This is a genomic window from Pseudomonas sp. R1-1 (assembly GCF_051132135.1).
GTDB lineage: Bacteria > Pseudomonadota > Gammaproteobacteria > Pseudomonadales > Pseudomonadaceae > Aquipseudomonas.
In genome coordinates this window covers 4011734-4242419 of record NZ_CP071663.1, presented here as the reverse complement: position 1 = coordinate 4242419, position 230686 = coordinate 4011734, and the positions used below count along the sequence as shown (strand labels likewise).

The 230686-nt window shown below is 60.2% G+C and carries 177 protein-coding genes, 5 tRNA genes, 1 other RNA gene and 1 pseudogene (2 of these 184 cut by a window edge); 99 read left to right on the top strand and 85 right to left on the bottom strand.

All coding sequences use genetic code 11. The annotated features are described in order from the left end of the window. The 5 genes from J3P75_RS18905 to J3P75_RS18885 all read right to left on the bottom strand — a co-directional run. Positions 1-2517 carry the 5' portion of a toprim domain-containing protein gene (locus J3P75_RS18905; protein WP_434707792.1) on the bottom strand. The gene continues 282 nt to the left of window position 1, outside the view, so the window shows 2517 of its 2799 coding nt (coding positions 1-2517); it begins with the start codon at positions 2515-2517; the stop codon falls past the left edge of the window. 2 nt (positions 2518-2519) lie between these two features. Further along, positions 2520-2753 (bottom strand): hypothetical protein, encoded by a 234-nt coding sequence (locus tag J3P75_RS18900; RefSeq protein ID WP_064392761.1) that lies wholly within the window; start codon positions 2751-2753, stop codon positions 2520-2522. 75 nt (positions 2754-2828) lie between these two features. Continuing rightward, positions 2829-3194 carry a hypothetical protein gene (locus J3P75_RS18895; RefSeq protein ID WP_434707791.1) on the bottom strand — a complete coding sequence of 122 codons (366 nt, stop codon included), beginning with the start codon at positions 3192-3194 and terminating at the stop codon, positions 2829-2831. Further along, complete coding sequence (locus J3P75_RS18890) at positions 3191-3664, bottom strand: YmfL family putative regulatory protein (RefSeq protein ID WP_434707790.1); 474 nt, start codon at positions 3662-3664, stop codon at positions 3191-3193. Before J3P75_RS18890 ends, J3P75_RS18895 begins: the two co-directional genes overlap by 4 nt. Positions 3665-3693: 29 nt before the next feature. Next, the gene (locus J3P75_RS18885; protein ID WP_206415005.1) at positions 3694-3906 is read right to left on the bottom strand and encodes a DNA-binding protein; all 213 of its coding nucleotides are present in this window, start codon (positions 3904-3906) and stop codon (positions 3694-3696) included. Between the two features lie 537 nt (positions 3907-4443). On the opposite strand from J3P75_RS18885, the gene J3P75_RS18880 reads away from it, so the two are divergent. Then, complete coding sequence (locus J3P75_RS18880) at positions 4444-4629, top strand: hypothetical protein (protein ID WP_434707789.1); 186 nt, start codon at positions 4444-4446, stop codon at positions 4627-4629. A 55-nt stretch (positions 4630-4684) separates the two neighbouring features. Here J3P75_RS18880 and J3P75_RS18875 read toward each other — a convergent pair whose 3' ends face one another. The 3 genes from J3P75_RS18875 to J3P75_RS18865 all read right to left on the bottom strand — a co-directional run bounded on the left by J3P75_RS18875 (position 4685) and on the right by J3P75_RS18865 (position 7841). Further along, a complete protein-coding gene (locus tag J3P75_RS18875; RefSeq protein ID WP_206415008.1) occupies positions 4685-4942 on the bottom strand; it encodes an ogr/Delta-like zinc finger family protein in 258 nt (85 codons plus the stop codon). A 75-nt stretch (positions 4943-5017) separates the two neighbouring features. After that, positions 5018-5926, bottom strand: a complete 909-nt coding sequence (locus tag J3P75_RS18870) for a phage portal protein (protein ID WP_434707788.1) — start codon at positions 5924-5926, stop codon at positions 5018-5020. Next, entirely contained in the window at positions 5820-7841 is a 2022-nt protein-coding gene (locus tag J3P75_RS18865) for a terminase large subunit domain-containing protein (protein WP_434707787.1), read from the bottom strand. Before J3P75_RS18865 ends, J3P75_RS18870 begins: the two co-directional genes overlap by 107 nt. 162 nt (positions 7842-8003) lie before the next feature. Here J3P75_RS18865 and J3P75_RS18860 point away from each other — a divergent pair, with 162 nt between their 5' ends. From J3P75_RS18860 to J3P75_RS18745, 24 genes are all read left to right on the top strand, one after another. Continuing rightward, positions 8004-8927, top strand: a complete 924-nt coding sequence (locus J3P75_RS18860; RefSeq protein ID WP_281925292.1) for a GPO family capsid scaffolding protein — start codon at positions 8004-8006, stop codon at positions 8925-8927. Positions 8928-8929: 2 nt separating this feature from the next. After that, entirely contained in the window at positions 8930-9949 is a 1020-nt protein-coding gene (locus tag J3P75_RS18855) for a phage major capsid protein, P2 family (protein ID WP_206415011.1), read from the top strand. Further along, complete coding sequence (gpM, locus tag J3P75_RS18850; RefSeq protein WP_434707786.1) at positions 9946-10668, top strand: phage terminase small subunit; 723 nt, start codon at positions 9946-9948, stop codon at positions 10666-10668. Before J3P75_RS18855 ends, gpM begins: the two co-directional genes overlap by 4 nt. Positions 10669-10766: 98 nt before the next feature. After that, positions 10767-11228, top strand: a complete 462-nt coding sequence (locus tag J3P75_RS18845) for a head completion/stabilization protein (protein WP_281925286.1) — start codon at positions 10767-10769, stop codon at positions 11226-11228. Continuing rightward, on the top strand, positions 11225-11677 hold the full coding sequence (locus J3P75_RS18840; RefSeq protein WP_281925284.1) for a phage tail protein: 453 nt from the start codon (positions 11225-11227) through the stop codon (positions 11675-11677). The genes J3P75_RS18845 and J3P75_RS18840 overlap by 4 nt, the downstream gene beginning before the upstream one ends. Further along, complete coding sequence (locus J3P75_RS18835; RefSeq protein WP_434707785.1) at positions 11664-12347, top strand: phage virion morphogenesis protein; 684 nt, start codon at positions 11664-11666, stop codon at positions 12345-12347. Before J3P75_RS18840 ends, J3P75_RS18835 begins: the two co-directional genes overlap by 14 nt. Before the next feature lie 11 nt (positions 12348-12358). Then, positions 12359-13474 carry a DUF2586 domain-containing protein gene (locus J3P75_RS18830; RefSeq protein ID WP_206415016.1) on the top strand — a complete coding sequence of 372 codons (1116 nt, stop codon included), beginning with the start codon at positions 12359-12361 and terminating at the stop codon, positions 13472-13474. 6 nt (positions 13475-13480) lie between these two features. Further along, the gene (locus J3P75_RS18825) at positions 13481-13933 is read left to right on the top strand and encodes a phage protein (protein WP_071173507.1); all 453 of its coding nucleotides are present in this window, start codon (positions 13481-13483) and stop codon (positions 13931-13933) included. After that, positions 13933-14142: a TraR/DksA family transcriptional regulator gene (locus J3P75_RS18820; protein ID WP_206415018.1), complete on the top strand. Its 210-nt coding sequence runs from the start codon at positions 13933-13935 to the stop codon at positions 14140-14142. The genes J3P75_RS18825 and J3P75_RS18820 overlap by 1 nt, the downstream gene beginning before the upstream one ends. Further along, positions 14142-14438 carry a hypothetical protein gene (locus tag J3P75_RS18815; RefSeq protein WP_039756531.1) on the top strand — a complete coding sequence of 99 codons (297 nt, stop codon included), beginning with the start codon at positions 14142-14144 and terminating at the stop codon, positions 14436-14438. Before J3P75_RS18820 ends, J3P75_RS18815 begins: the two co-directional genes overlap by 1 nt. After that, positions 14435-14962, top strand: a complete 528-nt coding sequence (locus J3P75_RS18810) for a lysozyme (RefSeq protein WP_434707784.1) — start codon at positions 14435-14437, stop codon at positions 14960-14962. The genes J3P75_RS18815 and J3P75_RS18810 overlap by 4 nt, the downstream gene beginning before the upstream one ends. Next, on the top strand, positions 14959-15486 hold the full coding sequence (locus tag J3P75_RS18805) for a lysis system i-spanin subunit Rz (protein WP_434707782.1): 528 nt from the start codon (positions 14959-14961) through the stop codon (positions 15484-15486). The genes J3P75_RS18810 and J3P75_RS18805 overlap by 4 nt, the downstream gene beginning before the upstream one ends. Continuing rightward, on the top strand, positions 15483-15776 hold the full coding sequence (locus tag J3P75_RS18800) for a putative phage tail assembly chaperone (protein WP_039756535.1): 294 nt from the start codon (positions 15483-15485) through the stop codon (positions 15774-15776). Before J3P75_RS18805 ends, J3P75_RS18800 begins: the two co-directional genes overlap by 4 nt. A gap of 23 nt (positions 15777-15799) precedes the next feature. Then, positions 15800-15940, top strand: a complete 141-nt coding sequence (locus J3P75_RS18795; RefSeq protein WP_434707781.1) for a DUF6890 family protein — start codon at positions 15800-15802, stop codon at positions 15938-15940. A gap of 5 nt (positions 15941-15945) precedes the next feature. Next, the gene (locus tag J3P75_RS18790; protein WP_434707780.1) at positions 15946-17931 is read left to right on the top strand and encodes a phage tail tape measure protein; all 1986 of its coding nucleotides are present in this window, start codon (positions 15946-15948) and stop codon (positions 17929-17931) included. Next, entirely contained in the window at positions 17928-18245 is a 318-nt protein-coding gene (locus tag J3P75_RS18785; RefSeq protein ID WP_434707779.1) for a DUF2590 family protein, read from the top strand. The genes J3P75_RS18790 and J3P75_RS18785 overlap by 4 nt, the downstream gene beginning before the upstream one ends. Beyond that, a complete protein-coding gene (locus J3P75_RS18780; RefSeq protein ID WP_434707778.1) occupies positions 18242-19417 on the top strand; it encodes a baseplate J/gp47 family protein in 1176 nt (391 codons plus the stop codon). Before J3P75_RS18785 ends, J3P75_RS18780 begins: the two co-directional genes overlap by 4 nt. Next, on the top strand, positions 19414-19938 hold the full coding sequence (locus tag J3P75_RS18775) for a phage tail protein (protein ID WP_122698986.1): 525 nt from the start codon (positions 19414-19416) through the stop codon (positions 19936-19938). The genes J3P75_RS18780 and J3P75_RS18775 overlap by 4 nt, the downstream gene beginning before the upstream one ends. 9 nt (positions 19939-19947) lie before the next feature. Continuing rightward, positions 19948-21645: a phage tail-collar fiber domain-containing protein gene (locus J3P75_RS18770; RefSeq protein ID WP_434707777.1), complete on the top strand. Its 1698-nt coding sequence runs from the start codon at positions 19948-19950 to the stop codon at positions 21643-21645. An 8-nt stretch (positions 21646-21653) separates the two neighbouring features. Continuing rightward, on the top strand, positions 21654-22361 hold the full coding sequence (locus J3P75_RS18765) for a hypothetical protein (RefSeq protein ID WP_434707776.1): 708 nt from the start codon (positions 21654-21656) through the stop codon (positions 22359-22361). Beyond that, a complete protein-coding gene (locus J3P75_RS18760; protein WP_434707775.1) occupies positions 22358-23281 on the top strand; it encodes a hypothetical protein in 924 nt (307 codons plus the stop codon). The genes J3P75_RS18765 and J3P75_RS18760 overlap by 4 nt, the downstream gene beginning before the upstream one ends. Next, on the top strand, positions 23278-23826 hold the full coding sequence (locus J3P75_RS18755; RefSeq protein WP_434707774.1) for a DNA-binding protein: 549 nt from the start codon (positions 23278-23280) through the stop codon (positions 23824-23826). Before J3P75_RS18760 ends, J3P75_RS18755 begins: the two co-directional genes overlap by 4 nt. Next, positions 23823-24527 carry a hypothetical protein gene (locus tag J3P75_RS18750; protein WP_434707773.1) on the top strand — a complete coding sequence of 235 codons (705 nt, stop codon included), beginning with the start codon at positions 23823-23825 and terminating at the stop codon, positions 24525-24527. The genes J3P75_RS18755 and J3P75_RS18750 overlap by 4 nt, the downstream gene beginning before the upstream one ends. Further along, entirely contained in the window at positions 24500-25474 is a 975-nt protein-coding gene (locus tag J3P75_RS18745; protein ID WP_434707772.1) for a hypothetical protein, read from the top strand. Before J3P75_RS18750 ends, J3P75_RS18745 begins: the two co-directional genes overlap by 28 nt. 12 nt (positions 25475-25486) lie before the next feature. Here J3P75_RS18745 and J3P75_RS18740 read toward each other — a convergent pair whose 3' ends face one another. Further along, positions 25487-26896 (bottom strand): hypothetical protein, encoded by a 1410-nt coding sequence (locus J3P75_RS18740; RefSeq protein ID WP_434707771.1) that lies wholly within the window; start codon positions 26894-26896, stop codon positions 25487-25489. 25 nt (positions 26897-26921) lie between these two features. Next, the gene (locus tag J3P75_RS18735; protein ID WP_434711341.1) at positions 26922-27056 is read right to left on the bottom strand and encodes a hypothetical protein; all 135 of its coding nucleotides are present in this window, start codon (positions 27054-27056) and stop codon (positions 26922-26924) included. A 1422-nt stretch (positions 27057-28478) separates the two neighbouring features. Between J3P75_RS18735 and J3P75_RS18730 the strand changes: the two genes are divergently transcribed. The 4 genes from J3P75_RS18730 to J3P75_RS18715 all read left to right on the top strand — a co-directional run bounded on the left by J3P75_RS18730 (position 28479) and on the right by J3P75_RS18715 (position 31054). Further along, positions 28479-28802, top strand: coding sequence for a type II toxin-antitoxin system HicB family antitoxin (locus J3P75_RS18730; RefSeq protein WP_434711339.1), 324 nt, complete (start codon positions 28479-28481; stop codon positions 28800-28802). A gap of 136 nt (positions 28803-28938) precedes the next feature. Continuing rightward, on the top strand, positions 28939-29370 hold the full coding sequence (locus tag J3P75_RS18725; RefSeq protein WP_434707770.1) for a LexA family protein: 432 nt from the start codon (positions 28939-28941) through the stop codon (positions 29368-29370). Next, positions 29357-30637 carry a Y-family DNA polymerase gene (locus J3P75_RS18720; protein ID WP_434707769.1) on the top strand — a complete coding sequence of 427 codons (1281 nt, stop codon included), beginning with the start codon at positions 29357-29359 and terminating at the stop codon, positions 30635-30637. The genes J3P75_RS18725 and J3P75_RS18720 overlap by 14 nt, the downstream gene beginning before the upstream one ends. Positions 30638-30733: 96 nt before the next feature. Then, entirely contained in the window at positions 30734-31054 is a 321-nt protein-coding gene (locus J3P75_RS18715; RefSeq protein ID WP_332761740.1) for a YbjQ family protein, read from the top strand. 55 nt (positions 31055-31109) lie between these two features. On the opposite strand, the gene J3P75_RS18710 is transcribed toward J3P75_RS18715, so the two are convergent. After that, positions 31110-31388, bottom strand: coding sequence for a hypothetical protein (locus tag J3P75_RS18710; RefSeq protein ID WP_434707768.1), 279 nt, complete (start codon positions 31386-31388; stop codon positions 31110-31112). Between the two features lie 224 nt (positions 31389-31612). On the opposite strand from J3P75_RS18710, the gene J3P75_RS18705 reads away from it, so the two are divergent. From J3P75_RS18705 to J3P75_RS18690, 4 genes are all read left to right on the top strand, one after another. Beyond that, positions 31613-31801: a hypothetical protein gene (locus tag J3P75_RS18705; RefSeq protein WP_434707767.1), complete on the top strand. Its 189-nt coding sequence runs from the start codon at positions 31613-31615 to the stop codon at positions 31799-31801. 298 nt (positions 31802-32099) lie between these two features. Next, complete coding sequence (locus J3P75_RS18700; RefSeq protein WP_434707766.1) at positions 32100-32471, top strand: bacteriocin; 372 nt, start codon at positions 32100-32102, stop codon at positions 32469-32471. A 135-nt stretch (positions 32472-32606) separates the two neighbouring features. Continuing rightward, a complete protein-coding gene (locus J3P75_RS18695; RefSeq protein ID WP_090282530.1) occupies positions 32607-33026 on the top strand; it encodes a YMGG-like glycine zipper-containing protein in 420 nt (139 codons plus the stop codon). A 117-nt stretch (positions 33027-33143) separates the two neighbouring features. Further along, positions 33144-33311: a hypothetical protein gene (locus J3P75_RS18690; protein WP_172833288.1), complete on the top strand. Its 168-nt coding sequence runs from the start codon at positions 33144-33146 to the stop codon at positions 33309-33311. Between the two features lie 68 nt (positions 33312-33379). On the opposite strand, the gene J3P75_RS18685 is transcribed toward J3P75_RS18690, so the two are convergent. The 5 genes from J3P75_RS18685 to J3P75_RS18665 all read right to left on the bottom strand — a co-directional run bounded on the left by J3P75_RS18685 (position 33380) and on the right by J3P75_RS18665 (position 40427). Then, the gene (locus tag J3P75_RS18685) at positions 33380-33754 is read right to left on the bottom strand and encodes a hypothetical protein (protein ID WP_093103128.1); all 375 of its coding nucleotides are present in this window, start codon (positions 33752-33754) and stop codon (positions 33380-33382) included. A 95-nt stretch (positions 33755-33849) separates the two neighbouring features. Further along, positions 33850-34293, bottom strand: a complete 444-nt coding sequence (locus J3P75_RS18680; protein WP_434707765.1) for a DUF6896 domain-containing protein — start codon at positions 34291-34293, stop codon at positions 33850-33852. 187 nt (positions 34294-34480) lie between these two features. Next, positions 34481-34894 carry a DUF6896 domain-containing protein gene (locus J3P75_RS18675; protein WP_093103123.1) on the bottom strand — a complete coding sequence of 138 codons (414 nt, stop codon included), beginning with the start codon at positions 34892-34894 and terminating at the stop codon, positions 34481-34483. A gap of 293 nt (positions 34895-35187) precedes the next feature. Continuing rightward, positions 35188-35574: a hypothetical protein gene (locus tag J3P75_RS18670; RefSeq protein WP_434707764.1), complete on the bottom strand. Its 387-nt coding sequence runs from the start codon at positions 35572-35574 to the stop codon at positions 35188-35190. After that, positions 35571-40427, bottom strand: coding sequence for an RHS repeat-associated core domain-containing protein (locus J3P75_RS18665; protein WP_434707763.1), 4857 nt, complete (start codon positions 40425-40427; stop codon positions 35571-35573). The genes J3P75_RS18670 and J3P75_RS18665 overlap by 4 nt, the downstream gene beginning before the upstream one ends. A 239-nt stretch (positions 40428-40666) precedes the next feature. Between J3P75_RS18665 and J3P75_RS18660 the strand changes: the two genes are divergently transcribed. After that, the gene (locus tag J3P75_RS18660; protein WP_434707762.1) at positions 40667-41362 is read left to right on the top strand and encodes an HAD-IA family hydrolase; all 696 of its coding nucleotides are present in this window, start codon (positions 40667-40669) and stop codon (positions 41360-41362) included. Positions 41363-41439: 77 nt separating this feature from the next. Here J3P75_RS18660 and J3P75_RS18655 read toward each other — a convergent pair whose 3' ends face one another. Beyond that, positions 41440-42186: a 3-oxoacyl-ACP reductase family protein gene (locus J3P75_RS18655; RefSeq protein ID WP_434707761.1), complete on the bottom strand. Its 747-nt coding sequence runs from the start codon at positions 42184-42186 to the stop codon at positions 41440-41442. 125 nt (positions 42187-42311) lie between these two features. Between J3P75_RS18655 and J3P75_RS18650 the strand changes: the two genes are divergently transcribed. Then, positions 42312-43235, top strand: a complete 924-nt coding sequence (locus tag J3P75_RS18650) for a LysR substrate-binding domain-containing protein (RefSeq protein WP_434707760.1) — start codon at positions 42312-42314, stop codon at positions 43233-43235. Positions 43236-43340: 105 nt separating this feature from the next. Here J3P75_RS18650 and J3P75_RS18645 read toward each other — a convergent pair whose 3' ends face one another. The 3 genes from J3P75_RS18645 to J3P75_RS18635 all read right to left on the bottom strand — a co-directional run bounded on the left by J3P75_RS18645 (position 43341) and on the right by J3P75_RS18635 (position 46977). Beyond that, a complete protein-coding gene (locus tag J3P75_RS18645; RefSeq protein ID WP_434707759.1) occupies positions 43341-44069 on the bottom strand; it encodes an aspartate/glutamate racemase family protein in 729 nt (242 codons plus the stop codon). Between the two features lie 55 nt (positions 44070-44124). Beyond that, positions 44125-45663 carry an NCS1 family nucleobase:cation symporter-1 gene (locus J3P75_RS18640; protein ID WP_434707758.1) on the bottom strand — a complete coding sequence of 513 codons (1539 nt, stop codon included), beginning with the start codon at positions 45661-45663 and terminating at the stop codon, positions 44125-44127. Positions 45664-46236: 573 nt separating this feature from the next. After that, positions 46237-46977 carry a phosphoadenylyl-sulfate reductase gene (locus J3P75_RS18635; RefSeq protein ID WP_093103105.1) on the bottom strand — a complete coding sequence of 247 codons (741 nt, stop codon included), beginning with the start codon at positions 46975-46977 and terminating at the stop codon, positions 46237-46239. A gap of 163 nt (positions 46978-47140) precedes the next feature. Between J3P75_RS18635 and thrH the strand changes: the two genes are divergently transcribed. Further along, positions 47141-47758 (top strand): bifunctional phosphoserine phosphatase/homoserine phosphotransferase ThrH, encoded by a 618-nt coding sequence (thrH, locus tag J3P75_RS18630; protein WP_434707757.1) that lies wholly within the window; start codon positions 47141-47143, stop codon positions 47756-47758. A 141-nt stretch (positions 47759-47899) separates the two neighbouring features. Here the strand turns inward: thrH and pabB are convergent, their stop codons facing one another. The 4 genes from pabB to J3P75_RS18610 form a co-directional block, all read right to left on the bottom strand. Beyond that, positions 47900-49243, bottom strand: a complete 1344-nt coding sequence (pabB, locus tag J3P75_RS18625) for an aminodeoxychorismate synthase component I (RefSeq protein WP_434707756.1) — start codon at positions 49241-49243, stop codon at positions 47900-47902. Between the two features lie 214 nt (positions 49244-49457). Beyond that, positions 49458-50444, bottom strand: coding sequence for an alpha-L-glutamate ligase-like protein (locus tag J3P75_RS18620; RefSeq protein ID WP_056784132.1), 987 nt, complete (start codon positions 50442-50444; stop codon positions 49458-49460). Then, positions 50444-51979, bottom strand: a complete 1536-nt coding sequence (locus J3P75_RS18615) for an inactive transglutaminase family protein (protein ID WP_090282539.1) — start codon at positions 51977-51979, stop codon at positions 50444-50446. Before J3P75_RS18615 ends, J3P75_RS18620 begins: the two co-directional genes overlap by 1 nt. Before the next feature lie 5 nt (positions 51980-51984). Continuing rightward, complete coding sequence (locus J3P75_RS18610; RefSeq protein ID WP_090282540.1) at positions 51985-52521, bottom strand: ATP-dependent zinc protease family protein; 537 nt, start codon at positions 52519-52521, stop codon at positions 51985-51987. 402 nt (positions 52522-52923) lie between these two features. Here J3P75_RS18610 and J3P75_RS18605 point away from each other — a divergent pair, with 402 nt between their 5' ends. From J3P75_RS18605 to prpD, 6 genes are all read left to right on the top strand, one after another. Further along, positions 52924-53646: a GntR family transcriptional regulator gene (locus tag J3P75_RS18605; RefSeq protein WP_172833342.1), complete on the top strand. Its 723-nt coding sequence runs from the start codon at positions 52924-52926 to the stop codon at positions 53644-53646. Continuing rightward, on the top strand, positions 53643-54536 hold the full coding sequence (gene prpB / locus J3P75_RS18600; protein WP_434707755.1) for a methylisocitrate lyase: 894 nt from the start codon (positions 53643-53645) through the stop codon (positions 54534-54536). Before J3P75_RS18605 ends, prpB begins: the two co-directional genes overlap by 4 nt. 67 nt (positions 54537-54603) lie before the next feature. Then, positions 54604-55731 carry a bifunctional 2-methylcitrate synthase/citrate synthase gene (prpC, locus tag J3P75_RS18595; protein ID WP_434707754.1) on the top strand — a complete coding sequence of 376 codons (1128 nt, stop codon included), beginning with the start codon at positions 54604-54606 and terminating at the stop codon, positions 55729-55731. Positions 55732-55925: 194 nt separating this feature from the next. After that, positions 55926-58520, top strand: coding sequence for a Fe/S-dependent 2-methylisocitrate dehydratase AcnD (acnD, locus tag J3P75_RS18590; RefSeq protein ID WP_434707753.1), 2595 nt, complete (start codon positions 55926-55928; stop codon positions 58518-58520). 54 nt (positions 58521-58574) lie between these two features. Next, entirely contained in the window at positions 58575-59765 is a 1191-nt protein-coding gene (gene prpF, locus J3P75_RS18585; protein WP_434707752.1) for a 2-methylaconitate cis-trans isomerase PrpF, read from the top strand. A 181-nt stretch (positions 59766-59946) separates the two neighbouring features. Next, positions 59947-61431 (top strand): 2-methylcitrate dehydratase, encoded by a 1485-nt coding sequence (prpD, locus tag J3P75_RS18580; protein WP_434707751.1) that lies wholly within the window; start codon positions 59947-59949, stop codon positions 61429-61431. 133 nt (positions 61432-61564) lie between these two features. Here the strand turns inward: prpD and ppsR are convergent, their stop codons facing one another. Beyond that, positions 61565-62383, bottom strand: coding sequence for a posphoenolpyruvate synthetase regulatory kinase/phosphorylase PpsR (ppsR, locus tag J3P75_RS18575; protein ID WP_016773826.1), 819 nt, complete (start codon positions 62381-62383; stop codon positions 61565-61567). A 174-nt stretch (positions 62384-62557) separates the two neighbouring features. Here ppsR and ppsA point away from each other — a divergent pair, with 174 nt between their 5' ends. The 8 genes from ppsA (at position 62558) to J3P75_RS18535 (ending at position 70791) form a co-directional block, all read left to right on the top strand. Beyond that, positions 62558-64933 carry a phosphoenolpyruvate synthase gene (ppsA, locus tag J3P75_RS18570; RefSeq protein WP_434707750.1) on the top strand — a complete coding sequence of 792 codons (2376 nt, stop codon included), beginning with the start codon at positions 62558-62560 and terminating at the stop codon, positions 64931-64933. Between the two features lie 187 nt (positions 64934-65120). Further along, positions 65121-66110 carry an alpha/beta fold hydrolase gene (locus tag J3P75_RS18565; protein ID WP_434707749.1) on the top strand — a complete coding sequence of 330 codons (990 nt, stop codon included), beginning with the start codon at positions 65121-65123 and terminating at the stop codon, positions 66108-66110. Between the two features lie 210 nt (positions 66111-66320). Beyond that, on the top strand, positions 66321-66812 hold the full coding sequence (rraA, locus tag J3P75_RS18560; RefSeq protein ID WP_336354351.1) for a ribonuclease E activity regulator RraA: 492 nt from the start codon (positions 66321-66323) through the stop codon (positions 66810-66812). A gap of 21 nt (positions 66813-66833) precedes the next feature. After that, positions 66834-67829, top strand: a complete 996-nt coding sequence (locus J3P75_RS18555) for a zinc transporter ZntB (RefSeq protein WP_434707748.1) — start codon at positions 66834-66836, stop codon at positions 67827-67829. 63 nt (positions 67830-67892) lie between these two features. After that, positions 67893-68141, top strand: a complete 249-nt coding sequence (locus J3P75_RS18550; RefSeq protein ID WP_090282551.1) for a CrfX protein — start codon at positions 67893-67895, stop codon at positions 68139-68141. 2 nt (positions 68142-68143) lie between these two features. Further along, the gene (locus J3P75_RS18545; RefSeq protein ID WP_016773831.1) at positions 68144-68968 is read left to right on the top strand and encodes a mechanosensitive ion channel family protein; all 825 of its coding nucleotides are present in this window, start codon (positions 68144-68146) and stop codon (positions 68966-68968) included. A gap of 90 nt (positions 68969-69058) precedes the next feature. After that, entirely contained in the window at positions 69059-69649 is a 591-nt protein-coding gene (gene sigX, locus J3P75_RS18540) for an RNA polymerase sigma factor SigX (protein ID WP_011333251.1), read from the top strand. A gap of 107 nt (positions 69650-69756) precedes the next feature. Next, positions 69757-70791 (top strand): OmpA family protein, encoded by a 1035-nt coding sequence (locus tag J3P75_RS18535; protein ID WP_016773833.1) that lies wholly within the window; start codon positions 69757-69759, stop codon positions 70789-70791. A 75-nt stretch (positions 70792-70866) separates the two neighbouring features. Here the strand turns inward: J3P75_RS18535 and cobA are convergent, their stop codons facing one another. The 8 genes from cobA to J3P75_RS18495 form a co-directional block, all read right to left on the bottom strand. Further along, positions 70867-71616, bottom strand: coding sequence for a uroporphyrinogen-III C-methyltransferase (cobA, locus tag J3P75_RS18530; RefSeq protein ID WP_434707747.1), 750 nt, complete (start codon positions 71614-71616; stop codon positions 70867-70869). A gap of 13 nt (positions 71617-71629) precedes the next feature. Beyond that, positions 71630-74344 (bottom strand): nitrate reductase, encoded by a 2715-nt coding sequence (locus tag J3P75_RS18525; RefSeq protein WP_434707746.1) that lies wholly within the window; start codon positions 74342-74344, stop codon positions 71630-71632. Further along, positions 74344-74661 carry a nitrite reductase small subunit NirD gene (gene nirD, locus J3P75_RS18520; protein ID WP_090282554.1) on the bottom strand — a complete coding sequence of 106 codons (318 nt, stop codon included), beginning with the start codon at positions 74659-74661 and terminating at the stop codon, positions 74344-74346. The genes J3P75_RS18525 and nirD overlap by 1 nt, the downstream gene beginning before the upstream one ends. After that, the gene (gene nirB, locus J3P75_RS18515) at positions 74658-77111 is read right to left on the bottom strand and encodes a nitrite reductase large subunit NirB (RefSeq protein WP_434707745.1); all 2454 of its coding nucleotides are present in this window, start codon (positions 77109-77111) and stop codon (positions 74658-74660) included. Before nirB ends, nirD begins: the two co-directional genes overlap by 4 nt. Before the next feature lie 413 nt (positions 77112-77524). Further along, the gene (locus J3P75_RS18510; RefSeq protein ID WP_434707744.1) at positions 77525-79195 is read right to left on the bottom strand and encodes a protein kinase domain-containing protein; all 1671 of its coding nucleotides are present in this window, start codon (positions 79193-79195) and stop codon (positions 77525-77527) included. 7 nt (positions 79196-79202) lie between these two features. Beyond that, on the bottom strand, positions 79203-80414 hold the full coding sequence (locus J3P75_RS18505; protein WP_434707743.1) for a nitrate/nitrite transporter: 1212 nt from the start codon (positions 80412-80414) through the stop codon (positions 79203-79205). Between the two features lie 443 nt (positions 80415-80857). Further along, entirely contained in the window at positions 80858-81433 is a 576-nt protein-coding gene (locus J3P75_RS18500; protein ID WP_394507601.1) for an ANTAR domain-containing response regulator, read from the bottom strand. A 15-nt stretch (positions 81434-81448) separates the two neighbouring features. Then, the gene (locus J3P75_RS18495) at positions 81449-82660 is read right to left on the bottom strand and encodes a CmpA/NrtA family ABC transporter substrate-binding protein (RefSeq protein WP_434707742.1); all 1212 of its coding nucleotides are present in this window, start codon (positions 82658-82660) and stop codon (positions 81449-81451) included. A 222-nt stretch (positions 82661-82882) separates the two neighbouring features. Here J3P75_RS18495 and J3P75_RS18490 point away from each other — a divergent pair, with 222 nt between their 5' ends. Continuing rightward, positions 82883-83902 carry a quinone-dependent dihydroorotate dehydrogenase gene (locus J3P75_RS18490; RefSeq protein WP_434707741.1) on the top strand — a complete coding sequence of 340 codons (1020 nt, stop codon included), beginning with the start codon at positions 82883-82885 and terminating at the stop codon, positions 83900-83902. A gap of 261 nt (positions 83903-84163) precedes the next feature. On the opposite strand, the gene rmf is transcribed toward J3P75_RS18490, so the two are convergent. Next, positions 84164-84379, bottom strand: a complete 216-nt coding sequence (gene rmf / locus J3P75_RS18485; RefSeq protein WP_003223300.1) for a ribosome modulation factor — start codon at positions 84377-84379, stop codon at positions 84164-84166. Between the two features lie 531 nt (positions 84380-84910). Between rmf and rlmKL the strand changes: the two genes are divergently transcribed. Both rlmKL and J3P75_RS18475 read left to right on the top strand, forming a co-directional pair. After that, positions 84911-87181 carry a bifunctional 23S rRNA (guanine(2069)-N(7))-methyltransferase RlmK/23S rRNA (guanine(2445)-N(2))-methyltransferase RlmL gene (rlmKL, locus tag J3P75_RS18480; protein WP_434707740.1) on the top strand — a complete coding sequence of 757 codons (2271 nt, stop codon included), beginning with the start codon at positions 84911-84913 and terminating at the stop codon, positions 87179-87181. 144 nt (positions 87182-87325) lie between these two features. After that, on the top strand, positions 87326-89710 hold the full coding sequence (locus tag J3P75_RS18475) for a sensor domain-containing diguanylate cyclase (protein ID WP_434707739.1): 2385 nt from the start codon (positions 87326-87328) through the stop codon (positions 89708-89710). Positions 89711-89837: 127 nt separating this feature from the next. Here the strand turns inward: J3P75_RS18475 and dacB are convergent, their stop codons facing one another. Then, a complete protein-coding gene (gene dacB / locus J3P75_RS18470; protein ID WP_090282563.1) occupies positions 89838-91298 on the bottom strand; it encodes a D-alanyl-D-alanine carboxypeptidase/D-alanyl-D-alanine endopeptidase in 1461 nt (486 codons plus the stop codon). A gap of 233 nt (positions 91299-91531) precedes the next feature. Here dacB and J3P75_RS18465 point away from each other — a divergent pair, with 233 nt between their 5' ends. Further along, on the top strand, positions 91532-91876 hold the full coding sequence (locus J3P75_RS18465) for a YggL family protein (protein ID WP_016773843.1): 345 nt from the start codon (positions 91532-91534) through the stop codon (positions 91874-91876). A 143-nt stretch (positions 91877-92019) separates the two neighbouring features. Here the strand turns inward: J3P75_RS18465 and J3P75_RS18460 are convergent, their stop codons facing one another. Together J3P75_RS18460 and J3P75_RS18455 are read right to left on the bottom strand one after the other, a co-directional pair. Then, the gene (locus tag J3P75_RS18460) at positions 92020-93165 is read right to left on the bottom strand and encodes an integrase core domain-containing protein (protein WP_434707165.1); all 1146 of its coding nucleotides are present in this window, start codon (positions 93163-93165) and stop codon (positions 92020-92022) included. A 234-nt stretch (positions 93166-93399) separates the two neighbouring features. Beyond that, positions 93400-94590 (bottom strand): benzoate/H(+) symporter BenE family transporter, encoded by a 1191-nt coding sequence (locus J3P75_RS18455; RefSeq protein WP_434707738.1) that lies wholly within the window; start codon positions 94588-94590, stop codon positions 93400-93402. Positions 94591-94945: 355 nt separating this feature from the next. On the opposite strand from J3P75_RS18455, the gene J3P75_RS18450 reads away from it, so the two are divergent. After that, positions 94946-95710: a GntR family transcriptional regulator gene (locus J3P75_RS18450; protein ID WP_039763010.1), complete on the top strand. Its 765-nt coding sequence runs from the start codon at positions 94946-94948 to the stop codon at positions 95708-95710. Between the two features lie 158 nt (positions 95711-95868). Here the strand turns inward: J3P75_RS18450 and guaD are convergent, their stop codons facing one another. The 4 genes from guaD to xdhA form a co-directional block, all read right to left on the bottom strand. Beyond that, positions 95869-97173 carry a guanine deaminase gene (gene guaD / locus J3P75_RS18445; RefSeq protein WP_434707737.1) on the bottom strand — a complete coding sequence of 435 codons (1305 nt, stop codon included), beginning with the start codon at positions 97171-97173 and terminating at the stop codon, positions 95869-95871. 13 nt (positions 97174-97186) lie between these two features. Then, entirely contained in the window at positions 97187-98044 is an 858-nt protein-coding gene (gene xdhC, locus J3P75_RS18440) for a xanthine dehydrogenase accessory protein XdhC (RefSeq protein ID WP_434707736.1), read from the bottom strand. A gap of 143 nt (positions 98045-98187) precedes the next feature. Beyond that, positions 98188-100587, bottom strand: a complete 2400-nt coding sequence (gene xdhB / locus J3P75_RS18435; protein WP_434707735.1) for a xanthine dehydrogenase molybdopterin binding subunit — start codon at positions 100585-100587, stop codon at positions 98188-98190. Further along, the gene (gene xdhA / locus J3P75_RS18430) at positions 100580-102034 is read right to left on the bottom strand and encodes a xanthine dehydrogenase small subunit (RefSeq protein ID WP_434707734.1); all 1455 of its coding nucleotides are present in this window, start codon (positions 102032-102034) and stop codon (positions 100580-100582) included. The genes xdhB and xdhA overlap by 8 nt, the downstream gene beginning before the upstream one ends. A gap of 268 nt (positions 102035-102302) precedes the next feature. On the opposite strand from xdhA, the gene J3P75_RS18425 reads away from it, so the two are divergent. The 6 genes from J3P75_RS18425 to ffs all read left to right on the top strand — a co-directional run bounded on the left by J3P75_RS18425 (position 102303) and on the right by ffs (position 111711). Then, positions 102303-102962 carry a GntR family transcriptional regulator gene (locus J3P75_RS18425; protein ID WP_093103020.1) on the top strand — a complete coding sequence of 220 codons (660 nt, stop codon included), beginning with the start codon at positions 102303-102305 and terminating at the stop codon, positions 102960-102962. A gap of 2 nt (positions 102963-102964) precedes the next feature. Continuing rightward, positions 102965-106453, top strand: a complete 3489-nt coding sequence (gene smc, locus J3P75_RS18420) for a chromosome segregation protein SMC (protein WP_434707733.1) — start codon at positions 102965-102967, stop codon at positions 106451-106453. Positions 106454-106711: 258 nt separating this feature from the next. Further along, positions 106712-107575 carry a cell division protein ZipA gene (gene zipA / locus J3P75_RS18415; RefSeq protein ID WP_434707732.1) on the top strand — a complete coding sequence of 288 codons (864 nt, stop codon included), beginning with the start codon at positions 106712-106714 and terminating at the stop codon, positions 107573-107575. 85 nt (positions 107576-107660) lie between these two features. Further along, positions 107661-110018: an NAD-dependent DNA ligase LigA gene (gene ligA, locus J3P75_RS18410; RefSeq protein ID WP_434707731.1), complete on the top strand. Its 2358-nt coding sequence runs from the start codon at positions 107661-107663 to the stop codon at positions 110016-110018. 319 nt (positions 110019-110337) lie between these two features. Then, entirely contained in the window at positions 110338-111504 is a 1167-nt protein-coding gene (locus tag J3P75_RS18405) for a zinc-binding metallopeptidase family protein (RefSeq protein WP_434707730.1), read from the top strand. A gap of 110 nt (positions 111505-111614) precedes the next feature. Continuing rightward, an RNA gene (ffs, locus tag J3P75_RS18400) (signal recognition particle sRNA small type) lies at positions 111615-111711 on the top strand. Between the two features lie 195 nt (positions 111712-111906). On the opposite strand, the gene J3P75_RS18395 is transcribed toward ffs, so the two are convergent. Continuing rightward, positions 111907-112656 (bottom strand): substrate-binding periplasmic protein, encoded by a 750-nt coding sequence (locus J3P75_RS18395; RefSeq protein ID WP_434707729.1) that lies wholly within the window; start codon positions 112654-112656, stop codon positions 111907-111909. A gap of 145 nt (positions 112657-112801) precedes the next feature. Here J3P75_RS18395 and dnaX point away from each other — a divergent pair, with 145 nt between their 5' ends. The 5 genes from dnaX to J3P75_RS18370 all read left to right on the top strand — a co-directional run bounded on the left by dnaX (position 112802) and on the right by J3P75_RS18370 (position 118600). Beyond that, a complete protein-coding gene (gene dnaX / locus J3P75_RS18390; protein ID WP_434707728.1) occupies positions 112802-114889 on the top strand; it encodes a DNA polymerase III subunit gamma/tau in 2088 nt (695 codons plus the stop codon). Positions 114890-114956: 67 nt separating this feature from the next. Further along, a complete protein-coding gene (locus tag J3P75_RS18385) occupies positions 114957-115295 on the top strand; it encodes a YbaB/EbfC family nucleoid-associated protein (protein ID WP_093103000.1) in 339 nt (112 codons plus the stop codon). Between the two features lie 260 nt (positions 115296-115555). Further along, entirely contained in the window at positions 115556-116590 is a 1035-nt protein-coding gene (locus tag J3P75_RS18380) for an NADP-dependent oxidoreductase (RefSeq protein WP_434707727.1), read from the top strand. A 65-nt stretch (positions 116591-116655) separates the two neighbouring features. Further along, positions 116656-117258 (top strand): recombination mediator RecR, encoded by a 603-nt coding sequence (gene recR, locus J3P75_RS18375; RefSeq protein ID WP_258449865.1) that lies wholly within the window; start codon positions 116656-116658, stop codon positions 117256-117258. A 193-nt stretch (positions 117259-117451) separates the two neighbouring features. Beyond that, entirely contained in the window at positions 117452-118600 is a 1149-nt protein-coding gene (locus J3P75_RS18370) for an acyl-CoA dehydrogenase family protein (protein ID WP_434707726.1), read from the top strand. Positions 118601-118719: 119 nt separating this feature from the next. On the opposite strand, the gene J3P75_RS18365 is transcribed toward J3P75_RS18370, so the two are convergent. Both J3P75_RS18365 and fnr read right to left on the bottom strand, forming a co-directional pair. Then, positions 118720-119268 (bottom strand): adenine phosphoribosyltransferase, encoded by a 549-nt coding sequence (locus tag J3P75_RS18365; protein WP_024012326.1) that lies wholly within the window; start codon positions 119266-119268, stop codon positions 118720-118722. An 87-nt stretch (positions 119269-119355) separates the two neighbouring features. Beyond that, on the bottom strand, positions 119356-120090 hold the full coding sequence (fnr, locus tag J3P75_RS18360; protein ID WP_434590467.1) for a fumarate/nitrate reduction transcriptional regulator Fnr: 735 nt from the start codon (positions 120088-120090) through the stop codon (positions 119356-119358). Positions 120091-120244: 154 nt separating this feature from the next. Here fnr and J3P75_RS18355 point away from each other — a divergent pair, with 154 nt between their 5' ends. After that, positions 120245-120727: a hypothetical protein gene (locus tag J3P75_RS18355; RefSeq protein ID WP_434707725.1), complete on the top strand. Its 483-nt coding sequence runs from the start codon at positions 120245-120247 to the stop codon at positions 120725-120727. On the opposite strand, the gene hemN is transcribed toward J3P75_RS18355, so the two are convergent. The 6 genes from hemN to ccoG form a co-directional block, all read right to left on the bottom strand. Further along, positions 120724-122106: an oxygen-independent coproporphyrinogen III oxidase gene (hemN, locus tag J3P75_RS18350; RefSeq protein WP_434707724.1), complete on the bottom strand. Its 1383-nt coding sequence runs from the start codon at positions 122104-122106 to the stop codon at positions 120724-120726. The two genes, J3P75_RS18355 and hemN, sit on opposite strands and share 4 nt — an antisense overlap. Positions 122107-122302: 196 nt before the next feature. Next, a complete protein-coding gene (locus J3P75_RS18345) occupies positions 122303-122986 on the bottom strand; it encodes a sulfite exporter TauE/SafE family protein (protein WP_434707723.1) in 684 nt (227 codons plus the stop codon). Continuing rightward, positions 122979-123191 carry a cbb3-type cytochrome oxidase assembly protein CcoS gene (gene ccoS, locus J3P75_RS18340; RefSeq protein ID WP_093102983.1) on the bottom strand — a complete coding sequence of 71 codons (213 nt, stop codon included), beginning with the start codon at positions 123189-123191 and terminating at the stop codon, positions 122979-122981. Before ccoS ends, J3P75_RS18345 begins: the two co-directional genes overlap by 8 nt. Before the next feature lie 22 nt (positions 123192-123213). Beyond that, the gene (locus J3P75_RS18335) at positions 123214-125664 is read right to left on the bottom strand and encodes a heavy metal translocating P-type ATPase (protein WP_434707722.1); all 2451 of its coding nucleotides are present in this window, start codon (positions 125662-125664) and stop codon (positions 123214-123216) included. 255 nt (positions 125665-125919) lie between these two features. Next, positions 125920-126459: a FixH family protein gene (locus J3P75_RS18330; RefSeq protein ID WP_434707721.1), complete on the bottom strand. Its 540-nt coding sequence runs from the start codon at positions 126457-126459 to the stop codon at positions 125920-125922. A gap of 11 nt (positions 126460-126470) precedes the next feature. Further along, complete coding sequence (gene ccoG, locus J3P75_RS18325) at positions 126471-127886, bottom strand: cytochrome c oxidase accessory protein CcoG (protein ID WP_434707720.1); 1416 nt, start codon at positions 127884-127886, stop codon at positions 126471-126473. Positions 127887-128405: 519 nt separating this feature from the next. Between ccoG and J3P75_RS18320 the strand changes: the two genes are divergently transcribed. After that, entirely contained in the window at positions 128406-129410 is a 1005-nt protein-coding gene (locus J3P75_RS18320) for a metallophosphoesterase family protein (protein ID WP_434707719.1), read from the top strand. Between the two features lie 38 nt (positions 129411-129448). On the opposite strand, the gene J3P75_RS18315 is transcribed toward J3P75_RS18320, so the two are convergent. The 10 genes from J3P75_RS18315 to ccoN (J3P75_RS18270) form a co-directional block, all read right to left on the bottom strand. Beyond that, on the bottom strand, positions 129449-129868 hold the full coding sequence (locus tag J3P75_RS18315; RefSeq protein WP_434707718.1) for a type II toxin-antitoxin system VapC family toxin: 420 nt from the start codon (positions 129866-129868) through the stop codon (positions 129449-129451). Then, complete coding sequence (locus J3P75_RS18310; protein ID WP_434711337.1) at positions 129868-130122, bottom strand: type II toxin-antitoxin system Phd/YefM family antitoxin; 255 nt, start codon at positions 130120-130122, stop codon at positions 129868-129870. Before J3P75_RS18310 ends, J3P75_RS18315 begins: the two co-directional genes overlap by 1 nt. Before the next feature lie 528 nt (positions 130123-130650). Then, entirely contained in the window at positions 130651-131634 is a 984-nt protein-coding gene (ccoP, locus tag J3P75_RS18305) for a cytochrome-c oxidase, cbb3-type subunit III (RefSeq protein ID WP_101157381.1), read from the bottom strand. Further along, positions 131631-131816: a CcoQ/FixQ family Cbb3-type cytochrome c oxidase assembly chaperone gene (locus J3P75_RS18300; RefSeq protein WP_003183474.1), complete on the bottom strand. Its 186-nt coding sequence runs from the start codon at positions 131814-131816 to the stop codon at positions 131631-131633. The genes ccoP (J3P75_RS18305) and J3P75_RS18300 overlap by 4 nt, the downstream gene beginning before the upstream one ends. A 5-nt stretch (positions 131817-131821) precedes the next feature. Further along, positions 131822-132430, bottom strand: coding sequence for a cytochrome-c oxidase, cbb3-type subunit II (gene ccoO / locus J3P75_RS18295; RefSeq protein WP_434707717.1), 609 nt, complete (start codon positions 132428-132430; stop codon positions 131822-131824). Next, positions 132430-133872 carry a cytochrome-c oxidase, cbb3-type subunit I gene (gene ccoN / locus J3P75_RS18290; RefSeq protein ID WP_039763035.1) on the bottom strand — a complete coding sequence of 481 codons (1443 nt, stop codon included), beginning with the start codon at positions 133870-133872 and terminating at the stop codon, positions 132430-132432. Before ccoN (J3P75_RS18290) ends, ccoO (J3P75_RS18295) begins: the two co-directional genes overlap by 1 nt. Positions 133873-134352: 480 nt before the next feature. Beyond that, a complete protein-coding gene (ccoP, locus tag J3P75_RS18285) occupies positions 134353-135306 on the bottom strand; it encodes a cytochrome-c oxidase, cbb3-type subunit III (RefSeq protein WP_434707716.1) in 954 nt (317 codons plus the stop codon). Continuing rightward, positions 135303-135500 (bottom strand): cbb3-type cytochrome oxidase subunit 3, encoded by a 198-nt coding sequence (locus J3P75_RS18280; protein WP_258449852.1) that lies wholly within the window; start codon positions 135498-135500, stop codon positions 135303-135305. The genes ccoP (J3P75_RS18285) and J3P75_RS18280 overlap by 4 nt, the downstream gene beginning before the upstream one ends. Positions 135501-135503: 3 nt before the next feature. Continuing rightward, positions 135504-136112, bottom strand: coding sequence for a cytochrome-c oxidase, cbb3-type subunit II (gene ccoO / locus J3P75_RS18275; RefSeq protein ID WP_090282591.1), 609 nt, complete (start codon positions 136110-136112; stop codon positions 135504-135506). Between the two features lie 10 nt (positions 136113-136122). Then, complete coding sequence (ccoN, locus tag J3P75_RS18270; RefSeq protein ID WP_434707715.1) at positions 136123-137547, bottom strand: cytochrome-c oxidase, cbb3-type subunit I; 1425 nt, start codon at positions 137545-137547, stop codon at positions 136123-136125. A 92-nt stretch (positions 137548-137639) separates the two neighbouring features. On the opposite strand from ccoN (J3P75_RS18270), the gene J3P75_RS18265 reads away from it, so the two are divergent. The 3 genes from J3P75_RS18265 (at position 137640) to J3P75_RS18255 (ending at position 140920) form a co-directional block, all read left to right on the top strand. Continuing rightward, complete coding sequence (locus J3P75_RS18265; RefSeq protein WP_434707714.1) at positions 137640-138320, top strand: alpha/beta family hydrolase; 681 nt, start codon at positions 137640-137642, stop codon at positions 138318-138320. Positions 138321-138471: 151 nt separating this feature from the next. Next, the gene (locus tag J3P75_RS18260; RefSeq protein ID WP_434707542.1) at positions 138472-139614 is read left to right on the top strand and encodes an IS481 family transposase; all 1143 of its coding nucleotides are present in this window, start codon (positions 138472-138474) and stop codon (positions 139612-139614) included. A gap of 940 nt (positions 139615-140554) precedes the next feature. Continuing rightward, entirely contained in the window at positions 140555-140920 is a 366-nt protein-coding gene (locus J3P75_RS18255; RefSeq protein WP_434707713.1) for a DUF6124 family protein, read from the top strand. A 182-nt stretch (positions 140921-141102) separates the two neighbouring features. On the opposite strand, the gene J3P75_RS18250 is transcribed toward J3P75_RS18255, so the two are convergent. The 7 genes and pseudogenes from J3P75_RS18250 to inhA all read right to left on the bottom strand — a co-directional run bounded on the left by J3P75_RS18250 (position 141103) and on the right by inhA (position 149613). Continuing rightward, positions 141103-141585 carry a hypothetical protein gene (locus J3P75_RS18250; protein WP_434707712.1) on the bottom strand — a complete coding sequence of 161 codons (483 nt, stop codon included), beginning with the start codon at positions 141583-141585 and terminating at the stop codon, positions 141103-141105. 197 nt (positions 141586-141782) lie between these two features. Further along, positions 141783-142181, bottom strand: a pseudogene (locus J3P75_RS18245) (methyl-accepting chemotaxis protein); the annotation flags it as partial. Positions 142182-142568: 387 nt separating this feature from the next. Then, positions 142569-144224 (bottom strand): ATP-binding cassette domain-containing protein, encoded by a 1656-nt coding sequence (locus J3P75_RS18240; protein WP_434707711.1) that lies wholly within the window; start codon positions 144222-144224, stop codon positions 142569-142571. 12 nt (positions 144225-144236) lie between these two features. Beyond that, the gene (locus J3P75_RS18235) at positions 144237-144917 is read right to left on the bottom strand and encodes a lasso peptide biosynthesis B2 protein (RefSeq protein ID WP_434707710.1); all 681 of its coding nucleotides are present in this window, start codon (positions 144915-144917) and stop codon (positions 144237-144239) included. 15 nt (positions 144918-144932) lie between these two features. Beyond that, positions 144933-146357: an asparagine synthase-related protein gene (locus J3P75_RS18230; protein ID WP_434707709.1), complete on the bottom strand. Its 1425-nt coding sequence runs from the start codon at positions 146355-146357 to the stop codon at positions 144933-144935. A 671-nt stretch (positions 146358-147028) separates the two neighbouring features. Further along, positions 147029-148594, bottom strand: coding sequence for a methyl-accepting chemotaxis protein (locus J3P75_RS18225; protein ID WP_090282598.1), 1566 nt, complete (start codon positions 148592-148594; stop codon positions 147029-147031). A gap of 350 nt (positions 148595-148944) precedes the next feature. After that, complete coding sequence (gene inhA, locus J3P75_RS18220) at positions 148945-149613, bottom strand: isonitrile hydratase (RefSeq protein WP_434707708.1); 669 nt, start codon at positions 149611-149613, stop codon at positions 148945-148947. Between the two features lie 91 nt (positions 149614-149704). Between inhA and J3P75_RS18215 the strand changes: the two genes are divergently transcribed. Next, positions 149705-150688, top strand: coding sequence for a GlxA family transcriptional regulator (locus J3P75_RS18215; protein ID WP_434707707.1), 984 nt, complete (start codon positions 149705-149707; stop codon positions 150686-150688). On the opposite strand, the gene J3P75_RS18210 is transcribed toward J3P75_RS18215, so the two are convergent. From J3P75_RS18210 to J3P75_RS18195, 4 genes are all read right to left on the bottom strand, one after another. Next, positions 150657-151544, bottom strand: a complete 888-nt coding sequence (locus tag J3P75_RS18210) for an alpha/beta fold hydrolase (RefSeq protein WP_434707706.1) — start codon at positions 151542-151544, stop codon at positions 150657-150659. The two genes, J3P75_RS18215 and J3P75_RS18210, sit on opposite strands and share 32 nt — an antisense overlap. A gap of 88 nt (positions 151545-151632) precedes the next feature. Continuing rightward, the gene (locus tag J3P75_RS18205) at positions 151633-152022 is read right to left on the bottom strand and encodes a hypothetical protein (RefSeq protein WP_434707705.1); all 390 of its coding nucleotides are present in this window, start codon (positions 152020-152022) and stop codon (positions 151633-151635) included. Between the two features lie 309 nt (positions 152023-152331). Beyond that, complete coding sequence (locus J3P75_RS18200) at positions 152332-154158, bottom strand: glycoside hydrolase family 15 protein (protein ID WP_434707704.1); 1827 nt, start codon at positions 154156-154158, stop codon at positions 152332-152334. Further along, positions 154151-154951 carry a glucose 1-dehydrogenase gene (locus J3P75_RS18195; RefSeq protein WP_434707703.1) on the bottom strand — a complete coding sequence of 267 codons (801 nt, stop codon included), beginning with the start codon at positions 154949-154951 and terminating at the stop codon, positions 154151-154153. Before J3P75_RS18195 ends, J3P75_RS18200 begins: the two co-directional genes overlap by 8 nt. 241 nt (positions 154952-155192) lie before the next feature. Here J3P75_RS18195 and J3P75_RS18190 point away from each other — a divergent pair, with 241 nt between their 5' ends. Then, positions 155193-156365 carry an MFS transporter gene (locus J3P75_RS18190; RefSeq protein WP_434707702.1) on the top strand — a complete coding sequence of 391 codons (1173 nt, stop codon included), beginning with the start codon at positions 155193-155195 and terminating at the stop codon, positions 156363-156365. A 107-nt stretch (positions 156366-156472) separates the two neighbouring features. Here the strand turns inward: J3P75_RS18190 and J3P75_RS18185 are convergent, their stop codons facing one another. Continuing rightward, positions 156473-157606: a cupin-like domain-containing protein gene (locus J3P75_RS18185; protein WP_434707701.1), complete on the bottom strand. Its 1134-nt coding sequence runs from the start codon at positions 157604-157606 to the stop codon at positions 156473-156475. Between the two features lie 129 nt (positions 157607-157735). On the opposite strand from J3P75_RS18185, the gene J3P75_RS18180 reads away from it, so the two are divergent. The 4 genes from J3P75_RS18180 (at position 157736) to J3P75_RS18165 (ending at position 187089) form a co-directional block, all read left to right on the top strand. Continuing rightward, positions 157736-158473: a thioesterase II family protein gene (locus J3P75_RS18180; protein ID WP_434707700.1), complete on the top strand. Its 738-nt coding sequence runs from the start codon at positions 157736-157738 to the stop codon at positions 158471-158473. Positions 158474-158771: 298 nt separating this feature from the next. Next, positions 158772-171092 (top strand): non-ribosomal peptide synthase/polyketide synthase, encoded by a 12321-nt coding sequence (locus tag J3P75_RS18175; protein WP_434707698.1) that lies wholly within the window; start codon positions 158772-158774, stop codon positions 171090-171092. Further along, positions 171092-186079, top strand: coding sequence for a non-ribosomal peptide synthase/polyketide synthase (locus J3P75_RS18170; protein ID WP_434707697.1), 14988 nt, complete (start codon positions 171092-171094; stop codon positions 186077-186079). The genes J3P75_RS18175 and J3P75_RS18170 overlap by 1 nt, the downstream gene beginning before the upstream one ends. Positions 186080-186129: 50 nt before the next feature. Further along, positions 186130-187089 (top strand): alpha/beta hydrolase, encoded by a 960-nt coding sequence (locus J3P75_RS18165; protein WP_434707696.1) that lies wholly within the window; start codon positions 186130-186132, stop codon positions 187087-187089. A gap of 1091 nt (positions 187090-188180) precedes the next feature. On the opposite strand, the gene J3P75_RS18160 is transcribed toward J3P75_RS18165, so the two are convergent. From J3P75_RS18160 to pvdM, 5 genes are all read right to left on the bottom strand, one after another. Then, positions 188181-190643, bottom strand: a complete 2463-nt coding sequence (locus tag J3P75_RS18160; protein ID WP_434707695.1) for a TonB-dependent siderophore receptor — start codon at positions 190641-190643, stop codon at positions 188181-188183. Between the two features lie 117 nt (positions 190644-190760). After that, complete coding sequence (locus J3P75_RS18155; protein WP_434707694.1) at positions 190761-192410, bottom strand: cyclic peptide export ABC transporter; 1650 nt, start codon at positions 192408-192410, stop codon at positions 190761-190763. Positions 192411-192559: 149 nt separating this feature from the next. Then, positions 192560-193468: a dihydropyoverdine dehydrogenase gene (gene pvdO, locus J3P75_RS18150; RefSeq protein WP_434707693.1), complete on the bottom strand. Its 909-nt coding sequence runs from the start codon at positions 193466-193468 to the stop codon at positions 192560-192562. A 29-nt stretch (positions 193469-193497) separates the two neighbouring features. Beyond that, on the bottom strand, positions 193498-194778 hold the full coding sequence (pvdN, locus tag J3P75_RS18145; RefSeq protein WP_434707692.1) for a pyoverdine-tailoring periplasmic protein PvdN: 1281 nt from the start codon (positions 194776-194778) through the stop codon (positions 193498-193500). Beyond that, positions 194775-196145, bottom strand: coding sequence for a pyoverdine-tailoring dipeptidase-like protein PvdM (gene pvdM / locus J3P75_RS18140; protein ID WP_434707691.1), 1371 nt, complete (start codon positions 196143-196145; stop codon positions 194775-194777). Before pvdM ends, pvdN begins: the two co-directional genes overlap by 4 nt. Positions 196146-196330: 185 nt before the next feature. On the opposite strand from pvdM, the gene pvdP reads away from it, so the two are divergent. Then, positions 196331-197950, top strand: coding sequence for a pyoverdine maturation tyrosinase PvdP (pvdP, locus tag J3P75_RS18135; protein WP_434707690.1), 1620 nt, complete (start codon positions 196331-196333; stop codon positions 197948-197950). 726 nt (positions 197951-198676) lie between these two features. Here pvdP and J3P75_RS18130 read toward each other — a convergent pair. From J3P75_RS18130 to J3P75_RS18120, 3 genes are read right to left on the bottom strand one after another with little or no spacing between them, the layout of a single operon-like run. Then, entirely contained in the window at positions 198677-200068 is a 1392-nt protein-coding gene (locus J3P75_RS18130) for an efflux transporter outer membrane subunit (protein WP_434707689.1), read from the bottom strand. Positions 200069-200075: 7 nt separating this feature from the next. After that, positions 200076-202049 carry a MacB family efflux pump subunit gene (locus J3P75_RS18125; RefSeq protein ID WP_434707688.1) on the bottom strand — a complete coding sequence of 658 codons (1974 nt, stop codon included), beginning with the start codon at positions 202047-202049 and terminating at the stop codon, positions 200076-200078. Further along, on the bottom strand, positions 202050-203222 hold the full coding sequence (locus J3P75_RS18120) for an efflux RND transporter periplasmic adaptor subunit (protein ID WP_434707687.1): 1173 nt from the start codon (positions 203220-203222) through the stop codon (positions 202050-202052). A gap of 324 nt (positions 203223-203546) precedes the next feature. On the opposite strand from J3P75_RS18120, the gene J3P75_RS18115 reads away from it, so the two are divergent. From J3P75_RS18115 to J3P75_RS18070, 10 genes are all read left to right on the top strand, one after another. Next, positions 203547-204029 (top strand): sigma-70 family RNA polymerase sigma factor, encoded by a 483-nt coding sequence (locus tag J3P75_RS18115; protein ID WP_434707686.1) that lies wholly within the window; start codon positions 203547-203549, stop codon positions 204027-204029. A gap of 134 nt (positions 204030-204163) precedes the next feature. Next, a complete protein-coding gene (locus tag J3P75_RS18110) occupies positions 204164-205498 on the top strand; it encodes a lysine N(6)-hydroxylase/L-ornithine N(5)-oxygenase family protein (RefSeq protein WP_434707685.1) in 1335 nt (444 codons plus the stop codon). Between the two features lie 1018 nt (positions 205499-206516). After that, positions 206517-209216, top strand: coding sequence for a magnesium-translocating P-type ATPase (gene mgtA / locus J3P75_RS18105; RefSeq protein WP_434707684.1), 2700 nt, complete (start codon positions 206517-206519; stop codon positions 209214-209216). A 748-nt stretch (positions 209217-209964) separates the two neighbouring features. Beyond that, positions 209965-210405, top strand: a complete 441-nt coding sequence (locus tag J3P75_RS18100; RefSeq protein WP_434707683.1) for a chemotaxis protein CheY — start codon at positions 209965-209967, stop codon at positions 210403-210405. A gap of 135 nt (positions 210406-210540) precedes the next feature. After that, positions 210541-211167, top strand: a complete 627-nt coding sequence (locus J3P75_RS18095; RefSeq protein ID WP_434707682.1) for a response regulator — start codon at positions 210541-210543, stop codon at positions 211165-211167. A gap of 10 nt (positions 211168-211177) precedes the next feature. Continuing rightward, positions 211178-214399 (top strand): transporter substrate-binding domain-containing protein, encoded by a 3222-nt coding sequence (locus tag J3P75_RS18090; protein ID WP_434711335.1) that lies wholly within the window; start codon positions 211178-211180, stop codon positions 214397-214399. 171 nt (positions 214400-214570) lie between these two features. Beyond that, the gene (locus J3P75_RS18085) at positions 214571-215437 is read left to right on the top strand and encodes a pirin family protein (protein WP_434707681.1); all 867 of its coding nucleotides are present in this window, start codon (positions 214571-214573) and stop codon (positions 215435-215437) included. Between the two features lie 728 nt (positions 215438-216165). Then, a complete protein-coding gene (locus tag J3P75_RS18080; protein ID WP_434707680.1) occupies positions 216166-217608 on the top strand; it encodes a mechanosensitive ion channel domain-containing protein in 1443 nt (480 codons plus the stop codon). A gap of 81 nt (positions 217609-217689) precedes the next feature. Beyond that, the gene (xth, locus tag J3P75_RS18075) at positions 217690-218484 is read left to right on the top strand and encodes an exodeoxyribonuclease III (protein ID WP_434707679.1); all 795 of its coding nucleotides are present in this window, start codon (positions 217690-217692) and stop codon (positions 218482-218484) included. Positions 218485-218584: 100 nt separating this feature from the next. Beyond that, entirely contained in the window at positions 218585-219424 is an 840-nt protein-coding gene (locus tag J3P75_RS18070; RefSeq protein ID WP_434707678.1) for an arylamine N-acetyltransferase family protein, read from the top strand. Here the strand turns inward: J3P75_RS18070 and J3P75_RS18065 are convergent. Both J3P75_RS18065 and J3P75_RS18060 read right to left on the bottom strand, forming a co-directional pair. After that, entirely contained in the window at positions 219414-219746 is a 333-nt protein-coding gene (locus J3P75_RS18065) for a BrnA antitoxin family protein (protein ID WP_434707677.1), read from the bottom strand. The genes J3P75_RS18070 and J3P75_RS18065 overlap by 11 nt on opposite strands. 3 nt (positions 219747-219749) lie before the next feature. Continuing rightward, positions 219750-220034 (bottom strand): BrnT family toxin, encoded by a 285-nt coding sequence (locus J3P75_RS18060; RefSeq protein WP_434707676.1) that lies wholly within the window; start codon positions 220032-220034, stop codon positions 219750-219752. 252 nt (positions 220035-220286) lie between these two features. Here J3P75_RS18060 and J3P75_RS18055 point away from each other — a divergent pair, with 252 nt between their 5' ends. Continuing rightward, a complete protein-coding gene (locus tag J3P75_RS18055; RefSeq protein ID WP_434707675.1) occupies positions 220287-221810 on the top strand; it encodes a nucleobase:cation symporter-2 family protein in 1524 nt (507 codons plus the stop codon). A 119-nt stretch (positions 221811-221929) separates the two neighbouring features. Here J3P75_RS18055 and J3P75_RS18050 read toward each other — a convergent pair. Then, positions 221930-222005, bottom strand: a tRNA-Asn gene (locus J3P75_RS18050). Positions 222006-222224: 219 nt separating this feature from the next. Between J3P75_RS18050 and J3P75_RS18045 the strand changes: the two genes are divergently transcribed. Next, on the top strand, positions 222225-222455 hold the full coding sequence (locus tag J3P75_RS18045; RefSeq protein ID WP_434707674.1) for a hypothetical protein: 231 nt from the start codon (positions 222225-222227) through the stop codon (positions 222453-222455). On the opposite strand, the gene J3P75_RS18040 is transcribed toward J3P75_RS18045, so the two are convergent. Together J3P75_RS18040 and J3P75_RS18035 are read right to left on the bottom strand one after the other, a co-directional pair. After that, positions 222452-222652 carry a hypothetical protein gene (locus J3P75_RS18040; RefSeq protein ID WP_090282632.1) on the bottom strand — a complete coding sequence of 67 codons (201 nt, stop codon included), beginning with the start codon at positions 222650-222652 and terminating at the stop codon, positions 222452-222454. The genes J3P75_RS18045 and J3P75_RS18040 overlap by 4 nt on opposite strands. 225 nt (positions 222653-222877) lie before the next feature. Beyond that, positions 222878-224074 carry an amino acid aminotransferase gene (locus tag J3P75_RS18035; protein WP_203421470.1) on the bottom strand — a complete coding sequence of 399 codons (1197 nt, stop codon included), beginning with the start codon at positions 224072-224074 and terminating at the stop codon, positions 222878-222880. Positions 224075-224410: 336 nt separating this feature from the next. Here J3P75_RS18035 and uvrB point away from each other — a divergent pair, with 336 nt between their 5' ends. From uvrB to J3P75_RS17990, 9 genes are all read left to right on the top strand, one after another. Continuing rightward, positions 224411-226426: an excinuclease ABC subunit UvrB gene (gene uvrB / locus J3P75_RS18030; protein ID WP_434590311.1), complete on the top strand. Its 2016-nt coding sequence runs from the start codon at positions 224411-224413 to the stop codon at positions 226424-226426. Between the two features lie 225 nt (positions 226427-226651). Then, complete coding sequence (gltX, locus tag J3P75_RS18025) at positions 226652-228133, top strand: glutamate--tRNA ligase (RefSeq protein ID WP_090282635.1); 1482 nt, start codon at positions 226652-226654, stop codon at positions 228131-228133. A 202-nt stretch (positions 228134-228335) separates the two neighbouring features. Continuing rightward, a tRNA-Ala gene (locus tag J3P75_RS18020) sits at positions 228336-228411 on the top strand. A 79-nt stretch (positions 228412-228490) separates the two neighbouring features. Continuing rightward, a tRNA-Glu gene (locus J3P75_RS18015) sits at positions 228491-228566 on the top strand. A gap of 53 nt (positions 228567-228619) precedes the next feature. After that, positions 228620-228695, top strand: a tRNA-Ala gene (locus J3P75_RS18010). Between the two features lie 80 nt (positions 228696-228775). Continuing rightward, a tRNA-Glu gene (locus tag J3P75_RS18005) sits at positions 228776-228851 on the top strand. 182 nt (positions 228852-229033) lie between these two features. Continuing rightward, positions 229034-229573 carry a TetR/AcrR family transcriptional regulator gene (locus J3P75_RS18000; protein ID WP_090282636.1) on the top strand — a complete coding sequence of 180 codons (540 nt, stop codon included), beginning with the start codon at positions 229034-229036 and terminating at the stop codon, positions 229571-229573. Positions 229574-229603: 30 nt separating this feature from the next. Then, positions 229604-230437, top strand: coding sequence for an alpha/beta fold hydrolase (locus tag J3P75_RS17995; RefSeq protein ID WP_434707673.1), 834 nt, complete (start codon positions 229604-229606; stop codon positions 230435-230437). A 47-nt stretch (positions 230438-230484) separates the two neighbouring features. After that, positions 230485-230686, top strand: the start of a protein-coding gene (locus J3P75_RS17990; RefSeq protein ID WP_434590305.1) for an acyl-CoA thioesterase. Its footprint extends 248 nt past the window's final position; 202 of the gene's 450 nt are visible here — the first part of the coding sequence; it begins with the start codon at positions 230485-230487; its stop codon lies beyond the right edge, outside the window.

Sequence of the window (230686 nt, the reverse complement as noted above, 5' to 3'; positions counted from 1 at the left end):
GTAGACTTCCCAAAATTCGGCGACGGCCGGATGGTCGGAGCTGATCGAGGCTTGGCGCTCAATGGCCATCCGCACGATCTGCCGCTGCGTGGCAGCGACCTGCGGATCACTAAGTTTCAGCACCAGGCGCAGGCCATCCAGCAGCGACAACAATTGCGCGTGGTTCTTGCTGATGCGCTCCACGCGGATGTAACCGCGCAGGTCGTAGCCGCAACTGCTGCAGTTGCCTTGGTCACTGGTGTAAGCCGTACCGCAGGCAAAACAGTGTGTGTGCAGGCGGCGCAGCTTGGCTTCGTGTTCGGGCATGCGCTGAGCAAACAGCTCAAGCACAGCAGACTCCTTGCCCACAGCGCGCAACAGAAAGTGGCTGAGGGTGTTGCCGTCCAATGCGTTCAGTTGATCAGCAGCCACACGGCTTTCCGGGGTCACGATCGGACGCACGAAGTGCAACTTGACGATGCGCGTCATGATCGCTTCGTGAGCGACCACCGCCGCGTTCTGGCTGATCGCAATTGTTCCGCGAAAGGGTGGTTCGTAGGTTTCGTTGCCCGCCGTCTTGACGCCTTTGGTGGCCAGCGTGCCCCCACCGTAGAAGTCTTTTAGTTCGTCCCATTCGAAGGTTTTCGCGTGCGCCCGATCGTCGCTGTGGCGATCGGCCTCGAGAAACACCACCGGCATGCCGGAGACCTGACCCATCAGGCGCGAACGTCCGGCCTTGGTCGATTTCATCGGGTCGAAGCCTTCGTAACCTTCGCGGCCGAGCAGTTTCCACAACAGGTTTAGCAGGGTGGTCTTGCCGGCACCGGCTTCACCGGTGGCTTCCAGGAAGGGGAAGGATTGATAACGCGCGCGGATCTGCTCGCAGAACAGCGAGCCGAAAAAGAACACCAGCGCGACGAAGCCTTGGGCGCCGAAGCAGGTCCACAGTAGCTGCACCCACTGCTCGTTGAAATCTTTGCCGTCACGCTGCAGCTTGATCGGCACACCCTTTTGCAGGGTTTTCAGGCGCAGCTTGCCGAACTCAAAATAGTCTTCGCTGTTGACCTTGTAAGTGGTGCCGTCTTTGATCGCGAGGTCGCCGTAGACGTAGCAGGCGTATTCCTTGCTGTAGCCGACGTAGTCGATCGTGGAGACGGTTTTGATGCCAAACAGCTGATCCTTCATCAGCTTGTCGAGCTGCTGGCCGCTGCCGGTGAACATGGCGCCGGCCGCCATGCCGAGCAGGCGTTTTTTGAATTCACTGGCGGCGGACAACTGGCCGCTGGTGAAAGTGTTTTTCACACTCTCGGAGTCGTGGGGGAAGTCCACGCGCAGGTAATACCAGGACTCGTCCGTGACTTCGTTGCGCTGGAAGTACAGGGCTTGTGGGTAGCAGTTGGCAATCTCCACGACGCTGCCGGACTGCTGCAGCGCCTTCTCGCGCTGTTGCGCCTGATTGAGCAGCTGGTCGTCGTGGTTCTCGCTGTCCTCGATGTCGGACATGGCGCGGTTGAACTTTTCCATGTCCAACTTGAACCAGTACAAACGGTTGCCAAAGCCCAGGTGAAATTCCCCGCGCTTGTTCCAGTCGTACATGAGCAAGGCCTTTTCCGCTGCGCTCTCTGCCAGCAGCAGCGCGCCTTGATGGCGAGCCTGTTTGAGATCCGTAGCGATCTGTTCGGCGCGCTTGGTGTCGTCCTGAATAAAGCTCCAGCGCTGGTGCATATCGTTCCAGTCCGCCTTGCGGCCATCGCGCTGTGGTATCAGTGCCGCTTCGCAGGAGAACCCCAAGGCAAGAGCATCGCGAACCCAACGCCGCGTATAGGCGTTGGCGCTTGGCTCGTTGTCCAGCGCCCAAACCAGCTTGGGCAGCTTGCCGCCATCACGGTTTTTGATCAGAGCTTTGAGCGAGTCACCAGGGAACGCGTTAGACGACATGGCCGATACGGCCGCGATATCGTTATGCACCAATGCGATGGCATCGAAGATGCCTTCGACGATCCAGATTTCCTTTACCTCGAGCAGATCGACGCACGGCGGGCACCACCAGACGCCGCGATAGCTGTCCTTGGACTTGAAACGCGCCTTCATTTTGCCGAAACGGTGCGGCTGATCGATCAGACGTTCCCACCAGCCGCCTTTTTCCAGCGCAAAGCGCACCGTGGCGCTGCCTGCGTTGTGTTCAGGCGAGTAAAAGCTTTCCTGGGTGAACCAACCCTGGATCAGCTCAAACCGAAAGCCCCTGGCGAACTCAAGATAAGCCCGCGCGGTGGCGTTAGGGTGTTGGTCCGTCGCCGGTGCACGCTTACTCCAATCTTCAAACAGATCGTCGTACAGCTCTTTGACGTGCAAGGTGTGGCCACATTTTTCAGGGCGGCCGCAGATCACCATCCATGGGGTATCGAAACGCGAGTACAGCTCCTTTTTCTTGCATTTGGGGCAGGTGCCCCCGCGCATGTAATCGGTGCCTACGCGGTGCTTCAGTCCGAAGTCGAACTGGAGGCGTTGCAACACGTCGTGGCGGAGATCTTCTTTCATGATTACTTCACTGCTTTGAGGCTGAGGGAGAGGGCCGCCATCAGGCGTTTCTGAGCAGCCATCACCGGAGTTCTTTCGAGGATCGAGCTGTGCCGTTTTTCTTGCGGGACGTACCGATATTCATCTGCGTACCAGTAGTCGTTGAGGCTCAAGCGGTACTGCTCGCGCATCGCAGCCAGTAGTGCTTCGGCCTCCGCTGGTGGCAGCTGAGTGGTCAGAATTACGGCGTTTCCCATCTTGAAACCTCGATTTCGGGCGCAGCTCACCCAAACCCACGGAGTGCGGGACAGGCGTTTGTCTGAGGGTTGGTGTTACGAGTTGGCTAAGCGAAAGCGGCCAACGTCTGGCGCGTTGATGATTCGCTCATAAATCAGGCTGACCGGTACGGCCCATTGCATGCCGGTGGCCGGATCAACGATTACGGTATGCGTCGACGTGCTGCTCTGAATGTTCAGACGCTGACGATCGCGAACGGCGACCATGGTGGTGCCCGCCAGGTGAACGATCTTTTCAGCCACCTGCGTTGTCACGTCGTAGTCGGCAATCAAGTACTGAACGGCCCGGCTGAACAGTTGCTGATCATCGCTTAGGTGTTCGCAGTGGTGACGCTCGAGGAACGACAACGCAGCGCTCTGCAGAACATCTTGATATTCCGGTGCTGCAGACAAATTGATCATTGAGTTTTCCCTGCGCGGTAAAGGGCGATAGCGGCCAGCACTTCTGCATGCCTTGCTGCTACGTGGAGGTTATGCGCGTCCATAATGAATTCGGCTTCTTCATCACTGATCGAACCGTCTTCAAGAGCGGCGGCGATTGCTTGATCCACACAGCCTCGCTTTGCGGAAACCTGCACTGAGCGGGCGTAAAGCTCGACATTGTCGAGGGTTCCAGGATCAGCCATCGGAACGAACAGTCCCCCATACAACGAGGCGATGTAATTGGGTAAATAATGTGTCCCGCAGTCCTGCTCTAGCAGGAAAACTTGGGTATCGCTGAGAGGACTGCAACCGGCGTTTTCATAGGCATGGTTGTCGAATTTTTTGAGCTTCAGACCCAGGCGTGCTGCTGCAGCCTCACGTCCGCCGTTATAGCTGCGGATGATCTCGCTCATGACTTCTTTACGGGTGTCTAGGATTGGACTTTTCAACTTCTACTTTTCCCTGTTGGCCCCTGCCGTTACTGTTCGATCACACCTTGTTTGACGCCTAGCAAAACGGCGGCTCGGTGTGCCTCCCCACGGCGACATTGGCTCTGTCCACTCAGCACCGCATAGACGGTGCTGGGGCTCAGGTTGTGCGTAGCAGCAAAATCCTTCGCGGACTGACCGCGCTTCTCCAACGCTTCACGGGCTTTTTTGCGGGCTTGCTCGGTGATGCTTGTGTTCGGCATAGTGCAAATCTCTGCGTTTTCGTGTGATGACAAGCGCAGAATGTGGCAAAAAACTGCCAATGTAAATATGCGAGTGGAAAAATATTGACTCTCTCCGAAGAGATCGGCGCCAGGCTGCGGGAACTTCGCGCCGGTGCTGGCCTGACTCAAGATCAACTGGCTGAAAAACTTGGCGTGTCTAAACGTACCCAAGGTAACTATGAATCGGGTGCCAGCGATGCGCCTGCGTCCTATCTGAGTCTTGCTAATTCGCTGCTCGATTTCGACGTTGCTTATATCGTTCACGGAACGCGGAAGACGCTGCCGAGCGAGGCGCTTACAGACGTTGAAGACTGCTTGATAAGACAGTTTCGAAGCATTCCAGTAGACGATCAGAAGGCGATTCGCCGAATTCTCGAAGCTATGGCCGACGACGCAGCTCGGCATCGGTCTTAACTCGCAACAATCCTGCACAGTCATTGGGGTAACTCTTATTCCAATGCACTTGCTCACCCCCCATAAAGTCCGTTCAGCAATGCACTTTATGGAGTAGTTAGAATGTTGGATCGCAAGAAGAACGATCACATCGCCCTCGAAAACGCCGAGTCGGAAGGTGCCGTACTCACGGAAATCGAGCGTCGATTGATCGATCTGTATCGCCGGCTCACCCGCGTAGAACAGCAGCAGGTTCGCCGAGTGGCCGAGATACTGGCAATCAACCCAAAGGAGAAAGTAGAGGGCTGACCGTCATTCTTTGAATGATCCCGATCGCCGGCGCTCGTACGTCGGCGGTTTGTAACTACGCCACCGCCTGCGATCCCAACTGCTCGAAAAGCTCCCGCTGCTTCGCTCTGGGCATTTCTCGTAAGCGATCGATCAGCATCCGCTCGAACGTCTGCGACGACGGACTGAGCGTGTGCGAGAACGTCAGATTGGCCACCCATGTATGCCCGCACGTTGCATCCAGGCACTGGCAGTATAGTTTCACGAAGGCTGTCGTTACCTCTTCCCGCGAGGCAATCCGGCCCTTGTGTCCGCAGTTGCATACAACTCTCATTATGTCCCTCCCCAGGGGCAGCTGATCGCCACCATTTTGTCACAATCTGTAGTGGTTTTCTTTCTGGTTGGCACTTCATGTAGTGATATCCGCTGATTCTGGCGCAGCTTTCCAGCTGAATCTCCTATCCTCTCTGAGCCTGTCATTTAGCTGATTGAACAACTGACAAATCGGCCGAATCTCGTTGCTCGTGTAAACGCGATCGATCTTCTCGATGTCGCCGAAACCACCGGTGTTTTCTGGAATGATGCCGGCCAGCGCCGGGTTCATTCGCCAGGCGGCGATGACGTCGTTGCGGGTGATGTTTTTTACCTTCTCCAGCTCGTCTTTGGCTTGGAAGTCCCCCACAGGGATGATCTGAATCGCGTTTTCCTTGCCGTTGGGGATGTTGACGAACATGGAGCGGAAGTTGCCCACGCCCTTGCTCGCGCTGATCTGCGCGCGCAGCTCGTCTTCGTCCTCTTCAGTCAGGTCGGGATCGTTGGTGTAGAAGATGTAACCAGCGTGCGCGCCGTTGCTGTAGTAGCGTCGGCGGAAGAGGGTAGCCGCCTCATTAAGCAGCAGCGCCTGCAGGCCGCCCAGGTAATCCGGGATCCCGTAGATGTTCTGTTCCACGTCGTAGTCCAGGACATGAGAGATCTCGTGCTGTTCGAACTCCATTTCTTTGTTGTCGGGCATCAACATCACGTAACCGCCGTCGACCTTTACCCGCATATTGATGGCAGGTAGGTGCTGCAGCTCGAGCACTTGGCCGAATGCGTTGGTGTCGTTATAGAAATACGCTTCGCCAAACACCATGTAGTCCAGCCCGGCGCGGCCCATTGTTTCCGTGCTGCAGCCGGCCGAGGGGATGAACTCACGCAGCAGCAGGTTGCGTTTAAACTTCGGAATGGCGCCGTGGTGGGCATTGGCGCGCAGCAGCTTGGCCAGGCCAACCCGCGAAACCGGCGGCTTGTAGATCTTGCCGTCGTCGCTGGGGAACACACCCACGTACTCGCCGATGTTGCCGGATAACACCTGTTCCGGCTCCCCGAACGTAAACGAGCGCATGGGCTGCTGCGGTGGTTGGGTTATGTGTTGCTTTCTGCGTTTGCGGTTGGCCATGGCTGGTCTGGTTACTCGTGACGTAGCGGCTACGACGCCGCTTGTTGGTGTTCAAAGGTTCGTTTGCCAGCGCGTGCATCACGGCCCAGGCAATGTCGGCGTGGCCGGTGGCGTCGGTGCGTGATGCGCTGTAGGTAATCTGGCCACTGTTGGTGGCGCCGCGCTTGATCGTCAGGAATGCCTGGGCGATGTCCGTCCAGCCGGCGTCCCACTCGATGCGACTGCCTTGGATCGTGTCCTGGGCTTTGAGCACCAGGGCGTTTTTCGCCTCAAGGCTGTAGTGAATTGGCGTTGCTTTGGCGTAGAAGTCGCGCACCAGGTCGAACACGCCGTAACCCACGCCGGTGACATCGATGCCGATGTGCTGGACGTTGAAACGCTCGGTCAGTTTCTTGACCTGAGCGGCCTGGTAGGTGAACGAATGGCCACGCCAGCTGTGCTTTTCCAAAATGCGGAATTTCGCGCCTGGCTCGAGCGGCGGCGCGATGACCACGCAGGTAGCGTCGTCGCGGGTTCGGCTTGGGTCGTAGCCCAGCCAGACTGGACTGTTGCCAAATGGCCGATCGGAGTCCGGGTTGTAGTCCTCCCACAACGACAGATCCGAGTAGCAGCGCTCCAGATCCTTGAGGCTGAATGCGCTTTGAGTGCTGTCGATGAACTTGCAATAAAACAACTGCTGAAATTTGTCCTCGTCGTACTCCAGCTGCAGTTGCTCAAGGTCGAACAGATCGCAGCCACCGGCGATTGCATCGTCCAGGGTTATCGTCTTGCGCCATTGGCCGTCCGGACACAGTGCGCCCTGCGAATATGCCGCTTCGCTCGGCCACACACCGCCGGCCTTCTTGCCGCGTTTGCTGTTGCGAAATTCCTCACCCGACCAGAATGGGTATGCCTGGTGCGACACGGCGCTGGGCGTCGAGAAATAGGTTTTGCGCCATTTCTTGTGGGTGCCCATGGCGCTGGCCACGGTGCTGAGTTTTTCGAAGTCGCGAATCCAGAAATATTCGTCCACGTAGACGTGGCCGTGATAGCCCTGGGCGGTGCTGCTGTTGGTGCTGAGAAAGCGCAGTTCGGCGCCGTTGCTGAGCGTGATCGGGTTGCCGGTCAGCTCGATATCAAACCATTGCTTGGCGAATTGGATGATGTAGCTGCGGAAGATCTCAGACTGCGATCGGCTGGCAGACAGAAACACCTGGTTGTCGCCGCTCAACACAGCGTCCATGAACGCTTCGCCGGCGAAGTAGTAGGTCAGGCCCACCTGCCGGCTTTTGAGAATGTTCCGGACACGGCGCGTCAGCGGGTTCTGTTTCGCCTCGAACAGCTCTTTCTGATAGCCGTACATCTTCGAGATGAATTTATCGAGGAAATCCACTTCGGTCAGGCCGCTGATGTCGTTCTTGGCCTTCTTTTCCCGCTTCTTAGCGCCGCCTTCGCCTCGCTCACGGCGTTGACCAGGTTGCCGTTCGCGAGACACGTCCGGACGATCTGACGGCGCCGCCGGTGAAGGTTTCGCGGCCAGTTTTTTCAGGCGCTCAAGTAGGCTCGTCAGCCGCTCCAGTTCGTCCAGTTCGGCTTTCGTCAGCGGCTCGACCTTTTCCAGAATTAGTGTGATGCGCCGATTGACCGCGCTTAATGGTTCTTCATCCGTCAGCATCTCGTCCCAGCCGCCTTGGCGGATCCAGTAATAGACGATTCGGATGTTGGGTAGCTTCAAATGCGCCTGTATTTCCTTCACCGAACAGCGGCGCAGGTAAAGGCGTTTTGCGGCTTCTTTAACTTCGGTCGGGTAGTTCATGCGCCGCAGTCTATGCGGCGAAAACCCTGGAAACGCGGGGTTAAATACTGCGACTCGCCTATCTGGTTCAAATAGGAGAATGCTGAATTTCAACCGTTTGTTTGGCGGCAAACGGCTCCCTATCGTGGCGGCTCATTCAACGATTGAGCGCAGTCACCCCTCATGCCCCGTTCCCTTGTCTCCTACTGGAAACGTGTTGCCACCAGCGGCCCGACTGTCGATGGCCGCGAGATCCTTCCCCAGGAACTGCGCGATATCGCCGAGACCTACACACCAACCAAATACACCGCTGTGATCTGGTGCGACCACGAGCGCTGGCCTGGCTCGCACGGCACCGTATTCGCTGTGCGCCTGGTTGAAGAGGGCGAGGATCTGGAGCCAGGTCAAATTGCGCTGGAAGCTCAGTTAAAACCGAACGATCGCCTGCTGTACCTCAACGATCAAGGCCAAAAGCTGTTTACCAGCATTGAAATCACTCCGAATTTTGCCGGTAGCGGCAAGGCCTATCTGACCGGTCTGGCGGTGACCGATTCGCCCGCAAGCCTCGGCACCCAGGAACTCTATTTCTCTAACCGAACCAGTCGCGCCGCTTACTACGCCGCGTCGCTGGAGCTTGGTCCGCTGCGCGAACCCGAGCCGCAGGGCGAGATCGGCCGTCTGGCTGCAATGTTTACCCGCCTGTTCAAGCGTTTCGGCATTGACGACACCGCCGCCGAAACCACTCCGCAAACCCCAACCGAGAGCAAACCCCCAATGGATGAAGCTACCGCCACGGCTTTAAAAGCCCTGCTGGCCCAGCTGCTGGTCGTCGCCGCCGGCATTCAGGCCGTGATCGAGCCTGCCGCCGAAGACGCACCGGAACCCGATCAAGCCCCGATCGATGATGTCACTGACGCGGTGGACGAGATCGTGACCACGGCCGAAGAGGAACGCGAATTCAAGCGCACCGGCGGCGGAAACAAAGCTGTGCTGGCGGCATTGGCCAACCTGCAGAAGCAGTTCACCGAACTGAAAAACACCAGCAACGGCCGTCAGTTGCCACGCAATGCTGGTCCCGCTGACAAATCCAAAGCGCGGGTACTCTGACCATGGCCCGTTCCCTGAGCGCCTACGGCGCCAAGATGTACGCCGAAATGCAGCTGGCGATCGCCGAGACTTACGGCGTCCCGTTGTCCAGCAAGATGTTTTCCGTTGAACCGTCGATCGCCCAAGAGCTGAACGACGCGATCACCGCGAAAGCTGATTTCCTGCAGCGCATCAACGTCATTCCAGTGACCGAGATCAAAGGCGAGAAGGTGTTCATTGGCGTGTCCGGTCCTGTCACCGGCCGTACTAACACCAAGACCACCGATCGCGAAGCCAAGGATGCGTCGGAGCTGGAAAACAGCACCTACGAGTTGTCGTCAACCGAATCCGATGTGGGTCTGCCGTACGCAAAAATCGACGCCTGGGCGAAGTTTCCAGACTTCCATCAACGCTATTCCGCCGCGGTGCAGAAACAGATCGCCCTCGATCGCATCATGGTCGGCTTCCACGGCTTGAAAGCAGCTGCACAGACGGATATCGAAACGTATCCAATGCTGCAGGACGTGAACAAAGGCTGGCTGCAGCAGCTGCGCGAGCAAGCCCCGCAACAGGTGCTGAAGGAAGGCAAGGAAGCGGGCAAGGTGACCTTGGGGCCGAATGGCGATTACGCCAACCTGGACGCCCTGGTCCATGACACCAAGCAAATGGTGGATGAACGTCTGCGCGACGGCGGCGATTTGATCGCCATCATCGGCACCGACCTGTTGGCGGCTGACAAAGCGAAGCTGTACGCCAAGCAGGGCGATACGCCAACCGAAAAAGAACGCATCGAAGATGCTCAAGTGATCGCCACCTACGGCGGCTTGCCGAGCTTCAGCGTACCGTTCTTTCCGGTCAACGGTGTGCTGGTCACCAGTTGGGACAACCTGTCGATTTACTTCCAGGATTCCAGCTGGCGCAAGCAAACCGTGGACAACCCGAAACGCTCTCGCGTCGAGGATTACAACAGCCGCAATGAGGGCTATGTGATCGAGCAGCTGGAGAAAATCGCGCTGACCGAGAACGTGGAGCTGCTGAAGTGAGCCTGGCTCTCGCGCACAAGCGCCGCACCCTGGCGTTGGGCAGCGCTGCAGTAATTGCTACGGCCGCGGCACCGCTGGCGTATTCGCCGGCGGAAGCCTTGAGCAGTCCAGCCAACGCGAAAAAGCATCTGCTGCTGATGGAAGCCTCGCTGGATCAGGATCTGCAGCGCCTAAGCGACATCAAGGGGCTCGCCGGGCGTCAGGCACTCAAGCGCGAGGAGCTGTTGCCCAAGTACCAGGATTTCATCCAGCGCTATATGGATTCGGGTTTGGTCATGCCGAACCGTGTTCTTGTCCAGGTCATGGTCTGGCTGTTCGACACCGAGCAATTTGAGGATGGCCTGGCGCTGGCTGACTTTGCGATCGAGCAGGGGCAAGAGATGCCCGAGCGGTTCAAGCGCCGTGATGTGCAGACCTTCGTCGCGGACGCCGTGATCGACTGGGCTTATGCCGAATACAACGCGCAGCGCAGCCCGGAGCCGTACCTGTCCAATCTGCTGCCACGTGTCGACGGTGAATGGGAGCTGACCGAACAGATCCCGAGCAAGTACCACAAGTTAATCGGCATGCGCGCCATGGAGGCCGAGCAGTGGGAAACCGCGCTCCAGCACCTGGAACGTTCCACCGAGCTGTACGCGAAAGCCGGCAATGAAACGCGCATTGCGAAGTGCCGCAAGGCGATCGCAAAACAAACACCCGCCGTGACCGGCGCCGAATAACCGACTACCCCCCCCAGCGGGGAACTGTGGACGTGTGTCTGCCATTCATGGCTAGCCCCACGAAAAACAGTCTCCCCGCCCTATTCGAGCGGTCAGCAATGAGCTTTTCCGGGAAACCCACCACCTTTGTGGAACAGATCATCGAGAACGACGGCTTCTGGCCGGATCTCTCCGTGTCTGAGTTTCAGAAAGGCTATCGCCTGCCGGCGGAGTTCCTGGGCGACTTGCTGACCGACGCGCTGAGCATCGCCATGGCTGAGGTCAACGACGACCTGGCCACGCTCAAATCCAGCTGGCTCACGGCGGGCATTGCGACGGTGGAAAAGGCCGATCCGATGCTGCTGCCGGAGCGTGCCTGGAAAGCGAAGTTGTACAAACGCGCCGTTTATTGCCGTGCGAAGGCCAGCGCGCTGCAGCAGTTCGCCACCGTGACCCGCCGCGAAAGCGCCGAAAACACCGGAAAGGAAGCACCAGAGCGTGAGGATACGTTTCTAGCCTTCAGTCAGTCCGCTGTACGCGCCCTGCAGGGCCGTGGCCGCATCACGGCGAAGTTGCTATGACCAAGCTGCAGACGCTGACCGCGTATCTGTTGGAACGCCGCCTGGTTGAGCCTGAACAACTCGACAGTTTCACCGAGCAGGTGAAGCTTGCACTGATCTGGAAACCCGACGTCGACGGGATGCACCTGGGCGACATGCACTATCGCGCCGCGATCGTGCTGGAGCGCTTCGCCGACCATCCGGCGCGCTTGATGGCACTGGTGGGCAGTTGGTTGGAAAACAACGATGCCAACCGGGACCGCCACGAACTGCCGGCACCGGAATTTCTCGTGGAGCCGGTGGATAGCGACCTTTTCGACGTGGAAATCACGTTGGAGTTTGTCGAGCCGCAGTATCTGGCCGAAGACCCTGCCGGGGAGATCGAAGCCTTCGGCAAGAGCTGGGCCTTTGTCCCGTTTGATCTGTGGATTGCAGAGCGCGGCGAGGTGGCCACCGATGGCGGGGCGTAGCACGTTCGAACTCGACATTCGCGGTCGCTTGGGCGTACGCGAACAGTTGGCGTTGCTGAGCCTGCCGCCGCAATTGCGCCGCCGCTTGCTGAACCAGGTCACCAAACGCGTGCGGACAATGAGCCGCAAGCGAGTACGTGAACAAAAGAACCTGGACGGCACGCCCTTCGCTCCACGCAAGGGCGACAGCAAAGGCAAAAAGAAGATGGAAGCCGGCCTGGCCAAGTTGATGGTGGTCACCCGAGTGTCCGCTGATGAAGCGGAATTGGGCTGGAAAAACGCCCTGACCCGATGGGTGGCCGCGCAGCAGCACAACGGCGTCAGTGAGCGCCGCACCGCCCAGCAGATGCGCCGATGGAACAAGACCCCACCGGGTTTGGCAGCAACCGACAAGCAAGCCAAGCGCTTACGCCGGTTGGGGTTCCGTGTGCGCCAAGCGGGAAAAAAGACGCTGACCCGGCCCTCGGTAGCGTGGATTCAGGAGCATGTGAACTACGCCAAGGCGGGGCTGCTGATTCGGATCCTGGACGACCAGCGCCGCGAAAGCACCGGAGCGCAGAGCTGGGAAATCACGCTACCGAAACGCCAATTCATCGGCGCCGAAACTGAACGCGACACCAACCTGCTGATTAACCAGGTGTTGCAACAAATTCTGAACTCACCCCGCTAACGAGGCACTGCATGGCACTCGGTCAAGTCACCGTCGACAATCTCAATCTAGGCCAGGGCGCCGTGACAGAGGTTGAGCGTTACTTTCTTTTCATCGGCCCCGCCGCCAAAAACGTCGGCCAGATCATTCCGTTGAACACCGACAGCGATCTGGACGCCGCCCTGGGCGTCCCGGCGAGCGATCTGAAAACCCAAATCACCGCCGCACGTTTGAACGGTGGCCAGCGCTGGGCCTGCATGGCGGCCCCGATCGGCCCCGAAGGCGACTGGGCCACCGCTCTGGAGAAAACCCAGCAACAAGGGGTGTCGGTGGAAGCGGTAATCGTCACCAAGCCTGTCACCAAGGGTGACGAACTATCGGCCATGAATGACGCGGCCGTCGCCCTGAACAACACCTACGGCCGTCGTGTTTTCTTTCTGGCAAGCACCGCCGGCATCGCCGTCGACCAGACCTGGGCACAGTACCTGAGCGAGCAAAAAGCGTTGGTAGCGGGTCTGGCAGCGCCGCGCGTTTCACCGGTGCCGCAACTGCACGGTAATGACTTGGGCGTGCTGGCTGGCCGCTTGGCCAATTCGGCAGTCAGCATCGCTGATAGTCCGATGCGCGTGGCCACCGGCCCGGTGTTGGGACTTGGCGACGTGCCTATCGATATGGAGCTGATCCCGCTGCCGTCCGCTGTGCGCAGTGAACTGGATCGGGCGCGGTTCTCCGTCACCCAGACCTACCCCGACTACCCGGGCGTGTACTGGGGCGACTGCAACATGTTGGACACCCCGGGCAGTGACTTTCAGGTCGTGGAATACCTGCGCATCACCGACAAAGCCGCTCGCCTGATTCGCCCGCTGCTGATCCGCCGTGTAGCCGATCGCCGCTTGAACAGCACGCCCAACAGCATGGCGGTGAACACCAACCAACTGATGGCGCCACTACGCGCCATGGCCAAGTCCATCAAGTTCAACGGCGAGGTGTTCCCCGGTGACATCGAGCCGCCGAAAGACGGTGACCTGGTGCTGGAATGGCTCAGCAAAACCAAGGTTGCGGCTTACATCAAGCTCAAACCCCTCAACTGCCCGAAAGACCTCACGGCGAACATCGCTCTGGATCTTTCTACTGACAAAACGGAGTAACGCCCCATGGCAAAGATTGGCGGCAAGAACTTCGACGTGAGCCTGGGCGATCTGTCGCTGCACGTCGAGAGCTGCACCCTGGACATTACCGACAACTCGGCTGTGGCCCAAACCCGGGGCGTGCCTGACGGCTACGTGGAGGGTGACGTGGCCGCTGCCGGCGAACTTGAACTGGACAGCTCCAACTTTCAGTTGCTGATCGACGCGGCGCGATCGGCGGGCAGCTTCCGCAAGCTCAAGGCGTTTGACGCGGTGTTCTTCGCCAAGGCCGGCGAAGACGAGGAACTGCGCGTGGAAGCCTTCGGCTGCAAGGTGAAGATCTCCAGCCTGTTGTCGATCGACCCGAAAGGTGGCGAGAAGACCAAACACAAGGTGCCGTTTGACGTCACCAGTCCGGACTTCATTCACATCAACGGCGTTCCGTACCTCGACGCTACCGAGATCGAGGGGATCCGTTAATGGTGGACTGGTTCGACCGCGCCCAGGAGCTGGAGCAACGCCAACGTGACCAAGCGATCAAGGCCCAGCTGCTGACGCCTGTGCCGGTCGGGCCAAGCCTGACCCATTGCCAGGACTGCGATAACGAGATCCCGCCGGCGCGCCAGGCACTGGGCGGTAAAACGCGGTGTGTCCCGTGCCAGACGGGCTTTGAGCAGAGTAAACGCTGATGACGACTGACGCCGCACGCCTCGGAACGCTGGAGCAGAGATTCGCCGTATTTGAACACCGGCTGAGCGAGTTGGAAGACCGCCACGAAACCGTGCCTACCCGCGTGACCAAGTTGGAACAGGGGTTCGAACACATGGCCGGGCAACTATCGGAACTGAACGCTGGCCAGCAGACCCTGACGGTCGCGGTGAACGACATCGGCGCCAAGGTCGGCCGCTTGCTGACCATTCTCACAGTGGTCGCTTCTGTGCTGCAGATGGTTGTGCCGGCACTGTTGCGGGTGTGGTTCCCATGAGCCTGCGTGGCAGGATTCAAGCCGGTGTGATTGCGCTGGCCAGCGCTCCGTTGGTGATCTTCCTGGGCACTTGGGAAGGCCATGGCCAGAACACCGTTTATGCCGACAAGTTGGCCAGCGGACTGCCCACTGTCTGCAAGGGCATCACCCGACACACCAGCCCGTTCCCGGTGGTAGTCGGTGACTACTGGTCGCCCGTTCGTTGCGCCGAGGTGGAGCAGCTGGTGATCCGCAAAACCCAGCTGCAGTTGGCCGACTGCATCACCAACCCGGACGTGAGCCAGAACACTTTCGACGCGCTGACCAGCCATGGACACAACGTCGGTGTGCCCAGCACTTGCGCCAGTCGGGCGGTGGCGTTGATCAACGCCGGCCGCATTGCTGACGGATGCAGGGCGTTGGCCTGGGCACCGGACGGCAAGACACCGGTATGGGCGTACGTGACCGACGCCCAAGGCCGCAAGCGCTTCGTTCAAGGCCTGCACAACCGCCGGCTGGCTGAAATGGAGCTGTGCCTGCGATGAGCCTTTCCCCATTGCGCCTGGCGCCTTTCGTGCTGCTGGTGGCCCTGCTGATGTGGGTGGCGTTCGATCGGGTAACCGATCAGCGCGACGACGCCAGACGCGAGCGCGACAGCGCGCAATGGGAAGCGAACGGCCTGCGGGAAGCGGCCCGAATCAGCGGCGAAATGCTCGCTGAGCGGGATGCGATCGACCAACGAAACACCAAGGAATTGACCGATGCACTCACTGAAAACGAGCGCCTGCGCCGCGCTGTTAGCGATGGCTCTGGCCGGTTGCTCGTCCGCGCCACCTGTCCCGCCACCGGATCGGTGCCCGCCGCCGCCGGCACCGCCCGCATGGCTGATGCAGGACGCGCCGAACTCGCAGCAGACGCTCGACCGGATTATTTCACCCTCCGTAATCAGCTCGCCCTAAGCCGGCAAATGATTCTCGGACTGCAGCAATACGTCCGTGGCGTGTGCCAGCGATCGCCAGCGCACCAGGACACCACTTTTCCCAACCTCAACAAGAGATCTACCCAATGAGCCAACAGAACAACACCGAAATCACCCTGGAAGTCGGCGAACAGGAATTCACCTTCAACCTGACCCCGGCCGACGTCACCAAGTATTTCAACGCTCTGACCCAAACCAACAAGGTCGCCCCGGGCAACAACCTGTTGATGACCACTGTGCTGCAGGAACAAAAAACCGTGCTGAAACCGCTGCTGGGCAACCCGGTGATGGTGATGCAGATCGCCGGCGCTCTGCTCGAGGAGTACGCGCCCAACGTTGAGGTGATCGTAAAAAAGCGCTCGAGCACGCTGAGCGCCTAAGCGAAAACGGACTGGGCCAGTTAATGGCCCTGACGAACCGCTGGCTTCCTGGTGCCGAACCCACGTCCGAGGCGATGGGGACGGCCAAGTGGCTGGAGGACGAACACTGGAAACGCATGGAGTTCGCCGTGGCTAACGGCATCGCCCTTGCGCTGAACGGGTAACGACTTTGGCAGACCGTAGCGCCAGCCTGGCTTTCATTCTCAGCTTGCAGGACAAGGTCACCGCGCCTCTGGGCAAGGTGAAAATGGGCTTTTCCGAGCTTGCCGATCAGAGTGAAAAACACATAAAGACGATCGGGCTTGGCCTGGGCGGCGTGACCGCTGCTGTGGTCGGGATCCGTGAGTCCATGGAACCGGCGCTGGAGGTCAATCGCGCCCTGGGCGACGTCCGATCGTTGGGCGTGGCCGAGGATGCGTTGTCGGCACTCAATGCCAAGTCGCTGGAATTCGCGGTGAGCTATGGCGAGAACGCCAAGGATTTTGTGGCCTCGGCTTACCTGATCGAGGGCGCCATTAAGGGGCTTGCCGGCAACCAGCTCGCCACGTTCACCAACACCAGCAACTTACTGGCGAAGGCCACCAAGACGGACGCTGAAACCATGGGCGAATACGTCGGCACGCTCTACAACCTGCAGAAGTCCCAAGCGGATGCGATGGGGAAGGGCGCATGGGTGGAAAAACTCGGCGGGCAAACGGCGCTGGCCGTGCAGTTGTTCCGCACCAGCGGCGCGGCGATGAAAGACGCTTTCAAGGAGGCCGGCGCGATCGCCACCACATCGGGCGTCGATCTTGCCGAACAGATGGCGGTGATCGGCACGCTGAGTAGCACCATGGAGGGCGGCGACGCCGGCGGGCGCTATAAGGCGTTCTTCGAAAACATCGGCGCGGCGTCGGAAAAACTTGGCATGAAGTTCACCGATCAGCAGGGCAAAGTCCTGCCGATGATGGCGATTCTGGACTTGCTGCAGGGCAAGTTCGGTGATCTGACCAGCGCGTCGGCCGGGGCCAAGTTAATGGAGGCCTTCGGCGGCGAAGGCGCCCAGGTGATTGGCGCGTTGGCCAAGGATACCGATCGACTGCGTAACGGTATCGAGCAGCTGGGCAAGGTGCGCGGACTGGAGAACGCCGAGCAGATGGCCCGGGCGATGGTCGATCCGTGGCAACAGTGGGCGTCCCTGGTCGAAGTCATGCGGGTGGTGTTTGGCCAGGTGCTGATACCGGTACTGACGCCGTTCATGAGCAAGATGGTCGACATCGGGAAAACCCTGGTGCGCTGGTCGCAGCTGTTTCCCAACATCACCCGGGTGATCGGCATCACCGCACTGACCATCATGGCCATCGTCGGCGCCATGTCGTTGTTGACCGTCGTGGTCGGCGTCGCGCGGATGACCTGGCTGGGCCTGTTATCGGTGTGGAAGGTTGTTCAGCTGCTCAACCTGCGCACGGTCGCCGGCTTCGTCCTGCAGAAACTGGCGATCCTGGCTTACATGGCCGTGATCTACACGCTCAGCGCCGGCTTAACACTGCTACGCGGCGCCATGCTGCTGTGGCAGGGCGCTATCTGGCTGGTCAACGCGGCGCTGCTGGCCAACCCGATGGTGTGGATCGTGGTCGGGGTTCTCGCCTTGGTGGCCGTCATTGTCGCAGCGGTCTACTACTGGGACGAATGGACGTCCGCCCTGATGAACACGGCTGCGTTCCAGTTCGTCGCTGACAAGCTGCAGAAGCTATCCGACTGGTTTAACTCCATGGGCGGTTGGTCAGGCATGGCCAAGGCCGCATGGGACAGCATCGTCGGCATTTTTACCAAGGCCGTAAACGGCGTGATCGAGCTGCTGAACAGCATCCCGGGCGTGAATATCGAAGCGCGCTTCGGCGGTATGCCTGAAGTGCCCGGCGTCGATGCCGCGACCAATGCCGCCGACACCGCCAGCGCCGCACAGAAAGCCCAGCAAACCATAAACGCGGCAATCCCCAGCCTTTCGCCGGCGCGCCCTTCGGCGGTGCCGCCCGGCGGCTTGCTGACCAGCATCCAGAACAACAACAGCAGCCAGAACAAGGGCACGCATGTGGAGAACGTGAACATTCACACGGGCAAGGCCATGACCCCGCTGGAGGTGGAAAATATGGTGGCTATGGCGGTCGGCGGATGAGCGAGTACGTAGACCTGTTGATCGTGAACAACGACCTGGCACTGGATCCATCCCACCAGCCGCTGTTGGTCGATGACCGCGCCTGCATCGCCCAGGACATCGCTCACATGATCCGCGACAGCGGGTTGCTGGTGACGATGGTGGCCGAGCGCGATCGGCTGCGGCAGCGCGACTGCATCCAGCAACTGGAACTGTTGGTGGAGGACGACCAGCGCCTGGTGCCGGGCACGGCACGCATCACCCAGCAGGAACCAGGCGTGTACCTGGTCACTGCGAAAACCCTGAAATTTGGTTCGATTGAGGTAAGTCTGTGAGCCAGGTCGATTTTAAGAAGGTGATCGCCGACGCCGGCATACCGACCACCGAGGCCGGTTTGAAGGCCGCGTGGGAAAAGGAAGTCGAAGCCCAAGGCGCGAAGGTGGCCAACACCAGCAGTTATTCGCCGTTCTGGCGGGTGATGACCGCGCTGGTGACCAAACCGGTGTTGTGGCTATTGGACTTTCTGTGCCTGACGGTGCTGCCGAATTTCTTTGTGAAAACGGCGGTGGATGCGTGGCTGGACATGCTTGCTTGGGCGGTCAACGTCGAGCGTAAAGGCGCCACCAAAGCGCAAGGGAAATTGCTGTTCACCCGCGCCTTACCGGACGGCGTCATGGAGCTGGAAAAGGGCATTGTGGTGCAGTCGGCCGCCATCAACGGCAACGTGTACAAACTGATTACCACGGCGCCGGCGACGTTCGTCGCGGGCCAGCGGCAGCTGGAAGTCCCGGTGGAGGCGATCGAATCGGGCAGTGGTTTCAACCTCGCCCCGGGTTACTACGCCATCCTGCCCGTGCCCATCCCAGGCATTGTCCAGGTAGTGAACAAGGACGGTTGGCTGGAATCACCTGGTGCGGATCCGGAGCCGAACGACCAGCTGCGTTTGCGCGTGCGCAACCAGTTCTCGGCGGTCAACCAGTGGCACACCGACGCGGTGTATCGCGCCATGATCTCGGCCTTTCCGGGCGTGCGTCCGGATGGCGTTTACTTCGAACACGGCGCACCGCGTGGTCCGGGCAGCGCGAATGCCTTTGTGCTTTTTGATGCGGGTGTACCGGCGGCGACTTACCTGGAGCAAATCAATTCGCACATTCGCGACCAGGGCAACCATGGCCACGGCGATGATCTGCTGGCCATGGTGATGCCCGAAGTACCCGTGAGTGTTGCGATGACGCTTTGGCCGCAACCGAATCTGAGCGCCGAGCAGATCGACACGTTGAAAAGTGAGATCGAGCTATTCATCCGGGCCGCGTTTCGCGAAAGCACGCCCCGCGATTATCAGCCGACGCTGACTTATCCCCAGTCGCGTTTCAGCTTTAGTCGACTGGCTGAGGAACTGCACCAGCAGTTTGCCGATATCGCCTCACTGCGATTTACCCCGGGCGTCGACATCACCAGCGGATTGGACATCCCGCGCCTGACGTCGCTGAAGGTGAACGTGCAATGAACAAACTGAAACTTCCGTTCTGGCTTGGCGGTACCGAGCTGTCAAAGCTGGTGGCCGCTGCACAGGCGTGGTGGGAAACCGTCACCGGCTGGTTGCGTTGGCCCTATTCGCAGATCGATCCCGACACCTGCCACATGAGCATCCTTGAACTGTGGGCCTGGCAACGCGACGTGACGCGCTTCAAGGGCGAACCCGAGTCGCTGTTTCGACTGCGCGTGAAATACGCGTTTATCAACTCGGTCGACGCCGGCAGCACCGCTGGGTTGAAACGCATTTTTGAACGCCTGGGCGTGGGTTACGTCGAGATCGAGGAACGCCAGCCCGACCGCGATTGGGACGTCGTGCTGCTGAAGTTCAGCAACGCTCAGTTGTCTTTGAACCCTGAACTTTTGCGCGTGCTGATCCAACAGTACGGCCGAACCTGCCGCCGTTATGACTTCGTCACCATCACCCCCGTGGGGCTGCAAATTGCCCTGATCGACTTCAACGACGACCAGCAAACGCTGGTTGCCAGCCTGTAGGAGCGCACCGTGAGCGCCAGTATTACCTTGGCCGGCGAAAGCCAAATCGCCCTTAAACAAAGCCAGCAAAAGCCGCTGATCGTCAGCCGATTCATCTTTGCCAATGTGCCCGGGCTTGATCCAACCGCGCCGCTCGATCGCGCTGCCGGCAAGCCACCGGCTGCGCAGATCGTTCACGTCTACACCATCCCGGAAAAGAACGCGGGTTTTGTGAATCCGAACCAAGTGGTGTACAGCGCACAGTTGGGGTCTGACGTTGGCGACTGGGACTTTAACTGGGTCGGCCTCGAGGACGCCGACGGCATCTTGTTTGCCGCGTCGTCGGTGCCTCTGCAGCAGAAGCGCAGAAACATCCCGCCGGAACAGATCGGCAACAACGTCACCCGCAATTTTCTGGTGGCCTTCGACGGCGCCATGAAACTGACCGGTGTAAAGATCGATGCCAGCACCTGGCAGCATGACTTCACGGTGCGCCTTGCCGGCATCGATGAGCGCGAGCGTCTGAGCAATCGCAACCTCTACGGGCGTGCGTTCTTTTTCAGTAACTCGCTGATGTTCGAAAAGGCAGACGCCGGCTACCAGATCAATGGTGGCACGGCCTACGTCGAAGGCATCCGCGTGGCAATTGCGAGGTCAGAAGCGGTCCCCGGCGCCATTCCAGTAGGTAAGGTCTGGTTGGACGTTTGTCTTGAGCGTCAATTGAACGATCGGGTGGCTGTGTGGAAAGTGGTATTCGGTGATCAGGCCGATTACACCGATGCCGCCGGCGTGCGCCATTACTGCGTGCCGATCGCTGATTTCATTTCACCCAGCAATATCGTGGATTTGCGGGACGCCGAGCCAGTCGGCGGTGCTTTGATCAAATATCTGGCATCCCGTACCGGCGACTATCCGCTGCTGCGTGCCCGGGCCACGACCAAAGCAGACGTCGGACTGGGCAATTTGCCCAATGCAATCAGCGACGATCCAGCAACCAACAGCAGCGAGATCGTGGCGTCGACCGCCGCCCTGAACAAGCTACAAAAACAGGTTGGGGATTCGATGACCGGCATGGTGGCAGCGTTTGCAATGACCGCTGCCCCGGCGGGATGGCTGAAATGCAACGGTGCGGCAGTTTCCCGCACGACATACGCACAGCTCTTTGCCTGGCTTGGGACGCACTACGGCGCCGGCGATGGTTCGACCACGTTCAATTTGCCTGACATGCGCGGCCTGTTTCCTCGTGGCTGGGACGACGGGCGCGGGCTGGATCCTGGCCGAGCGTTCGGGGTGTACCAGGACATGATGATCCACTCTCACGCGCACTCGGCCTCAGCGGCATCAGTTGGAGACCACCTGCACGCGGCATGGACAGATGCGCAAGGCAACCACATCCACAGTGCCTGGACTGATGCGCAAGGCAACCATGACCACGGTTTTCGCGTAGTCGATAACGGCGCCGGTGTGAACGTCGGCTATCCGGCCGGCGGCAGCGTATGGACGGAGCTTGAAATCGGTGGCGGTAAAAACGCCGATGGCCGGCCCATGCGCACTGACTACCAGGGCAACCACGCACACAACATCGGCGTCGGTGCCGCTGGTCAGCATGCGCACAACGTGGGTGTTGGAGGCGGCGGCGCGCACACGCACGCAATTGTCGTAACTGCTTCGGGCGGCACCGAAACCCGGCCTCGAAACATGGCCCTTAATTACTGCATCAAGTATTGAGATCGAGCATGACTGAAAAACTCGTGTATCAAACCGATCACCGCGGCATTTTCGTCGGTACGGTATTGGCTGACGAATCGCCTCTGGAGGCGGGTGTTTACCTGATCCCTGGCGGCTGCGTCGAAGCAGAGCCGCCTGCGGTACCGGAACACAAAGCCGCATGGTGGAACGGGAAGGCCTGGCAGTTGGTGGACTACTTCGGCGGCGTCGTGGTGTACAGCACGGACACCGGCGAGCCACGAACATTGGAAGGCTTCGAAGCAGTGCCTGCGGGCTTTACCATGGAGAAGCCCGGGCCGAATCAGATCTGGAAGAATGGCAAGTGGGTAGATGACATCGACGCCGTGCTGGCGGCTCTTCGTGACCAGAAGCTGCAGACGATTACCACTGGCTGCGCGGACTACGTTGCGGGCGGTTTCACTTCCAGCGCCCTGGGCGACCCATATCGGTACAGCAGCGCAATCGACGACCAAGTGAATTTAAACGGCCAGGTGCTGCTCGGTCTGGACGACGTCTACCCATTCTATGACGTCGATCAGGTGTTGGCCTTCCGGCCGCACACTATCGAACAACTGCAAAAAGTCAGCCTTGACCTGGTGCGCTTCCGGCAAAAGGCGCAGCAGCACGCGGAAACATTACGCCAAGCTGTGGCGAAGGCCCAAGAAAATAAAGATCTGAAGGCAATGAAAGACATCACCTGGACGCCGCCGGCATGAACTGGGCACCGGTGACGATGCGCTGGCCGGAGCAGGCCACGCAGTGGTTGGGCGGACTGTCAGCGGCCAAGGATCTGGCCGGCGACGAACTGGCCAGCACCGCCCGGCGCCTGGCTGGCCTGAGTGGACTGGCCAACACCAACCCGGGGCCGGTCGGTGGTGCAGCAAAAGGCGCGATCGCGGCCGGACGTGCAGCGCTGGCCGAGCAGATGGGGCAGGTTCCGGCGTGCCTGGTCGTGACGCCATTTCAAAGCGGCGTTGGCCAGGGCGCAGGCTATCAGCGCTTTCTGTCCGCGCCCAACGCGCTGGAACATCTCGCCAAGAAACTGGAAGACGCCAGCGACAGCGGGCGCCCGACTGGGCCGCAGTACGCGTTGTCGATTCTGTTCCTGGGCACGCGCCTTGAAGGGCTGGCCAGCAGCTTGGCGCGATTCAATGCGCTGCTGCCGATCCCAGACCTGGTGCGCACCGAGCGCCGGGCGCAACACCTGGTGAAACTGGAGAGCGAAAAGTGGGAGATCCCCGGCGCCGGTACTTTGCCACGCTGGCAGGGTTTGCCGCTGGAGCGTTGCACGGTGGTCAGAGCTGCCAAACAGTCGATGGCGGGGCAGATAGCCGTGCTGGAAGGCTATGCCGCTGACAGCTCGCCGTTGGCCGATCTGGCAGCGCTGGCAGCTCGCAAGAGCGCCCAGCAGCAGGGGCGAGATAAACAATTGGCTGACCTGAAAGACCTGCTGGCCGGGGGCAACCCTGACGTCAGCATGCGCGCGCGGATGATCGGCCCAGGCACTGCCGGCGAATTACGCCGCGAGTTGTTGGCCGGCGATGCGCCAGGCCACGAATGGATTCAATGCGCCGGGGTTTTGTTGGTCGGCAGCAAAGAAGGACTGAGCTTTGTGCGCGAACTGGTGGGCCTATGACGCTGCTACTCGACGGGCAAAAAGTCCAGGGCAAGAACATCAAGGTCACGGCCAACCTGCGAATCGAAAGCGGCGATATGTCCGGCCAGACCAGCAACACCGACAAGGCTCACAAAGGCTTCAAGCCTAAGACGCTGGCCGTCTCGCTGATGATTCCCTTTGTGGATAAAACCCAGCTGACGGATCTGTTGCGCATGGCTGAAGCCACCGCCGGCGGCGGTCAGTTGCATCTATATCGGATTGTGAACGACACGGCCGAAACCTTCGGCGTGCGTCAGGTGGAATTCTCCGACGGCGTCAGTGCGCGGGAAGCGGACACCCTGAAAGCCTGGCTTGTGCAATTCACGCTGAGCGAACGCGAATCGAACCCGGAAAAAGTCGAAGGCCGGCGCGCCGGCAACAAGGTAGACGCCCAAGGTGCCCCGGGCAATACGGTCGGCGAAGGCGGCGCCGGTGACGCAACCAACGACAACCCCGCGCTGAGCGGCTTTGAAAAAGTGCTGGGACGTGTGGATAAGTGGCTGGGCGGGAGTGAGCAGACGTGAAACTGCATAAGATACTTTCCATCAACGGCGCCCCGATCGCTCTCATCAAGGAGGACGTCAGGCTGGACGCTACCAGTCCGGGCCGGGCGAACTTCACTGTTCAATCCCCTGTGCCGCTGAAAGGGCTGGTGACGCTGGATATCGGCTACAACGAGGGCACGTTGCAACGGCACTTCATCGGCTACATCGAGCGCTGCACGGCCGCCAACGCGGTCGAACAGGTGCTGTTCTGCCGTGAGTTGGCCGCCGTGCTGGCCAACCCGCTGCCGTTGAACCTGCGTCATGTGGATCTGCGCGCCGTGTTGGCCCAGGTCAGCGAACAGACCGGGCTGCGCTTTCGTGTTCCCGATCGGCCTTATGCCAGCGTGAAGGCGCCGTATTTTTACAGCCTCGCCGCCGGTTACCAGGCGATGGACAGTCTCGCCCGGGTATTCAGCATTCCTGACTTCACCTGGCACCAGCTGGGGAACGGGGAAGTTTTCGCTGGCAGTTGGGCCGACAGCTTTTTTGGCGCACGTGCGCCGCTGCAAATCCCCACGGAGCTGTTTGACGGCTACCAAGGCAACCAGAGCGCAATGGTCGCGGCCCTTCCCGGCGTGCGACCAGGTGCAACAATCAACAACGGCGAGCGCATCACCACGGTGACGCTGACCAATGACCAGATGGCTATCCGATGGAAGACGCAATCCGCCGCGCTGTAGAGCGCCAGTTCCCCGAACTCACCGGTGGTTATCACCTACCGCGATTCGCCCGGGTGGTCGCCGTGGCTGACGCGCCGGCTGACGCCGGACTGTGTGACGACTTTCGACCGCGCTACGCCGTGGACATCGAAGTACTTGGCGCCGACGACGAGCCAGACCCGACCATGCCGCCACTCACCGGCGTTCCGTTACCGCTGCCCACCGGTGGCGAGGAAATGGGCATTTATGCCTTTCCGGAGGAAGGCACGCGGGTAGTGGTGTGCTTTGCCTACGGCCTGCCAAACAAGCCCTACATTCAATCGATCTTGCCGCACGGCCTGAGCATGCCGAAGGTGCCTAAAGGTGATCAGGTCTGGCAGCACAGCGCAGCCGCTCAGCAGCGCGTCGACGCCGACGGCAATTGGTTGCGCCAAACCAATGGAAAGATCCGGGATCAGGCGATCGAGCGCGAAGTTGAAGCCCTGGACAACCGCGAGCAGTTCCAGAGTCATACGCAGACGATCAATGACCACTCAAGCGAGTCCGTAGGTGGCGTGAAAACGATCGAGGCGCTGGGCGCGGTCAAGCTGATGTCGGGCGGCTCCGCGAACTTTGTGGCGGTGGATGATTTGCACCAAGCGACTGGGCGAGACCTAAATTTGGTAGTAGGGCAACAGCTGAACGTGACTGTCGGCAGTGATGTACAGGAAACGGTGCTTGGTCTGCGTCAAAGCATCACGCGGATAGGCCAACGAATTCAAGCTCCGCAGATTTGGATAGGGTCTGAGGCAACTAATATCCTGAGAGCTTTTTTGGATACTTTGAATTTGATCGAAAAGTTGGCCAGTGAGCTGGCCATTCACACGCACGGACCTTCGCCAGTGCCGACCCAGTGCAATGTTTTCATAGAAGATGCAGAAAGCGCCTCTCTACTCGCGTCTGAAATAAAGCCGCTGCTGCTCGAATGAACCGTAAGTTCATCAGCACCCAGACTCTGAGGAGATATTTAATGGTCTTTTTGGATAGAAAGGCGAGTTATAGTCGATATATGTTTCGCTACCGCCCATGATTTTTAATAACGTTCTGTGCAGCATTATCTTGAGAATGCGGGTTTCTCGCAAAAGAGAAATGTGGTCGTCATTTGGTACGTCTTTTCCATGCGCTGCATCGTTGCGTCGAGCCCAGGCTGTTAATTCATGATCTCCCATTTCCAGTTGTAGTGCATCAAAAAAACGCTGAGTAACTATTTTCTGCGGTACTCTATTTGCGTCATCAAGTTTGGTCGCAAATAGCTTGCGACATTCCTCGCTCATTACAATGTCTTTCGTTGCTGTATTTACGATCGCGCGTAACTCTCTAAAAGATTTTCTGTTGATAATTCCCCTGTCAAGCTTCTCGCGTTGGATTTTTAAAAATTTTGTCTGTATTGACTCGATTATTGCTCCGTAGTATGCGGGAGCCATAAACATGGGGGCTACAGCTGAATGCCAATATCGCCAAAATATGGTGCGGAGATTATAAGTGTCATAAATCTCATATGCAGCATTGGCTAATTTTTCGACTGCATCTGGATCAAGGACATTGCTGCCGTGAACCGTTATAGGTGCCGATGGCAATGGAAAAAGTCGCCATGCCCTGCCATCCAAGCTGCTAGGATTCACGGCTTTTAAACTAACCAAGTCGCCCCGCTCGTCAAATCGGGAGCATCCTAGAGATATCAGTGGCATACCAAAGGCAAAAGAAATGCAGTTCCTTATTTTGTCGCGGGTATCATCGGCAGGTGCACCTACTATCATGATCGAGCCAAATAGAGTTTCCGTTGTTTCGCATCTAGAATCACAGCTAGAGACGTATACATCGTAGCCACCCAAACTTAAACGAATTCCGTTTCGTTGAAGGCTATAGTTGGTTGAGTGTGATTTTAGTCTAATTGGCGGGTCGCCAAAAATAACCTTCTCACCATTTTTTGTGACTGTATTCGTAGGCCAGATGAAACTGCCGTCGGGGAAGTTGCCCAGCCATTCAAAGGTTATAGTTGTATTTCGCTCGTCTTGAGTCTGATATGTGATGTAGTTGATTGCCGATGTTTCGATCGACTCACTTCCATCTGATCTTTCTAGCAGGGGAGTTATCCCTGATATCGAACCTTTACCTCCGTCGGTGCCGCCTAAAGATATAGTGCTGTCGTTTATATAGATATTTCCTGGGTTTCCCACATGTTCCCTAGAATGGGGTTTCGTTGCTGTACAAGTTTCCAGCTTTAATTGAAGTGAATGGTTCCGGAATATACGAAAATTCAAAACTGGGCTTAACAGGGGGCCTGGCTCGATAATTGTGACCTTCTCGAGCTGCAGTACATTCATAATGTTTTCGCCGTCCCATATTTCCATTTGAAGGTCCTGTAGAATTCTATGGCTACTTATGCAGAGGTTGTGTTTGTGGGGTTTCTTCTAGCGGGAAAGTATCCTCAGCAACCGTGTCGATTTCCGACACGGTTGAATCAAACCGCTCCGCGATTTTAATTCGCTGCGCTGGCCAACCCAGTCCCATGTGCTCAACGATTGGTCGCATTGCTACGTATGGCTCGCCTTCTTGCCAACCAATACAATTGTGTCATCTGAAAAGGGATTGACACTAGCTGTGTTTGCATTTCGTCCTTACGCGAGTGTTCGGTATCCAGGGGCATCGCAGATTGCCCGAATTCTGCGGCAGTCGGGAGCGGATCGCCATCATTGGTGGCTGCACGAAATTCTGTCACCACTAAAAAACTTCCTGAAAAAGCACTTATCCCCCTCCCGCCAGCGGGCCTTACGTACACTTTTTGTGCAAAGTCGAAAACAGTGCAAACGATCCTCCAGCCCAAGCCAGCCGCGGGCGGGGAGGCATGCTTTCACATTTCACGGTTTGCAAATCTTGGAAGAAAAATGCAGCCAGCTTACACAGCGGGTCCATGGATGGCCTTGGGCTGGCAGCCGCTGTATCGCCCACTTACGGCTGGGCCAGATAACGAAAATCTGGATTTGAGCGAGTTTTTGATTTTGTGATTGTTCCGGTTCGGGGCGTACGGTCGGCTCTCTCGAGCCTGAGCAATCCACCTGTAATGCCCAGGAGCCGAGCGCTGCGGCCCTTCCCTGGTGGTGGGAAGGCTTTCACAACACTGCACCGAATCGACCAGGTAAGCGGTTCTGATCCGGCATCTAAAAATTAGCGGATCGGTCAGCGTCGTTGTTTTTCACGTACTCAACATGCTTATTTCCAGATGAGGGCTGGGAAAAAGGTAATTTTGGTAAGCGACGTATAGAAGCGGCCTGCAGCCCTTATGGCGCGTGGCTTTCCGTCATTACCTCAGAGGGTAATTTTAGGTAAGGCTGTAGGTAATATTTCTGAAGTGCCCGATTTTACTGGGTTTAACGCTGATGGAGGATTACCAAGCTGAAAGGTAATTTTCTAACCTATTACTTACCTGATTATTACCTTTACTGAAACCTACCAAAGCCGCTGTTTTAAAGGCTCCCAGCGGTTCCCAGTGCCCACATTACCAATATTACCTTTTTCCCATGGCTCAACATAAATCGCAAAAAAAACCGCTGCGAACCGTTTCTACACCCTGACGCGTTTTTCCTCTGGGACAGCCATGGGACAGATCTGGGACAGATTCTGAATAGGCGACCGGGCTGCAGCCCTTATAAACCGGGGGGGTAGCCTCAAAAAATCGAAAACGGGTAGTTTCGAATCTCTCCTTCACCGCCACATTTGGTAAACGCAAACCCCTGATTTTCCTAGAGAAAGTCGGGGGTTTGTGGTTTTTGGCGTCTGGAAAAAGGCGACACATAGCACCTGCCAGTTAAGAGCAGAAGCCGTACCTCCTTACTCAACTCACAGATTTTTCCTACAACTCCGATCCGACGCGCCCGATATTCTCATTGCAGTGCCAAACAGGCCGTGAGTCAGCAGGAGTCTTCTTTGAGTGTTATGAACCACAACGGCTACGCCGCCCGTATCGAATACAGTGACGAAGACGGGCTCTTTGTGGGCCATATCGCTGGTATCAAGGACGTCGTGGGATTCCATGGCGAGTCCGTCGCAGAACTGCGGAAAGCGTTTCAGGAGGCCGTCACTGATTACCTCGAAACCTGTGCCAAGCTCGGTCGTGCACCGCAAAAGCCCTATTCGGGAAATCTAAGCCTGCGTCTGGCTCCAGCCCTGCACGCGTCCGTTGCCGTAAAAGCACAGCTGGCGCACAAGAGCATCAATCAATGGGTGGCAGATGTGCTTGATCGTGAAGCTCACGCCTGATGGCGAGAACCATCTCTTCATGAAATTGTACAAAACCCTGTCACCCGTCGAAATCTCCTACACACCTCATTGACCGACTGAAGTCTCACGCGTTTACTGTATGTGCATACAGTAACTTCACTATCAGGTTCGTCACATGAGCGTCACCTTCCTTGGTTCCCTTGCCGACGCCGGCGAAAGGCTTCCGCTGTATTCGTTTCAGATTCCTGCGGGTTTTCCTTCGCCGGCGGCTGATCACATCGAAAAGCACATTTCCCTCGATGAGGTTTTCGAGATTCGGGCGCCGCACGTTTATCTGGCGAAGATCGAAGGGGAGAGCATGCGCGATGCCGGGATATTTTGCGGCGATCTGGTGATTGTCGATCGCAGCCGCACTGCCGAGCATGGCGATATCGTTATCGCCGGGCTCAACTCCGAGCCGGTTTGCAAGCGTCTGCACATGCGCGATAACACCATTATTCTCCTGTCCGCCAACAGCAAATACCCGCCGCGCTATGTGATGGAGGGCGACGAGTTGGTTATCTGGGGCGTGGTGACTTACAGCGTGCGCGACCATGGCAAATCGTGACCAGGTCTTTGCGCTGATCGATTGCAACAGCTTCTACGCAAGTTGTGAGCGGGTCTTCCGGCCTGATCTGGCGAAGACGCCGATCGTGGTGCTGAGCAATAACGACGGTTGCGTTATTGCGCGCAGTTACGATGCCAAGCCTTTTGTGAAAATGGGTGCGCCGTACTTTCAGATTCGCGATGACTTGCGCCGCCACGGCATCCAGGTGTTCAGCAGCAACTACGCGCTGTATGGCGACATGAGCGAACGGGTGATGACGATCATCGAATCCATGGTGCCGGCCGTCGAGGTGTACAGCATCGACGAAGCGTTCGCAGATCTCAGTGGCATTCCTGGCGATCTGACGGCATTTGGCAGGACCATTCGTTCCGCCGTTTACAAACGCACCGGTATCCCGGTCGGCGTCGGTATCGCTCCGACGAAGACGCTGGCCAAGCTCGCCAACCACACCGCAAAACGTTTGCAGGCGCATACCGGCGGCGTGGTTGATATTTGCGACCCGGTCAAGCGTGACTGGGTGCTGCGCAACACCGACGTGGGTGACGTGTGGGGCGTCGGCCGGCGGATGAAGGCTCATCTCGAAAGCATGCACATAAGAAGCGCGATGGACCTGGCGAAGGCCGACCCGTGGACATTGCGGCGCAAGTTCAGCGTGGTGATTGAGAAGACCGCGCGCGAACTGGGCGGAACGTCCTGTCTGGAGCTGTCGGAAACAGAGCCGCCGAAGCAGGAAATCTGCAGTAGCCGCATGTTCGGCAACCGCCTGACCACAATCGAACCGATCAAGGAAGCGGTGGCGACCTATGTGCATCGTGCGGCCGAAAAGCTGCGCGCGCAGGACTCCTTATGCAAGAAGATTCGCGTGAGCATTCGCACCGGCATGTTCAATCCGGAGGAGGCCAAGTATGCCAATGGTGCGCTGATCGAGCTGCCGTGCCCCACGAACGACGTGCGCTTGCTGTGCAAGGCGGCGAGCGAGGCGATTGACCGGTTGTTCAGACCGGGCTTCAAGTACAGCAAGGCTGAGGTGTTGTTGATGGATCTGCGCCAGCCCGGAGAATTTACTCAGGACTTGTTTGCTGAGGCACAACCGCTGGCGGCGGAGAAAGTGATGGGGGTTCTGGATCGGATCAATCAGCGCTGGGGCAGCGGGACGCTGCGCGCGGCAAGCGTGCCGGCGGATCCGGCCTGGGGGATGCGGCGGGAGATGATGAGTTCGAGTTTTACCACGAGGATCGATCAGTTGTGGGTGGTTAAATGCAATTGAGGCAACAAGGATTACGGTTTGGCGTCGCGTTGCTTCAATCGAGTGGATCGGCCTTACAATCGCGGCTTTCACTTTTGCAATAAAAGGACTTTTCTCATGATCATTTCCACCACTCATTCCGTCGAGGGGCGGCAGATCACAGCGTATCTGGACATTGTCAGTGCTGAATCTGTGCAAGGCGTCAACGTTATCCGCGATATGTTCGCGGGCATGCGCGACTTCTTTGGCGGGCGGTCGCAGACGTTGGAGCGGGCGTTGAAGGAAGCTCGCGTTCAGGCAACCGACGAACTCAAGGATCGCGCGCGGGCGTTGCAGGCTGACGCCGTGGTCGGCGTGGATTTCGAGATCAGCATGCCGGCAGGCAAGGGGGGCATGGTGGTGGTTTTTGTCACCGGAACGGCGGTGAAGCTGCGCTGATCATCGCCGTCAGGCCCAAGCCCATTCACACAAGGAATGGGCCTGGCCGCATCAATCAGCCTTGAGGCTTGAGAATCACCGTACCTTTTGCGTCATAGGTCAGCGGTGTATCGATGGCGACAAGAGGCGGTGTCCCGTCAGGTTGAGGCGATGGGACTGGCTCGCTGGGGTGATAGACGACGCCCGGCTGCAAGAGCGGTTTATCCGGGTATTTGATGGTGATCTCGCCCGAGGCGATCTTTTCCTTGAGTTTTTCCGCAGCGGCTTTGCCGGCTGCGATCTGCTCGTCCGTGAGTTTTACGACTGGCATGTTGGGAAAACCGTTGATCTGCATGATCTCTCCTTGAGATTCATTTGTTGGAAAAAGGGCAACGGCCGTTCAAAGAAAATCTTTAGGGGAGGATCGCTGTGGTCGCGACGCTTGATCCATTCGTCGGTGATCAGCATGGTTGAACGGCAAGTCCAGTAGTGACCGACTAGTCTCAAAGGCGCTAGGGCGATATTTTTTCAGGCAAAGCTGTTTTGCCGGTGTCGACCCGGTTACGCAGGGGAGAGGCTATGACAAGTCCGTATGTCGAAGACGATGGCGCTGAGTTTTCATTCAACAATTGTGTGCGCTGCGGTCAGTCGGAGTATCAGTCGGGTTTTGGCGAAGATCCGGTGAGCATTGGCAAAATCAAATCTGTGGCCCCCAAAGGGCCCAAGGCGAAGTTCCTGCCCAAGGTCACGGCAAGGACCCGAAAGTGATTTTGCCCCGTAACCCCGTCATCGAGCGGGGTTTTTTACGAGCGCAGAAATGCGCCCGCGGCGTTGACATAAATGTGGGTTTTTTTTCACAAACTTTTCACGTTGGTCAACGTAGGGTGAAGCCATCCGTTAGAAAGCAAGTCTCCAGCCCGTCTCCCCAGCGGGCTTTTTTTTGTCCGGCATAAAACCTTTTCTCTGATCGCGGTCCAAACGTCGCTGCTTGCGTCTGGACTTTCCCGCGCCGAGCGCATTAAATCCCGGCCCTTCTTGTTCATCCCGTTTATTTGAGGTTTTCGTCATGCGTTTAACACTGCCTGCTCTGGTTATTGGCCTACTGGTTGCTCAAGGTGCAATGGCTGCCGGCGATGGCACCGCTGCGCTGGGCGGTGGCCTGGGTGGCGCGTTGGGCAATGTGGTCGGTCAGAAAATGGGCGGCAGCACGGGTGCCGCTATTGGCGCTGGCGTCGCGGGCGCAGCGGGCAGCGCAGTCGCTGCACGCAAGGGCAGCCGCACCAAAGCGGCGATCGGCGGCGGTGTCGGTGCAGCCGGTGGTTCGGTGATCGGCAATAGCCTGGGCGGCCGGAACGGCGCCACTATTGGCGCAGGTCTGGGTGGTGCCGCCGGCGGCGCAGTGGGCAGCAACCTGGGCAAAGGTCACAAGCGCCACTGAGCCTGCTGGCTGGTCAGAGGAAGCCCGACTTGATGTCGGGCTTTTTCATGGCTGAACGTTTCGCCAGAAATCATCTCCAATCTGCATACGCCCCGCTTGGGCGGAACGTCCCGATTCGGGAACTGCGAGGTTCAAATGCGATTGTCATTATCTGCACTGTTTTTCGGTTTGTTCGTGGCGCAGGGCGCGATGGCTGCCGGAGACGGCAGCGCTGCCGTGGGCGGTGGTCTCGGCGGTGTGCTGGGTAATGTGGTTGGCGGACAACTCGGCGGCAGCACGGGCGCAGCGGTCGGCGCGGGTGTTGGCGGCGCGGCCGGCAGCGCTGTCGGCGCGGACAAACGCAATCGCACCGAGGCCGCGATTGGTGGCGGTCTTGGCGCCGCAGGCGGCTCGGTCGTCGGCAACAGCCTCGGCGGCTCCACCGGCTCCGCTATTGGCGCCGGTCTAGGCGGCGCAGCGGGCGGTGCGGTCGGTAACAACCTTGGCGACGACGACGGTGGTTCTCATTCCGGCGGCCATAAGCACAAGAACAAACACAAAAATAAACATCGCTGATTGATCAACGGAAACCCGGCCTGGCGCCGGGTTTTTCGTGTCTGGCAGTTGGAAAGAGGAACGATTGGCGGCAGGGCTTTTCGAACGTCATATATCCACGCGATCAAGAGGTTCGCCATGACTCCTGAAACCGAAGGCAAAGAAGAAAAGGGCCCGAATGGACAGCCGTTTATCAATGATCCGGGGAACGAGGATCCGGGGTCGTTGATGGATGATGCGACGGTGCCGTTGAATGATTCGGATGAGGCGGATATGGAGTATGAGGAGGATGGGGATGAGCAGTGAGGGGATGTTAAGAGTTTGAGTTATGGTTTAAGGGCCTGACTCAGCAGGCCCTTCAGAAAATCAGCTCTTCAGAACGAGACGTCGATTCTTTGTGCTCTGATTTTTACATACTGACCATTGAGGTGCGGAAAATCGAAGTGGATATCTTGATCCGCAAATTCGACGAACGACTTGAGCGTGTCGCCTTCTAAGCGCCCGTGGATCTCGCATGAGAAACCGTCGTCAAGCATCTCGACACGTGTTTCGCTGCCATCACATTTTGAGATGTCTATTTCGTCCGGCAACACCATTTCGAACTCGGCTGAGTAGGTCTCACCTACTTCGATGACTGACGGGCAGTGGCCTGCGAAACATCTCACAGTCACACCGTTGACGCTGAGCAGTAGCATTTCCTCAATGATTGGGTCGATTTCGACAATATGCGCGGGATATTTCTTAGTCATCTGCGAGCCATGCTGTTCTTTCTTTCAGAGATTGAAATGATCAGTGAGGTTTTTAAGAATTGAACTTTGGCATAAACGCCAGAGTCAGCAGGTGCTTAAGTCTCGTTTTCAGAGTTTTCAGGCGGGGCGATTAGTACATAGAGGTCATCGGAGGGCGACATTTTTTCGATTCTGCCTGAAGCTATATAAGACTTGAACTCACTCTCAAGAAAGTTTTTGTCAGTGTATTTTTTGTACTCTTCAGGCCTGTCGGTGGCGTACATATAAATACGCCACACGTCAAAGCCGTCGATCCTGTTGTTTGGGCCGTAATCGAAATCTACTAACTCTGTGGGAAAGTGGATGGCACAGCCTACACCGTGCAACTCATACTCAACGCTATCGTTAATTCCCCCGCAGCGCTCTATTTGGCCACTTCGCCAGAGTCTAAGAATGTTTTTTGTACCAAATTTTTTCTGTAGAAGCGTTGTTCCTTTCTCAACTTTGCTGAGGAAGTCTTTTATCAAATCTTCTAAAGACTTATCATTATTGTTACTCATGGTCTTTTATGATTATCCAGTCGATCGGTATCGAGTCTTTTCGGCTGACATGTTTTGTTCGCTCTTGTCTCAAAAATAGTTTTCCCAATATTTCTAATGATTTTTATGTTGCGAATTTTGGTGTTTGTCTCATAGGCAGATGCGGAAGTCGGCATGATTATATGTGTTTTATTTTTTTCGGTTTCTTTCACGTGGCCAATATATATAAGTTGCTAACGAAAGAGATTTTCTTAATCTTTTTTTGAGTTATATGTTCGGCGAATTCTTTTTTGATTGTTTCTTTGTCGCAATATTTTCTATATTTAGATGGTCTTTCACAGGCAAAAATGTATAAACGCCAAATGTCAAACCCATTGATTTCACCATTAGGTCCATAGTCAAAATCTACGGTTCCTGTCGATAGATTGATACGGCAGCCAATGCCGTGCAATTCATATTTAACGCCTCGAGTGACTCTTCCGCGACGCTTTATCGCCTTGGTATGCCAAAGCCTTCGAATGTCTCGAGTGCCAAATTTTTTTTCAAGTAGCAGCGTGCTTGTCTCTACCATAGAAATAAAGTCATGTATCAGAGTATCCAAAGTTTCATTTTGTTCACTCATCCTTTTCTCCGGGTTTAAAAAATATCTAGTCCAATGATTTGATTAGCTAGCTAGCTAGCTAGCTGGATTGCATTTTTTTGTTTAAAAAAATGCTTCGTGCTCTGTGGGGGTGGTAATAGTTTTTAGCCTTGGTGAGATTGCTCTTGGTCTTGCTCATGTGTTTCTTTTACCCTGCCGATCTATTTCTAGAAAGCGTCTTTACGTAGTGTTGGTTAAGGCTCGGCTTGCGTCTTTCTTAAAATTTATATCGGCGCCATTTGTCAATTCTGTCGTCAAAATTATATCTTTCTCCCCTAAGACCCTATCCACTGTAAGAAAAATTCTCTCTGTAGTTCAGGTGAGTTTGTTAGGTTTTCATTTTCGTAGTCAAATATCGATACCACGTTTTTCAGTGATGGTTCTGCTCCATTTGTCAATTCATAAGCTTTTAATCCAAGAGACATTTGTGATGATAAGCTCGAGGGGTGAACATTCAACTTTGATCCTTTGCAAAAGAAAGTTACTAGAGGGTTGTCCTTGCGGATTAAGCCGAAACAGTGATAAAAATTTTTGCCGGTGTATGTTTTTGGCGATAATCCGTCCAGGCTTAGAGTTATGCTCATTTTTTCGCTGTCGCAAATCAGAACTACATCTTTGATTGTATGTTCTTTTTCTACGATAATTTTGAACTCCGAAATCATTTGTCAATTTTCCTATATGGATTCGGGATGGAGTAACCAAAGTCACGCCCATCATCAATAATTATCGTGGCGCCTAGAATATCTTCATTTTTGATAACTTTTGGAACGGCGAATTCCTGTTCTCGGGAAAATTTGTACCGGTTTCCTAATTCTTGCTTCAAATCATAACCCTCGACTCTCTTCAAGGTATAAAGAAACCCGGTTTTTGTAAAAAAGCTGGTAGCAAACTCTTTTCCCACGTCTCTAGAGGGGGAGGTGCTGATATAGCCGCTTGGAGGAAAATCGCTATCAATGGAGTGGAGGAATAAGTCCTCGCTGTCTCCCTTGCTTTTGAATCCGTTCACAAAAACATCGGACGGGTCTCTTGAGTCTCCTCGGTACAGGTATTCCTGCTTTTTCTTAGGCGTTGGTGCATCAGGCTCCCCCTCATCAACCTTAACCCCATCACTCCCCCCGGGCACCTCACACCCAGGTTTATTCGGCGGCGGGCAGTTCGACGTCAACCCCAACGGATCCACCCACCCCGTCGGATTCGGCACGTACTGGTACTGATTCAACCCTCCGGCCAACTTGATCGGGTCCGGCGTCAGATAGCGTCCCAGCCTCGGGTCGTAATACCGATGCCGGTTGTAGTGCAGCCCGCTTTCAGCATCGAAATACTGCCCCTGAAAACGCAGCGGCTGGTTCAGGTAATCGTCACCGGCCAGGGTCAGTGCGGCGACTTTTCCGTAGGCGTCGTATTGCGCTGACCAGACGATGTCGCCGCCGTAGTCGGTGAGTTCCTGCGGCGTGCCGAGGTGGTCGAGTTGGTAGTAGAACGGGCAGGCTTTTTTCGGGCCTTTGCCGTCGAGCAGTGCCAGCGGGCGGAAGGTGCCGGGTTCGTAGACGTAGCTGCGGTATTCGTTTTCGCTGCTTTCGGCGACGATCTGGTCGCCTTGCCAGAAAAATTCGGTGGTCTGGCCGTCGACGGTTTTGCGGATGCGCCGGCCGAAGGCGTCGTATTGGTAAGTGGCGGTCTGGCCGTCGGGGCGGGTCAGGCCGATCAGGCGGTGCTGGCTGTCGTAGCGGTATTCGGTGACGAGTGCTTGTTCTTTGCCGCGGCGTTCGCGGATCAGGTTGCCAAAGGCGTCGTAGTCGTAATGCCGGTCGCCCTGCATCAGCAGGCGATTGCCCAGGATCTGGCTCGGGCCGGGGCGGTCCTGCATGAGCAGGTTTCCGGCCGGGTCGTGGGCGAAGGATTCCGGCAGTTCGTCGCGCGAATGGCGGACGCGAATCAGCCGGTCGAGGGCGTCGTAGCCATAGGTGCGTTGGCCGTGGCGGCTGTCGGCGATGTGGGCGAGGTTGCCGTTGGCGCTGTAGGCATAATCGCGGCGGTAGAGCGAATCGCGCTGATGGCCTACGGCGTGAGCCAGTAATCTTCCCTGTTCGTCGTAGGCATATTCGCTGAGCAGCAGGCCTTGCTGGCGCTGCACTTCGCGGCCGAACTGGTAGACGTGGCGGGTCAGCGGCGTGCCGTTGAGGTCGATTGCGCTCAGCGCGCCGCCCTTGGCGTAATGATAGTCGAGCTTGCTGTTGTCCGGCAGGCGCAGGCGTTTGAGCTGACCGCAGGCGTCGTAGCCGTAACGCAGGGTGCCCCAGCCCTGGTGTTCGGTGATAAGCCGATCCTGACGGTCGTATTCGAAGGCCAGCGGGTGGTTGTGGCCGTCGTCGACGGCGATCAGACGGCCGAGACGGTCGTAGGCATATTCAACCTTGATGCCATCGGGCAGGGTCTTGACCAGCAAGCGTCCGGCCGCATCGCGCTTATAGGTGGTGACCAGCTGCGAGCCGTCATCGCCAAATTCGGTCTTCTCCAGCAGATGCCCGTTCAGGTCGTAGGCATACGCCGTGCGTCGTCCGTCGAAGCCGGTTTCCTGTCGGATCAATCCCGTCGGCGTGTAGTCCAGCCGGTATTTTTCTCCCGACTCGTTTTCAATCTCGGTGAGCAGCAGTTGCGCGTGGTCGTAGCGGTACTGCACCTGTGTGCCGTCGGGGTTGATCCGCCGTGAAACCAGGTGCAGGTCATCGTCGTACTCGTAACGGGTGATCCGCCCGAGTTCGTCGCGTTCGGCGGTGACCTGGCCGTAGGCGCCGTAGCTGTAGGCGCGGCTGCTGCCGGTAGGAAATGTCGTCTGGATCAGCCGGCCAACGGCGTCCCACTGCTGACGGGTGACGGCGCCGTGTTCGTCGGCAGTCGTCGTCCGCCGCCCCAATGCGTCGTAGGAAAAACGCCGCACACCACCGTCGGGCAGGGTTTCTTCGGTCAACTGGCCAAGCGGATTCCACACCAGCTTATGGCGGCTGCTGTCCGGGTAGCGGATCGACAGTAGCTGGCCGCGCACGTTGTAGTAGTAATGGGTGACCTGACCGTCAGGGTCGACCGCTTCGGTGATGTCGCCCTCGGCGTTGCGCCGATAAATCCACACCGCATCGCCGCGGGTGCGCCGGTAGAGAAAACCGTTGCGGTACTCGTAGGACGTTGGCGCGTCGTCCGGCGGAATCAGCGCGATCAGCCGTCCGACCTCGTCGTAGCGGTATTCGGTGACGGCGCCCAGCGGATCCTGCTCGGCGATCAACCGCCCCTCAGCGTCATAGGCCTTGAGGTGTTCGCCGCCGTCCGCCTCGACCTTGCGCACCAGCCGCGCGCGGTCGTCGTGGACGTAGGTTTCTTCGGTGCCGTCGACGTACTGCACCGCGACGCTGCCGTCGTCGGCCCAGACGTAGCGGGTGTTCATTTGCGAGAACGAGGCCCAATGCCTGACGCAACGTGCAGCCTTGCCGGGGCGCTCCCACTCCCAGAAGAAACTCGCGCCGCCAGCCAGTTGCCGCTGCAGAATCACATGAGCGTCGTCGTAGTCGTAACGCTCGCTGTCGCCGACCGCGCTGGTCGCTTCGATCAGATTTTGATAGGCGTCGAAGCCATAACTAACGAGGGGCTGCTCGGTGTGCCAGGCGCCCTCACGAAACACCTGATAATCCACGCTAACCAGTTGCGCCCGGTCATAACGCAACAGCAGCGAACGCCCGGCGCCGTTGTCTAGGCGCTGAATGCGGTCGGAGCGGTCACGTTGCAGGGTCAGACGATTGCCGTAGACATCGCTGATCGCGGTCAGCCGTCCGGCGCGAAAGTGATAAAACCGCGCCGCCTCGCCGGCCAGCGCCAGAATCAGCTCTTCCGGTTCGTCGCCAAGAAAAATCGCCGCCCGCGACAGACTGTTGTGAATCGCCGGCCGGGTCGCACTGGGCAACGGAAACCGCGTACGCCGGTTTTCGTGATCGACCCAGACCACTTCATCAGCGCAAAACTCCAGCCGATGCGCCAGCGAATGGCTCCAGCCGAACCCCAGGCCAATGTCGATCTCGACGGCGCTTGAGCGATACAAACGGCTGAATTCAAACGGCAGCACACCATCCAGCACCGCATCCGTCAGCGTCAGCAGCTCTTCGCCGGTAACCATCGACACCGGGCAACCATTGGTGCAGGTCAGCGGCACGCAATCGGCGCTGTCGCCGTTCGGGTTTTTGGCCTGATCGGGGGAGTCGTCGTGCGGCTCGTGGCGCTCCATCCGCGTCGAGCCGCCAGATTTGGCCCGCGCCAGCGGCGCCGGATTCGGCACGGTCAGCACCACCGAATCGGCCTGACGAATGTTCAGCGGGATCGAGGGCGTCGGTTTCAGCGCCACCTCACGCGCATGCAGCATCAGCGGTTTCAACGCACTGGCATGCTTGTTCAGTTCCGGCGTCGTCGACTTCAGCTCCGCCAGGCGCAGTGCCGAGGCGGCCAGCCATTGCCGCGCCCGCGGCGACTTGATCTTGTCCAGCACCTTGCTGCTCAAACGCAGCGACACACCAGCACCACCCGCGACGCGCATCAACAGAAAGCTGACCAGCAGTTCGACCCGCACCTCGGCCACCACTTCGGCGAGGTACTGCGGCGGCAACATCTTCAGCCAACTGGTAAACGCGGCCAGATGAATGAACAGCAGCGGCTCGTCGCTGAGCATCAACAGCGCGTTGGCGATGGCCTCGCTGGAAGCCGCAAGCAACGCCTCCAGTTCGAGGTCGCTCAGGTATTCGAGGAGTTTTTCGCTATTAACCTGCAAGTCGGCGAGGAGGGCGAAGACCTGTTTAATGTCGTCCCAAACGCCGTTGAGTGCGTTCTCGAAACCGCGCCAGTCGGCCCGTTGCAACTGCCCGTAACGGTCGAGAAAACCGGCGCTGGAAAACTCCGTCCACTGCGGCTGAAACCCGGTCCATTCGCCGCGCAGCCAGCCTTCCAGTTCCGCGATAAGCCCTTCATAAGAGGCATACAACGCCCGCACCTGCGCAGTGGAAACATCGGGAAAGAAGGTGATGCGATAACGCTGGCCCCGATCGCAGTCGGTGACTTGCAGAATGCCGCTGGGGCCGATGGTGTAGCGCAGCGGTTCGCCGAAGGTCTGGACGCCGTCGACCTCGCTGAGCAGCGGTTCAAGCGTCACCGGCGTATTGCCGATCGGTACAAAACGCGCGGCCTCGAACAGGTGCACCAGGGTCAAAGACCCGCTGGCCGAACACATGACCACCGATGAACTGAGCGGCTCACGCGAGGTGATCGGCGCACTGAGGCGCACGTCGTTGCCGACGCTAAACACCTGCTCGATGTCGAGCGCAGTGCCGGTCCAGAACTGCTCGGCCCAGGCGTCGTAGTTGTTCAGGCAGAGGCGGAATTCGCCGATCAGGGCTTCGAAATCCGGTTGCTTTGGATTGAGCGCGGCCACCACCAGCAAACCGATGCTGTTGTTCAGGGCCAGGAGCCGATCAGGTTCAAACATTCGCAGTCGCTCGCGCACATAAAAGGTGCGGGGACTTTGCGGGGGATCAAACGAGAAAGAAGTCGGGGAAGTAGGCAGTGTCTGTAGGAGGTTTCGCTAATTTTTCGCGAGTGTTTCTGCGCCCACGGACATTGGCCGTTGCTCAATGTCTGTCGGTCTCGCTATGCTGCTGAACCCTTTAATCCGATCCGAGCAGCGGCCATTTTGCCGCCTGGGATGTCATTGATAACGGATCCGAGATGAATGCACCGCTGAACGCGTTGGGCCCGATCAAGGCCGTGATTTTCGATATGGACGGTTTGCTGCTGGACACCGAGGGCATTTACACCGAAGTCACTTCGCTGATTGTCGGGCGCTACGGGCGCACCTTCGACTGGAGCATCAAACAGAACATCATCGGCCGGGGCGCCAACGATCTGGCGAACTACGTGGTGCAGGCGCTGGAGCTGCCGATCACCGCCGAAGAGTTTCTGCAGATCCGCGAACCCTTGATGCGCGAGCGTTTTCCCAAGGCGCAAGCGATGCCGGGGGCAGAAGAACTGGTTCGGCACCTCAAGGCGCATAATATTCCGATCGCCGTGGGCACCAGTTCCTCGCGTCAGTCGTTCGGCCAGAAAACCACGCTGCACCGCGACTGGTTCGCGCTGTTCGATTTCATCGTCACCGCCGACGATCCGGAAGTCGGCGCAGCGAAACCGGCGCCGGATATCTTCCTTACCGCCGCACGACGTCTGGGTGTCGCGCCGCAGGATTGTCTGGTGTTCGAGGATTCGCCGTTCGGCGTGACCGCCGCGAAAGCGGCCGGGATGACCGCCATCGCGATCCCCGATGCCGCGATGCCCGATGAAAAGTACGCACACGCCGACGGCATTCTTCGTACCTTGAAAGGCTTCACCCCGAGTGCCTTCGGTTTGCCGATGCTCGAATGGGCCTGAACATCTGAAACAAAAAAAAACGCCGCCGCTCCATAGACGGAGCGGCGGCGTTTTTACGTTCAGGCGACTCAGTAAGATCAGGCGCCGAAACCACCGTCGATGGTCAGGCTGGCACCGGTGATGTAACCGGCTTCCGGTCCTGCCAGATAAGCGACGAAACCGGCGATTTCCGCGGCGGTGCCGTAACGGCCGACGGCCATCAAGGGAATCAGGCTCTCGGCGAAATCACCGTGCGCCGGGTTCATGTCGGTGTCGACCGGGCCCGGTTGTACGTTGTTGATGGTGATGCCGCGCGGGCCGAGGTCGCGGGCCAGGCCTTTGGTCAGACCGACCAGCGCCGATTTGCTCATCGCATACACACCGCCGCCGCCGAAGGGCATGCGGTCGGCGTTGGTGCTGCCGATGTTGATGATCCGCGCGCCTTCGCCCATGTGCTTCGCTGCTTCCTGAGAAGCAATGAACACGCTGCGCACGTTGATGGCCAGTGTCCGGTCGAAATCTTCCAGACTGAAGTCTTCCAGCGGCGCAATGGCCAGCACGCCGGCGTTGTTGACCAGAATGTCGAGGCGGCCAAAGGCTTCGACGGTGGCGCTGACGGCGTCGCGGATGGCTTCGGCGTCGGCGCTGTCAGCCTTGATCGCCAGGGCTTTACCGCCGTTGGCGGTGATGCTGTTTTGCAATTCTTCAGCCTTGGCGGCGGAGCTGACGTAGGTGAAGGCGACGGCCGCGCCTTCAGCGGCCAGACGGTTGACGATAGCAGCGCCGATGCCGCGCGAACCGCCTTGGATCAGAGCGACTTTGCCGCTGAAGTGTTGAGTGGTCATGTTCGATCTCCAAATGTTCAAGGCGGGATGCCTTGGTGTTGGTGCCGAGTATCGGCGTCGCATCGACCACCGTGTAGACCCTGATTGCTATAGTCTGTGTAAACCGGAAGTTTATAGTGGTGATCATGGAAACGTTCAGCAGTATCGAATGCTTCGTGCGCAGTGCCGAGGTTGGCAGCTTCGCCGAAGCCGCGCGCCGCTTGAGTCTGACCCCGGCGGCAGTCGGCAAGAGCGTGGCGAAACTGGAGGCGCGGCTCGGCGTACGGCTGTTCCAGCGTAGTACACGCAGCCTGGCGCTGACCGAAGCGGGGCAACTGTTCTTGAGCGAAGTCAGCGCCAGCCTGACCACGATCCAGAATGCCGTGGCGAATCTGGCCAGCGCCGGAGGGCAGCCGGCCGGAACGTTGAAAGTCAGCATGGGCACGGTGTTCGGACGCTTGTATATCGTGCCGTTGCTCGGTGAGTTTCTGCGGCGTTACCCGGCGATCAACCCGGACTGGCATTTCGATAATCGTCAGGTCGATCTGATCGGCCAGGGCTTCGATGCGGCAATTGGCGGTGGTTTCGATCTGCCTCAAGGCGTGGTCGCACGCAAGCTCACACCGGCCCATCGGGTGCTGGTCGCGTCGCAGGACTATCTGTCGGCGCACCCGCCGATCACTCATCCGGACGACCTCAAACCGCACGACGGCATACTGATTCGCTCGCCGCAAACCGGGCGCGTGCGGTCCTGGCAACTGACCCACCGCGACCGGCAACACAGTCCGTTGGTGCTGCAGGCGCGGATGACCATGAGCGATTCTGAAGCGGCGTGTGCGACGGCAATGCAAGGGTTGGGCATTGCCCTGGTGAGCATGCCGTTTGCGGTCGGGTATCTGCAGGCGGGGACGTTGCAGCGGGTGCTGCCGGACTGGTTTGTCGATGATGGGAATATTTCGATTTACTACGCCGAGCATAAATTGTTGCCGGGCAAGACCCGGGCGTTTGTGGATTTTGTGATTGAGCAGTTTGCCGAAACGGGGTTGGCGCGGCGGTTCAGTGCCATTTGAGCAGGGCTTTTGACCGAGGTGCGGCCATCGCGAGCAGGCTCACTCCTACATTTGGAATGCGTCCACTGTAGGAGTGAGCCTGCTCGCGATGAACGATAACGCGGTCTATCGAGCAAACCGCCCCGGCCAGCCCACAATGTTCTTCGGCCGCGGCGTCGCATAAGTGCGCACTTTAGACGTCGACAAACGCAAGCGCACCAACGCTTCGGCAATCGTCACCGCCGCTGTCACGCCATCCACCACCGGCACCCCGGTCCGCCGACGAATCTGCTCATCCAGCCCGGCCATGCCGCCGCAACCCAGGCAGATCACCTCGGCCTTATCCTGGGTCACCGCCAACTCAGCCTGATTCACAATCGCTTCCAGTGCACGCTGCGGCTCGTGTTCCAGCTCCAGCACGGCCAGGCCACTGGCCCGTACCGACGCGCAACGATCCCACAGACCGGACAGTTTCAGCCGATCCTCGATCAGCGGCACGGTGCGGTCCAGCGTGGTCACTACCGAATAGGCGTGGCCGAGAAACATTGCCGTGCTCGCCGCCGCATCGGTGATGTCCACCACTGGCACGTTGAGCAGTTCCTGCAAGCCTTCGCGGCCGTGTTCGCCGTAGCCGGCCTGAATCACTGCGTCGAACGGCTGGTCGTAGTACATTACCCGGTCCATCACGGCGATGGCGGCAAGATAGCTTTCGAAGTTGCCTTCAATCGAATCGGCGCCGAAATGCGGGGTCAAGCCGACGATTTCTGTGCCGGGAGCAGCGACAGCCTGCGCCGAGCGGGCGATGGCTTCGGTGATGGATTCGGTGGTGTTGACGTTGACCACGAGAATACGCATGGGGACATCCTTATTGCGGGCAGTAGTGCGGCCCGAAAACCGGGCCGCGAAGGGATTAATGGCAGACGTTATCGACAGCGATGGACTCGCCACTGATGTCGGCGTAGTGCGGCTGACGTTGGGCGATGATCAGATAAAGCATCCCGGCGATCCCGGAACCGATCAGCCAGGAAAACGGTGAGACGCTGTGGAAACCCGGCACCAGCGCCAGGACGATGGCGATCAGCGCCGCAGGAATGAACGCCGCCACGGCGCGGAAATTGACGCCACGGCTGTAGTAATAAGCGCCATCGGCTGCTTCGCTGTATAGCTGCGGCACGTTGATCCGGCCTTTACGGATCAGCCAGTAGTCGACCATGATCACCCCGTACAACGGGCCGAGCAGGGCGCCGAGACCGGAGAGGAAGTACACGATCACCAGCGGGCTGTTGTAGAGATTCCACGGCAGGATCAGCACCGCGATGGTCGCGCTGATCAACCCGGCGCGACGGAAGGTCAGGTACTTCGGCGCCAGGTTGCTCAGCACGAAGGCCGGGGCGACGAAGTTGGCCATGATGTTCACCGCCACGGTGACGATCAGAAACGCCAGGCAGCCGAGTACCAGAAAGAACGTGTTGGGAATCGAGGCGATAATCTCGGTCGGGCTTTCGATGATTCGCCCGTTGATTTGAAACTGCGCGCCGCAGAGCAGCACAGTAATCGCAGCGAATACCAGAATATTCACCGGCAAGCCCCAGAAATTTCCCACCTTGATGGTCTTGCGGCACGGCGAAGAGCGGGCGAAATCGCAGAAATTCAGAATCAAGGTGCCGTAGATCGCCAGCCACAACGCGCCGCCGGCAAAAATGTTGCGCCACATCTCGGCACCGGTCAGCGGTTCGCGGATCGACCAGGCGATGGTCGCGTTGGCCTGGAAGTACATCCAGGCGGCGAGGGCAGCGACGGTCAGCAGAATCACCGGGCCGGCAAACGCTTCGTATCGACGCACCATCTCCATGCCGTAAGCAAGAATCGCCAGCTGCACCAGCCAGATCGCCACGAAACACACCCAGCCCAGACTCGACAGGCCAAGGATCGAGTCGTGATCGTATTCGGCGAATCCGGGGTGCACGGCGGTCAGTAAAACGTGGAATACCACCGAGGCAAGGTACGTCTGAATACCGAACCAGGCGATGGCGATGACTGCCCGGATCAATGCAGGAATTTGCGCGCCGTGAATGCCGAAACTGATCCGGCTGATCACCGGAAACGGCACGCCGGTTTTCTGCCCCATGTAACCGGACAGGTTCATGAAGAAATACACCAGCGCCGCGCCGATCCCCAGCGACAGCAGAATTTGCCAGCCGCCCAGGCCCAACGCGTACAGACCGATGGCGAACGAGTAGTTGGCAATGTTGTGCACATCGTTCGTCCACAGCGCGAAAATGCTGTATTTGCCCCAGCGCCGGCCTTCGACCTTGGTCGGCGCCAGGTCGCTATTGTGCAGACGCGGACTCAGTTGCAGCGGCTCGCTCAGTCCGTCGTCGGGCAACGTTTGATCAAGCGTGGAGGAGGGCAGATTCAGCGCGATGTTATTGGAGAGACTTGTACGCATTCCGGCAGGCTCCTGATGTTCAGGCCGCGATGACTGTGCATGAGCCGGCGGGCTCGACATATCTTCGTCGCGACAGTGACAACATCACTGGTTACGGGGCATCTGCAGCCTGTACGGGATAGGGCGCTTCAGGCTTGCGGATCGAAAGTGGATTCATGTTTTGCGGTTTTGTATACAAAACATGTATGCACCAAAGCGAGATCTGTGCCAGTTGCCGGTCTATACGCAGCGTTGCTCATTTCGAAAAGTTATCGAGAGACGATAAGTGGCTGAAAACCGGGCGTTAAAAACTGACCGGTTGCCCAGGTATTTATTTTTTGGGGAGGATTTTTTGCGGAAACGTGGAAGCGGGAATTGGCGCGGGAATGTAACTTTTCAGGGCGCGTAAATGAAAGTGCACACATAAATGGCACCGATGGTGACAGTTGTGTGTACACATTTTTCGAGTCGCTGGAGATTTAATGTAGGAGTGAGCCTGCTCGCGATAGCGGTGTGTCAGTTCTAAATATTTGGCAGATGCACCGCTATCGCGAGCAGGCTCACTCCTACAAGGGAGATCAGTGTGGCTGAGGACTAAGCCTTGCTCTTGCTGATGATATTCCCCGCATGCAACCCGCATTCTTTCTGCGTCGCTTCTTCCCACCACCAGCGGCCTTCGCGCTCGTGCTGGTTAGGCAGGACCGGGCGGGTGCAGGGTTCGCAGCCGATGCTGATGAAGCCGCGTTCGTGCAGGCTGTTGTAGGGCAGCTCGAGCATGCGGATGTAGCCCCAGATTTCCTCGCTGGTCATCTGCGCCAGCGGGTTGAACTTGTACAAAGTGCGCTCCGGGGTGGAGAACGCGGTGTCGATTTCCAGCACCGCCACAGCACTGCGTGTGCCCGGGCTCTGGTCGCGGCGTTGGCCGGTGGCCCAGGCCTTGACGCCGGCGAGTTTGCGCCGCAGCGGTTCGATCTTGCGGATGCCGCAGCATTCGCCGTGGCCGTCGCGGTAGAAGCTGAACAGGCCTTTTTCCTTCACGAACGGTTCAAGTTTCGCGTGGTCCGGCGAGACGATTTCGATGTCGATCTTGTAGTGCTCGCGCACCTGCTCGATGAAACGGTAGGTCTCCGGGTGCAGGCGCCCGGTATCGAGACTGAATACTTTGACGTTCTTGTTGAGCTTCCAGGCCATGTCCACCAGCACCACATCCTCGGCGCCGCTGAAAGATATCCACAGCTCATCACCGAACTCGGCAAAGGCGAGTTTGAGGATGTCTTGCGCGGATTTGTTGGCATAGGTCGTGGCGAGTTCCACGACGTCGAACGTTGGGCTCATCAGGGCGGCTTCCTACAGGTCGGTGGCGCTGGGCGCTCTATATGGCGCCGATGGTAACAAAAACCAACAGGGCTCGGGGCGTGCTGTGCGTTGCGCGCCGACAGTCGAGCCGCTAGAGTTCCGCCTCGCTCGACCCAATAATCACTACAAACGGGAGTGTCTTGTGGAAATTGCTTGCCTGGATCTTGAAGGGGTACTGGTACCGGAAATCTGGATCGCGTTCGCCGAAAAAACCGGCATCGAATCTCTCAAGGCCACCACCCGGGACATTCCCGATTACGATGTGCTGATGAGGCAGCGTCTGCGCATCCTTGATGAGCACGGCCTGAAACTGTCGGACATCCAGGAGGTGATCGCCACGCTCAAGCCGCTGGACGGCGCGGTGGAGTTCGTCGACTGGTTGCGCGAGCGCTTTCAGGTAGTGATTCTGTCGGACACGTTCTATGAGTTTTCCCAGCCGCTGATGCGCCAGTTGGGCTTTCCAGCGCTGCTTTGCCATCGCTTGATTACTGACGAGAGCGGGCGTGTGACCAGCTATCAGTTGCGTCAGAAAGATCCCAAGCGTCAGTCGGTGCTGGCGTTCAAGAGCCTGTATTACCGGGTGATTGCCGCGGGGGATTCGTACAACGACACGAGCATGCTCGGCGAGGCGGATGCCGGGATTCTGTTTCATGCGCCGGAGAATGTGATCCGCGAATTTCCGCAGTTTCCGGCGGTGCATACATTTGCCGAGCTGAAGCAGGAATTTCTCAAAGCCTCCAACCGCGACCTTAGCCTGTAAACCCAACCACCTGATGATCGTTCCCATGCTCTGCGTGGGAATGCCTCAATGGACGCTCCGCGTCCGCTTGGGACGCGGAGCGTCCCGGGCTGCATTCCCACGCAGAGCGTGGGAACGATCAACGATCAAGCTTTTAAGCTTTTAGAGGTTCTGCAGGGTATCGAGGAGGATTCGGACCTTGGTAATCGACTCCTGATACTCCGCCTGCCAGTCCGAATCGGCGACGATCCCGCCGCCGCCCCAGCAGCACACCTGTCCATCCTTGACCAACAGACTGCGAATAGCGATGGAGCTGTCCATCTCGCCGCGCACGTCCAGATACAGCAACGACCCGCAATACAGTCCGCGCCGCGTCGGCTCCAGTTCGTCGATGATCTGCATCGCACGAATCTTCGGTGCGCCAGTGATCGAGCCGCCGGGAAAGCTGCCAGCGATCAGATCCAGCGCATCGCGGTCCTCTGCCAGTTCACCGGTCACGCTGCTGACCAGATGATGCACATTCGGATAGCTTTCCAGGCTGAACAACTCCGGTACCCGCACCGAGCCGATGCGACAGGTGCGGCCGAGATCGTTGCGCAACAGGTCGACGATCATCAGGTTTTCCGCACGATCCTTGGGGCTGGCCAGCAGTTCCGCGGCGTTGGCGGCGTCTTCGGTTGGCGTCAGGCCGCGAGGGCGAGTGCCTTTGATCGGGCGGGTTTCGACCTTGCGCTGGCTGACTTTGACGAAACGTTCCGGCGAAAGGCTCAGCACCGCGCCGCCGTCGGCCAGGCTCTGAAAACCGGAGAACGGCGTCGGGCAGGCTTCACGCAATTTGCAGTAAGCCAGCCATGGATCGCCCTGGCACGACGCGCGAAAGCGCTGGGCGAAGTTGACCTGATAGCAATCGCCGGCCTGGATGTACTGCTGAATGCGCTCGAATGCCTGACGGTAATCCTCGGCCGAGAGGTCGGCTTTCATTGACTGATTGAGCTTGAACGGCGTCAACGCGCTCACCACCGGCTGGGTGAACAACCCGATCAGGCGCTGCTGTTCACTGTCGGCAAGCGACGGGTGAAAAACCAATTGGCTGGTTTGGGCCTGGTGATCGCTGATCAGCGCCCAGTCGTACAATCCGAAACGCGCATCCGGCAGCTGCAGATCATCCTGGGCCTGGTTTGGCAGGTGTTCCAGATGCCGGCCGAAGTCGTAGCTCAGGTAACCGATCAGGCCGCCGGCGAAGGGCAACTCGCAACCCGCTGGCACATCAGCCTCGCCCAAGCGGTCGAGGTTATCGCGCAGGCGCTGCAGAAAATGCGCACCGCTTTCATCCGGCAACACCGCCAATTGTTCCAGCGGCCAGGCGCTGAGCAGGTCGAAGCGACCGCGCTCGGCACTCGGCCGGCCACTGTCGAGCAGCACGGCACCGGGTGCGTTGCGGATGGCCACGAAGTAGTCGGCGGGATTGGCGCGATAGGGCAGCGGGTGTACGGAGCAGGTCAACATGGGCGGGGTAGATCGGCCGTGGCGGCGGGGTGGGGATTGTAGTCCTCTGGGTGAGTTGCTCCTAGAGGGGATGTCGGGGATTGACAGATCGGCGGCAGGCTGCAAGTCATTTATGGCAGGGAGACCGCTTTCGCGAGCAGGCTCGCTCCCACATTTGGAATGCATTTCCCTGTGGGAGCGAGCCTGCTCGCGAAGGCCGCGACTCGGTTCTGGATCAGCCCTCGACCGCCGGAATATGCCCAAACATCTCCTGGGTAAACGCCACCCGCTCTTCAACCGATTCCGTCACGCCGCGAGCCTTCAGTTCTTCCAGCCGCGCTTCCACGGCATGGGTGCGCAAGGTCAGTCCGCAGTCATTGGCGATCTGGATGTTCAGTCCCGGCCGCGCATTCAGCTCAAGAATCAGCGGGCCTTTTTCCTGGTCCAGCACCATGTCGACACCGATATAACCCAGCCCGCACAGCTCATAGCAGCCGGCGGCGAGTTTCATGAAACCGTCCCAGTAGGGCAGTTGCACGCCGTCCACCGCGTTGGTGGTGTCGGGGTGTTTGGTGATGATGTTGTTCAGCCAGGTGCCGCGCAGAGTCAGGCCGGTCGCCAGGTCGACACCGACGCCGATCGCGCCCTGGTGCAGGTTGGCCTTGCCGCCGGACTGGCGGGTCGGCAGGCGCAGCATGGCCATCACCGGGTAACCCATCAGCACAATGATGCGAATGTCCGGTACGCCTTCGTAACTGATGCTTTTGAAGATCTGGTCTGGCGTGACGCGGTATTCGATCAGCGCGCGGTCACGGTGGCCACCCAAGGAATACAGGCCGGTGAGGATGCTCGAAATGTGGTGCTCGAGCTCTTCGTGGGCGAGGATCTTGCCCGACACCGTGCGATAACGACCCTCGAAGCGGTCGGCGATGACGATGATGCCGTCGCCACCCGCGCCCTGCGCAGGTTTGATCACGAAGTCGCTGCGCCCGCCGATGATCTCGTCGAGCTTGTCGATTTCCTTCTCGGTGGAGATCACCCCGTACAGCTCCGGCACGTGAATGCCGGCGGCGATGGCGCGCTCCTTGGTGAGGATCTTGTCGTCGACGATCGGGTAGAGGCTGCGCTTGTTGTACTTGAGCACGTAGTCGGCGTTACGCCGATTGATGCCCATGATGCCGCGCGCCTCAAGGGCCTTCCAGGTCTTCCAGAAACCGAACATCAGGCGTCAGCCTTCTTCAGGAAAGCCTTGAAACGCACCAGCTCGGTCAGGCGGTAGCCGCGATAGCGACCCATCGCCAGCATGAAGCCGACCAGAATCAGCAGGATCGCCGGGAAGGTGAACACGAAGTACACCAGCTCCGGTACGGTCATGATCAGATGCGCCAGGGAGGCGGCGAACAGCGTGCCGATCGCCACTTTCAGCGCGTGATTGGCGCCGCGTTCTTCCCAGGTGATCGACAGCCGTTCAATGGTCATGGTCAAAATCACCATCGGGAACAGCGCCACCGACAGACCGCGTTCCAGACCCAGTTTATGGCTGAACAGACTGATCGCCGCGATCAGCACCACGACAAACGTCAGCACCACCGATAGACGCGGCAGCATTTGCAGTTTCAGGTGTTCCAGATACGAGCGCAGCGACAGCCCCAGTGCGGTAATCACGGTAAACAGCAGAATGCCGAAGCCCAGTTGCGTTTCGCGGAAGGCGAGGGCGATCAGTACCGGCGTGAAGGTGCCGAGGGTCTGCAGGCCGATCAGGTTGCGCAGGATCAGGATTACCAGCACGCCGATCGGGATCATCACCATGATCATGAACGTCTGCTGGGTCTGCAGCGGCAAGCCGTACAGCGAGTATTCGAGGAAGTTCGCGTCGGTGTTTTCGTCGGTCAGCTTGGCCAGACGAATCGCGTTCATCTCGCTGTTGTTCAGGCTGAAGGTCACGTTGGCTTTCTTGCCGCCGTCGACGGTGATCAGGTTTTCGTCGCCGGTCCACCACAGCAGGCGGTCGGTCGGCAGGCCTTGCTCGCCGGTTTCCGGGTTGAAGTAGAGCCAGTCGTTGCCGTTGAAGCTGCGCAGCCACAATTCAGGCATTTGCGGCTGGTCGGCGACGAGGCGGATGGTGTGGACTTTTTCCACCGGCACATGGGCGATGGACAGCAGCAGTTCGACGATTTTGGCTTTGTGCGCGGTCGATGGATCGCCGGCCAGCAGCAGCTTCACGTTGTCGTCGTTGAGATTGTTGACGCGTTTGATCGCCTCGCCAATAAAGGTTTCGACGTCCGCCGAGTGCTGGCGGATCGGCGCGAGCAGGGCTTCGGCAGCGATCTTTTCCGGGCCTTCGATGACCATGCTGTCGCGGAACGTCGGGCCTTTGACCTTGGATTTTTCCGCGGTGTAGCGCTTGGTCAGGACCAGACGGTAATACAACGTCTGATTGCCCTTGGCGCGGCGGGCCGACCAGGTCACCTTGCGGTTGCCGTCGACACGGTTTACCGCCACCCCGTAATTATTGGAGATGAAGCTCTCGTTGAGGCTGACGTAGTCACGACTCAACGGCGGCACGAACATCTGGATCTTCACCGGATCCTTGGTGCTGGCGACGAACTCGACCTTGGCGTCGATGTTCCACAAGTCGTCGGTGGCGTCTTCGGTCACCGGAATGCCGAGCACGAAAATCTGATAGGCCGTAACCGAAACGCCCAGCAGCACCAGCACGGCGATCAGGATTTTCAGGTGGAAGGTTAGAGAACGCATGGAAATTACTCGGCGGTATGAGCGGCGATGGTGCAGGCGGGTTTGCCGGCAGCGTATTTAAGACTGGGGTCGACCAGCGCGTCGAAGCGTTTCAGCGCTTCGGAGCCGATCAAAAGCGGGTATTGGAACGCACTTCGGTCGGTCAGGTTCACTTCGATGCTGCGCATCGCCGAACCCATGCAGATATCCAGCTCGATCACCGGACGGGCGGTGTACTTCTTGCCTTCTTCCGGGTCGTAGTCGCCGGCGCGGCGCTTGATCTTGCTGACCCGTGCCAGCGGCCGTTCGATCGGGTGCGAGTGCGCGGCATCGATCGCCAGGTAGAAACGTACCCAGGATTCACCGTTGCGTTTGAAGCGTTTGATGTCGCGGGCACTCAGCGAGGCGGTTTTCGCGCCGGTGTCGAGTTTGGCCGCGACTTCGAGATTAATGCCGTCAAGCGAAGCGTATTCGTTGAGACCGTACACGGTTTTTTCCCCCGCGGCGGCGAGGCCGGGCAGGCAGAAAAGGGCAAAAAAGGCGGGATAAGGCTTGAGTCTCATAAATCCTGGTGCGCAGCGTTCCGTGGTCGGTTCAGGCCTTTGGCAATGGTTGCCCAAGACCTTTCGTGTGCCTGGCAGCTTTTTATGACAAGCCGTACAAATGGCCAGCAAATGCGGGCGGCATTCTAGCACGGTGGTTTTATGGCGCCAGCGCCCACGCAAGTCTATAACCCTGAGAAGTGCCCCCTGTGGGAGCGAGCCTGCTCGCGAAAGCGCTGGGTCATTCGCAACATCTTTTGTTTGACACACCGCATTCGCGAGCAGGCTCGCTCCCACAGGTATCGAAGCGTTCTATTAATCTGGTTATTAGACGATTGTCGACAATCCGTATTTATCCTTTGACGAATGGCGCTCGATTGGCTAGTTTTTGCCGCATTGGATTTGAAGGTGTCGACAATCATGCTGGATCAACTCGATCCCCCGGTCATCAGCGGCGACGATTCGGAAACGCTTTCGGAAAACGTCTTCCGGCGCATTCAGGCGGCTATCGTCAAAGGCGAGATCGCGCCGGGCAGCAAGATCTCCGAACCGGAGCTGGCGCGCACCTACGGCATCAGTCGCGGGCCGTTGCGGGAGGCGATCCATCGTCTGGAAGGCCAGCGCCTGCTGGTGCGCGTGCCGCATGTCGGCGCGCGGGTGGTGTCGCTCAGCCACGCCGAACTGCTTGAACTTTACGAAATCCGCGAATCCCTTGAAGGCATGGCCTGCCGGCTGGCCGCCGAGCGCATGAGCGTCGAAGAAATCGACGAATTGCGCCGGGTGCTGGAAACCCACGAGCGCGACGCGGCGTTTCAGGCCGGTGTCGGTTATTACCAGCAGGAAGGCGATTTCGACTTTCATTACCGGATCATCCAGGGCAGCGGCAACCGCACGTTGACGCAGATGCTTTGCGGCGAGCTGTACCAACTGGTGCGCATGTACCGCATCCAGTTTTCCACCACGCCGAACCGCCCGCGCCAGGCCTTTGCCGAACACCACCGGATTCTCGATGCCATCGCCGATCGTGACGGCGAGCTCGCCGAATTGTTGATGCGCCGTCACATCGGCGCCTCGAAACGCAACATTGCCCGTCATTACCAGGACGGCGCCCATAACCAGACAGCCACTGAACGAGGTGAGTCATGAGTTCCAACCCGAACACTCCCGGCCAGCGTTTCCGCGATGCGGTCGCCAGCGAGCACCCTTTGCAAGTGGTCGGCGCGATCAACGCCAACCACGCGCTGCTAGCCAAGCGCGCCGGTTTCAAGGCGATCTACCTGTCCGGTGGCGGGGTGGCCGCAGGTTCGCTCGGCGTGCCGGATCTGGGCATCACCGGTCTGGATGACGTGCTCACCGACGTGCGGCGCATCACCGATGTCTGCGATTTGCCGCTGCTGGTGGATGTGGACACTGGTTTCGGCTCGTCGGCGTTCAACGTCGCGCGTACCGTCAAGTCGATGAGCAAGTTCGGCGCGGCGGCGATTCACATCGAGGATCAAGTCGGCGCCAAGCGCTGCGGTCATCGGCCGAACAAAGAGATTGTCAGCCAGCAGGAAATGGTCGACCGCATCAAAGCCGCGGTCGATGCGCGCACCGACGACAGCTTCGTGATCATGGCGCGCACCGATGCGCTGGCGGTGGAAGGGCTGGAATCGGCACTTGATCGCGCAGCGGCGTGCATCGAGGCCGGTGCCGACATGATTTTCCCCGAAGCCATCACCGAACTGGACATGTACAAGCTGTTCGCCAACCGCGTGAAAGCGCCGATCCTGGCCAACATCACCGAATTTGGCGCGACGCCGCTGTACACCACCGAGCAACTGGCCGCTGCCGACGTATCGCTGGTGCTCTATCCACTATCGGCGTTCCGCGCGATGAACAAGGCTGCGGAAAATGTCTACACCGCGATCCGCCGCGACGGCACGCAACAGAATGTCATCGACACCATGCAGACTCGCATGGAGCTGTACGATCGCATCGACTACCACACGTTCGAGCAGAAGCTCGATGCGTTGTTTGCACAAAAGAAAGGCTGATCAAAAACCCTGTGGGGGCCTGCTCCCACCTGTTTCCCCTACAAATTCAAAAAGACTGGAGACAACAATGGCCGAAGCAAAAGTACTCAGTGGCGCCGGGCTCCGTGGCCAGGTGGCCGGGCAAACCGCGCTGTCCACCGTGGGCCAGGCCGGTGCCGGGCTGACCTATCGCGGCTATGACGTGCGTGAACTGGCCGCCGACGCGCAATTCGAGGAAGTCGCCTACCTGCTGCTGTACGGCGAGCTGCCGACCCAGGCGCAACTCGCCGATTACCAGCAAAAACTCAGCAAACTGCGCGACCTGCCGCAAGCCTTGAAGGAAGTGCTCGAACGCATCCCGGCCGACGCCCATCCGATGGATGTGATGCGCACCGGTTGCTCGTTCCTTGGCAACATCGAGCCGGAGAAAGACTTCTCCGAGCAGCGCGACAAGACTGACCGTCTGCTCGCCGCGTTCCCGGCGATCATGTGCTACTGGTATCGCTTCAGCCACGATGGCCAGCGCATCAATTGCGTGAGCGACGAGCCGAACTTCGGCGGGCATTTCCTGCACTTGCTGCACGGCAAGAAGCCGAGCGAGCTGCACGTCAAAGTGATGAACGTCTCGCTGATCCTCTACGCCGAGCACGAATTCAACGCCTCGACCTTCACCGCCCGCGTATGCGCCTCGACCCTGTCCGATCTGTATTCCTGCGTCACCGCGGCGATCGGTTCGCTGCGCGGCCCGTTGCACGGCGGCGCCAACGAAGCAGCGATGGAAATGATCGAGCGCTTCTCGTCGCCGGAAGAGGCGATCAAAGGCACCCTCGGCATGCTCGAGCGCAAGGACAAGATCATGGGCTTCGGCCACGCGATCTATAAGGACAGCGACCCGCGCAACGAGGTGATCAAGGGCTGGTCGAAAAAACTCGCGGACGAAGTCGGCGACAAGGTGTTGTTCCCGGTCTCGGAAGCCATCGACAAGACCATGTGGGAGCAAAAGAAGCTGTTCCCGAACGCCGATTTCTACCATGCCTCGGCGTACCACTTCATGGGCATCCCGACCAAGCTGTTCACGCCGATCTTCGTCTGCTCGCGCCTGACCGGCTGGGCCGCGCACGTCTTCGAACAACGCGCCAACAACCGCATCATTCGCCCAAGCGCCGAGTACACCGGCGTCGAACAGCGCAAGTTCGTGCCAATCGAACGTCGCTGAATGGTGAGCTGACCCGAGAACACCGCATCCCCCTGTAGGAGTGAGCCTGCTCGCGATAGCGGTTTTTCAGTTGATATCAATGTTGACTGACACACCGCTATCGCGAGCAGGCTCACTCCTACAAGGGACGGTGTGAATCTTGAGTCTGGCGTCAGCCCACCCTTTGAAACCACCGTGACCCGAGTCCTGACCCGATGAACACACAATTTCGTAAAACCCTGCCCGGCAGTCCTCTGGATTACTTCGACGCCCGCGCGGCCGTCGAGGCGATCCAGCCCGGCAGCTACGACACGCTGCCGTACACCTCGCGTGTGCTCGCGGAAAACCTCGTGCGGCGCTGCGACCCGGGCACGCTGACCGATTCGCTCAAGCAACTGATCGAACGCAAGCGCGACCTCGATTTCCCGTGGTTTCCGGCGCGGGTGGTCTGTCACGACATTCTCGGCCAGACCGCACTGGTCGATCTCGCCGGTCTGCGCGACGCCATCGCCTTGCAGGGCGGCGACCCGGCGCAGGTCAACCCGGTGGTGCCGACGCAACTGATCGTCGACCACTCGCTGGCCGTCGAGGCGGGTGGTTTCGATGCTCAGGCGTTCGAAAAGAACCGCGCGATTGAAGACCGTCGCAACGAGGACCGTTTCCACTTCATCAACTGGACCAAAAAGGCCTTCAAGAACGTTGATGTGATCCCGCCGGGCAACGGCATCATGCACCAGATCAACCTGGAGAAAATGTCTCCGGTGATTCAGGTGCGTGACGGCGTGGCATTTCCCGACACCTGCGTCGGCACCGACAGCCACACCCCGCACGTCGATGCCCTGGGTGTGATTGCCATTGGCGTTGGCGGTCTCGAAGCGGAGAGCGTGATGCTCGGTCGTGCTTCGTGGATGCGCCTGCCGGAAAGCGTTGGCGTAGAGTTGACCGGCAAGCTGCAACCGGGCATCACCGCCACCGATATGGTCCTGGCGCTGACCGAATACCTGCGTAAACAGAAAGTCGTTGGTGCGTGGCTGGAATTCTTTGGCGAAGGCGCCGCGGCGCTGACCCTCGGCGATCGCGCGACCATCTCCAACATGGCCCCGGAGTATGGCGCCACCGCAGCGATGTTCTACATCGACCAGCAGACCATCGATTACCTGAAACTCACTGGTCGGGAAGACCAGCAGGTACAACTGGTCGAGCAGTACGCCAAGCTGACTGGCCTGTGGGCCGACAGCCTGAAAGGCGCGCAATACGAGCGCGGTCTGACCTTCGACCTGTCGTCGGTGGTGCGCAACATGGCCGGCCCGAGCAACCCGCACGCCCGCGTAGCGGTGTCCGATCTGGCGGCCAAAGGCATCTCCGGGCAGTGGGACGACGTGCCGGGCCAGATGCCCGACGGCGCGGTAATCATCGCCGCCATCACCAGTTGCACCAACACCAGCAACCCGCGCAACGTCATCGCCGCCGGCCTCTTGGCGCGCAATGCCAACCAGCTCGGCCTGACCCGCAAGCCGTGGGTGAAATCGTCGCTGGCGCCGGGTTCGAAAACCGTGGCGCTGTACCTCGACGAAGCCGGGCTGACCACTGAACTGGAGCAACTCGGTTTCGGCGTCGTCGCGTTTGCCTGCACAACCTGCAACGGCATGTCCGGCGCGCTCGATCCGGTGATCCAGCAAGAGATCATCGACCGTGATCTGTATGCCACCGCCGTGCTTTCCGGCAACCGCAACTTCGACGGCCGCATCCACCCGTACGCCAAACAGGCATTCCTCGCTTCGCCGCCGCTGGTGGTCGCTTATGCCATCGCCGGGACCATCCGCTTCGATATTGAAAAGGATGTGCTGGGCGTGGTCGACGGCAAGGAAATCCGCCTGAAAGACATCTGGCCGAGCGATGAAGAAATCGATGCGGTGGTGAAATCTTCGGTCAAGCCGGAGCAGTTCCGTCAAGTCTACATCCCGATGTTTGCCGTCCACGAAGACACCGGCCCGAAAGTCGCGCCGCTGTACGAATGGCGCGAGATGAGCACCTACATCCGCCGTCCGCCGTACTGGGAAGGCGCACTGGCCGGCGCGCGTCCTCTTAAAGGCATGCGCCCGCTGGCGGTGCTGCCCGACAACATCACTACCGATCACCTGTCGCCGTCCAACGCGATCATGCTCGACAGCGCAGCCGGCGAATACCTGGCGAAAATGGGTCTGCCGGAAGAGGACTTCAACTCTTACGCCACCCACCGTGGCGACCACTTGACCGCGCAGCGCGCCACCTTTGCCAACCCGAAACTGTTCAACGAAATGGTCGTGGAAAACGGCCAGATCAAACAGGGTTCGCTGGCCCGCGTCGAGCCGGAAGGCAAAGTGATGCGCATGTGGGAAGCGATCGAAACCTATATGGAACGCAAGCAGCCGCTGATCATCATTGCCGGCGCCGATTACGGTCAGGGCTCGTCCCGCGACTGGGCGGCGAAAGGCGTGCGGCTGGCCGGTGTCGAGGCGATTGCCGCCGAAGGCTTCGAGCGCATCCACCGCACCAACCTGGTGGGCATGGGCGTGTTGCCGCTGGAATTCAAACCGGGCACCAACCGTCACACGCTGGGAATCGATGGCAGCGAGACCTATGACGTGATCGGCGAGCGCAAACCCCGTGCGGACCTGACGCTGGTGATCCATCGCAAAAATGGCGAGCGGGTGGAAGTGCCGGTGACCTGCCGTCTGGATACCGCTGAAGAAGTGTCGATCTACGAGGCCGGCGGCGTGTTGCAGCGCTTCGCTCAGGACTTCCTCGAAGAGTCGGCGGTTGCCGTTTAAATCAACTTGTATGGGCATGGGATTTCCAATCCCGTGCCTTCGATAAGGAGCAATATGGCTCACGCACCACAGATCAAGATCCCCGCGACCTACATGCGCGGCGGCACCAGCAAAGGCGTGTTCTTCAGCCTCACGGATCTGCCCGAAGCTGCGCAGGTTCCAGGCCCGGCCCGCGATGCTTTATTGCTGCGGGTGATCGGTAGCCCCGACCCGTACGACAAGCAGATCGACGGCATGGGTGGTGCCACTTCAAGCACCAGCAAAACCGTGATCCTGTCGAAAAGCACCCGCGCTGATCACGATGTCGACTACCTGTTTGGTCAGGTTTCCATCGACAAGCCTTTCGTGGACTGGAGCGGCAACTGCGGCAACCTCTCGGCGGCGGTCGGTTCGTTCGCCATCAGCAATGGTCTGGTCGACGCCAGCCGCATCCCGAAAAACGGTGTCGCGGTGGTGCGTGTGTGGCAGGCCAACATCGGCAAAACGATCATTGCCCACGTGCCGATCACCGAAGGCGAAGTGCAGGAAACCGGTGACTTCGAACTCGATGGCGTGACCTTTCCGGCTGCTGAAGTGCAGGTGGAGTTCATGGACCCGGCGGCGGAAGAAGAGGGCGGCGGCGGTTCGATGTTCCCCACCGGCAATCTGGTCGACGAGCTGGAAGTGCCGGGCGTCGGTACCTTCAAGGCAACCCTGATCAATGCCGGCATTCCAACGATTTTCGTTAACGCCGAAGACATCGGCTACACCGGCACCGAACTGCAAGGCGCGATCAACGGCGATCCGAAAGCGCTGCTGATGTTCGAGACGATTCGTGCGTATGGCGCCCTGCGCATGGGCCTGATCGCCAATATCGAGGAAGCGGCGAAACGGCAGCACACGCCGAAAGTGGCGTTTGTCGCCAAACCCGCGGATTACGTCGCGTCCAGCGGCAAGGCAGTCACCGCTGGCGACGTTGATCTGCTGGTGCGCGCGCTTTCGATGGGTAAGCTGCACCACGCGATGATGGGCACGGCCGCAGTGGCCATCGGCACGGCGGCGGCAATTCCCGGCACGCTGGTCAACCTCGCCGCTGGCGGAGTCGAGCGCAATGCCGTGCGTTTTGGCCATCCGTCCGGGACATTGCGCGTGGGCGCTGAAGCCACTCAGGAAAACGGCGAGTGGGTGGTGAAGAAAGCCATCATGAGCCGCAGTGCGCGGGTTCTTATGGAAGGCTGCGTGCGCGTGCCCGGAGGTTCTTTCTAAAGATCGCCACAAACCCTGGAGTGAGCCTGCTCGCGATAGCGTCAAACCAGCGAGTATTTATGTCGGCTGACACACCGCTATCGCGAGCAGGCTCACTCCTACAGTTTTGCATTCCAACAATAAAAATCGTTAGCCCTGAACCGAGGTCCCATCAACGAACCACTTCAAGAGTGAATCGAACATGAGCGCCAACGTCGACCTGAACAACCGCCCCGACTACGACGATGTCCTGCAGACGATCGCCGACTACGTCCTGACCTTCAAAACCGCCTCCGCCGAAGCCCTCGGCACCGCCCGCAACTGCCTGATGGATACGCTGGGCTGCGGCCTGCTGGCGCTGCGGTTTCCCGAATGCACCAAACACCTCGGCCCGATCGTCGAGGGTACGGTTGTGCCTTTCGGTGCGCGGGTGCCCGGCACCAGCTATCGCCTCGATCCGGTCAAAGCCGCGTGGGACATCGGTTGCATCGTTCGCTGGCTGGATTACAACGACACCTGGCTCGCCGCCGAATGGGGGCATCCGTCGGACAACCTCGGCGCCATCCTCGCCGTAGCTGATCACCTGTCGCAGAAACGTGTTGCCAATGGTGAGCCGCCGCTGACGATTCGCGACGTGCTCGAAGCGATGATCATGGCCCATGAAATTCAAGGCGTGATTGCTCTGGAAAACTCTTTCAATCGTGTCGGCCTCGACCACGTGATGCTGGTCAAAGTCGCCTCGACTGCCGTCAGCGCTCGACTCATGGGCGCCAACCGCGAGCAACTGCTGTCAGCGCTGTCGCATGCCTTTGCCGATGGTCAGGCGCTGCGCACTTATCGCCATGCGCCCAACGCCGGCTCGCGCAAATCCTGGGCGGCGGGGGATGCGGCGAGTCGTGGCGTGCGTCTGGCCGATATCGCCATGCGTGGCGAGATGGGTATTCCCGGGGTCTTGAGCGCGAAACAGTGGGGCTTTTATGACGTGTCGTTCAGTCACACCAATAACGATCTGGCGCTGAAACCTGAGGGCAAACGGGCCTTTAGTTTTTCCCGCCCGTTCGGCAGTTATGTGATGGAAAACGTGCTGTTCAAGATCAGCTTTCCTGCCGAATTCCACGCACAAACCGCCTGCGAGGCGGCGGTGACCTTGTACCCGCAGGTGCGCAATCGTCTGCATGAGATCGACCGGATCGTCATCACCACCCATGAATCAGCGATTCGTATCATCTCCAAGGTCGGACCGCTGGCCAATGCTGCCGACCGCGATCATTGCCTGCAGTACATGACCGCGGTGCCGCTGGCGTTCGGCACTCTGGTCGCCGAGCAGTACGAAGACGATTTCCACAAGGCGCACCCGATCATTGATGTACTGCGCGAGAAAATGGTCATCGTTGAAGATCCGCGTTTCAGCCGCGAATACCTCGAGCCTGACAAACGCTCGATTGCCAATGCCGTGCAGGTGTTTTTCAAGGACGGCAGCAGCACCGACAACGTGCTGGTCGAATACCCGATCGGCCATCGGCGCCGCCGGGCTGAAGGCATTCCGTTGCTGGAGGACAAGTTCAAGGCCAACCTGGCGACGCGTTTTGCCGGGCAGCGTTGCGCGGAAATTGTTGCCTTGTGCAAGGATCAGGCGCGGCTGGAAAGCACACCGGTGAATCGATTCATCGACCTGTTCGTGATCTGAACCACCGCGTGATCGTTCATCGCCAGCAGGCTGGCTCCCACAGGATTTTGTGGTGAACACACAATTCATGAACCCCTGCATAACCTGTGGGAGCGAGCCTGCTCGCGAAGGCGTCGTATCAGGCAATACAAACTTACTTGAACCGCCGCTCAACCCCTTTCTCCACCAGAATTTTCGCGGAAATCTCTTCCACGGAAAAATGCGTGGAATTGATGTGCGGGATGTTTTCGCGGCGGAACAGGTTTTCCACTTCGCGCACTTCAAATTCGCACTGGGCGTAGCTCGAATAGCGGCTGTTGGGCTTGCGCTCGTTGCGGATGGCGGTGAGACGGTCCGGGTCGATGGTCAGGCCGAACAGCTTGTGCTGATGGGCGCGCAGGGCGGTCGGCAGGGTCAGGCGCTCCATGTCGTCTTCGGTCAACGGGTAGTTGGCCGCGCGAATGCCGAACTGCATCGCCATGTACAAACACGTCGGTGTTTTGCCGCATCGCGACACGCCGACTAGTATCAGATCGGCTTTGTCGTAATAGTGGGTGCGGGCGCCGTCGTCGTTGTCGAGGGCGAAGTTCACCGCCTCGATGCGCTCCATGTAATTGGAGTTGTGCCCGATCGAATGCGACTTGCCGACGGTGTACGACGAATGCTCGGTCAGTTCCTGTTCGAGCGGGGCGAGGAAGGTCGAGAAAATGTCGATCATGAAACCATTGGACGTTGCGAGAATCTCACGAATGTCCTGATTGACGATGGTGTCGAAGATGATCGGCCGAAAGCCGTCGGTTTCAGCGGCTTTGTTGATTTGTTGTACCATGGCCCGCGCTTTTTCAACGCTGTCGATGTACGGCCGGGTGAACTTGCTGAAGGTAATGTTTTCGAACTGCGCCAGAAGACTTTGACCCAGGGTTTCGGCAGTGATGCCGGTGCCATCGGAGATGAAGAAAGCGGATCGTTTCATTTGCACCTTGGGCCTTAGACTAATGAGCATTCTTGGATATGATAGGCGCGATTTGTCGGCCGCGATTGGCCCGCATTCTCACTTATTTTCCAGGTCCAGGCCATACAGCCGGCCAAGGCTCCCCCGGGCCGCCGGCTTCTGAGCTTTTCCAACACAGTTAGTGGAGAGATCACCTTGGTAGAGTACGTAGTTTCCCTCGATAAGCTCGGCAAACACGATGTTGAGCATGTGGGGGGCAAGAACGCATCCCTGGGCGAGATGATCAGTAACCTGGCAGGCGCCGGTGTTTCGGTCCCCGGCGGCTTCGCCACGACGGCTCAGGCCTATCGTGACTTCCTCGAACTGAGCGGCCTCAACGAGCAGATCCACCAGGCCCTCGACGCGCTCGACGTCGACGACGTCAATGCCCTGGCCAAGACCGGTGCGCAGATCCGCCAATGGATCATGGACGCCGAATTCCCCGAAAAACTCAACACCGAGATCCGCACCGCGTTTGCCGCGTTGTCGGCCGGTAATCCTGATGTCGCCGTGGCCGTGCGTTCCTCTGCCACCGCCGAAGACCTGCCGGACGCGTCGTTCGCCGGTCAACAGGAAACCTTCCTGAACATCCGTGGCGTGGAAAACGTCATCCGCGCCGCCAAAGAGGTGTTCGCTTCGCTGTTCAACGACCGTGCGATTTCCTACCGCGTGCACCAGGGCTTCGACCACAAACTGGTCGCCCTGTCGGCCGGCGTGCAGCGCATGGTGCGTTCGGAAACCGGCACCGCCGGTGTGATGTTCACCCTCGATACCGAATCCGGCTTCCGTGACGTGGTGTTCATCACCGGCGCTTACGGCCTGGGCGAAACCGTCGTCCAAGGCGCGGTCAACCCGGACGAATTCTACGTACACAAAGGCACGCTGGAGGCCGGTCGTCCGGCGATCCTGCGTCGCAACCTGGGCAGCAAAGCCATCAAGATGATCTACGGCGACGAGGCCAAGGCCGGTCGTTCGGTCAAGACGGTTGATGTCGACAAGGCCGAACGCGCGCGTTTCTGCCTGACCGATGCTGAAGTCAGCGAACTGGCCAAGCAGGCGATGATCATCGAGAAGCACTACGGCTGCCCGATGGACATCGAGTGGGCCAAGGACGGTGACGACGGCAAGCTGTACATCGTGCAGGCGCGTCCGGAAACCGTGAAAAGCCGCACCCAGGCCAACGTCATGGAGCGTTACCTGCTCAAGGAAACCGGCACCGTGCTGGTAGAAGGTCGAGCCATCGGCCAGCGCATCGGCGCCGGCAAGGTGCGGATCATCAAAGATGTCTCCGAGATGGACAAGGTCCAGCCGGGCGACGTGCTGGTCTCCGACATGACCGACCCGGACTGGGAACCGGTGATGAAGCGCGCCAGCGCCATCGTCACCAACCGTGGCGGGCGTACCTGCCACGCGGCGATCATTGCTCGCGAACTGGGCATTCCCGCGGTCGTCGGTTGTGGCAACGCCACCCAGCTGCTGAAGGATGGCCAGGGCGTGACCGTGTCCTGCGCCGAGGGCGACACCGGTTACATCTTCGAAGGCGAACTGGGCTTCGACATCAAGAAAAACTCCGTTGATGCCATGCCGGAACTGCCGTTCAAGATCATGATGAACGTCGGTAACCCGGACCGCGCCTTCGACTTCGCGCAACTGCCGAACGCCGGCGTTGGCCTGGCCCGTCTGGAATTCATCATCAACCGCATGATCGGCGTGCACCCGAAAGCGCTGTTGAACTACGACGGTCTGCCGCAGGAAATCAAGGAAAGCGTCGACAAGCGCATCGCCGGTTACGATGATCCGGTCGGTTTCTATGTCGAGAAACTGGTCGAAGGCATCAGCACCCTGGCTGCCGCGTTCGCTCCGAAGAAAGTCATCGTGCGTCTGTCGGACTTCAAGTCCAACGAATACGCCAACCTGATCGGCGGCAAGCTCTACGAGCCGGAAGAAGAAAACCCGATGCTGGGCTTCCGCGGTGCTTCGCGTTACATCAGCGAATCGTTCCGCGACTGCTTCGAACTCGAATGCCGCGCGCTGAAACGTGTGCGCAACGAGATGGGCCTCACCAACGTCGAAATCATGGTGCCGTTCGTTCGTACGCTCGGCGAAGCCAGCCAGGTGGTCGACCTGCTCGCCGAAAACGGCCTGGCCCGTGGCGACAACGGTTTGCGCGTGATCATGATGTGCGAACTGCCATCCAACGCGATTCTGGCTGACGAATTTCTTGAGTTCTTCGACGGCTTCTCGATCGGTTCCAACGACCTGACTCAGTTGACCCTGGGTCTGGACCGCGATTCCGGTATCATCGCGCACCTGTTCGACGAGCGAAATCCGGCGGTCAAGAAGCTGCTGGCCAATGCCATCCAGGCCTGCAACAAGGCCGGCAAGTACATCGGCATCTGCGGTCAGGGCCCTTCGGACCACCCGGACCTGGCCAAATGGCTGATGGAGCAGGGCATCGAAAGCGTGTCGCTGAACCCGGACACCGTGCTGGAAACCTGGTTCTTCCTCGCTGAAGGTCAGGCGCAGGCTTGATCAACATGTGAACGGGCCGCTCCCTTCTGTAGGAGTGAGCCTGCTCGCGATAGCGTCATGACAGTCAAGATTGATTCGAATGACACACCGCCATCGCGAGCAGGCTCACTCCTACAAGGGGGAGGGGCCTTTTGATTGAAGTAGGGCGGGCTCTCGTAGATGCCGCCCTTTTTTGTGCAAGAGCATTATGCAAAGCAGCAGCAACCTGTTTCCTGTCGCCCTGATCAGCGCCGAGCGGCGCGGCGATCTGAGCGAAGATGTGTATCGACTCAAACCTGGCAACAGCCCCGACTGGTCCGTGGAAATCGCCGTGACCCGCCTGGGCATGGCCGATGACTCGGCGCCGCGCCGCGTGCCGGTGATTCTGCTGCACGGCAGTTTTTCCAATCGACGCTTCTGGTTTTCCCCCAAAGGTCTGGGCCTGGGTGCGTACCTGACGCGCTTGGGCTTCGCCGTCTGGATTCCCGAGATGCGCGGCCACGGTCTGTCGCAGCGCAACGAGGATTATCGGCGCAACCGGGTCGCCGATTACGCGCGTTACGATCTGCCGGCGATTGCCGCGTTCGTTCGTGAGCAAAGTGGGCAGATTCCGCACTGGATCGGCCATTCGCTGGGCGGCATTACCCTGGCGGCGGCGCTGGGCGGCGAATATCTCGGCGAACCGGCGGTGGCGTCGGCAGCGTTTTTCGGCACGCAGGTCAGCCGCACGTACTGGCCGCTGAAGATCCCGCCGCTGGAGTGGGGCAGTCGCCTCATTCTCAAGCGTTTCGCGCAGTTGTCCGGTTCACGCCTGCGGCGCGGCCCGGAAGACGAGCCAATCGGCCTGGCCATCGAAAGTATGCGCTGGTACGGCTTGTTTGGCCGCTTTGGCGACAAGGACAAGGATTGGTGGGCCGGGCTCGCCGACGTTCGGGTGCCGGTGTTGGCGGTGACAGCGGCGGGCGATCATCAGGATCCGGCGTGGGCCTGTCGCAAGCTGTTCGAGCAGATCGGCTCCGAGCACAAGCAGTTCGTCAATCTGGGGCGCGAGCAAGGTTTCAGCGACAATTTCGGCCATGTCGAAATGCTGGTGAGCAAAGCGGCGCAGGCCGAAGTGTGGCCGCTGGTGGCGCGCTGGCTGAACGATCAGCAGGCGCCATTGCTGGCGCAACCGGCGGATCTGGCTACCGCAGTGTAAGGGGCGTTCCGTTCAGCCTGGCTTGCGGCTAAGATATGACGCATTGTGCGGTTCTGGTCATATTTTGCGACTGTTTAGCGATTACGTTTCAGGCTGTGTTCAGGTTCGCTCAGCGACCATGGCGTGGGCTAAGGTAAATAGCGACTGGCCGGACTCGTCTCATCAGAATGCGGCATCCTTGATCGTCTTGCTTTTTACAGGAGTTTTTCGATGAACCATTACCTTACGCCTGACCTGTGCGACGCCTACCCGGAGCTGGTGCAGGTGCTGGAACCGATGTTCAGCAATTTCGGTGGCCGTGATTCCTTCGGCGGCGAAATCGTGACCATCAAATGCTTCGAAGACAACTCGCTGGTCAAGGAACAGGCCGAACTCGACGGCACTGGCAAAGTGCTGGTGGTCGACGGCGGTGGCTCGCTGCGCCGCGCGCTGTTGGGCGACATGATTGCCGAAAAGGCTGCAAAAAACGGTTGGGAAGGCATGGTGATCTACGGTTGCATCCGTGACGTCGATGTCTTGGCTCAAACCGATCTCGGCGTGCAGGCGCTGGCCAGCCACCCGATGAAGACCGAAAAGCGCGGCATCGGCGACCTCAACGTCGCGGTGACCTTCGCCGGTGTGACTTTCCAGCCGGGCCACTATGTCTATGCGGACAACAACGGCGTGATCGTTTCGCCGAGTCCGCTGCAAATGCCTGAATAAGCTTTTCGACAAGGGATGCGGATGTTCGAGGAAGAAAACGCGCAGTGGGGGCTGGTGCATGCCCTGGTGCTGGACGGTAAGGGCGGTGCGCGTTCGATAGCCCGGACGGAACTTGACGATCCGCAGCTGCAGGCGCACGAAAGCCTGTGGCTGCATTGGGATCGCAGCCATCCGCAGACCCAGACCTGGCTGCGCAAATCCAGCGGACTCAACGAGTTCACCTGCGACCTGCTGCTGGAAGAGAACACCCGACCACGTCTGTTGCCGCTGCCCGAGTCCGAGCTGCTGCTGTTTTTGCGAGGGGTCAATCTCAACCCGGGCGCCGAGCCGGAAGACATGGTTTCGGTGCGGATTTTTGCTTCTGCGCAACGGGTGATTTCCCTGCGTTTGCGGCCATTGCGCGCCACCGACGAATTGCTCGCCCAATTGGCCGAGGGCAAAGGCCCGAAGACCGCTTCCGAACTGATCCTTTATCTGGCGCAGTTCCTCACCAATAAAGTGCAGGATCTGGTCACTTGCCTCTCGGAAATCGCCGATGAGGAAGAAGAAAAAATGGATGCCGACGAACGGTATACCCCTGAGCATGGCTCGGTTTTGCACATCCGTCGGCGGGCTGCCGGGCTCAAGCGTTTTCTCGCCCCGCAGCGGGATATTTTCGGCCAGCTGACGCGGATAAAACTGCCCTGGTTCGTCGATGACGATGCCGATTACTGGAACGAACTGAACAACAGCCTGACCCGCTATCTGGAAGAGCTGGAATTGACTCGAGAGCGCGTGGGGCTTGTGCTGGAGGCCGAAGACCGGCGTTTGAGCGTACGCATGAATCGCACCATGTATCGCTTCGGCATCATCACCTGCATTTTTTTGCCGATGAGTTTTTTCACCGGCCTGCTGGGTATCAATGTCGGCGGCATTCCGTTTGCTGAAAGCCCTTATGGCTTCCTGATCGCCTGCTTGACAGTGCTCGCCATGGCCCTGGGCCAGTGGTGGTTGTTCCGTCGTTTGCGCTGGGTATGAAGAGGCCGCATGTGACCCGACCAAATCTGCCCGCGTCTTTCACAGACATCACGAGAGGTGCGTATGCACGATCCGTTTGAACAGTCTTTGCGCGACATGCTCAACGCCTCGCCGTCCAGCCGCGACGACGATGCCTGTCTGGGCCGCGTACTCAAAACCGCCAACCGCCAGGTCGGCGCCGGTGACCTGTTCAGCCTGCTGGGCCGCTGGCTGCCCGCGCTGATGATCGCCCTGAACAATGGCTCGGCGCATGTTTCGCCGGTTTCCCGTCTTCGTAAACCTGCTGTTCGCACTGCTGATAAGGCTGATTGAATATGGAACTTGATCTCTGGACTCAGAGCCTCGTCACTGCAATGACTGCGTTGTGGACCAAAGTCGCTAATTTCATTCCGAACCTGTTCGGCGCACTGGTTGTGCTGCTGCTGGGTTTCGTCGTGGCCAAGCTGCTCGACACCTTGCTTTCCAAGTTGCTGGCCAAATTGGGCCTCGATCGGCTGATGGGCGGCACCGGTCTGACCAAGCTGATGTCGCGTGCCGGGCTGCAAGTGCCGATCTCGACCCTGATCGGTAAAATCGTTTACTGGTTCGTTCTGCTGATTTTCCTGGTTTCTGCAGCAGAATCCCTTGGCCTTGAGCGAGTTTCAGCTACGCTGGACATGCTGGCGCTGTATCTGCCGAAAGTTTTCGGTGCTGCGCTGGTGTTGCTGGTCGGTGTGTTGCTCGCGCAATTGGCCAATGGTCTGGTGCGCGGGGCAGCGGAAGGCGTAGGCCTGGACTACGCTTCGGGGCTGGGGCGTATCGCGCAGGGGCTGGTGATCATCATCAGTATCTCGGTGGCGATCAGTCAGCTCGAGGTCAAGACCGACCTGCTGAACCATGTGATTGTCATTGTATTGATTACCGTTGGTCTGGCAGTTGCGCTGGCCATGGGGTTGGGAAGCCGGGAAATTGCCGGGCAGATTCTTGCGGGAATCTATGTGCGTGAGTTGTACGAGGTTGGGCAACAAGTGCGTGTTGGCGAGGTCGAAGGCCAGATCGAAGAGATCGGCACGGTTAAAACCACATTGCTGACCGATGAGGGTGAGCTAGTCTCTCTCTCCAATCGGATCCTGCTGGAACAGCATGTGAGTAGCCGCTAAACCGGCAAACCCTGCTAATGTATGCCGCCGCAAAATGCCAGCCAAGGCTGGCTGCGGTGGACATTGACCTGACTGTCGGCACGACTTGTTTTGAATAAAGCCCAAACGCTATCCACGCGCTACGACCCCCGCGAGCTCTCTGATGAGGAGTTGGTCGCGCGCTCGCACACCGAGCTTTTTCACGTAACGCGCGCCTATGAAGAGTTGATGCGGCGTTACCAGCGAACATTATTTAATGTCTGTGCGAGATATCTTGGGAACGATCGCGACGCAGACGATGTCTGTCAGGAAGTGATGCTGAAGGTGCTGTATGGCCTGAAGAACTTCGAGGGGAAATCGAAGTTCAAAACCTGGCTTTACAGCATCACTTACAACGAATGCATCACGCAGTATCGGAAGGAACGGCGTAAGCGTCGCTTGATGGACGCTCTCAGCCTGGACCCTCTTGAAGAAGCGTCTGAAGAAAAGGCGCCGAAACCGGAGGAGAAGGGTGGGCTTGATCGCTGGCTGGTGTATGTGAATCCGATTGACCGCGAAATTCTGGTGCTACGATTTGTCGCAGAGCTGGAGTTTCAGGAGATCGCAGACATCATGCACATGGGTTTGAGTGCGACAAAAATGCGTTACAAACGCGCTCTAGATAAATTGCGTGAGAAATTTGCAGGCATTGCTGAAACTTAGTTCAGCGCAAATATCTCTTACGTGTAGGCAAGTTCTGATAGACTTGCCGCCGAGTTGTCCCCCGGTTTGCGGGACTGCTTCACAATCACCAGATGGGGATTTAACGGATGAAACTGAAAAACACCTTGGGCTTGGCCATTGGTTCTCTGATTGCCGCCACTTCGTTCGGCGCTCTGGCACAAGGCCAAGGCGCAGTTGAAATCGAAGGCTTCGCCAAGAAAGAACAATTCGACAGCGCTCGTAACTTCAAGAACAACGGCAACCTGTTCGGCGGTTCGATCGGTTACTTCCTGACCGACGACGTAGAACTGCGTCTGGGCTACGACGAAGTGCACAACGTACGTGCCGACGATGGCAAGAACGTCAAAGGCGCTAACACCGCTCTGGACGCTCTGTACCACTTCAACAACCCAGGCGACATGATTCGTCCATACGTTTCGGCCGGTTTCTCTGACCAGAGCATCGACCAGAACGGTTCGAACGGTCGTAACCGTTCCACCTTCGCCAACGTTGGCGGCGGTGCCAAGCTGTACTTCACCGAGAACTTCTACGCCCGTGCTGGCGTTGAAGCTCAATACAACATCGACCAGGGCGACACCGAGTGGGCTCCTAGCGTCGGTATCGGTGTGAACTTCGGTGGTGGCTCCAAGCCTGCTGCTGCTCCAGTTCCAGCACCCGCTGAAGTCTGCTCCGACAGCGACAACGATGGCGTTTGCGACAACGTTGACAAGTGCCCGGACACCCCAGCCAACGTAACTGTTGACGCTGATGGCTGCCCAGCAGTTGCTGAAGTTGTTCGTGTTGAGCTGGACGTGAAATTCGACTTCGACAAGTCGGTCGTCAAGCCAAACAGCTACGGCGACATCAAGAACCTGGCTGACTTCATGAAGCAGTACCCATCCACCACCACTACTGTTGAAGGTCACACTGACTCCGTCGGTCCTGACGCTTACAACCAGAAACTGTCCGAGCGTCGTGCAAACGCCGTTAAGCAAGTTCTGACCAACCAGTACGGTGTTGAATCGTCCCGCGTTCAGTCTGTTGGCTACGGCGAATCCCGCCCAGTTGCTGACAACAAAACTGACGCTGGCCGCGCTGTTAACCGTCGCGTAGAAGCGCAGGTTGAAGCTCAAGCTAAGTAATTAGCTGCCGCTCTGAGAAAAGCCCGGCTTAGGCCGGGCTTTTCTTTGTCTGCGATTTGCCGAGGCGGGGATTGCTCAGGCCGTCACCATCGAAGGCAGATCGTACTGCGCGGACTGAGTCGCGGCGGCGACTGCCCCGATCACCAGAATCGCAGGGCTTTTGAGTTCGAACAGCCGGGCATCCTCACCCATGGCGCTCAGGTCACTGCGGCATTCACGCTGCTGCGGCAGTGAAGCATTCTCGATCATTGCCACCGGCGTCTCCGCCGCCATCCCTCCGGCCAGCAGTTGCTCGCGAATCTCGCCGAGTTTGGCCACACCCATATAGATCACCAGCGTCGTCCCACTCTGTGCCAGTGCCTGCCAGTTCAGTTGGCTATCGTCCTGAGTGTGCGCGGTCACCAGCGTCACGCCGCGGGCGACGCCGCGCAAGGTCAGGGAAATATCGCATTGCGTGGCGCCGGCCAGGCCTGCGGTGATGCCGTTGACCAGTTCCACCTCGACGCCGCGCTCGCGCAGCCACTGTGCTTCTTCACCGCCACGGCCGAAAATGCACGGATCACCACCCTTGAGCCGCACCACGCATTTGCCGTGGCGTGCGTAACGCAGCATCAGCCGGTGGATGAACGCCTGCGGGGTCGAGCGACAGCCGCCACGCTTGCCTACGGCAATGATCCGCGCGTCAGGGCAGTGTTCCAGCACCGCTTCGTTGACCAGGTCGTCGATCAGCACCACATCGGCCGCGTGCAGCGCGCGTACCGCTTTGAGGGTCAGCAGTTCCGGGTCACCAGGACCTGCACCCACCAGCCAGACTTTTGCATTCATGGTGTTTTCCTCGTCAGATGACGGCGGCTGGCTGCACATCGGCGGCCAGCAGGCGTTTGATTTCCGGGACGCACGAGGCGCATTGCGTGCCGCAGCCCAATTGATTTTTCAAACCCTGCAGATCCAGACCCTGGCGAATGCCAGCACAGACGGCGTTGAGGCTGACATTTTTGCAGTTGCACAAAGTCTTGTTGGCCGCCATCTGCACCCCGACATTGCCCGGCGGCGCGCTCATCGGCGCCAGCAACCAGCGGCGCAGTTGTTCGTCGGCACTGCCTTCCAGCCACAAACCCTGCAACCAATGTTGCGCGAGGGTTTCGCCAGCCAGACGAATCGCAGTAATCCGGCCGTTCTCGATGCGCACGCGTTTGCCAATGGCGCGACGTGGGTCGTCGTAGGCGAGGACCGGGCCGTCAATCAGTGACAGGCATTGGTCGATTTGCGCGAGCAATGTGGCATTCGGCGCCTCGCGGCTGGCAGCGCGTATCAGCAGCGCCGGACGTTCGCGTCCGACAAGGCTGAGGCTGACGTAGGAAAACGCCTCGCAGAGCGGTCGTAGCGTCTCGAAATGCCGCTGCACATCGCCCTCGATCAGGGCGAACAGCTGCCACGGCAGATTGACCGGCTCCAGGCGCACACCGCTGTGTTTCAGTTCCGGTTGTTTCGACAGTGGATCGAAGGCCGGCTGGGTCAGGCTGTTCACGCCGCCCTTGAGAAAACGATCGCCCCAGTGCATCGGCAAAAACGCCTGACCGGGACGCACGCTGTCATCGCTGCCGACCGCGACGATCACCGTGCCGCGACGGCTCTTCAGATTGACCAGATCCCCCGGTTGCAGACGGTGCCGGCGCATCTCTTCCGGATGCAGGCTCAGCACGGCTTCGCTGACATGGCCGAACAGTTGCGCAGCGGTGCCGGTGCGGCTCATGCCGTGCCACTGATCGCGCAGGCGCCCAGTGAGCAGGGTCAGCGGGAAACGTGCATCGCGTTGCTCCTTGGCGGCAAGGTACGGCTCGGCGATGAATTGTGCGCGACCGCTGGCGGTAGGAAAAACCCCGTCGACGTACAAGCGCGCCGTGCCGTGCCGGGCACCGATCGGGAAGGGCCACTGTTGCGGGCCGATCTGGTCAATCAGCGCATGGCTGATGCCGGACAGGTCGAGATCGCGGCCGCGGGTCAAGCCTTTGAATTCGTCGAACAATTGCCCAGGCTCGGCGAAGGCAAACAGACTCGGCTGCTGCGCACGCAAACGTTGCTCCAGGCGCTGAGCGAAATTCACGGTGATTGCCCAGTCCGGCCGTGCTTCACCCGGTGGGACAATCGCCTGGCGAACGTGGGAAATGCGCCGCTCGGAGTTGGTCACCGAGCCTTCTTTCTCGCCCCAGCTGGCGGCAGGCAGCAGCAGGTCTGCGAAGGCGGCGGTTTCGGTGGTGCGAAACGCTTCCTGCAACACCACGAACGGGCAAGTCTCAAGGGCCGCGCGCACCGCGCTCTGGTCCGGCATCGATTGCGCCGGGTTGGTACAGGCAATCCACAAGGCCTTGATCTTGCCGCTGCGCAGGTTTTCGAACAGTTCGATAGCGCTGAGGCCGGGCGCTCCCGGCAAACTTTCCACGCCCCAGTATTGCGCCACTTCGGCCCGATGCTGCGGGTTGGCCGCATCGCGGTGGCCGGGCAGCAGATTCGACAGACTGCCGGTTTCGCGCCCGCCCATGGCGTTCGGCTGACCGGTCAGGGAGAAAGGTCCTGCGCCCGGCCGGCCGATTTGCCCGGTGGCCAGATGCAGATTGATCAGCGCGCTGTTTTTCGCGCTGCCGGCGGTGGACTGATTCAAGCCCATGCACCACAGCGACAGAAAGGTCGGAGACGTGCCGACCCATTCGGCGCACTGCTGCAACTGCTCGACGCTGATCCCGCACAGCTGCGAAACCATCTGCGGGGTGTAGTCGCGGACCAGATTCTTCAGCTCGGCCAGACCTTCAGTGTGTGCCTTGATGAAATCGCGGTCGACCCAGTCTTCCCACAGCAGCAGGTGCAAAATCCCATGAAACAACGCGACGTCGGTGCCCGGCAGAATCGCCAGATGCAGGTCCGCCAGATCACAGGTGTCGGTACGCCGCGGATCGATGACGATGACTTTCATCTGCGGGCGCCGCGCTTTGGCTTCTTCCAGCCGACGGAAAAGCACCGGATGGGCGTAGGCCATGTTACTGCCGACGATCATCACGCAATCGCTCAGCTCCAGATCTTCATAACTGCACGGCGGCGCGTCGGCACCGAGGCTACGTTTGTAGCCGACCACCGCCGAAGACATGCACAGGCGTGAATTGCTGTCGATGTTGTTGGTGCCGACCAGCGCCCGTGCGAGTTTGTTGAAGGCGTAGTAATCCTCGGTCAGCAACTGCCCGGAAATGTAGAACGCCACGCTGTCCGGGCCGTGCTCGGCGATGGTTTCGGCGAAAACATTGGCGGCGTGTTCCAGCGCGGTATCCCAGTCTGTGCGGCTGCGCGCCAGACCTTTGCCCAGGCGCAGCTCTGGGTAAAGCGCGCGGGCGGCGAGGTCGCCGGTCAGGTGCAGGGTCGAGCCTTTGCTGCACAGTTTGCCGAAGTTGGCCGGGTGCGCCGGATCGCCGCTGACGCCGAGGATGCGCTCGCCGTCATGCTCGATCAGTACGCCGCAGCCGACCCCGCAATAGCAGCAGGTCGAGGCGGTCGTCTGGCGGTTCATCAGATGGCGTCCCGCAGGGCCAATTGCACCCGACCGTTTTCGACCCGCGCCGGATGGTGATGGGCGCAGCCAACGTCCGGCGCCTGGGCTTCGCCGGATTCGAGGTCGATCTGCCAGTTGTGCAGCGGGCAGGCCACGCGTTTGCCGTAGATCAGGCCTTGCGACAACGGGCCGCCCTTGTGCGGGCAGCGGTCGTCGAGGGCGAAAACCTCATCGTCGCTGGTACGAAAAATCGCTATGTCACCTTTCGGCCCGGCAATGATTCGCGAACCGAGGGCATTGATCTCGTCGAGGGCACAGATATCGAGCCAGTTCATGCCGGCACCTCCAGGTTTTTCACAGGGATCACATCGAATTCTTTCTTCAGTTGCGGCTGCGCAAGACGCTCTTTCCATGGGTCCTGTTCGAACGACAGAGAGAATTGCAGGCGCTCGTTCAAGGCTTTGCGGCGCTCGGCGTCCTCGAGCACGTTCTTCTTGATGTGCTCCATGCCGACCCGTTGCAGGTAGTGCACGGTGCGTTCCAGGTAGAAGGCTTCTTCGCGATACAGCTGCAGGAAGGCGCCGTTGTATTCGCGCACTTCATCGGCGGTTTTCAGTTTGACGAAGAACTCGGCGACTTCGGTTTTGATCCCGCCGTTGCCGCCGATGTACATCTCCCAACCGGAGTCGACGCCGATGATGCCGACGTCCTTGATGCCCGCTTCCGAGCAATTGCGCGGGCAGCCGGAAACCGCGAGTTTGACCTTGTGCGGCGACCACATGTTGAACAGGTCGTGCTCGAGGTCGATGCCCAGTTGTGTCGAATTCTGCGTGCCGAAGCGGCAGAACTCGCTGCCCACGCAGGTCTTCACCGTACGGATGGATTTGCCGTAGGCATGGCCGGACGGCATGTCGAGGTCTTTCCACACGCCGGGCAAGTCCTGCTTTTTGATGCCGAGAAGGTCGATGCGCTGGCCGCCGGTGACCTTGACCATCGGCACTTGATATTTGTCGGCGACGTCAGCGATGCGCCGCAATTCCGAGGGATTGGTCACGCCGCCCCACATCCGTGGCACCACCGAATAGGTGCCGTCCTTTTGAATGTTGGCGTGGGCGCGTTCGTTGATCAGGCGCGATTGCGGATCGTCCTTGGCTTCGCCCGGCCAGGTGGAAATCAGGTAGTAGTTGAGCGCCGGGCGGCAGGTCGCACAGCCGTTGGGCGTGCGCCAGTTCAGGTAGCTCATGGTGTCGGCGATGGTCAGCAGATGCTCTTGGCGAATCGCCTGGCGGATCTGCCCGTGATTGAGGTCGCTGCAACCGCAAATGGCTTTTTCGCTTTTCGGTTTGACGTCCGCCGCGCCGCCGACCGTGTTGATCAGGATCTGCTCGACCAGACCAGCGCAGGAACCGCAGGAGCTGGCAGCCTTGGTGTGTTTCTTCACTTCATCGACGCTGAACAGGCCGTGTTCCTGAATTGCCTTGACGATGGTGCCTTTGCACACGCCGTTGCAGCCGCAGACTTCGGCGCTGTCGGCCATGACCATGGCTTTGTCCTGGCCCTGATGTCCTACGTCGCCAAGGGCGTTTTCGCCAAACATCAAATGATCGCGGATCTCACCGATGGCGTGATTCTCACGAATCTGCCGGAAATACCAACCGCCATCTGCCGTATCGCCGTACAGACAGGCGCCGACCAGCACGTCGTCCTTGATCACCAGTTTTTTGTACACACCGCCGATCGGGTCGGAGAGGGTGATGGTCTCGGTGCCTTCGCCGCCCATGAAGTCGCCGGCGGAGAACAGGTCGATGCCGGTGACTTTGAGTTTGGTCGAGGTCACTGAGCCCTGATAACGGGCGAAACCCAATTGCGCGAGGTGGTTGGCGCAGACCTTGGCCTGTTCGAACAGCGGCGCGACCAGACCGTAGGCGATGCCGCGGTGGCTGGCGCATTCACCGATCGCATAGATACGCGGGTCGTAGGTTTGCAGGGTGTCGTTGACCAGAATCCCGCGGTTGCACGGGATGCCGGCCTTTTCCGCCAGTTCGGTGTTGGGGCGAATGCCGGCCGCCATGACCACCAGATCGGCGGGGATGATGTCGCCGTTCTTGAACTGCACCGAGCCGACCCGGCCATTGCCGGAGTCGTGCAAGGCCTGGGTCTGTTCGCACAGGCGAAAGTGCAGCCCGCGCGATTCCAGCGCCGATTGCAGGAGCTGGCCGCTGGTCTTGTCCAGTTGCCGCTCCAGCAGCCATTCACCGAGATGCACCACGGTGACGTGCATGCCGCGCAGCATCAGGCCGTTGGCCGCTTCGAGGCCGAGCAGGCCGCCGCCGATGACCACGGCGTGCTTATGGGTTTTGGCGGTGTCGATCATCGCCTGGGTGTCGGCAATGTCGCGGTAACCGATCACGCCCTGCAGGGTGTTGCCGGGGATCGGCAGGATGAACGGCGTCGAGCCGGTGGCGATCAGCAGGCGATCATACTCGGCTTCGCTGCCGTCCTCGGCGATCACCCGGCGCTTGACCCGGTCGATCTCTACCACTTTGCGGTTGAGCAGCAGCTTGATGTTGTTTTCCAGGTACCAGTCGAGGTCGTTGAGCACGATCTCTTCGAAGGTCTGCTCACCGGCCAGCACCGGCGACAGCAGGATGCGGTTGTAGTTGGTGTGCGGTTCGGCGCCGAAGACCGTGATGTCGTACAGCTCGTTGCTCAGTTTCAGCAGCTCTTCGAGGGTGCGAACCCCGGCCATGCCATTGCCGATCATCACCAGTTTGAGTTTTTTCATCAGGTTCTCCGGGGAGCTGCGGCGGGCCTCTGTTGGGCCGTCGGGCCGTGCTCGACAAATTTTGCGCAAACAAAAAAAGGCGTCCCGCTAGTTGCCTAGCGAGGACGCCTTTGTCCTGGTCCCGTTCTCTCGGGGAGCCCAGCCTTCGTCGTTGAAGGTTGGGCTTTATGTGTGTGTTGAGAGGAGTAATGCAGTGGTTGTGCCAACTTGGGAAATGGCGGGTTTATGGGGGATTGGCTGAAAGTGGAAGGTGTTTTTTGCACCGATTGGAGGCGTGTTGCTCGTTCGTGGCGCATTCAACCGGAAAGATTTGTAGCGCAGCGCCCGGCGTCATCGCGAGCAGGCTCACTCCTACAGGGGAACGCATTTCAAATTGTAGGAGTGCGCCTGCTCGCGAATGGCGCGCCACGGTTTCAACTGTGAAACAACAACACAAGCAGCACCACATTCCCCAACAAGGCCACCAGCGCCATGGTTCGCCAGACCTTCAACGGCTCGCGCTCCAGCAAAGGTCTGGGCCGCACGCTTAAACTGCGCCGCTCGCCCTGTTCCAGCAGCAGCAACCATTCTTCCGCCGTTTCAAAGCGCTGCTGTGGATCGGCCGCGACGCCGCGCTCGAGGCTCTGCGCCAGCCATTCCGGCAGATCCGGACGAAACCGACTGGCGCTCACCGGCACGCCAAATCGCGGCCGCTGAAACGCTTCGATCTCGCCGTAGGGAAAGTGCCCGGTGAGCAGGTAATACAGGGTCACACCGACCGCATACAAATCCTGCTGCACGCTCGGCGAATCGCCGCGAAACGCTTCCGGAGCAATGAAGCTGGGGGTTCCCGGCAACGTCGACGGCGCGTCTTGCGACAGACCGGGGCAATAAGCGAGGCCGAAGTCCAGCAGGCGCAATTCGCCGTCATCGCCCCAATGCAGGTTTTCCGGTTTGATGTCGCGATGCAGGATTTGCCGACGATGCAGCAGGCCGACCGCGCGCAGCAAGCGCTCGGCGATGTCCTGCCACTGCGCCAGCGGCAGCGGGCCGTGTTGTTGAAACAATTGGGCGAGGGTCGTTCCCGGGTATTCGCGCATCACGTAATACAGATGCTGGCGCTGCGGGCAGGCATGCACTTCAGGGAAGTGCCGACCGGCGACGCGCCGCAGAAACCATTCTTCGGACAGCAGCGCTTGCCCGGCCTGCGGGTCGTCCGCCAGGCGCGCCGGCAGGGTTTTCAACAGCCACGACTGGCCTTGGCCATCGGTGACCCGGTACAGCAGCGATTGCTGGCTCTGCGCAACAATGCCTTGCACCTGCCAGCCTTCGAATGACTGATCCGGTTTGAGTGGCGGCGGCAAAGGCCATTGCTGCAGATGAATCAAGGCATCGCCAATGCTCGACTCACCGAGCGCATCGACGCGCACCAGCAAGGCGCTGGCGTTGTCCTGACTGCCGGCCAGATGTGCGGCGTTGATCAGCGTTTGTGCGGCGTTCGTCAGATCCGGTTGATCACGCAGAATCGCCGCGATTGCGGTATCGCCCAGCGTCGACCAGACGCCATCGCTGAGCAGCACGAAGCTTTCGCCTTGGTGCAATTCACCGTCGAGGAAATCCAGCACCAGATGCTGATCCAGTCCCAGCGCGCGCTTGAGCACATGCTGCATGCCCGGTTGGTCCCAGACGTGATCCTCGGAGATGCGCTGCAACGTCTCGGCGTGCCAGCGATACACCCGGCAATCGCCGACGTGGGCGAGGGTGAAGCGCTGCCCGCGCAGCACCAGCGCACTGACCGTGGTCAGCAGCGGTTGCCCGCCGCCATTGGCCTGCAACCAACGGTTTTGCGCGAGCAACAGGCGATCCAGCGCTTGTGCCACGCTCCAGGTTTCCGGGGTGGCGTAGTAGTCCAGCGCCAGCGCCTGCAAGGTCGAGCGCGCGGCGAGGCCGCCATCGGCGCATTGGCTGACGCCGTCGGCGATGGCGAACAGGTAGCCTTTGCTTGCTGCCAGCGCTGGCGCCGGCGTCACCGCACGCAGCGCGTCCTGATTCTCCGCGCGCGGGCCGGTGGCGCTGGCTTCGGCAAAGCTCAGTTGCAGAGCCATCGACGCCTCAGACTCGCGCCGCCGTTACCGCTGCCGAACCCCAGGTGGTCCTCCAGCGGCGCTTGACGCCGTGCAGGCCAAACCATGCCAGTACGCCGAGGCTGGCGAACAACCACAGCGCCAGTTGATAACTGCCGGTGCTCTGTTTGATCGCGCCCATGCCCGCCGCCAAGGCGAAACCGCCGATACCGCCGGCCATGCCGATCAACCCGGTCATCACGCCGATTTCCAGACGAAAGCGCTGCGGCACCAGTTGGAACACCGCACCGTTGCCGGCGCCCAGACCGAGCATGGTGCAGACGAAAAGCGCCAGCGCAGCGTAGGAACTTGGCAGGTTGAAGCCGACGGCGGCGATGCAGATGGCGGCGACGGTGTACATCGCCAGCAGGGTGCGGATGCCACCGAAGCGATCGGCCAGCGCGCCGCCCAACGGGCGCATCAGGCTACCGCCGAACACGCAGGCCGCGGTGTAGTAACCGGCGGTCACCGGGCTCAAACCGTATTGATCGTTGAAGTAGCCGGGCAGGGCGCTGGCCAGGCCGATGAAGCCGCCGAAGGTCACGCTGTAGAAAAACATGAACCACCAGCTGTCACGGTCGCCAAGGGCTTTGAAGTAATCGGCCATGGCTTTGGATTTCGGCCGCTGCGGGGCGTTTTTCGCCAGCAGGGCGAACAGCACCAATGTCAGGACCAGTGGGATCAGGGCGAAACCAAAGACATTGCTCCAGCCGAACGCGGCGGCAATCACTGGCGCGAGCAGTGCGGCGAATACTGTCCCGGAGTTGCCCGCACCGGCAATGCCCATGGCTTTGCCCTGATGCTCTGGCGGGTACCATTGCGAGGCCAGCGGCAGCGCGACAGCAAACGAAGCGCCGGCCATGCCGAGGAACAGGCCGAGGATCAGCGCCTGCTCATAACTGTGAATACCGAGTTTCCATGCACCGAACAGTGCGCAGATAACGATGACCTGACCGATCAGCCCGGCGGTTTTCGGCGACAGCCGATCGGCCAGCATGCCCATGGCGAAGCGCAGCACCGCGCCGGCGAGAATCGGCGTGGCGACGACCAGGCCGCGTTGTTGGGTGGTCAGTTGCAGGTCGGTGGCAATCTGCACCGCCAGCGGGCCGAGCAGGTACCAGACCATGAAGCTCAGGTCGAAATACAGAAAGGCCGCGAACAGGGTCGGGGTGTGGCCGGATTTCCAGAAGCTTGAATTCATCGCGCACCTCAGCTGATAAGAGTCTCGGGAGTCATGCACAGCAGGTGGAGCGCCTGCACGGCCGCACCACCGGCCCCGGTCTGTGGGGCCAAAACGCAAAAACGCCGCTACCGGATTCGCGCAAGGGCGAATGGGGTGAGCGACGTCTTTGTCGTGGGTGGGGCAACCGCCGTTGGTTACCTGAGGGAATGCTTAGCGAGATTTGTGCCAACAAGGGAAAGATCAAAAGCCCCTCACCCTAGCCCTCTCCCAGAGGGAGAGGGAACCGAGCGGGGGATGGCCGAGTCATTTGCCGATCTGAACGATTTCGAGTGAATCCATAATCGACTCGGTCGTTCAGGTCGGCGGACAGCGCAAGACAGTGCGGTCGGTCCCCTCTCCCTCCGGGAGAGGGCTAGGCGGGCGGCGTTCCGATGAGGGGCTCTTGATTTGCAACGAAGATTTCAGCCCAGCAACTCGCTCATGGCAATGATCTGCTCTGCCACCTGTATCAGCTTCTGCTGCCGGCTCATGGCCTGGCGTCGCATCAGCGTGTAGGCCTCTTCTTCATTGCAATCCTTCATCTTCATCAACAAGCCCTTGGCCAGTTCGATGCGCTTGCGCTCGGCCAGTTGCTGGTCCCGCGCCTGCAACTGCGCGCGCAAGGCCTGGTCACTTTCGAAGCGCGCCATCGCCACGTCGAGAATCGGCTGCAGGCGCTGGGCGTGGATGCCCTCGACGATGTAGGCGCTGACCCCGGACTTGATCGCCTGGCGCATCACCGTCGGGTCATGCTCATCTGTAAACATCACGATCGGCCGTGGCTGGTCGCGGCTGACCAGCACCACTTGCTCCATGACATCGCGCCCCGGTGACTCGGTATCGATCAGGATCACGTCCGGGCGCACCGTTTCGACGCGTGCGGGCAGGTCGATGGTCAGGCCGGATTCGTCGATCACCTCGAAACCGGCCTCGGTCAATGCAGCCTTGAGACGGCCGACTTTTTTCGCGGTGTCGTTGATCAGCAGAATACGCAACATGTTCGCGGCCTCCGGTCAGCGCTGGGCAAGCAGGGGAGCGTCGTCGCTCAGCGCGTGCAGCTTGAAGCTGCGCGCGTAGCCGGCCGGATCGCTGCCGTCCCAGACGTTGCCGTCGAGCAACTGGCTGCTGCGCATGTCAGTGCCCCACGCGGCCACGCCAACCGCCGTTGCGGCATCGCGATACAGCGGCAGTTGCTGAACCTGACGGGCCACGGCGAGGTAGTCCGGGTCGCTCCGCAACAAACCCCAGCGGCGGAACTGGGTCATGAACCACATGCCATCGGAGAGGTACGGCAAGTTGACTTCGCCATTGCCATGAAAGCGCAGCGCGTGCGGGTCTTGCCAGCGATTGCCGAGGCCGTCGGCATAGTCGCCGAGAAAACGCGGTTCGATGCACGCCACCGGCGCATCGAGGTATTCCGTTGCGCTGAGCAGGTGCGCGGTGCTGCGGCGATTTTCCGGGCTGGCTTCGATGAAGCGGCTGGCCTCGAGAATCGCCATCACCAATGCCCGCGCGGTATTGGGGTATTGCTCGACGAATTCACGGGTGCAACCGAGGACTTTTTCCGGGTGATCGGGCCAGATGGTCTGGCTGGTGGCGAGGGTGAAGCCGAGGTCCTGCTGCACCGCGCTGGCGGCCCACGGCTCGCCGACGCAAAAACCATCGATGCGCCCGGCTTGCAGGTGCGCGACCATTTGCGGCGGCGGCACCACCACACTGTCGACATCCTGCAACGGATGAATGCCCTGGCTCGCCAGCCAGTAATACAACCACATCGCATGGGTGCCGGTGGGGAAAGTCTGGGCGAAGGTCAGTTTTGCGCGGCTTTGGTGCACGTGGCGGTCGAGCGCTTCAGGACTGTACACGCCGAGGTTTTGCAGGCCGCGCGAGAGATTCAGGCTTTGGCCGTTCTGATTGAGGCCCATCAGCACCGCCATGTCGGTCGGCGCAACACCGCCGATGCCCAGATGCACAGCGTAGATCAAGCCGTACAAGCTGTGCGCGGCGTCGAGTTCGCCGCTGACCAGGTTGTCGCGCAGGTTGGCCCACGAAGCCTGGCGCTTGAGGTTCAGGGTCAGGCCGTACGGCTGGGCAAAGCCCTGCGTGGCCGCGACGACGACCGAGGCGCAATCGCTCAGGGCCATGAAGCCGAGGTTGATCGCGCTCTTTTCCGGCGCATCGCTGCCATTGACCCAGGCCAGCGGCCCGACCGTCAGTTCATTCATACATCGCCACCTCGAAAAAAAAGCGCCGCCGCGGACTTTGCCCAGGCAAACCCGTCGACGACGCCATTGTCCGTGCTCGTCTGCCGTCATTGGCCGGCGAGTTGATAACAGGGAAAGTGCAAGGCATATGCCACTGGCGCGATTTGCGCGTGCGCCTCGCGCCGCAGGGCCATGCCCGGCTATAATCGCCGCCTCTTTTCGCCGCCCGAGTCATCGCCGCCCATGTACACCCTGGCCCGTCAGCTGTTGTTCAAACTTTCCCCGGAAACCTCCCACGATCTGTCGCTGGATCTGATCGGCGCAGGTGGGCGTTTGGGTATTAACGGCTTGCTGTGCAAGGCGCCGGCGCAGGTGCCAGTGACCGTCATGGGCCTGGCGTTCCCCAACCCGGTCGGGCTGGCGGCGGGTCTGGACAAGAACGGCGCGGCCATCGATGGTTTCGCACAACTGGGTTTTGGCTTTGTCGAAATCGGCACCGTGACCCCGCGTCCACAACCGGGTAATCCGAAACCACGGATTTTCCGCCTGCCGGAAGCCGAGGCGATCATCAACCGCATGGGCTTCAATAACCTCGGCGTCGATAACCTGCTGACGCGGGTCGCTGCGGCGAAATACCAGGGCGTGCTGGGGATCAATATCGGCAAGAACTTCGACACCCCGGTCGAGCGGGCGGTCGACGATTACCTGATCTGCCTCGACAAGGTTTACGCCCACGCCAGCTATGTGACGGTCAACGTCAGCTCGCCGAACACCCCGGGCCTGCGCAGCCTGCAGTTCGGTGATTCGCTCAAGCAGTTGCTCGCCGACCTGGCCACGCGCCGCGCCGAACTGGCGCTGCGGCATGGCAAGCATGTGCCGCTGGCAATCAAGATCGCCCCGGACATGACCGACGAAGAAACCGTGCAGGTGGCACAGGCGTTGATCGAAACCGGCATGGACGCGGTGATCGCCACCAACACCACCCTCAGCCGGGTGGGCGTTGAAGGCATGGAACATGGCGACGAGGCGGGCGGTCTGTCCGGCGCACCGGTGCGCGAGAAGAGCACCCACACCGTGAAGGTGCTGGCGGGTGAGCTGGCCGGGCGTTTGCCGATCATTGCCGCCGGCGGGATCACCGAAGGCAAGCACGCGGCCGAGAAGATCAAGGCCGGTGCCAGTCTGGTGCAGATTTATTCGGGCTTCATCTATAAAGGCCCGGCACTGATTCGCGAAGCGGTCGACGCCATCGCCGCGCTGCGCTGAGCCATCTGACACCACGGTGATCCCCTGTAGGAGTGAGCCTGCTCGCGATAGCGGTGTACCAGTCACTCATCAGGTGACTGAAAGAACGCTATCGCGAGCAGGCTCACTCCTACAGGTTTTTATGTGAGGCACAAGCCGCTTTTCAGGCAATAAAAAGGGCTCCTCGAAGGAGCCCTTGGGCCGTAGCCCGCCGTCCGGGAAGGACGTGCGTGGTTAATTCGTTACAAATTCAGATTGTCGTGTCGGAATAAATGCCCTGTGTCAGCCGACGGCGTGAAGTTCGTTGAGTCTGTGGATTCCCGCAGTGCCGGTCATACCGTCCCAGTTGTCGCCGCGTCCTTCTCGCCAGCCGTTGATCCAGGCTTGACGTACCGACGGTAGAGTAAATGGGCAAAGCTCACGGGATTTTCCACCAACGCCATATTGATATCCGCGCAAAAACGCTCTTTCCAACGGATCACGCTTAAGTCTTCTCATAGGGTGTTTCCCTCACTTGTTGACTGTAGTGTCGCGTTGACCTCAATTGAGGTCTGGCAGAAAAAACCTGCCATGGTGCGGCTCGCTGCCGGCGTGGCGAGCCAAGGTGTTGACGCCGTTGCGACGTCAACCTGTATGCAGTTCTAACCAATGAGTCACAGCGAGGGAATGACCGTTTTGTCATAAGCACGTAACGGAAAGGATGCTATGGCAATAAGTAACCGTGTATTAATTGAACGTTTGTTGAGCAAACCCCGGTATGATCGGCGCCGCGCTGGATGATGGGGTTAATTCTTTAGTGAGAATGACCCACGTTTGCGCTCAGGTACTAAGCGACGAAGGGTCACTTCAAGACATTTTGTTGCCTCAACTTTTTTATCTGTCCCGGCATCTAAGCTCTTTTAACCCGAGCAGCGGGGATGGAACGGCACACCTTCGTGCCACGCGGGCGCTCTTTCAGAAAAGCGCCTGATTGAAAACCGGATCGGCAATGCGTTGCCGGTCCACTAGCCAAAGGCTCTGGAAATCACCATGTCCGACCGTTTCGAACTCTTCCTCACTTGCCCCAAAGGCCTTGAAGGCCTGCTCATCGAGGAAGCCGTCGGGCTTGGCCTTGAAGAAGCGCGCGAGCACACCTCTGCCGTGCGCGGCATGGCGACCATGGAAACCGCCTATCGCCTGTGCCTCTGGTCGCGTCTGGCCAACCGTGTGTTGCTGGTACTCAAGCGCTTCCCGATGAAGGACGCCGAAGACCTGTACCACGGCGTGCTCGACATCGACTGGCAGGACCACATGCTCAGCGACGGCACTCTGGCCGTTGAATTCAGCGGCCACGGTTCGGGCATCGACAACACCCACTTCGGCGCCTTGAAAGTCAAAGATGCCATCGTCGACAAGCTGCGCACGCCGCAGGGCGACCGCCCGTCGATCGACAAGCTCAATCCGGACCTGCGCATTCACCTGCGTCTGGATCGCGGCGAAGCAATCCTCTCCCTCGACCTCTCCGGGCACAGCCTGCACCAGCGCGGCTATCGCTTGCAGCAGGGCGCAGCACCGCTGAAGGAAAACCTTGCGGCGGCAATTCTGATCCGTTCCGGCTGGCCGCGCATTGCTGCCGAAGGTGGCGCACTGGCTGACCCGATGTGCGGTGTTGGTACGTTCCTCGTCGAAGCGGCGATGATCGCCGCCGACATGGCGCCGAACCTGCGTCGTGAGCAGTGGGGCTTCACCGCCTGGCTCGGCCACGTTCCGGCGCTGTGGAAAAAGCTCCACGAAGAAGCTGTTGAACGCGCTGCGGCCGGTCTGGCCAAGCCACCGCTGTGGATTCGCGGTTACGAAGCTGATCCGCGCTTGATCCAGCCGGGCCGCAACAACGTTGAACGCGCCGGCCTGAGTGAGTGGATCAAGATCTATCAGGGCGAAGTCGCGACGTTCGAACCGCGCCCGGACCAGAACCAGAAAGGCCTGGTCATCTGCAACCCGCCGTACGGCGAGCGTCTCGGTGACGAAGCCAGCCTGTTGTACCTCTACCAGAACCTCGGCGAGCGGCTGCGTCAGGCCTGCCTGAACTGGGAAGCGGCGGTGTTCACCGGCGCCCCGGATCTGGGCAAGCGCATGGGCATTCGCAGCCACAAACAGTATTCGTTCTGGAACGGCGCGCTGCCGTGCAAGCTGCTGTTGATCAAGGTCCTGCCGGACCAGTTCGTCACTGGCGAGCGGCGCACCCCGGAACAGCGTCAGGCCGAGCGCGAGCAAGCGGCCTACGATCAGACCCCGGACGAGCCGCAGGAACGCAAATTCAACAAGAACGGCAACCCGATCAAGCCGACCCCAGCCCCGGCACCGGTGATCGAACAGCCGCGCTTGAGCGAAGGCGGGCAGATGTTCGCCAACCGTCTGCAAAAGAATCTCAAGGCCATGGGCAAGTGGGTCAAGCGCGAAGGCATCGATTGCTACCGTGTCTACGATGCCGACATGCCTGAGTATGCGATGGCGATCGATCTGTACCACGACTGGGTGCACGTTCAGGAATACGCCGCGCCGAAATCCATCGATCCGGAAAAGGCCTCGGCGCGCATGTTCGACGCGCTGGCAGCAATTCCGCAGGCGCTGAACGTCGACAAGAGCCGCGTGGTGGTCAAGCGTCGCGAACGTCAAAGCGGCACCAAACAGTACGAGCGTCAGGCCGCACAGGGCAAGTTTGTCGAGGTCAATGAAGGCGGGGTGAAGCTGCTGGTCAACCTCACCGACTACCTCGACACCGGTCTGTTCCTTGATCACCGGCCGATGCGCATGCGCATTCAGAAAGAGGCCGCCGGCAAGCGCTTCCTCAATCTGTTCTGCTACACCGCGACCGCCAGCGTGCACGCGGCCAAGGGCGGGGCGCGCAGCACCACCAGCGTCGACCTGTCGAAAACCTATCTGGACTGGGCACGCCGCAACCTGTCGCTGAACGGTTTCTCGGACAAGAACCGTCTGGAGCAGGGCGACGTGATGGCCTGGCTGGAAAGCAGCCGTGACGAGTACGACCTGATCTTCATCGACCCGCCGACCTTCTCCAACTCCAAACGCATGGAAGGCATCTTCGACGTGCAGCGTGATCAGGTGCAGTTGATCGATCTGGCGATGGCGCGTCTGGCGCCGGGTGGGGTGCTGTATTTCTCCAACAACTTCCGCAAGTTCCAGTTGGAGGACAACCTCGCCGAGCGTTACGCGGTCGAGGAAATCAGTGCGCAGACCATTGATCCGGATTTCGCCCGCAATACCAGGATCCACCGCGCCTGGAAAATCACGGCTCGTTGACGCCTGCCGGGATTGGATCCTCAGAGCCTTGATTTTAAAAGGCTCCGTGGATCTGCCCGCGCTAGCTAAATTAGTGGCTAATAGCTATAACTCACACACGGTCAATGGGGTTTTCCCGTAATGCTCGCGCAGTGAGTGGTCTTTATGTCGTTGCACCCCGTGCGCCCGAAGATACTGGGCTTTATCAGCGAAGACGTCTCGGCCTGGCTGGTCGCGATGCTGGTATTGCTCGCCGGCGGGATTCTCACGGGGCTGCTCGCCTGGGCCAGTTACAACCAGTTTCAGCAGCAACTGCGTCAGCGCTTCCAGCTGTTGGCCAACGAGCGCTACAGTCGCATCGAAGAACGCTTTCAGGATCAGGAGCAGCGCCTCGATGGCCTGCGTCGCTTCTTTGCCAATTCCGAATCAGTCTCCCGCGCCGAATTCGACGGTTACTCGCGACCGTTATTGCTGCGCACCCAAGCCTATACCTATGCCCCCAGAATCAGCGGCGCCGAACGTGCGGTGTTCGAGCAACGCGCGCGTGATGAAGGCCTGAGCACGTTCAACATCCGCGAACTGGATGCCAACGGTGATCTGCAACTGGCCGCGCCGCGCGATGAATACGTGCCGGTGCTGTACACCCAGACACAGAGTCGCCTGCCGGCGCCGCTGGGCTATGACTTGCTCGCTCAGCCATTGCGCCGCGAAACCTTGCAGCGCGCTGACCGGTTGCGCAGCCTGGTGGTGTCGCAACCGATGCATCTGGTCGGCATAGAACCGTCGTATGCGCGCGGGGTGTTGCTGCTGGCACCGGTGATTCGCCCGGACGAGGCACAGCCGTTCGGCTATGTGATGGCGGTGATCAGCATGCGCCAGTTGCTCGCCGACGGCTTGCCGGATGCGCTGCATGATTATCTCTCGGTGCGCATTCTCGATCTGTCGACCCATGACCAGCATGAGGTGTTGTTCGAGTCCAGCAATCAGGCCGCGCCGAGCGATCTGGCGGCGACGCGCCTGGTACGCATGGCTGATCACGACTATCAGGTCGATATCCTGCCGAGCGAAGGATTCATGCAGGCCAACCACTCGTCGTTCAGCAGCGTGGTGGTCCTGGGCAGCCTGCTCAGTCTGTTGCTCAGTGCACTGCTGTATGTGCTGGTCAGCCAGCGCCAGCGCGCCTTGCGCCTGGTTCAACTGCGCACCCAGGAACTGCATGCCAGCGAACAGGAACTGCGTGGCACCCACGGCCAGTTGCGCGGGGTGCTCAACGCAGCGACCCAAGTGGCAATCATCGCCACGGATTTGCGCGGCGTGATCAACACCTTCAACCCCGGTGCCGAGCAGATGCTCGGCTACAGCAGTGCCGAAGTTGTCGGACGCATGACCCTGGAAAATCTGCACCTGCCCCGCGAACTGGCCGCCCGCGCGGCGGAGCTGAGCGCGCGCTACGGCAAGAGCATCCCGACCTGTCATGCCATGCTGGTCGAGGGCGGCGAAGTCGGCGGTCACGAGGCCCGCGAATGGACGCTGGTGCGCAGCGACGGCAGTCATCTGCCGGTGAACATGCTCGCCACCCCGGTGCTTGATGAGCAGGGCTTGTGGGTCGGGCATCTGGCGATCTGCATCGACATCACCGAGCGCAAGCGCGTGCACGAAGTACTGGCGGCGCGCGATGTGCTGCTAAAGAAGCTCAGCGCCCATGTGCCCGGTGGCATCTACCAGTTCAAGATGGAATTCGACGGGCGCTTCAGCGTGATCTATGCCAGCGACGGTATCCGCGAGATCTACGAGCTGGAGCCGGACGTGCTGCTGTTCAACGCTGAGGCGATTTTCACCCGCATTCATCCGCAAGACGTGACCCGCGTACGCTCGTCGATCCGCGCCTCGGCCGAAAGCCTCAGCCCGTGGCGCGAGGAATACCGCGTGCAATTGCCCGAGCGCGGCCTGCGCTGGGTGCGCGGCGAGGCGACGCCCGAGGAACTGCCGGGCGGTGGCGTGCTGTGGCACGGCTATATTTCGGACATCTCCGACCTCAAACGCGTGGAAGAAGAACTGCGCGCTTTGTCCATCACCGACTCGCTGACAGGCATTCACAACCGCCGCTACTTCCAGGAACGCCTGACCACTGAAATGGCGCGGGTCGAGCGCGGCGGTGGCGAATTGTCGGTGATCATGCTCGATATCGATCACTTCAAACGCATCAATGACCACTATGGCCACGCCGTGGGCGACCGGGTATTGCAAGCGGTGTGTGAACGGATTGGCCATCGCCTGCGCCGCACCGATGTGTTCTGCCGTCTGGGCGGTGAGGAGTTCATGGTGCTGTGCCCGGATATCGACGGCGATCACGCTTATATGCTGGCGATGGAATTGTGGGAAGGCCTGCGCAGTGCGCCGGTGGACGTGGTCGGCGTGGTCACGGCGAGTTTCGGCATTGCCAGCTGGCGACCGGGGGAGGGCGCGGATGCATTGCTGCTGCGCGCCGACTCGGGCGTTTACGCAGCGAAGCAGAATGGCCGTGACCGGGTTGAGCGGCAGTCCGTTTGATATTGAAGCCAACACACTAACCTGTGGGAGCTAGCCTGCTAGCGATTGCATTGTGTCAGTCACTATCTCAGGTGACTGACCCTCCGCTATCGCCAGCAGGCTGGCTCCCACAGGGGTTATGTGTCGGTCAGAGGACCGAAGCGGTCTGCGGCAGTTTCGGCTGTTTGTACAGGTCCAGCAGCACCTGATCAAGCACCGACGATGCGCCGAACGGTGCCTTGTCATTCAGGATCGCCACCACCGCCCAGGTGTTGCCATTCACATCGCGGCTGAACCCGGCAATCGCCCGCACGGTGTTCAACGTACCGGTCTTGATGTGCGCTTCACCGCGCATGGCGGTGGTCTTCAGGCGTTTGCGCATGGTGCCGTCGGTACCGGCAATCGGCATCGAGCTGATGTATTCGGCGGCATACGGGCTGTGCCACGCCGCTTGCAGCATGCTCGCCATTTCACGGGCGCTGACGCGTTCGGCGCGGGACAGGCCGGAGCCGTTCTCCATCACCAGATGCGGCGCGGTGATGCCCTTCTTCGCCAGCCACTGGCGTACTACACGTTGCGCGGCTTTGGCGTCGTCACCGTCGGCTTCGTTGCGGAAACGCTGACCGAGGCTGAGGAACAGCTGCTGGGCCATGGTGTTGTTACTGTATTTGTTGATGTCGCGGATGATCTCGGCGAGGTCCGGCGAGTAGGCACGCGCCAGCAGCTTGGCATTGCTCGGCGTTGAAGCGAGACGATCCTGGCCCTGAATGCTGCCACCCAGTTCCTTCCAGATCGCCCGCACCGCGCCTGCGGTATAGGTCGCGTGATCGAGCAGCGACAGGTAGGTCTGCGAGCTGCAACCTTCGCCCAACTGCCCGGCAACCGTCACGTTGACGCTGCCATCGGCCTGCGGCACCGGGTTGTAGCGCACACCGCCGGTGCACTGCTTGGACGGCAGCGCCTTGACGGTATTCTGGATATGGATGCTGGCGATCGGTGGCTCAACGGAAATCAGCACGCGGCCACCGTCGTTGCGCGCGACGAAGCGCAGCGCCTTTAGGTTGACCAGCAGCGAGTCCGGCTTGACCAGGAACGGCTTGTTGTCGTCGTTGCCGTCGTCGTTGAATTCCGGCAGTTGCGGCTGAATGAAGAAGTTGCGGTCGAGCACCAGATCACCGGTGATCTGGGTCACGCCGTTGGCGCGCAGGTCGCGCATCAGCAGCCAGAGTTTTTCCATGTTCAGCTTCGGATCGCCGCCACCCTTGAGGTAGAGGTTGCCGTTGAGAATGCCGCCGCTCAGATCGCCATCGGTGTAGAACTCGGTTTTCCACTGGTGGTTGGGGCCGAGCATTTCCAGCGCCGCATAAGTGGTCACCAGTTTCATCGTCGAAGCCGGGTTCACCGACACGTCGGCGTTGAACACGGTCGGCGTGCCCGGACCTTCCAGCGGCACCATCACCAGCGACAGGGCGCTGGGCTGCAATTTGCTGGCCTTGAGGGCTTTTTCGACGTTGGGGGTGAGGGCGGTGTTGATGGTGGCAGCGGAAACAGGCAGGGCCAGCGGCAGAAGAAGGCCGGCGAGAAGCAATGGACGCAACGATTTGATCATATGAAATAAAACCCTACAGCCGAGGGGGAAATAAACGAGGGCATGGATGAAAAAGCCCTCAGTGGTCATGAAAGTGTCGGCATTATGCCCCAAGCTGTAACAGCTTGTGCCTTGTCGGGGCGTTGCAAATCGTTATTTTTTACAGGCGGTCGGCCACAGAGGCCAGAGAGTCGGGCAATCGCCGGCTTAAACTGGTAAAGTGCCGGCCGTTATTACTTAAGAGGATTGTTCCAATGGCGACTAACCGTTCCCAGCGTCTGCGCAAAAAACTGTGCGTTGATGAATTTCAAGAGCTGGGTTTCGAACTGAACCTGGACTTCAAAGAAGACTTGTCCGAAGAAGCCATTGACGCTTTCCTCGAAGCATTCATCAAAGAAGCCATGGAAGCCAACGGTCTGGGTTATGTCGGCGGCGATGACTTCGGTCTGGTGTGCCTGCAGAAGCGTGGCTCGGTCAACGAAGAGCAGCGCGCTGCCGTTGAAGCCTGGCTGAAAAACCGTTCCGAGCTGACCAAGTACGAAGTCAGCCCGTTGCTGGACGTGTGGTATCCGGAAAAGCCGATCAACGCGGCCAAGTGATACTGAAAAGAACGGCGGCCTGAGGGTCGCCGTTTTTTTTCGTCTGGGGTTTGGGGCAGGCTTTGGTTCAGCGGTGAGCCGGACCCTCACTGTAGAGACCGGTACATCCTTTACAAATTAGACCGGGGACATCGTTTACACCTTTACAGGCTTGAAACGCGTTTGGCGCCGCTTTCAAGCCTGCCTAAACAATGGCTGCAAAGGTACAGTTCCCAAGCGTCATCAGCCACTTCCTTCAGCGCAATGTCCTCTCCAATCAGAGCCTCTCCTAGAAAAATCAGCTGTCCTTTCCATTTAATTTCCCCATTTGACCGAACCTTGCGTACTTCAACATCGGAACCGTATTCAAGCGCAGGCAAGTAACCTGGATAAGCGCGTATCGACGGGCTATAGACAGATGCCGGCGGTTTCATGCCCAGCGCGGTGTGCGGTCGGTGGTAATTGAAGTCTTGGATGAAATCCTCAAAAGCCAGCTGCTGGCGCACCAAGTTTTCCGCCGGTGGCACTGCTGCCTTTAGCGTTCGATGCATCCGTTCATGTCGACCATTTTGGTCGGGGCGGCCAGGCGTAATCGTTTCGACATGGATTCCAAGTCTGATGAACCAAACCGATAATTTCGAAAGTCGCGCCAGACCTGTCGACGCGAAAGGAGCGCCGTTGTCAGTGCGGATCACATCCGGCAGCCCATATTCTCGAAAAGCCCACTCAAAGCCTTCCCGCGTTGGCGCTCCGTGCGTACTGGGCAAAGCGCGACAGACGAATAAAAAGCGGCTCATCTGATCGGTAATGGTCAGCGGATAGCACCAATTACCGTCCTGCATTTTGAACTGCCCTTTGTAATCAGCACACCAAGTCTGGTTGGGCGCGTCGACCGGACGCAAGTGTGTTGGAGCACGGGGGCGCGGGGGATACGGCCGTCGCGCCACCACCAAACCAGCTTTCTTCAACCACTCCCCGGCGGTACTCGCCGCCGGCCATTGGATATGCGGGTCGGAATCGCGCAGGCGATCAATGATCTGTTTGGGTCCCCGATCGGGATGTTCGTTTTTCTTGGTTAGCAGCGTGGCAATGATTTCATCGGGAGTTTGATGAGGGCAGTTCAATGGCTTGCGCGATTGCTCTTTCAAACCATCCACGCCCAACGCTGCATACCGTTCCAGCCACTTGTCGATGGTTGGACGGCTGACGCCGTAGCGCCGGCTTAATTGGCTCTTGGTGTAACTACCGCTAAGCCAGTCACTGACTAACTTCACTCGTTGATCCATTGGGGACTCTTGATTCCAGGGCATGGTCAGCACCTCCTGACCATGATTAATACCTGTAAACCATGTCCCCGGTCTCAAACGTAAAGGATGTACCCGGTCTTTACCCACCCCAGCCCTCTCCCAGAGGGAGAGGGAGCTAATTGTGGGCTTTTCAAGATGTGAGTTCGACTCGGTATCCCATGTCGGCATATTTCGCGAATCCAACGCGGTCAGTCCCCTCTCCCTCTGGGAGAGGGCTAGGGTGAGGGGCTTTTGACCTTAAGCTTTGCGCCAATTCAAGATCAATAAAGTCAAAACCCCCGCCACAATCCCCCAAAACGCCGACCCAATCGAAAACAGCGTCAGCCCCGACGCCGTAACCATGAAAGTAATCAGCGCCGCCTCCCGTTCTTTCACCTCGGTCATGGCAATGCTCAAACCATTGATGATCGAACCAAACAACGCCAGTGCCGCAATCGACAGCACCAGTTCTTTCGGCAGCGCGGCAAACAGTGCCGCCAACGTCGCGCCGAACACCCCGGCAATCCCGTAGAAAATCCCGCACCAGACGGCAGCGGTGTAACGCTTGTTGCGGTCTTCGTGGGCGTGCGGGCCGGTGCAGATCGCGGCGCTGATGGCGGCGAGGTTGATGCCGTGGGAGCCGAACGGCGCCAGCAGCAGCGAGGCGATGCCGGTGGTGGTGATCAGCGGCGAGGCCGGGACGTTGTAGCCGTCGGCGCGCAGGACGGCGACGCCCGGCATGTTCTGTGAGGTCATGGCGACCACGAACAGCGGGATGCCGATGCTGATGGTCGCGGCCAGTGAAAAGTGCGGTGTGGTCCAGACCGGAGTCGCAACTTCCAGATGAAAGCCGCTGAAATCGAGCAGGCCCATGGCGCCTGACAGCGCGGTGCCAACCAACAGAGCGGCGAGTACCGCGTAGCGTGGCGACAGACGTTTGATCAGCAGATACGTGAAGAACATCCCCAGCACCAGCCCGGTACGGTGCTGCGCAGCGACGAAGATTTCGCTGCCGATCTTGAAGAGGATGCCGGCCAGCAAAGCCGCGGCCAGCGAAGCGGGGATCTTCTTCACCAGCCGCTCGAAGCTGCCGGTCAGGCCGCAAATGGTCACCAGCACTGCGCAGGTAATGTAGGCGCCAATCGCCTCGCCGTAGCTCACACCGCCGAGGCTGGTGATCAAAAGGGCGGCGCCGGGGGTCGACCAGGCGATGGTGATCGGCGTGCGATAGCGCAGCGACAGGCCGATCGAAGACACCGCCATGCCGATCGAAATCGCCCAGATCCACGAGGAAATCTGCCCGCTGCTCAGGCCCGCCGCTTGCCCGGCCTGGAACATCAGCACCAGGGAGCTGGTGTAACCGGTCATCATCGCAATGAAGCCGGCGACGATGGCGGACGGTGTGGTGTCGGCGAGGGGACGCAGGCGGGCGTGGGTGGCGTCGGTCATGACGGTGGTGTTCCTTATACCAATGGAGATCCCCGCCACAACACAAATCCCTTGTAGGAGCGAGCCTGCTCGCGATAGCGGTGGGTCAGTTGACACTTTTTTGGATGACACACCGCTATCGCGAGCAGGCTCACTCCTACAGGGGGCGTGGACGAAGGCGGATTCTGCGATCAAGCCTAAACTCAAACCCGACGGATCGTTGCAATACAGCCGAACTCGCAAACAGCCGTACAGTCGTGTTGCCACCATTCATTGTGTACAATCGCGCTGTTTTTTACGCGATACTTGCCAGCGACCTACTGTGCCGTATTACAGTCACGGTCTATTCGCCGCAGTTCTTCCGACCCGAGTGCCCATGAACGAACAGTTGCAACCCCTCAAGAAACAACCGCGAGCAGGCAAAGCCGGGCGCAGCGGAACCCAGGACGATATTGTCTACGCGCATATCTTCGAGGCGATCCTCGAGCAGCGTCTGGCGCCCGGCACCAAGTTGAGCGAAGAAGCGCTGGGGGAAATCTTCGGGGTCAGCCGCACCATCATTCGCCGCGCGCTGTCGCGTCTGGCCCATGAAGGCGTGGTGTTGCTGCGGCCCAACCGTGGCGCGGTGGTCGCCAGCCCGAGCGTGGAAGAGGCGCGTCAGGTGTTTCTCGCGCGCCGTCTGGTCGAGCGCGCGATCACTGAACTGGCCGTGCAGCATGCCACGGCCGAGCAGATCGCCGAATTGCGACAGATGGTCAATGATGAACGCGACAGCTTCTCGCGCGGTGATCGCGGCGCCGGTATTCGACTCTCGGGCGAATTTCACCTGAAACTGGCGGAAGCGGCGATGAACGCGCCATTGATCAGCTTCCAGCGCAGCCTGGTCTCGCAGACCTCGCTGATCATTGCCCAGTATGAAAGCGGCAACCGTTCGCACTGTTCGTATGACGAACACACCCAATTGATCGACGCGATCGAGAAACGCGACGGCGAACTGGCGGTAAACCTGATGATGCACCACATGGATCACATCGACAGCAAGCTCAACCTCGACGAGGAAGGCGCGTCGGATGACCTGCATGCGGTGTTCTCGCATTTGTTGCAGACCAAGAAGCCGGGGCGTTCGAGCGCCAAGCTCTGAGCTGACACCGAGTCGCTCCAATCGCTGGCTTGCCAGCGATTGATCGTTCCCACGCTCTGCGTGGGAATGCAGCCCGTGACGCTCCGCGTCACTGGACGCGGAGCGTCCCTTGAGGCATTCCCACGCTCCGCGTGGGAATGATCAGGGTGCAAAAGAACCTAGCGCTGATGCACCAAAGCACCCGCCGCATACGTCTGCTGCACCGTGCGGTCATCGCCCAGGGTCATCAGCACGAACAACGTTTCGGCAATGTTGTTGGACTGCTTCAACCGGTAGCTCAGCAGCGGCGTGGCGTGGTAATCCAGCACCAGGAAATCCGCATCGGAACCCGGTTGCAGGTTGCCGATTCTGTCTTCCAGACGCAGCGCCCGCGCGCCACCCAGCGTCGCCAGATACAGCGACTTGAACGGGCTCAGCCGCGCGCCTTGCAGTTGCATCACCTTGTACGCTTCGTTGAGCGTCTGCAGCAGCGAGAAACTGGTGCCGCCACCGACGTCCGTACCGAGGCCGACATTGAGCTTGTGCTTTTCCGCCATCGGCAGGTTGAACAGGCCGCTGCCGAGGAACAGGTTGGACGTCGGGCAGAACGAGATCGCCGAGCCGGTTTCCGCCAGTCGCGCGCACTCGTCGTCACACAGGTGTACGCCATGGGCAAACACCGAGCGTTCGCCGAGCAACTGATAGTGATCGTAAACGTCGAGGTAGCCTTTGCGTTCCGGGAACAGCTCCTTGACCCACTCGATTTCCTTGAGGTTCTCGCTGATGTGGGTCTGCATGTACAGGTCCGGGTATTCGGTCAGCAGTTGCCCGGCGAGGGTCAGTTGCTCCGGGGTGCTGGTCGGCGCGAAGCGCGGGGTCACCGCATAGTGCAGGCGGCCCTTGCCGTGCCAGCGCTCGATCAGCGCCTTGCTCTCGACATAGCTTGATTCGGCGGTGTCGACCAGATAATCCGGGGCGTTGCGGTCCATCATCACCTTGCCGGCGATCATCCGCAGGTCGAGCTTTTCCGCCGCTTCAAAAAACGAGTTCACCGACTGCGGATGCACGCTGCCGAACACCAGTGCGGTGGTGGTGCCGTTGCGCAGCAGTTCCTTGATGAAAATGTCCGCGACTTCGTCGGCATGGGCCTTGTCGCCGAACTGGCTTTCGCAGGGGAAGGTGTAGGTGTTGAGCCAGTCGAGCAGTTGCTCGCCGTAGGAGCCGACCATGCCGGTTTGCGGCAGGTGGATGTGGGTGTCGATGAAGCCCGGGGTGATCAGCGCGTCCTGATAATGCTCGATTTCGATATCCGCCGGCAGGGTCGGCAGCAGGTCGCTGGCGTGGCCGAGGGCACTGATCTTGCCGCCATCGACCACCAGCAGGCCGTCCTCGAAATATTCGTAGGAGGCTTCGATGCCGACTTCGGCGGGGTCGGCAATGCTGTGCAGGATGGCGGCGCGGTAGGCTTTGCGAGTCAGAGGCATGAGGGTTCTCTAATCAGTTTGAGGCTTTGAGTTTGGCGGACTGGCTGCGGCGCGAGGCGGGCAGCAATCGGGCAATCGGTTCGGCGCTGGCGCTGTGCTGGCCGAAGTTGGCGTTGTAGGTGGCGACGATTTCGCCGGCGATGGAGATGGCGATCTCCACCGGCAGTTTGCCTTTGACTTCGCTGATGCCCATCGGGCAGCGCATGCGTTGCACCACGCTGGGGTCGAAACCGCGATCACGCAGGCGATGTTCGAACTTGACGCGTTTGGTCTTCGAGCCGATCAGGCCGAACCAGGCGAAGTCGTTGCGTTTGAGAATGGCGGCGGTGAGTTCCAGGTCGAGCTGATGGTTGTGGGTCATGACGATGCAATAGCTGCCGGCGGGCAGATCATCGACTTCATCCACAGGCTCTTCGCTGACGATTTTACGCACGCCGTGGGGGATGTGCTCAGGGAATTCCGCCTCGCGCGAATCGATCCAGCGCACCCGGCAGGGCAGGCTGGCGAGCAGCGGCACCAAGGCGCGACCGACGTGGCCGGCGCCGAATACAGCGATCTGCGCCTGCACCTGGCCCATCGGTTCGAACAGCAACACCGTGGCGCCGCCGCAGCACTGGCCCAGACTGGCGCCGAGGCTGAATCGCTCAAGATGGGTGTCCTGCTTGCCGCTGGCGAGCATGTCGCGGGCGATCTGCATGGCCTTGTATTCCAGATGCCCGCCACCAATGGTGTCGAACATCCGGTGGGCGCTGACGACCATTTTCGAGCCGGCATTGCGTGGCGTCGAGCCGAGCTCTTCGATGATCGTCACCAGCACACAGGGCTCGCCCTGGTTCTGCAGGTCGGCGAGGGCGTCGATCCAGTTGTACATAGTTCACCCCTACAACATCGTTGTCTGTTCGGGCCTCATCGCTGGCAAGCCAGCTCCCACAGTGATTTGTGGTGACCACAAAATCTGGACTCAACTCAAATCCTGTGGGAGCTGGCTTGCCAGCGATTGGCCGTGCCTCGGTCCTAGAGCGGAGCCAGCTCGGTTTCAGCCGCAACAGCTTTCACCGCTTTGAGCTGGCGCATCTGCTCACACCCCCACAACACCCGCTCCGGGGTCGCCGGCGCGTCGATGTTCGGCTGATGCTTGTAGTCACCGAGGCTCGCCACCGCATCCTTGATCGCGCACCAGGCGGCAATGCCGAGCATGAACGGCGGCTCGCCCACAGCCTTGGAATGGAACACCGTGTCTTCCGGGTTCTTGCGGTTTTCCACCAGTTTCACCCGCAGGTCCAGCGGCATGTCGGCCACGGCCGGGATCTTGTAACTGGCCGGGCCGTTGGTCATCAGCTTGCCCTTGTTGTTCCAGACCAGCTCTTCCATGGTCAGCCAGCCCATGCCCTGGACGAATCCGCCCTCGACCTGACCGATGTCGATCGACGGGTTCAGCGAGGCGCCGACGTCGTGAAGAATGTCGGTGCGCAGCATCTTGTACTCGCCGGTCAGGGTGTCGACGATCACTTCGCAGCACGCCGCGCCAAAGGCGAAGTAGTAGAACGGACGACCACGGGCCTGACTGCGGTCGTAGTAGATTTTCGGGGTCTTGTAGAAGCCGGTGCTCGACAGCGACACCTGATTGAAATATGCCTGCTGGACCAGCGCTTCGAAGGTCAGAATGTGCTCACGCACGCGCACATGGCCGTTGCGGAATTCGACGTCTTCTTCGCTGACCTTGAAATGCCGCGCGGCGAACTCGACCAGACGCTTCTTGATGGTTTCCGCCGCGTTCTGCGCCGCTTTGCCGTTGAGGTCGGCACCGCTCGAAGCAGCGGTTGGCGAGGTATTCGGTACCTTGTCGGTGTTGGTCGCGGTGATCTGCACGCGGTCGATGTCGACCTGGAACACTTCAGCCACAACCTGGGCGACTTTGGTATTCAGGCCCTGACCCATTTCCGTACCGCCGTGGTTCAGGTGGATGCTGCCGTCGGTGTAGATGTGGATCAACGCACCGGCCTGGTTGAGGAAGCTGGCGGTAAAAGAAATACCGAATTTCACCGGGGTCAGCGCCAGACCCTTTTTCAGGATCGGGCTGTTGGCGTTGTAGCGACGGATCGCTTCGCGGCGCTCGGCGTACTGGCTGCTGGCTTCCAGTTCGGCGGTCATCTCTTCGAGCATGTTGTGCTCGACGGTCTGGTAGTAGTGGGTGACGTTGCGTTCGGTCTTGCCGTAATAGTTGGCCTTGCGCACCGCCAGCGGATCGAGGTTGAGGTGGCGGGCGATCGCGTCCATCACTTCTTCGATGGCGACCATGCCTTGCGGGCCGCCGAAACCGCGATAGGCGGTGTTCGACGCAGTGTTGGTCTTGCAGCGGTGACCGTTGATGGTCGCATCGCCGAGGTAGTAGGAGTTGTCCGAGTGGAACATCGCACGGTCAACGATCGACGCCGACAGGTCCGGCGAGCAACCGCAGTTACCAGCCAGGTCCATATTGATCCCGTGCAGGCGGCCGCTGCTGTCGAAACCGACGTCGTACTCGACATAGAACGGGTGGCGCTTGCCGGTCATCAGCATGTCTTCGACGCGCGGCAGGCGCATCTTGGTCGGCTGGCCGGTGAGGTGCGCGACTACCGCGCACAGGCACGCCGGGCTCGCAGCCTGGGTTTCCTTGCCACCGAAACCACCGCCCATGCGGCGCATGTCGACGACGATCTTGTTCATCGACACGTCCAGCACTTCGGCGACCAGTTTCTGTACTTCGGTGGGGTTCTGCGTCGAGCAGTAGACGATCATGCCGCCGTCTTCGGTCGGCATCACCGAGGAGATCTGCGTCTCCAGGTAAAAGTGTTCCTGGCCGCCGATGTGTAGCGTGCCTTGAATGCGATGTTCAGCGCTGGCCAGCGCGGACACTGAATCGCCACGCTGATGGGTGTGGCTGTCCAGTACGAAGTGGCGCTTGCGCAGGGCTTCGACCACGTCGAGCACCGGTTCCAGGTCTTCGTATTCGATGATCGCGGCCATCGCCGCTTTGCGTGCGGTTTCCAGATCCTTCGCCGCGACGGCGAGCACCGGTTGCCCGACGAACTGCACATCGTCGATCGCCAGCAACGGATCGCCCGGCAGCAACGGGCCGATGTCTTTCAGGCCCGGCACGTCTTGGTGGGTGATGACGATGCGCACGCCTTCGAAGGCGTAGCAGGGCTGGGTGTCGATGCTGAGGATTTTCGCGTGGGCGCGGTCCGACAGACGCGCGTACAGGTGCAACTGGTTCGGAAATTCCAGGCGATCATCGATGTACTGCGCTTCACCGGACACATGCTTGGCGGCGCTGTCGTGCTTGACGCTGCGGCCGACGCCGGTGGTCAGATCTTTGGCGAACAGTTCAGCCAGTTCAGCTTGAGTTTTCTCTACGCCGTGATGGTTAGACATAAGCGGTCACCCGAGTCTCGATGTGCGGTGTTTGCAGTTCGATGAAGTATTTGCGCAACAGATTCTGCGCGCTGAGCAGGCGATATTCCTTGCTGGCGCGGAAGTCAGTCAGCGGCGTGAAGTCCTCGGCCAGTGCGGCGCAGGCGCGTTCGATCACGGCGTTATTGAACGGCTGACCGAGCAGCACGGCCTCGCAATGGGCGGCGCGTTTCGGAATGGCTGCCATGCCGCCGAAGGCCACGCGGGCGTCGGCGATCACGCCGTTTTCCACGCGCAGATTGAACGCGGCGCAGACGGCGGAGATGTCGTCGTCCAGACGCTTCGACACTTTATAGGCACGGAACAACTGCTCGGCGCTGGCGCGCGGAACGATGATTTTTTCGATGAACTCGCTTTCCTGACGGGCCGTGACGCGGTAGTCGATGAAGTAATCTTCCAGGTTCAGCGTGCGGCGGGTCTCGCTTTTGCACAGCACGATCTGCGCACCGAGGGCGATCAGCAGCGGTGGCGAATCACCGATCGGCGAGGCGTTGCCGATGTTGCCGCCGAGCGTGCCCTGGTTGCGGATCTGCAGCGAGGCGAAGCGCTGCAGCAGTTCGCCGAAGTCCGGGTGCTCGGCCTTCAGCGCTTCGTAGCAGTCGGAGAGGGCGGTCGCGGCGCCGATTTCGATACGGTCTTCGAAGGTTTCGATGCGCTTCATTTCAGCGACGTTGCCGACGTAGATCATCACCGGCAAGGTGCGGTGAAACTGCGTCACTTCCAAGGCCAGGTCGGTACCGCCGGCGAGCAGGCGCGCTTGTGGGTAAGCGTCGTAGAGATCGGCCAGGTCGGCCACGGTCAGCGGTACAAGACAGCGCTTGTCGCCGCTGTTGAGTTCGCCGATATCGGTCGGGGCGATGGCTTTGAGGCGGGCGATGGTTTCGGCTTCGCGGGCGTCGAACTGATCGGGCTGTTTAGCGCAGCAGGATTGCTCGGCCGCCGCCAGAATCGGCCGGTAGCCGGTGCAGCGGCAGAGGTTGCCGGCCAGCGCTTCGTGGGCCTTGGCGTGATCGGGGGCGTCGCTGTTCTTTTGCAGGGCAAACAGCGACATGACGAAACCGGGGGTGCAGAAGCCGCACTGCGAGCCGTGGCACTCCACCATCGCTTGCTGGACGCTGTGCAGTTGGCCTTGGTGTTTGAGGTCTTCGACGCTGATCAGTTGTTTGCCATGCAATGACGAGACGAAGGTCAGGCAGGAATTGAGGCTGCGATAGCGAATGTGCTCACGCCCGGCGTCATCCGTCTGCAATTCGCCGACCACCACGGTGCACGCGCCGCAGTCACCGCTGGCGCAACCTTCTTTGGTGCCAGGCTTGCCGACATGTTCGCGCAGGTAATTGAGCACAGTCAGATTCGGGTCCAGGGCGTGCTCGCTACGGAGTTCCTGGTTAAGTAAAAACTGGATCACGGAAGGCCTCGCAGACTCATTATTGTTGTTAACCGACGTGAACCGAATTTAGCAGGTCTGACTTTTCGGTCAATGGTTTTCTGACTTAAAGGTCAGGAAAATCGGTTTCGCCGATCAACAACGTGTCTATTGAGTATTGACCCTCATCGGTCACTGCGCTTTTTTGCGGGAATCGTGCCAAAAACCGCTGAGTGGGCACTCCGCCATGACCGTGCATTTGCGCTACACTGCGCCGCTTGTGCAGATCGATAGAGTTTGAAGGACAACCATGACGTTCAAGGCGCCGGACAGCCTCGCCGAGCAAATCGCTCACCACCTCGCCGAGCGCATCATTCGTGGCGAAATGAAGCCGGGAGAGCGCATCCAGGAACAGAAGGTCACGCTGGCGCTCAACGTCAGTCGCGGTTCGGTCCGCGAAGCCTTGCTCATCCTCGAACGCCGCCACCTGATCGCGATCCTGCCGCGGCGTGGGGCCCACGTCACCGAACTCACTGCGCACAAGGTGCAGAGCCTGTGCACGCTGATGAGCGAGCTGTACATCCTGCTCGGCAATTCGGTAGCCAACGGCTGGCAAGTGCAGTCGGACATGGCGCCGTTCGTGCAGATCCAGCAGCGCCTGACCGGGCATTACGAACGCGGCGATATTCGCAGCTTTGTCGATGACAGCTTCGCGGTGATGCGCGCCGCCTATCCGTTCGCCAACAACCCGTATCTGCAGGAAACCGTCGAGAACCTGCAACCGGCGATGAGCCGTGCGTACTTCCTCGCCCTCGAACAGCGCAAGGCAGAAATGAGTGAATTCCTCGAGCTGTTCGAACGCCTGCTCGCCGCCGTGCTCGCCCGTGATTTGCCGCAGATCCGCATCGTGCTGACGGCGTACGCCCAGCGCAGCTGCGATCTGGTGGTGTCTGCGCTGACGGTTGCTTAAGCGTGCGGCTCAAGTGCATCAAACTGGCGGGATTCAAATCCTTCGTCGATCCGACCACGGTGAACTTCCCCAGTAACATGGCGGCAGTGGTCGGGCCGAACGGTTGCGGCAAGTCGAACATCATCGACGCCGTACGCTGGGTGATGGGCGAAAGTTCGGCAAAGAACCTTCGCGGCGAGTCGATGACCGACGTCATCTTCAACGGCTCGACCAGCCGCAAACCGGTGAGCCAGGCGAGCATCGAGCTGGTGTTCGACAACTCCGACGGCACGCTGCTCGGCGAATACGCGGCCTACGCGGAAATCTCCATCCGCCGCAAAGTCACCCGCGACAGCCAGACCACCTATTATCTGAACGGCACCAAATGCCGGCGCCGCGACATAACCGATATCTTCCTCGGCACCGGCCTCGGCCCGCGCAGCTATTCGATCATCGAGCAGGGGATGATCTCCAAGCTGATCGAGTCCAAGCCCGAAGACCTGCGCAACTTCATCGAAGAAGCCGCCGGTATTTCCAAGTACAAGGAGCGTCGGCGCGAGACCGAAAACCGTATCCGCCGCACCCACGAAAACCTCGCGCGCCTGACTGACCTGCGCGAAGAGCTCGAGCGTCAACTCGAACGCCTGCACCGCCAAGCCGAAGCGGCGAAGAAGTATCAGGAATTCAAGGTCGAGGAGCGTCAGCTCAAGGCGCAACTGTCAGCGCTGCGCTGGCAGGATCTGAACGAGCAGGTCGGCCAGCGCGAGTCGATCATCGGCACCCAGGAAATCAGTTTCGAGGCGCTGGTTGCCGAGCAGCGTAATGCTGACGCGGCCATCGAGCGCCTGCGCGACGGCCACCACGACCTGTCCGAGCGCTTCAATCTGGTGCAGGGGCGGTTCTATTCGGTCGGCGGCGACATCGCCCGGGTCGAGCAGAGCATCCAGCACGGCCAGCAACGCTTGCGCCAGTTGCAGGATGATCTGAAAGAAGCCGAGCGCGCGCGCCTGGAAACCGAATCGCATCTGGGCCACGACCGCACGTTGCTGCTGACCCTCGGCGAAGAGCTGGACATGCTCACCCCTGAGCAGGAAGTCACCAGCGCTGCCGCCGAAGAAGCCGCCGCTGCACTGGAAGATTCCGAAAGCGTGATGCACGGCTGGCAGGAGCAGTGGGACGCCTTCAACCTGACCTCCGCCGAACCGCGGCGTCAGGCCGAAGTGCAGCAGTCGCGCATTCAGCAACTCGAAGCGAGCATGGAGCGTCTGGCCGACCGGCAGAAACGTCTCGGCGAAGAGCGCGCGCTGCTGTCTGCCGACCCGGAAGACGCGGCGATCATGGCGCTCAACGAGCAGCTCGCCGAGTCCGAAGCGACTCTCGAAGATCTGCAGACCAGCGAAGAAGCGCAGGTCGAAAAACTCGAACAGCTGCGCCAGGAACTGCAGCAAGCGCTGACCGCCCAGCAACAGGCACAGGGCGATCTGCAGCGGCTCAACGGGCGCCTCGCGTCCCTTGAAGCCCTGCAACAGGCGGCGCTTGATCCGGGCACCGGCACCGCCGAATGGCTGAAGGAACACAATCTCACCGAGCGCCCGCGTCTGGCCGAAGGCCTCAAGGTCGAGGCCGGTTGGGAGCTGGCGGTGGAAACCGTGCTCGGCGCCGATCTGCAAGCGGTGCTGGTCGACGACTTCAGCGGTTTTGATTTGTCCGGTTTTACCCAAGGCGATCTGCGCCTGCTCAGCCCGGCCAGCGATGGTGTGCGCGTGGCCGGCAGTCTGCTGGATAAAGTCGAGGCGCAGATCGATCTGTCGCCGTGGCTCGCTCAGGTCAAACCGGTCGACAGCCTCGAGCAGGCCTTGGCCACGCGCGGGCAGCTCGGCGCTGGCGAAAGCCTGATCAGCCGCGACGGCTATTGGGTCGGTCGGCACTTTTTGCGCGTGCGCCGGGCCAGCGAAGCGGAAAGCGGCATGCTCGCCCGTGGTCAGGAAATCGAAGCGCTGCACCTCGAACGGGAGGAGAAAGAAGCCACCGTCGAGGCCATGGAAGCACGCCTGCAAACCCTGCGCGCGCAACAGCGTCAGCAGGAAAACGGTCGCGAGCATCTGCGCCGTTTGCTGCAGGACGAAGCCCGTCAGCAAGGCGAATTGAAAGCACAGTTATCCGCCGGCAAAGCCAAGGCCGAGCAACTGAGCTTGCGTCGCACACGCCTCGATGAAGAACTGGTCGAACTCGCCGAACAGCGCGAGCTTGAGCACGAGCAGGTCGGCGAAGCGCGCATGCAATTGCAGGAAGCGCTTGATGCCATGGCGCTCGATACCGAGCAGCGCGAGTTGCTGCTGGCCCAGCGCGACAGCCTGCGCGAACGCCTCGACCGGGTGCGTCAGGAAGCCCGCCAGCACAAGGATCACGCCCATCAGTTGGCCGTGCGCCTCGGCTCGTTGCGTGCGCAACACGACTCCACGCGCCAGGCGCTGGAGCGTCTGGAAATGCAGGCCGAGCGCCTGACCGAAAAGCGCGAACAGTTGAGTCTGAATCTGGAGGAGGGCGAGGCGCCGCTGGAAGAGCTGCGCCTGAAACTCGAAGAACTGCTCGACAAGCGCATGACCGTCGACGAAGAACTCAAGACCGCACAGATCGCTCTGGAAGACGCCGACCGCGAACTGCGCGACGCGGAAAAACGCCGCACCCAGGCCGAGCAGCAATCGCAGCTGATTCGCGGCCAGCTCGAACAGCAACGCATGGAATGGCAAGCCCTGACCGTGCGGCGCAAGGCCTTGCAGGATCAGTTGCTTGAAGACGGCTACGATCTCAACGGCGTGCTCGCGACTTTGACCGCACAGGCCAGTGAACGCGAAGCCGAAGAAGAACTCGAACGCATCAACGCGCGGATTCAACGCCTGGGCGCGATCAACCTCGCGGCCATCGACGAATACACGCAACAATCGGAGCGTAAACGTTATCTGGATGCGCAGGATGCCGATCTGGTCGAAGCGCTGGAGACGCTGGAAAACGTGATTCGCAAGATCGACAAGGAAACCCGCAACCGTTTCAAGGATACCTTTGATCAGATCAATGGCGGTTTACAGGCGCTTTTTCCAAAAGTTTTCGGTGGCGGGCGCGCGTATTTGGAACTGACGGGCGAAGATCTACTCGATACAGGGGTGACGATCATGGCGCAGCCGCCCGGAAAGAAGAACAGCACCATCCATTTGCTCTCCGGCGGCGAAAAAGCCCTGACGGCACTGGCCCTGGTTTTTGCCATCTTCAAGTTGAATCCGGCGCCGTTCTGCATGCTCGACGAAGTTGACGCACCGCTGGATGACGCTAACGTTGGACGCTATGCACGCCTGGTCAAAGAGATGTCGCAGACCGTGCAGTTCATCTATATCACCCACAACAAGATCGCCATGGAAATGGCCGAACAGTTGATGGGCGTGACGATGCATGAGCCGGGTTGTTCGCGGCTGGTGGCGGTGGATGTCGAGGAGGCGATGGCGATGGTGGACGCCTGATATGGCGTGCGTCGGAAAGGTAAACGAGGGCTGTAGGACTTTTTTACCGAGGGGAATGAGCTGGCGATTCGACATATTCGCGCAAGCCAATGAGACAGACGGTGTAAAGTTGCCTTTGGTCGTGCTAGTTTAATGTCAATTTTTCGTATACGTGGGCAAAACGCCTGTCAGAACATAGAGTTGGCGCCACGTTTTAAAGCGGTTTGCACAATGTAAACCCCTTATTTTTCAGCATTTTTTATAGAGGCACGGGATTACATGGAAATCGGTCTGCGCGAGTGGCTGATCGTCATCGGCATCATAGTGATAGCCGGTATTCTTTTCGATGGCTGGCGCCGTATGCGCGGCGGCAAGGGAAAACTGAAATTCCGTCTTGACCGAAGTCTGTCCAACCTGCCGGACGAGGACAACAGCGCCGAGCTGCTGGGCCCGGCCCGCGTACTGGACACGCATAAGGAACCGCAACTGGACGAGCACGATCTGCCGTCGGTGAGCATGCCGGCCCGTGAAGCCCGCGAGCCGCGCGAATCCGGTTCGAAACGTGGCAAGCGTGGCAACAACGGCCCGGCGCAGGGCGACCTGAACCTTGACCTCGATCTGGACGGTGGCCCGAGCTTCAACAGCCGTGACGACGATTTCGCTGAAGACAGCAAGCCTTCGCCGGCCGTGGCCGACAAGGATCAGCCGCAAGCCGAAGAAGTCCTGGTGATCAGCGTGATCTGCCGCGACCCGGCCGGTTTCAAAGGCCCGGCGTTGTTGCAGAACATCCTCGAAAGCGGTCTGCGTTTTGGCGAGATGGATATTTTCCACCGCCACGAAAGCATGGCTGGCAACGGTGAAGTGCTGTTCTCCATGGCCAATGCGGTCAAGCCGGGCATTTTCGATCTGGACGACATCGACCATTTCAGCACCCCGGCGGTGAGCTTCTTCCTCGGCCTGCCAGGCCCGCGTCATCCGAAGCAAGCCTTCGACGTGATGGTGGCCGCTGCCCGCAAGCTGTCTCAGGAGCTCAATGGCGAGCTGAAAGATGACCAGCGCAGCGTTCTGACCGCGCAGACCATCGAGCATTACCGCCAGCGCATCGTCGAATTCGAGCGCCGCGCGCTGACCCAGAAGCGTTGATACAAAAGGTTGTTCCTGTTTAACGGGACGATCGGCAGAATGATTGAGCAGCCTCGGCTGCTCTTTTGCTTTATGAGAGAACACCATGACCACCGCGAAAAACCGCATCCTCGAGCTGCGCGCTGAACTCGACCAGCACAACTACCGCTACCACGTTCTCGACGAGCCGAGCATTCCGGACGCCGAGTACGACCGGTTGTTCCACGAGCTCAAGGCGCTGGAAGCGGCCAATCCGGAACTGATCACCAGCGACTCGCCGACCCAGCGCGTCGGCAGCGTGGCGCTTACCGCGTTCACTCAGGTGCGGCATGAAGTGCCGATGCTCAGCCTCGGCAACGCCTTCGAAGAAACCGACATGCGCGAGTTCGATCGCCGCGTGACCGAAGGCCTGGACATGCCTGCGGGCGATCTGTTCGGCGGCGGGGCGGCCGTGGAATACAGCTGCGAGCCGAAACTCGATGGCTTGGCGGTCAGCCTGCTGTATCAGGACGGTGTGCTGGTGCGCGGTGCCACACGCGGCGACGGCACCACCGGTGAAGACATCAGCGTCAACGTGCGCACCGTGCGCAACATCCCGCTCAAGCTGCACGGCGAAGGCTGGCCGGCGACCCTGGAAGTGCGCGGCGAAGTGTTCATGTCCAAGGCCGGTTTCGAGCGGCTCAACGCCTCGCAACTGGAAATCGGCGGCAAGACCTTCGCCAACCCGCGCAACGCCGCGGCCGGCAGCCTGCGCCAGCTCGATTCGAAGATCACCGCCAACCGACCGCTGGAATTCTGCTGCTACGGCATCGGCCAGGTTTCGCACGATATTTCCGACACCCACATCGGCAACCTCAAGCAGTTGCAGAAGTGGGGCATGCCGATCAGTCACGAACTGAAACTGGCCAAGGGCATCGACGAATGCCTGGAGTACTACCGCGACATCGGCGCGCGCCGCGACTCGCTGGCCTATGAAATCGACGGCGTGGTGTTCAAGGTCAACAGCATTGCCGACCAGCGCGAACTGGGCTTCCGCGCCCGCGAGCCGCGCTGGGCGATCGCGCATAAATTCCCGGCCATGGAAGAACTCACCGAACTGCTCGACGTGGAATTCCAGGTCGGCCGCACCGGTGCAGTAACGCCAGTGGCGCGCTTGAAACCGGTGAAAGTCGCCGGCGTCACCGTCGCCAATGCCACGCTGCACAACATGGACGAAGTCGCGCGGCTGGGTCTGATGATCGGCGACACGGTGATCATCCGCCGCGCCGGTGATGTGATTCCACAAGTGGTACAAGTGGTCACCGAGCGCCGTCCGGAGCACGCACGCGCAGTAGAGATTCCGCAGAGCTGCCCGGTCTGTGGATCTCACGTCGAGCGCACGCAACTGATCAAACGCAGCAAGGGCAAGGAAACCGTCAGCAAAGGTGCGGTGTATCGCTGCGTCGGCCGTCTGGCCTGTGGCGCGCAACTCAAGCAGGCGATCATTCATTTCGTCTCGCGCCGGGCGATGGACATCGAAGGGCTGGGCGACAAGAGCGTCGAGCAGTTGGTCGACGAGGGTCTGGTCAATTCCCCGGCCGATCTGTACGCGCTGAAGTTCGACGACATCGTCGATCTGGAAGGCTTCGCCGAGGTGTCCAGCAACAAACTGTTGAAGGCCATCGAGGACAGTAAACAGCCGGGCCTGGCGCGCTTTATCTACGCACTCGGCATCCCCGATGTTGGCGAGGAGACGGCGAAGGTGCTGGCACGCTCGTTGGGGTCGTTGGAGCGGGTACAGCAGGCTTTGCCGCAAGTGCTGACCTACCTGCCGGATGTCGGCCTGGAAGTAGCCCACGAGATTCACAGCTTCTTTGAAGATGCGCATAACCAGCAGGTCATCAGCGAGTTGCTTGGCCACGGTTTGCAGATTCGGGATCAGGGCGAACTGGGCGCCGAGTTCGCCGCGAGCACGACGCTGGGTGGGTTTCTCGACAAGCTGCATATTCCTTCGGTAGGCCCGGGTGGCGCGCAGAAACTCGCCGACAAGTTTGGCTCGCTGGAAGCCGTGATGACCGCCGACTGGCTGGACATGCGCCGGGCCTTGCCGGAGAAGCAGGCGAATTCGGTGCGCGAGTTTTTTGCCTTGCCCGAGCATCGGCAACTGGCCGAGGCGTCGGAAAAGCAGCTGCGTGATTTTGGCATGCACTGGCAGAGCGAGAAGAAAGTCGTCGAAGGCTTGCCGTTGTCCGGCGAGACCTGGGTGCTGACCGGCAAGGTCGAATTGATGAGCCGCGATGTCGCCAAAGAGCATCTGGAAAGCCTCGGCGCTAAAGTCGCAGGCTCGGTGTCGGCCAAGACCCATTGCGTGGTCGCCGGCCCCGGTGCCGGCTCGAAGCTGACCAAGGCCAATGAGCTGGGCGTGAAGGTCATGGATGAGGAGGCGTTTGTCGCTTTCCTCAAAACCCATGGTATTTCCGTATGACCGTTTTCTCACACCCCCTCAACTGATCATTCCCACGCTCCGCGTGGGAATACCGCCCCGGACGCAGAGCGTCCGCTGTGACGCAGAGCGTCACGGGATGCGTTACCACGCGGAGCGTGGGAACGCCCCCTCAACTGATCATTCCCACGCTCCGCGTGGGAATACCGCCCCGGACGCAGAGCGTCCGCTGTGACGCAGAGCGTCACGGGATGCGTTACCACGCGGAGCGTGGGAACGATCAGTTGTAGGCAGTGTGGCAATGGGAACGATGTTGCCTTCAGGATGATCTAGTCTTGGCCAGTCCCAGGGAGAGATCGCCATGCACCGCTTCTTCGAGCAGCTCAGTTCCCGCATCATCGCGCCGTTCATGGCCGGGTCTTCACGTAACAGTAAAATCTGGCCGTGCCGCTGCGGGCAGTCGCTGTTCTTTCGTAACAGCCAGTGCCTGGCGTGCAACGCCTTGCTCGGTTATCAACCGGAAGAAAGCCGCCTGACCTCGCTGCAACCGGGGCCGCAAGCCGATACATGGACGCTTGACGCCGATCCCGACGCCGGATTGTTTCGCCGCTGCGCCAACCTCGATACAGCCGCCGCATGCAACTGGCTGCTGCCGGCTAACGATCACGACAGCCTGTGCATCGCCTGCAGCCTCAATCGCACCATTCCCGACCTGTCCGTCCCGGAAAATCCCGAGCGCTGGCGCAAAGTTGAAATCGCCAAACGCCGCCTCGTCGCGCAACTGATTACCCTCGGCCTGCCGGTCATCCCGAAAAGCGTCGATGAAGAAACCGGGCTGGCCTTCGATTTCATCGGCGTCGACCTCGAAGGCAACGCGCCAATGACCGGTCACGCCAATGGCCTGATCACCCTCGACATCAAGGAAGCCGACGACGCCCACCGCGAGCAGGTGAGGGCGCAGATGCACGAACCCTATCGCACGCTGCTCGGGCATTTTCGCCACGAAGTCGGCCACTACTACTGGGATCGCCTGATCGCCAACGGCCCGTGGCTCGGCGCGTTCCGCAGCCTGTTCGGCGACGAGCGCGCCAGTTACGCCGAAGCGCTCGATCGGCATTATCAGCAGGGCGCCCCACTGGACTGGCCGCAGCATTACGTCAGTGCCTACGCGACCATGCATCCGTGGGAAGACTGGGCGGAAACCTGGGCGCATTACCTGCACATGATGGACGCCGTGGACACCGCACTGGGCTTTGGCATGAGCGCAAGGGAAATGGACTTCGATTACCAGCCGTTTCCGCCCAGCACGCTGTACGACCCCGAACATCCCGGCGGCGCGGCGTTCCTGTCATTCGTCAATGCGTGGATCGAACTGGCCGGCATGCTCAACGAACTGTCGCGCAGCATGGGTCAGCCGGATTTCTACCCGTTCGTCCTGCCGGCTGCGGCGATTGCCAAGCTGCACTTCATCCATCTGGTCATCCAGCAAGCTGGCGGCAGGGCCGACGAGGTGCTTCAGGCGCAATAGCAAGTGCTTGAGCCCCTTGATATTTTTAATCTGCAACCAGGGTTGTAACTTCGTCTCAGACAGGTACAATGGCGCGGCTCGCCGACAGGCAAGCGTCGTTATGGTGACCCCATCGGTCCCCCCGCAACGATTACCCGTGAACCTGGTCAGAGCCGGAAGGCAGCAGCCACAGCGGGAACATTGTGTGCCGGGGTGTGGCTGGTGGGGTTGCCACCTTAACGAACAATCGAACGCTTCAACCAGAACTGCATGGGGTTCACCCACTGCGGTTTTTTTGTGTCTGTGATTTATCAGTTCGACACAAATCCCTGTAGGAGGGAGCCTGCTCGCGATAGCGGTGTGTCAGTGGACCTAGATGTTTCTGACACACCGCTATCGCGAGCAGGCTCACTCCTACACGGGTTATCGGGTGTTGTAGGAATGGCCGGTATACAGCCGGATAATCTCCTCAATCTCCCCCGACGTCTTCATCCGCAGCAACGTGCGCAATATCCGCTGCACCGGCACGTTCGGATCGTTTCTCACATAACAGCCCACCTCCTGCTCCTGCAGCACCGCTACCGCTTGCAGTTGTTCCGCCGGCAGCAGGCGTTGATTGAACCAGTCCAGTGCCCACTGGTTGCTCACGGCATAGCGATAACGCCCGGCCAGCAGTTTTTCCAGCACTTGTTCCTGATTGCGCGCGTCTTCGCGTTGCAGTTGATCGGCCTCGAACAGTGATTGCAGGGTCGGGTAGGTGTAGCCGCGCACCGTGCCGATGGCCTGGCGGGGCAGGCGCGCGGGATCAATGTCCGCAGGCTGGTCCTTGCGGCTGATCAGCAGGTCGCGCTGGAACAGCAGCGGCACGCTCCACAGGTAATCGCCGGACTGATTCGGCAGCCACGACTGGGCGGCATAGCAGCGCACATCGATCTCGCCATTTTCCATGGCGCTTTGCACGCGCGCGCGGGGCAGCACGATGAATTCGGCTGGCGCGCCGACCTGCGTTGCGAGGCTGAGCATCAGGTCGAAGAGGATGCCTTGGGTCGGGCGGTTGCGTTCGAGCTGCACCATCGGCATCGCCCAGCTGTCAGACACCGCGAAGCGCAGCGGCGGTTCGGCGGCCGTCGCGCTCAGGCTGATACCCAGCAATGCCCCCATGGCCCACCGCATAAATGCTCCGGTCGTTGCCCATCCCGAGCCGATAAAAGCCTCTGCTGATGCAGCTTAGCCATTTTAGGCGCGGACACCGGATGCAATTTTGCCCTTGCTCCGCTAGCATTAGCCGCTTCAGCTTCCTTCGTTGCGACGGTTTTCGATGAGTTATCAGGTTCTTGCACGTAAATGGCGTCCGCGCTCGTTCCGCGAAATGGTCGGCCAGACCCATGTGCTCAAGGCTCTGATCAATGCCTTGGACAGCCAGCGGCTGCACCATGCGTACCTGTTTACCGGGACGCGCGGGGTCGGCAAGACCACCATTGCGCGGATCATTGCCAAATGCCTGAACTGTGAAACAGGTATCACCTCCAGCCCGTGCGGCGAGTGCTCGGTGTGCCGGGAAATCGATGAGGGCCGTTTCGTCGACCTGATCGAGATCGACGCCGCCAGCCGCACCAAGGTCGAAGACACCCGCGAGCTGCTCGACAACGTGCAGTACGCGCCGAGCCGTGGGCGCTTCAAGGTCTACCTGATCGACGAAGTGCACATGCTCTCCAGCCATTCCTTCAATGCGCTGTTGAAGACCCTCGAAGAGCCGCCGCCGTACGTCAAGTTCATCCTGGCGACCACCGATCCGCAGAAACTTCCGGCAACGATTCTCTCGCGCTGCCTGCAGTTTTCCCTGAAGAACATGACGCCGGAGCGGGTGGTCGAGCATTTGACCCAAGTGCTGACGGCGGAAAACGTGCCGTTCGAAGACGATGCATTGTGGCTGCTCGGTCGCGCCGCTGACGGTTCGATGCGTGACGCCATGAGCCTGACGGATCAGGCCATCGCCTTCGGTGAAGGCAAGGTCCTCGCCACCGACGTGCGTGCGATGCTCGGCACCCTGGATCACGGCCAGGTCTTTGACGTCCTGCATTCGTTGATCGAAGGCGACGCCAAGGCCCTTCTTGAAGCCGTGCGTCATCTGGCCGAGCAGGGCCCGGACTGGAACGGCGTGCTCTCGGAAATTCTCAACGTGCTGCACCGTGTCGCCATCGCCCAGGCATTGCCCGAAGGTGTCGACAACGGCCATGGCGACCGTGACCGCGTATTGGCGCTGGCCCAGGCTTTGCCGGCGGAAGACGTGCAGTTCTACTACCAGATGGGCCTGATCGGTCGCCGCGACTTGCCGCTGGCGCCGGACCCGCGCGGTGGTTTCGAGATGGTTCTGCTGCGGATGCTGGCGTTCCGACCGGCCGACACGGCGGACGCCCCGAGGCAACCGCTAAAGCCAGTGGGGATCAGCCAAGCCACAGTTGATTCCGCAAACGCCGTGGCTGCCGCGCCCAAGCCTGCGCCGGTGGTCGCCGCGCCCACTGCGCCAGCGCCGACGCCAGTGGTTGCACCGGCACCTGCCGCCGCGCCCGCGCCGGTTGCAGCGGCTGAACCGGAACCCGTCGCAGAGCCTGAGCCCGTGGCCGTCGAAGCGCTGGTTGATCTGCCGTGGAACGACCCGGTAGAAGCCGAGGCTGAACCTGCGCCAGTGCAGCAACCTGCCGTCGAGCCGGTGCTGGAAACCGCCGCCGAGCAACCCGAGTTGCCGCCGATGCCGCTGCCGACCCCGGACAGCGTCGTCCCGGACGCGCCGGAGTGGGCCGCGGCGCCGATTCCCGAGCCGTCGGTCGCTGACGTCGATGCCGCCACGCCGGGCATGGATCTCGACGACGAGCCGCCGCTGGATGAGGATTACATCGAGCCGGACATGGATTCGGCCTACAGCTACCTCGACGAACTGGCCAGCGAACACGCCGCCGACCCCGAACCGGAACCCGAGCCTGAACCGGCTGCGGCCCCGGCCACCGGTCTGGCTGCGCAATGGCTGGAGCTGTTCCCGAAACTGCCGATCTCCGGCATGACCGGCAGCATCGCCGCCAACTGCACGCTGATCGCAGTGGATGGCGACCACTGGCTGATGCACCTCGATCCGGCGCACAGCGCATTGTTCAACGCCACCCAGCAACGACGTCTCAACGACGCGCTGAACCAGTTCCACGGGCGCACGCTGAGCCTGACCATCGAGCTGATCAAGCCCGAGCAGGAAACCCCGGCCCAGGCGGCCTCGCGGCGCCGTGCCAACCGTCAGCGCGAGGCGGAGGAGTCGATCCACGGCGATCCGTTCATCCAGCAGATGGTTCAGCAGTTCGGCGCGGTGGTGCGACACGATACTATTGAACCTGTCGACGCCTTGGTCACCCAAGGCTAATAACTGTAGGTGCCCGGCCAACATCGCCGGGCGCTGTTTTGATCCAAGTACATTTGAGGTGATTACCATGATGAAAGGTGGCATGGCCGGCCTGATGAAGCAGGCGCAGCAGATGCAGGAAAAAATGGCCAAGATGCAGGAAGAACTGGCCAACGCCGAAGTCATCGGCAAGGCCGGCGGCGATATGGTCACCGTGGTGATGACCGGTCGTCATGACGTCAAGAGCGTGACTATCGACCCGAGCCTGGTCGAAGGCATGAGCGAAGACGACAAGGAAATGCTCGAAGCCGTGGTCGCTTCCGCCGTCAACGACGCGGTGCGCAAGATCGAAGCCAACAGCCAGGAAAAAATGGGCAGCATGACCGCCGGCATGAACCTGCCAGCGGGTATGAAACTGCCATTCTGATTCGCCAACCGGCGGCAGATGAGCTACACAAAATGCCAGGCATAGCGCCTGGCATTTTTGTTTCTGCCGGGGCAGATGGGGCGCTAGGTGAACCGCCATCGCGAGCAGGCTCGCTCCTACAGGGAACGCATTCCAAATGTAGGAGTGAGCCTGCTCGCGATCGAGTCCGCCGCGGTCTCACAGAATAAACATCGAACCGCCTCATGCCACAAGGGTCTGCTCCCTATACCGCCGAATTCCAATTCACAGGAGACGCTGACATGTCCGATCCTCTCACCCTCAACCAACGCTTCGTCCTCGCCTCGCGGCCGACCGGTGCGCCGACGCCGGAGAACTTTCGTCTTGAACGCGAAGCGTTGCCGGATCTCGAAGACGGTCAGGTGCTGCTGAAAACCCTGTACCTGTCGCTCGACCCGTACATGCGCGGGCGCATGAGTGATGCTCCGTCCTACGCCGCGCCGGTGCAGATTGGCGAAGTGATGACCGGCGGCGCGGTCAGCCGGGTCGAGGATTCGCGTCATCCGAAATTCCACAAGGGCGATCTGGTGGTCGGCGCGACCGGTTGGCAAAGCCACAGCATCAGCGACGGCCGCAACATCATTCCGATCCCCGCTGGCCTTCCAAGTCCTTCGATGGCCCTCGGTGTGCTCGGCATGCCGGGGATGACCGCGTACATGGGCCTGATGGACATCGGTCAGCCGAAAGAAGGCGAGACCCTGGTGGTCGCCGCTGCCTCCGGTGCGGTCGGTTCGGTGGTCGGCCAGGTGGCGAAGATCAAAGGCCTGCGCGTGGTCGGTGTGGCCGGCGGTGCCGAGAAGTGCCAATACGTGGTCGATGAACTCGGTTTCGACGCGTGCATCGACCACAAGGCTGACGATTTCGCCGAGCAATTGGCCAAGGCGTGCCCCGAGGGCATCGACATTTATTTCGAGAACGTCGGCGGCCATGTTTTCGATGCGGTGGTGCCATTGCTCAATCCCAAGGCGCGGATTCCGTTGTGCGGCCTGATTGCCGGGTACAACGCCTCGGAAGCACCGAAGGGCCCGGATCGTTTGCCGCTGCTGCAACGCACGTTGCTGACCAAGCGCGTGCGCATTCAGGGTTTCATCGTCTTCGACGACTACGGTGACCGCCAGCCGGAATTCATCAGCCATATGGTGCCTTGGGTACGCGACGGCAAGGTCAAGTTCCGCGAGGACGTGGTCGAAGGCCTGGAGCAGGCGCCCGAGGCGTTCATCGGCCTGCTGGAAGGGCGCAACTTCGGCAAACTGGTGGTGAAGGTCGCCGAGGATTGAGCATTTGACGCTGGCCGGAGGCGCGGGTATAAACCGCGTCTCGTTGTTTTGTCGGACTTTTCCCCATGAGCTTCAGCCCTTTGATTCGCCAACTGATCGACGCCCTGCGCACCTTGCCCGGCGTCGGTCAGAAAACCGCCCAGCGCATGGCGTTGCAGATGCTCGAGCGCGATCGCAGCGGCGGCGTGCGTCTGGCCCAGGCGCTGAGTCAGGCCATGGAAGGCGTTGGTCACTGCCGGCAATGCCGCACGCTGACCGAAGACGACCTGTGCCCGCAATGCGCCGATAACCGTCGCGACGACACGCTGCTGTGCGTGGTCGAAGGGCCGATGGATGTCTATGCCGTCGAGCAGACCGGTTTCCGTGGGCGTTATTTCGTACTCAAGGGGCATCTGTCGCCGCTCGACGGGCTCGGGCCTGAGGCGATCGGCATTCCGCAGTTGATGGCGCGGATCGAAGAGGCGGGCACGTTTACCGAAGTTATCCTCGCCACCAACCCGACGGTGGAAGGTGAAGCGACCGCGCATTACATTGCACAACTGTTGCAGAACAAGGGCCTGATCGCCTCGCGGATTGCTCACGGCGTGCCGTTGGGTGGCGAGCTGGAGCTGGTCGATGGCGGCACGCTGGCGCATTCGTTTGCCGGGCGCAAACCGATTTCCCTCTGATCATGCGGTGTCTGTTCTGACGCCTTCGCGAGCAGGCTCGCTCCCACATGGGGTCTGTGTGCACTACAAATCCCCTGTGGGAGTGAGCCTGCTCGCGATAAGGGCAACTCGGTTTAGCTGACGCCACACATTTGTGTTGAAAACCAAGCAAGCGCTCGGTTAAGTTCGGCGAACCCCTCTGCGGAGTTCGCCCATGCCTGCCTTCCAGGAATACTTCGACCCGAGCCATCAATTGGTCCGCGACAGCGTCCGGCGTTTCGTCGAGCGCGAAATACTGCCGGACGTGGATCAGTGGGAAGAAGCCGAAAGCTTCCCGCGTGAGCTGTACCTGAAGGCCGGCGCGGCGGGCATCCTCGGCATCGGTTATCCCGAAGCGCTCGGTGGCAGCCATGCGGGCGATCTGTTTGCCAAGGTCGCCGCCAGTGAGGAGTTGATGCGCTGCGGCTCTGGCGGGCTGGTGGCGGGGCTGGGCTCGCTGGACATCGGCTTGCCGCCGATCGTCAAATGGGCGCGGCCTGAAGTGCGCGATCGGGTGGTGCCGCAAGTGCTCAGCGGCGAGAAGATCAGCGCCCTGGCGGTGACCGAGCCCGGCGGCGGTTCCGACGTCGCCAACCTGCAGACCCGCGCCGTGCGCGACGGCGATTGCTATAGCGTCAGCGGCAGCAAAACCTTTATCACCAGTGGCGTTCGCGCCGATTTCTACACCGTCGCAGTGCGCACCGGTGCGCCGGGTTTCGGCGGTATCAGCCTGCTGCTGATCGAGAAGGGCACGCCGGGTTTAACCGTCGGCCGCTCGTTGAAGAAGATGGGCTGGTGGGCGTCGGACACCGCTGAGCTGTTCTTCGACGATTGCCGTGTGCCAGTGGACAATCTGATCGGCGCCGAGAACATGGGTTTCGCCTGCATCATGGGCAACTTTCAAAGCGAACGCCTGGCCCTGGCGCTGATGGCCAACATGACTTCGCAGCTTGCGCTGGAACAAAGCCTGAAATGGGCGCGCGAGCGTGAGGCGTTCGGCAAACCGATCGGCAAGTTTCAGGTAATCAAGCATCGCCTCGCCGAAATGGCCACGGCGCTGGAAGTGTCGCGGGAATTCACCTATCGGCAAGCGGCGAAGATGGCCGCAGGGCAGAGCGTGATCAAGGAGATCTCCATGGCGAAGAACTTTGCCACGGACACCTCAGACCGGATCACCAGCGAAGCGGTGCAGATTCTCGGCGGGCTCGGTTACATGCGTGAAAGTCTGGTCGAGCGGCTGTATCGGGATAACCGCATACTGTCGATTGGCGGCGGCACGCGGGAAGTGATGAACGAGATCATCAGCAAGCAGATGGGACTGTGATTTTGCAGTGAAGCGGCTGGCCTCATCGCTAGCAGGGCTAGCTCCCACAGGGATTTGTGAACGACCCGGATCCAGTGTGGGAGCTAGCCTGCTAGCGATGACGGCCTCAAGGGCGCTGCTTATTTATCGGTCAAGGCAAACTGCGTCAGGCAGAACGTTGGAATGCCCATGTCCTGCAGGCGCTGCGAGCCTTGCAACTCGGGCAGGTCGATGATCGCTGCGGCTTCATGCACGCGGGCGCCCATGCGGCGGATCAGGTTGGCCGCGGCGATCAGCGTGCCGCCGGTGGCGATCAGGTCATCGAACATCACTACCGAATCGCCTTCGCAGAGGCTGTCGGCATGCACTTCCAGAAATGCCTCGCCGTATTCGGTGGCGTAGCCTTCGGCGAGCACGTCCGCCGGCAGTTTGCCTTGCTTGCGGAACAGCACCAGCGGCTTGTTCAACTGATAGGCCAATACCGAACCGATCAGAAAACCCCGGGCATCCATCGCACCGATGTGGGTGAAGTCGGCTTCGACATAGCGGTGGGCGAAGCTGTCCATCACCAGGCGCAACGCGGTCGGCGACTGGAACAGCGGGGTGATGTCGCGAAAGATCACGCCCGGCTTCGGGAAGTCGATCACAGGGCGGATAAGGGATTTGATGTCGAAGGAGTCGAAGACCATCGTCGAGGTGTCCTGGCAGGGCTGCAAACGGCGCAGTATACCCGCGGCTGAAACGATTCGCTCAACCGCGGGTCGTGATCAGCCTTCTCAGCCTTCGATCGAGCCACCGGCCAGCGCGCACAGCTGGATCGGGTCGAGGATGTGAATTTCCTTGCCCTCGGCGGCGATCAGTTGGTTCTGCTGGAAACGTGTAAACACACGCGACACGGTTTCCACTGCCAGGCCCAGATAATTGCCGATTTCATTGCGCGACATGCTCAGGCGAAACTGGTTGGCCGAAAAACCGCGAGCGCGGAAACGTGCGGACAGGTTGACCAGAAACGTGGCGATGCGCTCGTCGGCGGTTTTCTTTGACAGCAGCAACATCATTTGCTGGTCGTCGCGGATTTCCCGGCTCATCACGCGCATCAGCTGACGGCGCAGTTGCGGCAGTTGCAGGGCCAGTTCGTCGAGACGTTCGAAAGGGATTTCGCAGACCGAGGTAGTCTCCAGTGCCTGGGCCGACACCGGATGTTTCTCGGTATCCATGCCGGACAGGCCGACCAGTTCGCTCGGCAAGTGGAAGCCGGTCAATTGCTCTTCACCGCCATCGCTGAGGCTGAACGTCTTGAGGGCGCCGGAGCGTACTGCATAAACGGAATCGAACGTGTCGCCCTGGCGGAACAGGAATTCACCCTTTTTCAGCGGGCGGCCGCGTTTAACGATTTCGTCCAGCGCATCCATGTCTTCCAGATTCAGCGAGAGTGGCAGACACAGCGGGGCCAGGCTGCAATCCTTGCAATGGGCCTGGGTGTGAGCGCGCAGTTTGACTGGCTCAGACATTTCTTCAATCCTTGTGGGAAAACACACATAAGACGTAAGGGTAACTCACCGAAGGACATTCAGGCCAGCGTATGAGGACGTTGTCCTACAGACATCAAGCCTTGGTGAAAGCCGCCGATATATAGGTATCAGACCGCATGAAAGGAAGGATCCGATGACTGCCATTGGCACGCTAGGCCCCGGTAACAGCGGCGTTCCGGCATTACCGGAGATCGCCAGCCACGACGCCGCCAGCGACCGCGACGCTGAGGCGTTGAGCAGCGCAACCCCGACCTTGGTCGAGGGCGTCAAAGTGTCGCTGTCCGGTGCGTCGATCGCCAAGGCCGCCAGCGTCGGCGGTGAAAACAGCGATATCGATAACAGCGGCCTGCCGGAGAACATTCAGCAGCTGTTGAAGATGATCCGCAAGTTGCAAAAACAGATTGCCGAAAAGAAGGCGCAGATGAACAAGGTCATGGCTGACAAGACCCTGTCCAACGAAGAACGGATCAACAAACTCGCCGCCTTGCGCGGTGCCATCGCCGCGCTGAACAGCGGCGTGGTCACCGCCAACCTGGCCCTGTCCAAAGTCATGGGCCAGTCGGCAATGACTCCGGACCAGAACCTCAAGGTCGGCGCCTTGCTCACGAAAAACTAGATCACCCGCGAAAAGCGCTGACGGTTCTGCTGTTGCAGGTACGCGTCGAACACCATGCACACCGAGCGCACCAGCAGGCGCCCGGCTGGCAGCACGTTGATCCGCTCGCGATCCAGTTCAATCAGGCCGTCTTCGGCCATGCCCTGTAGTTGCGGCCACAACTCAGCGAAATAGCCTTGAAAGTCGATGTTGAACCGTTGCTCGATGTCGGCGAATTGCAGGCTGAAGTTGCAGATCAGTTGCTGAATCACTTCGCGGCGCAAACGATCGTCGGCGTTGCACACCAAGCCCCGGCTGGTCGCCAGCTGTGCGCTCGCCAGGGTGTTTTGGTATTGGTTGAGGTCGCTGTTGTTCTGGCAGTACAGGTCACCGATCTGGCTGATCGCCGAAACGCCCAGGCCGATCAGGTCGCAATGACCGTGGGTGGTGTAGCCCTGAAAGTTACGTTGCAGGGTCTGTTCTTCCTGGGCAATCGCCAGTTCATCGTCGGGCAGGGCGAAGTGGTCCATGCCGATATATCGGTAGCCGGCGGCGGTGAGCTGTTGGATGGTGCGTTCGAGCATTTCCAGCTTTTGCGCCGGCGCTGGCAGTTCGTGGCCATTGATTCGCCGCTGCGGCATGAAGCGTTCCGGCAGATGCGCGTAGTTGAACACGGAAAGCCGATCCGGCTGCAGGCTGATGACTTCTTCGACGGTGCGCGCGAAGTTGTCCGGGGTCTGTTTGGGCAGGCCGTAGATCAGGTCGATGTTGATCGAGCGAAATTGCAGGGTGCGCGCGGCATCGATCACCGCGCGGGTTTCTTCCAGGCTTTGCAGGCGATTGACGGCGCGCTGCACGGCCGGATCGAGGTCTTGCAGGCCGATGCTGACGCGGTTGAAGCCCAGCTCGCGCAGCAGGCCCATGGTCGACCAGTCGGCCTCGCGTGGGTCGATCTCAATACCGTAATCACCGGAATCATCATCGAGCAGATTGAAATGCTTGCGCAGGTGCGCCATCAGTTGCCGCAGTTCGTCGTGGCTGAGAAAAGTCGGCGTGCCGCCGCCAAAGTGCAGTTGTTCGACTTTCTGGGTCGGGTCGAGATGGCAGGCGATCAGCTGGATTTCCTGCTCCAGCCGTTGCAGGTACGGCGCGGCGCGTCCGCGGTCCTTGGTGATGACCTTGTTGCAGGCGCAGTAGTAGCAGATGTTCGCGCAGAACGGCACGTGTACGTACAGCGATAACGGGCGCAGGGCCTTGCGGCTGTCGCGCAGGGCATGGAACAGATCGAAGGTGCCGACCTGACCGTGAAATTGCACGGCGGTCGGATACGAGGTGTAGCGCGGCCCCGCCAGGTCATAGCGGCGGATCAAATCGGTGTCCCAACGAATGGCGTCGAGCATGCGGGCATTCCCCCGGATAGGCTGGCAGTGTGGGCGAGTCTAGGGGAGGAGGCTGCGGGGCATCTTGATTTGCATCAACAGGGGATTTGTATTGTTTGTGCGGGCCTTTTCGCGAGCAGGCTCGCTCCCACAGGAGATCTGTGGTGTTCATGCGATCAGTGTGGGAGCGAGCCTGCTCGCGAAGCCGCACTGCCGATCAATGGCCCATAAGCCAGTGCTGATGCGGACCGGGAAGGGTCCAGACACCAAACACAATCACCAGCAACCCACCGGCCATGCGCACACTGCGCTTGCGCAGGATAGCGGTCACCCGTTCCGCCGCCAGCCCGGTCGCCAGCAACACCGGCCAGGTGCCCAGGCCAAACGCGAGCATCAGCAGGGCACTGTCCAGTGCATTGCCCTGGCTCGCCGACCACAGCAACGTGCTGTAAACCAGCCCGCACGGCAGCCAGCCCCACAGCGCGCCGAGCAACAATGCACGCGGCAGACTGGATACCGGCAGCAAGCGATTGGCGACCGGCTGAATGTAACGCCACAACCCACGCCCGAGCGACTCAATGCGCGTCAGCCCGCTCCACCAACCAGCGAGATACAAACCCATGGCGATCAACAGCAACCCGGCCAGTACGCGCATGAACAGCGCCGCCGGGCTGTTGGCGACCGCCCAGCCGGCGAGGCCGATGAGCAGGCCGGCTGTGGCATAGCTGAGAATCCGCCCGAAGTTGTACGCCAGCAGCAAACGAAAGCGCCGGCTGCGTTGCTCCTTGGGAATCGCCAGGGTCAGCGCGCCCATCAGGCCGCCGCACATGCCCAGGCAGTGGCCGCCACCCAGCAGGCCAAGAATCAGGGCGGAAACCAGCAGTGGCGCCAGCTCAAGCATGCGGAGGCGCCTTGTCGTCCGCTTTGCCGCTCTTGGCTTCGTCCACGGCAGCGGTGTGATTCGGGTCCTGATCGTCGAACAGAATGCTGTGCGCCGGACCGTCGAGGTCGTCGTACTGGCCGCTGTCCACCGCCCAGAAGAAGATGTACACGGCGATGGCCACGATCAGCAGTGCAGCGGGAATCATCACGTAGAGAGCTGGCATCGGTACTCCAGGCCCGCGCGGCTCAGGCCGGCAGCGGGCGGGTTTGTGCACGGGTGCTGGCGTGCGGCGAACCCGGCAGGCGAGTCAGGCGCAGGGCGTTGAGCACCACGGTCAGCGAACTGATCGACATGCCGACCGCAGCCCATACCGGAGTGATCCAGCCGAGGGCGGCGAACGGCAACATGAGGCCATTGTACAGCGCCGCCCACAGCAGGTTTTCGATGATCACCCGACGGGTACGGCGTGCCAGTGTGAAGGCTTGCACCAGGGCGTCGAGGCGGTTCGACAGCAACACCGCGTCGGCACTGGTTTTCGCCAGATCGGTGGCCGAGCCCATGGCCACGCTGATGTCGGCCGCCGCCAGCACCGGCACGTCGTTGACGCCGTCGCCGAGCATCAGCACCTTGCGTCCTTCCTTGTGCAGTTGTTGCAGCACTTGCAGCTTGTCGTCCGGGCGCAAGCTGCCGCGCGCCTCGTCAATGCCGAGTTCCGCGGCGACGCTGGCGACCATCGGCGAGCTGTCGCCGGACAGCAGCAGCGTGCGCCAGCCGCGCGCCTTGCACGCGGCGAGCAGGGCGGGAGCATCGTCGCGCAGGCGATCATCGAGCACCAGCCACGCCAACGGGCCGCTTTCATCGCCAAGCAGTAACCATTGGCCTGGCTCATTCGGCATTGCCGGCACACTCGCAGCGCTCAGCGCGCAAACGAAATCTGCCTGACCAATGCGCAAACGCCGCCCGCCCACCGAACCTTCAAGGCCCAGTCCCGGCGTGCTGTGCACTTCATCAGCGGCCAGCGGCGCACGGCCGAAAGCGCGGGCGATCGGGTGTTCGGAGCGGTTTTCCAAGGCTGCGGCGAGGCTCAGGCATTGCTCGCTGTCAAGCGCGCCGAGGGGGCGGATCGAGCGCAGCACCAGGCGGCCTTCGGTGAGGGTGCCGGTCTTGTCGAAAATCACCGTGTCGATCTGGTTCAAGCCTTCCAGCACATGCCCGCGGGTCAGCAATAAACCGAGTTTGTGCAGGGTGCCGGTGGCGGCGGTGAGGGCGGTCGGCGTCGCCAGCGACAGGGCACAGGGGCAGGTCGCGACCAGCATCGCAAGCACGATCCAGAACGCCCGCGACGCGTCCAGTTGCCACCACAGCAGGCCGATGGCGGCAGCGGCGATCAGCGACAGCAGCAGGAACCATTGCGCAGCGCGGTCGGCGATTTCTGCCAGTCGCGGTTTCTCGGCCTGGGCGCGGTCGAGCAGACGGACGATTGCCGACAGGCGCGTGTCATGTCCCAGCGCCTGAACTTCCACGGTCAACGCGCCTTCGACATTCAGCGTGCCGGCGGTGACGGCTTCACCGAGCGTGCGCGGTTGCGGCAGGTACTCGCCGGTCAGCAGCGATTCGTCGATGCTCGACTGGCCGTCGATGATCTTGCCGTCCGCCGGCAAGACCGAGCCGGGCTGCACCAGAATCCGCTCGCCGACGCGCAGTTCGCTGAGCAGAATGCGTTCGCTCTGGCCGTTGGCATCCAGCCGCAAACACGAGGCTGGCAACAGATTGACCAGTTGCGCGGTGGCGGCCGCGGTGCGCTCGCGGGCGCGGCGTTCCAGGTAGCGACCGGCGAGCAGAAACAGCGCAAACATGCCAACCGCATCGAAATACAACTCGCCGACGCCGGTAATCGCCGTCCAGATCCCGGCGACGTATGCACTGCCGATCGCCAGCGAAATCGAAACGTCCATGGTCAGGTGGCACGTGCGCAGATCGCGCATTGCCCCTTTGAAAAACGGTGCGCAACTGTAGAACACGATCGGCGTGGTCAGAAACAGCGCGACCCAGCGCAGGATCGTGTGCAGTTCAGGGCTGAGGTCGATGTTGAATTCTGGCCAGGTGGCCATGGTCGCCATCATCGCCTGAAACCACAGCAGCCCGGCGACGCCGAGCTGGCGCAGGGCGCGGCGGTTTTCGCTGGCCAGTTGTTCGCTGGCGCGGTCGGCCTGATAGGGGTGGGCGGCATAGCCGATGTGGCGTAGTTCGGCGAGGATCTGGCTCAGCGGTAATTGCGCGTCGGCCCAGCGCACATGCAGGCGATGGTTGGACAGGTTCAATCGCGCTTCAGCGACGGCGGGCAGGGTGCGCAGGTGTTTTTCGATCAGCCAGCCGCAAGCGGCGCAACTGATGCCTTCCATCAACAGCGTGGTTTCAGCCAGCTCGCCTTCGTGGCGCACGAACGGTTGCTGGACGTCGGCGCGGTCGTACAGCGCCAGTTCGTCGGTCAATTGCACCGGCAGTGCTTCGGGGTTGGCCGAGGCTTCGCTGCGGTGTTGGTAATAGCTGTCCAGGCCACCAGCGACGATGGCTTCGGCCACGGCCTGACAGCCCGGGCAGCAGAATTCGCGCGATTGCCCGAGGACGACGGCGGTGAAGCGGCTGCCGGACGGGACGGGCAGGGCGCAGTGGTAGCAGGGGAGCGGAGTGGTCATGGTGCGCGTTCCGATGATCGTTCCCACGCTCCGCGTGGGAATGCCTCCCCGGACGCTCCGCGTCCGCTTCGGCTGGGACGCAGAGCGTCCCTGGCTGCGTTCCCACGCTGGAGCGTGGGAACGATCAAAGCGGTGTCAGTCGCCGACATTGTTACGGTCATCCGCAAGGCCCCGAAGCGCTGAAGATCAGTCCCCTCTCCCTCCGGGCGGTCCGACGTTTCGGGAGGGTTAGGGCGAGGGGCTTTTGACCTTGACTCACTTTTTCAGATCTTCCGCACCCTGCAACGGCTCATCGCCCAGCAGAAGTTCCTTGTCATGGCTGACCAGTTCTTCCTCGAACATGCGCCACACATGCTCTTCCTGACTGCCCAGCAATTCGACAAACCGCCGACCTTCAACCTTGTCATTCAACTGACCGATGTAACGCCCGGTCTCGCTCTCGCTGCGAGCCAGAACAATCTTGCGATCCTTCTCCGGCTGCGTCGGTGAAATCAGGTTCAGCTCCAGCGTGTTCGGCTGACTGTCACCACTCAAGCGCAAGTCGACTTCGCCGGTGACATCGTCCAGATGCACCGCCGCGCGCATTTTCAGGGTTTGCGCCAGCAGTTCACGGTCCAGCGAACGGTTGATGCCTTTGCCAGCCTCGTAATAGTTGTCGTTGACCAGGTTGTCCGGGTTGTTCACCGCAATCGTCACCATCGACAAGGTCAGCGCCACAGAGCAGGCCAGAATGCCGATGATGATCCACGGCCAGAGGTGCTTGTACCAGGGACTTGCAGCGTTTGCGGCAGACATATGCAGTTCTCTCAACGAATTTGGGGGCCGATGAATCGGCTCTTGGCTTCAATGCGGACGCTTTCGTCATCGGCATCCTTGAGGATGAATTTCACCTCGTTAGTGCTCGATGGCAGTTCTTCCGGTGCGCTCGACAGCTCGACCGGCATGCTGACGATATCGCCGGCCGCCACCTTGATTTCGCGCTTGCCTTGCAGGCGCAGGTCGGGCAGGCCGGCGGCTTCGAGCACGTAGGTGTGATCGCGCTGATCCTTGTTCATGATCTTCAGGCTATAGACGTTTTCGATCCGGCCTTCGGCGTTTTCGCGGTACAGCACACGGTCCTTGCTGACGTCGAAACCGACCAGCGAACGCATGAAGAAGGCCGTGACCAGCAAACTGATCATCGCCAGCAACACCACGGCATACCCGATCAGACGTGGCCGCAGTTTATGGGTTTTCTGCCCGGACAGGTTGTGTTCGGTGGTGTAGCTGATCAGGCCGCGCGGGTAATCCATTTTGTCCATGATGCTGTCGCAGGCATCGATGCACGCGGCGCAGCCGATGCACTCGATTTGCAGGCCGTCGCGAATGTCGATGCCGGTCGGGCAGACCTGCACGCACATCGTGCAGTCGATGCAGTCGCCCAGGCCCAGCGCCTTGTAGTCGATGCCTTTCTTGCGCGGGCCACGGCTTTCGCCGCGGCGCGGGTCATAGGAAACGATCAGCGTGTCCTTGTCGAACATCACACTCTGAAAGCGCGCATACGGGCACATGTAGATGCACACCTGCTCACGCAACCAACCCGCGTTGCCGTAAGTGGCGAGGGTGAAGAAACCGACCCAGAAATACGACCAGCCATCGGCCTGGCCGGTAAAGAACTCAATGACCAGTTCGCGGACCGGCGAGAAGTAGCCGACAAAGGTCATGCCGGTGACAAAACCGATCAGCAACCACAGTGCGTGTTTGGCCGCTTTGCGCAAAAACTTGTTGGCGCTCATCGGCGCCTTGTCGAGTTTGATCCGCTGGTTGCGGTCGCCTTCGGTGACCTTTTCACACCACATGAAAATCCACGTCCACACGCTTTGCGGACAGGTGTAACCGCACCAGACCCGCCCGGCATACACGGTGATGAAGAACAGACCGAACGCCGCAATGATCAACAGGCCCGACAGCAGAATGAAATCCTGCGGCCAGAACGTCGCGCCAAAAATGAAGAACTTGCGCTCTGGCAGGTTCCACCAAACGGCTTGATGACCACCCCAGTTCAGCCACACCGTGCCGAAATACAACAGGAACAGCGCTGCACCGCCGAGCATCCGCAGATTGCGGAACAGGCCGGTGAAGGCGCGGGTGTAGATTTTTTCGCGTGAAGCATAAAGGTCGACGCTGTTGTTCGGGTTTTTGCTCGGTGGTGTGACGTCGTGTACCGGAATCTGGTTGCTCATCATTGCATCCCACGGCAGTGGAAAAATGCCCCGGTCGATACGTGCCAACCAAGGTCAAAAAGGGCTGTTGCAGTGGCGCGATGATACGCCTGTCGCTCTGGCTCAAGGGTGCGACCTTTGGTCGCGTTGGGGAAAAAACCTGAATGGTGTAGCGAATGCAGCAAAGCATGACGCAGGTCAATTGACTCGTTGAGTATGGACGGTTTTTGCCTCGCAGCTAGTTGAGTATTCCAGGCCTCGATCGGCCCGCCGCCGCGTGCCTTGAAACCGGCCTGAGGGCATCTGCACGTTTCATTAGGCACGAAACGTTATGTTTGATTGAAAAGTTTGTTGTTCGTTGTGCCGAGTCAATGTCGATCCTGTATGAAACAAGTGTTCTGGTACTTGTTGGTTTGTGTGTCTGAAATATAACTACTTGATTGTTATTGATGAGTACTTTGTACTTTTGGATGTTTTCGAATAAGTTTTGTTGGAGGCGAAGTGGTTCGCCTGTTGGATAATTTAAATGGAGTTTAATGTATGCCTTTCAATAAGTTTGCAAGCGCCGTGCTGGGTCTGTGTTTACTGGCATCGGTTGCCTCGGCTCAGGCCATAACGGGAACACCCAAACACATGGTTTTTGCATCGGATACGCAATACCCATGGACAGACAAGACGGATCGCGGGGACTTCGAAGCTGATTCCGAATTCGAGGCCCGCTCCAAGTGGCTGGTGGAAACGCAGTTGGCGAGCATCGCCGATTTCCGAAATCAGCACGGCTCTCTAGAGCAGGTTCCTTTGATGATCAACGGCGATATAACCGCCTTTGGTCATGGCTGGCAGCGGTCGTTCATGAAAGAGATGTTGAACAAACACTTCAAGGGTGAGTACTTGTACGGTTTGGGTAATCATGACTATGAAAATAATGTTGACGATTGTTTTACCAATAGTTGTGCGGCTGGAAGTATCGTCGAGTTCAAAGAGCATCATGAAGGTCGGGTCGACAGCTTTGATTTGCAAATCACCAGTGGATTCTTGAGCAAGACCTATTCAGGCAGCCTCGCTTACTCGAAGAATATTGGTGAAGTTCATATGGTTCAGCTCAATAACGATCCGTCTTATACGACCCGAATTGCTCACCCGCTGAACCCGACAACCTTTCAAATCAATGACGCGCTGGACTGGCTGGAAACCGATCTCAGAATTGCTCGGGTCCAGGGCTACGCAATCATCATCAATATGCATAAACCGTTCGGCGATAAAGTTTCCCCGGAGCAGAACAAGCGCTTCCTGGACATGATCAGCAAATATCAGGTGACGGCTATTTTTGCCGGCCATTTACATAGGGACGGGGGGGACGCTTACTGGAAGGGAAGCGTGCCAATGTATTTGAGTGGCAGTACCTCTCAGCAGACCTATCTGACCGCCAGCTTCACCGAGGACCGCAAGCAACTGGAAATCTATCTGGTGAAGAACAACCAGTGGCGCGACCGGACGCTGATCGACACCGTTGCGGTGCATTCGATCTTTGCCCAACGCCCATGAAAAGAATCCCGCCAGTGACTTGGCGGGGTATTCATGTATCAGTTATTGGCGGCTATCCACGGGTTGATCAGAGGGGCGCCGCTGAGTTGAAAGTCCGATATGTTGCGAGTCACCAGCGTAAGCCCGTGCACAAGCGCGGTGGCGGCGATCAAGGCGTCGCATTCGCTGCTGCGGTCAGGTACATGCAATCGTGCACACCGGGTGGCGACGATGGTATCGACCGGCAGGATTCTTCCAGAGAACGCTGGCTTGACGTGATGCTCCAGCCAGTTGCGCAACAGATGCCCTTGTGAAAGGTCGCGACGTTCGATACGCAGGACGCCGGTTTCCAGTTCCAGCACCGTGATTGCCGATATATACAGACTTGCCGGGGGGATGCTGTTTGCCCATGTCACTACATGCCGGTCGGCTTGGGTTTTTCGCAACTCTGAAACGACATTGGTATCCAGTAGGAACATCAAGAAAGGTCCACGCTACGAGGAGTGATAACGGCGCGTTCAGGTTCGAACTCGATTTCGGGCGAACTCGGCATCGCCAGAAGCTCGACGATGCTGGTCTGGCTACCGGTCAGTTTATGGTACTCCTCGATGCTCAGCAGTACATGGGCAGGCTTGCCCCGGTCGGTAATGATGACGGGGCCTTGGTGCGCAGCTTTTTTGGCAGCACTGGTGTCCTGATTGAATTCGCGGCTGGAAATGGTAGTGATGGCCATCATGTTCGGCCTCCAGAAGATATTAGGTAGAAACGTTACTACTTTGGGTTTTCCCCAGCAATCGAAAACCTGTTTTGCGGACGATCGGTTTATCGCTGTCATATAGGCACCGGCGAAAGCCCACCCCTCGTCAAGGGGAGGGTTGCTAAGTGTAGGAGAGTATTCTGTGCGACTGGCTGGCCTGTCAGGGCAATCTGCCGCCGCCGAGGCCGTCCAGACCGCCACCGTTACCGGGGCTGCTAAGGGTATTTTGCGATGTTGAGTGTTCGGGTTGTACCAACGGCGTTGCGGCTATTGGCTGATCATCAGGGTGGGGTTGTGGTTGCGTTTGCAGCGTAGGTTCGTCTGTCTTCGACATCTGGCTTCATCCTTGAAGGTTCTCCACGATGTGGCTCATCGCAGTGAAAAAAACCTACAGGCCAGCGCTGCAGCGGTCCATCAACCAAATGTCTCAAAGCGTGAATGCCAGCATGAAAAAGGCCCCGTCAATCGAAACTGACGGGGCCTTTTTTGTATCAAGCGTCGGCCTTATTCGGCGTTCGCCTCCGGTGCTTTTTCACCGTGGGACAGGCTGTAGACATACGCCGCGAGCAGGTGCACCTTGTCGTTGCCTTGCAGTTGCTCCTGCGCCGGCATCTGGCCCTGGCGGCCGTAACGGATGGTCTGCTGCAGTTGCGCGAAGCTTGAGCCGTAGATGAATGCGCCCGGATGGGTCAGGTCAGGCGCGCCCATGGCCGGGGTACCTTTGCCGGCCGGGCCGTGGCAGGCCACGCAGTTGGCCGCGAACAGTTTCTGCCCGTTGGCCGGATCGGCCTTGGTGCCTTCCGGCAGTTTGCGCCCGTCGAGGTTGGTCACGACAAACGCTGCCACGTCGGCCACGCCTTGCTCGCCGATCACTTCCGCCCACGCCGGCATCACCGCGTGGCGACCGCCCATGATGGTGGTCTTGATGGTCTCTGGTTCGCCGCCCCAGCGCCAGTCGGCGTCGGTCAGGTTAGGGAATCCGTAGGCACCCTTGGCGTCGGAACCGTGGCACACCGAGCAGTTGGAGGCGAACAGTCGGCCGCCCATTTTCAGTGCTTGCGGATCCTTGGCGACTTCTTCGATCGGCATCGCCGCGAACTTGGCGAAAATCGGCCCGAAGCGTGCGTCCGAACGGGCCATTTCCTTTTCCCACTCGTGGACGCCGGTCCAGCCGGTCTGGCCGTTGGCGAACGCAGTCTGCTTTTCGTTATCCAGATAGTTGTAACCCGGCAACAGGCCTTTCCAGTTGCCCAGACCCGGATACAGCACCAGATAACCCAAGGCGAAAATGATCGTGCCAACGAACAGCATGAACCACCATTTCGGCAGCGGGTTGTCGTACTCCTCGATCCCGTCGAAGGAGTGGCCGACCGTCTCGTCCGTCTGTTCGCTGCGCTGGCCCTTGCGGGTCGACAGCAACAGCCAGGTCAGGGCGAAGATCGTACCGAGACTGAGGACTGTGACGTACAGACTCCAGAATGTAGTCATTCTTTGTTACTCCTAGAAGCTTGCTCGACGTGCTTGATGGCTTCTGGATCATCCGCAAAAGGCAACAAGGTCGCGTCGTCAAACTCCGACTTGCGCTTGGGGCTGAACACCCACAACGCCAGACCGATGAAGGCCACCATCACGACAACGGTGCCCAGGCCGCGAATCATCCCGATATCCATCAGATTCACCGTTTGCTTTTGATGATGGTGCCCAGGCCTTGCAGATAGGCCACCAGCGCGTCCATTTCGGTTTTGCCCTTCACCGCATCCTGTGCGCCGGCGATGTCTTCGTCGGTGTAAGGGACGCCGAGGGTGCGCAACACTTGCATTTTCTTCGCGGTTTCCTTGCCGTCGAGCTTGTTCTCCACGAGGAAGGGGTACGCCGGCATTTTCGACTCGGGCACCACGTTGCGCGGGTTGTACAAGTGCGCACGTTGCCAGTCATCGGAGTAACGACCGCCGACTCGGGCCAGATCCGGGCCGGTACGTTTGGAACCCCACAGGAACGGGTGGTCCCAGACGCTTTCACCGGCAACCGAGTAGTGGCCATAGCGTTCGGTTTCAGCGCGGAACGGACGGATCATCTGCGAGTGGCAGCCGACACAACCGTTGGCGATGTAGACGTCGCGGCCTTCCAGCTCCAGGGCCGAGCGTGGTTTCATGCCCTCGACCGGCTTGTTGGTGACGTCCTGGAAGAACAGCGGAACGATCTGGGTCAGGCCACCGACGCTGACGGCGATAACCATGAAGAAGGCCAGCAGGCCAATATTCTTCTCGACAGCTTCATGCTTCATCAGTGAGCTCCAACGACGGCAATCTTGGCGGCGGCTTCGGCTTCAACCGGATCCGACGCGCGTACGGTGCGGTACACGTTGTAAGCCATCAGCAGCATGCCGCTGGCAAAGAACGCCCCGCCCAGCGCACGGACGATGAAGCCCGGGTGGCTGGCCTGCAGCGCTTCGACGAACGAGTAGGTGAGGGTGCCGTCATCGTTGATTGCACGCCACATCAGGCCCTGGGTGATGCCGTTGACCCACATCGAAGCGATGTACAGCACGGTGCCAATGGTGGCGAGCCAGAAGTGCGCGTTGATCAGGCCGGTGCTGTGCATCTGCGCACGGCCAAACAGTTTTGGAATCATGTGATAGATCGCGCCGATCGAAATCATGGCGACCCAGCCGAGAGCGCCGGCGTGTACGTGGCCGATGGTCCAGTCGGTGTAGTGCGACAGCGAGTTGACGGTCTTGATCGCCATCATCGGGCCTTCGAAGGTCGACATGCCGTAGAACGCCAGCGATACCACGAGGAAGCGCAGGATCGGGTCGGTGCGCAACTTATGCCAGGCGCCCGAGAGGGTCATCATGCCGTTGATCATGCCGCCCCAGCTTGGCGCCAGGAGAATGATCGACATCGCCATGCCCAGCGACTGCGCCCAGTCCGGCAGGGCGGTGTAGTGCAGGTGGTGCGGGCCGGCCCAGATGTACAGGGTGATCAACGCCCAGAAGTGCACGATCGACAGACGATAGGAATAGATCGGGCGTTCGGCCTGTTTCGGCACGAAGTAGTACATCATCCCGAGGAAACCGGTGGTGAGGAAGAAGCCCACCGCGTTGTGCCCGTACCACCACTGGATCATTGCATCGGTCGCGCCAGAGTAGGCCGAGTACGACTTGAACAGGCTGACCGGCAGCGACATGTGGTTGACGATGTGCAGCATCGCGGTCACGACAATGAACGCGCCGTAGAACCAGTTACCGACATAGATATGCTTGGTCTTGCGCTTGGTGATGGTGCCGAAGAACACCAGACCGTAGGTGACCCAGACAATCGCCAGCAGAATCGCGATCGGCCATTCCAGCTCGGCGTATTCCTTGGTGGTGGTGTAACCCAGCGGCAAGGTAACGATGGCGCCGACGATCACCGCTTGCCAACCCCAGAAGGTGAAGGCCGCGAGGCTGTCGGAAATCAGTCGCGTCTGGCAGGTTCGCTGCACGACATAGTAGGAAGTGGCGAACAGTGCACAACCACCGAAGGCAAAAATCACCAGGTTTGTGTGCAACGGGCGCAAGCGTCCAAAGCTCGTCCACGGCAGACCGAAGTTCAGTTCCGGCCAGACCAGTTGCGAGGCGATGAAGACACCGAGCCCCATGCCAAGGATCCCCCAGACCACCGTCATGATGGCGAACTGGCGGACTACCTTATAGTTATAAGCAGTCGGACTGATTGCTGTGCTCATTCTAAGGTTCCACGGTTTGGGTATTTTTATAGGGATAAAATCGGCCGCAAGTATGTATAAAGCAGGGGGGCATTGCAACGCGCCATGACCTCGGTCAATGCTTTCCAACGCTGATTCTGCGGCCTTTCCATGTGCCGCGTAAGGTCAAAAATGGCCTCTGACAAAATGTCGCGGTGAGTGAAAAAAATGCTGGGTCCGCATCGCCGTCAACGATGCCTGCTCAAAGGTCTGATCGGGTTTCGGAAGGCAATCGGCGTAACAGCCGTTAACTGCCTGCCTTTGCGGCAAATCCACAAGCCGCTTCATCGGACGCATCGCTCGGTGGGCAGTTGAAACCGTCACGCGCCGGTCTGCTTTCGAACAAGCGTAGACCCGAATCAGGCGAACCGAAAGGTGAGGCGGGAAGGGGTGCGACAATGCGTCGCAAGGGGGAAGGAAACTGCCGCGACGGAAAAGTCGCGGCGGTTGTGTACGCAAGAGTTATTTAATTTTGTCTTCAGTTGCAAGTTGAGTTGTATTCAATCTGTGGCTAAGGCTGTACACATAAGCGGCAAGCAACTGCACTTTGTCGTTGCCCAGCAACTCGTTCTGCGCTGGCATGTGTCCTTGGCGACCGTGGCGAATGGTCTGCTCCAATTGCGTCAGGCTGGTGCCGTAAATGAAGCCGGCCGGATGGGTCAGGTTCGGCGCGCCCATCGCCGCAGTACCTTGGCCGGTGGCGCCATGACAGGCGACGCAAGTGGTGCTGAACGCCTGCTGCCCGGCCTGCAGATCCGCCTTGTTGTCGGCGGGTAGCGGCAGGCCGGCCAGTTCGTGGCGCACATAGGCGGCAACGTTTTTCACTCCGGCCTCACCGAGCAGTTCGCCCCAGGCCGGCATCGCCGCCATCCGCCCACCCATGATGGTGGTCTTGATGGTTTCGGCGTCGCCGCCCCAGCGCCAGTCGCTGTCGGCGAGGTTAGGGAAGCCGAACGCGCCCTTGGCATCCGAGCCGTGGCACACCGAGCAGTTGGAGGCAAACAGACGGCCGCCCATTTTCAGCGCCTGCGGGTCCTTGGCCACTTCTTCCAGCGGCATCGCCGCGAACCTGGCGAAGATCGGCCCGAAGCGGGCGTCGGCCTTGTTCATTTCCTTTTCCCATTCATGCACACCGGTCCAGCCATCCTCGTAACCGGGCAGGATGCCTTTCCAGTTACCCAGGCCCGGATACAGAATCAGATAGCCCACAGCAAACACCAGCGTGCCGGCGAACAGCATGAACCACCACTGCGGCAGCGGGTTGTCGTACTCCTCGATGCCGTCGAAGCTGTGGCCCATGGTCTGGTCGACGCTGCCTTTGGTCTCGCCCCGGCGGGTGCCGATCAGCAGCCAGGTCAGGCCGATCAGGCTGCCAATGGTCAGCACGCAGATCCACGTACTCCAGAAGGTGGTCATGGCCGGGTACTCCTTGTTTCAGGGGCTGAAGGTGTTTCGGGTAGTGGTTCGTCGGCGAACGGCAGCAAGCGTGCTTCGGCAAACTCCGGCGTGCGCTTGCGGTTGAACACCCACAAAGTCAGGCCAACGAAGGCGACGAACACCACGACCGTGCCGAGGCCGCGTATCAGGCCAGTGCTCATTTCAATGACCATGGCTCACCTCTTGCTCTTGATCGCAGTGCCGAGCACTTGCAGGTAGGCGACGAGGGCGTCCATTTCGGTTTTGCCCTTGAGGCTGGCGACCGCGCCGCTGATGTCGTCGTCGGTGTACGGCACGCCGAGGGTGCGCATGGTTTTCAGCTTGGTCTCGGTGTGGCTGCTGTCGACCGCTTGGGTGACCAGCCACGGATAAGCCGGCATCTTCGATTCCGGTACGACGTTGCGCGGGTTGTACAAGTGCGCGCGGTGCCAGTCATCCGAGTAGCGCGCGCCGACCCGCGCCAGGTCCGGACCGGTACGTTTGGAGCCCCACAGGAACGGGTGGTCCCAGACGCTTTCACCGGCCACCGAGTAGTGCCCATAGCGTTCGGTTTCGGCGCGGAACGGGCGGATCATCTGCGAGTGGCAGCCGACGCAGCCTTCGCGGATATAGATGTCGCGCCCTTCCAGTTGCAGCGCGGTGTAGGGCTTCATGCCTTCCACCGGTTTGTTGGTGACGTCCTGGAAGAACAGCGGGACGATCTGGGTCAGGCCACCGATGCTTACGGCGAACACCATCAGCAGCATCAACAGGCCGACGTTCTTTTCAATCGTTTCGTGTTTCATGGCGGACTCCTCAGGCCATCTGCGCGGCAGCGACGACGTCGGCAGGCTGCGAGGCCCGCACGGTGCGCCAGGTGTTGTAAGCCATCAGCAACATGCCGCTCAGGAAAATCGCCCCGCCAATCAGCCGCACGACAAAGCCCGGATGGCTGGCCACCAGGGTTTCGACGAAGGAGTAAGTCAGCGTGCCGTCCTCGTTCACCGCACGCCACATCAGGCCTTGGGCGATGCCGTTGACCCACATCGAAGCGATGTACAGCACGGTGCCGATGGTCGCGAGCCAGAAGTGCGCGTTGATCAGACCGATGCTGTGCATCTGCGCTTTGCCGAAGATTTTCGGGATCATGTGGTACAGCGCGCCGATGGAAATCATCGCCACCCAGCCGAGGGCGCCGGCGTGAACGTGGCCGATGGTCCAGTCGGTGTAGTGGGAGAGGGCGTTGACAGTCTTGATCGCCATCATTGGCCCTTCGAAGGTCGACATGCCGTAGAACGCCAGCGACACCACGAGGAAACGCAGGATCGGGTCGCTGCGCAATTTATGCCAGGCGCCCGAGAGGGTCATCATGCCGTTGATCATGCCGCCCCAGCTCGGTGCCAGCAGAATCAGCGACATCACCATGCCCAGCGACTGCGCCCAGTCAGGCAGCGCGGTGTAGTGCAAGTGGTGCGGGCCGGCCCAGATGTACAGAGTGATCAATGCCCAGAAGTGCACGATCGACAGGCGATACGAATACACCGGACGCTCGGCTTGCTTCGGCACGAAGTAATACATCATGCCGAGGAAGCCGGCGGTGAGGAAAAAGCCCACGGCGTTGTGGCCGTACCACCACTGCACCATGGCGTCGGTCGCGCCGGCGTACAGCGAGTAGGACTTGGTGAAACTCACCGGCAATTCAAGGTTGTTGACGATGTGCAGAATCGCCACGGTGATGATGAATGCGCCGAAGAACCAGTTGCCGACATAAATGTGCCTGGTCTTGCGCTGCATGATCGTGCCGAAGAACACGATGGCGTAGGCGACCCAGACGATGGTGATCAAGATGTCAATCGGCCATTCCAGCTCGGCGTATTCCTTGGAACTGGTGTAACCCAGCGGCAGGCTGATCGCCGCCAGCAGGATCACCAGTTGCCAGCCCCAGAAGCAGAACGCGGCGATTTTCGGTGCAAACAGTTGCGTCTGACAGGTGCGTTGCACCGAGTAGAACGAACTGGCGAACAATGCACAGCCACCGAAAGCGAAGATCACCGCGTTGGTGTGCAGCGGGCGCAGGCGACCGAAACTGGTCCAGGGCAAATCGAAGTTGAGTTGCGGCCAGACCAATTGCGCCGCGAGAAAAACCCCGAGGCCCATGCCGACGATGCCCCACACCACCGTCATAATGGCGAATTGGCGGACCACCTTGTAGTTGTAGGCGGTACTGATAGAAGTGTTCATGGTTCCCCATCCACGGTTCAGCCGAAGTGAGCGCGCGCAAACTGCGCGAATCCTTCGCCTGGAGTTATAGGCAGACTAAAAGCGAGGCAAGCATGGACAAACAGCACAAGGCCAGTATTGACGGGGATCAATGGGCGCAGTGTGTGCGTGATCATGGGTGGCTGTGGGACGCCGCTGTGGGTGAGGCTTCGACGACGTTGATCCTGGCGCATGGGGCGGGGGCGCCGATGGACAGCGATTGGATGAACGACATGGCTGGGCGCCTTGCCGGGCTTGGGGTCAACGTGTTGCGGTTTGAGTTTCCTTATATGGCGCAGCGGCGGGTTGACGGTGTGAAGCGGCCGCCTAATCCTGCGGCGAAACTGTTGGAGTGCTGGCGGGAGGTGTTTGCGGTTGTTCGGCGCCAGGTCGCTGGGGTTTTGGCGGTTGGCGGGAAATCAATGGGCGGGCGGATGGCCAGTTTGCTGGCGGATGAGTTGGGTGGGGATGCGTTGGTGTGTCTGGGGTATCCGTTTTATGCGGCGGGGAAACCGGAGAAGCCGCGGGTTGAGCATTTGGCTTCTTTGCAGACTCGGACGCTGATTGTGCAAGGCGAACGGGATGCTCTCGGCAATCGGGACGCTGTCGAGGCTTACGACCTATCGCCAAGTATTGAGGTGTTTTGGTTGGCCTCCGGGGACCATGATTTGAAGCCGCTCAAGGCTTCTGGCTTTGCGCATTCGGATCATTTGGCGAGTGCTGCGCAGAAAGTGGCTGAATTTCTTCGTGACTGAATTTGAGCCGGGCCGAAATTTTGAACCGCATGAAGATCAGCCCCCTTTCCCCCTCGCCCCCTGTATGTACCGGACACATGGTGGACAGGTGTTCGGAGACATGGTGGACACTTTTTAATAGGCACATTGCTCATCATCAAGGAGATGACCTGTGTCCTGGCAAGAGGCATCCACCATGCAACTTCGTACAGAGTTTGTGCATTTAGCTCGGCAAGAAGGAGCGAATGTTCGGCAGCTTTGCCGTCGATTCAATATCAGCCCAAGTACTGCCTACAAATGGCTCAACAGGTTTGAAATATCAGGTGTAGAGGGGTTGCACGATCAGTCCCGTCGACCGAAAACATCACCGAAACGTTGTGCTGATGAGGTTGAGCAGCGGATTCTGACCATGAGTCAGCGATACGAGGCCTGGGGTGCCCGCAAGCTCAAGCGCGTGCTGGAAGATGAAGGCGCTGTGATGCCCTCTGTCAGCACTGTGCATGCGGTTTTGCAGCGTCATTCGCGTGTTGATCCAAAGGCTACCGAGATCAAACCATTTATCCGCTTTGAGCACGAAGCGCCTAACGATCTATGGCAGATCGACTTCAAGGGACATTTCAGTCTGAGCCACGGACGCTGCCATCCATTCACAATACTGGACGACCACTCACGCTTTTCGCTATGCATTGCCGCATGTGCCAATGAACAGCGCCAAACTGTACAAGACCATCTAATCCGGACGTTTCGACGCTACGGCCTGCCGTTGCGCATGACGATGGACAACGGCTCGCCATGGGGCGATCAGACTGGCGTTTATACTGCGCTGGAAGTCTGGCTGATGAGCCAGGGCATTAAGGTCGGTCACTCCCGGCCTTATCATCCTCAGACTCAGGGAAAACTGGAGCGCTTCCACCGCAGCCTGAAAAATGAAGTCCTGCAAGGCCGGTTTTTCACCGATCTCGACGACGCACAACGGGCGTTTGATACCTGGCGCGACATCTACAACCAAAAACGCCCTCATCAGGCGCTGGGCATGGCGGTGCCGGCGGCTCGTTACAGTGGCAGCCCAAGGGAATATCAGGAGCGACCGGCGGAACCGGAGTACAGCGACGCGGATGTGGTCAGGAAGGTACAGGTGGGAGGCGAAATCTTTTGGAGGAATCGGGAATACAAGATTGGAAAGGCTTTTTATGGCAGGTGCATAGCGATCAGGGAGACGACGGAGGACGGCATCCACGATGTCTACTGGAGTAGACATCGTGTCGCTCGAATCGACTTGAACTTGCAGGTCGTGACGGCAGGTAAGAAGATCTAAAACCGTCCACCATGTCTCCGAACATGTGTCCACCATGTCTCCGGTACATACACCCCCTTGGGGGGAGGGTTGGGGTGAGGGGGTTCGCTTTTGATCTTGCTTTTTGGGCGCATATCCGTTGCTGCGGTAACGGCTGCTTAGGGTTCCGCGCTTACGGCGGGTCACCTTTTCCAAACGCCAAAAAGGTAACCCCTAAACGCTAGCTCCTGCGTTCGGCCCTCGCAGGCTCGGGTCCCTTCGCTCCGGGATCGATCCGGGCGCTCAGCTTTCCAACGTCGCCGGTGGATCAAGATCAAAAGCAGGCGAGCTGACACTCGGCCTATTGAGTGGTGAGAAGCGGCTGGCTTTGGATCTGCAGTGGATTTGCCCCTCTCCCCAGCCCTCTCCCCTGGAGAGGGAGCCGATCTGCGTTGGCTTTGAAATTTGTGTACGACTCGGTATTTCAGGTCGGCGTAGGTTTCGCATCCACCACGGTCAGTTCCCTCTCCCTCTGGGAGAGGGCTAGGGTGAGGGACGATTTAACTGACAGGTTAAAAAACTGGAAGCTCTCTCGGTCCGGCATTCCCTGTGCATGAACATGATTTTTGAGCGTGTTTAAAGTACACAGGCCGTTACGCCATAACGGCTACAACTCCTTGCGCCGTTGCCTACGCGTACGCCAGAATCCGCCGGCTTACACGGCTATGGAGCGGGCTATATCGTTTGCCTGTCACTGCAAAACAGTGATCGGGTTTGGTAGCCCGCTTCAAATTGTCGTTGTCGCGACACCGTCGATGCTGTCTCTTTTTTTGAGGTGTGGCTTTGTATGGTGGGCATGCGTGGGGCTCCTCCGTGAGCGCCGGGTTACCCAATTTGACCGGTCTACCAACCCGCGCATGGCCGCCACCCGCCGTTTGGTAGCGAGGGTGATGGCTCCCATTTTCAAATTGGAGCTTTATCTATGTTCAAAATCACACCCAATCCACCCGTCATCGACCAGATCCCCCACGACCCAGCGCTTATCCCGCAAAAGATCAAAGAAGCCACTGATCGCGCCCTCGATTACTACCTCAAACCCGAAGACCTGGCGGCTGCGCCAAGCTCGCCGAAACACCGCCCGGTCTATCTCGTCGATCCGTCACTGGATGACGAAACCCTGCTGGTGGAGGCGAGCGCGTCACTTTCCTACGCTCATGCCATGGCCGGCAACATCGCCCACTCGATAGGCGGCCCGGAGCGTAAACCGCTGCTGGCGCTGCAACAGGTGATCATGCTGAACGAGCTGCTGGTCAATCGCCTGCTGGATAAGCTGAAGTTGCCTCAATAATTTCGCTGACTGTTATGGCCTCATCGCGAGCGGACCCGCTCCTACAAGGGATTGCTGTCGGGCACATAGTCTGTGACGTTCCGCAGTCCAAGGAGTGAGCTGCTCGCGATAGCGATCTGTCAGCCACTGAACGCCTTCTGTTGGCGCCGCAATGGCGCGACTATCTTGGTTGACAGAGATAATCAACTTTCAGGGGAGTCGGTTCGTTTCATTTTGAATGTTCCATTTGGCAATAAACGATATCCGTGTGATTTGAACAGTGCTCTGAACTCGCCGGTGACGTAGCCCGCTTTCCGGTCCAGTCTGAGGGTAAGTTCCGCGTCATCGGCATCGACAATTGTGACTCCCTCGAATCCCGGTGGAGCCGGTACTGAATGAAGATGACCGAAATGCAGACCTTGGCCGTCATTCAATTTATAGGTGTACTCCATCAAGTCTTCGTCGAGGTAAGGAACGCTTATCAGAAACGCAAAAAAATTTCCGTCCACCGGCTTCCCGGTCGAACCGGCAATGACCCAACTTTTTTCACCGGTTGGCGGAAAGACGCTGTAGTAAAACGAGCAGTCTTGAGCGTTGATGGGCTCTTTCCCGTAATTCCAATGAAAGTCATCGGAGGTACGCTTAATACTTCCTTCCTTCGGAAGGAAAATAGTCTTTATGCTCATGATGAAATCCTTCTCCGTATTTGACCAAACGCAGGTAAAGCACCGGACCCATTAGCGGGGTTTTATCTGGGGTCGTCTACTGTAAAACCTGACAGCTAGACAGCGTCATCCAAATGTGAATGCGTGGGCAGGTATTCTGTGATCCAACAAAAAAACCGGAAGCTCACGCCGTCCGGGTTTTTTAATTCCAGCCTTGATCAGCGATTAAATCGCTCATCAACGAATACTGCGTGTTGGCCGTCTTCGTCAGCTCTTCGCTCAGCGCCTGGTTATGCGCCTGTTCCGAGGTCTGGTTCGCCAGTAACGAGATGTCGCTGATGTTGCCGCTGATCTCTGCTGCCACGGCACCTTGCTCTTCGGTCGCGGCGGCGATCTGGGTGGTCATGTCGGTGATGTTGGCCACTGCTTCGCTGATGCCGACCAGTGCCTGATCCGCTTCCAGTACCCGTGCCACACCTTCTTCGGCCGGGCGATGCCCGGCTTCCATGGTTTGCACGGCGCTGGAGGCGGTCTGTTGCAGCTTGGCGATCAGCGTGAATCTGGCCGGTGGATTCGCTTGTGCGTTGCGCCAGTTGGCGCACTTCTTCAGCGACGACGTTACAGCGGGTAGTAAAAAGCCCTGAGCTTTCGCTTTCCGGGCTTTTGAAACTAAAAGATTGTTGCCTTTGGCAAATTCTAAAGTGATTGGGGCTATGGAAAGTTACGATGTTCTTAACCTGTGGCGATCACGCCGTCTGAGCTGTAAATCTCGCTTGCTTTCGGCCTTGGCCGATATGGCTGGCATCTAGGCCTACCTTGTAATAGGTAGCCTGCCAGTGATCACAAATTTATTGAACACTTTTTGCCCAGCACGCGCGGCTTGCCGAACATCAAGGAATGTCACTACATCGCGAACTTGCTGTGTTGCGGGTTTTTGGGTGGAGGTTGTATTCATGCTGGCCGGTCCGATAGCACTCATCGCGGGCGGGGAACACGCTGAGCGGCTAAGTGCCCTGAGGGTAATGTTCGCTCAGCTCTATTGCCACGCCGTATTTCTTTTTCAAACCAGCATCATGAGTGACAATTATTAAGCAAGGTATGTTGGCGGCAAGCCAATCAATGATTTTGTGAGCGGTTATCTCGTCAAGTGAAGAGGTCGGCTCGTCTAGTATTAACGTACGGTTATCTCTTAGAATCGCTCGGCCAATGGCAATTCGTTGTTTTTCTCCCCCGCTGAGTTCGCTGTTCGCGGCGCCTATCACGGTATTCAATAATTTTTCTGTTTCAGAGTCGTCTTTTGAAAATCCCAGAAGTTCAATAACCCATCTTAGCTTTTGCGAGGAGACAGTTTTTGCTCCATAAAGCAGGTTGTCTTTAAAGGTGCCAGCTATGAGTATAGGTTGCTGTGGTGCAACGGAAACCTCAGAGAGTATGAATTCGCTCATGGCCTCGTTTATCAAGTGTCCTCTATAATGTATCGCTCCAGTGTAGTTTTCTTCGAGACCTAAAAGCGTATTGATGAGTGTTGTTTTTCCTGCGCCAGAACTGCCTGATATAATATTTACACCTTGTTTGAATTGATAGTTGATTCTGGAAAATATAACGTTATTTTCCTTGGTAAGTGATAGGTCTCTAAGAACAAAGCCTTGTTCGGTGTGAGAGGTGTTCGGGTAATGCGAGATATAGGTTTCTTCTTCGATATATTTAACGCCGTCAGCCAGGGAGACGAGGTGTCCCTGAAGATTTATCAATGTTCCAGACATTAAATGTAATTGCATCGTGAACATTGTAATGTAGCCGGTGATCATGATGAAATCACCTGGGGTAAATGTTGAATTATAATTAATTCCTGCCAAGGTCAGAAAAAAAGCCAAAGCGACTCCAATTGCTAATCCTTGGGCGGCGATGCGAATGCCCATATGAAGATTGGCTTTTCTGATTGTCTTGACATAGTTGTCAAAAAAGTTTTTTCCTGCATGACGCTCCTTAAGTTGGGTACTATTGAGCCTTATGTCGTAAGTGCGGCCAAGTCTTTCGACTGTATAGCTGGATAGTTTGGCGTCTGCCTCATATAATTCTCGATGAATGCTGGAGCTTGACTTGGCGACGTAAATCGATATGCATATAAGTATTAAGGAGGAGAGGAGGAACAAGAATGCGTAGGCGGGGCCCATGATCGCGTACAGCACACTTATGGCGATGATAATTTCGACGATGATAGGAGTAATTGTCCAGAATACGCCTATGGTTATCATGCTGAAACTGCTGGCGGATCTGTTTATGTCGGCTACAATAAATCCTGGGTCCAGGTTTTTTTGTTTTTTATATGGATATTGAAAAATCCTGTTAATGATTGATTCGTAGATTGTAGTGTCGCATTTTGCAAGTATCCAGGCTGATAATATTCCACGTATATTCGAAAGAACCTGCGAAAGAGTCCATATGATCGAATAAGATGCTGCAAAAAACAGAAACCGGGTTTGCGTGCTATTTGATTCATGAATGGAGTTGGCAGCATTTCTCAATATAACCGGAAGAAGGGAGTTTAGGGCACTGCAGAGGAGAAATATGGCTGATATTCCGATAAAGCTGGCTGTGAACCAGCGATAGTTTTTTGATATGATTTTAAAAATCTTCATGTATTGGTGGAGCCAGTTCATTTTTGAGCAGCCTTATATTGTTAGTATTTTAGGGAGCTTGCGTGATAGGTGTGGATCATCGGTAATGACTTTTCCATTTATTTCAACCCAGGCGTGCGAAAGGAAATCATATAACTGAACGCCAATAAAGAAGTCACAGTCTTTATTGTTTCTCATGGCGTGTTTGAAAAGGCAGACAGAAGATTCGAGGCACTTGACCTTAAATGGCAATACAAGTGAAGCGATACGAATCCCTTGCGCATAGCTTTCAATACTTTCATGCCACGCTGATAAAGGGCTTCCTGATAGAGCTTTTTTTGAGGCTCTCATGCTAGCCAGGCAGGTTTCCAGGCCACCGAATGCGATTGTTAGCTTTAAATGCAGGAGATCCAGGCATGCCCGCATTGTCGGTAGCAATTTAAAGGGTTGACGAGGGTTTTGCCTTTTTATTCCCCACGTATAGTTATCAATACCTTCATAGTCATCATTCGCTTTTGTTAAAGGGGTAGCGTTGTCAATAGTATCGGTGATGATGTTTAGAGAGGTGAGTTCGTGTCGAATCTCGTTGTATTCAGTGCAGTCCTTGTCGCCGTTAGTCAGTGTCGTGGTTTGTGATTCGTTAAAAATCAAGTAGGTGTCGCGCTTTTCATCAAGCACAACAAGTTGATTGTCTATCAAGATGGCGTGTGCGTGGGGCTGAAAAGTAAAATCCATTTTGCCTTTTCTCTTTTAAAGGTTTTTAATTAATGAAGTGCATATGATGTTCAGCAGATTTTTTTCGACGCCTCCAAATCCCATTGCTGAGCGATTTATAGAGTTTTCTATGTTGGGCATGTTAATTATATTTTCTTGGTTCATCCAATTGCTGCGAAGCTTGCTTATGATGTCTTTTTGATGAAATGTTAATGCTTTTTGATAGGCGCCTGTTATATGCCCCTTGTCACGTCGAAGTAGTATGTCTGGATGTTTTTTTCTGAAGGCTCGCTTTAATGGTAGTCTGGTTTCACTTTCATCGAACATGCTGTATGGGTCTTGTGTAAGTGCATATTCAATGATTTTCTGGCTTGTGAATGGAAAAATTATGTTGCCGGACTTGTTAAGGGTCGAACTCATCGAATTCTGGAAAACGGCCTGTGCTATAGCTTGTACATGTTCCTCGGCTAGACTCTTGGATTTTTCAGCACCCCTTCGCGGCAAAAACTTCGTGTTGAAAAAATAACTTAACTGATCAGTCTCGTTATTTTGTAGTCGCCTGTTTTGAGTAAGGGTTTGGTAGAAGTTCGACCCTGTCAGTCTGGAGATTGTTGCAGCTATATTTAAACCCTTGAAAAATCTCTTTTTACTAATTGGATGTTGGAATGCAGCGGAGGGGACGGGGTCTAAAAACAAATGATCACCTCCATGCCCATCCAATACAATGAATTCGTCTCCTAGTTGGGAGAGGATAAAGTCTCTTTCTTTCTTGAATACTTGCTCTGAAGCCATGCTGGAGTTGATATGGAAATAATCAGTCGGACTCACTTCCTGGAAGAAGTCTTCTGGTTCGAGCTTGAACAATATGTGGTTTACTTGAAGTGTTTTGCATAAAGCGGTGGCTGTGTTTTTATCGTTGTTTGCACTACATTTTTCGTCGAACCAAGTGATGGCGGTAACGTGATCTTTCCCAGCGACTTCGATCGCTGCAAGTAGTAAACACGTTGAATCGACGCCTCCCGAGAAACGCACGACAAGCTTTTCATGTTTGTTTTTAATATGTTCTTTGGCGATGTAATCAATTATCAATTCAAAAGGGTCTTTATTTGCGACTAGATGTTGGTCTTGAAGGCGGGTGAGGTTGGTCTCAATGGTGCTGGTCTTTGATATGGTATCGTATGTGTAGGTATGGGAGGGTGGGAGCATTATGAACCCTGGCCAATAGGTCGGCATTAAGACAGGTTCGTCTCGGGTAAGTTGGTGAATTATTTGATACCTGTCCGGTTCTTTTTTGAATATTGATTGCTCGAAATTATCGCTCACAATTCTGCCGATACTATTGTCGATTATCATCAACTTGCAGGATGATAAGGGATTCACGTGCACTATTTTTTCTGCGGTGGGGTATTGTGGTGCTGAATTAGGGTTATGCGCTTGATAGCGCTTTCCTTCGTTGTTCATGGCCACTCCTTGGCTTTATGTGAGGTGGACGGATTATTCAGCGCCCGTAGGGGCGCTCAATAATGACGTTTGGGAGTTACCTCGGGCTTGGAATTCTAGGGCCGCCGCAATCTGGCCGAAAAATGAAGTATTTGCCTTCCAGGACGCAGCCTCCACCGTAGCCATTTATCGTTGGGGTCGCTTTGAACATCAAAGGGCGGCTTGTTTTATCGAGAGTGACGTACTTGTTTCTTTTTAACATGATCCAATCCTCTTCTAAGTTAAATGCCTGAATAAGCTGTGGATGATTGTTGAGAATTACGTGTTGAGTAACGGGGGTAGATATAAGAAACATTCTTTTGAATAGGCATTCCTTTAAAGAAACCTATTCTGCAAATCGTTTTGCGGATTTATGGAACAAGGTCACGATAGAGCCCATGCGCCAGGCGTACAAGCCAGCGGATTCTGTCGTTGATGTAGGTAATGGCGAGAGGGTCTGTAGGCTTCAGGTGGTGATGCGATGCGTGTTTTAAACGTATTTTGGGTGGATCTTAAACGCCTAGCGCGAAGTGACTTGATCGTCGAGATTCCTGCATGACCAGCGCCTGTTGCGAAAGCGGTCTGCCCTTTCATACAGGCAACAAAAAACCCGGAAGCTCACGCCGTCCGGGTTCTTCATTCCAGCCTTGCGATCAGCGGTTAAACCGCTCCACCAACGAGTACTGCGTATTCGCCGTCTTGGTCAGCTCTTCGCTCAGCAACGCCGAGTTATGCGCCTGTTCCGAGGTCTGGTCCGCCAGTTCCGAAATGTTGCTGATGTTGCGGCTGATTTCTTCAGCCACGGCACTTTGCTCTTCGGTCGCGGCGGCGATCTGGGTAGTCATGTCGGTGATGTTGGCCACTGCTTCGCTGATGCCGACCAGTGCCTGATCCGCTTCCAGCACCCGCGCCACGCCTTCTTCGGCCTGGCGGTGCCCGGCTTCCATGGTTTGCACGGCGCTGGAGGCGGTCTGCTGCAGCTTGGCGATCAGCGCATGAATCTGGCCGGTCGATTCGCTGGTGCGCTGCGCCAGTTGACGTACTTCGTCAGCCACCACGGCGAAGCCGCGACCCATCTCGCCGGCACGCGCCGCTTCGATCGCGGCGTTGAGGGCGAGCAGGTTGGTCTGGTCGGCGATGCCTTTGATCACGTCGACCACGCCGCCGATTTCGTCGCTGTCCTTGGCCAGTTGCGTCACGGTCAGGCCGGTTTCGCCGACGACCACCGACAGGCGCTGGATGGCTTCGCGGGTTTCGCCGGCGATGTCGCGGCCGCGGCCGGTGAGGCGGTTGGCTTCCTGGGTGGCGTCAGCGGTGCGTTGTACGTGGCTGGCGACTTCCTGGGTGGTGGCGGCCATCTGGTTGACGGCGGTGGCGACCTGTTCGGTTTCCACGCGCTGGCGTTCCAGGCCGGTCGAGCTGTTGTGCGCCAGGGCGTCGGACTGCTTGGCCTGATCGGTCAGGTGTTCGGCGGTGTCCTGCAGGCGGGTCAGGCAGGTTTTCAGGCGCGCTTCCTGGCTGAGGATCGACATCTCCAGACGCGCCTGTGCGCCACGGCTGTCGGTGTACATCTGCGCGATCAGCGGGTCGGAAGTGGTCTGTTCGGCCAGGCGCAGCAAGCGCTTGAGCCCGCGTTGCTGCCATTGCAGGCCCATCAGGCCCAGTGGCACCGACAGCGCGGCGGCGAGGGCGAAGCCCCACTGCGAGGTCAGGGTCGCGCCGATCATGAAGCTCAACTGGCTGACCAGAATGAACGGCAGCCAGTCCTGCAGGATCGGCAGCCATTTGTCCGTTGAAGGAATCGCCGACTTGCCCTGGTTGATGCGTTGGTAGAGCGCTTCGGCACGGCGGATCTGTTCGGCGGTGGGCTTGACGCGCACCGACTCGTAACCGATCACCTGGCTGCCATCAAACACCGGTGTGACGTAGGCGTTAACCCAATAGTGGTCACCGGATTTGCAGCGATTCTTGACAATGCCCATCCATGGCAAGCCTTGTTTCAGTGTGCCCCACATGTGCGAGAACACCGCCGACGGTACGTCAGGGTGACGGACCAGATTGTGCGGTGCACGGATCAGCTCCTCACGCGAAAACCCGCTGATTTCGACGAAAGCGTCGTTGCAGTAGGTGATCACGCCCTTGGCGTCGGTTGTGGAAATCAACCGTTGCTGTGCCGGAAAAGTCCGTTCGCGTTGTGTGATGGGCTGGTTATTACGCATGTTGTTCAATCCGCAAGGCTTTGAAAGGTTGTCGGCGCTGACAGGTTTTTATTGAAGTTTTTTTTCAGATTTAAGTACGGCGTCGCAAAACGGTGCTTGCGTCAATTGGCCAGCATCGGATACGCAATGACGATCCGCGGCTGGTTTTCTCGAAGGATTTTTACACGGGGCGGGGCGAGTGCATGAAGATGCGGCGATAACCGGGCACAGCCCCCAATCACGATCAACCGCGGTCCCCTGTAGGAGTGAGCCTGCTCGCGATGGCGGTATGTCAGCCACATTTAAATTGACTGACACACCGCCATCGCGAGCAGGCTCACTCCTACAGGGAATGGTGTTGGGCTGAAGGATCAGCGCAGGTTGAGCTTGGCCGCTGCGCGCTCGGTAATCTCTGTGCGCAACTTCAACGAAGGAGCAGCGCGCAGGCGGGCTTCATCGACGATCGCACTCGACGCGCTTTCGGGGCTGCCGGAGTTGAACGGCGGTGCCGGCGCATATTCCAGCTGCAACTGCACCAGTTGCGCCGTGTCCGCATCCACCAGTTCCGCCGCTAGCACCAAGGCAAAATCGATCCCCGCAGTGATTCCGCCACCGGTAAACAGATTGCCGTTCACCGCAATCGCGCCCAGTGTCGGCAGCAGGTCGTGATACGCCCAATGCGTGGTCGCGCGTTTGCCTTGCAGCAGGCCTGCCGCGCCGAGCACCAGCGAACCGGTGCAAACGGAGGTCACGTAACGTGCCTGCGCTGCCTGGCGTTTGATGAAATTCAAGGTTTGCTCATCTTCCATCAACGGCCCGACGCCGCCACCGCCGGGCACGCAGATCACGTCCAGATCCGGGCAATCCTCGAACGTAGTGGTCGGTTTCAGCAGCAGGCCGGTGCTGGCGGTGACCGGCATCAAATCCTTCCAGATCAGATGCACCTGCACCCCCGGCAGGGAGGCGAGTACGTCGTAAGGGCCGGTCAGGTCGAGTTGCTGAACCTGTGGAAACAACAGAAAACCGATCTGCAAAGTCATCGTGCTTACTCTCATGAAAAGGGCTGGACGGCTTCATTGTAGGCGCGTAGGTTCTGGCGCATACGCCAATTACCCCACGAATTACGCCAAAATGCCCAAAGCCATTCACGTCCTCGCTTTTGCCAACATGCAGATCCTCGACGTCACCGGGCCGTTGCAGGTGTTCGCCTCGGCGAACGATCTAGCTCGCCAGCGCGGAATGCCGGTGCCCTATGCGCCAACGGTGATTGCCAGCGGCGGCGGGGCGGTGATGTCGTCGGCGGGTTTGGCGGTGTTGGCCGAACCCTTGCCGAGCGAGCCCAGCGATACCATGATCATCGCCGGTGGTTGGGGCATTTATCCGGCTGCTGAGGATCTGCAACTGGTCGATTGGGTGCGCCAGCACGGTAATCAATGCCGGCGCGTGGCTTCGGTGTGTACCGGTGCCTTTCTCCTCGCCGCCAGCGGCTGGCTCGACGGTCGCCGCGTGGTAACCCACTGGACGCGCTGCGAGCAACTGGCGCAGCAGCACCCGAATCTGCGCGTCGAAGCCAACCCGATCTTCATCAATGACGGCCCCGTCTGGACCTCGGCGGGGGTCACCGCCGGCATCGATCTGGCCTTGGCGATGGTCGAGGAAGACCTTGGCCGAGATATCGCCCTCGACGTCGCACGGCATCTGGTGGTGTTTCTCAAGCGTCCCGGCGGGCAATCGCAATTCAGCGTGACGCTGTCGTTGCAGAATCAGGGCAACCGCTTTGATGAGTTGCACGCATGGATCGCCGAGAACCTCACCTGCGACCTCGGCATTGCGACCCTCGCCGAACAGGCCGGCATGAGCGAACGCAGCTTCGTGCGCCACTACCGCGCCGACACCGGCCAGACCCCGGCTCGCGCCATCGAACTGATCCGCGTCGAAACCGCGCGCCGGCTGCTCAGCGACATTGGCTTGCCGGTGAAACGCATCGCCGCCCATTGCGGATTTGGCAGTGAAGAAACGTTGCGCCGTAGTTTTCTGCGCGCCATTGGCGTCACGCCGCAGGCTTATCGCGAGCGGTTTTCGCTCAGCGCTGCAGCAGATCCAGCAACGCCTTGAGGATTTGCTGCGGCGCTTCCTCGGGGATGTTGTGGCCGACCCCGGCCAAAATCCGCCGCTCATAAAAGCCGCTGAAATGTTCGGCATCTTCATCAATAACCGCAGGCGGGCCGACGCCATCGTCGGCACCGCACAGTGAAACGGTCGGAACGCTGATCACCGGTCGTTTCGCAAGCGCCTCTTCCATCCACTCCAGTGCCGGGTCGCCCGAAGCATAGCCGAAGCGATGCCGGTAGGAATGAATCACCACTTCGATGAAATCAGGATTATCAAAAGCCGTAGCGGTCAGCGGATAGCGCTCCTCCCTTCGCGACCACGTCGGCGACCACAGCCGCCAGAGCAAGTGGCACAACTGCCGACGGTTTTGCCTCAGCCCCTCGGCGCCACGCGGTGTGTGGAAGTAGTACTGATACCAGAGCCGATGTTCGTCTTCGGGATCCAGCGGCTGGTTCGAGTGGGCGATGTCCTGCACGAGGTAGCCATCGCCGCTGACCAGCCCGCGCACGCGTGCGGGAAAAAGTGCCGCGACGATGCACGCCGCCCGACCGCCCCAGTCATAGCCGCCAAGCGTTGCCTGATCGATGCCCAGCGCGTCCATCAGATCAAGCAGATCCTGCGCGATCGCGGCTTGCTGGCCAGAACGCAGCGTTTGCGCACTGTTGAAGCGGGTCGGCCCATAGCCGCGCAAGTACGGCACGATGACGCGGTAGCCTTGAGCGGCAAGCGCCGGGGCGACTTCGTCGAAGGCGCGCGGCGAATACGGAAAGCCGTGGAGCAGAATCACCGGGTCGCCGTTTTCCGGGCCATGCTGTTCGTAGGCGATGGTCAGGGTTGAGGTCAGCACGGTCTCGATCATGATTAACCACTCCGTTTGAATCGCATTCAAAAACTCTGGACTCGCGATCAGACAGCCCGGCTCAACTCAACCGACGAGACGCCAGGCACTAAGCCTCGACTTCCGCCACCTGATTGAAATACTTCGCCCGCTCCGGGGTAAACGTCACCTTCATTTTCGTCCGTGTGCACGTCAGCGAACGCTCCTCGGCCAGATCAATGTCCAGATCCTCGCCGCGCAGCCCTTGCCACTGCGCCAGGTATTTCAGCGAGCCGTATTTTTCGTTTTTCTTCAGGCTACGACTGACGCCACCTTTCCAGCCGAGGACCGGCAGTTCGCCGGCCGCGCAGCGTTGAGCCAGATCGGGAAACCGGGCGGCGCGCTGGCGGCCGACTTCCCAGCATTTGATCAGGCCCTGGTCGGTGTCTTCCCAGAGCTGGCGGCGGGTCAGGCCCGTGCGAAGAGGGGAGTCGATGCTGCGCTGGATGTGTCGAGGCATTCTGCTTCCTTGAATTCGGGTTTTGTTGGACAGCTCCGCTGTGCCCGTTGCGCTGGATGTTAGGGGCGGATGTTTCGGCTGGCAACAAGGTATTTCGTGGTGTAAGTGCAAGTTACCGAGGCAGCGTTGCCGGCGATTTGTGAGTTTTCCTGCGTCGTGGTTTTACACAAACTGTCGACACAAGTAACCGCTGCGGGAGGCAGCGGTTACTTGTGGCTTTTGCAGGCGTTGATGGAGTGTAGGACGGACTTCGGCAAAACGCGTTTAACCTGCGATTTGTCTGACGGACTCTGGCGAATAATCGACTGGTTACGGCTGCCAGCTGCTCTTTTCTCCGCTCAATTTGCGATCGAGAAAGCTCGCCGCGCTGATCAACGCCAGGTGCGTCAGCGCTTGCGGCGTGTTGCCCAAATGCCGGCCGTGGCTGTCGAACTCTTCGGCGTACAGGCCCAGCGGGTTGGCGTAACGCAACAGTTGCTCGAACTCCAGATGGGCTTTTTCCACCTGTCCGGCGCGGGCCAGGCATTCGACGTACCAGAACGAGCACGCCGCGAAGGCGCCTTCGGTGCCGGTCAAGCCATCGATGTTGTTGTCGTCGTTGCGATAGCGATAAACCATGCCGTCGCGCACCAGGCTTTTCTCGATCGCTGTGAGGGTCGACAACCAGCGCGGGTCCTTGGCGCTGACAAAGCGCACCAGCGGCATCAGCAGCATCGAGCCGTCCAGGGCGGTGCTGCCCTTGTACTGCACGAAATGCCCGCGCTCTTCGTCCCAGAAGTTGTCCCAGATATCGGCGTAGATCGCCTGCCGGGTCTGATCCCATTGGGTGAAAGGCGCGGGCAGCGAGCGTTTCGACGCCAGACGAATAGCCCGATCCAGCGCGACCCAGCACATCAGCCGCGAGTGCAGAAAGTGGTGCTGCTCACCGCGCATTTCCCAAATGCCGACGTCTTTGGTCTGCCAGGTTTCACACACCTGACCGACCACTTCGCACACGTGTTTCCAGCCTTCGTGGGAAATCGCATCGCCGTATTTGTTGACCAGATACACGGCGTCCATCAGCTCACCGAAAATATCCAGCTGGATCTGGTCGTACGCCTGATTGCCGATGCGCACCGGTTGCGCGCCACCGTGTCCGGACAGGTGCGAGAGTTCGGTCTCGGGCAATTCCTGCTGGCCGTCAATGGCGTACAGAATGTTCAGCTTCATCGGTTTGCCGCAGCAATCGCTGACGCGCCCGCGCAGCCATTGCATGTAGTGGTTGGCCTCGTCGACGAAACCCAGGCGCATGAATGCGTACACGGTGAACGAGGCGTCGCGAATCCAAGTATAACGATAGTCCCAGTTGCGTTCGCCGCCGCGTGATTCCGGCAAGCCAAAAGTCGCGGCGGCGAGGATCGCGCCGTGGCGACGGGACGTCAGCAGCTTGAGCGCGAGGGCCGAGCGGTTGACCATTTCACGCCAGCGCCCGCGGTAGTTGGACTGGCCGATCCAGCCGCGCCAGAACTGCAAGGTGCGTTGCAGGCACAACTGCGCTGCGCCCTCCTGAAAGCGTGGATCGTCTTCGGCGCCGAGGATGAATTCGGCGCTTTGCTCGTGGCTCAGGGTGAAGGTGGCGACGGCCGCTTCAGTGTCGATGCTCAGTGGCTGATCGGCGGCCAGGCGCAGTGAGGGCTGGCCCTCGGCGCTGAACACCACGGTTTGTCCGTCCATATGCGCGCGGGTGTCGGCGCGGGCATAGTCGTGGCGCACGGCGCAGCGCATATGAAACGTCGCCTCACCGCTGACCACCCGCACCCGGCGCAGCAACACGGACAAGTCGTCCGGGTTGTCGGCCACCGGCAGCAGATCGGTGATTTCCACCACGGCGTGTTCGCTTAGCCAGCGGGTTTGCAGGACGTTGGTGTCGGGCAGGTAAATCTGCTCACGGCGCGCATCGGGCAGGTCCGGCGCGAGCTGGAAAATCCCCGCGTCGGGGGTGTCCAGCAATGCACAGAAAATCGATGGGCTGTCAAACTCCGGCCAGCAGAAAAAATCCACGCTGCCGCGATCGTTGATCAGCGCCGCGCTGCGCATGTCGCCGATGATGCCGTGGGCATCGATGGCGCTTTGTCGTTCCGGAATAGGCTCAGCCATTGCCGCGAAACTCCGGATAAAGACTCATGCCGCCGTCGATGAACAGGGTGGTGCCGACGATGTAGTCGGAGGCATCCGAGGCGAGAAACACCACGGCATTGGCGACATCTTCGACATCGCCAATTCGGCCGTAGGGAATCAGTTCGAGGAGTTTTTCTGCAGCGTCGTCGGCGGTGGCTTTGGCGTTGATCGCCGTGCGAATCGCCCCCGGCGCAATGCCGTTGATGCGAATGCGCTGATGGCTGACTTCTTGTGCAAGGGTCTGCATCAACTGGTCGACGCCACCCTTGGAGGCGGCGTAGTTGACGTGCCCGGCCCAGGGAATGCGCTGATGCACCGAACTCATGTGGATGATCTTGCCGGCGGCGCGCGACACGCCTTGGCGAATGCCCTGGCGATTGAAAATCCGCAGGGCGGCGCGGGCGCAGAGGAACTGGCCGGTGAGGTTGACCCCGATCACTTTGTTCCAGTCATCGAGCGTCAAGTCCACCGCCGGCGCATCCTTTTGCAGCCCGGAATTGGCCAGCAGAATGTCCAGCGCACCGAAGGCGTCGAGGGTTTCGCTGAACAGCCGTTCGACCTCGTCCTCCTTCGACACATCGGCGCCGATGGCCAGCGCCCGGCCGCCGTCGGCAATGATCTGCCGGGCCAGTTCTTCTGCAGGTTCGGCGTTGCTGTTGTAGTTGATGACCACCGCGGCGCCGGCTGCGGCGAGGGCTTTGGCACAGGCGTGGCCGATGCCGGAGCTGGCGCCGGTGACGATCGCGACTTGTCGGGCGAGGGAAATCTGCATGGAAAGTTGCGCCTTGAGTGAGGGCTTACCTAGCTGACTGGTGGTGTGGCGCCAGAGTTCATTTGGCGCAAAGGTCGAGGTGGTTTTGCTGGCGTCTTCGCGAGCAGGCTTGCTCCCACAGGGTTGGTGTACACCGCAAGTCCAAGGTGAGAGCGGCCTTTCACATTCCACCAACAATTGCGCGCTTCCCCCCTGCCGCGAGCCTATGGCAACGTGTCGGCCCTTGATGAGGCTGCAACCGATGGCAAACCCTTACCGCGAATTGTTCAATGCTCCCGGCGCGCGAAATTTTGTGCTGGCCGGAATGATCGCGCGCATGCCGATCTCCATGACCGGTATCGGCGTGATCACCATGCTTTCGCAACTCAAGGGCGGCTATGCGCTGGCTGGCGGCGTGGCGGCGACGTTTGCCCTGGCCACGGCGTTTTGCGCACCGCAGGTGTCGCGGCTGGTTGATCGTTTCGGTCAGGGGCGGATTCTGCCGTTGTCGGCGCTGATCGGTGGTGGGGCGCTGTTGCTGTTGCTGCTGTGTACGCGGTTGCAGGCGCCGAGCTGGACGTTGTTCGTGTTTGCCGCACTGGCCGGCTGCATGCCGAGCATGTCGGCGATGGTGCGGGCGCGCTGGACCGAAATCTATCGCGGTCAGCCGCAATTGCAGACCGCCTATGCGCTGGAGTCGGTGCTCGATGAGGTGTGTTTTATCGTCGGTCCGCCGTTGTCGGTGGGCTTGTGCGTGGCGGTGTTTCCCGAAGCCGGGCCGCTGGCAGCGTTGCTGGCCCTGGCAATCGGCGTGACCGCATTCGTCGCCCAGCGCAGCACCGAGCCGCCGGTACATCCGCATGGGTCTGACCATCACGGCTCGATCATCGCCTCGACTGACGTGCAACTGCTGCTGGCGCTGATGATCGCCATGGGCGTTATCGTCGGCGTGGTCGATGTGGTCAGCGTCGCGTTCGCGCAACACCAGGGGCAACCGGCGGCGGCGAGCATCGTGTTGTCGGTGTATGCGATCGGCTCGTGTCTGGCGGGGATCGCCTTCGGCGCGATGCGTTCGAAACTGCCATTGCCGCGTTTGTTTTTGTACGGCGGGGTGGCGACGGCGGTGACGACTCTGCCGCTGTTGCTGGCGAGCAATATTGTCAGCTTGTCGGTGGCAATGTTCGTTGCCGGGTTGTTCTTTTCGCCGACACTGATCGTGGCGATGGCCCTGATCGAGCGCATCGTGCCGCCGGCCAAATTGACCGAAGGCCTGACCTGGCTGGTCACCGGCTTGAGTATCGGTGTAGCGATCGGCGCGGCGGGCTCCGGCGCGTTGGTCGATGCGTTTGGTGCGCGCAGCGGTTTCTGGCTGGCGATTGCCGCGGGGGCGGTGGTGCTCGGCGCTGCGGTGCAGAGTTTCCGCCATTTGAAATAGATCAGCTTCTGTAGGAGTGAGCCTGCTCGCGATAGCGGTGTGTCAGTCAATATGATTTTGAATGATGGACCGCTATCGCGAGCAGGCTCACTCCTACAGGGGGCTTGTTACCAGCCCCGGCCCGAATTGACCCAGAAATTCACCGACAGCGAGGTCGACACCGACTCCACCTGATGGAACCAGCCCTCCGGCAGAAACAGCAGATCCCCGGCCTCCAGCGTCACCCGCAAAAACGGCACGTCGCGCGCGGCGGGGAAGCGCTGGTAATCCGGCGCATCGGGATTGAAATCACACCCATCCAGTCCGCCTTTCGGTGCCGTCGACCACGTGCCCAGCGCTTGGCGATGATGCGGCGCAGCGAGGGTGAAGGTCTTTTGCCCCCAGACCTGCGCGAACAGATTATCGGTGTCGTCACGGTGCAGCGGGGTCAGCGTGCCTTTGGGGCCGATCCAGATGCGTGGCGGGATGAACTGCGCGGCATCGAAGTAGGGCGGGTACTTGATCTGCTGCAGCAGTTGCGCCGGCAGAATGTTGTTGCCCATGTAGGCGGGTGGCTCGCCATCTGCACGTTTCACTGCCGGTTGGTCCAGCGAGGCGATGAATTCGGCCATTGAGGTCGAACGAAAATCCCGCTCGGTGGAGAAGGTCTTCTTCACATAATCACCGTGGCGGGTGATGCCCTGCAGCTCGGCGAAATGCACCAGCGATTGTTCCCGGCTGAGCTTGAACAGCGGCCAGTCGTGCAGGGCATTGCTGATCACCAGCGGAATGCCGTTGGGCAGGTAGCGGCTTTTGAATTCGGCAACCGACAGATCGCTGTGCGCAATGCGTTCGACGTTGCGTTGCGTCGGCAGCCCAGCGGTGAGTTTTTCGCTGAGGCGCGGCGGCGTCGGGTAACGCTTGTTCATGTCGACCTTTTCCGCCACCGCGCCGCCGTGCATCGCATGTTCGATGATTTGCGGCAGCAGCGTCGCCAGGCCCATGTTGCCGCCGATCTTCAGGCGGCCGCTGGCAAACAGTTCTTCGACGTTGGCCATACCGCCCATGATCCCGAGAAAGTCCTTTTCCGCGACTTCGATGGTCACGTCCGGGCTGGCGTGGCGGCCTGCCTCGGTGCGGCTGCTGGCCTTGACCTCGGACCAGTAGGCCTGCTGCGGACCGAACACGAATTGAAACACGCCTTCGATGCCGACAGCGCCGGCATTGGCGAACAGTTTGCCGAGAATGCTCTGCAGGTCCACGGTGATCCCTCGTTATTGGTTTTGGCCTGAACAGTTAACGAGCACCCGTTTGGCCAATTTACTGGTCGACGACTAATTTGCCCACCAGCGCATCCGTTTCTCTCTACAGATGAATTTTTCGAGGGAAGCGTGGTGACTCAGTTGACCCTGCTGTGCCTGCCGTACTCCGGTGCCAGTGCCATGGTCTACAGCCGCTGGCGGCCAAAACTGCCGCAGTGGCTGCACTTGCAACCGGTCGAGCTGCCGGGGCGCGGCGCGCGGTTTGGCGAACCGCTGCACACCGATATGCGTGTGCTGGCGATGCAACTTGCCAGAGAGTTGCGGCCGACACTGCATGCGCCCTATGCGCTGTTCGGCCATAGTCTCGGCGCCTTGCTGGCCTGTGAAATGGCCCATGCCTTGCGCGCGCTGGGCTGCCCGGAACCGGTGGCGCTGTTCGCATCGGGCACGGCAGCGCCGACCCTGCGTGCCGATTACGATCGCGGCTTTGCCGAACCGAAAACCGATGCCGAGCTGATCGAGCAACTGCGCACACTCAATGGCACCCGCGAAGAAGTGCTCGCCAATGAAGAACTGATGAGCCTGACCCTGCCGATCCTGCGCGCCGATTTCCAGTTATGCGGCAAATTCGAGCCGCTGCAGCGCCCGCTGCTCAATTGCCCGGTGCACGTGCTCGGCGGCAAGGCCGACCGCGCCACCACCGAGCAGTTGATCGGCTGGAGCCAGGAAACCCACGGCAGCTTCTCGGTGGACATGCTGGCCGGCGGGCACTTCTTCATCCACGAACACGAAGCCAAAGTGCTCAAGGTGATCAAGGACCAACTGGAAAGGCATCACCGCCGCCACGCCATCGCCGCCACAGCCTGACCAACACCAGGCTCGCTCCCACACTGGTTGTTCAACGAACCAGAAATCCCGACCCATCCCCGATTCCTTGTGGGAGCGAGCCTGCTCGCGATGGCGTCGGACCAGCCAATATTGATGTCGCCTGACACATCGCCATCGCGAGCAGGCTCGCTCCTACAAGGGTTTTGTGTGTGTCCGAAAAAGCCCTCGGCTGTCTCGTCTGACAGTTGTTCTCATTCGCTAATTTTTCCGGTCTGCATTCGTTTTAAAGGGATGACGTGCCTTTGTGCTTCCTGCCTACTGATCCGGATGCTGAGAAATGAATGCTGAAGACTCCTTGAAACTTGCTCGCCGGTTTATCGGGTTGCCCCTGGAAAAGCGCCAGATGTTCCTCGCGGCCCTGCAAAAGGAGGGCGTCGATTTCGCCCGGTTTCCGATTCCGGCCGGCATCGAGGCCGAGGACCGTCAGGCGTTGTCCTACGCGCAGCGGCGCATGTGGTTTCTCTGGCAGCTTGATCCGCACAGCGGCGCCTATAACCTGCCCGGTGCGGTGCGCCTGCGCGGTCAGCTGAATCTGCTCGCGCTGGAACAGGCGTTTGCCAGTCTGGTCGAGCGCCACGAAACCCTGCGCACGGTGTTCCAGCGTCAGAATGACGACAGCCTGCTGCAAGTGCCCGCCACCGCGCCTTTGCTGATCAGGCACGAAGATTTCAGCGCACTGCCACCGAGTGAGCGCGAGCAGGCGGTGATGCAGGCCGCCGAAGAGCAATCGCTGGTACCGTTCGATCTGGCAGTCGGCCCGCTGTTGCGCGTGACCTTGCTCAAGCTCGCCGGGCAGGAGCACGTGCTGCTGCTGACCCTGCACCACATCGTCTCCGATGGCTGGTCGATGAACGTGTTGATCGACGAGTTCATCCGTTGCTACGACGCGTTCGACGCCGGGCTCACGCCGCAACTGGCCGCGTTGCCGATCCAGTACAGCGACTACGCGCTGTGGCAGCGACGCTGGCTGGAGGCGGGCGAGCAGGCGCGGCAACTCGAGTACTGGCAAGCGCAACTGGGCGATGAGCATCCGGTGCTGGAACTGCCGCTGGACCATTCGCGCCCGGCGATGCCGAGCTATCGCGGTACGCGCTACGAATTCGCCATCGATGAAGTCTTGGCCGGGCAACTGCGCCACACCGCGCAGCAGCACCAGGTCACCTTGTTCATGCTCTTGCTCGCGGCGTTCAACGCCTTGCTGCACCGTTACAGCGGGCAGCGCGATATTCGCGTCGGCGTGCCGATTGCCAACCGCAACCGAGGCGAAACCGAAGGGCTGATCGGCTTTTTCGTCAACACTCAGGTGTTGCGCACGCAACTGGACGGACAGACCCGGGTCGACGCGCTGCTGCGTGCGGTCAAGGAAACCGCACTCGGCGCTCAGGCCCATCAGGATCTGCCGTTCGAGCAACTGGTCGACGCGCTGAAACTTGAGCGCAGCCTCAGCCACACGCCGTTGTTTCAGGTGATGTACAACCATCAACCGCACGTGGCCGATATCGCCAGCCTCAGCACTGCCTCGGGCCTGGTGCTCGACAGCCTCGACTGGCAGAGCCGCACCACCCAGTTTGACCTGACGCTGGATACCTACGAGCAGGGCGGCAAGCTGCGTGCCGCATTGACCTACGCCAGCGATCTGTTCGAGGCGCCAACCATCGAGCGCATGGCGCAGCACTGGTTGCGCCTGCTTGCGGCGATGGTCGCCGATCCGTCGCAGCGCATCGGCGAATTGCCGCTGCTCGACGCCGACGAGCAACACACCCTGGTGCATGAGTGGAACAGTGTTCACGCGGAATACCCGAGCAGCACGCCGATTCATCAACTGATCGAAGCGCAGGTTGCGCGCACACCGGATGCGCCGGCGCTGGTGTTCGCCGAACAGTCGCTGAGCTACGCCGAGCTGGATGCCCGGGCCAACCGTCTGGCGCATCTGCTGCGCGAGCGCGGCGTGCGCGCCGACAGTCTGGTCGGCGTTTGCGCGTTGCGGTCGATGGAAATGGTTGTCGCGTTGCTGGCGGTGCTCAAGGCCGGCGGCGCTTACGTACCGCTCGACCCGGAATACCCGCAGGAACGTCTGGCCTACATGATCGAGGACAGCGGCATCACTTTGCTGTTGACTCAGGCTGCGCTGCGCTCAGCATTGCCGAGCGGCGCGGTGCAGGTGATCACGCTGGACCAGCCCGATCTGCTCGAAGGCTATAGCGATCAGCGTCCTGACGTCAGCGTCGATCCGTTGAACCTGGCTTACGTGATTTACACCTCGGGCTCCACCGGCAAACCGAAAGGCGCCGGCAACAGCCACGCGGCGCTGGTCAACCGCTTGTGCTGGATGCAGGAGGCCTACGGGCTGGATGCCAGCGATGCGGTGTTGCAGAAAACCCCGTTCAGTTTCGACGTCTCGGTCTGGGAGTTCTTCTGGCCGCTGCTGACCGGTGCGCGGCTGGTGGTCGCCGCACCGGGCGCGCATCGCGATCCGCTGCAACTGATCGACACCATCAACCACTACGGCATCAGCACGCTGCACTTCGTGCCGTCGATGTTGCAGGCGTTCATTCACGAGTCTGGCGTGGAAAGTTGCGTCGGCCTCAAACGCATCGTTTGCAGCGGTGAAGCGTTGCCGCTGGATGCGCAATTGCAGGTTTTCGCCAAGCTGCCACAGGCAGGGCTTTATAACCTTTACGGTCCGACCGAAGCGGCCATCGATGTCACCCACTGGACGTGCGTCGATGAGGGCGCCGACAGCGTGCCGATCGGCCGGCCGATCGCCAACCTGCGCACCCACGTGCTCGACGCTGAACTGCTGCCGGTGCCCAGTGGTGTGGCCGGCGAGCTGTACCTGGGCGGCGCCGGGCTGGCGCGCAGTTATCACCAACGCCCGGCGCTGACTGCCGAGCGCTTCGTGCCGTGCCCGTTCCATCCCGGTGCGCGCCTGTATCGCACCGGCGACCGGGTGCGCCAGCGTGGCGATGGGGTGATCGAATACCTCGGCCGTCTCGACCATCAAGTGAAGTTGCGCGGCTTGCGCATCGAACTGGGCGAAATCGAAACCCGCCTGATGCAGCACCCGCTGGTGCGTGAAGCGGTCGTGCTGGTGCCGGATGGCAAACAGCTGGTCGCCTGGCTGGTGCTGGACAATCCGCAACCGACCGCCGACTGGCAGCAAGACGTCAAAGCCTGGCTGCTCGGCAGCCTGCCGGAATTCATGGTGCCGACCTGCCTGATCACGCTGGAGAAATTGCCGGTCACCGCCAACGGCAAACTTGATCGCAAGGCCCTGCCGCCAGCGGATGCCACGCCACAGCAAGCGTTCGTCGCGCCGCAGGATGCGCTGCAAAAAGCCCTCGCGGCGATCTGGGAAGATGTGCTCGGCCGTGAGCGCGTAGGTCTTGAAGACAATTTCTTCGAACTGGGCGGCGACTCGATCATCTCGATTCAAGTGGTCAGCCGTGCGCGACAGGCCGGCATTCGCCTGAGCCCACGCGACCTGTTCCAGTACCAGACCGTGCGCAGCCTGGCGCGGGTGGCGAGTCTCGATCAACAAACCAGCGTGGATCAGGCTGCTGTAACCGGCGCCGCAGTGCTCGGGCCGATCCAGCAGCATTTTTTCAGTCAGGCGATGCCGGTGCGTGAACACTGGAACCAGTCGCTGCTACTGACCCCGCGCGAAACCCTGAACCCGCAGTGGCTCGACGCGGCGCTGACGCAACTGATCAATCATCACGACGCCTTGCGCCTGCGTTTTGTCGAAGGCGTTGAAGGCTGGCAGCAAAGCCATGGCCCGCTGATCGACAGCGCTGAGCTGTGGCTGCGCGACGCTCAATCCTCTGAAGAATTGCAGACGCTGTGCAACCAGGCCCAGCGCAGCCTCGACCTGCAACAAGGTCCGTTGCTGCGCGCATTGCTGGTGAACATGGCGGATGGCAGCCAGCGTCTGGCCTTGATCATTCATCACCTGGTCGTCGACGGGGTTTCTTGGCGCGTGCTGCTGGAAGATCTGCAGCAGGCTTACGAACAACGGGCGGCCGGTGGCGGCATTCAGTTGCCGGCGAAAACCAACGCGTTTCAGCAGTGGACCGCGCGTCTTGCTGACGAGGCGTCGCACTTCGATGAGCAACTGGCGTACTGGAAAACCCAGCATGAGGGCGCTCGGGATCTGCCCTGCGACCGCCCGCACGGCAGTCAGGAAAATCGCCACGGCGAAAAAATCCAATGGCGCCTCGACGCCGAGCGCACCCGCCAGTTGCTGCAACAGGCGCCGGCGGCTTATCGCACTCAGGTCAACGATCTGTTGCTCACGGCGCTGGCACGCACCGTCAGCCGCTGGAGCCAACAGCCGGGCACGCTGATCGAGCTGGAAGGGCATGGCCGCGAAGATCTGTTTGATGATATCGACCTGACCCGCACCGTCGGTTGGTTGACCAGTCTGTTTGCGGTCAGGCTCACGGCGGCCGAAGACCTCGACGCTTCGATAAAAATGATCAAGGAGCAACTGCGCGCGGTGCCGGACAAAGGTCTGGGCTATGGCGTGCTGCGTTATCTGGCGGCGCCAGCGGTGCGCGCCGAACTGGCAGCGCTGGCGCCACCGCGCATCACGTTCAACTACCTCGGCCAGTTCGATCGCCAGTTCGACGAGGCGGCGCTGTTCGTGCCGTGCGCCGAAACCAGCGGCGTCGCCCAGGATCCGGCGGCGCCTCTGGCCAACTGGCTGAGCGTGGAAGGTCAGGTCTACGGCGGTGAACTGTCGATGAGCTGGGGCTTCAGCCGCGAGATGTTCGACAGTGCAACGGTGCAGGCGCTGGTCGATCAGTACGCCATTGAGTTGTGCGCGCTGATCGAGCATTGCTGCGCCTTGCCGGTTGCGCAGGCGACGCCATCGGACTTCCCGCTGGCGCGCATCAGCCAGGCGCAACTCGATGCGCTGCCGGTGTCGGCAGGTCAGCTTGACGATGTCTATCCGCTGTCGCCGATGCAGCAGGGCTTGCTGTTCCACACGCTTTACGAACAAGCGGCGGGTGAGTACATCAACCAGTTGCGTGTCGATGTGCAAGGCCTCGATCCCGAGCGCTTCCGTGCCGCGTGGCAGGCCACGGTCAATGCGCAGGATATTTTGCGCAGCGGTTTTGTCTGGCAGGGCGAGCTGGCGCAGCCGCTGCAGATTGTTCACAAACAGGTGCAACTGCCATTCACCACGCTCGACTGGCGTGACCGCGATGATCAACCGACGGCGCTCGCGGCACTGGCGGCTGCCGAGCGGCAGCAAGGTTTCGATCTGACGCATGCGCCACTGTTGCGACTGCTGCTGGTGCAAACCGGCGCCGAGCAATGGCATCTGATTTACACCCATCACCACATTCTGATGGACGGCTGGAGCAATGCGCAGCTGCTCGGCGAAGTGTTGCAGCGCTACAGCGGTCGCGCGCCGGCAAACCACGGCGGGCGTTATCGCGATTACATCGCCTGGCTGCAACGCCAGGACGGCCAGTTGAGCGAGGCCTTCTGGACCGAGCAACTGGCTGCGCTGCACGAGCCGACCCGACTGGCGCGCGCGGCCACCGCTGGCAAGCAGGAGAGCGGTCATGGCGATCATTACCTGATTCTGGACGCGCAACGCACGCAACGCCTGGAAGCGTTCGCCCGTCAGCAAAAAGTCACCGTCAACACGCTGGTGCAAGCCGCGTGGCTGCTGTTGCTGCAACGCTACACCGGCCTTGACGCGGTGGCGTTCGGGGCGACCGTGGCCGGGCGTCCGGCCGAGTTGCCGGGCATCGAGCAACAGGTCGGTCTGTTCATCAACACCTTGCCGGTGATCGGCGCGCCGCGCCCGGATCACAGCGTTGGCGACTGGTTGCAAGCGGTGCAGGCGCAGAACCTCAGCCTGCGCGATTTCGAGCACACGCCGCTGGCGGACATCCAGCGCTGGGCCGGGCAGGGCGGCGAAGCGCTGTTCGACAATATTCTGGTGTTCGAAAACTACCCGATTGCGCAGGCCCTGAGTCAGGCCGGGCAGGGGCTGCAATTCGGCGAGGTCGGTAACCTCGAACAGACCCACTATGCGCTCAGTGTCGCCGTCACCCTCGGCGAGCAACTGGCGCTGCACTACAGCTTCGACCGCGGCCAGTTCGCCCAAGAGGTGATCGAAGGCATCGGTGCGCATCTGCTGCAACTGCTCGAGCAATTCGCGCTCTCAGCGACGCGCAACCTCGGTGAAATCGCCCTCGCAGACGCTCAGGAGCATGCCCGCCAGCAAGCCGAAAACCATCCGCAGCCGTACCCGGTGGACATCGGCGTGCATCAGCGCATCGCGGCGCTGGCCGCCGAGCGTCCGCAGCGCACAGCGGTCATCTTTAATGGCCGGCATTTCAGTTACGGCGAGATCGACCAGCGCGCCAATCAACTGGCCCACGCACTGATCGCCCGTGGCGTCGGCGCGGAAACCCGGGTCGGCGTGGCCTTGCCGCGCAGCGAGGCGGTGATCGTTGCACTGCTGGCGGTGCTCAAAGCGGGCGGCGCCTATGTGCCGCTGGATACTCATTATCCGCGTGAGCGTCTGGCCTATTTGATCGAGGATTCCGGGCTGGCGCTGCTGATCAGCGATTCGTCGGTGTCGGCGCAACTGCCGGTCGCCGCGTCGGTGCCGCTGCTGGAGCTGGATCGTCTGGACGTGAGCGAGTGGCCGGTCGCAGCACCGCCGGTAAACCTCGACCCGGACAACCTCGCCTACGTGATTTACACCTCCGGCTCCACCGGCAATCCGAAAGGCGTCAGCGTCGCCCACGGCCCGTTGGCCATGCATTGCCAGGCCATCGGTGAGCGCTATGAAATGTGCGACAGCGACTGCGAATTCCATTTCATGTCGTTCGCCTTCGACGGTGCCCACGAACGCTGGCTGACCAGCCTGACGCACGGCGCCTCGCTGCTGATTCGCGACGACACCTTGTGGACGCCGGAGCAGACCTACAATGCGATGATCGAACACGGTGTGACCGTGGTGGCGTTCCCACCGGTGTATTTGCAGCAACTGGCCGAGCACGCCGAGTGCGTCGGCCAGCCGCCGAAAGTGCGGATTTACTGCTTCGGCGGCGATGCCGTGCCGAGCGCCAGTTTCGAGCGAGTCAAACGCGCGCTGGATCCGGATTACATCATCAACGGCTACGGCCCGACCGAAACCGTGGTCACGCCGCTGATCTGGAAGGCCGGCCGCGAAGTGCCGTGCGGCGCTGCGTATGCACCGATCGGCAGCCGTATCGGCGACCGCAGCGCCTATGTGCTCGACGCTGCGCTGAACCTGCTGCCGCAAGGCATGGCCGGTGAGTTGTACCTCGGTGGCAGCGGTCTGGCGCGTGGTTACCTGAACCGTCCGGGGCTGACCGCCGAACGCTTCGTTGCCGATCCGTTCAGCACCACCGGTGGCTTGCTCTATCGCACCGGGGATCTGGTGCGCCAGCGCGGCGACGGTACCTTCGACTACCTCGATCGCATCGACAATCAGGTGAAAATCCGTGGTTTCCGCATCGAACTCGGCGAGGTCGAAGCCGCCCTGCAAGCCCTTGCCGGCGTGCGCGAAGCAGTGGTGATTGCGCAGGAGGGCAGTGCCGGCAGCGGCAAGCGTCTGGTGGCGTATGTGGTCAGTGATTCAAGCCGTGCCGATTTCACTGACGAACTGCGCGCGCAGCTCGCGGCCAGTCTGCCGGCGCACATGGTTCCGGCGTACGTTTTGCGTCTCGAGCGTCTGCCCCTGACCCCGAACGGCAAACTCGATCGCAAGAACCTGCCGAAGCCGGATGTCAGTCAATTGCAGCAGGCTTATGTGGCGCCGCAAACCGCGCTGGAGCAGCAACTGGCGGCGATCTGGCAAGACGTGCTCAAGCTTGAGCAGGTCGGCATCAGCGACAATTTCTTCGAGCTGGGCGGCGATTCGATCATTTCGATTCAAGTGGTCAGCCGCGCGCGGCAGGCCGGGATTCGCTTCACCCCCAAAGACCTCTTCGAGCACCAGACCATTGCCGCGCTGGCCGTGGTCGCACAGACCGGTGAAGCGCTGCACCTGATCGATCAGCACGCGGTGACCGGCAGCAGCGCGCTACTGCCGATTCATCAGGAATTCTTCGCCCAAGCAATTCCCGACCGTCATCACTGGAACCAGTCGGTGATGCTCAAACCGACGCAGACGCTGAACGCACAGGTGCTGGAGCAAGCGCTGGATGCGCTGGTCGTGCACCACGACAGCTTGCGTCTGCAATTTGTCGAGCAGGCTGACGGTTGGGCCGCGCATTACCGCGACATCGCCACGCAGGCGGGCGAAACCGTCCTCTGGCAGGTTGAGGTCGCTGACCTGGAAGCTTTGCAAGCGCTGAGCGAAAAGGCCCAGCGCAGCCTGCAACTGAGTGGCGGTACGCTGATCCGCGCGGTGCTGGCCGATCTGGCTGACGGTTCGCAACGGCTGTTGCTGATCGTCCATCACCTGGTGGTCGATGGCGTGTCGTGGCGGATTCTGTTCGAAGACCTGCAAAACGCTTATCGGCAGATCAGCGCCGGGCAGGCTGTGCAGCTTCCGGCCAAGACCAGCGCGGTCAAGGACTGGGCAACGGCTTTGCAGGACTACGCTGCCAGCCCTGCCTTGCAAGCAGAAACAGGCTTCTGGCAGCAGCAGTTGCACGGTGCCTCGGCGGCGTTGCCGTACGACCGTCCGGACGGCGGGCAACGACACGATCAGGCGCTGACTATCCGCAGCAAACTGGACCAGAGCCTGACTCGTCAGCTGCTGCAGGACGCACCGCAAGCCTATCGCACGCAGGTCAACGATCTGCTGCTGACCGCGCTGGCGCGGGTGCTGGTGCGCTGGACCGGTGACGACAGGCCGCTGGTGTTGCTCGAGGGTCACGGTCGCGAAGACCTGTTCGAGCACATCGACCTGACCCGCAGCGTCGGCTGGTTCACCAGCGTCTACCCGGCCTGCCTGACGCCGGCCGCCGAACTGGGCGCCTCGCTCAAGCAAATCAAAGAGCAACTGCGGGCGATTCCGCACAAGGGCATCGGCTTTGGCGCGCTGGCGTACCTGGGCGATGAACAGGCACGCCAGACCCTGCAAGCCTTGCCGGTACCGCGCCTGACCTTCAACTATCTGGGGCAGTTCGACAGCAGTTTCGCTGAGGCCGATCAGGCCTTGTTCGTACCGACCGCCGAAGCCGCCGGTGCCGAAGTCAACCTGCAAGGCCCGCTGGGCAATCCACTGGCGCTGAACGGCAAGGTCTTCGGCGGTGAGCTGGACCTGAACTGGACCTACAGCAGCGGCCTGTTCGATGCCGCGACCATTCAGCGCCTGGCCGATGACTATGTGCAGGAGCTGACGGCACTGATCGGCCATTGCTGCGCCAGCGGCAACCGTGGCGTGACGCCGTCGGATTTCCCCTTGGCGCAATTGTCGCAAGCGCAACTCGATGGCTTGGTGCTGGCGCCGCAGAGCATCGACGACATCTACCCGTTGTCGCCGATGCAGCAGGGCATGCTCTTCCACACGTTGCTCGAACACGGCAATGGCGATTACATCAACCAGATGCGCCTCGACGTCGACGGTGTCGAGCCGCAGCGCTTCCGTGCGGCCTGGCAAGCGGCGGTGGACGCTCATGATGTTCTGCGCAGTGGCTTCTTTTGGCAGGGCGATCTGCCGCAACCACTGCAAGTGGTGCAGCGTCAGGTCGAGGTGCCGTTCAGCGTCATCGACTGGCGCGGCAAGAGCGACCTCGACACGGCGTTGCAAACCCTCGCCGACGAAGAGCGAGCGCTGGGCCTGGACCTGAACAGTGCGCCGTTGTTGCGACTGGTGCTGGTGCGCACGGCGACGGATCGGCATCACCTGATCTACACCAACCATCACATCCTGATGGATGGCTGGAGCAGCGCGCAGTTGCTGGGCGAAGTCCTGCAGCACTACCGCGGCGAAGCGGTCGCCAGGCCAGCGGGGCGCTATCGCGATTACATCGGCTGGTTGCAGCGACAGGACGCGGCGGCGGCCGAACATTACTGGCTGGCAACGTTGCGCGAACTGCACGAGCCGACGCGTCTGGCCGATGCCATTGCGCGGCCGAACGACGCTTTGCCGAGCGTCGGTTATGGTGACCATTACCAAGTGCTGGACGCCGACCTGACCCGGCGCCTGAGCGAATTTGCCCGGGCGGCGAAAGCCACCGTCAACACCGTGGTGCAAGCGGCGTGGCTGTTGCTCTTGCAGCGTTACACCGGCAAATCCTGCGTGGCCTTCGGTGCTACCGTGGCCGGGCGGCCGGCCGATGTGCCGGGCGTCGAGGCGCAGATCGGCCTGTTCATCAACACTTTGCCGGTGGTCGCCGCGCCGCAGGCGCAGGACAGCCTCAGCGAGTGGCTGCAAGCCGTGCAGGGGCAAAACCTCGCCTCGCGCGAATTCGAACACACGCCGCTGGCCGACATTCAGCGTTGGGCCGGGCAGGGCGGCGATGCACTGTTCGACAGCCTGATGGTGTTCGAGAACTACCCGATTGCCGAGGCGCTGGAGCGTGGCGCGCCGCAAGGCCTGCGCTTTGGCGCGGTGGTCAATCAGGAGCAGACCAACTACCCGTTGACCCTGCTGGTGAACCTCGGTGAACAGCTGTCGGTGCATTTCAGCTATCAGCGCGACCGCTTCGCCCCGGCCAGCGTGGCGGAGTTGGGCGCGCATCTGCAGCGTCTGTTAACCCAGATGAGCGAGGCCAGCGAGCGTACGCTTGGCGAGTTGCAGTTGGTCGAAGACGCTCAGTGCGATGACACGTCGTTCGTCACTGAACAGTGCGTTCACCATGCGATTGCCAATCGCGCAGCGGCGACGCCCGATGCGCTGGCGGTGACGTTCAGCGACCGTCAACTGACTTACGCCGAACTGGACGCACAGGCCAATCGTCTGGCGCACAAATTGATCGAAATGGGCGTCGGCCCGGAAGTGCGCGTGGGCGTGGCGATGCCGCGTTCCGAGCAATTGCTCATCGCGCTATTGGCAGTGCTTAAGGCGGGTGGCGCCTACGTGCCGCTGGACCCGGATTACCCGGCTGATCGAGTCGCTTACATGCTCGAAGACAGCCGCGCGCGAGTGTTGCTCACCGAGCAAGCGGTTGCCGCGACGTTGAGCGTACCGGCGCAAACCCAAGTGCTGTTGATGGATCAGGTTGACCTGAGCCGCTACCCAACCGTTGCCCCGCAAACGAACGTGCAGCCGGACAACCTCGCCTATGTGATTTACACCTCGGGTTCCACCGGCAAACCGAAAGGCGTGGCGATTGCCCATCGCAACGTCATGGCGTTGATCGACTGGTCGGCCAGGGTGTACAGCCGCGACGATATTCAAGGTGTACTGGCGTCGACGTCGGTGTGCTTCGATTTGTCGGTGTGGGAACTGTTCGTAACGTTGGCCAACGGCGGTTCGCTGATCATCGCGCGCAACGCGCTGGAACTGGCGCAATTGCCGGCGCGCGATCAGGTGCGGTTGATCAACACTGTGCCATCAGCTATTGCCGCATTGCAGCGTGCCGGGCAGATTCCTGCCAGCGTTCGGATCATCAATCTGGCCGGCGAACCGCTCAAGCAAGGCCTGGTCGACGTGCTGTATCAACAGCCGAACGTTGAGCACGTCTACGACCTGTACGGCCCGTCGGAAGACACCACCTACTCGACCTGGACCCGCCGTGTTTCGGGTGGTCAACCGCGTATCGGTCTCGCTCTCGACCACAGCGCCAGTCATTTGCTGGATGCCGATCTGCATCTCGTACCGCAGGGCGTTGCGGCGGAGCTGTACCTGTCCGGCGCTGGCATCACCCGCGGTTACCTCGGCCGCGGGGCGATGACCGCCGAGCGTTTCGTACCCAATCCATTCAGCGGCAACGGCGAGCGGATGTACCGCACCGGCGACCTGATTCGCCAGCGCGAAAACGCCGAACTGGAGTACCTGGGGCGTATCGACCATCAAGTGAAAATTCGTGGATTCCGTATCGAACTGGGTGAGATCGAGACGCGATTGCTCGCTCAAGCCGAGGTTACGCAAGCGGCGGTGCTGGCGGTCGACAGCGATAGCGGCGCGCAACTGGTGGCCTACGTGGTCGCTCCGCAACTGGACATGCAGGACGGCGAAGCGCAGCGGCAACTGCGCGACGGACTAAAGACTGGCCTCAAGTCTTCGTTACCTGACTACATGATTCCCGCGCACCTGCTGTTCCTTGAGCAGTTGCCACTGACCCCCAACGGCAAACTCGACCGCAAGGCCCTGCCAGCGGTGGATGCCAGCCAGGTGCAGGCCGCGTATGTCGCGCCGCAGAGTGAGCTTGAGCAGCAGGTCGCGGCGATCTGGCAGCAAGTGCTTGAGGTTGAACGCATCGGTCGCAGCGATCACTTCTTCGAACTGGGCGGGCATTCGCTGCTGGCGGTCAACGTGGTGTCGCGCATCGCCCTTGAGCTGGGCCTGACGCTGACCCCGCAATTGTTATTCCAGCACCCCGTCCTGAGCGATTTTGTCGCTCGACTCGATACAGGAGGCGGGGCAATCAACGAACAGAAACTGAGCAAGCTGGAAGCCCTGCTTGACGATATGGAGGAAGTCTGATGGACAAGAGTGTTGCTTTGAGGGTAGCCAAGCGCTTTATCACTCTGCCGCTGGACAAACGCAAACTGTACCTGGAGAAGATGCTCGAAGAGGGCGTCTCTCCGGCCAATCTGCCGATCCCGGAGACGCGTTCCGGGTTTGCGGCGATTCCTCTGTCGTATGCGCAGGAACGCCAGTTGTTCCTCTGGCAGATGGACCCGCACAGCAGCGCTTATCACATCCCCAGCGCCTTGCGCCTCAAGGGGCAACTGGACGTCGCCGCCCTGCAGCGCAGCTTCAACGCCGTGGCGGCGCGCCATGAAAGTTTGCGCACCACCTTCACTGAGCACGGCGACAGCTTTTGCCAGGTGATTCACCCGCAGTTGCCATTGAACATCGCCGTGGCAGCGCTGCCCGCAGGCCTCGATGCAGCCGGCAGCGAGGCGGCGATCAAGGCGTTCGTTGAAAGCGAGACGGCGCGCCCGTTCGACCTGCAACACGGCCCGCTGCTGCGCGTGGCGCTGCTCGAAATCGGCGCGGACGACCATGTGCTGGTGTTGATCCAGCACCACATCATTTCCGATGGCTGGTCGATCAAAGTGCTGATCAATGAACTGATCCAGCATTACGCCGCCGACACCGCCGGGGAGCCGCTGAGCCTGCCGGCGCTGGAGGTGCAATACGCCGATTACGCGATCTGGCAGCGCCACTGGCTGGAGGCGGGCGAACGCGAGCGGCAACTGGCGTACTGGATCAAGACACTGGACGGCGAGCAGCCGGTGCTGGAATTGCCGATCGACTTCCCTCGTCCGGCGGTGCAAAGCCTGCGCGGGGCACGCCTGGAACTGAACTTGCCGGCGGCGCTCGGTGATGCGCTCAAGCAACTGGCCCAGCGCGAAGGCGCGAGCCTGTTCATGGTGTTGCTGGCATCGTTCCAGGCCTTGCTGCATCGCTACAGTGGCCAGGCGCAGATTCGCGTTGGCGTGCCGACCGCCAACCGTAACCGCGTCGAAACCGAAGGCCTGATCGGCTTCTTCGTCAACACTCAGGTGTTGCACGCCGAGATCAACGGGCAACTGCCGTTCAACCAGTTGCTGGCCCAGGTCAAGCAAGCGGCGCTGGCGGCGCAGGCGCACCAGGACCTGCCGTTCGAGCAACTGATCGAAGCGCTGCAACCGCAGCGCAGTCTGAGTCACAGCCCGGTGTTCCAGGTGATGTTCAACCACCAGAGCAGCCGTGACCCAGGGCGCAGCGCCGCCCAGTTGCCGCAACTGAGCGTCGAGGATGTGCAGTGGGAAGGGCGCACGGCGCAGTTCGACCTGACCCTTAACACGTATGAATCGAACGACGGTTTTGCCGCCGAACTGATTTACGCGACCGATCTGTTCAAGCCTGAAACGGTCGAGCGTCTGGCCCGTCACTGGCAAAACCTGTTGCAAGGCATTGTCGCCGCGCCGACCCAACGTGTCGGCGAATTGCCGCTGCTGGAGCAGGCCGAGCATGGCGTGCTGCTGCAGGACTGGTTCCGCGTGACGGATCACCGCGCGCACGGCGACTGCGTGCAGCAGGACTTCGCCTTGCAGGCGCAACAGAACCCGCACGCCACGGCGCTGATCATCGGCGATGAGGTGCTGACCTACGGCGAGCTCGACGCCCGCGCCAACCGGCTCGCGCACCAGCTGGTCGAGGCCGGCGTGGGGCCGGACCGACTGGTCGGCATCGCGGTCGAGCGCAGTGCCGACATGCTCGTCGGCCTGCTGGCGATCCTCAAGGCCGGCGGTGCTTATGTGCCGCTGGACCCGGCGTATCCACAGGAGCGGCTGGCCTACATGATCGAAGACAGCGGCCTGCAATGGCTGCTGACCCAGGCGCATGTGCAGACGCAGTTGCCGGTCCCGGCGGGTGTGCAAATCCTGCTGCTCGATCAGCCAGCAGAGTGGCTGGCGGCTTATCCACAGACTGCGCCGGAGGTAGCCACCACTGGCGAGCATCTGGCCTATACGATCTATACCTCGGGCTCCACCGGTAAACCGAAAGGCGTGATGGTGCGCCATGCGGCGCTGAGCAATTTCGTCGCGAGCATGATCCGTCAGCCGGGGATTGCCGCCGCCGATCGCGTGCTCTCGCTGACCACGTTCTCCTTCGATATTTTCGGCCTGGAAATCTACGGCCCGCTGCTGGCTGGCGCCTGCGTGGTACTGACCGGCAAGGACGTGAATCAGGACCCGCACGCAGTACTCGAACTGATCGAGCGACACGCCGTGAGCATTCTGCAAGCTACGCCGTCGACCTGGCGCATGCTGCTCGATCACGAACACGCAGCGACTCTGCGCGGCCGCACGTTCCTCTGTGGCGGTGAAGCGCTGCCGCAGGAACTGGCCACGCGCATGCTGGCGCTGACGCCGAACGTGTGGAACCTCTATGGCCCGACCGAGACCACCATCTGGTCGGCGCAACATGCCCTGAGTGCCGACAACAGCCGGCCATTCCTCGGTACCCCGATCGACAACACTGCGTTGTACATCCTCGGCAGCGACCTTGAGCTGAATCCGCTCGGTGCGCCGGGAGAACTGCTGATCGGTGGCGAGGGCCTGGCGCGCGGTTATTTCCAGCGTCCGGACCTGACCGCCGAACGTTTTGTTCCCGATCCGTTTTCCACAACCGGTGCGCGTCTGTACCGCACCGGCGACCTGACCCGTTATCGCGCCGAAGGTTTGATCGAATACATCGGGCGTATTGACCATCAGGTGAAGATCCGCGGTTTCCGTATCGAGCTGGGCGAGATCGAAGCCCGCTTGCTCGCGCTCGACAATGTGCGCGAAACCGTGGTGGTCGCGCAGGACGGCCCGACCGGCGCGCAACTGGTCGGCTATGTGGTGCCATCTGCCAGCGCGTTCGATGAAGTTCAATTGCGCGCCGCACTCAAGGCCAGCCTCAAGGCCGAACTGCCGGATTACATGGTGCCGGCGCATCTGCTGTTCCTCGCACAACTGCCGTTGACCCCGAATGGCAAAGTCGACCGCAAAGCCTTGCCGGCGCCAGACGCCAGCCAGTCGCAATCAACTTACGTTGCGCCACTAACCGCCACCCAGCACGCCGTCGCCGAGATCTGGCAAGCGGTGTTGCAGCTGGACCGAGTAGGCCTCAGCGACAATTTCTTCGAACTCGGTGGCCACTCGCTGCTGGTGACCCAGGTTGTGTCGCGCGTGCGTCAGGCGCTGAATGTGCAAGTGCCCCTGCGCAGCCTGTTCGAGCACAGCACGCTGGCAGATTTCGTTGCCGCACTGGGCGTCGATCAGGCAACCGAAGAACCGCCGATTGTTGCCTTGCCACGTCTGCAACCGATGGCGCTTTCCTATGCGCAGGAACGTCAGTGGTTCCTCTGGCAACTGGAGCCGACCAGCACGGCTTATCACGTCCCGGCGGCGCTGCGTCTGCGCGGCGAGCTGGATTTGCAAGCGTTGCAGCACAGCTTCAATGCGTTGATCGAACGCCACGAATCCCTGCGCACCTGCTTCGTCGAACAGCAAGGCCAGACCCTGCAAGTGATTCAGGCTCAAGGCACGCTGGAGCTGCAAGTGCAGGACGTGGCGGGGCTGGATGACGCGGCCTTGCAAGCGCTGGTCGCGGCAGAAACCCTGCATCTGTTCGATCTCCAGCAAGGCCCGCTGCTGCGGGTGAAATTGCTGCGTCTGGCCGCCGATGATCACGCGCTGGCCATTACCTTGCACCACATCGTCTCCGATGGCTGGTCGATGAATGTCATGGTCGATGAGCTGGTGGCGTTGTACGCCGCTTACAGCCAGGGCCAGACCGCGCAATTGCCAGCCTTGCCGGTGCAATACGCCGATTACGCGGTGTGGCAAAAACAGTGGATGGACGCAGGCGAACGCGAGCGTCAATTGAATTACTGGGCGGCGCAACTCGGCGACGGTGAGCAGCCATTGCTGGAGCTGCCGAGCGACCGTCCACGCCCCGCCGAGCAAAGCTATCGCGGTGCCCGTCACGATGTTCCGCTGAGCCTTGAACTGGCGACGGCGCTCAAGCAGGTCGCGCAGCGTGAAAACGTTACCCTGTTTGTGCTGCTGCTGGCGTCATTCCAGACCCTGCTGCATCGCTACAGCGGACAGGCTGATATCCGCGTCGGCGTACCGGTGGCCAACCGCAATCGGGTCGAGACCGAAGGCCTGATCGGGTTCTTCGTCAACACCCAAGTGCTCAAAGCCGAATTCGACAGTCAGCAGAGCTTCCGCAGCCTGCTGCAACAGGTGAAAAACAGCGTACTCGGCGCGCAAGCCCATCAGGATCTGCCGTTCGAGCAACTGGTCGACGCGCTGCAACCGCAACGCAGCCTCAGCCACAGCCCGCTGTTCCAGGTGATGCACAATCACCAGAGCCAGGCCCGCCAAGGGCAGGGCGCAACCCGCCTGCCGCAATTGCACATCGAAGGCTTGCCATGGGCCTCCAACACCGCGCAGTTCGACCTGACCCTGAACACGTTCGAATCGGCTGACAATGTCTGGGCCGAACTGACCTACGCCACCGACTTGTTTGACCTGGCGACCATCGAGCGCCTGGCGCAGCATTGGCTCAATCTGCTGCACGGCATCGTGGCCGACAGTGCTCAACGCATCGCTGATCTGCCATTGCACAATGCCGCTGAGCGCGCGGCGACCCTGCTGCAATGGAACCCGGCGGTCGTCGATTTCCCCAGCGAACAGTGCCTGCATCACCTGATCGAAGCCCAGGCCGCCCGCGCGCCAAACGCCATCGCCGTGAGCTGCGCCGGTGAAACGCTGAGTTACGCCGCGCTCAATCGCCGCGCCAACCAGTGGGCGCACAGACTGATTGCGCAGGGTGTCGGCGCGGATGTCCGCGTCGGCCTGGCGGTGGAGCGCAGCCTCGACATGCTGGTCGGGCTGTTGGCGATTCTCAAGGCTGGCGGCGCCTACGTACCGCTGGATCCGAGCTATCCACAAGAGCGCCTGAGCTACATGATCGGCGACAGTGGCATCGGTTTGCTGCTGACCCAAAGCCATCTGCTTGGCCAGTTGCCGGTGCCGGATGCCGTGCACAGCCTGATGCTCGATCAGCAGGGTAAAGACTTCGAAGGCTACAGCGACAGCAATCCGCACGTCAGCCTGAGCGCCGACAACCTTGCCTATGTGATTTACACCTCCGGTTCGACCGGCCAGCCGAAGGGCACCTTGCTCGCCCATCGCAATGTGCTGCGTCTGTTCGAGGCCACCGATGCCTGGTTCGATTTCGGCGCGGACGATGTCTGGAGCCTGTTCCATTCCTACGCCTTCGACTTCTCCGTTTGGGAGATTTTCGGTGCGCTGCTGTACGGCGGCAAACTGGTCGTGGTGCCTTACGAGGTCAGCCGTGCGCCAGAAGATTTCTTCGCCTTGCTCTGCCGCGAAGGCGTCACCGTGCTCAACCAGACGCCCTCGGCGTTCAAGCAATTGATGCAGGTGGCCTGCGCGCCGGAGCACGCCGCGCAACAGCCGGCGCTGCGTTACGTGATGTTCGGCGGCGAGGCGCTGGAGGTCAAGAGCCTGCGGCCGTGGTTCGAACGTTTTGGCGATCAGGCGCCGCAACTGATCAACATGTACGGCATCACCGAAACCACCGTGCACGTCACTTACCGTCCGCTGTCGATGGCCGATTTGCAGGGCGACGCCAGCAGCCCGATCGGCGTGCCCATCCCTGATCTGTCGTGGTATCTGCTCGACGCTGACCTGAATTCTGTGGCCAAGGGGTGCATCGGTGAGCTGTACGTCGGGCGCGCCGGTCTGGCGCGTGGTTATCTGAACCGTGCCGATCTGACGGCGCTGCGGTTCATTCCTGACCCGTTTGCCGATGACGGCGGTCGCCTGTATCGCACCGGCGATCTCGCCCGCTATCGCGCCGACGGCATCATCGAGTACATCGGGCGGATCGACCATCAGGTGAAAATCCGTGGTTTCCGTATCGAACTGGGCGAGATCGAGGCGCAACTACAGGCGCAGCAAGCCGTGCGCCAGGCCGTGGTGCTCGCGCAATCGGGCCTCAGCGGTCAGCAACTGGTCGCGTGGCTGGTGCCGCAGGATGCTGCGTTGCTTGAGGCCGATGCGCCCGAGCAGGCGCAATGGCGCGACAGCGTGCGTGCCGAACTCAAGGCAAACCTGCCGGATCACATGGTCCCGGCGCACCTGCTGCTGCTCGCGCAACTGCCGTTGACCGCCAATGGCAAACTCAACCGCATGGCGCTGCCCGCGCCGGATGCGAGTCAGGCGCAACAGACTTATCAGGCGCCGCAAAGCGGGCTGGAACAATGTCTGGCGGCGATCTGGCAAGACGTGCTGAAGCTGCCGCAAGTCGGCCTCAACGATAATTTCTTCGAACTCGGCGGCGACTCGATCATCTCGATTCAGGTGGTCAGCCGTGCGCGTCAGGCCGGGATTGGCCTGAACCCGAAAGACCTGTTCCAGCACCAGACCATTGCGCGCCTGGCGCTGGTTGCGCAGTTGGGCGCGGCGCCATCGGCGATCGATCAACAAGCGGTGAGCGGGGCAGCATTGCTGCTGCCGATTCAGCAGCAATTCTTCGAAGACGACATTCCTGAGCGCCATCACTGGAACCAGTCGGTGCTGCTCAAGCCGCCTCAGCCACTGGACGCGGACAAGATCGAGCAAGTGCTGCGGGCGCTGGTTGCCCATCACGATGCCCTGCGCCTGAGCTTCACTCAGCGCGATGGCGTGTGGCAGGCCGAGCACCGTGCCGTTGAAAACCTGCCGGACAATCTGCTGTGGCAGGCGCAGGTCGCCGATGCCGCGGCGCTGGAAGCCTTGGGCAACCGCGCCCAGCGCAGCCTCGACCTGCAAAACGGGCCGCTGCTGCGTGCGGTGCTGGCGCAATTGGCTGACGGCACGCAGCGTTTGCACCTGGTGATCCATCACCTGGCGGTGGACGGTGTGTCGTGGCGGATTCTGCTCGAAGACCTGCAGAACGCGTATCAGCAATTGCTCGACGGCCAGCCGCTGCGCCTGCCGGCGAAAACCAGCGCCTTCAAGGACTGGAGCGAACACTTGCAGCGCTACGCCAACAGCACAGCGTTGCAGCAGGAACTGGCGTACTGGCAAGCCTGCCTGCGCGATGTCAGCACCGATCTGCCATGCAAACGTGTGGAGGCCGGGCAGCACAATCGACTGGCGCAGACCGTGCAGACCAGGCTGGGCACGGATCTGACCCGCCAATTGCTGCAGCAAGCCCCGGCGGCCTATCGCACCCAGGTCAACGACCTGTTGCTGACCGCACTGGCGCGGGTGATCGGCCGTTGGAGCGGGCAACCGTCGACGCTGATTCAGCTCGAAGGTCATGGTCGCGAAGAATTGTTCGACGGCGTGGACCTGACCCGCACGGTGGGCTGGTTCACCAGCCTGTTTCCGGTGCGCCTGACACCGGCGCAATCGCCCGGCGAGTCGATCAAACAGGTCAAGGAGCAACTGCGCTCGATCCCCAACAAGGGCATTGGTTTCGGTGCATTGCGTCATCTCGGCAACGCTGACGCACAGCAAAGCCTGCGCGCCTTGCCGACGCCGCGCATCACCTTCAACTACCTCGGCCAGTTCGACGGCAGTTTCGCCGCTGACGAAGCGGCGCTGTTTGCCCCCGCGCCGGACAACGCCGGCCTCGAGCAAAGCGCGGACGCGCCGCTGGGTAACTGGTTGACCCTTAATGGTCAGGTGTATGGCGGTGAATTGCGCGTCGGCTGGACCTTCAGCACCGAGCGTTTCGACACGGCGGACATCGAAGCCCTCGCGGCGGATTACGCTGACGAGCTGACCGCGCTGATCGAGCATTGCCTGACCCCAGGCATCGAAGGCCTGACCCCCTCGGACTTCCCGCTGGCCGGGCTGACTCAGGCGCAACTCGATAACTTGCCGGTGCCGGCGCAGCAGATCGCCGACGTCTATCCGCTGTCGGCGATGCAGCAGGGCATGTTGTTCCACAGCCTCTACGAGCAGGCCAGCGGGGATTACCTCAACCAGGTTCGCCTCGATGTCGAAGGCCTCGACCCGCAGCGCTTCCAGCAGGCGTGGCAAGCGGCGGTGGATCACCACGATATCCTGCGCACCGGTTTTGTCTGGCAAGGCCAACTGACGCGGCCGCTGCAAGTGGTGCACAAACATTTGCAGATGCCCTTCAGCGTGCTCGACTGGCGCGAGCGCGACGCTTGCCCGAATGAACTCAATGCACTGGCCGCGGCCGAGCAGGCGCAGGGTTTCGACCTGAGTCAGGGGCCGTTGCTGCGGATGGTGGTGGTGCGTCTCGATGCGCAGCGCTGCCATTTGATCTACACCAACCATCACATCCTGATGGACGGCTGGAGCAACTCGCAGTTGCTTGGCGAGGTCCTGCAGCGTTACAGCGGCATCGCCCAGCCGGCGCTGGCCGGGCGGTATCGCGATTACATCGAGTGGCTGCAAGGTCAGGACGCTCAGGCCAGCGAGCATTACTGGACCGCGCAACTGGCAGACCTGGAGGCGCCGACCTTGTTGGCGCCGGCACTTCAGGCGCAACGTGACGGCGCCGCACAACAGGGCCATGGCGAGCATTTCTGTGTGCTCGATGCGCTGCAAACGCGGCAATTGGGCGAGTTCGCCCGGCAGCAGAAGGTCACTCTCAACACGTTGATTCAAGCGGCGTGGCTGTTGCTGTTGCAGCGCCTGACCGGGCAGGCGAGCGTGGCGTTCGGCGCCACGGTGGCGGGGCGCCCGAGCGAGCTCAAAGGCGTCGAGCAGCAGATCGGCCTGTTCATCAACACCCTGCCGGTGATCGCCAGCCCGCGTGCGCAACTCAGTGTCGGCGAGTGGCTGCAAAGCGTACAGGCACAGAACCTGGCGCTGCGCGAGCATGAACACACGCCGTTGTTCGACATTCAGCGTTGGGCGGCGCGCAACGGTGAAGCGCTGTTCGACAATATTCTGGTGTTCGAGAACTACCCGGTCTCCGAAGCACTGGCCCAGGGCGCGCCGCAAGAACTGCGTTTCGGCGAGATCGCCAACCACGAACAGACCAACTACCCACTGACCCTGCTGGTGCATCTGAGCGACCAGTTGTCCATGCACTTCAGCTACCAGTGCGACAGCTTCGCCGCACACAGCGTGGCGCAATTGGGCGAGTTTCTGCAGCGTTTGCTCGGGCAGATGAGCGAATCGAGTGAACGTACGCTTGGTGAGTTGCAACTGATCGAAGACGCTCCGTGCGTTGGCGCCTCGTTCGTCACTGAACAGTGCATTCATCAGGCCATTGCCGATCGCGTAGCGGCGACGCCGCATGCACTGGCGGTAACGTTCAGCGACCGTCAACTGACTTACGCCGAACTGGACGCACAGGCCAATCGTCTGGCGCACAAACTGACCGAAATGGGCGTCGGCCCGGAAGTGCGCGTGGGCGTGGCGATGCCGCGCTCCGAGCAGTTGCTCATCGCCCTGCTGGCGGTGCTCAAGGCTGGCGGCGCCTATGTGCCACTGGACCCGGATTACCCGGCCGATCGCGTCGCTTACATGCTCGAAGACAGCCGTGCGCGAGTGTTGCTTACCGAGCAAGCGGTCGCCGCGACGTTGAGCGTACCTGCCTCGACTCAAGTGGTGTTGCTGGATCAGGTTGACCTGAGCCGCTACGCAACCGTTGCGCCGCAAACGCGCGTGCAGCCGGACAACCTCGCTTACGTGATCTACACCTCGGGTTCCACCGGCAAACCCAAGGGCGTGGCGATTGCCCATCGCAACGTCATGGCATTGATCGACTGGTCGGCCAAGGTCTACAGCCGCGACGATATTCAAGGCGTGCTGGCGTCGACGTCGGTGTGCTTCGATTTGTCGGTGTGGGAGCTGTTTGTGACCCTCGCCAACGGCGGTTCGCTGATCATCGCGCGCAATGCGCTGGAACTGCCGCAACTGCCGGCGCGTGATCAGGTGCGTTTGATCAACACCGTACCGTCAGCCATCGCCGCGCTGCAACGTGCCGGGCAAATTCCTGCCAGCGTCCGGATCATCAATCTGGCCGGCGAACCGCTCAAGCAAGGTCTGGTCGATGCGCTGTATCAACAGGCGAACGTTGAACACGTCTACGACCTGTACGGCCCGTCGGAAGACACCACCTATTCGACCTGGGCGCGCCGTGTTTCGGGTGGCCAACCGCGTATCGGTCGTGCGCTGGAGCACAGCGCCAGTCATCTGCTGGATGCCGATCTGCACCGGGTGCCACAGGGCGTTGCGGCGGAGCTGTACCTGTCCGGCGCTGGCATCACTCGCGGTTACCTTGGCCGCGCGGCGATGACTGCCGAACGTTTCGTACCCAATCCATTCAGCGGCAACGGCGAGCGCCTGTACCGCACGGGCGACCTGATTCGCCAGCGTGAACAGGGCAACTTCGAATACCTGGGCCGCATCGACCACCAAGTGAAGATTCGCGGCTTGCGTATCGAACTCGGTGAAATCGAAGCACGCCTGGTCGCGCATGCCGAAGTGCGCGAAGCGGTGGTGATCGCCAGCGAAGTGTCGGGCAGCCAGCAACTGATCGCCTATCTGGTACCGGCCGATCCGACAGTGGTTGAGGCCGGTGCCGAGTTGCAAGGGGATCTGCATCACCGCCTCAGCACCTGGCTGGGCGCAACCCTGCCGGACTACATGGTGCCCAGCCATCGTCTGTGGCTGGCGCAACTGCCGCTGACCCCCAACGGCAAGATCGATCGCAAGCGCTTGCCGGCGCTGGAATTGAGTGCTGCGCAACAACACGTCGAGCCGGCCAACGCCACTGAGCAGGTATTGGTGAATATCTGGAAAGAGGTGCTGGGGCTGGCGCAGGTCAGTACTCACGACAGCTTCTTTGCGCTGGGCGGCGATTCGATCGTCTCCATTCAGGTGGTCAGCCGCGCCCGCCAGCAAGGCCTGGAACTGAGCCCGAAAGACCTGTTCCAGCACCCGACCATCGAGCAATTGGCTCAGCGTGCCGGTAGCGCCAGCAACGCTGCGCCGACAGTGCTGATCGAGATGCCGCTGCATGGCCTGACTGACGCGCAAGTCGCCGATTTACCGCTGGCGCAGGATCAGTTGGCCGGGCTTTATCGTCTGTCACCGATGCAGCAGGGCATGCTGTTCCTCGGCTTGAATTCGCCGGAATCGGACCTCTACATCAACCAGTTGAGCATTGCCGTGCAAGGCCTTGAACCGGCGCGTTTGCAAGCGGCCTGGGCCAGCGTCAGCCGTCGTCACGACATTCTGCGCACGGGTTTCCTCTGGCGGGACATGGCCGAGCCGTTGCAGTTTGTTCTCGCCGATCCGCAACTGCCATTCTGCCTGCTCGACTGGCGTGACCAGGATCACTCGGCCGAGGCGCTGCAAGCATTGGCCGATGCCGAGCGAGCCAAAGGCTTCGACCTGGATCAGCCACCGCTGCAACGCCTGACGCTGGTGCAGGTTGGCGCTGACAGTTATCAATTGATCTGGACCTATCACCACATCCTGATCGACGGCTGGAGCAGTTCGCAGTTGATTGGCGAGGTGTTGAGCCAGTACTCCGGCACACCGCTTACCGAGGCGGTGCCATACCGTCATTACATCAACTGGCTGCAACAGCAGGACGACGCGGCCAGCGAAGATTTCTGGCGCGCGCAATTGAGCCAGCTCGACGAGCCGACTTACCTTGCCGACGCGGTGTCGCGCACTGGCAGCGGTCGCGGTCACGAGGCGCTGTACAGCCGCTTGGGTGAAGTGCGTACCGAACAGCTCAAGACCTTTGCGCAAGCGCAGCAAGTCACCCTCAACACGCTGGTGCAGGGCGCGTGGCTGATGCTGCTCAGCCGTTACAGCGGCCAGCGCTGCGTGGCGTTCGGTGCGACGGTGGCGGGGCGCCCGGCGAGCCTGCCGGCGTCGGAGTCGATCCTCGGCCTGTTCATCAACACCCTGCCGGTGATCAAGGACGTGCCGGCCGAGCAAGCGGTCGGCGACTGGCTGCGCGACCTGCAGGACTTCAACCTCGAACTGCGTGAGCGCGAATACACGCCGTTGACCGACGTGCAGCGTTGGGCCGGGCGGGCGGGGCAGGCGTTGTTCGACAGCATCATCGTCTTCGAGAACCACCCGATCGATCAGGCGCTGCGCGAGTGGCGCGACGACTCGCTGACGTTCGGCGAGATCAGCAACGCCGGCCTGACCAACTTCCCGATGGACTTGATGGTCACGCTCGAAGAAGGGCTGGTGATCGAATACATGTTCCTGCGTGAGCATTTCGATCGATCGACCGTGGAAGGCATTCGCGCCAACATGGAAGGCCTGCTCGCTGCATTGGCCGCAGATGCCGCGCAACCACTGGGACGGATCGGCTTGCCGAGCGCTCGGTCGGTGGTCGCGCCGAGCCTGCCAGCCGCTTTGCCGGCGCTGGCGGTGCATCAGCGTATTGCGCAACGGGCACTGGAGCAGGGCGAGCAGACGGCGGTGATCTGCAACGGCCAGGCGTTCAGCTATGCGCAGATTGACGCCCGCGCCAACCGCCTGGCCCATGCGTTGATCGCTGAAGGGGTAGGGCCGGAAGTACGCGTCGGTGTCGCGCTGCCGCGCAGCGAACACATGATCGTGGCCTTGCTCGCGGTGCTCAAGGCCGGCGGCGCTTACGTGCCGCTCGATGCGACTTACCCGCGTGAACGCCTGAGCTACCTGATGGGGGATTCCGGCATCGCCTTGTTGCTCAGCGATTCCAGTCTGCGTGAGGTCATGCCGACGCAGGCCAGTCTGCCTGTGCTGGAGCTGGATCAGCTCGATCTGAGTGGTCAGCCGGAGAGCGCACCGCAGGTCGTCGTGCATGCGGACAACCTCGCTTACGTCATTTACACCTCTGGCTCCACCGGCCAGCCGAAAGGCGTCGGCGTCGCCCACGGGCCGTTGGCGATGCACTGCGAGGCGATCGGTCAGCGTTACGAAATGACCGCAGCCGATTGCGAATTGCACTTCATGTCGTTCGCCTTCGATGGCGCCCATGAGCGCTGGTTGACCACATTGACCCACGGCGCGCGTCTGCTGATCCGTGACGACAGCCTGTGGACCGCCGAGCAGACTTACGAAGCGCTGCACGAATATGGCGTGACCGTGGCGGCGTTTCCGCCGGTGTACCTGCAGCAATTGGCCGAGCACGCCGAGCAGCACGGCAACCCGCCGGCGGTGCGCATTTATTGCTTCGGTGGTGATGCGGTGCCGGTGGCAAGTTTCGAACTGGCCAAACGTGCGCTCAAACCGCAGCACATCATCAACGGTTATGGCCCGACGGAAACCGTGGTCACGCCACTGATCTGGAAGGCCGGCGCTGACGACGTATGCGGTGCGGCCTACGCACCGATTGGCACGGTAGTCGGCGAGCGTAGCGGTTACGTGCTCGATGCCGACCTCAATCCGCTGCCGCTGGGCCTTGCCGGTGAGCTGTACCTGGGCGGCGCGTTGGCCCGTGGTTACCTGGGCCGCGCCGGCGGCAGCGCCGAGCGTTTCGTCGCCAACCCGTTCAGCGCCGACGGCAGCCGTCTGTATCGCACCGGCGACCTGGTGCGCCAGCGCGAGGACGGTACCGTCGACTATCTCGGGCGCATTGATCAGCAGGTGAAGATCCGCGGTTTCCGCATCGAGCTCGGCGAAGTCGAGGCGCGTCTCAAGCAGCAACCCGGCGTGCGCGACGCCGCTGTGGTGGCCCGCGACGGCGTCAGCGGCAAGCAATTGCTCGGGTATGTCGTCGTCGCAGCCGATGCCGCGGCGGACGGTTTCTGCGAACGCCTGCGCGACCAGCTCAAGGCCAGCCTGCCGGACTACATGGTGCCTGCGCACCTGATGCTGCTCGAACGCATGCCGCTGACGCCGAATGGCAAACTTGACCGCAAGGCCTTGCCGAACCCGGACGTCGAACAGCGCCAGGCTTATCTGGCGCCGCGCACCGAGCTGGAAAAGGCGCTGGCGAAGATCTGGCAGGACGTGCTGAAGATCGAACGCGTCGGCCTCAGCGACAACTTCTTCGAACTGGGCGGCGACTCGATCCTCAGCCTGCAAGTGATCGCCCGCAGCCGTGTGCTCAAGGCTCAGGGCCTGAGTTTGAAACTGCGCGACCTGATGCAGAAACCGAGCATCGCCGAGTTGGTGGCCAGCGTGCAGGGCAGCGCCGAGAAAGCCAGCGCAATGTTGGCGATGAATGCTCATGTCGACGCTGTCGCACCGCTGTTCTGCATTCACGCAGGCTTCGGCACGGTGTTCGATTACGAGCCGTTGGCGCGACGTCTGAGCGGTCGCCGCCAGGTGTTGGCGATCCAGTCGCGGATGCTCCTCGATCCGACGTTCCACGACGTCTCGCTGCAAAGTATGGCCAGTGACTACGTTGCGCAGATCCGCGCAAAACAGGCGCACGGGCCGTATCACCTGTTGGGCTGGTCGCTGGGCGGGACCTTGGCGATGCTGATCGCGGCGCAACTGGAACAGGCTGGGCAGGCGGTGGAATTTGTCGGTCTGGTCGACAGCTTCGTGCCGTCGGCGAGGGTTGACGAAGGCACGCTGGACGACTGGCAAGCCGACTTGCGCGACTTCCTGCAAGTGACGCTGCCGGATGCCGCGCCGGGTTTGCACATCGACGGCGAAGAAACCCCGCAGAACATTCAAGCACTGTTCAGCCGCGCCATGAGCACCGCGCGCGGGGCTTCGACCTACGTGGCGCTGGGCGATGATGAACTGGCCCATGTGTTCAGCGTCGCCCGCCGACTCAAACAGCTGTCGCTGCAACTGGACCGCTGCACACCGTTGGCGATCACACCGATGTGCTGGTGGACCCTGGGCCGCGAAGAGGAAGCCGTGCAATTGGCGGCGCAACTGGAACAGCCGGGCATGGGCGGTGAATGGCTCGACTGCGGGCACTTCCAGATTCCGCGCGATGCAACGTTCCTGTCCGAGGCTGAAGAAATGCTCGGCGAGATCGTTGAACCTGTAGCCATGTCCTGAACTGAACAGCGGTGGGGCGCCTGTGGCGCTTCACTGCGCTGGAGATTTGAATGTCGTTGAACCCTGATATCGCCGCGTTTTTGCAACTGGTCGGCAACGGCCGGGCGAGCGGCAAACGCGTGGGCATGCACCAGCTGAGTCCGGCCGAGGCGCGTGAGCAGTTTGATCAGTCTTCACTGTTGATGGACGCTGGCGGTGAAGAACTGCCCGTGGTGGATGAGCTGCAATTGCCGGTGCGCGATGGCGCGCTGCTGAATGCACGGATCTACAGTAACCAGCCCTTGCAGGCGGATGCCGGCCGGCCGGCGCTGTTGTATTTTCATGGCGGTGGCTATGTGGTCGGTAGCCTCGATTCCCACGATTCGCTGTGCCGGGCGCTGGCCTCGATGGCTGACTGCGTGGTGCTGTCGGTGGCGTATCGGCTGGCACCGGAGTTTCGCTTTCCCACCGCGGCGGATGATGCCCGTGATGCCTGGGACTGGTTGGTGGCCAGTGCTGCGGATCTCGGTGTGGATGCGTCGCGTCTGGCGGTTGCCGGTGACAGCGTGGGCGGCAGCCTGGCCACGGTGTTAGCGGCGCAACTGGCCGATGCCGTGGTGCGACCGCGCTTGCAGGTGCTGATCTATCCGGTTACCGATGCCAGTCGCAGCACATCGTCGATCGAGCGGTTTGCTGAAGGTCATCTGTTGGAGAAGGCGTCGCTGGAGTGGTTTTACAGCCACTATCAGCGTGAGCCGGGTGATCGTTTTGATCCGCGGTTTTCGCCGTTGCTCGGGGAAGTCTCGGCTGATGTTGCACCGGTGCTGCTGGTGTTGGCCGAGTGTGATCCGCTGCATGATGAGGGGGTGGCGTATGCGCGTCATTTGCAGGCGGCGGGGGTGACTGTCGAGCTCAAGGTGTATGCGGGGATGACGCATGACTTCCTGCGCATGGGCGCGATTGTCGATGAGGCTGAGGAGGCGCAGTCGTTTATTGCCCGGCGTTTGGCTCAGGCGTTTGCTCGGGGGTGATTTTGTTTTGGCCTTGGCGGCCTTGGCGGCCTTTGGGCCGACCAGGCTGTGGTTTGGCTGTGTGAATATCCGTTTTTTTGGGTGTGGCGGCTGGCGGTTCCGCCCTTACGGCGGGTCACCCTTTTTCAAACGCCAAAAAGGTAACCCAAAACGCTTGCTCCTGCGTTCGGCCCTCGCAGGCTCGGGTCCCTTCGCTCCGGGACCGATCCGGGCGCAGCGGCTACGGTTTGCTGCGCTGCACCTCCTTCCGCTGTGTACGACTTCGTCGTACGGTCGCTGCGCTCCCACGCCCGGATCAATCCCTCCACTCAGCCTTCCGACGTCGCTGGTTAGGCAAAATCAAAAGCACTCGAGCTAACGCTCATTGTTGAGTGGTTAGAAGCGCCGCAAGGCTTGAGATCTTCGGTGGATTTGCCCCTCACCCCAGCCCTCTCCCGAGGGAGAGGGAGCCGATTTGTGGGCTCTTCAAAGTTTACGTACGACTCGGTATCGCAGGTCGGTGTAGCTCTCGCATCCACCACAGTCAGTTCCCTCTCCCCCTGAGAGAGGGCTAGGGTGAGGGGCTTTTGATCTGCAGAGCCTGCACGCACGAATCGGTAATCCGCATTCATAACCATAAATCTTCCACACCAAACCAACCCCCAACCCCCAATACCCAACCCAGACCCCCGCTCTAACCACTCATTACAATGAGCGCCAGCTCGAGTGCTCTTGATCCTGCCGTGCCGGCCCCTTCGGCAGGCTGAGTGGAGGGATTGATCCGGGGGTGGGAGCGTAGCGACCGTCTGGCGCAGCCAGACACAGCGGAAGTAGGTGCAGCGAAGCAAACCGTAGCCGCTGCGCCCGGATCGATCCCGGAGCGAAGGAACCCGAGCCTGCGAGGGCCGTACGCCGGGGCCAAGCCTTTTTGGGTACTTTTTCGGCGTTTGGAAAAAGTGCCTCGCCGTAAGGGCGAAACCGCCAGCCGCAACACCCAAAAAAACGGATATTCACCCAAAACCCAAGAGCCTGGCCGGCCCAGAGGCCGCCACGCGCAAAAAAAAACGCCAGCAATCGCCGGCGTTTTTCTCAAACTCAATGCGCTGAAAACCTTACCAGTTGTAAGTCACATCAGCCGTCATCGTCCGGCTCTCACCGTAGTAGCAGTCAAGCGTGCCATTACACGCAGCCACATACTTCTCGTTGGTCAGGTTCTGCAGGTTGGCCTGCAACTTCACACCCTTGACATGCAGTGGCGATTTTTCCAGATCGTAGGAAACCATCGCGTCATACACCGTGTAAGACGGCACCTGGAAAGAATCCGACTCGTAGTCCGAACCGTAACTCTGCTGCACATAGCGCGCCCCCAGGCCCATGCCGAAACCGGCCAGCGCGGTGGAAATATCGAAGTCGTAGTTGACCCATGCCGACGCGGTCAGCGGCGGAGCCATGGCCACGGTGCGACCTTCGCGGCCATCGTTGGCGCTGTGCCATTTGGTCTGGTTACGCGACACGGCGGCGAGTACACGCAGGTTCTGGGTGACGTTGACCTTGCCTTCCAGCTCCACGCCACGCGAACGTACCGTACCGCTCTGCACGCTGAACCCCGGGTTGTCGAGGTCGGTGGTCAGCATGTTGTCCTGGTCGATCTGGTAAGCCGACAGCTGGATAAAACCGTCGACGAAGGTCGGTTCGTACTTGATGCCCACTTCGTACTGCTTGCCAGTGGTCGGCTCGAAGGCGCTGCCGCTCAGGTCGGTACCGGTTTGCGGCAGGAACGATTCGGCGTAGCTCGCGTACGGCGTGATGCCGTTCTCGAACTCGTAGCCCAGGCCCGCACGGCCGGTGAATTTCTCGTCCTTCTGGTTGCTGTGGCCACCGCTCAGGGGTTGCTTGTTATCGGTTTCGGCGAAGTCATAACGACCGCCGAGGGTCAGGAACCACTGGTTCCAGCGCAGTTGGTCCTGGGCGTAGAGGCCGGTCTGGGTGATGGTGTTGTCCCACTTGTAGGGCTGGCGGAAGTTGATCGCGCTGCCATACACCGGGTTGTACAGATCGATGCCCGGCGCGGTGCGGTCGTACAGGCCGAGGAACTTCGAGTTGGAATGGTAGTAGTCCACGCCCAGCAGTACGGTATGGTCGACTTCGCCGGTGTTGAACTTGGCCTGGGCGATGTTATCGATGCCGTAGACCTTGTTGTGCTGCGACCAGTCCACTGCATAGCGGCTCTGGAAGCTGTTGTCGTCGAGGCCGGTCACCGGGTTGGTCGGGAACGAATAACCGTGCAGCGGCGCGACGTACTGGTCGTTGACGTCGGCGTAGCGTGCGTTCTGCTTGAAGGTCCAGACATCGTTGAGTTCGTGCGCGATCTCGTAACCGACCACGAACTGTTCGCGGTGGTACTTGTTCACGTCCGGCTCGCCGATGAACAGACTGCGGCCGATGCGGCCGTTGGAAGTGCTCTTGACCGTACCGAAGGCCGGCAAGCCCTGGGCTTCCGGTACATCGTGGTCTTTCTGGTACTGGCCGAAGACGGTGATGGTGGTGCGGTCGTTCGGCAGCCAGGTCAGGCTCGGTGCGAGCAGCATGCGGTTCTGGCTGGCGTAGTCGATCGCCGAGCCACTGTCGTTGACCACACCGGTGAGGCGATAAAGGAACTCGCCCTGGTCGTCGATCGGGCCGCCGAGGTCGAAGGCGCCGTATTTACGGTCATAGCTGCCGCCGCCAATCTTCACTTCGTGCAGCGGGGTGGCGGTCGGGCGCTTGCTGACCATGTTGACGATACCGCCGGGCTGGTTCTGGCCGTACAGCACCGAGGCCGGGCCCTTGAGCACTTCGATGCGCTCCAGGGTGTACGGGTCGATCTGCAGCGAACCGCCGGTGCTGCCGCCGCCGTACGGCATGTGCAGGCCGTCGAGGTACAACGGGGTCGGCGAGAAGCCGCGCGAGGTCGGCTCGTCGAAAATCTTCACCCGGTCAGCGAAGCCGCCGCCGGTCATGCCCGGGGTGTAGCGCAGGGCTTCGGTGACCGATTGCGAGCCGCGCATCTTGATTTCGTCCTGGGTGACGACGTTGATGGTCTGCGGGATGACTTTGATCGCGGTGTCGGTCTTCGAGCCGGTGGCGCTGCGTTTGGCGACGATGCCGTCGACCGGGCCCCAGGCCGATTCGGCCGTGGCGGAAATGTTCGTCGGGGCGAGGTCGAGGCTGGCGCCGCTGTTGCTGCGCGAGCGCAGGGCGACGTTGTTGCCGTCGACGCTGTAGGCAATGTCGGTGCCTTTGAGCAACTGCGCGATTGCGGCCGTCGGTTCGAGGGTGCCGCTGACGGCGCTGCTGCGCAGACCGCTGACCTCATCCGGGCTGTACAGCACTTGCAGGTTGGTCTGGCGACCGAATTCCTGCAAGGCGCTCCCCAGCGACTGTGCAGGAATATTGATCGCCACGGCTGCAGCCTGGGCCTGACCGATGATCGGCAGGGTGAGGGCCATGGCGCACAGCGCCGGCAAGGTGGAACGGAATGAGCGGCGGATCAGCAGAGCCTTGGCGAGCGGGTGGAGTCCGTGCGGTGCGGGCATTATTCTTCTACTCTTCAAAGTGTTGACTGAGAACTATTTCTATTAACTGTAGATAAGACGTTGAGCCCTTCGAAAACCGGAAAGGCTCGACACAGTTTTTTTACAGATTTTTCACAATCAGGCCGGTTGCAGCTCGGTCAGCACTTTGCCGGCGTTCATCCGTACCAGTTGGTCGGCCACGTCGAAGTAACGATCGTCATGGGAAATGACGATGATGGTTTTGCCCAGGCGTTTGAGATCGGGCAGCAGCTCGGTGTAGAAAATACGCCGGAACGTCGGGTCCTGATCGGCGGCCCATTCGTCAAACACCAGCACCGGGCGTTCTTCCAGCCACGCATTGACCAGCGCCAGGCGCTTGCGCTGCCCGGTCGACAGGTCCGTGGTGGTGAAGGCGCCGTCACGCACGCTGACCTTGTGCGCGATCTCCAGGCGTTGCAGGTATTTGTTGGCGTCCTCGGGGATATGCGTGTCGCCCTGGACCACGTCGTCGAACAGGTAATAGTCGGCGAAAATCGTCGTGAACAACTGGCGATAATCATCGCGGTTCGCCGCGTCGATCAGTTGCTCGTTGAGGCGGATCTCACCCTGCTGCGGCGCGTACAGCCCCAGCAGCAGTTTGATCAGAGTGGTCTTGCCGCAGCCGTTTTCGCCGACGATGAAAACGATGTCGCCCTGTTCGATCTTCAGGTTCACCGGCCCGAGACGGAAGGGCGCCGCGCCTGCAACGGTCGGAAAACTGTAAGTGACATCGTTCAGTTCGAGGCTGTGTACGGCGTTGTTTTTCGGCGCCTGCTCGCTGAGCAGCAGGTGCGGTTCGGGCGAGGAAAATTGTTCCGACAGATCGGCGATGCGGCGGAAGGCGATCTGTGCGCGGCTGACAATCGGCAGCGTACTGATCAGGTGCTCCAGCGGGCCTTTCATGTACAGCAATACCAGCACGAAACCGCTGATCACCGCTTTGTCCGCGCTCGGCCAGAACGATTGCAGGACCAGCGCCAGGCCAATCACCACGAAAAACAGCATCGAGCCGAGCGTCTTGGCGATGACGAAAATGTTCACCGAGCGCACCTGGGTGTCGCAGATCTTGTTCGCCGTGCCTTCGATGCCCGAGACGAACATGCGATGGCGGCGCGGGCGGTGGATGCGCAGCTCTTTCGCGCCTTCAGCCACGGCGTGGTAGTTCTTCTGCAGCTCGTCTTCGTAGTCGCGGGCCTTCATGAAGCCCTGCATGCCGCGGCCGCGGGCGATGTACTGGATGACCGTGCTCAGCGCAATCGCCACCACCACCATCAGGAACATCGGCCACGACAACATGGCCAGATAGCCCATGCAGCCGAGCGTGACGGTCATGGAAATCGCCAGTGGGGCAAAAGCAAACGCGAAGTCGCTGATGGTGTCGACGTCGTGGGTCAACACCGGTATCAGCCGGTGGCTGCGGTAGCGTTCGATCTGCTCGATGGGCGCCGAGAGGACTTTCTCACCCAGCTCTTTGCGCAATCTGGCAATGATATGCTGGCCGACATGGTTGGTGCCGATGTCGGAGCAAATCGAGCTGGTCAGGGCCAGCAGGCACAACCCGGCGAACACCGCGACCATGCTGTTGCTGACGGCGCCTTCGCTGTGCAGCACGCTGTTGATGGTCGCCAGCAATGCGGTGACGCTCAGCCCGCCGAGCATGCCGAGCAGGGTCGAGACGATGACGATCAGCCGAAAGGGTTTGAGCAGCGCGAACAATTCGTTGATCACCCCGCGTGTTGGTTTGCTCATGGAGGTTCCCTGCTTGAAAGAGCGGCGAAGCCCGGCATGCCGGAGCGCGGGTTTCGCCTGGATGACGTAGAGGGCGGTGGCGCGCCGTGGCGGTTCGCGCTCACCTGTAAAACGGCTGGCAGGACGGCGAATTTAGCCGTGCGCAGGCGTTACAGATCGCGGGCGACGCGAAAGCCGATCCAGTCGCCGCGGGTGTCGGTGTAGGTGGCGTTGCGATTGCCCGAGCGGGAAAACACCGGCGCTTCACCCCAGTCGTTGCCACGGATGCGCCGCACTTCGCACTTGCCGCTCAGCCAGGCGCTGCCATCACTTGGCGCGCCGACGTAGTTGTCGTTGTAGCAATCGGCGGTCCATTCATAGAGGTTGCCGTGCATGTCGTAGACGCCGAAGGCGTTGGCCGGCAAACTGCCGGCCGGCGCGGTGAAGTTGTAGCCATCGGCGGCGCCATAGGTGTTGGCGTGTCGGGCGATGCTGTATTCCTTGCCCTCATCGAAGGGGAAGGGGAACGGGCCGCTGCTGCCGCCACGGGCGGCGTATTCGCGCAGGGATTCGCTGACCAGCCGATAAGCCTTGCCGGTCTTTTTCGATAGCCACGCCACGTAGGCCTCGATTTCCGCAAAGTCCATGCACACCGCCGGATGCCTGTCGGTGTACTGCTTGCGCGGGTCGCTGCCCTGATAGTCGGGAATCCCGGCCTTGCACGCCCGGCCGGGGCGCGTGTCGCCATCGGGCATTTGATAGCCGGTGTCCTTGAGGTAGGCGTCCCACTGACCTTTGAGAATCTGGAAACGGCTGATCGCCAGCGGCTTGGCGAACGTCACCGGGTGCATCGGGCCTTCGTCGGGCTCGCGTCCGACTTCGTCCTCCGGGGTGCCCATGGTGAACGTGCCGGTCGGCAGCACGACCATTTCCGGGCAGTCCTTGCAGTCCTTGAACACTTTGCCGGGTGCCAGCGGGGTGCTGGCCTGGGCGGCAGTCGGCGACAACAGGACGGCGAGGGTACCGAGCATTAACGCCGGCAGTGGCTGCAGAAGAAAACGACGTGGTACGGATTTCATGGCGGCTCTCGCTAAAAGAAGAAGGATGCTCACAGGGCCTGGTCGAGCACGGCCAGCAGGCGGTCGATCTGCGCTTCGTCGTTGAGCAGACCGGGGGCGGTGCGGATCACCGGGCCGACGTCGCGGTGCACGGCATCGGCAATCACGCGGTTGGCCATCAGGTGCGCAGCGACCTTGTCACTGTCCTTGCCCCTGACCCGGAAGAAGGTGAAACCGGCGGACAACTGCGGGCTCAGCGGCGTCACCAGCTCGATCTGCGGACGTTGTTGCAGGCGTTGCTTGAGGTAACTGTTGAGCGCATGAATCCGCGCTTCGACCTCGGCTTTGCCCAGTTGCAGATGCAACTTGAACGCTTCGTCCAGCGCCCAGCGGTGCTCGAAGGCGTGATAGCCGCCGGGCGTCATCGTGGTGGAAAACGCGGTGGCCTCGGAGAAGGTCGGAATCACCGGGGTGACATATTTCACCTCCTCGAAGCGGCTGCAAATGATCCCGGTGCCCCGTGGGCCGAACATCCATTTGTGTGTGCCGGCGATAAAGAAGTCGCAATTCATCTGCGCGAAGTTCAGGTTGTCGACGCCGAAGCCATGCACGCCGTCGACCACGTAGACGATGCGGTCGGCATCGCTGCGACCGCGATTGTGCTTGTCGACGATTGCGCCGATTTCGCCGATCGGCAGCTTCAGGCCACTGCCGGAATGCACCCAGCACATGCCCAGTACGCGGGTTTGCGGGCGGATCGCATTGTCGATGTTGGCCAGGATTTCGGCTTGGCTGGCGCTGAACACGTCCTTGAACAGCGCGATTTTGCGCACCCGCGTACCGTCACGTTCGCTGCGCAGCGCAAGGGTGGTGTGGGTGGCGTAATGCTCATGGACGGTGGTGAGGATCTCCTGATCGGCGCGTACATGCACGCCACCGTAAATCGTCGCCAGGCCTTCGGTGGTGCTGCCGGTCAGCGCGATCTGTTTCGGGCTGGCTTCAAGGTAACGGCCGGCCCAGACCCGCACGTTTTCTTCCCGCTGTTCGATCACCCCCAAATCCCAATCCATGGCCAGGCCGGGATTTTTATCGAGGGCGGCGCGATGCCGGGCAATCGCCTCGCGCACCGGTCTGGGGTGCGAAGTGATAAGGAAGTTGGAGAAGTGCAGAGAGTCCGGGTCCTGCTCGAACAGTTGCTGCAATTGCGCCCACTGGTTACGCGGCTGCGGTGCATTGCTTGCCGCACGGGCGACACTCGGCAGGCTCGCCCCCAGCGGCAGCGCGGCGGCGAGAATCCCGGCCTGCTTGAGAAAGTCGCGACGATTGCTCATGGCGTGGCGATTCCCGGCGCGGTGGCCAGTGCCGGTTTCGCGGCTTTCTCGACTTCATCCCAGACGCGCAGGAAGTTACCGCCCCACAGCTTGGCAATGTCCGCCTCGGAGTAGCCGCGCGAGATCAGCTCGGCGGTGACGTTGCGGATCTCACCGACGTTTTCGAAGCCTTTGACGCCGCCGCCCTCGTTGAAGTCGGAACTGATGCCGACATGGTCGATGCCGATCTTGCGGACGGCGTAATCGATGGCGTTGCCGAAGTCCTTGAGGCTGGCTTTCGGCTCCTCCTCGAGGATGCCGTAGAGGCGGCTGGCGTACTGGCCGAATTTCTGCTCGGACCATGCCGCGATGATCGGGTCGCCGGGCATCAAGGCCATGGCCAGGTTCGGCAGCGGTGGCAGGTCGAAGTCCTTGCGCATCTCGTTGAGTTTGTCCTGCGTGGCTTGGGTCAGCGGGCGCAGGTACTGCGAAAACGCGACGATCTGCACCACGCCGCCACTGTTCTTGATCAGTTGCATTTCCTTGTCGCTGAGGTTGCGCGGAATATCGACCATCGCCCGCGGCGCCGAATGCGAGGCGATCAGCGGAGTACGGCTGAGTTGCGCGACTTGCTCAAGGGCCTTGGTCGACATTTGCGACACATCGATGATCACCCCCAGATCGTTGAGACGCTTGACCGCTTGCTTGCCCAGAGCCGAGAGGCCGTCGAGGGCGTCCGGTGAGTCGTTGAGAAACGGCAGCGGCCGCGACGAGTCGGCCCAGTCGTTATTGCCGATGTAGCTGAAGCCGAACATGCGCATGCCACGCGCCGTCCATAGATCCAGCAGGTTCAGGTCGTGGCCCAGCGGGTAGGCGTTGAGCATGCTGATGAAAATCGCGAATTTACCCTCGCCGTGCAGGCGACGGAAATCGTCCGGCGTGTAGGCGATGGCGACTTGATTGGGATAGTCGCGAACCATGCCGCTGATAATCTTGAAGCGGATTTCCTGCTGGTTGCGCGCCTCATCGACGAAGCCGGGAGTCGGTTTGTGCGGGGCGTTCGGGCCGTTCCACATTTCCGGCCAGCCGAAGATGGTCAGCGCCGCACCGGACAGTCGCCCGCGATTGGCCTTGGCCAGGTCGAACTGACCGTCGCCGTCCTTGTCGGCTTCGTGGCCATCGGTGCCGAAGTTCTGCGTCAGGCTGACGTGGCTGTCGAAGGACAGCATGCGTTCGTGCAGTTCATCTGCCTGTTGCATCACTTTGACCGGGTAGCCGAGATCGTCCTTGAACCAGTGGTGCCACACGGCAAAGCCGGCGCCAGCGCTGATCGCCAGGGCTAACGGCAGGCCGATGAATAGAGCCTTTTTCGAACGTGGTTTTGTCATTGCCATCTCAGTCGGGTTCGCCAGTGAGGTGCAGGCGCGGCGGCCTTTGCTATCTGGGAAGAACGAGCGATCGGCGGGGAAATTTAGGCTGGCCGCATGCCGGCGAACACGCCGCTTAAATTTGCCGGAGCAACAAACGTTCTAGCTTGGATAAAGCCTGCTTCATGGCTGACACAGGTAGGGCAATGAAGATTTCTCGACGATGGTTCATGGCCGGTCTGGCGCTGACCGGCGCGGCCGTGCCAGCGGCTTATTTCGGGCATCGCGAATGGACCAGACCGGACCCGACGATCACCCCGGGCGAAGCCTCTTTCGATGTGGCGGACGTGGCCGGCCAGCGCCTGGCGAACGCCTTGCGCGGAGTCTGGGACATCCGTTTCGAAGGCGCCGATGCCGGCCTTGAAGGCTTGCCGAAAACCGGCCTGCAAGTGTTCCTCGACATCGGCCAGAAAGGCCGCGGCGTCTGTGGCTTCCTCGACACGCCGCAGCGCTTGCGCTCTGACGACACCCCGCGTTACCGAATTCTCGGCGATCTGGCCAAGGCCGATGCCGCGAAACTCAGTTGGCGGTTGATCGGCGCCGATGGCCAGATCGGCTATGAGCTGGAAATGGTCCTCGATGAAGTCTGGGCCGACTTCGGCAATGCCGGCAGCGGCACTCTCAGCGGCAAGGCGCTGCGTCTTGACCGACCATTGAACCTGCTGGCGCAGGACAACCGTTTCGTTGCGGTCAAACAGCTGTTCCCCGAAGCCCGCGAGCGCACACCGCTGAATCAAACATTGCTGGCGTGGCTGGTTTCCCCCGAGCATCGCCTGTTTCACCAGTTGTGGCATGCGACCCGTGACAAGTGGCACAAACTTCCCGAGGACAAGCGCGAGGCGCTACGCGGCATCGGCTGGCAACCTGGCCCTCGCGATCACGAGCGCGATGCCCGTGGCCCGCGCAAGGATCGCAACGGTTCCGGCGTGGACTTCTTTTTCATGCATCGGCACATGCTGGGCACCGCGCGCTCGATGCAGGATCTGCCATCGTGGGAGTACTTCCCGCTGCCGCAACCGGAACTGATCCGCGACCGGCCCGGTTTTGCCCGCTATTTCGATAACCACGACGGCACCGCGTTACCGCCGACCTGGACCGCCGCCGGCGATGATGAATTCAGCCAGTGGGTCAGCGACATCAAAACCGCCGAAACCTACGAGAGCAACTTCCAGGTCTGGGAGTCGCAGTACCGTGATCCGGCGTACCTGGCCAGACTGACCCTGGGCCAGTTCGGCTCCGAGGTCGAGCTGGGCCTGCACGACTGGCTGCACATGCGCTGGGCCTCGGTGCCGCGCGATCCATCGAATGGCCAACCGGTGCCGTTCGCACGCGATCCGGCCGACTTCGCCGCGCGCTGGTACCGCCCTGAAAACGACTTCCTCGGCGATCCGTTTTCCTCGCACGTCAATCCGGCGTTCTGGTATTTCCACGGCTGGATCGATGACCGCATCGAAGACTGGTTTCGCGCCCATGAGCGTTTTCATCCGGGCGAAGTCAAGCGCCTGCAAGTCAATGGCGTGCCCTGGTTCGCCCCGGGGCGCTGGGTCGAAATCGACGACCCATGGCTGGGCCCGATCACCCACGGCTGCAGCACCACGCCCGGCTTGCAGACAGGCAAAACAGTCGAAATGGACCCGGAAACCATGAAACTGGCACTGCGCATCACCTTCCTCACCGACGAAGAAAAGCTCGCCGGCCTGTTCCGCCGCGTGCCGCAACGACCTTGGTATGCACGCAACCTGAAGGCTAAAACCAGCCCGGCTTGAGGGCTGGGTCATTGTTCATTCGCGAGCAGGCTCGCTCTCGCAAATGAACCGAGTGCAATGGCGTCAGAATCGAGAGCCAGAGCACAAGCAAAATCAAAAGCAAAATCAAAAGCCCCTCACCCTAGCCCTCTCCCAGAGGGAGAGGGGACTGACTGAGGTGTATGTGAGAGCTACGCCGACATGAAATATCGAGTCGTACGCAATTATTTGAAAAGCCCACAAATCGGCCCCCTCTCCCTCGGGAGAGGGCTGGGGTGAGGGGCGAATCCACCGAAAATCTCAAGCCATGCACCGCTTCTAACCACTCAACAATGAGCGCCAGCTCGAGTGCCCTTGATCTTGATCTTGCCTAACCAGCGACATCGGAAGGCTGAGCGGAGGGATTGATCCGGGTGTGGGAGCGCAGCGACCGTCTGGCGCAGCCAGACACAGCGGAAGGAGGTGCAGCGAAGCAAACCGTAGCCGCTGCGCCCGGATCGATTCCGCAGCGAAGGGACCCGAGCCTGCGAGGGCCGTACGTAGGAGCAAAGCCTTTTGGTTCCTTTTTGGCGTTTGAAAAAGGGACTCGCCGTAAGGGCGAAACCGCCAGCCGCAACACCCGCAGCAACGGATATGTACCCGGTCAGTCAGAACATTATAGCCTGACAAACCGCCATCGCTTGCAGGCAAGCTCCCACAGGGAAACTGCGAACGCCGGTGCAAAGCTGGTCGGCTGAAAGCGCTCAATCACAGCGCCCGCCACCCACCCCCCAACGCCTTGTACAACGCAATACTCGCCTGCACCCGCGCCAGCCGCAGCTGCACCTGCTGATCCTGCGCGGCATACAGCGTGCGCTGAGTCTCCAGCACCGTAAGCAGATCCTCAGCGCCCGCTTCGTAGCGGCTCTGGGCGATATTGAAAGCCGTCTGCGCCTGACTCAACTCCTCGGATTGCCACCGTCGCTGCTCATCCAGACGACGAATGCTGTTCAAAGCTTTTTCCACATCGGCAAAACCATTGATGATCGCGCCGCGGTAGGTTTCCAGCAGTTCCTGCTGGCGCGCCGTGGCCTTGTCACGTTCGGCGCCGAGACGGCCATTGTTGAAGATCGGCGCGACCAGACCAGCAGTGAGATTGTAAAAAGGGCTGCGCAACACATCATCGAACTGATCGGCACCGGAGCCGAGTTGCGCCGTCAATGTCAGCGTCGGCAGCATCGCCGCGCGGGCGACCTTGACGTCGGCCTCGGCGGCGGCCAGTTGCGCTTCGGCGCGGGCGATGTCCGGGCGCCGGCTGAGCAGGTCGCTGGGGATGCCGGCCGCAATCTCGGGCCATTGCAGGTCTTCGAACGAACCGCTCGGCGCCAGTTGTTGCACCGGTTGGCCGAGCAGGGCCGCGAGGCTGATCAACGCGGCTTGAGCCTCCTGTTGCACGCGCGGCAATTGCCATTGCTGGGCGGCGACCAGACTCTTCTGTTGCGCCAGTTCCAGCGCCGTGGCCGAGCCTGAATCGAAGCGTGTCTGCACCAGTTTCAGCACCCGTTGCGCGTTGGCCAGATTCAGTTCAGCGATGCGGCTTTGCTCGCGCAGCGCCAGGGTCTGCGCATACGTTGTGGCGATGCTGCTGAGCAGGGTCAGTTCGACCGTCGCGCGATCAAACTCGCTGGCCTGCAAAGTGAACTGCGCACTGTCGCGGGAGGCACGCTTACCGCCCCAGAAATCGACTTCGTAGGTTGCGCTCAGGCTGGCATCGAAATAGTCCACGGCCTGGTTGCTGCTGTCGGCATCGAGCTGGCTGTAGCCATTGCCGCGCAGCAGTTTTTGCCGATTGCCGTTGAGCCCGGCCTTGACCTCCGGCAACTGCGAGCCACCGGCAATCACCGTGCCGGCCTGGGCCTGGCGCACGCGCGCAACCGCTGCGGCGAGGTCGAAACTGCCGAGGCGGGCCTGTTCGATCAGGCGATCGAGTTCCGCGCTGGCAAATTCTGTCCACCATTGCCGATCACTATGGGCGACGCTGGCGGCGTGCGGCGATTGCCAGGCCGCCGGTGCCTGCACGCCGCTGTCCGGGCGCTGAACGGGACTGCCGCAAGCGCTGAGCATCAGGCACACGGTCAACACACTGAGACGCGGTTTCATAGATCGATCATTCACTGGTAAGGGCCGTGACCGGGTCGAGCCGGGCAGCTTTGCGGGCCGGCATGAAGCCGAAGACGACGCCGGTCACCAGGGCGCAGGCAAACGCGCCGAGCAACGCCAGCAACGAGAAGGCGACGGCGACTTCACTGAGAATCAGCACACCACCCACAATCAGTGCCAGGGCGATCCCGGCGATGCCGCCGACCACCGACAGCACCACCGCCTCGGTGAGGAACTGACGGAGGATGTCGCGTTGGCGCGCACCGGTGGCCATGCGAATACCGATCTCACGGGTGCGTTCGCGCACGGTCATCAGCATGATGTTCATCACGCCGATGCCGCCGACCAGCAGCGAAATCGCCGCAATCGAACCGAGCATCAGCGACAGGGTGTTCTGCGTGCGCGCTTCGGCCTGGATCATCGCGGCGTTGTTGGTCAGCTCGAAATCTTTCTTGCCGTTGTGCAATTGCAGCATCAGTTGTTCGATGGCCTGCTCGGCGTCCTTGACCTTGCCGGCGTCGGTGGCAGCAATGGCGACGTACTCAGGATCGCGCGTACCGAACAGCCGAACACTGGCAGCGGAGTAGGGGATGGCGATGCGGTTGTCGCTGTCGGAGTCGCCGGAACTCGCGCCTTTTTCCGCGAGCACGCCGACCACCTGAAACGGTACGTTCTCGATCAGGATGTATTGGCCGATCGGGTTGGCGATGTCCTTGAGCAGTTTGATTCGTACCTTATGGCCGATCACCGCGACGGCGGCTGCGTTGGCTTCGTCGGCCTCGGTGAAGTAGCTGCCTTGCACCACCGGCCAGTTGAAAATCGCCGGGAAGTTCGTGTCGTTGCCGCCGACGTAACTCAAATGGTCGGCATTGCCGAAGCGTACGCCGGCCTCGGCGCCATTGACCGGCATGATCCGTTGCACTTGCGGCAGGCTTGCCAGAGCCCGCACGTCATCGAGGGTGACGATCCCTGGCGGCGTGCGCGGATTGGGCGCCGAGCCGCTGAGGTAAATGATGTTCGAGCCGAACGCGCCCATCTGCGCCATGACCTGGCGCTTGCTGCCTTCGCCGACGGCGAGCATCACTACCACCGAGGCCACGCCGATGATGATCCCCAGCAGGGTCAATGCCGTACGGAAGCGGTTGATCCACATCACCCGCCACGCCGCGTGCAGGGCGTCGACCAGTTCGCCTTTCCACGCGCCGGTGGCTTCGGCACCTTCGCTCAGGCGCTTGCGCAGGTCGACCGCTTGCAAGGCGCCGGGGGTGGCGCTGGTCTGGGCTTCGGGGTTGTCCCGGGCGCTGTCACTGATGATCAGACCGTCACTGATTTCGATGATGCGTTTGGCCCGCGCCGCCACTTCGCGGTCATGGGTGATAAGAATCACCACATGACCCTGACTCGCCAATTCGTCAAGCAGCGCCATGACCTCTTTGCCGCTGTGGCTGTCGAGGGCGCCGGTTGGTTCGTCGGCGAGAATGATGTGGCCGCCGTTCATCAAGGCGCGGGCGATCGAGACCCGCTGTTGCTGGCCGCCGGACAACTGGTGCGGACGGTTGCCGGTGCGCGAGGCCAGACCGAGACGGTCGAGCAGGGCGGCGGCGCGGGCATGACGTTCGGCGGCCGGGGTGCCGGCATAGATCGCCGGCATCTCGACGTTTTCCTGGGCCGAGCCGGACGGAATCAGGTGATAGCCCTGAAACACGAAACCGAACGCTTCGCGACGCAGCCAGGCCAGTTCATCGCTGTCCAGGCCGGCGACGTTTTCCCCGGCAAAACGGTATTCGCCACAGGTCGGCCGGTCGAGGCAGCCGAGGATGTTCATCAGCGTCGATTTGCCGGAGCCGGACGCGCCGACAATCGCCACGAATTCACCGGCGTGGATCGCCAGGTCAATGCCGCGCAGCACATGCACTTGCGGCGCGTCGCCACCACCGTAGGATTTGCGGATGTCCCGCAGGTCGATCAGGGGCGTTTGCATTCAACCCCCGCTGCCGCTGGCCGGGCCGATCAGCAGATGATCGCCTTCATTGAGGCCGTCGAGAATCTGCACCTTGAGCCGGTCACTGATGCCGGTGCGCACTTCGCGGGATTCGATCTTGCCGTTGGCGGCGACCACTTGCGCGGTCTGCCGATCAGCTCTGCTGCTGCCTTGCAGGGCGGCCACCGGCGCGGTGAGTACGTCTCTAGCCTGATCGGCGACGAAGAACACCTGCGTGGTCATCTCCGCCATCAGGGCGTTGTCGGCGTTATCGACATCCAGCAGCACGGTGTAAAGCACCACCCGGGCGCTGCCGCTTTTACTGCTGCTGGCCGGGCTGCCGCCGCCCTGGCTGGTCTGGTCCAGCGGCTTGGGTGGCACCGGCAAAATCTGTCGGACCTTACTGCTCCAGCGCCGGTTGCCGCCGCTGAGTGTGGTGAAGTACGCGGTCATGCCCGGTTTGACGTGGCCGATATCGGCTTCCGAGACCTCGGCCCACACGGTCATCGGCGACAGCTTGGCGATGCGCAAAATTAGTGGCGTCTGTTGCTGGGCATTCAGGGTCTGGCCTTCGCGTGCGTCGAGGGCAACCACGGTGCCGGCCATCGGCGCGTAGATCTGCGTGTAGCCGAGTTCGGCCTGATCGCTGCGCAGGCTGGCTTCGGCCTGGCGTATCTGCGCCTGGAACATGTCGATGCGTGCTTGCGTGGCTTTCAGTTCGGCGCGGGCGGTCTGCACGTCTTCTTCACGGGTCGCGCCGCCAGCCGCGAGGTTTTGCTGACGCTGGTATTTCTGCTGCGCCAGTTCGTGCTGGGCGCGCTGCTCCTGCCATTGCGCCTTGAGGTTTTCAATCGAGAAACGCCCGGCGTCGAGTTTGGCTTTTTGCGTCGACGGATCGATTTCCACCAGCAACTGGCCTTCCTTGACCACGTCACCGACTTCGACGTGGATCTTGCGAATCTGCCCGGAAGCCTGCGCACCGACGTCCACATAGCGGCGCGGTTGCAGGGTGCCGAGGGCGGTGACGCTGCTTTCTATATCCCCGCGCGACACTAGCACGGTGGCAAATTTTTCCCGACCCGGTGGCAGCATCTGCCACGCGGCGTAACCGACAACCGGGATCAGACAGAGGACTACGAGCAGGGCGCGTCGGGCAGGGCGGGGACGTTTCATGCAGGGTTCCGGCCAGTGGAAATCGGCCCGTCGTTCGGCTGGCACAATCAGGTTGGGGCCACATCGAACGCTGTCACTGGGCGCGACAGACACGGGAAGCTGTCCTGTAAACGTGGCAAGGGCAGGGGAATTTAAGCGGGGACACACAAAGTTACAGCTATAGAACCGCACTATTTGTCGGTCAAGGCCAAACACTACTTTAAATCTATATGAGAATTACTATAAATTACGCTCCTCAAGTTGCCACTATCTTGCTACTGCCGTTTGCGGCGTCGCCGAACAGTGCGCTCAAGGACAGAAACCGCAGGTTTGCGGCCGGGAGTCATGTTGGAAAACTACTATCGAGAGCTGGTGTGTTTCCTGAACGCCAAGCTCGGCAACCGTCAGGTCGCCGAAGATGTGGTGCATGACGCTTATCTGCGGGTGCTCGAACGCTCCAGCGAAACCCCGATCGAACAGCCCCGCGCATTTCTCTACCGCACGGCGTTGAACCTGGTCATCGACGACCATCGGCGCAATGCCCTGCGCCAGGTCGAATCACTGGAAGTGCTCGACAACGAAGAGCGCTACTTCACTCCGTCGCCGCACAGCACGCTCGACCATGGTCAGCGACTTGACATGCTGCAGCGCGCCCTGGCCGAGTTGCCGCCGCTGTGCCGCGACAGTTTCCTGCTGCGCAAGATCGAAGGCCTGTCGCACCCGGAAATCGCCGAGCAATTGGGTATTTCCAAGGCGCTGGTGGAAAAACACATCGTCAACGCGATGAAACATTGCCGCCAGCGGATCAAGCAATGGGACGCCCATTGAGCCGGCACCGTTAAATTTTATTTCCCTGTCCTCGTTCCTACTCAACAGACGACCTGCTGTCCTGCTCAAGGCCAGTCGGGTCACTTAGGCTCTCCTTGCCCCTTGTTGAGGGGTTCATCCAGAGGACACTGGAAATGACTCAGGCAATTGCATCGCCCATCGTTCACGACCTGATCGGCGTCGGTTTCGGCCCTTCGAACCTGGCGCTGGCCATCGCTCTGCAAGAGCGCGGGCCGACCCACGGCGAGCTGGATGTGCTGTTCCTCGACAAGCAGGCCGATTACAGCTGGCACGGCAACACCCTGTCGACCCAGAGCGAATTGCAGATTTCCTTCCTCAAGGACCTGGTGACCCTGCGCAATCCGACCAGCCCCTATTCGTTCGTTAACTATCTGAAGTATCACGGCCGTCTGGTCGATTTCATCAACCTCGGCACGTTTTACCCATGCCGCATGGAGTACAACGACTACCTGCGCTGGGTGGCCGGGCAGTTCACCGCGCAGAGCCGTTACGGCGAAGAAGTGTTGACCATCGAACCGGTCCTGCATAACCAGCAGGTCGAGGCGTTGCGGGTGATTTCCCGTGGCAGCGACGGCCAGCAGTACGTGCGCACCACGCGTTCGGTGGTGGTCAGTGCCGGCGGTACCCCGCGTATTCCCGAGGCGTTCAAGGCGCTGAAGGGCGATCGCCGGGTCTTCCATCACTCGCAGTACCTGTCGCAAATGGCCAAACAGCCGTGCGTGAACAATCAGCCGATGAGCATCGCCATCATCGGCGGTGGGCAGAGCGCGGCAGAAGCGTTCATCGATCTCAACGATTCGTTCCCGTCGGTGCAGGTCGACATGATCTTGCGCGGTTCGGCGCTGAAGCCGGCGGACGACAGCCCGTTCGTCAACGAAGTGTTCTCGCCGGAATTCACCGACCTGGTGTTCCAGCAGAACAGCGCCGAGCGTGAGCGTCTGGTCAACGAGTATCACAACACCAACTACTCGGTGGTCGACATCGACCTGATCGAACGCATCTACGGCATCTTCTATCGGCAAAAGGTCTCCGGGATCGCCCGGCATGCCTTCCGCACCCTGACCACCGTCGAGAGCGCCACTGCGACTGACAACGGTGTCGAACTGGCGGTGCGCAACAACGCCACCGGCGAAGTCACCGTGCGGCATTACGATGCGGTGGTGCTGGCCACCGGTTATGAACGGCAGATGCACCGCAAGCTGCTGGCGCCGCTGGAAGAGTATCTGGGCGAGTTCGAGGTTGACCGCCATTACAAACTGATCACCGATGAGCGCTGCAAGGCCGGCATCTACATGCAGGGCTTCTGCCAGGCCAGCCATGGCCTGAGCGACACCTTGCTGTCGGTGCTGCCGATCCGCGCGGACGAAATTGCCGGTTCGCTATACGAGCATGGCAGGCACCGTGGGCAGCGGTCGGTGGCGGATCTGCTGCTGGCGACTGCCAGCTGAAATCTGCTGCGCCAGACACACCGCAATCGCTAGCAGGCTAGCTCCCACAGTGGAGGGTTGTGAACACAAAATCGGTGTTCGCCCCGGAACCCCTGTGGGAGCCAGCTGAAACCTGCTGCGCCAGACACACCACAATCGCTAGCAGGCTAGCTCCCACAGTGGAGGGTTGTGAACACAAAATCGGTGTTCGCCCCGGAACCCCTGTGGGAGCCAGCTGAAATCTGCTGCGCCAGACACACCGCAATCGCTAGCAGGCTAGCTCCCACAGTGGAGGGTTGTGAACACAAAATCGGTGTTCGCCCCGGAACCCCTGTGGGAGCCAGCTGAAACCTGCTGCGCCAGACACACCACAATCGCTAGCAGGCTAGCTCCCACAGTGGAGGGTTGTGAACACAAAATCGGTGTTCGCCCCGGAACCCCTGTGGGAGCCAGCTGAAACCTGCTGCGCCAGACACACCACAATCGCTAGCAGGCTAGCTCCCACAGTGGAGGGTTGTGAACACAAAATCCGTGTTCGCCCCGGAACCCCTGTGGGAGCCAGCCTGCTGGCGATGAGGGCCTTGAGAGCGCCTGAGAGTCTGCTTCCTGAACCCTTCCTGAACATCCCGCACATGCCATTCTTTTGCCGTTTACTCCCGACATATCCGGGGCGTAAGCTCCACGCGTTTTCATCAATAGCGGAGACCCACAGTGGGTACTTGTTCGAGTGACAGTTGTCGGCCGGTCTCGGTAACCGGCAGATGCTCGGCAAGATAACGCGCAGCCTTTCCCTGCCGTTGTCTCGCCGTAACAGCGAGCAGCGGCATCCCGTGCATGGCCCGTCCTGGGCATGCCTTGACGTCCCTCTCATCGACGCTGAACAGAGCGTGATGACGACTTTATTGTCGTAATCGCAGCCCTATCGACACGCCGGTCTTTTTGACCGGCGCGCCACGCCTTGCCGTGCCGGTTTTCCCGGCGGCAGCGGTGCGGTCGTACCTGCTTGACGGTTTCCCGGCTGACCACAGGGGCAACAGCCATGAAACTTACGCTCAAGGAATTTTTCGCAGGCTTCCTGCGCAACCGCCACATCGCCCGGCACTTCCGTCGTCTGGCGCTGCTGGAGTCGCTCAACGACAGCACGGTCAGCCGTGAAGTCCCGTCAACCCTGGCCAACACGCTGGTCGCTGCCGCGCATTGCGACAGCAGCGAATTGCTGGCATCGCTCGGCAGCCATTGCGAAGGCCTGCGCGATGTCGAAGTCGACGCACTGCGCGCGCAACACGGCTTCAACGAGGTCGAGCACGAGCAACCGCTGCCCTGGTGGACGCATTTGTGGCACTGCTACAAAAACCCGTTCAACCTGCTGCTGACCTTGCTGGCAGTGATCTCATGGCTGACCGAAGACTTGAAGGCCGCCGTGGTGATTTTCTCCATGGTGGTGCTGTCGACGCTGCTGCGCTTCTGGCAGGAAAGCAAATCCAACCAGGCTGCCGATGCGCTCAAAGCCATGGTCAGCAACACCGCCACGGTGCTGCGCCGTGACGCGCCGCGCAGCGAGTTGCCGATCAAGCAACTGGTGCCAGGTGATCTGATCGTGCTCTCGGCCGGCGACATGATTCCCGCTGATTGCCGGGTGCTCAGCGCCAAGGATCTGTTCGTCAGCCAGGCGGCGATGACCGGTGAATCGATGCCGGTGGAGAAATTCCCGCGCCAGACCGATCGCGATACGTGCAATCCGCTGGAGCTGGACAACATTCTGTTCATGGGCACCAACGTCGTGTCCGGTACTGCCGTGGCGGTGATCCTCACCACCGGCAATCACACCTATTTCGGCGCGCTGGCGCAGCGGGTCGGGGCGACTGATCGGGCGGTGACCTCGTTCCAGCAAGGGGTCAACAAGGTCAGCTGGCTGTTGATCCGTTTCATGTTCGTCATGGCGCCGCTGGTGTTGTTCATCAATGGTTTCACCAAGGGTGACTGGACTGAAGCGCTGCTGTTCGCGCTGTCGATCGCGGTCGGCCTGACCCCGGAAATGCTGCCGATGATCGTCACCTCGACCCTGGCCAAGGGCGCGGTGTTTCTGTCGCGCAAGAAAGTCATCGTCAAGCGCCTCGACGCGATCCAGAACTTCGGCGCCATGGACGTGCTGTGCACCGACAAGACCGGCACCCTGACCCAAGACAAGATCTTCCTCGCGCGCAATGTCGACGTCTGGGGCGAAGATTCTGACGACGTGCTGGAAATGGCCTATCTCAACAGCTACTACCAGACCGGTCTGAAAAACCTGCTCGATGTGGCAGTGCTGGAACACGTGGAAATCCATCGTCAGCTGAAAGTCGGCACGGCGTTTCGCAAGGTCGATGAAATCCCGTTCGACTTCAATCGCCGGCGCATGTCGGTGGTGGTCGAAGGTCGTGGCCAGGCGCATCAATTGGTTTGCAAAGGCGCGGTGGAGGAGGTGTTGGCGGTGTGCAGCCGGGTGCGGCATGGCGAGGCTGATGAAGCCTTGAGCGATGAACTGCTGAGCCGGATTCGTCAGGTCACTGCAGCGTTCAACGCTGAAGGCTTGCGCGTGGTGGCGGTGGCGGCTCGCTCGATGCCCGAAGGTCGCGATGTTTACAGCCTCGCCGACGAACAGGATCTGACGCTGATCGGTTACGTGGCGTTCCTCGATCCGCCCAAGGAAAGCACGGCGCCGGCGCTCATGGCTCTGGCCGCACATGGCGTGGCGGTGAAAGTGCTGACCGGTGACAACGAACTGGTGACAGCGAAGATCTGCCGTGAAGTCGGCCTCGCTCAGCAAGGCTTGCTGATGGGCAACGATATCGAGCGCATGAGCGATGCCGAACTGGCCGTGGCGGTGGAGCGAACCAACGTCTTCGCCAGGCTGACGCCGTCGCACAAGGAACGCATCGTGCGCATCCTCAAAGGCAACGGCCATGTGGTTGGCTTCATGGGCGACGGCATCAACGATGCGCCAGCGCTGCGTACTGCCGATATCGGGATTTCCGTCGACAGTGCGGTGGACATCGCCAAGGAAGCGGCCGACATCATTCTCTTGGAAAAGAGCCTGATGGTGCTGGAGGAGGGCGTGCTCGAAGGGCGGCGCACCTTCGCCAACATGCTCAAGTACATCAAGATGACTGCCAGCTCTAACTTCGGCAACGTGTTCTCGGTGCTGGTGGCCAGTGCGTTCATTCCATTCCTGCCGATGCTGCCGATGCACTTGCTGGTGCAGAACCTGCTTTATGACATTTCGCAGATTGCCATTCCGTTCGATAACGTCGACGAGGACATGCTGAAACAACCGCAGCGCTGGCAGCCGGGCGAAGTGGGGCGTTTCATGCTGTTTTTTGGCCCGATCAGTTCGATTTTCGACATCACCACGTTTGCCTTGATGTGGTACGTGTTCGATGCCAACACGCCGGACCACCAGACGCTGTTTCAGTCTGGCTGGTTTGTGGTCGGGCTGCTGACCCAGACGTTGATCGTGCACATGATTCGCACGCCGAAGATTCCGTTTCTGCAGAGCCGTGCTGCGATGCCGCTGCTGGTGATGACCGGGATGATCATGGCGGTCGGGATTTTCTTGCCGATGGGGCCGTTGGCGCATTACTTCAAGTTGCAGGCATTGCCGTCGCTGTATTTTGTGTTTTTGCCGGTGATTCTGTTGGCGTATATGGGGCTGACTCAGGCGGTGAAGGGGTTTTATGTTCGGCGGTTTGGCTGGCAATGATTGTTCTGTGCTGTGTTGGTTTTTTGGGTACATATCCGTTGCTGCGGTAACGGCTGCTTATGGTTTCGCCCTTACGGCGAGTCCCTTTTTCAGACGCCGGAGTGCCGGCCCAGCAAAAAGGAACCAAAAGGCTTTGCTCCTGCGTACGGCCCTCGCAGGCTCGGGTTCCTTCGCTGCGGGATCGATCCGGGCGCAGCGGCTACGGTTTGCTGCGCTGCACCTACGTCCGCTGTGTCTGGCTACGCCAGACGGTCGCTGCGCTCCCACGCCCGGATCAATCCCTGCGCTCAGCCTTCCGATGTCGCCGGTTAGGCAAGATCAAGGGCACTCGAGCTTGCGCTCATTGTTGAGTGGTTAGAAGCGGCGCATGGCTTGAGATTTACGGTGTATTTGCCCCTCGCCCCAGCCCTCTCCCCGAGGAGAGGGAGCCGATTTTGGTTGGTTTCGAAATTTGTATTCGACTCGGTTGCATGTCGGCATACCTCTCGAATTCACCTCGGTCAGTTCCCTCTCCCTCCGGGAGAGGGCTAGGGTGAGGGGCTTTTGACGTGGCTTTTGATTTCAGGCCCGCCCGAGGTAACGCGTTGCCGCGCCGCCATCAGCAGCACCCTGGCACTGGGCTGCAACAGCGCCGCGCCGGCACAGCCTCGGATTAATGACCGATTTTTTAGGAAAAGTCCTACAGAGCCCGGCATGGGCGATTGCGTAGGCTTGCCCACCCAGAAATCCTGACAGCGGGAGAATGACCATGATCAACAAAGCCCTGCGCATCCTGATCGCCGACACCCAGCATTTTCACCGGATGAAAATCGAGCGCCTGTTCAACAGCCTCGATTATTACCGCGTGGCCCCGGCGCAAAGCCTCGCCGAGCTGTTGACGCTGGTCGACTACGGCTGCGAGCCGTTCGATGCGGTGGTCATCAATGCCGATCTGGCCGGTTCGCTCGACCTGCTGGGGTTTTTCCTCGATAACCCGCAGGTGCGGCAGGCCTTGATCTACAACGAACGCACGGCGCCATTGCACTGCGCTGCCGGGTTTGCTCAGGACAACGTACAGATCAGCCCGCTGGCCCTGCCAGGCCTGCCGTCGATCGAGCAATTGATGACACTGGTCGATGCGCCCGCCACCCGCGCCGAGGCGTTGGCCCGGCCGCCATTTGCGGCGGTGCGCAGGGCAGCCCATGCATAAAACATCAATGTGCACAACTGTCAGACCTGACAGGTGATTTGCCCACCGTTCCGTGTAACAGTCCCCGCGCAGCCACCGAGTCCGGATTCGCCGACACCGGTGGGCTGTTCGTCGGGCTATGCACTGGGAGTGGTCATGAAGTCAGCGCTGATCGTCGACGATCATCCGGTGGTGCGCGCCGCCATCCGGATCGTGTTGCAAGCTGAAGGATTCAAACTGATTCACGAGGCTTCTCAGGGCAACGAGGTGCTGGCGCTGATTCGTGAGCATCAGCCGCAACTGGTGATCCTCGATATCAACCTGCCGGCGCTCGGCGGGCTGGAGGTGCTGGCACGGATCAAGGCCAACGATCTGGACTGCCGCGTGCTGGTATTCAGTACTCACGATCCGTTGTTTTATCAGGAGCGCTGCCTGCGCGCCGGGGCCATGGCGTATGTGACCAAGACCAATCAGTTGCAGCAGTTGCACAAAGCCATTCAGGCATTGATGTCGGGCTACACCTATTTCGCCGCGCTGTCGGATAACGCTAGCGTGCTGAACGCGGTGCAGACCACCGAGAAGGAAATGATCGATCAGCTTTCCAACCGTGAGCTGAGCATTCTCGAGCAATTGGGCCAGGGCAAGTCCAACAAGTCGATCGCCGAGGACATGCACCTGAGCCACAAGACCGTCAGCACTTACAAGACCCGGTTGATGAAAAAACTTGGCGTCAACTCAGCGGTGCACTTGCGCGATTTCGCCAAGCGCAATCATGTCATCTGAGCGCGCGACCATGCGCCAGGGAGGCTGGATCGTCGGGCTGTGGTTGAGCCTGACCGCGCTATGCGCGGCGAGTGAATCACCGCAGGTGCTGGAAGTGCTGACCCGGACCGGCCTGGAAAATGTCCAGTTGCGCCTCGACGCTCAGGACCGGCAATGGCTGCGTCAGCACCCGCTGTTGCGCATGGGCATTTCCGGGCCGGATTACCCGCCATTCGAATTGACCCGCAACCAGCATGAACTCGAAGGGCTGACCGCTGATTACGCCGATCTGCTGGCGCAGTTGCTCGGCATCCGCATCGAGGTGCGCCGGTTTGCCGACCGTGAGGCGGTGATGGCTGCGCTCAGGCGTGGCGAGGTTGATCTGCTCGGCACCTCCAACAGCTTTGAAATCGGCGATCCGGCCTTTGTGTTGTCCCGGCCGTACGCCGAAGATCAACCGATGCTGGTGACTCGCCTCGACGAACAGATACCGACCGATCTGGCCGGCAAACGTCTGGCGATGGTCGAGGACTATCTACCACTGGCGGCCGTGCAAGGCTTTTATCCGCTGGCCCACGTGCAGCGTTACCCGTCGGCGATGGACGCACTCGGTGCGGTGGCGTTCGGCGCAGACGACGTGTACCTCGGTGATTTCATCAGCGCCAACTACCTGATCAACACCAATTATCGCAACGACCTGCAACTGGCCGGGCCGTCGGGCCTGGATGCCAATGCGTTCGGCTTCGCCTTGCTGCGCAGCGATGCGCGGCTCAAACGCATCGTCGATCTGGCGCTGGCGGCCATTCCCATGGAGCGCCGGCAACGCATCGAACAGCGCTGGAGCGCCGGTCTGGCGGAAATGGCGGAGCAGTCGCGGGTGCAACTCAGCGCCAGCGAGCAGGCCTGGCTCGATGAGCACCCGGTCGTGCGAGTCGGCGCCATCGAAGATTTCGCGCCGCTGACGTTTTTCGATGCCGACGGCCGTTTCAGCGGGCTCACGGCGCAGTTGCTGAGCCTGATCAGCCAGCGCAGCGGGCTCAACTTCGAGATCGTGCGCGGAACCTCGCTGGACCGTCAGATCGAGCAGCTCAAGGCCGGCGAGCTGGACCTGTTGCCGGTGGTGACGCCCAGCAGCGAGCGCGAAACCGAGCTGCAGTTCACTCGCGCCTACCTGAACAATCCGTTCGTGCTGGTCAGCGCAAGCACCTGGCAGGGGCCGCTCCCGCTGGACGAACTGGCGGGCAAGCGTCTGGCAATCTACCGCGGCCATCCGTTGCGCAGTTATCTGGTGGCCCGTGTGCCGAGCTTGCGCCTGGTCGAAACCGCGAGCCCGGCCGACGGCATGGCGATGATCCTCAAGGGCCAGGTCGACGTCACGGTGAGTTCGTTGGTGGTGGCGCGGTTTCTGATTGCCCGCCATTACCGCGAACGCCTGCGTATTACCGGCACGGTCGGTGATCAACCGGCGCGCATTGCCTTGGCGACCGCACCGCACCTGCCGGCGCTGCATTCGATCCTGAACAAGGCACTGTTGAGCATCGCCCCGCAGCAGATGGATGAACTGGTCGAGCGCTGGAGCCATGAGGTGGTGGTCGATGACAGTTACTGGCTGCGCCATCGCCACGAAATACTCCTCGGTTTTGCGGCAGCGGCGTTGCTGTTGGCGCTGGCGCTGGGCTGGATCGTCTGGCAGCGCCGCCAGTTGCGGCGCCGTCAACAATGGCTGCAGCAACTGCAGGACGCCAAGGATGCGGCGGACGATGCCAATCGCGCCAAGACCACGTTTCTGGCGACCATGAGCCATGAAATCCGCACGCCGATGAACGCCTTGATCGGCATGCTCGAACTGGCCTTGAAACGCGCAGAGGAGGGCGTGACCGATCGTCTGGCGATTCAGGTGGCGTCCAACGCCGGGCAACAATTGCTGGCGCTGATCGGCGACATTCTCGACATCGCGCGGATCGAGACCGGGCATCTGTCCCTCGCGCCTGAACGCGCCAACCTGCGTGAACTGGTGCTCTCGGTGTGCCGGGTCTTCGAGGGGCTGGCGCGGCAGAAACACTTGCTTTGGCATCTGCAACTCGATACCCGGAGCAACGTCGACGTATTGATCGACCCGACACGTTTCAAGCAGGTGCTGTCGAACCTGCTGAGCAACGCCATCAAGTTCACTGACGAGGGCCAGGTCAGCTTGCATCTGGTGGTCAGCGCTGCGCCGACCGGGCGCTTGGCGGTGAGGGTGTTGATCAAGGACAGCGGCGTGGGGATCAGTCCCGAAGATCGACAACGACTGTTCAGCCCGTTCGTGCAGGCGAGCAATCACGCGCAATCGGCGCGCAGCGGTTCCGGGCTGGGCCTGGTGATCAGCCGCAACCTGTGCGAGATGATGGGCGGCACTCTGCGACTGGACAGCGTGCCCGATGAAGGCACGCAGGTGGAGGTCAGTCTCGAGTTGCCGCTGCTGGCGGCGCTTGCGCAAGCCGCGTCGGCTCCCGTTATGGTTGCCACGGCGGCGCGTTCGCTGAATGTGCTGGTGGTCGATGATCATCCGGTCAACCGTCTGCTGTTGTGCTGGCAACTGAGTGAACTCGGCCATCGGACGGTCGACACCGACAACGGCGACGACGCCCTGCAGCGCTGGCGGACGCAGGCATTCGACGTGGTGATTACCGATTGCAACATGCCGCGGCGCAACGGCTATCAGCTCGCACAGGCGATTCGTGAGCAAGAATCGCTGGCCGAACGCACACCGTGCCTGCTGCTGGGTTTCACCGCCAATGCACAGACCGAGGAACGCGCTCGCTGTCTGGCCGCCGGCATGGACGATTGCCTGTTCAAGCCGATTCGCTTGCACGATCTGGCCCAGGCATTGGCCGCCGCCAGCCATTGCGACATGCCGGCGGAGCAGGTAGCAACCTCTTCGCTGGCGGAAATCGACCTCAGTACGCTGGAGCAAATGGCTGGCAATGATCGCGGTTTGATCGAGCGCCTGCGCGAGGAAGTGCTGAACAGCTTGCGCCTGGACCGGCAACTGCTGGCGGTGTTGCAGGATGACCGCGACCGCGCCGGGTTGCGCGAGCTGGCGCATCACATCAAGGGTGGCGCGCAGATGGTCGGCGCGGCGCGGGTGGTGGCGGCCTGTGTCGACCTGGAACGGGCTTGCGCTGACGGGCAAACGCCGCTGCCGAACACGGTAATCGAGGCGTTGCGCGACTCTATGGACAGCCTCGCGCAACACCTGCAAACCGGATAGAGCCGCTGCGGTTTTGGTGGGAGCCAGCCTGCTGGCGATTGCAGCGCTGCAAATTCTGTTGGCAAACCATTGTTCCTCTGATGGAACGCTGAAGCCGGTTTTCGCCCTCTAGTCCGATATTGGTCAGGCGGTTAGGATGAATCCAATGCTTTTATCCAGATTGGAGACCCCATGAAAAACCTTATCGGTATCTACACCAGCCCGCGCGGCCATTGGGTCGGCGATGGTTTTCCGGTGCGCACGCTGTTTTCCTACGACAACCTGGGCAAACACATCAGCCCGTTCCTGCTGCTCGATCATGCCGGCCCGGCCGAATTCACGCCGACCACGGAACAACGCGGCGTGGGCCAGCATCCGCATCGCGGTTTCGAAACCGTGACAATTGTTTACGATGGCGAAGTGCAGCACCGCGATTCTACCGGCAGTGGCGGGCTGATCGGCCCCGGCGATGTGCAGTGGATGACGGCTGCGTCGGGGATTCTGCATGAAGAGTTTCACTCGGAAAACTTCGCCAGAACCGGTGGCAAACTGGAGATGGTGCAGTTGTGGGTCAACTTGCCCGCCAAGGACAAGATGGCCGCGCCGGGGTATCAGACCATTCTCGACAGTGACATTCCGCGCATCGCGCTCAAGGATGACGCTGGCAGCCTGCGTTTGATTGCGGGTGAGTTCGAGGGGCATAAAGGGCCGTCGCGCACGTTTACGCCGATTGATGTGTGGGATTTGCGGCTGAACGCTGGCAGGTTGCTGACGCTTGATTTGCATGAAGGGCGTAATACGGCGTTGGTGGTGTTGCGGGGTTCGGTGCGGGTCAATGCTGGGGAGTCGGCGGCTGTCGGGCAGTTGGTATTGTTCGAGCGCGCGGGGCGGGCGGTGTCGCTTGAGGCGGCTGAGGATGCGGTGGTGTTGTTGCTCAGTGGCGAGCCGATCGATGAGCCGATTGTCGGGCATGGTCCGTTTGTGATGAATTCGGAGGCGGAGATTCATCAGGCGTTTGTTGATTTTCAGTCGGGGCGGTTTGGGCGGATGCGGAGTTGAGGCTGCGCCGGATACTGTGGGAGCGAGCCTGCTCGCGAAGGCTTTTTTCCAGGCGCTGGTTTTTTGTTTTGTGTACATATCCGTTGCTGCGGTAACGGCGGCTTAGGGTTCCGCCCTTACGGCGGGTCACCTTTTTCAAACGCCAAAAAGGTAACCCAAAACGCTTGCTCCTGCGTTCGGCCCTCGCAGGCTCGGGTTCCTTCGCTCCGGGATCGATCCGGGCGCAGCGGCTACGGTTTGCTGCGCTGCACCTCCTTCCGCTGTGTCTGGCTGCGCCAGACGGTCGCTGCGCTCCCACGCCCGGATCGATCCCTCCGCTCAGCCTTCCGACGTCGCCGGTGGGTCAAGATCAAGAGCACTCGAGCTAACGCTCATTGTTGAGTGGTTAGAAGCGCCGCATGGCTTTGGATTTTTGGTGTGGCTGCCCCTCACCCCAGCCCTCTCCCGAGGGAGTGGGAGCCGATTTGTGGGCCGTTCAAAACCTGAGTTCGACTCGGTTTTCATGTTGACGTAGTTCTTCCGATCACCACCGTCAGTCCCCTCTCCCTCCGGGAGAGGGCTAGGGTGAGGGGCTTTTGATTTTTCAGCATGATTTCAAGCACCCCCCAGCCCCCCAGCCTCCCAACATCACCGCTAGACCAAATCCAAAACCGCACCAAAATCATTTGCTCCTACACTGTGCCAATCTGTGCGATCTTCTCGCGATTGGCCTTCGTCGGAGTTGTTTGATGCTGTCTCTGCTGACCGAACATCCGCTGTTTAGCGCGTTTATCCTGATCCTGCTCGATCTTGGTCTGTGGCGGTTGATCAGTTCCCGTGGCAGTGAGTGGAAGCTGTTGGTGCGGGTGCTGATTTTTGCGTTGTTCAGTGTGTTGCTGTTCAACGAAGGGCTCAATCCGATGGAGCCGGCGCCGTGGGCGGAGAATGTGCCGTTGCATCTGGCGGCGACGGGGTTGCAGATCGGTTGGTGGCTGTTCGGTGCGCGGACGCTGACGGTGTTGATCGGTGCGGTGATGATGCAGCGGGTCGGGCATACCGGGCGGTTGTTGCAGGATTTGCTCGGGGCGGTGATCTTTCTGGTCGCGATCATTGCGGCGCTGGCCTATGTGCTCGATCTGCCGGTCAAAGGTGTGCTGGCGACTTCTGGCGCGTTGGCGATCATTGTCGGTCTGGCGTTGCAGAGCACGCTCAGCGACGTGTTCTCGGGGATCGTCCTTAACACCACCAAGCCTTACCAACTCGATGACTGGATTTCCATCGACGGCACCGAGGGCCGGGTGACCGATATCGATTGGCGCGCCACGCGTCTGCAAACCAGCCAGGGCAGCATGGCGGTGATTCCCAACTCGTTGGCGGCGAAGGCCAAGATCATCAATTTCAGTCGGCCAAGCAATATGTTCGGCGTTGCGGTGAGTGTGCAGGTCAGCCCGCATGCGCGGCCCAGCTCAGTGATCGAGGCGCTGGAGCGGGCGATGCAGGGCTGTCGGCAATTGCTCGACACCCCGGCGCCGAGCGTCGCGCTGAAAAGCTCCGCCAGCGCTGGCGCGGAGTACGAGATCAGCGGTTTTGTCGCGTCGATGGGCGAGAAGCGTGTCGTGCGCAATCAGCTGTTCGACCTGGCGTATCGGCATCTGCAGGCGTCCGGCGTCAATCTGCTGTCGAGTAATGAAACCGGCATCGCGCCGCACTTGTCGCGCCCGCGGGCATTGCTCGACAGTTCGCCGATCTTCTCGACCCTGCGCGAGGAGGAGAAGGACACCTTCAGCCAGAACATGAACCTGCAAACCTTCCGCGCCGACGAGATCATCCTGGCGGGCGGGGAGGTCAGCGATCATTTGTTCATCATCGAGTCCGGCGTGGTCTCGGTGACATTGAAGCGCCACGGCACCACGTTCGAATCCGGACGCATGGGCCCGGGCGAGGTGATTGGCGAAGCGGGGATCCTGTCTGACACCGCGCTGCCGGCGGACTTCTCGGCGAAGACGTTCTGCGCCTTGTACCGCATCGAAAAGTCCTATCTGAAACCTTGTCTGGATGCCCGTCACGACATCCACGACGCCATGCAGGCCTTGCTCGATTTCCGCTTGCACAAGGCGCAAGCGCTGACCGAGGAGACCCCGGAGGTCGCGCCCAAACGCGGCTTTCTGCAATGGCTGCGCAATCGGGCCTGAGGTCACCGCTGTTATCGAATGCAACCTGCGCGGCGCTCTCGGGGTCACTATTGGCATACCCACTGGCCGGAGTTGCAGACGATGAAAAACCTGCGGATCGCCACCTTCAATGTCAACGGCATGCGAGCGCGGCTGCCGAATCTGCTGGAATGGCTAAAGCGCGAGCAGCCCGACATCGTCTGCCTGCAAGAGCTCAAATCGGTGGACAGCGCCTTTCCCGCCGCCGAGCTGGAAGCGGCCGGTTATGGCGCGATCTGGCAGGGCCAGGCGTCGTGGAACGGTGTGGCGATTCTGGCACGCGATGCGCAACCGCTGGAGAGTCGCCGCGGCCTGCCCGGTGACGCGGATGACACGCAGAGCCGCTACATCGAAGCGGCGGTGCACGGCGTGCTGGTCGGCTGTCTGTATCTGCCCAACGGCAACCCGCAACCGGGGCCGAAATTCGATTACAAACTGGCGTGGTTCGAACGGCTGATCACCTACGCCAAAGACCTGCAAAGTGGCGATCACCCGGTAGTGCTAGCCGGCGATTACAACGTCGTGCCCACCGACATGGACATCTACAACACCCGCTCATGGCTCAAGGATGCCTTGCTGCAACCGGAGAGTCGTGAGTGCTACCAACGGCTGCTCGATCAAGGCTGGACCGATTCGCTGCGTCATCTGTATCCCGAGGAGCGCATTTATACGTTCTGGGACTATTTTCGCCAGCATTGGCAAACCAACTCCGGCCTGCGCATCGATCACCTGCTGCTCAACCCGGCGCTGAGTCCGTATCTGCATGACGCCGGAGTAGACGCCTGGGTGCGCAACGAGCCGCACGCCAGCGACCATGCGCCAACGTGGATCCGCATCGGCTCGCGCAAGAAGCGCTGATGGCGATTGGCGAAATCAATTGTCGGAACGTGCGCCCGATCCGTATACATGGCGAGCAGCAACGCAGTGATCTGCGGCCTCCCTGCAAAAGGACCGAGCAATGAGCGCGCCACGCCTGAAGAATCTGAAGCTGTACCTGCAACGCCTGGGGTTCGATTCACCGCCGCCGGCGACGCTGGAGACGCTGCGCCAGTTGCAATTACGCCATACCGGCGTGTTTCCTTTCGAGAACCTGACAACCATCACCGGCGCGCCAGTGCTGATCGATCTGCCGTTCATTGAACAGAAAATCCTGCTCGGTGGTCGCGGCGGTTATTGCTATGAACTCAATCATCTGTTCTTCGCGCTGTTGCTGGAGCTGGGCTTCGAAGCTCGGGCGATCAGCGGGCGCGTGGTGATGAATCAGCCCGAAGGCAGCTGGACGGCGCGTACCCATCGTTTGAGCCTGGTGACAATCGAGGGCCACCGCTACATCACCGACGTCGGCTTCGGCGGCATGGTGCCCACCGCACCGTTGCGGCTCGACACCGAAGCCGAACAAGCGACTCCGCACGAACCCTATCGCCTCGAACACCAGCCCGACGGCTACATGCTCCGCGCCAACGTGGCCGGCGAGTGGCGGCCCATGTACCTGTTCGACCTGCAACGTCAGGAGGACATCGATTACACCGTCGGCAACTGGTACGTCTCGACGCACCCGCAGTCACCGTTCACTCAGCGGTTGATGGTCGCCCGTACTGGCGATGGCTGGCGCAAGACGCTGAACAACGGCAGCTTCGCTATCCATCACATGGGCGCGGAGAGTGAGCGGCGCGAGGTGACCGAGGTCGACGAGTTGATCGACGTGCTGCAACGCGAGTTTGGCCTTGATGTGGATGATTTGCCGCGTATTCGCCAGGCACTGGCGCGGGTGATTACGCCTGCCGCGCCTAGGGTTTGACGTCCGGTTCGAGCACGCGGCGGATTTCGCCGATCGCGGCCGAAAGCTTCCTTTCCAGACTCTTCAGATCGCCGGCCGTAATGCCTTTTTTGAATTGTCCACTAACGCCCGAATCATCCGGCTGTTGCTGGCGGGCAGTGTCGAGCAAGGCGTGGCGCAGCGTGTTGTTGATGACAGTCTGATAGCCGAACCCCTCATGGTCCGCGGCCGTACGCGCCGCTTCGATTACCGCGTCATCGAGCATGATGGTGATGCGCGTCTTGCCTTTGTTGGGCGCAACAGCACCGCGTTTGCCAGTGGAAAAGTCATATTCGTCTTGCATGGCTCAAGCCTCCTGAAAATAGGCACGTCGTTCGCTCGGTGTGGCGAGGCGTGCGGAGATGATTCGAACGTCATTCACTTCTCGGTAGCTGTACGCAACGACCAGCACGCGCTCCTTTGCATCGAGCCCAAGGCTGATCCAGCGTTGTTCGTCATGATCGTTGTCCTCAAGCGTCAGTGCGCGTTCGTCGTGCAAGACGGGTTCGACCTCGGCAAGGCTGATGCCTTTGTGCTTGAGTTTGTTGGCTGCGTTCTTGCTTTTGTCGTACTGAATTTTGAATGACTTCATTATGCATACTTTATATGTATAAGAAAGGATGCGACCGTACCGCTGGTCGCCATGAACACTTCAGCCTAGTGGGCATGTGCATGGACGCTGACGAGGATGTGTTGCCGGATTTGTGAGGCAGAAGCCGCAGGCTAGAAGGTTGGGTGGCTAACTAACCATTATGTGACTGACAAGTTGTATACAACTCTATGGACATTTGTCACGGGTATTGAATACAGTGTGCGCATAACAAAAACCAGGGAACCCCCCACCATGAAAACGCCCCATGTTTCACACCCACGGCCCGAGGACGAAAATCTCGGGGTCGGCGCGAATATGGCTTACGGCCTGCAACATGTGCTGACCATGTACGGCGGTATCGTTGCGGTGCCACTGATCATCGGCCAGGCGGCCGGCCTGTCGCCGGCGGACATCGGTTTGTTGATTGCTGCTTCATTGTTTGCGGGGGGGCTGGCGACGCTGCTGCAAACCCTGGCTCTGCCGTTTTTTGGCTGTCAGTTGCCGCTGGTGCAGGGCGTGTCGTTTTCCGGCGTGGCGACCATGGTCGCGATCGTCAGCAGTGGCGGGGAGGGCGGCTTTCAGTCGGTGCTCGGCGCGGTGATTGCGGCGTCCTTGATAGGGCTGTTGATCACCCCGGTGTTCTCGCGCATTACCAAGTTCTTTCCGCCGCTGGTCACCGGTATCGTGATCACCACCATCGGCCTGACGCTGATGCCGGTGGCGGCGCGCTGGGCGATGGGCGGCAACAGTCATGCACCGGACTTCGGCAGCATGCAGAACATCGGTCTGGCGGCGGTCACGCTGGTACTCGTGTTGCTGCTAAGCAAGGTCGGCAGTGCGACCATTTCGCGTCTGTCGATCCTGTTGGCCATGGTGATCGGCACGGTGCTGGCGGTGTTCCTCGGCATGGCCGATTTCTCCAGTGTCACCACCGGCCCGATGTTCGGCTTCCCGACGCCGTTTCACTTCGGCATGCCGACCTTCCACTTCGCCGCCATTCTGTCGATGTGCATCGTGGTCATGGTGACGCTGGTGGAAACCTCGGCGGACATTCTGGCGGTCGGTGAGATCATCGGCACCAAGGTCGACTCCAAGCGCTTGGGCAATGGCTTGCGCGCGGATATGCTGTCGAGCATGTTTGCGCCGATCTTCGGCTCGTTCACCCAAAGCGCCTTTGCGCAGAACGTTGGCCTAGTGGCGGTGACCGGCATCAAGAGCCGTTACGTGGTGGCCACGGGCGGTCTGTTCCTGGTGATCCTCGGCCTGTTGCCGTTCATGGGGCGGGTCATTGCCGCAGTGCCGACTTCGGTACTCGGCGGCGCCGGTATCGTGTTGTTCGGTACGGTGGCTGCGAGTGGCATTCGCACTTTGTCCAAGGTCGATTACCGCAACAACGTCAACCTGATCATCGTCGCCACTTCGATCGGTTTCGGCATGATCCCGATTGCCGCTCCAAGTTTCTACGATCAATTCCCGAGCTGGTTCGCGACGATTTTCCATTCGGGTATCAGTTCGTCGGCAATCATGGCGATCCTGCTCAACCTGGCGTTCAACCACTTCACCGCGGGTAACTCGGATCAGCAATCGGTGTTCGCTGCAGCAGAGGAGCGCACCTTGCGCTACCGCGATCTGGCCGCGCTGCGCGAAGGTGACTACTTCAGCGACGGCAAGCTGCATGACTGCGATGGCAAGGAAGTGCCGGTGATCGAGCCTGACGAACATGATCATGGGCACGGCGCAGCGAAAGTGCAGATCAAGAGCAGCGAACACGTTTGACGGCTGCGACTGAATGGAAAAGGGCCGATCTGTCATGGACAGATCGGCCCTTTTCATTGGCGCTTTTCGAGCGCCCACAAAAAAGCCCCTGAATCTTTCGATTCAGGGGCTTTGCTATTTGGCTCCACAACCTGGACTCGAACCAGGGACCCAATGATTAACAGTCATTTGCTCTACCAACTGAGCTATTGCGGAATTGGTGCGTATGTTACTGATTTAAAAAGACTAGTCAAGCGCCTGATGCAAAAGTGCGTGAATCTTCGGGACGGACGGTGATTTGTCAGTGATTGGCGGTTACCAGAAAAGCCCCAGCGGTCTACCATGACCGCCCGGAAGTGGTCACACGCGCTGCCGGCCATTCGCCGCAAAGGTACGCGCCATGCCTCAAATCACTCGCAACACCGAGGTGCTCGCATGAGCACTGCACAGATCAGCCTGCCCAAAGGGATCGGCCCGCACGCGGAAAAACTTTTCGATGCAATCGCCGGGGCCAGTACCGCCGAAGAATTGAACCGCGCCGGCGGCAAGGCCGAAGGGTTCGTCCTCGGCCTCGAAAGCAGCAAGACCATCAAGAGCCAGGTGGCCGAATCGCTGTATGTGATTTACGACGATGCCGCCGCTCAGCGCTTGGCTGAACTGGCTTAACTGCCGAAGGTAATCGTGCCGAGCATCAGCTTGGCATACGCCGCCGTTGCCGCCAGTTGCACCAGCCACAGGGCCAGGCCACCGAGGAATACCCCGGTGGCGACTTGCAGCACCAGGCTCTTTTCGCGTTTGGCCGAGGCGCGCGGGATGAAATCATCCAGATCGTCACGGTCGGCGCGCAGGTTGTCGTTTTTCATGTGGGTTCTCGCAAAACTTTCGAATGTACACAAAACCCTGTAGGAGTGAGCCTGCTCGCGATAGCGGTGTGTCAGTCATACATTTTCAGGCTGACAAAACGCTATCGCGAGCAGGCTCACTCCTACAGTTGGAATTGTGTGCAGTCTAGAGGTTACGGGGCGTTTTCAAAGACAAATAAAAAACGGGAAGCCCCAAGGCTTCCCGTTTTTCATCAAGCTGCGAAGTCAGATGACCTGAACAATCGCATCCGTCACAGCCTTGATGTTGCTCTGGTTCAACGCCGCCACGCAGATGCGGCCGGTGTCCAGGGCGTAGATGCCGAACTCGTTGCGCAGGCGATGAACCTGTTCAGTGGTCAGGCCCGAGTAGGAGAACATGCCGCGCTGACGACCGACGAAGCTGAAATCACGGCCCGGCGCTTTCTCTGCCAGCAGATCGACCATTTGCGTGCGCATGCCGCGAATGCGCAGACGCATTTCCGCCAGCTCGGCTTCCCACTGGGCGCGCAGCTCAGGGCTGTTCAGCACGGCGGCGACGATGCTCGCACCATGGGTCGGCGGGTTGGAGTAGTTGGTGCGGATCACGCGTTTGACTTGCGACAGCACGCGCGCGCTTTCTTCCTTCGATTCGCTGATGATCGACAGCGCGCCAACTCGCTCGCCGTACAGCGAGAACGACTTGGAGAACGAGCTGGAAACGAAGAAGGTCAGGCCGGACTCGGCGAACAGGCGCACCGCAGCGGCGTCTTCGTCGATGCCGTCGCCAAAACCCTGGTAGGCCATGTCGAGGAACGGCACGTGGCCTTTGGCTTTGACCGCTTGCAGGACATTGTTCCAGTCCGCCGGGCTCAGGTCGACGCCGGTCGGGTTGTGGCAGCAAGCGTGCAGGACAACGATCGAGCCGTTCGGCAGGGCGTTGAGGTCTTCGAGCATGCCGGCGCGGTTCACGTCGTGCGTGGCGGCGTCGTAGTAGCGGTAGTTCTGCACCGGGAAACCGGCGGTTTCGAACAGCGCGCGGTGGTTTTCCCAGCTCGGATCGCTGATCGCCACAACGGCGTTCGGCAGCAGTTGCTTGAGGAAGTCAGCGCCGATTTTCAGTGCGCCGGTGCCGCCGACGGCCTGGGTGGTGATGACGCGGCCAGCATCGATCAGCGGCGAGTCGTTACCGAACAGCAGCTTTTGCACGGCCTGGTCGTAGGCGGCGATGCCGTCGATCGGCAGGTAACCGCGCGAAGCGTGTTGCGCGACGCGAATCGACTCGGCTTCGATCACCGCGCGCAGCAGTGGAATTCGCCCCTCTTCGTTGCAGTAGACACCCACGCCCAGGTTGACCTTGGTGGTCCGGGTATCGGCGTTGAATGCTTCGTTGAGGCCCAGGATTGGATCGCGGGGTGCCATTTCGACAGCGGAGAACAGGCTCATTATTGCGGCGGCTCTGAATGGGATATGGAGGGACGTGTCGCGCTCCAGCCGGATGCACTAGAGCGGTGCACAAACGGGGAGCTAGTATAGAGGCCATTACTCGGCAATGGCGACAGGCGAATCGGCTTTTGCGCGAAGTTTTTCCGATTATTTCTTGACCGTTAGTCGCCTGCGCGTGTCAGAGTCTTTAACAGATGTAGGACGTTTGCCTTGAAAGCGCAGGCAATCGCCACCACATTGAGCACAATCCAGGTATTTCTTGCGCGACATCGGTCGTTTGCGGTCGTCCCCGTGGTGCTGCGCCTGGTGCGCGATGCCGCGATCCCAGAGGTGTGTATGTCCGAATTCCAGCTAGTCACCCGCTTCGAGCCTGCCGGCGATCAGCCGGAAGCGATCCGCCAGATGGTCGAAGGCATCGAGGCCGGGCTGGCGCACCAGACGCTGCTCGGTGTGACCGGCTCGGGCAAGACCTTCAGCATCGCCAATGTGATTTCCCAGGTGCAGCGCCCGACGCTGGTGCTGGCGCCGAACAAGACCCTGGCGGCGCAGTTGTACGGCGAATTCAAGGCATTCTTCCCGAACAATGCCGTCGAGTATTTCGTCTCTTACTACGATTATTACCAACCGGAAGCCTACGTGCCGTCGTCCGACACCTTCATCGAGAAGGACGCGTCGATCAACGACCACATCGAGCAGATGCGTCTGTCCGCGACCAAAGCGCTGCTCGAGCGCAAGGACGCGATCATCGTCACCACGGTGTCGTGCATCTACGGTCTGGGCAGTCCGGAAACCTATTTGAAGATGGTGTTGCACGTCGATCGCGGCGACAAACTTGATCAGCGCGCACTGCTACGCCGACTGGCGGACCTGCAATACACGCGCAACGACATGGACTTTGCCCGTGCGACGTTCCGTGTGCGCGGCGATGTGATCGACATTTTTCCGGCGGAATCCGATCTGGAGGCGATCCGCATCGAGCTGTTCGATGACGAGGTCGAAAGCATTTCCGCGTTCGACCCGCTGACCGGCGAAGTCATTCGCAAGATGCCGCGGTTCACTTTTTATCCCAAGAGCCACTACGTGACGCCGCGCGAGACCCTGCTCGACGCCATCGAAGGTATCAAGGTCGAATTGCAGGAACGTCTGGAATACCTGCGCAGCAACAACAAACTGGTGGAAGCTCAGCGTCTGGAACAGCGCACGCGCTTCGATCTGGAGATGATTCTCGAACTGGGTTACTGCAACGGCATCGAAAACTACTCGCGCTACCTGTCCGGACGCCCGGCCGGTGCCGCGCCCCCAACCCTTTACGATTACCTGCCGGCCGATGCGTTGTTGGTCATCGATGAATCCCACGTCAGCGTGCCGCAGGTCGGCGCGATGTATAAGGGCGACCGCTCGCGTAAAGAGACGCTGGTCGAATACGGCTTCCGCCTGCCTTCGGCGCTGGATAACCGGCCGATGCGTTTCGACGAGTGGGAAGGGGTCAGCCCGCAGACCATTTTCGTCTCGGCGACGCCGGGCAATTACGAGGCCGAACATGCCGGGCGCGTGGTCGAGCAAGTGGTGCGCCCGACCGGTCTGGTCGATCCGCAGGTCGAAGTGCGCCCGGCGCTGACCCAGGTCGATGACCTGCTTTCGGAAATCACCAAGCGCGTAGCGGTGGAAGAGCGGGTGCTGGTGACCACGCTGACCAAGCGCATGGCCGAAGACCTGACCGATTACCTCGCCGACCACGGCGTGCGCGTGCGTTATCTGCACTCGGACATCGACACCGTCGAGCGCGTCGAGATCATCCGCGACTTGCGTCTTGGCGTGTTTGACGTGCTGGTCGGCATCAACCTGTTGCGCGAAGGCCTGGACATGCCGGAAGTCTCGCTGGTGGCGATTCTCGATGCCGACAAGGAAGGCTTCCTGCGTTCCGAGCGTTCGCTGATCCAGACCATCGGCCGCGCGGCACGTAACCTCAATGGCCGGGCCATTCTGTATGCCGATCGCATGACCGGTTCAATGGAGCGGGCGATTGGCGAAACCGAACGCCGCCGCGAGAAGCAGATCGCTTTCAATCTTGAGAACGGCATTACCCCGAAAGGTGTGATCAAGGACGTCGCCGACATCATGGAAGGCGCCACCGTGCCCGGTTCGCGCAGCAAGAAGCGCAAAGGCATGGCCAAGGCCGCCGAAGAGAACGCCAAGTACGAAGCCGAACTGCGCTCGCCAAGCGAAATCACCAAACGCATCCGCGCGCTGGAAGAAAAGATGTATCAACTGGCGCGCGATCTGGAGTTCGAAGCGGCGGCGCAGATGCGCGACGAGATTGCCAAATTGCGTGAGCGTCTTTTGACCGTCTGATCTGTAGGGGCTGCGCTGGCCTCATCGCTAGCAGGCTAGCTCCCACACAGGAATCGTGTTCGCCACAAAACCTGTGGGAGCTAGCCCTGCTAGCGAATGCGGCGACTCGGCATCAGTACGACCCCATGTCCGGCTTAAATACCCTGTCCGCTGGAGCCGGGCGGGTGTCGCCTGTTACCATTCGCCGCTTGATTGTTCTGCTTTTCATTCTTTTCGAGACATGCCATGACCACCGTCCGCACTCGCATCGCGCCATCGCCTACCGGGGACCCCCACGTAGGTACCGCTTACATCGCATTGTTCAACTACTGCTTTGCCAAGCAGCATGGCGGTGAGTTCATCCTGCGCATCGAAGACACCGACCAGTTGCGTTCGACCCGCGAGTCCGAACAGCAGATCTTCGACGCCCTGCGCTGGTTGGGTATCGACTGGAGCGAAGGCCCGGACGTCGGCGGCCCCCACGGCCCGTACCGGCAGAGCGAGCGCGGCGATATCTATCAGAAGTATTGCCAGCAACTGGTCGACATGGGTCATGCCTTCCCGTGCTTCTGCACCGCCGAAGAACTCGACCAGATGCGCGCCGAACAAATGGCTCGCGGTGAAACGCCACGCTATGACGGCCGCGCGCTGCTGCTGTCGAAAGAAGAAGTCGCGGCACGTCTGGCCGCTGGCGAGCCTCACGTGATCCGCATGAAAGTCCCGAGCGAAGGCGTGTGCGTGGTGCCGGACATGCTGCGTGGCGATGTCGAAATCCCGTGGGATCGCATGGACATGCAAGTGCTGATGAAGACCGACGGCCTGCCGACGTACTTCCTCGCCAACGTGGTCGACGATCACCTCATGGGCATCACCCACGTGTTGCGCGGTGAAGAATGGCTGCCATCGGCGCCGAAACTGATCCTGCTTTACGAGTACTTCGGCTGGGAACAGCCAGAGCTGTGCTACATGCCGCTGCTGCGTAACCCGGACAAGAGCAAGCTGTCCAAGCGCAAGAACCCGACTTCGGTGACGTTCTACGAGCGCATGGGCTTCATGCCTGAGGCGATGCTCAACTACCTGGGGCGCATGGGCTGGTCGATGCCGGACGAGCGTGAAAAATTCTCGCTGCAGGAGATGGTCGACAACTTCGACCTGAAGCGCGTGTCCCTCGGCGGTCCGATTTTCGACATTGAGAAGTTGTCGTGGCTCAACGGCCAGTGGCTGCGTGATCTGCCGGTGGAAGAGTTTGCCGCACGTGTGCAGAAGTGGGCGTTCAACTCGGAATACATGATGAAGATCGCGCCGCACGTCCAGGGCCGCGTCGAGACCTTCAGCCAAGTGGCGCCATTGGCCGGGTTCTTCTTTGCCGGTGGGGTCAATCCGGACGCCAGACTGTTCGAGTCGAAAAAGCTCTCCGGCGATCAGGTGCGTCAGTTGATGCAGTTGATTCTGTGGAAACTCGAAAGCCTGCGCCAGTGGGAAAAGGACAGCATCACCGCGACGATTCAGGCGGTGGTCGAATCCCTGGAGCTGAAGCTGCGCGATGCGATGCCGCTGATGTTCGCGGCGATCACCGGCCAGGCCAGTTCGGTGTCGGTGCTCGATGCGATGGAAATTCTCGGGCCGGACCTGACCCGTTTCCGTCTGCGCCAAGCGATCGACCTGCTGGGTGGCGTGTCGAAGAAAGAAAACAAGGAGTGGGAAAAGCTGCTGGGCGCCATTGCTTGAGCGGGTCTGACCCAGTGTGACGGCAGCCGAAGGTCGCGATCTTTTGATCCGGCCTTCGGCGCTTCTCCCTGATTTACGGGGGGAGGGCGGTAAGTGATTGTTATCCCGACGAAAAATTTTGAAATTTTTCAAAAATAAGTTTGACAGGGTTTCGATACGCCCTTAAGATTCGCCCCGTCCTCAGCGATGACATCAACGATGAGGGGCTATAGCTCAGCTGGGAGAGCGCTTGCATGGCATGCAAGAGGTCGACGGTTCGATCCCGTCTAGCTCCACCAATTTACACTTCAAGGCCTGGCCACACCGGTCTTGAAGCGATCAACACTCAGCGTTGATCAGTTGTACAGAAGGGTTTGCGTCCCCTTCGTCTAGTGGCCTAGGACACCGCCCTTTCACGGCGGTAACAGGGGTTCGAGTCCCCTAGGGGACGCCAGTTTTACAGAAGCGATGTTGCAAAACGTCGCTCCGCCGCGAGGCGAAAAATCCGGGGCTATAGCTCAGCTGGGAGAGCGCCTGCATGGCATGCAGGAGGTCAGCGGTTCGATCCCGCTTAGCTCCACCAATTTTACAATTCAAGGTCTGGCCACACCGACCTTGAATCGATCAGCACTCAGCACTGATCAGTTGTATAGAAGGGTTTGTGTCCCCTTCGTCTAGTGGCCTAGGACACCGCCCTTTCACGGCGGTAACAGGGGTTCGAGTCCCCTAGGGGACGCCACGATTACCCGCTCTGCGGGATTTTATAAGGGTCATTCAATTATTGAATGGCCCTTTTGTTTGTCTAGCGTTTGGCCAACTCTCCTTTTTCCTTACACTGTGCTTCAGACCAGCGGTCATATCCTTGACTTGCGGAATATTATTATGAGAATAATATTCTAATCGTAATATTCGGAGGCAACGATGAACGATAAAAAAGCTCAAACCCGCGAACGCATCCTCAAGGCTGCCAGCGCTGCACTGATCCAGCGCGGCCCGGCAGACCCCAGCGTGGGCGAAGTGATGGGCGCGGCCGGCCTGACCGTCGGCGGCTTCTACGCGCACTTCGAAAGCAAGGACGCGATGATGCTCGAAGCGTTCAAGCAATTGCTGGGTCGGCGTCGCGACCTGATCGCCGACATGGATGCCGAGCTGACCGGCGAAGAGCGTCGCGCTTTGGTGGCGGCGTTCTACCTGTCGCGCAAACACCGTGATTCCAGCGAGGCGGCGTGCCCGATTCCCGCTTCGATCGGTGAGCTGGGTCGTTTGCCGGAGTCGTTCCGCCTGGCGCTGAACGAGCATTTAGAGCTGATGGTCGCGCAACTGGCGGCCAGCCCCGAAGACACCGACAAGGCCCTGGCTGACGTGGCATTGATGGTGGGCGGCCTGGCGCTGGCACGCGCGCTCGGCCCTGGAGAATTATCCGATCGATTGCTGCGCGCCGCCAAGTCGGCGGTGCGTTGACCTGAAGGCATCCGGCCTGAGGAGAGAGCGATGAACGCGTTGAAGTGGGTTCGTGGCGTTAACGGCACCTTGGGCTGGATTGCACCGAAACGGGTGGCGAGCAAAATGCGTCTGGTGTTCATGACGCCGCGCGCGCTGCCATTGCGTGACTGGGAGCTGCCGATGCTGGCCAGTGCCGAGCGCATCACCTTGCGCTTCGGCCTCTCCGCATTGCGCTGGGGCCAGGGCCCGGCCGTGCTGCTGATGCATGGTTGGGAAGGGCGGCCAACCCAGTTCGCTGCCTTGATCACGGCGCTGGTCGATGCCGGCTATACCGTCGTTGCGCTGGACGGCCCGGCCCATGGCCGTTCGCCGGGGCGCGAAGCCAATGTAGTGTTGTTTGCCCGGGCCATGCTCGAAGCGGCAGCTGAGTTGCCACCGCTGCAAGCCGTCATCGGCCATTCGATGGGTGGCGCCAGCGCAATGCTCGCTGTGCAAATGGGCCTGCGCACCGAAACCCTCGTCAGCATTGCCGCACCGGCACGTATTCTCGGCGTGCTGCGTGGTTTTGCGCGCATGGTCGGAATGCCGCCGCGAGCGCGATCGGCGTTCATTCGCCAAGTCGAACAGGACGTCGGCATGCGCGCCGCCACCCTTGATGTGGCGCGCTATCAACTGGATATGCCGGGCTTGATCGTGCATGCCGAGGACGACACTTTTGTTTCGGTGAAAGAATCGCAGTTGATCCATGAAGCCTGGTTCGACAGCCGTTTGCTGCGCCTCGAAAGCGGCGGGCATCAGCGCGTGCTGGCCGACCCACGGGTCATTGATGGCGTGTTATCACTGCTGGCCGGGCGCAGCCTTCAGACGCGCCAATCGGCATAGCCATCCGTTACACTGCCCAGGTTCAATACATCGACCGGGAGTGGGGCATGGGCTGGGATCGGGCAACGCCGTTTACCATTGATCTGCAAGTAGGCGCCGAGGATATCGACGGGCTGGGCCACGCCAACAACGCGGTTTATGTGACCTGGCTTGAGCGCTGCGCCTGGCGCCACTCGCAGCGTCTGGGTCTGGATCTGGTCGAGTACCGGCGACTGGATCGGGCGATGGCCGTGGTGCGCCACGAAATCG

What these genes read in the sequence shown, in the direction of transcription:
- J3P75_RS18900 (WP_064392761.1), bottom strand. Translation starts at nt 2,753, where the DNA reads ATGGGAAACGCCGTAATTCTGACCACTCAGCTGCCACCAGCGGAGGCC.
- J3P75_RS18895 (WP_434707791.1), bottom strand. Translation starts at nt 3,194, where the DNA reads ATGATCAATTTGTCTGCAGCACCGGAATATCAAGATGTTCTGCAGAGC.
- J3P75_RS18885 (WP_206415005.1), bottom strand. Translation starts at nt 3,906, where the DNA reads ATGCCGAACACAAGCATCACCGAGCAAGCCCGCAAAAAAGCCCGTGAA.
- J3P75_RS18880 (WP_434707789.1), top strand. Translation starts at nt 4,444, where the DNA reads ATGTTGGATCGCAAGAAGAACGATCACATCGCCCTCGAAAACGCCGAG.
- J3P75_RS18875 (WP_206415008.1), bottom strand. Translation starts at nt 4,942, where the DNA reads ATGAGAGTTGTATGCAACTGCGGACACAAGGGCCGGATTGCCTCGCGG.
- J3P75_RS18865 (WP_434707787.1), bottom strand. Translation starts at nt 7,841, where the DNA reads ATGAACTACCCGACCGAAGTTAAAGAAGCCGCAAAACGCCTTTACCTG.
- J3P75_RS18860 (WP_281925292.1), top strand. Translation starts at nt 8,004, where the DNA reads ATGCCCCGTTCCCTTGTCTCCTACTGGAAACGTGTTGCCACCAGCGGC.
- J3P75_RS18855 (WP_206415011.1), top strand. Translation starts at nt 8,930, where the DNA reads ATGGCCCGTTCCCTGAGCGCCTACGGCGCCAAGATGTACGCCGAAATG.
- J3P75_RS18845 (WP_281925286.1), top strand. Translation starts at nt 10,767, where the DNA reads ATGAGCTTTTCCGGGAAACCCACCACCTTTGTGGAACAGATCATCGAG.
- J3P75_RS18840 (WP_281925284.1), top strand. Translation starts at nt 11,225, where the DNA reads ATGACCAAGCTGCAGACGCTGACCGCGTATCTGTTGGAACGCCGCCTG.
- J3P75_RS18835 (WP_434707785.1), top strand. Translation starts at nt 11,664, where the DNA reads ATGGCGGGGCGTAGCACGTTCGAACTCGACATTCGCGGTCGCTTGGGC.
- J3P75_RS18830 (WP_206415016.1), top strand. Translation starts at nt 12,359, where the DNA reads ATGGCACTCGGTCAAGTCACCGTCGACAATCTCAATCTAGGCCAGGGC.
- J3P75_RS18825 (WP_071173507.1), top strand. Translation starts at nt 13,481, where the DNA reads ATGGCAAAGATTGGCGGCAAGAACTTCGACGTGAGCCTGGGCGATCTG.
- J3P75_RS18820 (WP_206415018.1), top strand. Translation starts at nt 13,933, where the DNA reads ATGGTGGACTGGTTCGACCGCGCCCAGGAGCTGGAGCAACGCCAACGT.
- J3P75_RS18815 (WP_039756531.1), top strand. Translation starts at nt 14,142, where the DNA reads ATGACGACTGACGCCGCACGCCTCGGAACGCTGGAGCAGAGATTCGCC.
- J3P75_RS18810 (WP_434707784.1), top strand. Translation starts at nt 14,435, where the DNA reads ATGAGCCTGCGTGGCAGGATTCAAGCCGGTGTGATTGCGCTGGCCAGC.
- J3P75_RS18805 (WP_434707782.1), top strand. Translation starts at nt 14,959, where the DNA reads ATGAGCCTTTCCCCATTGCGCCTGGCGCCTTTCGTGCTGCTGGTGGCC.
- J3P75_RS18800 (WP_039756535.1), top strand. Translation starts at nt 15,483, where the DNA reads ATGAGCCAACAGAACAACACCGAAATCACCCTGGAAGTCGGCGAACAG.
- J3P75_RS18795 (WP_434707781.1), top strand. Translation starts at nt 15,800, where the DNA reads ATGGCCCTGACGAACCGCTGGCTTCCTGGTGCCGAACCCACGTCCGAG.
- J3P75_RS18785 (WP_434707779.1), top strand. Translation starts at nt 17,928, where the DNA reads ATGAGCGAGTACGTAGACCTGTTGATCGTGAACAACGACCTGGCACTG.
- J3P75_RS18775 (WP_122698986.1), top strand. Translation starts at nt 19,414, where the DNA reads ATGAACAAACTGAAACTTCCGTTCTGGCTTGGCGGTACCGAGCTGTCA.
- J3P75_RS18765 (WP_434707776.1), top strand. Translation starts at nt 21,654, where the DNA reads ATGACTGAAAAACTCGTGTATCAAACCGATCACCGCGGCATTTTCGTC.
- J3P75_RS18760 (WP_434707775.1), top strand. Translation starts at nt 22,358, where the DNA reads ATGAACTGGGCACCGGTGACGATGCGCTGGCCGGAGCAGGCCACGCAG.
- J3P75_RS18755 (WP_434707774.1), top strand. Translation starts at nt 23,278, where the DNA reads ATGACGCTGCTACTCGACGGGCAAAAAGTCCAGGGCAAGAACATCAAG.
- J3P75_RS18745 (WP_434707772.1), top strand. Translation starts at nt 24,500, where the DNA reads ATGGAAGACGCAATCCGCCGCGCTGTAGAGCGCCAGTTCCCCGAACTC.
- J3P75_RS18740 (WP_434707771.1), bottom strand. Translation starts at nt 26,896, where the DNA reads ATGGAAATATGGGACGGCGAAAACATTATGAATGTACTGCAGCTCGAG.
- J3P75_RS18735 (WP_434711341.1), bottom strand. Translation starts at nt 27,056, where the DNA reads ATGGGACTGGGTTGGCCAGCGCAGCGAATTAAAATCGCGGAGCGGTTT.
- J3P75_RS18730 (WP_434711339.1), top strand. Translation starts at nt 28,479, where the DNA reads ATGAACCACAACGGCTACGCCGCCCGTATCGAATACAGTGACGAAGAC.
- J3P75_RS18725 (WP_434707770.1), top strand. Translation starts at nt 28,939, where the DNA reads ATGAGCGTCACCTTCCTTGGTTCCCTTGCCGACGCCGGCGAAAGGCTT.
- J3P75_RS18720 (WP_434707769.1), top strand. Translation starts at nt 29,357, where the DNA reads ATGGCAAATCGTGACCAGGTCTTTGCGCTGATCGATTGCAACAGCTTC.
- J3P75_RS18715 (WP_332761740.1), top strand. Translation starts at nt 30,734, where the DNA reads ATGATCATTTCCACCACTCATTCCGTCGAGGGGCGGCAGATCACAGCG.
- J3P75_RS18710 (WP_434707768.1), bottom strand. Translation starts at nt 31,388, where the DNA reads ATGCAGATCAACGGTTTTCCCAACATGCCAGTCGTAAAACTCACGGAC.
- J3P75_RS18705 (WP_434707767.1), top strand. Translation starts at nt 31,613, where the DNA reads ATGACAAGTCCGTATGTCGAAGACGATGGCGCTGAGTTTTCATTCAAC.
- J3P75_RS18700 (WP_434707766.1), top strand. Translation starts at nt 32,100, where the DNA reads ATGCGTTTAACACTGCCTGCTCTGGTTATTGGCCTACTGGTTGCTCAA.
- J3P75_RS18695 (WP_090282530.1), top strand. Translation starts at nt 32,607, where the DNA reads ATGCGATTGTCATTATCTGCACTGTTTTTCGGTTTGTTCGTGGCGCAG.
- J3P75_RS18690 (WP_172833288.1), top strand. Translation starts at nt 33,144, where the DNA reads ATGACTCCTGAAACCGAAGGCAAAGAAGAAAAGGGCCCGAATGGACAG.
- J3P75_RS18685 (WP_093103128.1), bottom strand. Translation starts at nt 33,754, where the DNA reads ATGACTAAGAAATATCCCGCGCATATTGTCGAAATCGACCCAATCATT.
- J3P75_RS18680 (WP_434707765.1), bottom strand. Translation starts at nt 34,293, where the DNA reads ATGAGTAACAATAATGATAAGTCTTTAGAAGATTTGATAAAAGACTTC.
- J3P75_RS18675 (WP_093103123.1), bottom strand. Translation starts at nt 34,894, where the DNA reads ATGAGTGAACAAAATGAAACTTTGGATACTCTGATACATGACTTTATT.
- J3P75_RS18670 (WP_434707764.1), bottom strand. Translation starts at nt 35,574, where the DNA reads ATGATTTCGGAGTTCAAAATTATCGTAGAAAAAGAACATACAATCAAA.
- J3P75_RS18665 (WP_434707763.1), bottom strand. Translation starts at nt 40,427, where the DNA reads ATGTTTGAACCTGATCGGCTCCTGGCCCTGAACAACAGCATCGGTTTG.
- J3P75_RS18660 (WP_434707762.1), top strand. Translation starts at nt 40,667, where the DNA reads ATGAATGCACCGCTGAACGCGTTGGGCCCGATCAAGGCCGTGATTTTC.
- J3P75_RS18655 (WP_434707761.1), bottom strand. Translation starts at nt 42,186, where the DNA reads ATGACCACTCAACACTTCAGCGGCAAAGTCGCTCTGATCCAAGGCGGT.
- J3P75_RS18650 (WP_434707760.1), top strand. Translation starts at nt 42,312, where the DNA reads ATGGAAACGTTCAGCAGTATCGAATGCTTCGTGCGCAGTGCCGAGGTT.
- J3P75_RS18645 (WP_434707759.1), bottom strand. Translation starts at nt 44,069, where the DNA reads ATGCGTATTCTCGTGGTCAACGTCAACACCACCGAATCCATCACCGAA.
- J3P75_RS18640 (WP_434707758.1), bottom strand. Translation starts at nt 45,663, where the DNA reads ATGCGTACAAGTCTCTCCAATAACATCGCGCTGAATCTGCCCTCCTCC.
- J3P75_RS18635 (WP_093103105.1), bottom strand. Translation starts at nt 46,977, where the DNA reads ATGAGCCCAACGTTCGACGTCGTGGAACTCGCCACGACCTATGCCAAC.
- pabB (WP_434707756.1), bottom strand. Translation starts at nt 49,243, where the DNA reads ATGTTGACCTGCTCCGTACACCCGCTGCCCTATCGCGCCAATCCCGCC.
- J3P75_RS18620 (WP_056784132.1), bottom strand. Translation starts at nt 50,444, where the DNA reads ATGTTCGGTTTCTGGAAGACCTGGAAGGCCCTTGAGGCGCGCGGCATC.
- J3P75_RS18615 (WP_090282539.1), bottom strand. Translation starts at nt 51,979, where the DNA reads ATGCGTTCTCTAACCTTCCACCTGAAAATCCTGATCGCCGTGCTGGTG.
- J3P75_RS18610 (WP_090282540.1), bottom strand. Translation starts at nt 52,521, where the DNA reads ATGAGACTCAAGCCTTATCCCGCCTTTTTTGCCCTTTTCTGCCTGCCC.
- prpB (WP_434707755.1), top strand. Translation starts at nt 53,643, where the DNA reads ATGAGTTCCAACCCGAACACTCCCGGCCAGCGTTTCCGCGATGCGGTC.
- prpC (WP_434707754.1), top strand. Translation starts at nt 54,604, where the DNA reads ATGGCCGAAGCAAAAGTACTCAGTGGCGCCGGGCTCCGTGGCCAGGTG.
- acnD (WP_434707753.1), top strand. Translation starts at nt 55,926, where the DNA reads ATGAACACACAATTTCGTAAAACCCTGCCCGGCAGTCCTCTGGATTAC.
- prpF (WP_434707752.1), top strand. Translation starts at nt 58,575, where the DNA reads ATGGCTCACGCACCACAGATCAAGATCCCCGCGACCTACATGCGCGGC.
- prpD (WP_434707751.1), top strand. Translation starts at nt 59,947, where the DNA reads ATGAGCGCCAACGTCGACCTGAACAACCGCCCCGACTACGACGATGTC.
- ppsR (WP_016773826.1), bottom strand. Translation starts at nt 62,383, where the DNA reads ATGAAACGATCCGCTTTCTTCATCTCCGATGGCACCGGCATCACTGCC.
- J3P75_RS18565 (WP_434707749.1), top strand. Translation starts at nt 65,121, where the DNA reads ATGCAAAGCAGCAGCAACCTGTTTCCTGTCGCCCTGATCAGCGCCGAG.
- rraA (WP_336354351.1), top strand. Translation starts at nt 66,321, where the DNA reads ATGAACCATTACCTTACGCCTGACCTGTGCGACGCCTACCCGGAGCTG.
- J3P75_RS18555 (WP_434707748.1), top strand. Translation starts at nt 66,834, where the DNA reads ATGTTCGAGGAAGAAAACGCGCAGTGGGGGCTGGTGCATGCCCTGGTG.
- J3P75_RS18550 (WP_090282551.1), top strand. Translation starts at nt 67,893, where the DNA reads ATGCACGATCCGTTTGAACAGTCTTTGCGCGACATGCTCAACGCCTCG.
- J3P75_RS18545 (WP_016773831.1), top strand. Translation starts at nt 68,144, where the DNA reads ATGGAACTTGATCTCTGGACTCAGAGCCTCGTCACTGCAATGACTGCG.
- J3P75_RS18535 (WP_016773833.1), top strand. Translation starts at nt 69,757, where the DNA reads ATGAAACTGAAAAACACCTTGGGCTTGGCCATTGGTTCTCTGATTGCC.
- cobA (WP_434707747.1), bottom strand. Translation starts at nt 71,616, where the DNA reads ATGAATGCAAAAGTCTGGCTGGTGGGTGCAGGTCCTGGTGACCCGGAA.
- J3P75_RS18525 (WP_434707746.1), bottom strand. Translation starts at nt 74,344, where the DNA reads ATGAACCGCCAGACGACCGCCTCGACCTGCTGCTATTGCGGGGTCGGC.
- nirD (WP_090282554.1), bottom strand. Translation starts at nt 74,661, where the DNA reads ATGAACTGGCTCGATATCTGTGCCCTCGACGAGATCAATGCCCTCGGT.
- nirB (WP_434707745.1), bottom strand. Translation starts at nt 77,111, where the DNA reads ATGAAAAAACTCAAACTGGTGATGATCGGCAATGGCATGGCCGGGGTT.
- J3P75_RS18510 (WP_434707744.1), bottom strand. Translation starts at nt 79,195, where the DNA reads ATGGCTCTGCAACTGAGCTTTGCCGAAGCCAGCGCCACCGGCCCGCGC.
- J3P75_RS18505 (WP_434707743.1), bottom strand. Translation starts at nt 80,414, where the DNA reads ATGAATTCAAGCTTCTGGAAATCCGGCCACACCCCGACCCTGTTCGCG.
- J3P75_RS18500 (WP_394507601.1), bottom strand. Translation starts at nt 81,433, where the DNA reads ATGTTGCGTATTCTGCTGATCAACGACACCGCGAAAAAAGTCGGCCGT.
- J3P75_RS18495 (WP_434707742.1), bottom strand. Translation starts at nt 82,660, where the DNA reads ATGAATGAACTGACGGTCGGGCCGCTGGCCTGGGTCAATGGCAGCGAT.
- J3P75_RS18490 (WP_434707741.1), top strand. Translation starts at nt 82,883, where the DNA reads ATGTACACCCTGGCCCGTCAGCTGTTGTTCAAACTTTCCCCGGAAACC.
- rmf (WP_003223300.1), bottom strand. Translation starts at nt 84,379, where the DNA reads ATGAGAAGACTTAAGCGTGATCCGTTGGAAAGAGCGTTTTTGCGCGGA.
- rlmKL (WP_434707740.1), top strand. Translation starts at nt 84,911, where the DNA reads ATGTCCGACCGTTTCGAACTCTTCCTCACTTGCCCCAAAGGCCTTGAA.
- J3P75_RS18475 (WP_434707739.1), top strand. Translation starts at nt 87,326, where the DNA reads ATGTCGTTGCACCCCGTGCGCCCGAAGATACTGGGCTTTATCAGCGAA.
- dacB (WP_090282563.1), bottom strand. Translation starts at nt 91,298, where the DNA reads ATGATCAAATCGTTGCGTCCATTGCTTCTCGCCGGCCTTCTTCTGCCG.
- J3P75_RS18465 (WP_016773843.1), top strand. Translation starts at nt 91,532, where the DNA reads ATGGCGACTAACCGTTCCCAGCGTCTGCGCAAAAAACTGTGCGTTGAT.
- J3P75_RS18460 (WP_434707165.1), bottom strand. Translation starts at nt 93,165, where the DNA reads ATGCCCTGGAATCAAGAGTCCCCAATGGATCAACGAGTGAAGTTAGTC.
- J3P75_RS18455 (WP_434707738.1), bottom strand. Translation starts at nt 94,590, where the DNA reads ATGACCGACGCCACCCACGCCCGCCTGCGTCCCCTCGCCGACACCACA.
- J3P75_RS18450 (WP_039763010.1), top strand. Translation starts at nt 94,946, where the DNA reads ATGAACGAACAGTTGCAACCCCTCAAGAAACAACCGCGAGCAGGCAAA.
- guaD (WP_434707737.1), bottom strand. Translation starts at nt 97,173, where the DNA reads ATGCCTCTGACTCGCAAAGCCTACCGCGCCGCCATCCTGCACAGCATT.
- xdhC (WP_434707736.1), bottom strand. Translation starts at nt 98,044, where the DNA reads ATGTACAACTGGATCGACGCCCTCGCCGACCTGCAGAACCAGGGCGAG.
- xdhB (WP_434707735.1), bottom strand. Translation starts at nt 100,587, where the DNA reads ATGTCTAACCATCACGGCGTAGAGAAAACTCAAGCTGAACTGGCTGAA.
- J3P75_RS18425 (WP_093103020.1), top strand. Translation starts at nt 102,303, where the DNA reads ATGACGTTCAAGGCGCCGGACAGCCTCGCCGAGCAAATCGCTCACCAC.
- zipA (WP_434707732.1), top strand. Translation starts at nt 106,712, where the DNA reads ATGGAAATCGGTCTGCGCGAGTGGCTGATCGTCATCGGCATCATAGTG.
- ligA (WP_434707731.1), top strand. Translation starts at nt 107,661, where the DNA reads ATGACCACCGCGAAAAACCGCATCCTCGAGCTGCGCGCTGAACTCGAC.
- J3P75_RS18405 (WP_434707730.1), top strand. Translation starts at nt 110,338, where the DNA reads ATGCACCGCTTCTTCGAGCAGCTCAGTTCCCGCATCATCGCGCCGTTC.
- J3P75_RS18395 (WP_434707729.1), bottom strand. Translation starts at nt 112,656, where the DNA reads ATGCGGTGGGCCATGGGGGCATTGCTGGGTATCAGCCTGAGCGCGACG.
- dnaX (WP_434707728.1), top strand. Translation starts at nt 112,802, where the DNA reads ATGAGTTATCAGGTTCTTGCACGTAAATGGCGTCCGCGCTCGTTCCGC.
- J3P75_RS18385 (WP_093103000.1), top strand. Translation starts at nt 114,957, where the DNA reads ATGATGAAAGGTGGCATGGCCGGCCTGATGAAGCAGGCGCAGCAGATG.
- J3P75_RS18380 (WP_434707727.1), top strand. Translation starts at nt 115,556, where the DNA reads ATGTCCGATCCTCTCACCCTCAACCAACGCTTCGTCCTCGCCTCGCGG.
- recR (WP_258449865.1), top strand. Translation starts at nt 116,656, where the DNA reads ATGAGCTTCAGCCCTTTGATTCGCCAACTGATCGACGCCCTGCGCACC.
- J3P75_RS18370 (WP_434707726.1), top strand. Translation starts at nt 117,452, where the DNA reads ATGCCTGCCTTCCAGGAATACTTCGACCCGAGCCATCAATTGGTCCGC.
- J3P75_RS18365 (WP_024012326.1), bottom strand. Translation starts at nt 119,268, where the DNA reads ATGGTCTTCGACTCCTTCGACATCAAATCCCTTATCCGCCCTGTGATC.
- fnr (WP_434590467.1), bottom strand. Translation starts at nt 120,090, where the DNA reads ATGTCTGAGCCAGTCAAACTGCGCGCTCACACCCAGGCCCATTGCAAG.
- J3P75_RS18355 (WP_434707725.1), top strand. Translation starts at nt 120,245, where the DNA reads ATGACTGCCATTGGCACGCTAGGCCCCGGTAACAGCGGCGTTCCGGCA.
- hemN (WP_434707724.1), bottom strand. Translation starts at nt 122,106, where the DNA reads ATGCTCGACGCCATTCGTTGGGACACCGATTTGATCCGCCGCTATGAC.
- J3P75_RS18345 (WP_434707723.1), bottom strand. Translation starts at nt 122,986, where the DNA reads ATGCTTGAGCTGGCGCCACTGCTGGTTTCCGCCCTGATTCTTGGCCTG.
- ccoS (WP_093102983.1), bottom strand. Translation starts at nt 123,191, where the DNA reads ATGCCAGCTCTCTACGTGATGATTCCCGCTGCACTGCTGATCGTGGCC.
- J3P75_RS18335 (WP_434707722.1), bottom strand. Translation starts at nt 125,664, where the DNA reads ATGACCACTCCGCTCCCCTGCTACCACTGCGCCCTGCCCGTCCCGTCC.
- J3P75_RS18330 (WP_434707721.1), bottom strand. Translation starts at nt 126,459, where the DNA reads ATGTCTGCCGCAAACGCTGCAAGTCCCTGGTACAAGCACCTCTGGCCG.
- ccoG (WP_434707720.1), bottom strand. Translation starts at nt 127,886, where the DNA reads ATGAGCAACCAGATTCCGGTACACGACGTCACACCACCGAGCAAAAAC.
- J3P75_RS18320 (WP_434707719.1), top strand. Translation starts at nt 128,406, where the DNA reads ATGCCTTTCAATAAGTTTGCAAGCGCCGTGCTGGGTCTGTGTTTACTG.
- J3P75_RS18315 (WP_434707718.1), bottom strand. Translation starts at nt 129,868, where the DNA reads ATGTTCCTACTGGATACCAATGTCGTTTCAGAGTTGCGAAAAACCCAA.
- J3P75_RS18310 (WP_434711337.1), bottom strand. Translation starts at nt 130,122, where the DNA reads ATGGCCATCACTACCATTTCCAGCCGCGAATTCAATCAGGACACCAGT.
- ccoP (WP_101157381.1), bottom strand. Translation starts at nt 131,634, where the DNA reads ATGACTACATTCTGGAGTCTGTACGTCACAGTCCTCAGTCTCGGTACG.
- J3P75_RS18300 (WP_003183474.1), bottom strand. Translation starts at nt 131,816, where the DNA reads ATGGATATCGGGATGATTCGCGGCCTGGGCACCGTTGTCGTGATGGTG.
- ccoO (WP_434707717.1), bottom strand. Translation starts at nt 132,430, where the DNA reads ATGAAGCATGAAGCTGTCGAGAAGAATATTGGCCTGCTGGCCTTCTTC.
- ccoN (WP_039763035.1), bottom strand. Translation starts at nt 133,872, where the DNA reads ATGAGCACAGCAATCAGTCCGACTGCTTATAACTATAAGGTAGTCCGC.
- ccoP (WP_434707716.1), bottom strand. Translation starts at nt 135,306, where the DNA reads ATGACCACCTTCTGGAGTACGTGGATCTGCGTGCTGACCATTGGCAGC.
- J3P75_RS18280 (WP_258449852.1), bottom strand. Translation starts at nt 135,500, where the DNA reads ATGGTCATTGAAATGAGCACTGGCCTGATACGCGGCCTCGGCACGGTC.
- ccoO (WP_090282591.1), bottom strand. Translation starts at nt 136,112, where the DNA reads ATGAAACACGAAACGATTGAAAAGAACGTCGGCCTGTTGATGCTGCTG.
- ccoN (WP_434707715.1), bottom strand. Translation starts at nt 137,547, where the DNA reads ATGAACACTTCTATCAGTACCGCCTACAACTACAAGGTGGTCCGCCAA.
- J3P75_RS18265 (WP_434707714.1), top strand. Translation starts at nt 137,640, where the DNA reads ATGGACAAACAGCACAAGGCCAGTATTGACGGGGATCAATGGGCGCAG.
- J3P75_RS18255 (WP_434707713.1), top strand. Translation starts at nt 140,555, where the DNA reads ATGTTCAAAATCACACCCAATCCACCCGTCATCGACCAGATCCCCCAC.
- J3P75_RS18250 (WP_434707712.1), bottom strand. Translation starts at nt 141,585, where the DNA reads ATGAGCATAAAGACTATTTTCCTTCCGAAGGAAGGAAGTATTAAGCGT.
- J3P75_RS18240 (WP_434707711.1), bottom strand. Translation starts at nt 144,224, where the DNA reads ATGAACTGGCTCCACCAATACATGAAGATTTTTAAAATCATATCAAAA.
- J3P75_RS18235 (WP_434707710.1), bottom strand. Translation starts at nt 144,917, where the DNA reads ATGGATTTTACTTTTCAGCCCCACGCACACGCCATCTTGATAGACAAT.
- J3P75_RS18230 (WP_434707709.1), bottom strand. Translation starts at nt 146,357, where the DNA reads ATGAACAACGAAGGAAAGCGCTATCAAGCGCATAACCCTAATTCAGCA.
- J3P75_RS18225 (WP_090282598.1), bottom strand. Translation starts at nt 148,594, where the DNA reads ATGCGTAATAACCAGCCCATCACACAACGCGAACGGACTTTTCCGGCA.
- inhA (WP_434707708.1), bottom strand. Translation starts at nt 149,613, where the DNA reads ATGACTTTGCAGATCGGTTTTCTGTTGTTTCCACAGGTTCAGCAACTC.
- J3P75_RS18215 (WP_434707707.1), top strand. Translation starts at nt 149,705, where the DNA reads ATGCCCAAAGCCATTCACGTCCTCGCTTTTGCCAACATGCAGATCCTC.
- J3P75_RS18210 (WP_434707706.1), bottom strand. Translation starts at nt 151,544, where the DNA reads ATGATCGAGACCGTGCTGACCTCAACCCTGACCATCGCCTACGAACAG.
- J3P75_RS18205 (WP_434707705.1), bottom strand. Translation starts at nt 152,022, where the DNA reads ATGCCTCGACACATCCAGCGCAGCATCGACTCCCCTCTTCGCACGGGC.
- J3P75_RS18200 (WP_434707704.1), bottom strand. Translation starts at nt 154,158, where the DNA reads ATGGCTGAGCCTATTCCGGAACGACAAAGCGCCATCGATGCCCACGGC.
- J3P75_RS18195 (WP_434707703.1), bottom strand. Translation starts at nt 154,951, where the DNA reads ATGCAGATTTCCCTCGCCCGACAAGTCGCGATCGTCACCGGCGCCAGC.
- J3P75_RS18190 (WP_434707702.1), top strand. Translation starts at nt 155,193, where the DNA reads ATGGCAAACCCTTACCGCGAATTGTTCAATGCTCCCGGCGCGCGAAAT.
- J3P75_RS18175 (WP_434707698.1), top strand. Translation starts at nt 158,772, where the DNA reads ATGAATGCTGAAGACTCCTTGAAACTTGCTCGCCGGTTTATCGGGTTG.
- J3P75_RS18170 (WP_434707697.1), top strand. Translation starts at nt 171,092, where the DNA reads ATGGACAAGAGTGTTGCTTTGAGGGTAGCCAAGCGCTTTATCACTCTG.
- J3P75_RS18165 (WP_434707696.1), top strand. Translation starts at nt 186,130, where the DNA reads ATGTCGTTGAACCCTGATATCGCCGCGTTTTTGCAACTGGTCGGCAAC.
- J3P75_RS18160 (WP_434707695.1), bottom strand. Translation starts at nt 190,643, where the DNA reads ATGCCCGCACCGCACGGACTCCACCCGCTCGCCAAGGCTCTGCTGATC.
- J3P75_RS18155 (WP_434707694.1), bottom strand. Translation starts at nt 192,410, where the DNA reads ATGAGCAAACCAACACGCGGGGTGATCAACGAATTGTTCGCGCTGCTC.
- pvdO (WP_434707693.1), bottom strand. Translation starts at nt 193,468, where the DNA reads ATGAAATCCGTACCACGTCGTTTTCTTCTGCAGCCACTGCCGGCGTTA.
- pvdN (WP_434707692.1), bottom strand. Translation starts at nt 194,778, where the DNA reads ATGAGCAATCGTCGCGACTTTCTCAAGCAGGCCGGGATTCTCGCCGCC.
- pvdM (WP_434707691.1), bottom strand. Translation starts at nt 196,145, where the DNA reads ATGACAAAACCACGTTCGAAAAAGGCTCTATTCATCGGCCTGCCGTTA.
- pvdP (WP_434707690.1), top strand. Translation starts at nt 196,331, where the DNA reads ATGAAGATTTCTCGACGATGGTTCATGGCCGGTCTGGCGCTGACCGGC.
- J3P75_RS18130 (WP_434707689.1), bottom strand. Translation starts at nt 200,068, where the DNA reads ATGAAACCGCGTCTCAGTGTGTTGACCGTGTGCCTGATGCTCAGCGCT.
- J3P75_RS18125 (WP_434707688.1), bottom strand. Translation starts at nt 202,049, where the DNA reads ATGCAAACGCCCCTGATCGACCTGCGGGACATCCGCAAATCCTACGGT.
- J3P75_RS18120 (WP_434707687.1), bottom strand. Translation starts at nt 203,222, where the DNA reads ATGAAACGTCCCCGCCCTGCCCGACGCGCCCTGCTCGTAGTCCTCTGT.
- J3P75_RS18115 (WP_434707686.1), top strand. Translation starts at nt 203,547, where the DNA reads ATGTTGGAAAACTACTATCGAGAGCTGGTGTGTTTCCTGAACGCCAAG.
- J3P75_RS18110 (WP_434707685.1), top strand. Translation starts at nt 204,164, where the DNA reads ATGACTCAGGCAATTGCATCGCCCATCGTTCACGACCTGATCGGCGTC.
- mgtA (WP_434707684.1), top strand. Translation starts at nt 206,517, where the DNA reads ATGAAACTTACGCTCAAGGAATTTTTCGCAGGCTTCCTGCGCAACCGC.
- J3P75_RS18100 (WP_434707683.1), top strand. Translation starts at nt 209,965, where the DNA reads ATGATCAACAAAGCCCTGCGCATCCTGATCGCCGACACCCAGCATTTT.
- J3P75_RS18095 (WP_434707682.1), top strand. Translation starts at nt 210,541, where the DNA reads ATGAAGTCAGCGCTGATCGTCGACGATCATCCGGTGGTGCGCGCCGCC.
- J3P75_RS18090 (WP_434711335.1), top strand. Translation starts at nt 211,178, where the DNA reads ATGCGCCAGGGAGGCTGGATCGTCGGGCTGTGGTTGAGCCTGACCGCG.
- J3P75_RS18085 (WP_434707681.1), top strand. Translation starts at nt 214,571, where the DNA reads ATGAAAAACCTTATCGGTATCTACACCAGCCCGCGCGGCCATTGGGTC.
- J3P75_RS18080 (WP_434707680.1), top strand. Translation starts at nt 216,166, where the DNA reads ATGCTGTCTCTGCTGACCGAACATCCGCTGTTTAGCGCGTTTATCCTG.
- xth (WP_434707679.1), top strand. Translation starts at nt 217,690, where the DNA reads ATGAAAAACCTGCGGATCGCCACCTTCAATGTCAACGGCATGCGAGCG.
- J3P75_RS18070 (WP_434707678.1), top strand. Translation starts at nt 218,585, where the DNA reads ATGAGCGCGCCACGCCTGAAGAATCTGAAGCTGTACCTGCAACGCCTG.
- J3P75_RS18065 (WP_434707677.1), bottom strand. Translation starts at nt 219,746, where the DNA reads ATGCAAGACGAATATGACTTTTCCACTGGCAAACGCGGTGCTGTTGCG.
- J3P75_RS18060 (WP_434707676.1), bottom strand. Translation starts at nt 220,034, where the DNA reads ATGAAGTCATTCAAAATTCAGTACGACAAAAGCAAGAACGCAGCCAAC.
- J3P75_RS18055 (WP_434707675.1), top strand. Translation starts at nt 220,287, where the DNA reads ATGAAAACGCCCCATGTTTCACACCCACGGCCCGAGGACGAAAATCTC.
- J3P75_RS18045 (WP_434707674.1), top strand. Translation starts at nt 222,225, where the DNA reads ATGAGCACTGCACAGATCAGCCTGCCCAAAGGGATCGGCCCGCACGCG.
- J3P75_RS18040 (WP_090282632.1), bottom strand. Translation starts at nt 222,652, where the DNA reads ATGAAAAACGACAACCTGCGCGCCGACCGTGACGATCTGGATGATTTC.
- J3P75_RS18035 (WP_203421470.1), bottom strand. Translation starts at nt 224,074, where the DNA reads ATGAGCCTGTTCTCCGCTGTCGAAATGGCACCCCGCGATCCAATCCTG.
- uvrB (WP_434590311.1), top strand. Translation starts at nt 224,411, where the DNA reads ATGTCCGAATTCCAGCTAGTCACCCGCTTCGAGCCTGCCGGCGATCAG.
- gltX (WP_090282635.1), top strand. Translation starts at nt 226,652, where the DNA reads ATGACCACCGTCCGCACTCGCATCGCGCCATCGCCTACCGGGGACCCC.
- J3P75_RS18000 (WP_090282636.1), top strand. Translation starts at nt 229,034, where the DNA reads ATGAACGATAAAAAAGCTCAAACCCGCGAACGCATCCTCAAGGCTGCC.
- J3P75_RS17995 (WP_434707673.1), top strand. Translation starts at nt 229,604, where the DNA reads ATGAACGCGTTGAAGTGGGTTCGTGGCGTTAACGGCACCTTGGGCTGG.